Below are 230686 nucleotides of genomic sequence, written 5' to 3' on the forward strand. Positions count from 1 at the left end.
GCTTCGGCTTCGGCTTCGGCTTCGGCTTCGGCTTCGGCTTCGGCTTCGGCTTCGGCTTCGGCTTCGGCTTCGGCTTCGGCTTCGGCTTCGGCTTCGGCTTCGGCTTCGGCTTCGGCTTCGGCTTCGGCTTCGGAAGGCGAACCGCTGGCGGGAGCTGACGCAAGTTTTTTTTCACCATCGGCTGTTTTGGCATCGTCGCGTGATTGCTCTGTGCCCGACGGCGTGACGCCCGATTGCACGACGTTAGATTGCACAATGCTAGATTGCCCTGTGGCATTGTCTTCGGGCACGCGCCCTGCGCGCGGATCTGTAGCCGACGAACTGTCTTCGTCAGGCGCGGCCGATATGGCCTCCTCGTTGCTCTCGCTCTCGCCCGCTAACCCGCCGCGCATTTTTTGCATGGCGGCGGCCATGCCGGTACCACTTACCGGCAGCGCATCACCGGCATTCCGCTTTGGTCCGGCGGTGTCATCCTCCGGTTTTTTGGAGGGTATGTCGGGATCGTCTTGGCTCATCCGTTTTGATAGGTTACCCCGTAACCGCGCCATTTGGCGCGCTGCTCTGGCATTTTGCTCTGGCAGAGTGCGCGGGCGCTATGGCCCATTTATAGCCCATCATACGTCAGGGCGCGAGGAGACAACATGCTGAAAATTACCGATCCTGCTCCCGATTTCACATTGCCGCAAGATGGCGGCGCGCCGGTCACATTGTCGGCGCAGCGCCCTGCGCCTGTGGTTCTGTTTTTCTATCCGCGCGATGATACCAGTGGATGCACCAAGGAAGCGATCGGGTTTTCCGATCATGCGGCGGCCTTCGAGGCGCTTGGTGTCAAACTCTTTGGGATTTCGAAAGACACCGTTGAGAAACACGCGAAATTCCGCGCAAAGCACGGGCTGACCGTGCCGCTTTTATCGGACGCCGAGGGCACCACCTGCGAAGATTACGGAGTTTGGAAAGAAAAAAAGATGTATGGAAAAACCTTCATGGGGATCGAACGCACCACCGTGTTGATCGGCGCGGATGGAACCATCGCGGCGCATTGGCCCAAGGTCAAAGTCGCGGGCCATGTAGAGGCCGTTCTTGACGCCGCGAAGGCGCTTTAAATGACAGATACGGCGGTGAAATCCCTCGCGCAAATGGCCGAAGAGGTGCTCAATTGCGCCGACGGGCGGGCCAAAACGGCGCTGTCTCATAAACATGCAGCGACATGGTTTGCGGCCCGGCGCGACGGGCGCGAAATCCCGATCGGCACCGCAAATCCGCCGATGCATCCGGCACGGCCACAAACGCCGGAGTTGCTCGACCCGCGCCATGTGCCCAAACGCAAACCGGGCACGCCGCAGGGGCGGATCGCAATGATCCATGCGGTGGCGCATATCGAACTGAATGCAGTGGATTTGCATTGGGACATCATCGCGCGGTTTCCCGATGTGAAATTCCCGATCGGATATTATGATGACTGGGTCAAGGCCGCGAATGAAGAATCCAAACATTTCAACCTGTTGTGCGATTGCCTTGAAGCGCACGGCAGCCATTATGGCGCCATGCCGGCCCATGCGGGCATGTGGCGCGGAGCGCAGGACACGGCGACCGATCTGATGGGCCGCCTGGCGGTGGTGCCGATGGTTCTTGAGGCGCGCGGATTGGACGTCACCCCCAATATGATTGCCCTGTTTGACAAGGCCGGCGACACACAAACCGTCGAAGCGCTCAAGGTGATCTATGGCGAAGAGGTTGGCCATGTGGCCTATGGGTCCAAATGGTTTCATTTCCTGTGCGGGCGGCACGATCTTGACCCGAAAGACACCTTCCATGGCCTTGTCCGCAAGTATTTCCACAGCACGCTCAAGCCGCCATTTAATGAAGAGAAACGCGCCGAGGCGGGTTTGCCGCCTGATTTCTACTGGCCCCTGACCGAGTGAACAAAGGTGAACTTCCCATTGTAACCCCCTCGTGAATCGGCGGTTTTTCGCCAAGTCAGCCTATTTTAGCCGATCCGGCGATGCGCAGTGGCCAAAAACCTTGCCCTAATCCACCTGCGTGGGTAAGCAGTTTACCCAAGGCGCAGCAGAATAACTTCGCACAAGAATAAGCGCTCCTCTGGGACGGGTAACACAAGGGACTGAGCTTCGTGAAAACACGGATCGCAATGCGTATACACGCGCTGCTTGAGCGGCATTTTCCGGAACGTCGGGTTTTCCTGCGGTCGGACACAGACACCAGATTCATTCGCCTGCGCCCCGGCACACAGGTGATCGGTTTTATTGGCTCGGCCGCGATCGTGGCCTGGGCAATCATCGCCACCGCGATCTTGCTAATGGACAGCATCGGCGCCGGGAATTTCCGCGAGCAGGCCAAACGCGAGCAACGCGCCTATGAGGCGCGGCTCAATCTGCTGTCCTCTGAACGCGACCTGCGCTCCGAAGAAGCCTTGGCCGCCCAGGAACGGTTCAATTCGGCGCTGCGCCAGATTTCGGTGATGCAATCGGATCTCCTGGCATCGGAAACCCGCCGCCGTGAATTGGAAACCGGTATCGAGGTGATTCAATCCACCCTGCGCCGCACCATGGGCGAACGCGAACAGGCGCGGCGCGAGACGGCTGCGCTCAAGGCCGAGGGCGGCGATGCCGCGCAGGCTTTGGCCGCTGCCGGCGGCACCACTGATAGCGCCAGTGATTTTCTCGCCGCCGCTTTGGCCGAAACCGCCACCGAACGCGACAAGATCATCGCCGACGCACAGGGTGCCCTTCAACAAGCCGATGACATGGCGTTGGAAATCCAGACCCTGAAAGACCAGAACGACCAGATTTTCCGGCGCCTCGAAGAAGCCATGACCGTATCGGTCGAACCCTTGAACAAAATGTTCCGCAACGCCGGCATGAACCCCGACACATTGCTCAACCAGGTGCGCCGCGGATATTCCGGACAAGGTGGCCCGTTGACGCCGTTGGTGTTCTCGACCAAAGGCGCGTTGCCCTCGCCGGATGCCAGCCGCGCCAACCGCATTTTGAACCAGATGGACCAGCTGAACCTTTACCGTATTGCCGCCGAAAAAGCCCCCTTCGCGCTGCCGGTGAAAAGCGCCTATCGGTTCACCTCCAGCTTTGGCTACCGCCGCGATCCGAAAACCGGCGGACGACGCTTGCATAAGGGCGTTGATTTCGCCGGCCCCGTCGGCACCCCGCTTTATGCCACGGCCGATGGCCGGGTTGTGCATGCCGGTTGGTCGACGGGCTATGGCCGTTTGGTGAAAATCCAGCACGAGTTCGGCATCGAGACCCGTTATGCGCATATGTCGCGGCTTAATGTTAAAGTTGGACAAAGAGTCTCGCGCGGCGACCGGATTGGTGATATGGGAGCCTCCGGACGTGTGACCGGCCCCCACCTGCATTATGAAGTGCGCGTCGGCGGAAAGGCCGTAAACCCTATGATCTATATTAAGGCTGCTAACGATGTTTTCTAAAAGCAAAATCAACGAGCCCGGCCCGAAGGCCGCTGATGTAAACACTCCCGCAGTTCCGGAAAAAACCGGTGCCGTGCCCAAACCCGCATCGGGCGAATTCAAAGCCTCGGCCCCCAAGGCCAAGCCGCCCGCATCGGTATTGTCGGCGGATTTGACCGTCACCGGAAATCTCAAGACCACCGGCGACATCCAAATCGAAGGCACCATCGAAGGCGACATTCGCGCGCATCTTTTGACCGTGGGCGAAGGCGCGACCGTGCGCGGCGAAGTGGTTGCCGATGATGTGGTCGTCAATGGCCGTATCGTGGGCCGTGTGCGCGGCCTCAAGGTTCGGTTGACCTCGACCGCGCGCGTCGAAGGCGACATCATCCACAAAACCATCGCCATCGAAAGCGGTGCGCATTTCGAAGGCTCGGTGCAGCGTCAGGACGATCCATTGAACTCGGCGGCGAAAAATGCAGTGCCGAAACCGGCCGGTGCCCCCGAAGCCTAAGGCCTCCTGTGCCACAGCAATGTATAACGCCGGCCCCTTCCGAGGCCGGCGTTTTTATTTTCCCCCTGCAGTGCGCCTAAACCCCATCCTTTCGAAACCGGGTTTTGACATGACAACATCCTCCTTTGCGCCGCGCCGTTTGCGCCGAGTTTTTTCCGGTCTCACAACAGCGGCAGCGCTTCTATTGGCAGCCCCCCTCGGTGCGATCGAAACCTGTATCGGGCCTTTCGGGCTCGGCATGCCGCAGGGCGATGCGTGCCGCCCCTTTGAGGGCAATCGGGCCAAAATCCGCATTGACGCCTTGGCGCAGACCCTCACCGACACGACGGTGAGCCGATTGCGCATTGTGTCGGATGACGCGCCGGACAGCACATTCAATTTATCGGCTCTGGCCGGAAATGAAACCATCCGGCATCTGGATATTTTCCGCAAAGGTCCGGTGGATTTGACGCCCATCCTGGAGATGAAGGGGTTGAAATCCCTCTCCCTGTCCAGCGACGCGGCCTTGGCTTTGGCGCAACTGGCCCCCGCCCCCATAGGGATTGAGGCCCTGCGCATCTACATTCCGGGCGAACCGCTTGATGTATCCCCTTTGGCCGGTTGGCATGGTTTGCGGATTCTCGACACCTACACCGCAGGCCTGTCCGGCACGCAGGCCTTGTCCAATTTGACGGCACTGGAAAGGGTGCACATCAAGCAAGGGGCGCAAAGCGATTTCAGCGCTCTGGCCGGATTGACCGCCTTGCGCGACCTCTCGATCGAAGGTGTATTGGGGCGCGCCGCCCTCGATGACATCGGCTTTGCAACAGATTTGGTGCGGCTGGAAAAAGTCGATTTTTCCGGCAATCAAATCAGCGATATCACAGCATTGGCAGCCAAGCCGGTCCTGAGGATTGTGACGTTGAGCGAAAACCGCAGGCTGGCGGATATCTCGGCTCTGGCCAGTGCCAAGGCATTGTCGGTCCTGCAACTGCGCCGGACCGATGTATCAGACCTGTCACCGCTGGCCGGCCTGTCCGAGCTTCGAATTCTATGGCTAGGCCGCGCGCCGGTATCGGATATCGAACCACTGCGGGGGTTGCCGCATTTGGGCGGTGTGGAATTGAGCAATACCGGCGTCACGGATGTCTCCGCGCTTGGCGGCGCGCCGATCAAACACCTCGACCTGCGCGGAACGGCGGTGACAGACACCTCCATGATCGCCGCCGGTGCCAAAATCAAAAAATAACCTGTTCAGGCCTCAAGCTCCGCATCCCAATAGAGGAAATCCATCCATGAGGAATGCAGATGGTGCGGCGGAAACTTGCGGCCCATATTGCGCAATTCTTCTGCGGCGGGCAGGCGCGGCGGTTTGCGCAGGCTCATCTGTGCCTGACGCAGGCTTTTCGATCCTTTGCGCAGATTACAGGGCGAACAGGCCGCCACGACATTCTCCCAAGAAGTAATGCCGCCCGCCGCCCGCGGCACCACATGATCAAAGGTCAGATCACCGCGCGCGCCGCAATACTGGCAACAAAATTCATCCCTCAAAAACAAATTAAAGCGCGTGAAGGCCACGCGCTTTTGAGGTTTGACATAATCTTTGAGGACGACCACCGAGGGGATTTTGATCTCCATACTCGGGGAATGGACGGTTTGGTCATATTCCGACACGATATCGACCCGCTGCAAAAACGCCGCTTTGACCGCCTCCTGCCATGGCCAGAGCGACAGCGGATAATAGGACAATGGCCTATAGTCCGCATTAAGCACCAGCGCCGGATAGTGTTTGAGCGCGCCGGGCTCTCTGACAAATTCGGTTCTAAAATCTCCGTCCATCTGGCGAAAGGCCCCCTGCCCTGTCTGCCTGTTTTGGCACCAAGGCGGGACACCCCGCCCCAGCAATAATATGACTATATCTCGCGGATCGCGTCTGACAAGAGGCGAGATATGCCAATTCAACCAAGAGCTAGCGCGGGAGCGTAACACTGCCGTGACATTGAGCGGATTGGGGGATGAAAAGAGGCCCCGGCGGCATTGCCGCGCGGGTCCTAACGCGCCGCAACCGTCTTAAAAGCCGGCCTTGTCGCGCATAAAGGCCAAAGCGACCTGTAGCCCGTCGGGCGCGATGCCATGCCCGGTGCCCTTCATAATATGGGCAAACACCTCTTTGAAACCGGCCTCTTGCAAGGCTTCGGCGGCTTCGGGAAGGCTTTGCGGCGGCACCACGTCATCGGCGTCGCCATGCACCAACAAAATCGGTGGCTTGCTAACGGCGGCATCCTTGAGCGTTTCGGACTGCAAAAGCCGCCCCGAAAACGCGACGATCCCGGCGATCTCGTCCTCGCGGCGCGGCGCGACATAAAGCGACATCATCGTGCCTTGGGAAAATCCGAACAGAACCATTTGTTCGGGCAGTAGGTCTTCATCAATGAGAATCGCATCGAGAAAGGCGTTCAAATCTTCGGCGGCGGCGTTGAGCCCGCGCTCGGCCTCTTCCTCGCTTGATCCGTCCATCCACGGAATCGGGAACCATTGGTATCCGTTGGGCATCATCGGGATGTTTTCGGGGGCATCAGGCGCGATAAACAGCGTGTCGGGCAAATGTTCGGACAATGGATCCGCCAGCCCCAAAAGATCGGCGCCATTGGCCCCATAGCCGTGCAAGAACACAACGACAGAGCGCGTGGTGCCGGAGAGCGGTTCTTTACGTTCGGATTTCAACACACGGGTCATCGGATCCCTTCCCTTTGTTTTGCCACATGGTAGTAGGCAAAAAGCATCCGCGCAGCAACCGATCTCCACGGGCTCCATTTTTCCGCCATCTGGCGCAGGGCGCGGTCTTTGGGTCGCTCCGGCAGCCCGTATAAATGCTTTGCCGCCTCTTGCAGCGCCAAATCGCCCGAAGGGAAAACATCGGCGCGGCCCAAGGAAAACATTGCATAGATTTCCGCCGTCCACACGCCAATGCCGGACACGGCGGTCAGGGTTTTGATGATCTGCGCATCCGGCGCGTCGCGCAATGCGTCGAAATCAATCCCCGCCTGCGCCAATGCGCGGGCGTATTTGACCTTCTGCCGGCTCAGACCAATGGCGCGCAGATCCTCGTCGCTGGCGGTTTCGATATTGGCCGGTTCATCCAAGCCCGCCGCAACCATCCGCCCCCATATCGCCCGCGCCGACGCAACCGAGACCTGTTGGCTGACGATGGCGCTCAGCAATTCGGCAAATCCGTCGGGTTTAAGCCGCAACGGCAAGGGACCGGTCAACGCATAGGCCCGCGCCATAGCCTCGTCGGTGTCCGTCAACCACGCGGCCCCGCGCCGCACACAATCATCGGTTTTGATGATGTAACCCACGCCTGTCATTATATTTTTCCGCCTGCTTTGGCCCCTGTTTCGCCCCGCGTTTCGGCCCCCGTCCCGGCGCCCGCTACGGCCCATGCAATCGCGGGCGCGATGGTTTCAAATCGCAGCACATCGGGCTGCGCGGGGCGCGCAATCATCCCCACCGGAATCCCCAATCTGCGCGCCGCAATCAATTTGCTGCGCGGGGCTTCGCCGCCCGCGTTTTTCACGATCAACCACTCAATGCCAAGCAATTGAAACAGGGCGATTTCATCGTCGACTGAAAACGGTGGACGCCCGATCATGAACTCACCCTTTGGAAAGGGGAACGCGCCCGTGGGCGGATCGATCTGACGGCAAATCAGGGTGCAATCCTTGTCCGCCAGTGGCGCAAACGCCATCAATGTTTGCCGCCCCGTGGCCAAAAACACTCTGGCTCCGCGCGGCACGTGATCTGCGGCCTCGGATTCTTGCGCCAGTATGGTCCAATTGTCCCCCGCGCCCGCCTCCCAGGCGGGGCGCAACACCTGCGCATAGGGAATGCCCATGGCGGCGCAGACCTCGGCGCTGCGGCGGGTGATGCGCAGGGCAAAAGGGTGCGTGGCGTCCAAAACCGCCGTGATCCGCGCATCGCGCAGGTAGGCGGCAAACCCATCGGCCCCGCCGAACCCGCCCATGCGTGTCGGCAAGGGCATCGGTTTGGGCGCGCGGGTCGCCCCGGCCAATGACGCCACGGCGGGCGTGCCCCTTTCGGCCAAGGCTTTGGCAATTTGCGCCGCCTCGCGGGTGCCTGCCAAGACAAGAACCGTCATTGCGCCCGTGCCAATATGACGCCCGCGCGGTCAATCACGACCGTATCCACCGTGATCTCGTCCGGCAGCATGGCCCGCGCCGTGGCCAAGGCGCCCCGCGCCACCCAATCCGCCATCGGCGCGCCGTGCATGCGATAGGCCTCCAGCGCCGTGTTCGCCCCCGCCACCTCCGGCGCATCAAGCACCGCCGCAAGCCCCGCGAAATCCACTTGGCTGCGGCCCGAATGCAAATCGCGCGCGCCTTGGGCAAGTTTGGTCATCTTGCCGATACCGCCGCCAATGGTGATCCGCGCAACCGGGTGTTTGGCGAGATATTTGAGCATCCCGCCGGCAAAATCGCCCATATCCAACATCGCATGATCGGGCAGCTCATAAAGCCCCTGCACCACGCGTTCGGATGTCGCGCCGGTGCAGCCTGCCACATGGGTTTGCCCGCCCGCCCGCGCCACGTCGATGCCGCGATGGATCGAAGCGATCCATGCAGAGCAACTAAACGGGCGCACGATCCCGGTGGTGCCAAGGATCGACAGGCCGCCGATGATGCCAAGGCGCGGGTTCCATGTTTTCGCGGCCAAGTCTTCGCCACCTTCAACCGATATTGTGATTTTAATATCAGCGGCCTGCCCCAAACGCGCGGCCATTTCCTCCACGGTTTGCGTCATCATCTGGCGCGGCACGGGGTTGATCGCAGGTTCGCCCACGGCAATCGGCAATCCGGCTTTGGTGACCATACCGACGCCCTTGCCCGCTGCGAAAACCACGCCGCGGCCAGAGCGTTCCACCCGCGCCCAAATACGGGCGCAATGGGTCACATCGGGATCGTCGCCCGCGTCTTTTATGATGCAAGCCTCGGCCCATCCGTCGCCTTGTCGCATGTCTTCGATGGCAAACTCGGGCCGCTCACCGCGCGGCAAAGTGATCCGCACGCGGGTGGGCACACCCTCGCCCCAAAGCACCATCAACGCGGCGCGTGTCGCCGCCGTGGCACAGGCGCCCGTGGTCCATCCACGGCGCAATTCTGCGGCGGGTTTTCGGCCCATATCTGAAGCGGCGTCTTTGCTCATACCGCAGACTATATCGCCGCCCTGCGCCCGCGCCAATCCGAAGCCTGCGCATCGCGCATAAAATGCGGCGCTCCGGCATCTTTCGCTTGGGGTCTATTCGCGCCATAAGGCTGATATGACTGATTCAATCTCTCTTCCGACATATGACTGGCCAAAACTCGAGGCCGGATGGGTATGGCTTTGCGGCGCGGGTCCGGGCGATCCGGGGCTGCTGACGTTGCATGCGCTCAATGCCCTGCGCCAGGCCGATGTGGTGATTTATGACGCTTTGGTGCAAGAGGCGATTCTCGATTGGGCACCGCAGGCCGAACATATCTATGCCGGTAAGCGCGGCGGAAAACCTTCGGCGAAACAAAAGGATATATCCTTGCGTCTCGTTGATCTGGCGCGCGCGGGGAAACGGGTTTTGCGGCTGAAGGGCGGCGATCCTTTCGTTTTCGGGCGCGGCGGTGAAGAGGCGCAAACATTGGTTCAGCACGGCATTCCGGTGCGGATCATTCCGGGCATCTCGGCGGGCATTGGCGGATTGGCCTATGCCGGCATTCCGGTCACGCACCGCGACGTGAACCAATCGGTGACCTTCGTGACCGGCCATGACCAAACCGGCGAAGTGACATCTTCGCTGAATTGGGAGGCCATCTCGCGCGGCAGTCAGGTGTTGGTGATCTATATGGGCATGAAACACGCCGAACACATCGCCGGATCTCTTATGGCGGCGGGCCGCGCGGCGGATGAACCTGTGGCCGTGGTTTGCGAGGCAACCACCGCAAACCAAGCCGTTCTTGAAACCACATTGGGCAATCTGGTGGCCGATATTGCCGCCTCTGGCCTTGCGCCGCCGGCGATCATTTGCGTCGGACGGTCGGTGTTGATGCGGCAGGTTTTGGATTGGCAAGGCATGGCCGCAGGGGAGCCGCCGCGCGATCTCGACCCTTTGAAGCGCGGAAAGCCCGCCGAACGCGCATGACCGCGCCGCCCGCCAGCAGCACGGGGGTGATCCTCGCCGCGCCAGCCTCGGGCGCGGGGAAAACCACCGTGACTTTGGCGCTTTTGCGGCTGCTCTCCCGGCACGGCATCACCGTGCGCGGCGCAAAATCCGGCCCCGATTATATTGACCCGAAGTTTCACGAAGCCGCTTGCGGTGCGCCCTGCCCCAATCTGGATGCCTGGGCCATGTCACCGGCGCGGATCGCGGGGTTGGCTTCGGGCGACGGTATGTTGGTGGTTGAGGGGGCGATGGGCCTGTTTGACGGCGCGCCGCCCGACGGGCGCGGCGCGGTGGCGGATTTGGCGCGGATGCTCGACCTGCCGGTGATTTTGGTGGTGGATGCGGGGCGCATGGCCGGATCGATCGCCCCGTTGGTGGCAGGGTTCGCGGGATTTGACGAAAGCGTGCGCATCGGCGGCGTGATCCTCAACAATGTTGGCAGTGCGCGGCACGACGCCATGTTGCGCCGCGCATTGGCACCGTCAGGCCTTCCCGTCTTGGCCGCCCTGCCGCGCCGCGCCGATCTGGCGATGCCCTCGCGGCATTTGGGATTGGTGCAGGCCGGCGAGACAGCGGATTTAGACGCGTTCCTGGACCGCGCGGCGGATGCTTTGGCCGAAACCCTCGACCTTGAGGCTCTGTTGCGTCTTGCGGCGCCGGTTCCCCGCGCGCCGAAACCCGCCGGATTTGCCCCCCCCGCGCAGCGCATCGCAGTAGCCCGCGATGCCGCCTTTGCCTTCAGCTACCCGCATATGGTGGATGATTGGCGACATGCCGGAGCGCAGGTGACGTTTTTCTCTCCCTTGGCGGATGAGCCTGTGCCCGATTGCGAATTCCTCTACCTGCCGGGGGGATATCCGGAGCTACACGCCGGGCAGATCGCCGCCGCAGACCGCTTCATCAAGAGCGTGAGAAATGCAGCGGAGCACATTGATATTTATGGGGAATGCGGCGGATACATGGTTCTTGGCGCGGGCCTGGTTGATGCGCAGGGCGCGCGGCATCAAATGCTCGACCTGTTAAAGTTGGAGACCTCATTCGAGACGCGCAAACTGCATTTGGGGTATCGGCAGCTGAGCCCGCTGGGCGTTGCGACCGCCTTTGGCGGCGGCGCGCTTTTCGGGCATGAATTTCACTATGCCACGACGCAACGTGCGCAAGGCGATCCGCTGTTTGACGCGCGCGATGCCGAAGGCAATGATCTTGGCCCCACCGGTCTGCGCGCGGGGCGGGTTTCGGGGTCCTTTGCGCATGTGATTGACGCTGCGGATTGACGCCACGCCGGTATAAGCGCCGCATGCCAAACCCATCCACGCGCGCCCCGTAGTTTCCGCGCTAGACGCCACTACCGGAAGGCGATACGCATTTAGCATGACAGATACATCCGCCCAAACCGCCGGTGCCAGCGCCAAGCGCAATGTGACAATCCTTGTGATGGCGCAAGCGCTTCTGGGCGCGCAAATGCCGATGATTTTCATCATGGGCGGTCTGGCTGGACAGTCTTTGGCGAGCAACGCCTGTTTCGCCACATTGCCGATTTCTCTGATCGTCTTGGGCAGCATGCTCGCCGCCACGCCGGTGTCATGGATCATGCAAAAATACGGACGGCGTGCGGGGTTCATGTTGGGCACGGGCGCGGGCGCCATGGGCGGCGCGGTCTCGGCTTACGGGCTTTATTCCGGGTCTTTTACCATCTATCTGATCGGGAGTTTAATCACCGGCATCTATATGTCCGCGCAGGGATTTTACCGCTTTGCCGCCGCCGACACCGCCACAGCAGAATTCCGCCCCAAGGCGATTTCCTATGTCATGGCCGGCGGTTTGATCAGCGCCTTGATCGGTCCGCAATTGGTCAAAGTCACCGCCGAAGCCATGGTGATCCCCTTCCTTGGCACCTATCTTGCGATAATCGCGGTGAACGTGATCGGTTCAGGATTGTTCCTGTTTCTCGACATTCCGAAACCGCCCATGCCCGCGCAAGATGCCCCGAAGGGCCGCAGCCGGATGGAGTTGCTCAAAACCCCCCGTATTGCTGTCGCGGTGATCTGCGCAATGGTGTCCTATGCGTTGATGAATCTGGTGATGACCTCGACGCCGCTGGCCGTTGTGGGCTGCGGGTTTGACAAATCCAACGCCGCCGATGTGGTCTCGGCGCATGTCTTGGCGATGTATGTGCCGTCTTTTTTCACCGGCCATCTGATCGCGCGCTTTGGCGTCGAAAAGATCGTCGCAGCGGGTTTGGTGATCCTTGCCGGAGCCGGAGTTGTGGCGCTTGAGGGCGTGGATTTGAACAACTTCTTCCTGGCGTTGATCTTGCTGGGCGTAGGATGGAACTTCGGGTTTATCGGGGCAACGACCATGTTGGCCGGCGCGCATGAGCCGCATGAACGCGGCCGGATGCAGGGGTTGAACGATCTGTTGGTGTTCGGCGGCGTGACTTTTGCCTCGCTCGCGTCGGGCGGGTTGATGAATTGCTCTGGCGGTTCGGCGCAGGCCGGATGGTCAGCGGTCAACCTTGCCATGGCCCCCTTCTTGGTCTTGGCAGGCGGCGCGTTGATCTGGCTGGCGCTGCGGCCCAAAGACAGCTGATCCCACCCGCGCGTCTCATCTGTCATTCGGATGGGCGGTCAGCCTGCCGGTTCTACGCGCCGCAACCGGCGCGCGGCTACCACCACCGACCGGTCATAGCACAGCGCATCAACCGCGCCTTTTGCGCAAAATCTGACAGGCCAAGCGCGCCTTGCGCAACCCGCGCGGGTTCTTTGGCGGCCTGCTGCAGGACCGGCGCCGCCAACCATGCCGGCAACATCGCGGCGCGGGCGGGTTTGGACATATGCCGTCGCCCCAACCGCGAGGCGTTAAGCCGGTTCAATCCGTCGTTGGCCAAGCCGGCGATGGCTTCGGGACGCCCGTCCACCAAAGGCACCCGCCCGGCTTTCTCAAGCGCGGGAATCGCCCGCAGCCATGCGGCCAGACCGGCGGCATATCCGGCATCGGTTGCGGCCTGTGCCGCCTCGGGGGTAAGCGGCGCGCCATGGGCCATGGTCGCCGCCACCCGCATCAAAATGCCGCCTGTTTGCTCGATATGGGTGTGGAAAGCCGTTTCGTCCTCAAAAGGATCACGGTAAATATCCCAGCGGCGCGCCAGCACCAGATCATCGAGCAGTGCCGCCTCGGGCGAGGCCAGAACCTTGGCCAAGGGCGTCACCACCTCATGACGGCGCAGCGGGCCGCCTTGCCCCTGCGCACCAATTTCTTCAAGTGCATCGCGCCACCATTGCAGGCGCATTTCCGCGATCATACTTTCTTGGGTCACCCAAGGCGCACGGGCCACTTCGGTGTTGAACGCATAGAGCGCAAAAAGCGCCGGGCGCAGAGCCACAGGCGCAGCCATTGTGGCGGCAAAACGCTCCGGATCGGCGCGGGCCACCTGCGCGGCGCAGGCGGCAATGTCGTCATGCTCTGGCGTGTCAGTCACCGGTGAGAACTCCGCGAATGAGGGCTTAAGTTTGGGGGCATAAACCACATTCGAGTGGTTGATGCCATCCAACAAATGATATGGCCGCGCGGGCTCTGGGGGCCATGTAGATGCCATTCGGGCAGCATGGTCTTGGGCAGCGGCAACATGCCACCGCGCAAAACACCGGCCCGGTTACGCCCGCGCCACCGCCCCCTCGCGCAACAATTTCCAATTCACCGCATCCAACAGCGCATCGAAACTGGCATCGACAAGGTTCGCCGAAACGCCAACCGTCGACCAGCGCCGCCCTTGGGCATCTTCGCTGTCGATGATGACGCGGGTCACGGCTTCGGTGCCGCCTCCGGTGATGCGGACCTTGAAATCCACCAGACGCATATCCGCCACAGCATCGCCATAGCGGCCGAGATCTTTGGCCAAAGCGGTCCAAAGCGCATTCACAGGCCCCCGGTCACGGCCTTCGGCGTCGATGGATTCGGACACCGACAGTTTCTTTTCGCCGTCCACCTTCACCACCACGATGGCCTCAGACAGGGACACCATTTGATTGCGCTTGTTCTTGCGGCGCTCGACGGTAACTTTGTAGCGTTTGACTTCGAAAAACGCCGGCATCTGCCCCAATTCTTCGCGGGCCAGCAATTCGAACGAAGCCTGTGCGCTATCATAGGTATAGCCCTCGGCTTCGCGCTCCTTGATCCGGTCGAGAATGCGCACCAAGGCCAGATTGCCCGCCTCGACGCTCAGTCCGGCCTCGGACAGACGGCGGCGCAGATTGCTTTGCCCGGCTTGGTTGGACATGGGAATGACGCGGGCATTTCCGACCAAATCCGGATCGATATGTTCGTAGGTCGAGGGATCCTTGAGGATCGCGGAGGCGTGCAATCCGGCCTTATGCGCAAAGGCCGAAGCGCCGACAAAAGGCGCCTGTTTGGTCGGCACGCGGTTGAGGATATCGTCCAATTGGCGACTGGCTGCGGTCAACCCGCGCAGGGCATCCTTGCTCACACCGATTTCAAAGCGTTCGGCATAGGGCGATTTGAGCATCAGGATCGGGATCAGGGTGATCAGGTTGGCATTGCCGCAACGCTCCCCCAAACCGTTCAGCGTGCCCTGGATTTGCCGCGCACCGGCGTCCACGGCGGCAAGGCTACCGGCGACGGCATTGGCGGTGTCATTATGGGTGTGGATGCCAAGGCGGTCGCCCGGAATGCCCGCATCGATCACCGCGCGGGTGATGGCCCCGATTTCCTCGGGCAAGGTGCCGCCATTGGTATCGCACAGAACGACCCAGCGCGCGCCCGCGCTATAGGCGGCCAGAACCGCTTCGGTGGCATATTCGGGATTGGCCTTGTAACCGTCGAAAAAATGCTCGGCGTCGAACAGTGCCTCGCGCCCCTGCGCGGCGATATAGGCGATCGAGGCGCGGATGTTTTCGGTGTTCTCCGCCAAGGTAATGCCCAGCGCGGTGGTGACGTGAAAGTCATGAGTTTTGCCGACGAGGCACATGCTATCGGTGCCCGCGTTCATCACGGCGGCCAGCACATCGTCGTTTTCGGCAGAGCGCCCCGCGCGTTTGGTCATGCCAAAGGCGGTAAAGCGCGCGCGGGTTTTGGGCGCGGCGTCAAAAAACGCACTGTCGGTCGGGTTGGCCCCCGGCCAGCCACCCTCAATATAATCCACGCCCAGCGCATCGAGAGTTTGGGCGATCTGTTGCTTTTCCTCGGTCGAGAATTGCACGCCTTGGGTTTGTTGCCCGTCGCGCAGGGTGGTGTCGTAAAGGTAGAGTTTTTCGCGGGTCATGCGCGGCCCTCCGCAGAGAAACATGCCGCGAGAGACACGGCGAAGCATGCGGCGAAAGATGCGCGGCGCGCCGGACGGGTATGGGCCGCGCAGGGGCTATAAACGGTCATAGCAGGCCCGCCAGTTTGGAGGGATCGAAATCGGGGCCGGCGTCAATGTCGACCCCCGTCTTCGACATACGCACCTCTGCGCCCGCAGCAAGAAGCGCGGTTTTCATCTCATCCACCGCAGAGAAGTCTTTTGTCTCCATCGCCTTGGCCCGCAACGCGGAGAGTTTGCTTGCGAAAGCTTCAAGATCGACCGGATCACCAGCCTCTGAAACCAAAGACGCGCCGAAGGCATGGTTCCACGGTTGCTCCCAATCGAACCCGAGAAACTGCATCGACGCCGCCAGTTGGATGCGCGCGGCGATATCGTCCTTGGCCTCTTTGGCAAGCTTGTGCATATGCGCAATCGCCAAGGATGTATTGAGATCATCCGCAACCGCCGCCACGACCTCGTCCGCCACGGCCTTTGGCAGAACCTGCGCCGCATCGCCGCCGCGCAAGGAGGAGGTCAGCTCTTTCCATTTGGTAAGCGTCGTCTTTGCTTGCTCGGCCTTCTGCGCCGTCCAATCCATGGGTTTACGGTAATGCGTGGACAGGAATACGAAACGGATCACTTCGCCGGAGATACCCGCCATTCCATCATGACCGTCGAGCAAATCACGCACGGTGAAAAAGTTACCCAAGGATTTGGACATCTTCTTGCCCTCGACCTGTAGCATCTCATTGTGCATCCAGACATTTGCAAAACCGCCACCGTCTGCGGCATGGCCATTGGCACAGCAGCTTTGCGCGATCTCGTTTTCATGGTGCGGGAACATCAAATCATTGCCGCCGCCGTGAATATCAAACGACGCGCCCAGCAGGTCATCCGCCATGACCGAGCATTCGATATGCCATCCCGGACGGCCATAGCCCCACGGGCTTTCCCATCCCGGTTGCCCAGCGCCGGAAGGTTTCCACAATACGAAATCCATCGGATTGCGTTTATAGGGGGCGACCTCGACCCGTGCGCCGGCGATCATGTCGTCAATGCTGCGCCCCGACAGCGCGCCGTATTTCTCATAGCTTTCGACCGAGAACAGCACATGGCCTTCGGCGGCATAGGCATGGCCGTCCGCGACCAGCTTTGCGATCATCGCGATCATCTGCGGGATATAGGCCGTCGCGCGCGGCATGACGTTGGGATCCAATGCCCCGACGGCGCGCATGTCATCGAGATACCAGCCAATCGTCTCGTCGCAGATCTCGCCGATGTTGCGGCCGGTGTCGGCTGCCTTGGCATTGATCTTGTCATCCACATCCGTGAAGTTGCGCACGTAAGTGACGTGATCACCCCCATAGACATGGCGCAGCAGGCGGTAGAGCACATCAAACACGATCACGGGGCGCGCATTGCCGATATGGGCGCGGTCATAGACCGTCGGGCCACACACATACATCCGCACATTCTTGTCGTCGATTGGCGCAAAGACCTCTTTGCGGCGGGTCTTGGTGTTGTGCAGCTTGATCGATGTTTCGCTCGTCACGTCTGGCGTCCTTGTATCTGGCGCGCGCATGGCAAACATACGCAAAGGCTCGGCTCGCCCGCGGACTTAGCAACTTCATACGTTTAAGGAAACAGAAGAACAGCCCGCGAGAAATCTCAGCAGGAAATAATGCAGCAAATAATGATGCGGTGGCTCTTCATAAGTTTAGCCTAGCATCGGTACAGCCTTAGGCCAAGAGATTTCACACCCCGCGCGCTTTGTCCCAATCGGTTACAGATGGCACATGCCTAGGGACATGCGTCTCCCTGTCTCCCTGTCTCCCTGTCTCCCTGTCTCCCTGTCTCCCTGTCTCCCTGTCTCCCTGTCTCCCTGTCTCCCTGTCTCCCTGTCTCCCTGTCTCCCTGTCTCCCTGTCTCCCTGTCTCCCTGTGACGGAGCATCCTTGGCACTTGCCAGTTCACAAGCCCTATGCGGCGGTTTTTTTCCTTGCACGCGGACGGATTGCCTCACTGCTATCGGTCACATTCGGACAGCCAACAGTAGCCGCAACGGTGGGTTTGGTGGTGGCCGCGCGAGCGGCGGCGGGGTCGCAGGGCGATTTAGGCTCGGGCCGTTTCGACGGCCTCGCGCCTTTGTGCAACGCTCCAACTATGCAAACACGGGCAAAAGCCCCAAACAGCCACAATGATGACCGCCGCGCAAAGGTCGAAAAGGCAGGTTTTATCGCGAATGCATTACGGCCCGCAGATCTCTCTGCGGGCCGCTATGTTTGCCTTATACGCTCACTTGATAAGCACACTCCGGCCTATTCGGTGACTGTGACTTTGGTCATCACGTCCGGCGCGCCGATAACCGCGCCGTTCGCGCCTTTGCCCAATTTGATCTGGTCCACCACATCCATGCCATCGGTGACCTGTCCGACAACGGTGTATTGACCGTTGAGGAAGGGGCCGGGAGCGAACATGATGAAGAACTGCGAATTGGCCGAATTGGGATCGGACGAACGCGCCATGCCAACAACCCCGCGATCAAAATTCAGATCGGAGAACTCCGCCGGAATATTGCCGCGGTCCGATCCGCCCATGCCCGCGCGGCGCATATCGCCGCCCAGACGGCCGAATTCCACATCACCGGTTTGCGCCATAAACCCTTCGATCACGCGGTGGAAGACCACGCCATCATAAGCGCCCTCGGCGGCCAATGCGGTGATTTGTTCCACATGCTTGGGCGCGGTTTCTTCCAGAAGGTCGATGTTGACGGTGCCATTGGCCCCCTCGCCTTCGATCTGGATCTCCAACCCCGTGGCCAAAGCCGCCGATGCCGCAAACGTCAAAGCCGCAGCGCTTGCGAAAGCCTTACGCATCTGCGGCCACCTTCACCGAAATCATCCGGTCGGGCGCAGGCGCAGGTTCGCCGCGGGTGATCGCATCGACGTGTTCCATGCCGTCGGTGACGCGGCCATAAACGGTGTATTGACCGTTGAGGAAATGGTTGTCGCTGAAGTTGATGAAAAACTGCGAGTTGGCCGAATTCGGGTTGGCCGACCGCGCAGCGCCAAGCGTGCCACGATCATGGGGCAGTTTGGAAAACTCGGCCGGAACATCCGGCAAATCCGAACCGCCGGTGCCGGCGCGGCGGATGTCGAAATCCTTTTCCATGTTGCCATGTTCCACATCGCCGGTTTGCGCCATAAAACCGTCAATCACGCGGTGGAAAGCCACGTTGTCATAGGCGCCTGCGCGCGCCAATTCCTTGATCCGCGCGCAATGCTGCGGGGCCACGTCGGGCAGCAGTTCGAGGGTGACCGTGCCGCCCTTGAGTTCGATCAACAGGGTGTTTTCGGGGTCTTTGATATCCGCCATGTCCGGCTCCTTGCTTTGCGCGCACTGCGGCGCGCCGTTCATAATCCTGCGCGAATACCTAAGACCAAGCGCGCCGGATGCCAAGCGCGCTGTTGACGCCTTGCGCAAGACGGGCGAAGAGATGCGCAAGCGAATTATGAACAGCGGGCCCGCGAAGCGCCCGTTCGAGATTTCAGGCGCGCGGCGCCACAAGCATAGGAGATGGCCACGATGGGGTGGAACACGCTGGATGATATGGAGTTGAACGGGAAATCCGTTTTGGTGCGCGTCGACATCAACGTGCCGGTGAATGACGCCGGCGAAGTGACCGATGCCACGCGGATTGAACGCATTGTTCCGACGGTCAAAGACATCCTTGCGGGCGGCGGCACGCCGGTTCTGCTCGCGCATTTCGGCCGCCCCAAGGGCAAACATGTGCCGGAACTATCGTTGCGCATCACCGTGCCCGCGCTTGAAGCCGCATTGGAACAAGGCGTCGTGTTCATTGAGCGCCCCGATCGCGGCGCGATCGAAGCCGCCAAGGGCAAGGTCATCCTCGTTGAAAACACCCGCTTTGCCCCCGGCGAGACGAAAAACGATCCCGCCATGGCCAAATTCCTCGCCTCGCTTGGGGATATCTATTGCAATGATGCGTTTTCGGCCGCGCACCGCGCCCATGCCTCGACCGAAGGCGTGGCGCATTTGCTGCCCTCTTGCGCAGGGCGGTTGATGCAGGCGGAATTGGAAGCCTTGGAAAAGGCGCTCGGCACGCCGCAGAAACCCGTGGTCGCGGTGGTCGGCGGCGCGAAAGTGTCAACCAAATTGGAGCTTTTGGGCAATCTGGTCGAAAAAGTGCAATATCTGGTGATCGGCGGCGGCATGGCCAATACGTTTTTGGCAGCGCGCGGGATCGACGTGGGCAAATCGCTTTGCGAGCATGACCTGATCGACACCGCCGAGCAAATCCGCCTCAAGGCGCTTGATCTGGGATGCGAGATTGTTTTGCCCGTCGATGTGGTCGTGGCACGCGAATTCGCGGCCAATGCCGCAAACGAAGTGGTCACTGCGCAAAACTGCCCTGCCGATGCGATGATTTTGGACGCAGGCCCCAAATCGGTCACGCGGATCGAGGCATTGCTCGGCGAGGCAAAAACCCTGATCTGGAACGGGCCGTTGGGCGCGTTCGAGATCGAGCCCTTTGATGCCGCCACCAATGCGGCAGCAAAGGCTGCGGCGAAATATACCCGCGCCGGTAGCCTGATTTCGGTTGCAGGCGGCGGTGACACGGTTGCGGCGCTCAACAAAGCCGATGCCACTAAAGATTTCACCTATATCAGCACCGCTGGCGGCGCATTTCTGGAATGGATGGAGGGCAAAACCCTGCCCGGTGTTGCCGCGCTTGAGGCCGCAGGGCAGCAGTAAGCCCCGCTCTGCGGCCCGTGCTGCATGGCGCGGGTTGCCACACGCTGCGGGCGGCGGATTGCACTGCTGGCGCGATTGCCCGCCCGACATGCCTCCCGATGCGCCTTCCGCGCATGCCTATATGCACCGCATATCCTGTTTACCCCGCATCCCGCCGCGCCATAAGGGGGAGCCTGCGGGGCCGCAGCCGGGCGTTGCATATCGCGAAACCGTCTTGCCGGGACTGGCGTGCCAAAACGGCGGGGGCGCGGCTATCCTTGGGTGATCCGCGCGACAAGAGGCGCCGTATCGACGCCCTGCATGGTACCATAGGTGCGCCCGCGCGCGCCGGCCAGACGGCTGCTCACATAGGCCTCTGACACCGGCGCCGGGGCTTTACGGATCAGAACTGCCGCCGTCAGCAAGCTGGCAAGGCTTTCGGCATACCACCGTGCCTGCGCCTCATCGGGCAATCGCGGGAACCGCGCCATATGGGTTTTGATCGCCGCATCGAAATGTCGATTCACCCCCGCCGCCAGCGTCAGCTCGTTTGACAGGGCCTCGGCGGTGGCGGGCGCTTTGACCAGCGTGCGCAGGATGTCGAGACAGATGACATTGCCCGACCCTTCCCAAATCGAATTGAGCGGCGCTTCGCGGTAGAGCATCGGCATTGGCCCCTCTTCGACATATCCCGAACCGCCCATACATTCCATCGCCTCGAAGACCACCTGCGGGCACAGCCGATTGCCCAGATATTTCGCCAAAGCCACACCAATACGCGAAAACGCGCGGCCGGATTCGGTGCCGCTGTCGAAACTCTGTGCCACATGCAGCGAAAGCGCCAAAGTGCCCTCGGCCTCCAACGCCAGGTCGGCCAAAACCGATTGCATCATCGGTTGATCAATCAGGCGTTTTTGAAACGCAGTGCGATGCGTGGCCCAATGATGCGCCTGCACCAATGCCGCGCGCATCAATCCCGCCGGGGCGATGGCGGTATCAAGCCGGGTGTGATGGACCATCTCAATGATGGTTTTGACGCCTGCGCCCTCTGCCCCCAACCGATAGGCCAGCGCGCCGTCATATTCGATCTCAGAGGAGGCATTGGCCTGATTGCCGAGCTTGTCCTTCAACCGTTGGATGCGGATGCCGTTGCGCGTGCCCTCAAGCCAGCGCGGCACCAGAAAACAGGTCAAACCACCTTGGGCCTGTGCCAATGTCAGAAACCCGTCGGACATCGGCGCCGAGCAAAACCATTTATGTCCCGTCAACCGGTAATGCCCCTCGGCCGGCACCGCCGTGGTGGCCGTACGGCGCAGATCCGATCCGCCCTGTTTTTCGGTCATCGCCATGCCCAATGTGGCACCGGCTTTGCGGGTCAAGGCCCGCGCCGATCCGTCATAGCGGCGCGAGGTCAATTTCGGCACCCAGTCCTGCAACAGCTTTGGATTGGCCTTGAGCGCCGGCACGGCGGCATAGGTCATCGTCAGCGGACAACAGACGCCCGGTTCGATTTGCGTCATCTGGTATAGCATCGCCGCATGGGTGGCATGGCCGCCGCGCGCGCCCTCCCATGGCAAGGCCGCCATACCTCCGCCGATCCCCGCCTGCATCAAATCATGATACGCGGGGTGAAACGTCACTTCGTCGATGCGGCGCCCACCGGCATCATGGGTGATCAATTCGGGTTTATAACGCTGCGCGGCACGGGCTTTGGCGCGCATCTCCTCGGTGCCGATACGACCGCCGAAATGCGCCAAATGCTCCATATCGGCCCCGCTTGCCGCGGCATGGCACCGCAAGGCCGGATCGGCAGTGAACAAATCGCCATCGCCCATCGGTGCGGGTTGATTGGTGACCTCATGGGTGCCCAAATCAGCCTGCGGCGGGACAGAGCCAGGCGCGGAGGCACGCCCGGAGGCAACGGCAAAGGTGCCGCCAGAAGCAGCAGAATCCGAAGCGGAAATCGGGGGCGGAATGCGCGTCATGTCAAGCAAGGTTCCTCGTCTTGCACCCCAATCGTTGCGGTGCATCTCCACAGCCTCGCAACTGCGGCAGCTATTTGCAATAACCTGCTCATCACAGACATAAATTTAATAAAATGTGACGCGGGGGATTCACAAAACGAATCGCATGTGGCATGGTGTTTGAAGGGTCCGATAGAGGCCGGAATTCAAGCAGTGTTAGGCAGATTTCCATTATGACGTCGCGCAAAAAACCCGGTTTTGGTGTGCTGATCTATTTCGCCGCCGCCCTCAGCATCGGGCTTTATTTCGCCTTTGCCGCCGTGCAGGGCGATTACGGCCTGTTTCGCCGTGCCGAAATCAACGCCGAGCATGACCAATTGGCAGCGCAATTGACCAAACTGCGCGCCGATGTGGCGCGGATGGAAAACCTGACGCAGCGCCTCTCGGACAGCTACCTTGACCTAGACCTGCTCGACCAACAGGCCCGTGATGTGCTGGGCATGGTGCGCAGCGACGAGATCGTCATCCGTTAAATCACACCCTTCCTATCGAGTTTGTCACAACACCATCCGCCGCGCGGCGGGCCGAATTTTGCTGTCAAAACCCCCGTTGGAAATTCCTTCTCGCATCCCTGCGCAGGATGCTGTATAAATTAGTTTAACGCTAAACTAGTTTCATCCCGGAGGAGGAACCCGCCGATGGCCGTCAAGAAAAGCTCAAAGAAACCAAACGTTTCTGCGCAAGAGTTACAAGCCTATTACCATGATATGCTGTTGATACGGCGATTCGAGGAAAAGGCCGGACAGCTATACGGCATGGGGTTGATCGGCGGGTTCTGCCACCTCTACATCGGACAAGAAGCGGTTGTTGTCGGGCTTGAAGCGGCGGCCAAAGAGGGCGACAAACGCGTCACCTCCTATCGCGATCACGGGCATATGTTGGCCTGCGGCATGGACCCGAACGGCGTTATGGCGGAATTGACCGGACGCATCGGCGGCTATTCCAAAGGCAAAGGCGGCTCGATGCATATGTTCAGCAAAGAGAAGCATTTCTACGGCGGTCACGGCATCGTCGGCGCGCAGGTGCCGATCGGTGCGGGGCTGGCCTTTGCCGACAAATACAAAGGCAATGATAACGTCAGCTTCACCTATTTCGGCGATGGCGCCGCCAACCAAGGACAGGTTTACGAGACCTTCAACATGGCCGCCCTTTGGAAATTGCCGGTGATTTTTGTGATTGAAAACAACCAATATGCCATGGGAACCGCGCAAGCGCGGTCAACGTCGTCACCGGATATTTTCACACGCGGTGCCGCCTTTGGTATCCCGGGCGAAGCCGTCGATGGCATGGATGTTCTCGCCGTCAAAGCGGCCGGTGACACCGCCGTCGCGCATTGCCGCGCGGGCAAAGGCCCTTATATCCTCGAGGTCAAAACCTACCGCTATCGCGGCCATTCGATGTCCGATCCGGCCAAATACCGCACCCGTGAAGAAGTGCAGAAAATGCGCGAGGAAAAGGATGCCATCGAACATGTCCGTGATTTGCTTTTGACGGGCAAACACGCCACCGAAGACGACCTCAAAGCCATCGACAAGTCGATCAAGGAAATCGTCAACGCCAGCGCAGAGTTTGCCAAGGAAAGCCCCGAGCCGGCGCTCGAAGAGCTTTGGACCGATATTTACGCCGATGACGCGTCACAGACCGCGTAAGGGAGACAAAACATGCCAAGCGAAATCCTTATGCCCGCCCTCTCGCCCACGATGGAAGAAGGCACATTGGCCAAATGGCTCGTCAAAGAGGGCGACACGGTCGCCGCCGGCGATATCATGGCCGAGATTGAAACCGACAAGGCCACGATGGAATTCGAAGCCGTCGATGAGGGCGTGATTGGAAAAATCCTCATTGCCGAGGGCAGCGAGGGCGTGAAGGTCAACACGCCGATTGCGGTGCTGCTTGAGGATGGCGAAAGCGCCGATGACATCGCATCATCCCCTGCCGGTTCGACTGCGCCCGCTGACGCGTCTGAGGCTGCGCCAGACGAGGCGGCAACGGATGCCGAAGCCCCCGCACCGGCGCGCGCTAAACCCGCCGCCCCCGAAGCCGCCCCTGCCGAGCAAACCCCCGATTGGCCCGACGGCACGCCCATGAAAACCCAAACCGTGCGCGAGGCCTTGCGCGATGCGATGGCCGAAGAAATGCGCCGCGACGAAAACGTGTTCTTGATGGGAGAAGAGGTGGCCGAATACCAAGGTGCCTATAAAATTTCCCAAGGCCTTTTGGATGATTTCGGCTCCAAACGGGTGATCGACACACCGATCACAGAACACGGGTTTGCCGGTATCGGTGTCGGCGCGGCCTTTGGTGGATTGAAGCCGATTGTCGAATTCATGACGTTTAACTTCGCCATGCAAGCCATTGACCAGATTATTAACTCTGCGGCCAAGACGCTCTATATGTCGGGCGGACAGATGGGCGCGCCCATGGTGTTCCGTGGCCCCAATGGCGCCGCCGCCCGCGTCGGTGCCCAGCACAGCCATGATTACGCCGCATGGTATGCACAAGTGCCGGGGTTGAAAGTGGTGATGCCCTACTCCGCCGCCGATGCCAAAGGGTTGCTCAAAACCGCGATCCGCGACCCCAACCCGGTGATCTTCCTTGAAAACGAGATCCTATACGGCAAATCCTTTGAAGTCCCTGCGATGGAGGATTTCACCATCCCCTTCGGCAAGGCGAAAATCTGGCGCGAAGGCAGCGATGTCACCATCGTCAGCTTTGGCATTGGCATGACTTATGCGCTTGAGGCCGCAGATAAATTGGCCAAGGACGGGATTTCGGCAGAGGTCATTGACCTGCGCACCCTGCGCCCGATTGATTATGACACGGTGCTGACATCGGTGATGAAAACCAACCGCTGCATCACCGTCGAAGAAGGCTTCCCCGTCTGCTCCATCGGCAACCATATCAGCGCGACGATCATGACCCGCGCCTTTGATTACCTCGACGCGCCGGTGCTCAATTGCGCCGGTAAAGATGTGCCGATGCCCTATGCGGCCAACCTCGAAAAACACGCGCTTTTGACCACTGATGAGGTGATTGAAGCCGTGAAACAAGTCACTTACCGGTAAGGAGAGAGAGATGCCGACAGAAATCCTAATGCCCGCCCTCTCGCCGACGATGGAAGAAGGCACATTGGCCAAATGGTTGGTCAAGGAGGGCGACACCGTATCCTCCGGCGACCTATTGGCCGAGATTGAAACCGACAAGGCGACGATGGAATTCGAGGCCGTCGATGAGGGCGTCATCGGGAAGATCCTCGTCGCCGAAGGCAGCGAAGGCGTGAAAGTGAACACGGCGATTGCGGTGCTGCTTGAAGAGGGCGAAAGCGCCGATGATATTGGCGCAGAACCTGCAAAAGCCCCAGAGGAGACGCCCGCCGCGCCCTCGGAGCCTGCTGCGCCGGAACCCGCCGCCAAACCGTCCGCATCCGCTGCCCCCAGCGCACCGCAAGACGCGGATGGGAAACGCATTTTCGCCTCTCCCCTGGCGCGCCGTATCGCAGCGGACAAAGGCGTCGATCTATCCTCGATCAGCGGGTCCGGTCCCAAAGGCCGGATCGTCAAAGCCGATGTTGAAGCAGCCCAAGCCGAAGCCCCCGCCCCAGCGGAGAGCGCCGCCCCCGCAGCAGAGCCTGCTGCGGCATCCGCGCCCGCCGCCCTCGCATCCGGTCCCTCCGCCGATGCGGTCAAACGGATGTATGAAGGCCGCGCCTATGAGGAAATACCGCTCAACGGCATGCGCAAAACCATTGCCGCACGCCTTACCGAAGCCAAACAATCGATCCCGCATTTCTACCTGCGCCGCGATATCAAGCTCGACGCGCTGATGAAATTCCGCACGGAATTGAACGGCAAATTGGAAGCCCGCGGCGTCAAACTCTCGGTCAACGACTTCATCATCAAAGCCTGCGCCTTGGCGTTGCAAGCGGTGCCTGCGGCCAATGCGGTGTGGGCCGGGGACCGCGTGTTGCAATTGACGCCCTCCGATGTCGCCGTGGCGGTCGCGATTGAAGGCGGTTTGTTCACGCCGGTTCTCAAGGACGCCGAGATGAAATCGCTTTCGGCTCTCTCCGCCGAAATGAAAGACTTGGCCACCCGCGCCCGCGACCGCAAACTTGCGCCGCATGAATACCAAGGCGGCAGCTTTGCGATTTCCAACCTCGGAATGTTCGGAATTGATAATTTTGACGCCGTCATCAACCCGCCACACGCCGCAATTCTTGCAGTTGGTGCGGGTGTGAAAAAACCGGTGGTTGGCAAGGACGGCGCATTGGAAGTCGCCACGGTGATGTCCGTGACCCTTTCGGTCGATCACCGTGTTATCGACGGCGCGCTCGGCGCAGAGCTGCTCAACCAAATCGTCGACAATCTGGAAAACCCGATTGCCATGCTAGCCTGACCGGCGCGCCGGGTCACCGGCCGGCGCACCGTGAAACAACAAACGCCCGCAGGTTTCTGCGGGCGTTTTGGTTTGAATTCCGGCTGCGGCGTTTTTTACTCACGCGCGCCGATCAATTGATCCATCGACACCGAGGGTTGATCGCATCCTGCCTCACCGACGACCTTGGCCGGCACACCGGCCACCGTCTTGCAGGGGGGCACTTCGGTCAACACAACAGACCCTGCTGCGATGCGGCTGCAATGGCCGATCTTGATATTTCCCAAAACCTTGGCCCCTGCCCCGATCAACACGCCGTTGCCAATTTTGGGGTGGCGATCTTCGTCCTCTTTGCCGGTCCCGCCCAAAGTGACCGAATGCAGGATCGACACATTATCGCCAACCACGGCGGTTTCGCCGATCACGATGGCATGGGCATGGTCAAGGAACAGCCCCTTACCGATGCGGGACGCCGGATGGACATCAACTCCGAATTGCTCCGACACCCGCATCTGCACGAAATAGGCCAAATCACGCCGCCCCTGGCGCCACAGCCAATGCCCGATACGGTAGGCTTGAATCGCTTGGAACCCTTTGAAAAACATCAAGGGTTGGATATACCGGTGGCAGGCTGGGTCGCGTTCGAACACGGCGATGATATCGGCCCGCGCGGCGGCCCCCAATTCGGGATCATCGGCATAGGCGGAATCGGCGATCTCGCGCAGCAATTGCTCGGACATCTCGGCCGAGGCCAACTTTTGCGCCATACGGTAGGCCAAAGCATTTTCGAGCGTTTCATGGTGCAAAATGCATCCATGCACCAATCCACCAAGCAATGGCTCATCGGTCACAGCTTGCCGGGCTTCTTGGGTGATACGAGTCCAGACCGGATCGATCTGGGACAGTGTTGCGCGTTTCTCGGCCATTGTGCCTCGCCTGAACGGCCCCGGATAGGCGTCGCAGTGACGTCGATCAGAGGGATTGCTTTGGCTTTCTCTATAACAGAGCGCAGGCGATGCGGAAATGCAAAGCTGTGATTTTAGCCATTCCGATACGGAATATCCTCTGCCTTGGCGCCGAAACGCAAAAGGGCTGCGCGGAGCAGAACCCGGCGCAGCCCATTGATTTCAGATGACTTTCCGTCTTAGGCTACAACGAGGCTTCGTTTTGCACCAGCGCCATAGCTCGCGGAGATTTGAGCGACGCTCACCTCGAATGCGCCCGTTACCCCATCTGCCGCGCGCATTGCTGCGGTGTAGCTCCAAACCGGCGCGGCAAGGATTTCCTCGCGGATCAAACCGCCGCCTTGGCGGATTTGCAGCAGATAGCTTTCGCTTTCCTCGCCGAGCGGCACCTCGATGCCGTCCCATCCATCCCCGGAAATCCGCGTGCGGCGAATCCACGACAGATCTGCATCCGCGCCCTGCCATTGCGCCTTTAGATGCACCGGTGCAAAGGGGCGCAGGCCAACACCATCGAAGGCTTCGATGCGGTGCACATAGGACGGATCGTCATAGCTGCGCTGTGCAGGGCCAACACGGTAGTGCCGCGCGATATTGCGTTGGTTGGCCGCCAGCGTGATCTGCTGCGGTATGCCGTCAAGCAACACCACATAGGAACCCACCGGCCATTGAGAGGGCATCAATACATCCGATCCCAATTGCCCACGCAAACGGTGTTCGAGAAGATAGGTGTTCTCGCCTACCAGCTGCGCATCACGGAATTGGAAAATCTCCCAATTGCCTGCGCTGCCATCGCCGATCGCCATCAAATTTCCGCCATTAAGCAACCCGAGATCATCAATGCTGGCCAATGCGCCAGAGGTCAATTTCACCACCAAGCCGTCGCCGTGGTCGATGATTCCCATCGGCGCAGCAAACATCGGTGTTTCGGTCACACCGATGGTCGCGCGACTGGAGATCAATTGATCGAGGCTATAGCCGGTATCCGAGCCAGAGGCATAAAGCGCCGCAGTGCCGGGCCATGGTTCCGCCGTGACCGCAAGATGCGGTGCATGGGGCACCTCGTCGCCGGTCATCAACGGCAGATCGAGGAACAGCGGGAACACCGGAAGCGGCGGTGTAAAGGCCCGCACAGCCACCGCATCATCGGCCATATCAATCGGGCGATAGGTTTCCGGTTCGATCCGTACGGCCTCAATCAACTGCTTGTCGCCCTGTTCGACGCGATCAATACGATAGCGCGCCGGCACCCCGTCATTGTCAAGCCGCACGATATCGCCCGCCCCGAGCGGCAGCTTCGAGGGCGGCAAGGCAAAGCGCACCACATCACGGGCGATGCGTGCCTCGGACAGCCACCGTTCGACCACCTGCCGTCCTTCGGCGCGGGTCAAAGACAAAGGCACTTCGGTTGCACCCACCGCATGGGTCTGCTCATCGGGAAGGATCGCTTCTTCGGCAATCACATCGAAATCCCCCTCGGCCTGCACAAACCGCATCCGGACACGCCCGACAAGTTCTGCCTCGGCGGTGCGGGTTTCTTCGACAATACCGTCGAGTTCGCTGGCCACGGCCATCTCGTCACGCGCCACGGTGATGTCGTCAAGGCCATCGCGCATGACGAATTTGAGCGTCCCGCCCCGCTCCACCGCATCAAAGCCATAGCGCAGCATCAAGGGTTGCAATGCCGTCCGCGCGGGTGCGACTTCGGCACGCGTATAGCCGCGCAGATAGCCGTAGAGTTCCGAGACGTCATAACTCAAAATACCGGCCCGCTTGCAAATCTCGGCCACCACATCCGACAGAGGCCGCGAAGCGCTACGTCCTGTCAACCAATGACCGCGTGCATAGTTGTCGCCATCGCTCCACAGTCCGCGATTGTTGGGGAAGAATGGATAGGGGCGCGCATCCCAGGCCCAAACATGGGCACGGCTCATATCCAACATCGGCGCGGCATAAACCTCGCTGACCGGATTGTTGGCCGGATCATCCCAATAACTGAACATCGCGCGCAGGTATTGCATCTGCATCAACTCGTCCCGCCGCCCGTTGGAATAGCGCGGTAAGCTGGATTCAGAAGATTTCGGATCCAGAAACTTGTTCGGCTGGTTGGTGCCCTTATCTACGGCGGCACATCCCAATTCGGTAAACCAGACGGGTTTCGACATCGGCTCCCACTCTGTCGGGTCGGTTTGCCGGACACCATTGATGCGTTCGTGGTGCGCATTCAACCACCAGTTTTTTATATCCTTATACCGGTAGACCCATGGCTCGTTGTGCTCACCATCGGTGATCGGTGTGCGGATTTGCGCGGCGCGGGCATCGACCGAATGATAATACCAATCATAGCCTTCGCCGCCCTCAATGTTGTCTTGAAGGTAGTCGAGATTATAGATCGCGCCCCAATCGGCATCGGTGTGATCGGTGCCGTCGCGCCAATCGGACAACGGCATGTAATTGTCGATCCCGACGAAATCGATGTTGTCATCCGCCCAAAGCGGGTCAAGATGGAAATACCGGTCTCCTGTGCCGTCTTGAGGTTGATAGCCGAAATATTCGGTCCAATCTGCGGCATAACCGATCTTACAATCGGGCCCCAAAATCGCGCGGCACTCGGCCGCCAAAGCGATCAGGGCCTCCACCGCAGGAAAGCGACCATCCGCCCCGCGAATTTGCGTCAATCCGCGCATCTCGGAGCCGATGCAAAACGCCTCGACCCCGCCCGCCGCAGCGCAAAGCGCGGCTTGATGCAAGATAAAGCGGTTGTAGCGCCATTCGGCCGGACCGCTATAGATCACTGTCCCCTCCGACACCGCAAAATCCGCCGCCGTGGCCGTCCCCATAAAGGCCGCGACCTCTGCATCGGCGGCGGCTGTGCCATCCGCCGATGCCGGGCGACCCGGTGCATCATTCAGCGTGATCCGTCCACGCCATGGCAGTTTCGGTTGCGCCGTCGCATCCGAATAAGGATCGGGCAAGGTATTGCCGTCCACCTGATCCATCAAAATAAAGGGGTAGTACATCACCCCCTGCCCGTTGGCTTGCGTCGCCTGAATGGCTTCAATCACCGAGGCATCTGCCGGTGTGCCGCCATATATGGGGCGGTTTTCGGGATCAAACGGAACCAAATCGGCCGTGCTGCGCACCTCGCCTGCAACGGACCATGGCATTTCCTGACCATCGAACTGGGTCTGCTCGACCTTGGGTTTGATTTCGCAATTGGCGGCGCGGAGATCGTTGCCGAACCAAGAGACAATCATCGAAACCGAACCGCAGTTCGGCAATTCTTCACCCAAGGCTTCTAGAGAAGTGGCATAGTCCGATTTGCCCGAAGGCGAATTGACATTGGCCAGTGCCGATTGCCCGACCCCATAGGAGAAATGCACCGGCGTTGTGGCGAGCGCGTATTCGCCGCTGCCCGGCATCATGGCAACGCCTTGGATGCCAAAGGCCGGATCATATTTATGGCTCTCGGTATGGGGCTGCGCGGGACGCACCACCTCGAACGAGAACTGCGGCACGCGGTTGCCGAATTGCTCTAACGCCAGATCCTCGAAAACCACATAGGCGGTGCCGCGATAGGCAGGCACATTACCCGCCCCCTCGACGGCTTCCATTTTGGGATCCGGCAATTGATCCGCTGCACCGGTGTAAACACGCATATTCAAACCATCGCGCGATATTTCGCTGCCATCTGCCCAAATGCGGCCAATACTGGTGATCTCACCCTCGCAGACCGCAATCGCCAGACTGACAGTATAACTATAGGACCGCACCGTGGGTTTTGGCGCGCCCTTGCCGCCTCCAGAAACCGATACAGTTTCAGAGAAATTGGTCGCCCATATCACATGGCCCCCGACCCGCATTCGGCCATAGACCTGTGCAATTGGGTCGCCTTCGCCGGAGCTGGTCAAACGGAAGCGGTCGATTTGCCCATGCTCGACGGCTTCGGCGCCGTTCCCCATGATACGTTGATCGACGGCTTGGCCCAATGTGGCCCCTGCCAAACGGCCAACAGCCGCCGCTGAGACACCCATAAGCGTGCCCCCCACCGAGCCGCCGATCGCCGCACCCGCCGCAGATAAAAGGATCGTCGCCATCACACAGTCTCCTCAGGAAAAGCAAAACGCGCCACAATACGGCGCTGCCATGGCAGGCTCAGCGGGCTTTCAACCACCGCATGACCTGAATAGGCGTGAATAAATGTCGGCATGCCGCCGGTCAGCGGCACGTGGCCTTGAAGGCCCAAATGTTTGGCCACCGCACCCGCCCGCATCCGAAACAGCAAAACATCGCCGGGCGCCGGATCATCACGGCGCTTGAGAACAAGATGCGCAGTGGCCGCGCGCCACAGAACTTCGTCGCCCTGAGGCTCCGACCAGTCTTGCGTATAGGCCGGAACAGGTTCCGGCTCCGCGCCCAGCACCTCACGCCAGACGCCGCGCAAGAGGCCAAGGCAATCGGTGCCCGCACCTTTGACGCTGGCTTGATGTCGGTAGGGCGTGCCAATCCAGCCACGCGCCGCCGAAACGATATGATCCCCAACCTGCACCATATCAGCGACGGCTCCCGCCGACTGAAATGCCGCTCTGGCTGGGCGGAACAACCGTCCAATCATCACCAGGAAGGTCGGGAAACCCTTGGTAGTTCGCGATATTATTGAATTTCAAACGGCAGGTTTCCATGCGTTTGTCGCACCCCGCTTCAAGCCGGATCATATCGCCCGCAACAATCGGTGCCCGCATCGGAGCCCAGAGCTCGATCACCCGGGTTTGCTCATCGAAGTAATCGCGTTTCACCATGCCGCTTAGCCCGACACAGGCCCCGCTTTGGCCGATCAACCGCCCGCGCGCGAACCAGGCGTCATCGAAACCGGTTAAGGCATCAAAGCGAAACACCTGCCGTTCCTCGACTGCCTCGACAGCCAGTTCCGCAAAATACCCTGCGGCGGTGAGCTCAAATGCGCAGGCACGATCACCCAAAACTGCGCTACAGGGCTTTTGATAAACCCGCCCCAACGGACGGTTCAAGGCTTCGGTCAATCCGCGTAGTTCGGCCGTGAATGCTCCATTGGTGCGGCGCAATTCCCCGATGGAGCCGCGAAACTGCATCTCGCGTTGGCTCACATCGGCCCAATTGACGAGCCACGCACGCACCTCCGCCCCGTCGAACCGGCCCGCCTCGATATCGGCCTCTTTGATCGCGGCATCGCGCAACGCACCAATCGCTTCGGTGTTGTCCACCGCAAGGCCGGTGGACTGCGCCAATGCCATAGCAGTCAGGCCGCTATCCGCCTTGAAGGTGATCCCCTCGAAGGTCAGATTGACATCATGATCGGTAAAACCAAACACAGCGCCATCGCTGCGCATGATCGCCCATGTGCGGCATAGGGTGGTTGCACCGCTGGCCAAATGGGTTTTGAATTCATCGGAATAGCCCATCAGATGCGCACCTCGACCACCGGAACCGAGGGCACATTGCCCGCGCGAAAGGATGATACCGAAGTCTGAATGCGGTCGGTGTCAAACCGCACCGGCACATCAAATTCAAACCCGGCGGTGATCTCAAAGCCTTCGTTGGGTGGGTGAACAAAGGTAACAATGCCAGTGGCAGTGTCGACCGAATAATGTATGCCCTCTTGCAGCTCATCACCGGCCACCCCGACCCGCACCGTGCCGGCCACCGGTTTGGTGATCGGGCGGGTATAGCTTTCATCGCCTGACCGGTAGGTTTTGGTCAATTGGAAGCTGGCCTCGATCTCGTCGCCAATGGCAATCACCTGATCATCATAGGCAATGTCCCGTGATGCCAGGCATGATTTATAGTCGGCCCAATCCTTCCAACGAAAGCCATTCAGCTGCCCGTTGCGGGCCTCGAAAAACGAAATCAAGGTTTCAATATCGTCGAGGCTGCGCATCGAAACGCCCGCATCGTAGCGACGGCGCGAATGGGCCCATGGCGTGTTGCGCTCTTCGAACCCGTTGGCAAGGGTGACCACATCGGTGCGCCTCTCGGGCCCGCCGACCGATCCAAAACTGAGCGAGGCCGGAAACCGTGTTTCATGAAATCCCATTGTCGTGCTCCTCAAATATCCTGTTACGGGGCGCGTGCCCCTACCTGTCGTGATCCGCCGGGTCAGCGATTGCGTTGCCCGCGACTAAGCGCGCGGGACATCTCGGCGGCGACCTGTGCATTGCTGCGCTGAAAACTCGCTGCGTCGGGGGTCGAGATATTCATCACCACGCTGACCGGTCCAGCGGTTTGCACGCCATTGCCCAACCGTTCGGAGGCGCTCATCACCGCGCTCCTCGCGCTGTCATACCCCGCCACGCTCGCGGTTTTTGCACCGCCAAAAAGGCCGGTGTTGCCGAAGGGCAAAGCCGCCCCCACCAGCGATCCAATGCCTTGGGCAATGGTGCTACCGACCTGATCTGTCACCGGCTTAAGCGCTTGGGAATATGCGGTGTTCGCCATGGTTTGCGCCACGTCGCGCATCACTTCTGACAAACGTGCGCCGTCGAAAACCGCATTATCAAAGGCCTTGCGCAAACCGCGCGAGAGCCCTTTTTCAAGCGTCGCCACGTCAGTTTGCGTGCCGGATAATGTCGTGCGGATCGTGCTTAGTTCCTCATTGAAACTTGCCGCGACCACCGCCGCATCACCCAGCGTCGCCTCCAGCGCCGACACCTGAATGTCGAGATTGTCCAAACCGTTAAATTGACTCATCGTCTGTGCCTCCTTCGGCATCGGGATAGGCTTCGAGCAGCTCGTCGAGCCGCGACCGCGCCAGCGGGACACTCCCGCCGCTTTCCCCCAGCATCAGCCGAAGCTCTGCCGGGGTCAGGCGCCAAAACTCGGACGGGGACAGGCCAAGCCCGTGGATCCCCGCCCGCATCAACACGGGCCAATCAAGACCCGTCATCCGGCACGCTCCTCGGGCAACATGAAGGCCCGTGCGAGCAATTGCGCCGCCGCGCGCGCCGCACCCATCGGGCCGCCCGCAATTTCTGCCGACAGCAGATCACGGCTGCTGCCTTGCCAACCGCCGCCGCGCAAACCCGCCACGATGAGCGCAAGCACATCACGGCTGGAAAACGCACCGGCTTCGAAGCGCTCGACAAGGTCCACCAGGGTGCTCCCGTTGAGGCTCTCTTCAAGCTCCGCCAAAGCCCCCAAGGTCAGTTTCAGAACCCGCTGCTCTCCATCTATGGCAAGGGTGACCTCGCCCGTCCAAGGGTTCGCCATGGGGTTAGACCGCCGCTGTAAAGAGCAAGGCACCGGCAGAGGCCAATGACAGCTCATAGGTGGCCTCGCCATCGAAGGTGCCGGCATATTCAATCGAGGTAATTTGGAACGGACCTTCCACGTTGCCGAAATCAGGGATGATCACTTGAAAATCCGGTGTCTCGCCGTCAAAGAAAATCTGCCGGGCGCGTTCATCCGTTTGTTCGTCTTTGAAGACGCCCGAACCGGTGATCGTGGCCGAACGCACACCGGCGCCGCCCAACAGTTCGCGCCAGCCGCCTTGGCTTTCCAATGAGGTTACGTCGACGCTTTCGGCGTTGAAAGCGATCCTCGTGGCGCGCAAACCCGCCACGGTTTGGAACTGGCCATCGCCAGTCATGTCTACTTTGATCAAAAGATCTTTGCCGTTCTGGGCTGTCATGCTCGTCACTCCAAATGGTGGTGGATGGTGGTAAAAAATGCCCCGCGCAGGGATCTGGCCTAAGCCTCTACTCTTGCGCGAAACGTGAGGTTAATACGCCGTACGGTGCCGTTCTCTTCGCGCAGGGCCACGGCACGGTCGAAACCGATACCGATCAGCGTGCCACGCGAGAGGGTCAGGTCTGCGTCGATGAGCACGTCGCAGATTGCTGCGCCAACGTCTTTGGCGCTTTGAAAGCCCTGGTCGGTGGTGACGACGGAAACTTCGAATTTGTGCAATGCACCCTCCGAGGTCATATCCGACGCCCCGAACACCGTTTCCGGCCCAAGGCTGACATAGGTCGATGGCAAAGTGCCCGAAGGGAGCGCATCATAGATCGCCCCACTCACCAGGCCGGTCACCGTGGGATCGGCAGAAAGCGCGCTGAACACAGCCGCTTGTAGCGCCGGCGAAGTCACATAACTCATGGCACAAGCTCCTCATTGGCATAGCAGGTTAAATAGCGGCCGGTCGGATCGTCTTCGGCCACAGCAAGAATGTTGAACACGCGCGCACCTTCACGAAACCGTTGTTCGGGGCGCGGGCGGCGTTCGTCGCCTGGCGGGGCCGCGCGCACGATGACGCGGTAGCCAACATCCGAAACGGCCGTGGCCGCGCCCGTGCGTTGGCGGCCCCCGGCGGCAATGACCTCGGCCCACAGCGTGCCAAGCACCTGCCAGACCTCATCATACCCCCCCGCCCCATCGGGCGTGCGCAGCGGTGTTTCGAGAGCCAAGGCGCGGCTAAGGTTGGGAAGCTCTGCCATTACGCCGTGCCTCCCTTGCCGCCCAGAACACGCAGGGTCCGATAGCGCTCGATCAACGAGGTCACGCCAAAGGGCATGCAACCGCTGCCAAGCGCCGTCTCGGACCGATATTCATAATAATGCGCCGCCAAAAGCAGGACCGCCTGGCCCAGATCTGCGGGCAACTCACCCCATGTCGCGCCCATGCCGGCGGCAAACAGAATATCGACCGAGCCGCCCAAGGGGACCAATGGCAGAAGACCGGTTTTGGCGCGCAAACGCGGGCGTTGTTGATCCCGCTCCAGATAATAGCCCGCCGGATCCAGCACCGTTTGTGTCCCGCCGGCATCTGTCATCGCGACCGAGGTCAGGCTGACAACCGGCGCGGCCGGCAAGGCCTGTCCGGATTGATCGCGCCAACAGCTCAACGTCCAGGAAAAATCCCGTGTGATCAGAATCTTGCCAGTGCGCGCCTCGATTGCAGCAATGGCCGCACGCAGGAAGCTTTCAAGCACTGAATCTTGCAAACCAATGTTGGAAAACCCGGTACCAAGGCGCAGGTGGTCTTTAAATTCATCCAGCGGAAGGGCGCTTTGCGGCACCGCGCTTTCTTCGATTAACATCATGGGATCACTCCGCAAATTTTCCTCCCCCCGAAGGGAATATGCGCACGGCGCCTCCGCGTTGCTCGGACGGAGGGGAGCAGCTGGACAACGCTTTTTTGAAGACGCCGTGCGCGGGAGGGCGGACCATGCCCGCCTCCCCATCGGCTATGCCCGTTTAGGCGGTGCCGAATTTCAACAACTTGATCGCGGCAAAGTCGCTCACGTCGCCACCCACGCGCTTGGTCGCATAAAAGAGGACATGGGGTTTTGCGGAGAAAGGATCACGCATGACGCGCAGGTCGGGACGCTCTGCAATGGTGTAGCCGGCTTCGAAGTCGCCAAAGGCAATCGCAGCCGCGTCGGATGCCACATCCGGCATGTCCTCGGCAATCAGAACCGGATACCCCATCAGGCGTGCAGGTTCGCCCGCCGCCAGACCATCGGACCACAGGAAACGACCGTCCGCGTCTTTGAGCTTACGCACTTGGCCAGCGGTTTTCGAGTTCATCACAAAGGTGCCGTTGGCGCGGTATTGTGCGCCCAAAGCATAGACCAATTCGATGATCGCATCGGCCGGATTACTGGCGTCGAAACCGGCATCTGTGCCTGTTGCGATATAGCCCAAAGACCCCCAGGCCCAGCTGCCTTCAGCCACTTGGGTGTGGTTCAAAATACCGGTCGGTTTGTCGATGCCATCGCCATTGATAAAGGCGCCTGCTTCGGCGGCCGAGAATTTGTCGGCGATGCGCGCCGCCAGCCAACCTTCGATGTCAAATGCGGCATCATCCAAAAGACGCTGAGAGGCTTTCGGCAGGGCCGAGAGCTCATAGAGCGGGATGGAAATGCGGTCGATGGTGGGCGTCGCGGTTTCGGTCAGTGCCCCGGTCTCCGTCACCCAACCCGACCCGATGTCGGAGGTGTCAACGAGCACATCATAAGAGGTCGCCTCGACATTAACCACATTGGCCACGGCGCGGATCGACGCGGTTGATTTGAGCACCGATTTCACCGTCTCTGCGGTCTGCGGGTCGACGAGATAGCCACCATCGGAGTTCACTGCGGTGGACATGGATTTGCCCTCCATCATCAAACCGCGCAGCGCATCATCATCGCCGCCGCGCAGATAAGCGTTGAAGGCTTTCTGATGGGGGGCGTCAAAATCGCCCGAAGCGGCCAACGCCGGACGTGCGGCGGTCATTTGTTTACGGTCAAGCATGGTCAATCGCTCTTCTTGCTGTTGAATTCGGTTGTGAATATCGGCTCGGAAGCCTTTGAAGTCGCTAATGAAGCCTGTCATGGCGGTCTTCACCTCGGAGACCGGAGACATAGCTTCTCCGGTCCGAGACTTGCTCTCGGTCTGCGTCATAAAACGTCCCCTTGGTCGGTTGCGTTTGGTTGCGATAAGCGCGTCAGTCTTGCGCCATGGACTGGCGGGCGTCCTCAAAGGCCGCCGCCAGATCGCGCAGGGCATCGCGCTCAAGGCCATCGCCTTTCACTCCCACCCGCGCACTGGGAAGCATCGGGAAGGTCACAAGCGACACCTCCCAAAGTTCCAGTTCCGTCAAGAGCCGCTGGCCCTTGGTGTTCTTCGTCGCCTTGACGGTGCGATAGCCGATCGACAGGCCATCAATCGCGCCTGCCTCGATCAAGGCGGCGGCCTCGCGCCCTTTGGCGACGCTCTCCAACAAACGCCCTTTGACGTAGAGACCGCGCCCGTCCTCGCGCACCTCATCCCAAATGCCGATGGGTTGCGCCGGATCATGTTGCCACAACATTTTCACGGCTCGGGCCTCGGATGTAAGGCGTTTGAGGCTTTCGGCATAGGCGCCGTTCTGGACGATATCGCCGCCTTGATCGCAGGCCCCAAAGACCGAGGCATAGCCTTCGACCTTGGTGCCATCCAGAACGGTCAACTCGCTGTCAAAGCGGCAGAATTTCTGCTCAAGTCCTGTATCCATATCCATGTTCTGTCCTTTCATTGCCGAAGTCGGATGATGCGCCGCGCTCAATGTGCGCTCACCACAAAGGATTGGAGCGCCTGCGCCAGGATCGCGCCGACCACGCCGTAGACCGTCAGCCACAAACGGCGTTCAAGCCGTTCCATCATCTCGTCCAACTTATCGAGGCGTCGCGTAAGCCCCTGAATATGCAAATCACTTACGCGTTCGTGGGCCTGTAAGCGCAGACCGGGCGCGCAATCAAACTGCTCCATCCCGAAGCGGTGGCTTTCCTCACTCATCGCTGTGCTCCGCAGCCAATGGGTTTGCCATTGTCTCGTTATCGACCGGCGGCAGGCCCAAAATCGCACGTTTTTCTGCGTCGGTCAGAAAGCTGGCCTGCGAGACACGCGTCCATTGCGCGTCGCGTTCGGCGGCCAAGGCCGGCACCTGATCAAGATCGGGTTTGAGGTGCAATTCCTCACCGGTGAAGCCTGACAACCAATCGGCCACCGCCGCCGCCACGCGGGTCGCCAAAGGCAACACCGTCAAGCGGTAAAAGGCGCGATTGGCCTCTTGGTAATTGGCATAGGTCGCATCGCCCTGTATGCCCAAAAGCATCGGCGGCACGCCAAAGGCGATGGCAATCTCACGCGCGGCGCTTTCTTTGGTCTTTTGGAATTCCATATCCGAGGGCGAAAACCCCATCGGTTTCCAATCCAGCCCGCCTTCCAGCAACATCGGCCGCCCCGCATTGCGCGCGCCTTGGTGATGGCTTTCCATTTCATTCACCAACCGGTCATATTGATCGGCAGACAGGCTGCCCTGCCCGTCCGACCCTTTGTAGATGATCGCGCCAGAAGGCCGCGCCGCGTTGTCGAGCAAAGCCTTGGACCACCGGCTGGCACTGTTATGCACGTCAATCGCCATGGCGGCGGCTTGCATCGGGCTGAACCCGTAATGATCGTCCTGCGGGTGGAAGTTTTTTAAGTGGCAAATGCTGGGGTGCCCGCCCGCCACGTCAAAACGGTGCTTGCGCCCGCCAACGGTGTAATCATAGGCCACCGGCCATCCATCCGCACCGGGGACAAGGCTCATCCGGTCCGACCGCAGCACGTGCAACTCCACCGGTGTGCCGTCTTCGCCGCCGACAGCCTCAAGATAGGCATCGCCCGACAAGAGCAATTGCCCGTAAAGCGATTCAAACAATTCAGCGCGGCCCTGCGCCGGATTTGGGCTTTGGATCAGACGTAGCATCGGATGGCTGTCGTAACGGGTACGGTCGTCTTGAAGCACCAAAGGCAGCGCGGCAGCAGCTTCGGCGATCAGTTTAACGGTGCGAAACCCGACCGGATTTCCGGCAAACCCTGTACGGGTCAAGGAGACCGTATCGCGCGGGCTCCATGCCACACGGCCGGCGCTGTGATAGCTAACCACGGGGCCGGTGGCGCTGGCTTTTTGCTCGGGCACTTGGGTGGCTTCGCTGCGGCGAAAGAAATCAAAAACCGTCATTCGGTGCTCCTTTTGGATCTTGCGCGATGCGGCTTTTGAGGCCGCGCCTGACACCGCAGAGACGGGCAGGTTTCAAAGGGTCCGAGGGCAGCGTTGGAAGTGTTCTGGTGCTGCCCTCTGGCTTGGGGAGAAGATGCCTATCAAATGGTTAAGGAGCCTCAACTAGAGCGCACGCACCTGCGGGCGCCGCCATTTTGCCGCCGGAAGAATCATCAATTCCGTCAGCGCCCAGACCAATGCATCAACGCGATCAGGGCTATTTTTGCCCTCATAGCCCTGCGCAGTCATGCGGCACATTTGGTCCTCAAGCGCGCCAAGCCCGCGCAGGTGTTTGACCCGGCCCTGTTCATATAGCGCCGACACCGGCTCGGCGCGGGCGACCTTGCCGCGGCTGGCATGGACCTTTTTCAACGGCACCAATGGGTCGACCTGCCGAATAACAGATTCGACCAGATCGCCGCCTTGGTTCACTTCCGCGACCAATCGCTCTGCGCCCCATTTCTCCATCGCGGTGATGGCTGCGGTGGCCCAACGTGTCGGTGTGGCGGCCCCGATCGAGGCATCCTCAAGAACGTAAGCCTTCCATTCGTGTACAGGGCCGCTGGTGCAGGCCCCCACCACAACGATCCCGCATTCATCCGAGGTCTCCTTACCGCTAACCGGCGGATCGACGGCGACAACGATACGGTCAAACTCCGGCACCGCCTCGACCTGTAGCTCTTCGAGCAGGGCCGAGGTCCAAAGCGCACCCTCGGCATCCTCCAAAAGCACGCCATCCAATTCCTGCCGTCCCAGTCGCGTCCCCGCATAACGCGCGCGCACTTCTTCCAAGAAGCTGTCGGCCAGATAGGCGGCATTGGCCTCGGTCGGGGCCGAGGTGGTCACGGTCGAAGGCGAAGCAAGGATTTGTTTAAGCACACCGACATTGCGCGGCGTGGTGGTGATGCAAACCTGCGGCGTCTCGCCAAGGCGCAGGCCGAATTGCAGCATGTCCCATGTGTCTTGGGCACGCTTCCATTTCGCCAACTCATCCACCCATGCCCCGTCAAATTGCGGACCGCGCAGGCTTTCGGGATCATGGGCCGAGAACACCTGCGCCGTGGCGCCGTTGGGCCATAGCAACCTTTTGCGGCTGGCTTGCCACTCGGGGCGGCGATCGGGGGGCGAGCAGGCAAGAATGCCGCTTTCCCCGAACACCATCACTTCGCGGACCTGATCAATTGTCTCGCCAACCAAAGCCAGCCGCGAACAGCGCCCCTTGTCCATCGGGCGCGGCCCCTCCACAACAGAGCGGACCCATTCCGCCCCTGCGCGGGTTTTGCCCGCGCCGCGCCCGCCCATGATCACCCAGGACCGCCAATCACCTTCGGGCGGCAATTGGTGGTCCAACGCCCAGAACTCAAACAAATAAGGGAGAGCCAAAAGCTCTCCCTCGCTGAGTTCATTTAGGAAGGCGTCCTGCACCGCAGGTTCGGCGGAGGCGATCCAACCGGCACCCGATCTGATGTCGGGCCTCGTCGAAATCGAGGGCATAGTCCTTGACGATACCTTTTTCTTTTCTGCGGCGTTCTTCATGGAGGATCTCCGTTTCATGTGCGATTTTGAGCCATTGCCGGATATCAGAGATGGCTTTTGTGCTGTCTTTCAAACCCGCGACGTCACCGGCGCGGATACGTTTTTGCATCTCCAGAAGATCGGCCCGAAGGTCCATCAACTGCAGTTCGACACCGGTGATGCTCTCCACCAATGTCGAGGGTCCCTCTTGCGAGGTGGTCATGGTCATGGGTTTGCTCTGCCTCTTTGGGTGCGTTGCCCCCGCATGTGAGAAAACGAAAAAACGGCCCCTAGGATCGCCCCTATGGCCGTTTCGTCACTTCTTCCAGCATGTCACAACTTATAGGCGAGAGCGTTCGCAAAGTCAAGCGATTTCGCAACAGGTGAAACACGTAACCGCACGGTATGATTAGATTTTTTCGGATATTCGCACTAAAAACCGGCCCGTAAACAGAACTCAAAAAGCGGCGGGCCGCGATCTAACCCCTTCTACGATAACGGGTTTTGACAGCTGGCCCTAGTGGCATCACCCACCGCCTCTGCCGGTTTCAAATCCTTAACAAAAGACCCCGCCGAAGCGGGGCCTTTCAAATTCATTAACGCAGGAATGCCAGTCGGCCTAATCGGGTTGTTTTGCCCGTTCGGCCTCGATGGCGCGCCATTTGGCCACATTGGCGTTATGCTCGGCCAAGGTCACGGCAAACGCATGACCGCCCGTGCCGTCCGCAACAAAGAAAATGAATTCCGTCGTGTCCGGGTTTAGCGCGGCCTCAATGCTGGCGCGGCCCGGGTTGGCAATCGGGGTCGGCGGCAGCGCGGGGATCACATAGGTATTCCACGGTGTCTCACGGCGCAATTCGCTTTGACGCAGACCGCGCCCCAAAACGCCCTGACCTTTGGTGATGCCGTAAATCACGGTCGGATCGGTTTGCAATTTGATGCCCTGGCGCAGACGGTTGACGAAAACGCTGGCAACCTGACGGCGCTCCTCGGCAACGCCGGTTTCTTTTTCGATCAAGGAGGCAAGGATCAACGCCTCTTCGGGGGTTTTGACCGGCAGATCCTCGGCACGCTCGGCCCATGCGGCGGCCAAAATTACTTGCTGCGCTCGTTGCATTCTGGCGATCAACTCGGCGCGGTCAGCACCACGGCTGATCTCATAGCTGTCCGGCGCAAGGCTACCCTCGGCGGGGATTTCTGTAACCTCTCCGATCATGACCTCAATGGCGTTCAGGCTCTCCACCACTTGCCAGCTGGTCACCCCTTCGGCCAACGCCACACGGAACCGCACATCGCCGGAGTCCAAGGCCTCGGTCAATTCGGCGGGAACGGCGTCTTCGCCCGGAAGATAAGAGGCTTGTTCAACATAGCGGCTGGTGGCGGGATCCAGAGCGCGCAATTGCACGGTCGAACGGGTCACCCCGACACGATATACGATTTCGGTGCCGCAAGTGCTGGCGCCGCCGCGGGTAACGATATCGGTGATCTGCGCCATGCTTGCATGGGTGGGAATCAAATAGCTCCCCGCCTTAAGCTCTTGAGTTTTATCGGTGTAATCCGCGCCAACACGGAAAATCCGGCCATTGGAAACAGCGCCCTGCGCGACCAGATCTTTGCTGACACGGGACATGTTGCTACCCGATGGCACGCGCAGACATATCGGCTGATCCAATGGGCCAGCCGCATTATATTGCGATTGGCCCCACAAGATCAGTCCGCCCAAAAGGAACAGGATCACAATCAAAAAGGTGATCGCGTTCGAGGCAAGGGCTTTCCACATTTAGCGCAATTTCCCCATGCACAGGCTGGCATTGGTGCCGCCGAACCCGAAGCTGTTGGACAAAACCACGTCGATTTTGCGTTCGCGTTTGGCATTCGGGGCAAGGTCCAGTTGGCTTTCCACCGCCGGATCGTCGAGGTTGATCGTCGGCGGAGCAACCTGATCGCGGATCGCCAGGATCGAGAAGATCGCCTCGATCGCGCCCGCCGCGCCCAGCAAGTGGCCGGTGCAGGATTTGGTCGATGACATCGTCGCATTTGCCGCCGCATCCCCCAAAAGGCGTTCCACGGCCGCCAGTTCAATGGTGTCGGCCATGGTCGATGTACCGTGCGCGTTGATATAGTCCACCTCGGCGGGTTTGACGCCAGCGCGATTCAACGCCGCCTCCATGGCGCGATAGGCGCCATCGCCATCCTCGGCCGGTGCGGTGATGTGATAGGCATCGCCCGACAGGCCATAGCCCAGAACCTCGGCATAAATTTTCGCGCCGCGTGCCACGGCGTGTTCATATTCTTCAAGCACAACAACGCCCGCACCTTCGCCCATGACAAATCCGTCGCGGTTTGCGTCATAGGGCCGCGATGCATTTTTCGGGTCGTCTTTATGTTGCGTGCTCAGTGCCTTACAGGCGTTAAATCCGGCAATACCGATTTCGGAGATCGAGGATTCCGCCCCGCCCGCAATCATCACATCCGCATCGCCCCATTGGATCAACCGCGCCGCATCGCCAATGGCGTGGGCACCGGTCGAGCAGGCCGTGACAACCGCGTGGTTCGGACCTTTAAAGCCATACTTGATGCTAACCTGACCGGAGATCAGATTGATCAATGCGCCCGGAATAAAGAAGGGCGAGACGCGGCGCGGGCCGCGTTCTTTGATCAAAACTGCAGTTTCCGCGATGGAATTGAGCCCGCCAATGCCAGAGCCGATCATCACGCCGGTGCGGATTTGGCCTTCGCGGTCTTCGGGCTTCCATCCGGCGTCCTGCACGGCCTGTTCGGCGGCGGCGATGCCGTAGAGGATGAAATCATCGACCTTGCGACGCTCTTTCGGGAGCATCCAGTCATCGGCGTTAAATGTGCCGTCGGTGCCGTCGCCGTGTTTGACTTCGCATGCATAATCCGTGGCCAGATGGCTGGCGTCGAATTGCTTGATGGTATCGGCGCCCGATTGCCCCGCGAGCAGGCGCTTCCATGTTTCTTCGACTCCGCAAGCCAGCGGCGTGACCAAACCCAGACCTGTGACAACTACTCGGCGCATATGATGCCTCCCCGTTTCTTTGCGCATGTCCATACCGCGCCTTGGGGGCGAGGGGCAAGAGGCGCGCGCAATCTATCGGCAGGGTTTTACACCTCTCCCCCGCATCTGGCGGGGGTGCGGGGCCGACAAAAATGCAAAGACATCTGTTGGCCACCCGCAACATGCGCCCCGATGTCAGCCAAGATCGTGCGAGGACCGCGCGGGCGGGCTCCAAACGAAAACAGCCCCCGCCGAATATCGGCAGGGGCTGCTTTATCTCGTCGCACGCCCGGATCGGGCGGCGGCAAAGCCTTAGGAGGCTTCTTTGATGAACTTGACCGCGTCACCGAAGGTCTGGATGTTTTCGGCGGCGTCATCAGGGATTTCGATGCCGAATTCCTCTTCAAATGCCATAACCAGCTCGACAGTGTCGAGGCTGTCTGCACCCAGATCGTCGATGAACGACGCGTTCTCGGTGACTTTGTCTTCTTCCACACCCAGGTGCTCTACAACGATTTTCTTCACGCGGTCTGCGACGTCGCTCATGTCAAGTCCTCATAACTGGTCTGGGCGCTGCGGCCCGTTTTTTCTGCCTTGTTCCGACCTAAATCAGGAAGCTCGGCGTTTTAGTGCCCCGAAGGGCGGCTGGTCTAACTGTCCCGCAGCGCGGGGATGCGCAGGCACACAAGATATGGGTGCATGCACGGTTCTGTCGCCGCCTATAGCACATGGCGCGCAATTGGCAAACGCTTTGTCTTAAGTGGCGTCTGCTCTGCTGTCCTGCAAGCGGGCGTTGCAAATAATCTCGCACCCGTGGCGATGGCCACTGTGACCGCATAAGGACCAACGCCACGGGAACGGCGAGATAAGGCTTTGTAATCACATGGTAATAAACGGGAAACCCCATACGCCAAAGTTGACAGGCCGCCCCATATCGGGCGCGGCGGCGGCGTGCCCGGATCGGTTTAAAACGACCAAAACAGCCGGTCCCCCCATCATGCGAACCATTGCCGATTCCGGCGATCGGGTGACGCAAATTGCAAGGTGACGCCGGGTGCGTATCGTCTTTCTATGGGCGCGGGGCCACCTTGAACACCGCGCTCACGGGGACCTCATGCACCTCATGCAAAAAGAGCGCCGCCGAAGCCGCGCTCTGATCTAATCATGACGATCAAATAGGGATCACAGCATCGCCATGCCGCCATTGACGTGCAAGGTCGCGCCGGTGACATAACCGGCCTCGGGGCTGGCCAGATAAAGCACCGCAGCGGCGATCTCTTCAGGGGTGCCCATGCGCGCGGCAGGGATCTGTGTATTGATCTTGGCCTTTTGATCGTCGGTCAATTTATCCGTCATCGCGGTCGCAATGAATCCCGGCGCCACCGCATTGGCGGTGATCCCGCGACTGGCGACCTCATAGGCGATGGATTTGGTCATACCGATCATACCGGCCTTGGAGGCGGCGTAATTTGCCTGCCCCGGATTGCCGGTGGCGCCGACGATGGAGGAAATATTCACGATCCGCCCCCAACGCGCCTTCATCATCGGGCGCATCACACCGCGGCACAGGCGCATTGTCGCGGTCAGGTTCACATCCAGCACCGATTGCCATTCGTCATCCGACATGCGCATGAAAATCTGGTCGCGGGTGATACCGGCGTTGTTGACGAGAATATCTACCGACTCCATTGCCTCAATCGCTTGCTTCGGCAAGGCATCCACCGCATCGGCGTCCGACAGGTTACAAGGCAGAACATGCGCCCGCGCGCCCAATTCGGCGGCCAAAGCCTCCAAGGGTTCGACCCGCGTGCCCGACAGGCCCACGGTTGCGCCCGCGCCGTGCAGCGCCTTGGCAATCTGCCCGCCGATGCCGCCCGATGCGCCGGTAACCAACGCGTTTTTCCCAGTTAAATCAAACATTTTTACGTCTTTCTCTATCAATTCAAATCAGGCGAGTGCTGCGACGATGGCCTGCACATCTTCTGGTGTGCCGACGGTCATCGGCGCGATTGCGCGGTCAATACGTTTGACCATGCCGCTCAACGCTTTGCCCGCTCCGACTTCCCAAACTTCGGTGACGCCCTGCGCGCCCATCCACAAAACGCTTTCGCGCCAGCGCACCGAACCGGTGACCTGCTCGACGAGCAGCGCACGGATCATGCTGGGGTCGCGGACCGCATCGGCACGCACATTGGCCACCAGCGGCACTGCGGGGCGGTTGATATCAACCTGCCCCAAGGCCTCGGCCATGACCCGTGCGGCCGGCTCCATCAAAGCACAGTGAAACGGGGCGCTGACGGGCAACAAGAGCGCGCGTTTCGCGCCTTTGGCCTTGGCAATATCACAGGCACGCTCGACGGCGGCCTTGTGCCCTGACACGACAACTTGTGCCGGATCATTGTCATTGGCGGCTTGGCAAACCTCGCCTTGGGCGGCCTCTTTGGCCACGGCCTGCGCGGTATCGAAATCCAACCCGAGCAAAGCTGCCATTGCGCCGACGCCAACGGGCACGGCTTCTTGCATGGCTTTGCCGCGAATACGCAACAGCCGCGCGGCATCGGCCACGCTAAACGCGCCCGCCGCGGCCAAAGCCGAATATTCGCCCAAAGAGTGACCGGCCACATAGTCCGCCACATCGGCCAAAACCACGCCTTCGGCCTCCAGCGCGCGCATCGCCGCCAAAGATGTCGCCATCAAGGCCGGCTGTGCGTTTTGCGTCAGGGTCAGCGTGTCTTGCTCGCCTTCCCAGATCAACGCACTCAAGCTTTCGCCCAAAGCCTCGTCCACCTCGTCAAAGACGGCCTTTGCGGCGGGATAGGCCTCGGCCAGGGCTTTGCCCATGCCGATGGTTTGGGCACCCTGCCCGGGGAAAATCAATGCGCGGCTCATTTCATGGCCTCCGTTCTTGCTCGTTTTCTGGTTAAAACCGAGATAGCGCGGCGCGGCGCAGTTGGCAACGATAAGGCGCGCCGCGAGATCGCGCATCGCATCATCCTGTGCTGCCGCCTCCGCGATCCCCGCCTGCGGGCCCCATGACTGTGCATCCGTTCCATATGCCTGCCCTATGCGCGGGTGCCCTGCCATGCCCCTTCTCCGCTCGGCATGTCTTGCGGCCGCTGCCACCCTGACATCCGAACCTGTGCGCCAAACATGAGGACCTGTGCGGGAATGGCGATATATTTACATCCTAAATGCCGGTAAAACGCGGCAACTGCATTTCATCAATCGGATCTCACATGCCCCACGCCAACACCACCCAACGCTATGGCAGCGTCACCAAAACCTTTCACTGGCTCACCGCATTCGTGATCCTCGTCACAATCCCTGTCGGATGGCTGGCGCATGAACTCTCCGTCGATCTGCGCAGCGGCAGCGCGGATGCGACGTCCGTGGCCCGGGTGGCCTTCTTGTTTTCCTTGCATAAAACATTGGGCGTCGCGGCATTTTTCGTGGCGCTGGGGCGGATACTTTGGGCAACGGGACAAACCAAACCGGGGTTGATCAACGGCAATCACCGGATCGAAGCCCTGACCGCAGAAGTGGTGCATTGGACATTATACGGCACGATGCTGCTGGTGCCTTTGTCAGGATGGGTGCATCATGCCGCCACCTCCGGCTTTGCACCAATCTGGTGGCCCTTTGGTCAAACCCTACCGTTGGTGCCGCGCTCGACGTTTGTTGCCGAAGCCTCCGAAGTGGTGCATTTTTTATCAGGGCGCTTGATGATCGTATCGATTGTGATGCACGTCGCGGGGGCCGTCAAACACCACGTCATAGATAAGGATGCAACGTTGCGGCGGATGCTGCCGCGCGGCGGATCGGCGCACCCCTCGGCGCAGCAACCCTCACATATATTGCCCGCCAGTATGGCTGCACTATTGCTTGCGGCGACGCTGTTTGCTGGCTGGACTGCCGCAGGCGGATCCGAGGACCATAGCAAAGGCGCGATTGCGCAGGCCGAAGGCACGCCCCAATCCGCCTCTACGCAGGCTCAACCGCATGCGGCAGGAATCGATGCCACACAAAGCGCGGCGACGACCGATTTGCCTATTTGGGAGGTGCAAAACGGCGAGATCACCATCGCCGTGCAACAATTCGGGTCGCAGGTCACCGGCGGATTTGGCACATGGGACGCCGACATCATTTTCGCCCCCGAAGCCGACCGGAACAAAGGCACAGTCGACGTGCGCATCCAAATTGCTTCGCTGTCTCTTGGATCTGTCACCGAACAGGCGCTCGGCGCGGATTTCTTCGATGCCGCGACCCATCCCGAGGCCCTGTTCGAGGCTCAGATCATCGAAGAGGCCGGGGCACTCTTCGCGCGCGGCGCCTTGATCATCAAAGACAATGCCTTGCCGGTAACCTTGCCCTTCTCGCTCGACATTACAGAGACGCCCGAGGGCAAAGAGGCAAAGATGCGCGGCACCCTGCGCCTTGACCGGCGCGATTTCGGCATCGGCCTGTCGATGGACGACGAAGGCAGCCTTGGCTTTGCTGTCGATGTCACGGTGTCTTTGACCGCAACCCAAGCGCCATAGAACAGGGCATATTACGCGAACGACACGGGTGCGGACGAGCCGCCCGATCCGTGTCCCACCCGACAAACCACGCCTTGCAGACAAGAAAAAACGCCAGCGCATTCTCTGCGCTGGCGTTTGCATGTGACGTTTCAGATAACGAAAAGCTTATTCAGCTTTCATTGCCTCGATAGAAATGTCGATTTGCACGTCGTCGGACACATAGGGGGCGAATTGCCCAAGATCAAATTCGGTGCGCTTCACCGTCGTTGTGGCCGAAAAACCGGCCCATGTTTTTTTCGCCATCGGGTGCTCCCCTGCTTGGTTCAACACCGCATCCAGAACCACCGATTTCGTCACGCCGTTCAAGGTCAGGTCGCCCGTGATCAATGCGGTTTTCTCGCCGGTCACTTCAATGCCGGTCGAGGTAAAGGTCACCGTTTCATCGGCCCCGCCAAAAAAGTCGTCGCCCATGAAATGCGCAAAGCGCTCTTCCCATCCGGTCAGCATCGAGGTCACCGGAAATGAAACTGTCACCGAAGAGGCGGCCGGATCTTCAACGTCGAACATGATTTCGCCGTCAAAACCGGAGAACATGCCATAGCTGGTCGAGAACCCGAGGTGGTTATAATTAAACACGATCTGGCTGTGGCTGGGGTCGAGCACATATTTCTCGGCGGCAGCATGGGCCGCACCGGCGCCAAAGGCCATCGCGGCGGCAAGCGTGGCGCTCAGGGCGCCGGTCTTTAGGGTCGATGTCATAAAGGTCATTCGAAAAATCCTTCCCTGTGGGATTGGAGTGTCTGTTGCGAAATTATGTAACGATGGCCAAAGTTACACAACTGCACAGAACTCAACAGAAGCTGCGCAGCAGCGCGCATGTCGGTTTTTGCCGGTTCATCTCGGCTTGCCGGCATATTTTCGCCGACTGCTGCCCTGACAAACCATGCGTTGTTGCCTGTTTCATATCACATTTTCATGGCCGCATAGAACCCTCGGGCCATTTACGCCATCGCTCCGCCCCTAACGACACCCGACGGCCAGAGCGAGAGTGCCCGCTATGAGCGCCGCGACGGGCACACCAGATGGGCACACCAAAAAGCCCGCCGAAGCGGGCCGTAGAGAATTGGGAGGTTTGCACAACGCGATTGGCCACACGGAAAACCACATAGACACGCCCGCACGACCTTGAGCCGGCTTAACCGCCGCGCGTTGAATTACACCGCACGTGCGAATGCCGCGCCAAGCGCCATTTGAAGTTTATCCAGATCGCCCGGCTCGGCCATCGGCATTTCGATCAAGGTGTCGCCACGGGCATCTGTGGCCTTAAGCATGTCGTTGCGAAAATCCACCGACCCGAGATCGTCATAGCTGTAACGGGCAATCTCGTTACGCGCGCCCGTTGCGGACACTTGAAACAACACCATTTCGCCGCGCGCCGGATCAAGATGCACCTCGGGGATGCTGCCCTGACGGCCCGGCTGCATGACGGCAAGACCGGCACCCAAAAACAGCATGGAGATCACCAAGCGGATCAGCATTTGCTCGGCGTCCCAGCTTCCCGAACCAATCAACCAAAGGCCGCCCGCCGAGGTAATCAAAACCACGCCAAGAAAGATCGAAGCCGCGCGGATCATCGGGGCGCCCACCACCCGCACCACATTGCGACGCGATTGCTGTCGGGCTGCGGCATCCCTGCCGCGTGCCGCAGCTTGGATATGTGGCTCAAGCAGGATATCTGACATCGAGGACATGGCGGTCTCCTTCGGATTCATTCACTGTCACGCGCCCGTTTTGAATAAATTGGCTCTACGGCCGGGGCGCTCTGTTGTGGTTAACACTCGGGTAGGAATTGGACCGAAATGAGGCAACCGGCAGGTAAAAGCGCGGCTCGACGCACATCTGTGGCTTTCGATTGACGCTGCTGAACGCCGTGCGGGCACCGGCATACCCCGTGGGGCATCCGCCCCCCGACCGCATGCGTCACGGCGGGCCTTGCGCCACAAGGAAAAGCAAGCTAAGAGGCGCGCTTACCGTGCGCAAATCGATTGAACCGCGCAGTCTCTCGTGGATGGGCCGCGTCACGGTATTTTGCCCGTCCTATGAAATGCGCCTGAAAAATGAATGGAGAGCACATGCCGCTTTATGAGCATGTATTCATCTCGCGTCAGGATTTGTCCAACACGCAAGCTGAAAGCCTTATCGAACATTTTGGCACCGTCCTCGCCGACAACGGCGGCAAACTCGTGGACCACGAGTATTGGGGCGTCAAAACGATGGCTTACAAAATCAACAAGAACCGCAAAGGCCACTATGCCTTCTTGCGCGTGGATGCGCCCGCCGCAGCCGTGCAGGAAATGGAACGCCTGATGCGCTTGCATGACGATGTCATGCGCGTTCTGACCATCAAGGTTGACGAGCACGCCGAGGGCCCCTCGGTGCAAATGCAAAAACGTGACGAACGTGAGCGCGGCCCGCGCGGCGATCGTGGTGACCGCGGTGATCGCGGCGACCGTCGTTAATCAACGCTTGAGAAAAGGACGCTAAACAATGGCTACCAAACCGTTTTTCCGCCGTCGCAAAGTCTGCCCCTTCTCGGGCGACAATGCACCTGCGATCGACTACAAAGACACGAAACTTTTGCAACGCTACATTTCCGAGCGCGGCAAAATCGTTCCCTCGCGCATCACTGCCGTTTCGGCCAAGAAGCAACGTGAGCTGGCCCGCGCCATCAAACGCGCCCGCTTCCTCGCCCTGCTGCCCTATGCCGTGAAGTAAGGAGAAAGCACATGCAAGTTATCCTTCTCGAACGTGTTGCCAAGCTTGGCCAAATGGGTGACGTCGTTGACGTGAAATCCGGCTATGCGCGCAACTTCCTGCTCCCGCAGGGCAAGGCGCTGACCGCGTCTTCGGCCAATGTTGCAAACTTTGAAGCGCAAAAAGCGCAGCTCGAAGCACGCAACCTTGAAACCAAAAAAGAAGCGGAAGCATTGGGCGCAAAGCTCGATGGGCAACAGTTCATCGTGATTCGCTCCGCCTCCGATTCCGGCGCACTTTATGGCTCGGTCACCCCACGGGATGCCGCCGAAGTTGCAACGGAAGAGGGCTTCTCGGTGGACCGCAAGCAGGTTTCCTTGATCAACCCGATCAAAGACCTCGGCCTGCACGACCTGTCGGTCAAACTTCACCCCGAAGTCACCGTGACAATCGTCATGAACGTCGCGCGCTCGGTGGAAGAAGCCGAATTGCAAGCCTCGGGCAAGTCGATCCAGGAACTCGAAGCCGAGGCAGAAGCCGAAGCGGAATTCGAGATCTCTGAATTGTTCGAAGACATCGGCGCAGCCGCATCGGACGATGAAGATCTCGCCGAAGCTGTGTCCAGCGACGACGACGACACCTCGGATGACGAAGACGCGTAAGCCGCGCTTTCGACCCAAAATTGAAAGGCCGCGCAAAATTTGCGCGGCCTTTTTTTATGCTCACTGTGTCGCGCAGCCCATCGAACAAGGGAGCTTAAACGATGCACCGCTACCCTACGGCGGCGCGGTTCACGGTGCCTCACCGGCCCCGTTCTCACCGGCCCCGTTATTCCCCGAAATTCTCGCCGGCCTCTCTCGGGGCCATGCGCACCAAACGCGAGGTTTTCACCGCCGCTTGCCGATGGCGCATCGCCTTGCGATATTCGGGGTCGAAAATCATTTCAACAAAGGCAGACGGTTGCGGATATTGCGCGATAAAGCACAGATCCCAATCCTCGCTGCCGTCCTTTGGCCCGATCACCATCAATTCCATCGCGCCGCGCCAGACGACCTGCCCCCCGAGCCGTTCAAACACCGGCTGGCTCTCGCGTCCATATGCGGCGTAGGCCTCTGCCCCGGTGGTCGTTGTGCCGTCCTCATAGGTGGCCACTGCGTGCAGCTTTACCAGATTGAGCATATGGATCGGCCCTGACCGATCATCGGCGCGGAATGCGTCAAATGTTTCCTTATCAAACCCCAGATAATCCATTGGATCTCCTCCCCTATTTGCCATGGCAACGATGGCCTGTGGGGCGCGACATGGCAAGCCGCACAACGAAAAAGGGCCGCCAAAACGGCAGCCCCTTCCCGAAAATATGATGCGAGATCTTACTCGTCTTCGAGCGCTTCGACAGCTTTTTGCAGCTCGTCTTTGGTGATCTCTTTTTCGGTGACTGTCGCCAAGGAGAACACGTGATCGACAACTTTGTCTTCGAACAAAGGTGCGCGCATCTGCTGTTGCATTTGCTGGTTTTGCTGAATGAACTCAAAGAACTGACGTTCCTGACCCGGATACTGACGGGCTTGATTCATGATGGCTTGGGTCATTTCGGCGTCGGTCACTTCGACTTCGGCTTTCTGGCCCAGTTCGGCAAGCAAGAGGCCAAGGCGCACGCGGCGTTCGGCCAAAGTGTTGTGCTCGTCTGTTGGTGTGATCGGATCGTGGTTGTGATCCTGCACATCGGGGTTTTCTTCGTGCCACAGCTGATGCGCGATTTGGCCGGCTTCGGCTTCCACGAGCGACGGCGGCAAATCGAATGTAACCTCTTTGTCGAGGGCATCGAGCAGTTCGCGTTTCATCAACGCGCGCGCGGCATCGGCGTATTCGGCTTCGAGACGCTCGGCAATTTGCCCCTTCAATCCGGCGAGATCTTCGGCACCGAATTTCTTGGCCAGCTCGTCATTCACTTCGGCGGCTTTGGGTTCTTTGACGGCTTTGATCGTGCACTCAAAGATCGCTTCTTTACCGGCAAGGTTTTCCGCTTGGTAATCTTCGGGGAAGGTCACGGTGACGGCTTTTTCTTCGCCGGCTTTCACGCCCACGAGTTGCTCTTCGAAACCGGGGATGAAGCTGCCGGAGCCAAGCACCAACGGGTAATCTTCGGCGGCGCCGCCTTCAAAGGCCACATCGTCAACTTTGCCCAAGAAGTCGAAGACAACTTGGTCGCCGTCTTTGGCTTTGGAGCCCTTTTTGCGGTCTTCGAAATCCTGCGCGGTTTCCGCCAGATTGGCGAGCGCTTCTTCCACAGCCGCGTCATCGGCCTTGGCAACCAGCTTTTCGAGCTTCAGCTTGGCCAGATCGACTTCGGGGATCTCGGGCAGTTTTTCGTAGGACATATCGACCAGAACGTCGTCGCCCTCTTTCCAGTTTTCGCCGTCGGTCATTTTGACGTCGGGCTGCGTCGCCGGGCGGTCACCGGTTTTTTCGAAATGCTCGGACATGGCGCCATCGACGGCTTCTTGCATCGCTTCGCCAAGAACGCGGGGGCCAAATTGCTTTTTCAAAAGCGCCATCGGGACCTTGCCTTTGCGAAAGCCCTTCATTTCGACTTCGGGCTGCGCTTCGACCAGCTTTTCGTTGACTTTCGCATCGAGCTCCGCCGCAGTGACGGTGATCGAATAGGCGCGCTTGAGGCCTTCGTTGAGGGTCTCGGTGACCTGCATGTTCTCGTCCTTTACATCTTCATCCGGCGAGGCGCTCCGCGCCCCTATATAAATCAAGCGTCCTTCTAGGTGCGGCAGGCGGCGCATGCAAGCAGAGTCTTGTCTATATGGGGGTAGAGATAGAGAAAGCGGCGGTTCTATGCGCCGTTCCCCCCCCCAAATTGGTATCACGTTGGCGCAGCAGGCCGGCTGGCTTGCTCCACAGCACCGATTACATGCGGTCCTGAGCAAACTTTACAGCATCGAGCCCCTCGGGTTCGATCAGATGCGCCCATAGGCTGATACAGCGTTGCTCGATGGCTTCGATATCAGCCGGCAGGTTGCTATTGGGGTCTGCCAATGTGACTTTCAAGGCCCGGATATCACGCACGATGCGGGCGATCTGCGGTTGGAATGCAGTGCTGTATTTCGACATGACCTGTTTGGTCAATTCTTCGATCTGGTGAATACGGCGATGCCCGTCGATATGTTCCAACCGGGCTTCGTCGATGGCGGCAAAAATCGAGGATTTCAACCGCTCCGCAGACAGTTGGCGTTTGGAAATATAATCCTTGCAGCCGAATTTCATGGCCTGCACCGCGACCTCGGTTTGGTCATCTCCGGCAATCATGATCGTGGCGGCATTGGCGTTTTTGGGGTGCTCGCGCACCATTTTCAATGCCTCAAGCCCGTTGCTCACCGGCAGATTGTAATCCACCAAAATGACATCAAAGGTCTCTTGGTCCAGCACCTTCTTGAGCGAGTCCACGGTATCTGCTTCGTCCAAATTGAACGGCACCCCCACAGAGCGGAACAGACGGCGCACACGGGTGCGATCAAAGCGGCTGTCATCCAGAATGAGCGCCTTCACATCGCTTTGTAACGCAACGAGGGACGCGTCCCGATCTTTGTAGAGTTTGGTGGTGTTCATCAATGACCTCGGTTCGTTTCAGCCGCGCAACATGCCGACCCCGCACCAAACTGAAGGCACAAGCCTAACTGCGGCTTAAATTGTTTGGCGGGGGCCTCGAAATATGGATAAAATTACGACAAACCGACCCGGCGGCTCATCGGGCCGCCATACGGTCACGCTCGGCTCACGACCTGCACAGATCAACGCGGCAATTCGACGACTTTGGCATAGGAATCAATCATGTTGAGCGCCCGCATGAAACTCTCCCCGAGGTCGTCCTTGACGATATATCCGGCGATATTATTGCTATAGGCGGTTTCGACATCGCGCGGCGCATCCGAGGTCGAGAGCACAAAAATCACTGCACGGTGCAATGCCGGATCTTTTCGCACCTCTTCGAGAAACTCGAATCCGTCCATGCGCGGCATGTTCAAATCCAACGTGACCAGAAACGGTGGAAGCAGTTTTCCGTCGCCATAGGACCCGCGCAGGATGTCCAGGGCCTCCTGCCCGTCTTTCGCGACAACGATCGGATTGAGAATCTTGAGCTTTTTCAATGCCCGTTTGATCGCCATGACGCTCACCAAATCATCATCCACGATCAAGAATTTGACCGCTTCGGTTTGCGCGCCGAAATTTTGTTGGTACATGTCATTCATCTGCGTTCTCCCTAAGCCGCGAGGGCGGTGTCACTGTTGTCCATAGACATTTCAGGTAAATCAAAAATGAACCGCGTGCCGCGCCCGGCGCTCGGATCGGAACGCACCGAAATCGTGCCGCCATAGCGTTCGACAAGCTTCGACACGATGGCCAAGCCTAAGCCGCTGCCCTCGACCTCGTCACGCGAGCGCAGGGTTTGAAACAGGCCGAATATTTTGTCGTGATATTTCGGATCAATCCCCGGTCCGTCGTCTTGGACCTCGCAAAAAATGCGTCCGTCGCGCAGATGGGCCGCGACACTGATGGTGCCGTTGTCACGATCGTGATGCTTGATCGCGTTGTTGACCAGATTGAGCAGAATTTGCCGCATTGGCGTGGCGTAGGTCAGAACCGAGGTCTCCAAACCGGTAAAAGTGATGTTGAACCTGTCATGCGGATCAAGAAGCCCAGCCGTCTCGCAGATCACCTGCGCAAGCGACAGTTCGGCCAAATTGGTCTTGTCCTGTCCGGCGACGGAATATGTGAAGAGATCCGCCAGCAACGAGTTCAACCGCGCGACCCGTTGCTGCACAAGCGTGATGTTCTGCCTCCCCTCGGCAGAGAAGTGGTTTTCTTCGTCATCAATGGTCCATTCCAACAAATCCTGGATCGCGCGCAGCGGCGAGCGCAGATCATGCGACGCGGCATAGGCAAATTTCTCCAGTTCATAGTTCGACCGCAAAAGTTCCCGCGCATTGGATTTGAACACCTCAAGCGCCTGCGCGATTTTACCAAGCTCGTCAGAGCCGCAAACCGCCACCTCCTGATCAATTTCCCCCTCGGCGATGGTCAACACTGCCTGCGTCAACTGTTTCACACGTTGGTTGATCTGCCGTTCCACAATGAAATACACAGCGGCGCCAATGCTAAGCAACGTCAGAACCGCAGAGATGATCAACACCCATCCCAGTTTATCAGAGGTCTGCACCACATCCTGATTGGCGGCATCCACTTGCTTGCGCGCCGCGCGCCGGATGTTTTGGGAGACGGCGAAAAACTCTGTAACCGTTTGAAGTTGCTGATAGGTATTGCGGTCCAACTCGGCGCGCAATGCGATGGCTTCGCCGGCCTGATCAATGATCCCCTCTTCGCCGAAAATCAACGCCCGCAAGGCCATCACAGAAGCAGCCAGTTGCGCGCGTTCGTCGCTGGGTGGGAGGCTGGCCAATGCGTGCGCGATCCCCTGTTTCTTGAACAGCAGGACGCTTGTCGCCTGATCCAGTTCACCACGATTCGGCAGGTTGCGTAGCCCCTTTGCCAGATCAACACTCGCGTAGATTTCGGAGGACACGGCGGTGATCGCATTGGCCCAAAGCAATTCCTGCCGATAGCGTTCTTCAATCATCTGCGTCGAGGCAAATGCATCGGTGAGGGTTTCCTCATGCGTCGCACGTCTGGTGGATTCAGCTGTGAAGGCCAGAGTCTGGAGCAGTAGATTCACATCATCGAGCCACTGCCCCAATTGCATCGACAGCGCATCCAAGGCGCCGCTGTGATGCAAAAGCGCGGCTTTGGTGTCGAGCGTGTCGAACCCGCCGGCTTCAATTTTCGTGAGGCTCTGCGCCATATCTTCAGTCGGCAGGCCGATATCGGTAAAGGCCGCGACCGCAGCGTGCAAAACCAGCAATCTTTGGGATAGATCCTCACGCGTGGAATCCAGTCCCTGCAGGCTATCAAGATTGCCAAACTCTTGTAATTCCAACAACATATCGGTGAGGTTGCGTTCAAGATCCTCGGCTTGCTCCAACACTGGCACCGCAAAAAGTGTCAATCCGTCAACCGATTTATGCAGACCGCGCAATTGCACCAAACCGCTGCCCACCGCAGCAAGCAAAATCAATGCCATCGAGAGGAATACGATCCGCAACCGGCCGACGATCCCTCCCGTCGATGAATAGCCATAACAGTTTTGCATTTTGCTCCTGCGTCCGAATGATCCGACTGCACATCTCCTAAGGCGCAGCAATTAAGCGCCGGTTAATCCCAATCGGTCACATTCGGCCGTGAACGCGATGCTACAGGAGCGCACCAAGAATGACCCAACCTCCCGCCTTGCCGCGCGCGATGTCGCGGCGCACGGCTTTGACAACCCTGGCCGCTTCGGCGCTCGTTCCTGTGGCTTCGCGCCTCGCCGCTGCGGCCGGGGACGCATCGCTCCACCATGACATCGCGCGGCGCGCGCGCGCCTTGACCGCAGGACAAAAGATCAATCTGCAATTGCTGCTGCCAGAGGGGTCGAGCGCCAATGTCACACCGGTGATCGCACAGTTTCTTGCGATGACTGGCGTCCATGTGACATTCACGGAAAGCTCCTTAGAAGAGATCAACACCCAGTTGACCCTCGACGCGCTCAGCAACACGCATACCTATGATCTGGCCTTACCCGCGACCTTTGGGGTGCCTGATCTGGTCGCCTCCAAGGCCATTTTGCCGCTGAGCAAATTTGTCGCGAAGCATGAACCCGAGGGGTTTCGCGATGACATTCTTTATCAGGTCGGGGACAGTTTCGATGGTGAAACCTACGGGTTTCAAACCGATGGTGATGCCTATGTGATGTTCTACAACAAGGCGATGCTCAAAAACCCGACCGCGCGCGCGCGCTATGCGGATCAATACGGCATGGAACTTGAAACACCTCTCACATGGCAAGAGCTTGACCGGCAAATGGCCTTTTTCAATCGCCCCGAGCAAGGCCAATGGGGCGGACTTCTTTTCCGATCGCTCGGCCATGTGGCGTGGGAATGGTGGGTTCGGTTTCATGCCAAGGGCGTCTGGCCGTTTTCGCCCGATATGGAACCACAGATCACATCATCCGAAGGTATTAGCGCCCTCGAAGACATGATCCGGTCCAGCGAAAGCCTTTGCCCGGAGGCGGTGCATGTTGGAGTGTTCCAAAATTGGGAGCGCTACAGCCGCGGCGACGTTTATTGCAACATCGGTTGGGGCGGATCGCAGAAATACTTCAACAGCGCCGGATCCGGCATGCGCGGCAACATGGTCTATGGCCCCACCCCCGGCGGAATGTTGGAGGGGGAATTGCTGATCACGCCCTATTTCAATTGGGGATGGAACTATGTGGTCGCCAGCAATAGCGCATTCCCCGAACTGGCCTATCTTTTTGCGCTGTTTGCCTCGACACCGGAAATGTCCACGCGCGCAGTGCGTCAAAAAGACGGATTCTTCGATCCGTTTCGCCCAGAACACTACGACGACATGGGTATCAAAGCGGCCTATTCTGAGGAATTCCTCGCCGTTCACCGCGCCAGTCTGGAAGACTCGATCCCCGACCTCTACCTCAAAAATCAAGGCGCGTATTTCCGTATTCTCAGCGAATGGATCAGCCGCGCCCTCAGCGGGGAGGTCTCCCCTCAAGAGGCGATGGAACGCGTGGCGCAGACATGGCAAGTGATCACCAGCGGCGCCGGTCGTCCGCTTCAAATAAAACGATGGGAACAATTGCGCGCAAAATACCCCGCGCGCATTAGGCGTGTCTTAAGAGACCTTTCCTAGCCTGTGTTTCCGTGCCTAAAAAGCTGCGCGGGAGCCGATGCGGCGGGACGGAGCATACGCCCGCGCCTGAGTCGTGAAAATACATCCGGAGCGGGATCAAATCCGCCGTCCGGCTTTGAGGTGTTTGATGAACATTCAACATAATCGCGCCATAGATAAACCGGCACTGGGCAACCGCCCGGAGACAAGCGGGCCGGATGAACTGGAAAAATTCATCTATCTGCTCAGCCATGATGTGCGCAATTCCGCGCGGGCGCTTCTCGAAGTGCCGCAATGGATAGAAGAAGACCTTATCGACCTGGGCTATCCGGTCGAAGGCGCGCTGGCTGAGAACATCAAATTGATGAACACTCACACCCGACGTCTGGATCGGATGTTGGTCGATCTTTTGACCTTTTCGCGCGTCGGACGCAAACAAACCCAACACACTGTCGACCTGGAAGAGGCTGTGCAAATGGTGTTGGCGCAAATCTCCCTGCCCCACGGGTTCACGGTCAACACGGATCTGGCGCAGCTTTCGGTAGATATGGGGGAGCGAGACATTCTGACCTTGCTTGGTGAGTTGATCACCAACAGCGCCAAACACCATCACCGCGACCGTGGTTCCATCGCGCTCTCGGCGCGGCGCGACGGCGGTGATCTGGTGATCCGTGCGCGCGACGATGGGCCGGGCATCGCGGAGAAATACCGCGACCGGGTCTTCGAGGCGATGATCACACTCAAACCGCGCGACGAGGTCGAGGGCAGCGGAATGGGATTGGCCATCGTGCGCAAGATTGTCCTGCACTACGGCGGCACTCTGCGGTGGTGTATGGAGGCCGACGACGCCAGTGCCGACCTCGAAATACGCTTGCCGACATAGTGCCCCCAATATCGCCAAGCGGGCAAGGGTGACAGCTGCCGCATCTTGGGTGCCGCTTATGACGTCATGGGAACCAGCACGGCGAACAGAGGGCGCGCCCTTTTATACCCGCCGCATGTATACCCGCCGCATGGATGGATAATGTCATTTTTCTAATGGGTGTTTTGTCGGACGGGGATGATCGCGCCAATAACCGTCGCAATCGTGCGCTTGAACGATCGCGGCAAAGCAATCAAAGGGCAATCCGCCACCACCGGCAAGATCTGCGCCCGCCCACAGCCCTTGGAACGTGCCGCCGATCGCCATGTAAAATCCGTCTTCCATACAATTTTACACGCAATGTCTCTAAAATTCTTCTTCTGCGTTAGGAGCTTATGGGGCGGATATGTGCACATTGGGGCCAATAGCAAGAAAATGAGACAGCCCCGATGCCAATTCAAGATTCGAACGCCGGTGAGGTAATGCCCCCCATCAAGGCCCTGCTCCTCGACGACAGCGCCTTTGACCGCAACCGCATCCGCCGGATGACCGAAAAATCCGACATCCCCATGATGATCGAAGAGGTGCCGACCATCGCCGCACTGTCGCAGGTGATGGATCGTGACGTGTTTGATTTGATCATGATCGATTACCAACTGGCAGAGGGCGACGGATTGGAAGCGCTCGACCTGATCCAGAACCACGCCACCAACCGCGGCGCGGCCACGATCATGATTTCCGGCCAAGAACATATGGAGGTCGCGGTTTCTGCCTTTCGCAACGGATGCCATGATTTCATCACCAAAGACGAATTGACCCTGCCGATGCTGCGTGACGCAATGCAAAGCGCCTTGCAAAATGCCAGCATCGCGATGCTGCGCGGGCCACAGATCGCACAGGAAATCCAAAAACAGGTGCAGCAGGCAATGCGCAGCACCCTGGAAAGCGGTGTCATGCAATCCGCTCTGACCGAGGGGCTGCGTCAAGCCGCCGACCGGATCGGCCTAGAGGTGGCAGGCAAGGGAACCGAGGAAATGGATGCGTTTTTAACCGAGTTCGTGGCCGACGACCGGTTTTACTTTTAAGTGCGCCTCACCACAGAATCGCCCCTCGAAACATAATCAGCGCCGTCAGCGCCGCGTCACGACAATAAAGTTGCGCGGTGCCCACTTATGATGCGCGCTGCTGTTTGGTCGCATCGCGGCGTCTGTCCCGATCCGCCTGTATCTGTATGGTCTATCGCGATAGGCGCCACAGGGGAGAACCCGACCCGACATCCCCGTCACGACCGCCGTCGACGCCCCGCCGAAAATCGAAACTAATTGCCCCTGCTCGGGGTGGATGCCGGCGCGAATAATCAAGTTCGACAAAGGGCGGAAGGGGCGCCGCGCGTTCTCGCTCCTCCGGTGAGCGGAGGCACTGCCCGCTTGCGAGGGCGCAGGTCTGCCACGCAGAACGCAGCGTAACCTACATGCCGCAAAGAACCAAGTCAGACCGGAAACATACGCAGCCGCCGTGCGGGCAAACACGCACATGACCCCGATCAAAACACCGGCCTAGAATCGCCTTTTTCGGGGCGGCGGTGGAAACGGCCGAGTTCAATCCCTATGCCAGTCATCGGGCCACATCCGCAAAGACCATATCCCGACAGGCCTTGCAGCATCTTACATTAACACATGAAATCAAAGTGGTGCGGGTGAAGGGACTTGAACCCCCACGCCTCGCGGCGCCAGAACCTAAATCTGGTGCGTCTACCAATTCCGCCACACCCGCATCCATGGCCGTGATCCGCAGTGCGGGGGCCGAATGAGGCGTGCAATAGCAAATCCCGTGGCCGGTTGCGAGAGAAAAATCATCCAAATGCGCCGGCCCGCCGTTTGCTCAAAATGGCGACAAATGCCTGTGGCCGCAAAGCGGTAAGTAACGAATTCTTTTGCTTTGCATTGCTACACGAAACACACGCCGCCCCCTAACCCCCTCGAGGTCCCCATGTCCCGATTGATCACCAAACTCTCCATTGGACACATCATGTTCTTGTTCATCGCCATCGGATTCGCCGTGGCGTTGTTCTTCGCGCAAATGCAATTGCGCGACAAAATGGAAAAATCGCGCGAACTTGAATCGCTGCCGCATTTTGCCACCTTGAGCCGCGCACTCGGCATGATGGTACATGAGCTGCAATCGGAGCGTGGGATGACATTGGTTTATCTGACGTCAGGCGGCAGGATTCTTGGCCCGGAGTTGCAAGAGCAACGCGCCCGTGTCGACAAAATGCGCGACACGCTCGACGCACGTATCGCCGCCGACCGCCCCTTCCTTCCGGCGCCTGTCGCAGAACGGGTCACTGCGCTATCGCAACATCTCGAAACGCTTTTGGCCGGGCGTCAGGCCGTCGATGGGCGCGCGATTTCTCCCGGCGAAGCGGCCGGCGCCTATACCGAATTTCATCACGAGGCATTCGCGGAAATCGGAGATTTGGCGCAAACTGTGCCCTCGGGACGGTTGTCTTACTTGATGCAACGCCACTCCATCTTGCTATCCGCCAAAGATATGGCCGGCCTTGAGCGGGCCGTGGGCGCAAGCGGATTGAGTATGGCCGCAAGCGATACCGGGACCGGCGTATTCAAAATGGAGACACTGATCCGCTTCCGCGAACTGATCAACCAACAAAGCGCTTTGCATAACCACGTTTTGGCCACCTCTTCGGATGCGGTGGGCACGGCGTTACAAGAGGCCCTAATGAGCGATGTCGCCCAACAAATCAAAGAATGGCGCACCAGCATTCTCGATGATGATGCCGTGATGATGGGCGATATTTCCGTTACGAATTGGTTCGCTGCCCAAACAGCCAAACTGGACATGCTGCTCGCGGTGGAACGGCAAAGTGGTGATATTTTGCAAGCCGAGGCAGATGCCGCCGCCGGTCAGGCACAGGCCGCAATGATGCAAAACTTTATTCTTCTCGGTGTGGCCCTATTGGCATCAAGCGTATTGTGCTTTGTCATCTATCGTAGCTATCGCGCTGCCCTCGCCTGTATTTTTGCCCCGATGGACGCCTTGGCAAAGGGCGACACCGACGTGGATATCCCCAACATGACCCGTCATGAATTGGGCCAAGTCGCCAGCGGTTTGCGGGTGTTTCGCGACAATGCCGCCGCGCGCAAAGCTGCCGTTGCTGCCGAAGACAAGGCCCGCGACACCGCCGTTAAAGAGATTGCCGATGTAATCGAAAGTTGCAAAAATGGCCACTTTGACAAATTCATCGACCTCGACACCAAAACCGGCACGTTCCAAACCCTGAGCGCCGCGATCAATGACATCGTCAAACTTTCCGGTGAGGCCATCGATACCCAGCACCGTTATGAATCCGATAAACGCGCGAAACGCGAAGCCGCCGAAAAACGCGCCGCGAAAGCCTCGGCAGAACTGGCCACGGTTGTTGAGGCCTGCTCGAACGGCGACTTCTCCCAACGTGTGCCCGAAGACGACAAGACCGGCAGCTTCCTCGACCTGTCCAAAGGCGTGAACCGAATTTCCGAGGTGACGGAGCACGGGCTTGAAGATATCCGCATGGTTCTGGCCGGATTGGCCGAAGGCGATTTGACCCGCGAAATGCATCCGGACCACCACGGCTTATTCGGCGATATCCGCGATGCGGCCCAACGCACGACACAGGTTCTTGCAAGCATCGTCAATGATATCAACGGATCGGCGACGCTGGTCGGCGAGACTGCGGGTGGGTTGGGGCGCTCGGGCGTTGAATTGGCCGCCCGCACGGAAGAGCAAAATGCCGCCGTGCAGTCCTCCAGCGAGACCATCTCGGCCCTGGCCCGTGGGGCCACCGACAATGCCAAGGAAGCCGATGATGGCGCGAAAATGGCACTGACCCTACGCGATGTTGCGCAGGGCGGCGCGCGCACCGTCAGTGAAGCGGTCGAAGCCATAGGGCATGTAGAATCGGCCTCCAGCCGCATCGCAGACATCACCAGCACCATCGACGAGATCGCCTTCCAAACCAACCTTCTGGCGCTCAATGCTTCGGTCGAAGCCGCGCGCGCCGGATCGGCGGGCAAAGGCTTTGCGGTGGTGGCCACCGAAGTGCGCGGCCTCGCGGGGCGCTGCGCCGACGCGTCACAACAGATCGCTGCGCTGATCGCGGAGAATGTCCGCGAAGTCGAAGGCAGTGCGCGCCACGTCAAAAACAGCGGCGAGGTCTTCGAGCAAATCCGCGACGGGATCGAACCTTTGGTGACGATGATCTCTGCCATCGCCGAACGGTCGAGCGAACAAAGCGAACGGGCGCAAACCGCCCAAGGTGCCGTGGCCGAAATTGCCGTGGCCACCAATCAAAACGCCGAGTTGACCCAACAATATGCCTCCGTGACCGAAACCCTTGCCCATAACAGCGAGACACTGCGGGATCTGATCGGCTTCTTTAACGTCGATGGCATGGGCAAACGCTCCGACGGGGACGGCTTCGCCGGGGATGCGGGCGCCCAACACCGCCACACCTATGACGCGGCATGATCACGGCGGAGGGGCCCTTCCACCTTGGACAAAGTGGCCGGTCGGGAGGGGCGCCGGGGCCGTGCATTCGCGCCACATCCGCCGCGCGCAAGATCTCAAAGGTCAAATTCCTTAGCAATGTCCTTAATGCTGCCTTAATCTCATTTAATAAATTGAGGCAGACAAACAGCGAGAAACGCCATGAAACCGAATACGGTCGGGCGCTCGGAAGCAAAGCTTTCCACCAAGAGCGCACAGAGTGAAGAAATCCTACACGCCCAAGGCCTGATGGCCGGAAGCATTGTGTTGACCCTCGAAGGTGAGATGCCGGTGGAATTTCTCTCGCCCGGAGATCGCGTGATCACCCGTGACAGCGGCATGGCCGTGATCCGCCACGTGCATCGCCGGTTGGCCCATATCGAAACCGTTCAGATCAAAGCCGGATCTCTCGGCCATGCCCGCCCCGAAAGCGACGTGACATTGCCCGCGAGCCAAGAGATCCTGATCCGCGATTGGCGCGCAAAGGCGGTCTTCGGCAATAAACAAGCCTTGGTGCCTGCCCGCCGTTTGGCCGATGGTGAGTTTGTCACACTGCAGCACGCGCGCGACGTGACCCTGCACATGATCGAATTTGACCGTGAGCACGTGATTTATGCCGATGGGTTGGAATTGTCCTGCCCGCTTTTGCAACACGCTGTTCAACAGGCCGAAGCGGCCTAAGCGCCCTTTCACCTCCCGACATGTCCTGATTTCCCACAAGGCGCCCAATCTGTTGGGGGCCTTGTTTCGTTTCAGGCAACGCCAAGCGCGCGCATCACCTTTGGCAATTCCTCGGGCAGGTCTTCGGCAATCAACCCCGGCCCGAAGCTTCGCGCGCACTCTACATGCAGGTAAGCCCCCATTTCAGAAGCAACCAACACCGGCATACCCCGCGCCAACAGCCCCGTGATGAAACCCGCCAAAACATCGCCCGATCCGGCCGTGGCCAACCACGGCGCGGCGCGGCTGTAATATGCCGGCGACAGGATCGCGCGGCCGGTTTTGTCGGCAATCACCGTATCAAGGCCCTTGTAGAGCACCGAACAGCCTGCTGCGGCTGCGGCCTCGCGGGTTGCATCCACTTTGGAATAGGCCGGACCAGAAATCGCCAAGGCCTTCAGTCTGGCGGATATCTGCGGAAAGAGACGCGCAAATTCACCCGCATGAGGCGTCAAAATGCAATCATCGTGCAGCAATGCCATCAATGCGGGATCTTGCGAGAGCGCCGTCAGCGCATCCGCGTCGAGCACAGTTTTGCGTTTTGCACGCAAAGCAACCGGCAAAAGCGACGCCGCGCGCGCGATCCCCATCCCCGGCCCGAGGCAAAGCGTGGTGATGCGGCTGTCTTTGAGGGCTTCATGTAAATCCTCGGCACTGTCGATGCGAGCGGTCATGATCGATGTCACCTGCGCCGTCACCTCCGGCATCGCGGCGGCCGGCACGCCAAGGCTCACCACCCCCGCGCCGATCCGCAACGCCCCGCGCGCCGCCAATCGCGCCGCACCGGTTTTTCCCGCAGCGCCGCAAAGAACCAAAGCATGGCCGTAGGTGAATTTATGGCTGCCCGCGCCGCGATATTTTGAGAGCATCGCCATATCATACGTCAAATGCCGCAGCTGCGGATCAGCGTCGCCCTTTGGCCCGTCACGCATGAAAAGCTTGGGAATACGCAGCCCTTTCGCAGGATGTCGCGTTTCGCCTTTGGCCGCAAGATTGCGTTTTTGCCAATCCGAAAGGCCGATATCCTTGACCACCACCTTGCCGCAGACCGCCGGACCCTCCGCGAGAAAATGCCCCGCTTTGGCCGATTGGAACGTCACGGTGAGCGCGGCGAACCGGTCTGAATACACCGGCGCGCCGTGGGGCCTTGCGTCCAGCAGGTTTGCGATTGCCTCGGGGGGCGGCGGGACCAACACGCGGCCACTGTCGAGGCAAAGGCCCGAGGGCGCATCGACGGATACCATTCGCGCGGCATAATCATCCCCACCCGCGCCGCCAAGGTGGCGCAGAAATTGCGCCAATTCACCATCAGGCGCGCGCGACAGGCCCGTGCCGAAAATCGCGTCGATGTAGATGTCTGCGGTGTTGCGCCCGTCTTTGCGAAAGTCTTTCTCCGACAGCGGCAGCACATCACCCAGCCTGCACCATAGGTCATAATTCGTTTTTGCATCCGGCGGCAGGGTCTCAGGGGCGCCATAGAGAAAGACCTGCACCTCCCATTCACGCTCCATCAAAAGCCGCGCGATGACAAAGCCGTCGCCGCCGTTGTTGCCCGGCCCGCAAAGCACCACGGCACGGTAAGAGGATTTTGCGAGGGCTGGCCATTCCTCCATGATCGCCTCGACCACGCCCGCGCCCGCGCGTTCCATCAATTCGAGCCCCGTGACCCGACCGGATTCGATAGCAGCAGCTTCGATGGCCCGCATTTGGGCAGTGGTCAGCAATTCAGACATGGCATTTCCCACGGCATCCACGACAATCGTTTTCAAACTGCATAAATTTTACGCACATCGCGCAATATTCAGGCGCAGACTCTGGATTCCCCTTGGCTCCCAGCGTAGGAACAGCTTAGCCAATTGAGGCGGCTTTGGGAAAGTGTTCTCACCGCCATGACAGAAAACGAGGAGGCCGCCCGTATGAAAAAGATCGAAGCGATCATCAAGCCGTTCAAGCTGGACGAAGTCAAAGAAGCGTTGCAAGAGGTTGGTGTGCAGGGGCTTTCGGTGATCGAAGTCAAAGGGTTCGGGCGTCAAAAGGGCCATACCGAATTGTACCGGGGCGCAGAATATGTTGTCGACTTCCTTCCTAAAGTGAAAATCGAAGTCGTGCTCGAAGACGATCTGGTTGATGGAGCCATCGAGGCGATCATCGACGCGGCCAAAACCGACAAAATCGGTGACGGCAAAATTTTCGTCTCGCCCGTCGAACAAGCAATCCGCATCCGCACAGGCGAAAGCGGTTCTGACGCGATCTGATCGCGCCATAGAATTCCGCGGCACGTTCTAACCGGCGGGCCGCTGCGAAGATCAAAATTTCCAAACGAGAAGGGACAAGGGAATGAGCATTCAGGCAGTTCTCAAGCAGATGAAAGACGAAGAGATCGAATATCTCGACGTCCGTTTTACCGACCCGCGCGGCAAGTTGCAGCACGTCACAGTGATCTGCGATGAAGTCGACGAAGATTTCCTCGAAGGTGGCTTCATGTTCGATGGCTCCTCCATCGAAGGTTGGAAATCGATCGAAGCTTCGGACATGAAGCTGATGTTCGATACCGAAAGCACCTACATCGACCCCTTCTATGCCGAGAAAACCCTCTGCATCCATTGTTCGGTTGTTGAACCGGACACCGGCGAAGCCTATGCCCGCGACCCGCGCGGCACGGCGCAAAAAGCCGAAGCCTATTTGAAATCGTCGGGCATCGGCGATGCGGCCTATATGGGTCCAGAAGCGGAATTCTTCCTCTTTGACAACGTCAAATATGCCAACACCATGAACAAAGTGTCCTATGAAGTCGACGCGATTGACGGCGCATGGAACACCGACACCGATTACGAGATGGGCAACATGGGCCATCGTCCGGGCGTCAAAGGCGGCTACTTCCCCGTCAACCCGACCGACGAATCCCACGACATCCGTGCTGAAATGCTTTCGACGATGAAGCGTCTGGGCATGAAAGTGGACAAGCACCACCACGAGGTTGCGTCTTGCCAGCACGAGCTTGGCCTCGTCTTCGGCACATTGACCAAACAGGCCGATGAGCTGCAAAAATACAAATACGTTGTGCATAACGTCGCGCATGCCTACGGCAAAACGGCGACCTTCATGCCCAAGCCCATCGCAGGCGACAACGGCACCGGCATGCATGTGAACATGTCGATCTGGAAAGATGGCAAGCCATTGTTTGCAGGCGACAAATACGCTGACCTGTCGCAAGAAGCGCTGTACTACATCGGCGGTATTTTGAAGCACGCCAAAGCGTTGAACGCCTTCACCAACCCGTCGACCAACAGCTACAAACGCCTGATCCCGGGTTTTGAAGCGCCGGTTTTGCGCGCCTATTCGGCAAGCAACCGTTCGGGTTGTGTGCGTATCCCATTCGCGGAGAGCCCCAAGGCAAAACGCGTCGAAGCGCGCTTCCCCGATCCGGCTGCGAACCCCTACCTGTGCTTCGCGGCGCTCTTGATGGCCGGCCTCGACGGCATCAAGAACAAAATCAATCCGGGCGAAGCCATGGACAAAAACCTCTACGATCTGCCGCCTGAAGAGTTGGCCGATATTCCGACGGTTTGCGGCTCCTTGCGCGAAGCGATGGAAGAGCTGTCCAGTGACATGGACTTCCTTTTGGCCGGTGACGTGTTCACCAAAGACCAGATCGAAGGCTATATCGACCTCAAGATGGAAGAAATCGAACGGTATGAGCACACGCCTCACCCCGTCGAATTCCAAATGTACTACAGCTGCTAATCTCTTAGGGTTACAGCGAAAGGAAGGGGCGTCCGTTTCGGGCGCCCCTTTTGCCGTCCGGTGCGTTGATGCGGGCGCGATGGGGCCTTTGACCTGTGTTGGATCGAACCTGCGCGCCCCTGCCCCGCGACGTGCATTTGCATATCATCATTGATTGCGCGGGGTTCGAACTTGCCTCCTCTGCCCTGCCCGCTACAGTCGGGGCGCTTAACCACTTTGCCTTTGGGGGGCTGCATGTCGCGTCTGTTGAAAATCTCTACCCTTTTGCTGACGCTGGGTCTGGCTGCGCCAACCGCTGCCGCGCCATGCGGCAACACAGCCTCCGGCTTCGAGGCGTGGAAGGCCGATTTTGCCAAGGAAGCGAAGAAAGCAGGCGTGAAATCCAAAGGCATCGCGGCACTCAAAGGCACCCAATACGCCAAGCGCACCATCGCCGCCGACCGCAACCAAAAATCCTTCAAATACAGTCTCGACAAATTCATGCAGCTGCGCGGCGCCGATACGATCGTCGCGCAGGGGCGCAAACGCAAAGCCCGCGATGCGGCGTTTTATGCAGCACTTGAGCAACGATACGGCGTGCCGGCGGGGGTAATTTTGGCCATTCACGGCATGGAAACCGGATTTGGTCATTTCATGGGCGACAGCAATGTCGTCTCCTCGATCACGACGCTGGCCTATGATTGCCGCCGCTCGGAGTTTTTCACCGGACACACGCTGGCGGCCTTGCGGCTTGTGGATCGCGGCGTGGTATCACCCAAAAGTATCGGCGCGAAACATGGCGAATTGGGCCATACGCAATTCTTGCCCGGCAATGTCGAAAAATACGGCGTGGACGGCAATGGCGACGGGCGTTTGGATATGAACAACCTGTCCGATGCCATGGCCTCTACCGCGAATTTCCTGTCGAAAAAGGGATGGAAAACCGGCAAGGGTTATCAAGAGGGCGCGCCGAATTTTCGCGTGATCAAGCAATGGAATGCGGCTGGCGTCTACCAAAAAGCCATTTCCATCATGGGTGCGCGCATCGACGGATAGGCGCGCGGCGTCTTGACAGAGCCGCATAGGGCGGCGTAAAGCGCGCATATGGGGCGCAGGCCCCCGCCGCTCGCGCCCTTTGGGTTTGGTGAAGTCCTGTTCAACACGATCCGTTTTCATGACCCCCACTTTGGTCACGGATGGATGGCAATGCGAGCCCCGTCTGCCCCATGTGACCCATTAGGGACCTGAAAACATGGATATTTCTCTACCTTCCCGCGACGCCCTCAAAGCGCAAGCCAAACGGATGCGCGCCGCTTTAACCGATGCGGGCACCCCGATCACCCATGCCGCCGCGCTCGAAGCGGTGGCCGCTCAATGGGGGTTTCGGGATTGGAACACCGCACAGGCCGCCGCCGGTGATGCGCCGCGCCGCCGCTTCCAAATTGGTGAGGAGGTGCACGGGCGATACCTTGGCCAGAACTTCACAGGCCAAATCAAAGCCAGCGCCGAAATGGGCCATAACTGGCGGCTGACAATCGTTTTTGACGAGGCAGTCGATGTGGTAACCTCGGTGCATTTCTCCAATTTTCGCAAGCAGGTGAATTGCACGGTGAACAGCCAAGGTGTCAGCGCCGCCGCCACGTCGGATGGTGAACCACAGATGCGGATATTATCGAGATAAGCACGGCAGCGGGCCGTGCGCCCGCTGCGCGCGCCTACCCCATCACGAGGCAATAGCGCCGTTTATAGTCGAGCACATCCTCAACAAACTGTGCCGCTTTTTCGGGGCCCTCAACGCCCTCGTGCAAAATGAATCCGCTGTCCTTGTACTGGAACACATAGTGGTAAGGCGCCTCGCGCGGCGAAGGATCAAAGGGCGGTTTGGGATTGCGAAACATCGGCTTTTCATGCCGCGCCTGAAAGGGAGGCCTCATTTTAAAAAGGACCATCGTCGCGCTATGATCGCCGAATTTCTCTATATGTATGTAGCGCAGCCCATCCTTCTGCTTGGGAAAGTCGAGCCCCTGCATCTCCAAGCGGAACACCGTCCAAAGCGCTTCAGGATCTTCGCCTTCGGGTTTCCACACATAGGTCCATAGGACACATCCCTCGACCTCTGCCGCATGGCGCACGCCTTCAAATTCATGTGCCCCATTGGCCGCGATCCGCGCCGCAAGGGCGATCTGTTGGGCGTCTTGGGCGCCACCCGACGCCGCCGCACCAAATATCAAAGCAAGGGACAACAGGAAGGGTTTCATATCATGTCTTTCACAACATAGGTGTGGATACCGAACACCACTGCGCGGGTTTGCGGCAAGCGCAGAATGGTTTGCCTCTCCGAGCGCAAGTAAGGGCGCGGGTCGACGGTGGGTTTGCTATCGGGGTGAAACAGATCCGGATGCGCATAGCGTAGCGCGTTGAAACGCCAAAGCGGTTTTCCCACCTGCACTCCGTCAAACAATCGCTGCACGCGTTTGGCGATGCGCGTGTCATATTCGGGCACAGGATCATGGATGGCGCGCATGGGCCGCCCTGCTTTCTCGTCCAATCGCCAATTGGCCGGAAAGCACAAGACCGCAGCCGTCAGAATATGTTCGGCAGCCCCATCGGGCTTTTGCAGAATGCAAAAATCCTCCTGCACCAGATGCGCCAACGTGCCGAGCGGATCGGCGCGTTCGATCGCAACGGTGATGCCATCGGGGCGGCGCACCTGCGCCGCGCTGATTGTAAATCCATCGTGACTGTTCCGCAGATGCGCCAAAACCTGATCCAACAATTCCGCCACTGCCGCCTCGGCCTGCGGCTGCAAATAACGCACCGCATCGCGCGCCGTATGCCAAAGCCGTGCGCGCTCCGCCATCTGCGCGGCATAAGTTTCGTCCACCACCAACCAACGCGCCGGATCAAGCGGCGCGATCCCCGGCAAGGGGCGCGGTGTTGTCATATCATCGGGCAGGATGCGGTGTAATATCTCGGTCATACCAAGACAGTAGCGCCGCCGCGCTTCAACGTCACGCGCAAGCGTATCACGTCGGTTTGGCCAGCGCTGCGGCTCATATTCCTGTGAAGCAGGTGCCGCGCCGCTTGCAACCGGCCCTGCCCCGCGCCACCCTGACACCAGCTTGCCCAGTTGCGCCAAAAGGATGCCCCATGCCCGATACTTCCGTGACCTTTCAAAACCATCACGGTGACACGCTCGCCGCAACCTTGTCGCTGCCGCAGGGGCCGGTCTTGTCCACCGCCTTGATCGCCCACTGCTTTACCTGCTCGAAAGATCTGCGGGCGCTGCGGCGGATTTCGGCACGGCTCTCGGCGATGGGGTTCGCGGTTTTGAGGTTTGATTTCACAGGTTTGGGCCAATCCGGCGGGGCCTTCGGGGAGGCGGGTTTGGGCCGCGACGTCAAGGATATCGAGGCGGCAGCGGCCTATTTGGCAACGCAAGATTTACCGCCGGCACTGCTCATCGGTCATTCGCTTGGCGGGGCGGCCGCGTTGCGGGCGGCAGGACAGATCGACGGATTGCGGGCCGTGGCGACCATCGGCGCGCCCTTCGATCCTGCGCATGTTCTGGGCCATATCACAGGTGCCGACGAAATCGACGGTCAGGATGACAATTCCCCCCGCGCCCCAAGTGACGGGGCAGAGGTCGACATTGGTGGCCGGCCTTTTCACATTCGCCGCAGCTTTATTGACGAAATGCGTCAAGGCGATGATCCCGCCGCACCGATTGCCGACCTGCACCGCGCGCTTTTGGTCTTGCATGCCCCGCGCGATGCGACGGTTGGCATCGACAATGCGGCACAGATTTTCATGGCCGCCAAACACCCCAAAAGCTTTGTCACGCTGGACGGCGCCGATCATCTTTTGACCCGTCCCGAGGACGCCGAATATGCCGCAGAGGTCATTGCCACATGGGCCGGTAAATATATCGATCTTGCCCCGCCTGCCCCGCCGCGCGGCGCCCCCGAAGGGATCGTCCGCGTATCAGAGGCCGATCCCGACGGGTTCTTGCAGGATGTGCAAAACGGCCCACACCATCATTTCCTTGCGGATGAACCCGTGGCCTATGGCGGCACCAATCGCGGGCCGTCGCCCTATGGATTGCTGGGGGCGGGATTGGGGGCTTGCACGTCGATGACGATCCGTATGTATGCGCGGCGCAAGGGGTGGCCATTGACCCATGTCAGCGTCGATGTCAGCCACGACAAAGTGCATGGCCAAGACAGCGCATTGGGCCAGACCGGCAAAATCGACAGCTTCCGGCGGTTGATCCGTCTGGAGGGCGATTTGACCGCGAGCCAGCGGGCGAAGCTGTTGGAAATTGCGGATAAATGTCCGGTGCACAGGACATTGGAGCGCGCCTCACAGGTGGAAACAGAATTGGCCTGACCCTTCACGCGCGGATGTAAGTGCTTGTCATAACATAATCTTTTCGCGGCCCTGTGACGCGCCACTGGGCGGTCCATTGTGGGGCGATGCCTTGCAATGCGGTGAAATCATAGCGCACATCATAGATGTCGGGCGGGCAATCGTGATGGGCCTGCGGCGCGGCGCTGGCGGGATCGAAGCCATGGAAATAGCGGCCATCGTCAAAGAACACATCGATCCATCCTTTGGCCCCCGCCCGCCAGTCATAGCGCCGCGTGGCGGCAAAGCGGCCCTGCCCGTCAAGTTGCATTTCGCCGGTTTCAGTCAGGCGCAAACCACCGGCATGATCCGAAAACACCGCAAGACCGTCGAACCGCGCATCCGGCCCGGCGGCGGCCGCAATCCGGCGCGTGATTGTCCAAGCGCCGTGAAACGTCATCAATTCCGGTTTTGCCGTCATCCGACCTCTCCTGACTTGCTGTCCTAGCTGCTGCCCTGCCTGCGACCCTTGCCGTGCCGCGCCCTGCCGTTTAAAGACACGGGCGAGACGCTGCTCGCAACCAAAATGATAGGTTTTGCCCATGATTCCCCGCTATTCCCGCCCTGAAATGGTCGCCATCTGGTCGCCGGAAACAAAATTCCGCATTTGGTATGAAATCGAAGCCCATGCCTGCGACGCCATGGCCGATCTGGGCGTGATCCCGCGCGAGAATGCCGAGGCAGTGTGGAAAGCCAAGGACGTGGAATTCGATGTCGCGCGCATTGATGAAATCGAAGCCGTGACCAAACATGACGTCATCGCCTTCCTGACACATCTGGCCGAACATGTCGGCTCTGACGAAGCGCGTTTCGTGCATCAGGGCATGACCTCTTCGGATGTGCTCGACACCTGTTTGAATGTGCAACTGGTGCGGGCGTCGGATATTTTGATCAAAGATATGGAAGGCCTTTTGGCCGCGCTCAAACGCCGCGCGATGGAACACAAAGACACCGTGCGTGTTGGCCGCAGCCACGGCATCCACGCCGAACCGACGACGATGGGCCTGACCTTTGCGCGGTTCTATGCAGAAATGGACCGCAACCTTGCGCGGCTGAAACTGGCGCGGACCGAAATCGCCACCGGCGCGATTTCCGGCGCGGTTGGCACATTCGCCAATATCGACCCGCGGGTCGAAGAGCATGTCTGTGCGCAACTGGGTTTGAACCCCGAACCGATCAGCACACAGGTGATCCCGCGCGACCGCCATGCGATGTTCTTTGCGACGCTCGGGGTGATTGCCTCCTCGATCGAAAATGTCGCGATCGAGATCCGCCACATGCAGCGCACCGAGGTGTTGGAAGGGGCCGAGTTTTTCTCGATGGGTCAAAAAGGCTCGTCTGCGATGCCGCACAAAAAGAACCCTGTGCTGACCGAAAACCTCACCGGTTTGGCGCGTTTGGTGCGCATGGCGGTGGTGCCGGCGATGGAAAATGTGGCGCTTTGGCACGAACGCGACATCTCGCATTCCTCGGTCGAACGCGCGATTGGTCCCGATGCCTGTGTCACGCTTGATTTTGCCTTGGCGCGCCTCACCGGCGTGATCGACAAGATGCTGATTTTCCCGCAAAATATGCTGGATAACATGAACAAATTCCCCGGCCTTGTGATGAGTCAACGGGTTTTGTTGGCCCTGACCCAAGCCGGCGTTAGCCGCGAAGCCGCCTATGCGATGGTGCAGCGCAATGCGCTCAAAGTCTGGGAAGAGCGGACCGATTTTCGCGAAGAATTGCTGGCGGATAAGGACGTTGTGGCCGCTCTTGGCGTTGAGGCGATCAACGATAATTTCGACATGAATTATCACACCAAGAACGTCGATACGATCTTCAAGCGGGTGTTTGGCGAAAGCTAAACCGCCCAAGATTGACGCGGCCAAGCGGCAGCGATCCGGCCCCAAATGGCCCCCGCGCGATGTGATCTTCGCGCGGGGGCGTTTTTATGATAGGCTAAGGGCACAAACACGCGAAAGGAATCCCGAATGAAGATCCTGAAAGTCACGTTTTTCACTGCGATTTTGACCGCCCTACCGGTGATGTCCTCGGCTTGCGCCGCCTCGAAACAAGCAATGTCTTGCGCCGACGGCATGGTTTGGGACAACAGCGCGCATACCTGCGTCACTCAAACCAACACCTGACCGCGATTTGATAAAGAGCCGCAGAAAATCGCGGCTCTTTATTGCCGCGTGAAAGGAAAAATTCACCCTTCCCTGTTTATCTGGCGCAAACGTCTATGAGGGACAGGATGAATAACCTGACACCGTTGGCCCAACTGCCCAGCCCCGGAAAATCCGGCGGCAATGGTCGGCTGACCCGTAAGCAAAAAGCCGCAATCATCGTTCGACTGTTGTTGAACGAAGGGGCCGAATTGCGGCTCAAGGATCTGCCCGAAGATATGCAGATCGCCTTGACACAGCAGCTTGGTGACATGCGCCACATCACCCGCGATACACTCGCAGGGGTGATTTCGGAATTCGCTGATGAATTGGACAGTATGGGCCTGACCTTCCCACGCGATCTGGCCGGGGCCTTGGACCAATTGGATGGGAAAATTTCGCCCCATACCGCCGCGCGTTTGCGCAAAGAGGCCGGCGTGCGCCAATATGGCGACCCGTGGGAACGGATCAAAGGTCTTGGTGTCGACCAACTTTTGCCGATTGTCGAAAACGAAAGCACCGAAGTGGCAGCTGTGATGTTGGTCAAAATAGACGTGTCAAAAGCTGCCGAACTTTTGGGTCGTTTGCCCGGTGAAAAGGCGCGGCGGATCACTTATGCGGTATCGCTCACCGGGGCGGTGACGCCGAATGCCGTGGACCGGATCGGATTGTCCTTGGCGGCGCAACTGGACGCGCAACCCGAGCGCGCCTTTGCCGATGGTCCCGTCGAACGTGTCGGCGCGATTTTGAACTTCTCGCCCGCCGCCACCCGTGATGACGTGCTCACCGGTCTGGATGAAACAGATCAGGTTTTCGCAGATCAGGTGCGCAAAGCGATTTTCACATTCTCCAATATCTATCAACGTCTGGCGCCGCGCGACATTCCCAAGGTCACTCGCGAGATCGATCAAGCCGCTTTGATCACCGCCTTGGCAGCGGCATCGGCGCAGGGCGGCGACATGGCGAAATCGGCGGAATTTGTGCTCGAGAACATGTCCAAACGCATGGCCGAATCCTTGCGCGAGGAAATCGAAGCCGCAGGCAAAGTCAAAACCAAAGATGGCGAAGAGGCCATGACCGAGGTGATCAATGCAATCCGCGAGATGGAAGCCAATGGCGAAATCTTGTTGGTTGCGGATGACGACGAGGACGAAGGTTAATCGCCGCGCAGTTATTTCACCTCAACCGCCGCAAGGATCGCACCCGGGCCACGTTTGGCAATTTCTTGAATGATGACCACGGCGGGGGTCTGCGGATTGACGGTGAGATCAATGGCCAATGCGCCCTGCCCGTCCCATTCTGCGACCCGTTGCCATCCGGTGACGATATTGACGTATTCGACTGTTTTCCCCGCATTTTCACCATGCAAAATCTGCACCTCCGCGCGTGGTTTATAATGTACCACTTGCACCGCCATCATCGACCGGCTTTGCGGCAATGCCGCCGCAAGCAGGCTGATCTGGTTGCCATTGCGGGTCGCGGTCAAGGCCACCGGCGCAGGACGCGCGCCATGTTTGGAAATCAAGGTGGCGACATCTTTGGGATGCGCGCCCACCACATCATCGGTGCCGCCAACAATCATTTGCGGCGTATAAATCGACCGGCGTTTGCCTTGGCGGGCATAGGCTTTTTGCCGCGCGGTGAAGGCCGGATTTGCGAATTTATCTTTCCAACCAATATAATCCCAATAGTCCACATGCAGTGACAGAGCGATCACATCACCGCGTTTGGCAAGCTCGGCCATCAGCGCATCTGCGGGCGGACATGATGAGCAGCCCTGTGAGGTATAAAGTTCAACCACCACGGGGCTGCGATCCTGCGCGCGGGCGGCGTCTGGCGTCGCGAGCGCGCCAACCACAAAAGCCGCTGCCGCCATAACCATGGAGAAAACCGCGCGGCGCGGCCTACGGCGGAGGGATTGGTTGTTCTCATTGACGGCCCCGTTATTCAGACCTGCCGTATCGTGGATCGAACCCATGTGTCGCGCCTCTATTCCAAAACTCCTCCCCTATTTAGACAGCACAGATTGAAATAACCAATCAAGGTTTCGAGAGAGCCCGTGTGATGCGCCCAGTTGACCACAGGCAGACAATCGTTGCGAATATTTCTGTGGGCGAGATCGGAAACCCACAGGAGGCCGGTGGATCATCCGGCCGATCCGCGCACGGCCCATCAAACCCGCAAAGGGCCCGCACCCCGCCCAAACTGCGGGCCAAAGGCCAAAATTGTGTGCGATGGTATACAAAAGCGCATTTCCCCCCTTGATTGCACCGCCTCAATGCGGCAGAAGCGAGCCAGCACAACCCTGTTTCACACCGAAAGGGAGGCCAACCATGCCCATCACAGTCGGACAAGACACCGCCAAGACACGCAAAACGCTGAGTGTCGGCAGCAAATCCATTTCGTATTACTCGATCCCCGCCGCTCAAGAAGCCGGGCTTGGCGATTTTTCGCGCCTGCCTGCTGCTTTGAAAGTGGTGCTGGAAAACATGCTGCGCTTCGAAGACGGCGGCTTTTCGGTTTCGGTCGATGACATCAAAGCCTTCGCCGAATGGGGCGCCAAGGGCGGCAAAAACCCGCGCGAGATCGCCTATCGCCCTGCCCGCGTGTTGATGCAGGATTTCACCGGCGTTCCGGCGGTTGTCGACCTTGCCGCCATGCGCGACGGGATCAAGGCCCTTGGCGGTGATGCGCAAAAGATCAACCCGTTGAACCCTGTTGATCTCGTGATTGACCACTCGGTGATGATCGACGAATTCGGCAATCCCCGCGCGTTCCAAATGAACGTCGACCGCGAATATGAACGCAATATGGAGCGGTACCAGTTCCTCAAATGGGGTCAGGGCGCGTTTAACAACTTCCGCGTTGTGCCCCCCGGAACCGGCATTTGCCACCAAGTGAACCTTGAGTATCTGGCCCAAACCGTTTGGACCGACACCGACCAAAACGGCCAAGAGGTTGCCTATCCCGATACGCTCGTCGGCACCGACAGCCACACCACAATGGTCAACGGCTTGGCGGTTCTGGGTTGGGGCGTTGGCGGCATCGAGGCCGAAGCTGCGATGTTGGGCCAACCGATTTCGATGCTGATTCCCGAAGTGATCGGTTTTGAATTGACCGGCACAATGGTCGAAGGCACCACCGGCACCGATCTGGTTCTCAAGGTCGTCGAGATGCTGCGCGAAAAAGGCGTTGTCGGCAAATTTGTCGAATTCTACGGCGCCGGTCTTGACCGTCTGCCGCTCGCCGACCGGGCGACCATTGCCAACATGGCACCGGAATATGGCGCCACCTGTGGGTTCTTCCCGATTGACGGCGAGACCCTGCGTTACCTGCGCAACACCGGCCGCGACGAAGAGCGCGTTGCTCTGGTCGAAGCCTATGCCAAGGAAAACGGGTTCTGGCGCGATGCGGATTACAATCCGATCTACACCGACACCTTGACGCTCGACATGGGCACCATCGTTCCGGCGATCTCCGGCCCCAAGCGCCCGCAAGACTATGTCGCGCTGGATCAAGCTGCGCCGGCCTTTATGAATGTCGTTTCCGAATATCGCGGCACCGATGCCACTGCAGACGCGCAAGACATGGCCGCCGAGGGCCCAACGCCCACGGCCCCCGCCGACCCGCGCAAATCGCACCCGGTCAAGGGCGAGGATTATAGCCTCAACGATGGCTCGATCGTGATCGCCTCGATCACCTCGTGCACCAACACATCGAACCCTTATGTGATGATCGGTGCGGGTCTTGTCGCCCGCAAAGCGCGCGCATTGGGATTGAACCGCAAGCCTTGGGTGAAAACCTCGCTCGCTCCTGGATCGCAAGTCGTGTCGGAATATCTTGAGGCCGCAGGCCTGCAAGAAGACCTCGATGCGGTGGGCTTTAACCTTGTCGGTTACGGCTGCACCACCTGCATCGGCAACTCCGGCCCGATTCAACCGGAATTGTCCGAAGCCATTGCCGCCGGTGATTTGATTGCCACATCGGTTTTGTCGGGCAACCGCAACTTTGAAGGGCGCATCTCCCCTGACGTGCGGGCCAACTACCTCGCCTCGCCTCCCCTTGTGGTGGCCTATGCTTTGGCGGGCGATATGAACATCGACATCTCCAAAGACCCGATCGCGCAAAATGCCGAAGGCAAAGATATCTACCTCAAAGATATCTGGCCGACCAACAAAGAGATCGCCGATCTGGTCGAAAAAACCGTGACCCGCGAAGCCTTCGTGTCGAAATATGCCGATGTGTTCAAAGGCGACGAAAAATGGCAGGGCGTCGAAACCGTCGACAGCGAAACCTACAATTGGCCGCCCGAATCGACCTATGTGCAAAACCCGCCCTACTTCCAAGGCATGGGTGCAGAGGCCGGTGTGATTTCCGACATCGAAGGTGCCAAGGTTCTGGCGATCCTCGGCGATATGGTCACCACCGACCACATTTCGCCCGCAGGCTCGTTCAAGGACACGACCCCTGCCGGTCAATATCTGACCGAGCATGGAGTGCCTGTGCGCGAATTCAACTCCTACGGATCGCGCCGCGGCAACCACGAAGTGATGATGCGCGGCACCTTTGCCAACATCCGCATCAAGAACGAGATGCTCGACGGGGTTGAAGGCGGTTACACCAACGGACCGGACGGGGCACAAACCTCGATCTTCGATGCCTCGATGGCATACCAAGAAGCAGGAACACCTTTGGTGATCTTCGCTGGTGAGCAATATGGTGCCGGTTCGTCGCGTGACTGGGCCGCGAAAGGCACGGCGCTGCTCGGCGTGAAAGCCGTGATCGCCGAGAATTTCGAACGGATCCACCGCTCCAACCTTGTTGGTATGGGCGTGATCCCGTTTGAATTCACCGGTGGTGATACGCGCAAATCGCTCGGCCTGACCGGCAAAGAGACCGTTTCGATCTCTGGACTTGCGGGTGATTTGAAGCCGCTGTCGAATGTGCCCTGCGAGATCACATTTGCCGATGGCACCGTGAAAACCATCCAGATCAAGTGCCGCATCGATACGGCACCTGAAATCGAATACGTCGAAAACGGCGGCGTGCTGCACTACGTGCTGCGCAACCTTGCCAAGTCGTAAGACTTTTTAGAGACGGAAAAACAGTTAGGGCCGCGTCAGTGATGACGCGGCCCTTCTTGTATGTCGTGGTCCAAAGGGCGCCAGAACTCCGCAGCAGCCGTTTTCGCCCCCCCATCGCAGGCGGGTGCGAATGCGGCTACGTATGTTTGCGGCGGCGCAGAGCACCAAACAGCCCAAGCCCTGCCAACAACATCCCGCCTGCGGCGGGCAGTGGCACAGCGCTGACCATAATGTCGTCAATCCGCACGTTCCCACCACCGCCATGCGATAGGGACAATTGCGTCATCAAGACCGGTGCGATCGAAAGCGTCCCGGTCAAACCATCCGCAGCGTAGATTGTGATCAGCGGACCAACATCAGCAAAAACGGTAAAGGAGTTACCCCCACCCGCGCTGTTAAAGGCATAGGAGAGGCCGTGGAACAAAAAATCCCCGGCGTCCGAAACCATGGAGGCATCGCTATAAGCACCATTATTCAACAACAAACACGCGCCACCACCGGGGCAGTTGGTGCTTTGGTTCAAATTGGCGCTGGCAAAGCTGAACCCGTCTTCCGTATAACTTCCGGTGCCTGACGAGGTGCCAAAATCAATGCTGGCAGAGGGAACGGTTAGGGCAGAAGCGCCAGTGGCGGCCAAACAAAGCCCTGCCAACAGCACGGAAATCTGTGCGGTCTTTTTCATTATGAATATCCAAATTTGATTAATTTACGCCATAATAATAACACAATTTCAGCAACTTTGCAATTTTCACCATGTCCCCCTGGCAAATGCGGCGCAAAGGTTCGGGGGTCAAAAAATCACAGTTAACAAAATGTTAACGCCGCGAGTTTGCGGGGACACAGTTTTCCGAAATCGGGCAAGTCCCCCTCTTCGTCACAAAAACACATGAGGCAGGGCTGAAAACCCAAATGGACAAGACAAAAACCGAATCAGTTTAGGCGGTAATCAGTCTTGTAAATTGGCTTTGGCCTGCGCTATCGCAGGGCGGATTTGATCCGCAATCACGCGCGCGGTGATCGGTCCGGCAAAGCGCAGAACAATGCGCCCTTCGCCGTCGATCACGTAGGTTTCAGGCACGCCGTAAACGCCCCATTCCAACCCGACACGCCCCGAGGTATCGGCCCCAACGGCGGTATAAGGGTTGCCCAATTCCGCCAAGAAGCCGAGGGCGTTTTCGGGCTTATCCTTATAGTTCACGCCAAACACCCGCACCCCTTCGGCGGCCAGAGCCTCCAAATTAGGGTGTTCGACACGGCAGGGCGCGCACCAAGAGGCCCAGAAATTCAGCAAGTGCACCTCGCCATCGCGCAAATCCGCATCCGTGAACACCGGCAGATCGCCCAAGGGCGTCACCTCGACAGCGGGGGCCTCTTTGCCGATCAGCGCCGACGGCAATTCATCGGGGTTTTGCCGTTGCATCCCGATATAGAACATCGCCGCGAGGCCGGCAAAGATGACGGGCGGGGCAACCATCAGCAGCGAGATTTTAGCCATTGCGTTTCATCCGTTCTTCTACCTGTGCCAGATCGCGGCGCAGACGGCGCGCGCGCGCCACACTCACCGCGACCAACACCGCCAAAAGAGCGATAGAGACCGCATAGGAGGCCAACACTTCGCTGGCGTATTTTCCAAGTTCGGGCATCAGTCATTCAGCCTTTCACGCGCCAAGAGCGCCCGCATCCTGCGGGCACGAATTTCGGTTTGGGTGCGCAAAAACACCAGTGCAACAAAGAGCAACACGAACCCCGCGATGCACAAAAGCAGCGGGTAATAGAACACATCTGCGACGTTTTCTTCCTTATCAAGGCTGAGCGAGGCCCCTTGGTGCAAGCCTTGGTTCCAAAAATTCACCGCATAGCGCGACAGCAGCGCAAAGACCGATCCCACCAGACACAGAATGCCGGTCAAATCGGCGGCGGTGTCGTCGTCCTCGATCGCAGACCAAAGCGCCATATAGCCAAGATAAAACAGAAAAAGGATCAAAAACGAGGTTAACCGAGGATCCCACTCCCACCATGTGCCCCACATCGGTTGGCCCCATATGGCCCCCGTGGCCAAGGCAATCACCGTCATCATCGCGCCCACCGGTGCGGCGGCGCGGGCGGCCAAGGCGCTGACATGGTGGCGGCGGATGATCCACACCACGGACGCCACCAGCATCATCATCCATGCATTGATCGCCATTAGCGCGGCCGGCACATGCAGGTAGATGATTTTAACGGTCGATCCTTGTTTGTAGTCATCGGGCGTGAAGAAAAACCCCCACACCAACCCGCCCACCAGCGCGGCAAGCGCCAGCACGGATAGCACCGGCAAAACACGGTCTGTCGTGTCGATGAACTTCTTCGGGTTCGCGTAGGACCAAATCGATGCCATTGTGTCTCCTTGCCCACGCGATCAGCGCAGGTTCACCCTCAATACCGCAGCCGAGGCAAAAGGCAAAAGCGCAATTGTGCCGCAGGTAATGCCAGCCAAAAATATCAACGGCGTGCCATAGGCCATGCCCTCGGCGCCGCGCCGCGCCGCCTCTGCGCCGAAAATCAATGTCGGAACATAGAGCGGCAGAACGAGCAGACTCATGAGCAAGCCGCCGCGCTTCAATCCTACGGTCAGCGCCGCCCCGAATGTGCCGATCACACTCAACGCCGGGGTGCCCAGCAGAAGCGACAACACAAGCGGCCAATATCCCGCCGCAGGCAGGTTCAACAAAACAGCAAGCACAGGCGCGATCACCACCAGAGGCAGCGCCGTGGTCAGCCAATGCGCCAGCGCCTTGATCGAGACGATGGCCTCCATCGGCAGGGGCGCGGTGGCGAGCAGATCAAGCGAGCCGTCATCCCAATCCAAAGCAAACAGCCGGTCGAGCGACAAAAGACAGGCCAGCAACGCCCCGATCCACAACACACCGGCGGCAATCCTCGCCAAGAGCGCGCTTTGCGGGCCGACGGCAAAGGGGATCAGCACCACGACAATCAAGAAGAACGCCAGACCAAGGCCGAAGCCGCCCCCAGCCCGCACGGCGAGGCGCAGGTCGCGGATGAGCAGCGCCCTCATAAGAAGGCCTCGTCGAAATCATCCAGGGCGGGGGCTTTGGCGCGAAACGGCGTGAGGTCAAGCACCTGCGCCTCGGCCAGCCCAAGGTCGATATGGGTCGCCACAAGCGCCATGCCGCCGCCCTGCAGATGAGCGCGCACCGCCTCAGCGAACATCGCTGTCGATGCCGCATCCAAGGAAACGGTCGGTTCGTCCAATATCCACATCGGCCGCCCCGTTACCAGCAACCGGGCAAGGCCAAGACGGCGCTTTTGCCCTGCCGACAATGTGCCCGCCGGGCGGTCTTTTAACGCGACAAGGTTGAACTGTGTCAGTGCTGTCTCGATCGTCGATGTGCCGAAAATGTCCGCCCAAAATCGCAAATTCTCGGTGACGGTCAACGCCGGTTTCACCCCGTCGGAATGGCCCGCATAGGCCATTGCGTCCGGCTCCAACCCGATATGCCCCGACAGCGCGGGTTGCAATCCGGCGATGGTACGCAAAAGCGTGGTTTTGCCGCAACCATTCGGCCCGCGCAACACCAACGCCGCGCCGCGTGACAGCGAAAAGCTCACCCCTTCGAGCACCGCCAAACCGCCGCGCGCCACAGCAAGGTTTTCAACCTGCAAAGGAGTGGTATTCAACGTCATAGCAATTTCTTACCCTATCGCGGGCCGCTGCACACTGCGTCACACCGTCAACAAGGCGGCAGCAACCCGGCGGCCTTCGTTGACCAACACATTATAGGTGCGCGCCGCAGCGGGCGAATTCATCACCTCGGCGCCCAGCCCCGCCGCCTCTAATGTGGCGCGCAGCGGCGCAGGGATATGGGCAATCTCACCGCCGGTGCCAACGAACAAAACATCCACCTCACCGGCCAGAGCGAGCAAGGCTTCGGCATCCGCTAGCCCGCCCCAAAGCCGCGCACCGGTGGCCGTGACGATGACGTGACCGTGCAGAACCTCGTTCTTGATGCGGAAAAACCCCGGCCCGTACCCATCGATCGGCACAGCGTTTTGATATGTGATTTCGGTCAGCTGCATCTTCGCCCTCCTGCCGTTGCGCCTCAGGCGTCGATGTCACCAAATTGCGTGCCTGCGGCGCCACTGTCCGGTTTGGACCAATCGCGTTTCACACCCAATTTCGCCAATACCGTCGAGGCCACGAAAACCGAGCTATAGGTGCCGACAACGATCCCCCAGATCATCGCAAAGACAAACCCGCGGATCACATCGCCACCCAACACGAACAGCGCAATCAACGCCAACAATGTGGTGACCGATGTCATCACCGTCCGGCTGAGTGTCTCATTGATCGAGAGGTTGAGAACATCCTGCAATGGTTTGGTTTTGTATTTACGCAGGTTCTCCCGCACGCGGTCAAACACCACCACCGTATCGTTAAGTGAATACCCGACGATGGTCAGCAAAGCCGCGATGATCGTCAAATCAAACCGGATCTGCAGCACCGCGAAGACCCCGATGGTCAACAACACATCATGGACAAGCGCCACAACCGCACCGACGGCGAATTGCCATTCAAAGCGCAACCAAATGTAGAAGAGCACCGCCGCAATCGCCAGAACCACCGCCAGCAGCGCAGTTTGGATCAATTCGCCGGACACTTTTGGCCCCACGGATTCGACCGAGACGAACTGGATTTCCGGCGCCACATCTTGCAATGCGCTTTCGACCGCGACGATCATATCGTTGGACACGGCTTCCTCGCCGTCCTGGGCCTGGATCCGCACCATGGCGACGTTCTGATCCTCATCAAAGGTCGGGTCGAACACCTCGGTGATGGTCACATCCCCCAGATCAAGCGCGTCAATCGCCCCGCGATACGACGCTATATCAACCGGTGTGACGCTTTGGGTGCGGATCGTGGTGCCGCCCCGGAAATCAATCCCGAAATTCAATCCCTGGGTGGCAAAGCTGCCGGCTGCGACCAACAACAACAGGCAAGACGCGCCGATGGTAACACGCCAGCGGCGGAAAAAGTCCCAATTGGTGGTTTCGGGAACCATTTTGAGACCGCGTCCGGCGAGCACCTCTTTGGGGCGTTTGCGTTCGAACCACAGCACCACAAGCAGGCGGGTGACGAAAATTGCCGTGAACACCGAGGTGATAATGCCAAGACCGAGCGTAATGGCAAATCCGCGCACCGGGCCGGATCCGACCATATAGAGGATCACCGCCGTGATGAAGGTGGTGATATTGGCGTCCACAATGGCCGACAATGCCTTTTCATATCCCAATTCGATCGCGCGGGCGGCGCCTTTGGCGCTTTTCATTTCTTCGCGGATACGCTCAAAGACCAACACATTGGCATCCACCGCCATCCCGATGGTCAAAACGATCCCGGCAATCCCGGGCAAGGTCAATGTCGCACCGACCGTCGACAACAGGCCAAAAATCAAAACCACATTGGCAATCAATGCCAGATTGGCAAACACCCCGAAGGTGCCATAGCTGACCATCATCAAAAGCAACACACCGACAAAAGCGACGATACAGGCAATTTTTCCCGCCTCGATGCTATCTGCGCCGAGCTCTGGCCCGATGGTGCGCTGCTCCAGGAATTCCAATCCCGTAGGCAAGGCCCCGGCGCGCAACAACACCGCCAACTTGGTGCTTTCTTCGACAGAGAAATTGCCGGTGATGATCCCCGACCCACCGGGAATATGGCTTTGAATCACCGGAGCGGAAATCACCTCGTTGTCGAGAACGATGGCAAAGGGGCTGCCGATGTTATCGGCCGTGTAGTTGCCAAATTTGCGCGCACCTGTGGTGTCGAAACGGAAATTCACGGCAGGGCGGCCGTTTTGGTCGAAACTGGGCTGTGCATCAACCAGATCATCGCCGCTGACCACGGGAGATTTTTCAATGATGTAATAGCGGCCCGGCTCGTCCACCGAGGGCAATACCACATTGCCGACACCGGCGCGGGCATCGGGATCTGTGGTCGAGCCGACGACAGGGTTGAAGGTCAGCTGCGCGGTGACACCGATGATATCGATCAATTCTGCGGCGCTGCCGATGCCGGGCACCTGAATGAGGATACGGTCGCTGCCCTGACGTTGGATCGTCGGTTCGCGGGTGCCGACCTCGTCAATCCTGCGGCGGATGATCTCAAGGCTTTGCTGCATGGTGCGTTCGTCGGTGGCGATTTTTTCCGCGTCCGACAATGTGACGACAATATCGGTGCCTTGCACCGTCACGTCGATGTCCGAGGCGCCGGCGCCGGACAAGGAAACCACCGGGCGGGCCAATCCGCGCACCAATTCTGCGGCACGGGCGGCTTGATCGGCATTGCCGATCCGCACGCGCAATGTGTCATCCGACGCCGGCTGCAAGCGGATGGTGCCGACGGTGGCCCGCTCCTCCCGCAACAGATCGCGGATTTCCGGCCACATGGCTTGCACACGGGTGTTGTAGACCTCTGCGGTCTGCACTTCGGCGAGCAAATGCGCCCCACCGCGCAAATCAAGCCCCAGATTGACCAACCGCGACGGCAGGAACGACGGCCAGAGCCCCGCGTCGTCATCCAGTTCCGCAGCACTTAAGGCGTATTCAGACTGGCTTTTCTCGCCGGCCTCAATCGCAGTGATCGCGGCCACGGCATCATTGTGCCGCTCGACACGGGAATAAAACCCGTTCGGCAGGGCCAACAACAATCCGAGCGCAACCAGCCCCCAGATCGTGATACGTTTCCACAGATCGATTTGCAGCATGGCCCAAGCCTTCTCTCATGTCTTCATGTGTCTGATTGGAGCAGGCCCGGATCGCGTAGAATGACGCTTGGCCTTGCCCCTCTCCCCATCGCGGGAGCCTAAAAGGCGAAAAAGGGGCCGTGGCCCCTTTTTTATCTTATCGGCGCACGTCTTACGCGTTCGCCGCAGGTTCGGTTTTGGACAGGACCTGCGCGATGGTGCTTTGCACGGCGCGGACCTTGACCCCATCGGCGATTTCGACCTCGATCTCGTTCTCGTCTTTGACTTTGGTCACTTTGCCGATCAACCCGCCTTGGGTAACGACGGTATCGCCACGGCGCAGGGCCGCGACCATGCTCTGATGTTGCTTCAGCTTCTTTTGCTGCGGGCGGATCATCAGCAGATACATGATCGCAAAGATCAGAATCAGCGGTACAAATTGGGCCAGATTGCCACCTTCCATGGGGTCGTCCTCTTTTTATGTGTGGCGCGGACACCCCCGCGCGGATTGCTGGGGAACCTATGTCCGGTGCGGGGCATTTGCAAGGCGTCAGCGCGGGCAAAATCACGCTTTGAGGGGCAAATTCGCCCCCGCCTTCCTTTGGCGACCCGCGCAATGCCATCACAGCGCATACAATGGCGCCGCCGCCAGTTTCGCCGCCGCTGAAAATCGGTCATAAGACGGTCAGTGATTCACAGCCAAGCCCGATCTAAGGACGCCCCGACATGCATGATATCCGCGCCATTCGTGAAAACCCCGATGCCTTTGACGCCGGCCTTGCCCGCCGCGGCGATGCACCGATGGCGGCCTCGGTTCTGGCATTGGACGAAGCGCGGCGCGCCTTGATCCATGCCGCCGAGACCGCGCAGGCCGAGCAAAACAAAGCCTCCAAAGAGGTCGGCGCGGCCAAGGGCCGGGGCGATGACGCGGAATTTGACCGTTTGCGCGCCCTGGTCGGCGAGAAAAAGGCCGAAATCGCCCGCCTCAATGATGAAGCAAAGGCCAAGGATGCCGCCTTGACCGACATGCTGGCGCGCATCCCCAACCTGCCCGCCGCCGATGTGCCCGATGGCGCGGATGAGGATGAAAACGTCGAGGTGGCCAAATGGGGCACGCTGCCGGTATTTGATTTTGCCCCCAAAGAACATTTCGAATTGGCCTCGGTCGCGGCCTCGATGGATTTCGATATGGGCGCGAAACTCAGCGGCGCACGCTTTGTCATGCTGCGCGGCGCGGTCGCCCGTATCCACCGCGCCCTGTCGCAATTCATGCTCGACACCCATGTCGATAGGAATGGTCTGGTCGAACATAACCCGCCTGTTCTGGTCCGCGACGAGGCGATGTATGGCACGGATAAACTGCCCAAATTCGGCGAAGACAGCTATCAAACCACCAATGGATGGTGGATGATTCCGACCTCCGAAGTGCCTTTGACCTATTCGGTGGCGGGCGACATTTTGGACGAAGCCGCCCTGCCCCTGCGGATGACTGCGCATACGCTATGTTTCCGTTCCGAGGCCGGATCGGCAGGGCGCGACACCTCGGGGATGCTGCGCCAACACCAGTTCGAGAAGGTCGAAATGGTCTCAATCACCCATCCGGACGAGAGCGACGCCGAACAAAAGCGCATGTTGCGATGCGCCGAGCGCCTGCTCGAAGATCTCGGCGTGCCCTACCGCACCGTGCAACTCTGCACCGGCGACATGGGCTTTGGCGCCAAACGCACCTTTGACATCGAGGCTTGGCTTCCGGGGCAAAATACCTACCGGGAAATTTCTTCGGTATCGACCACCGGCGACTTCCAAGCCCGCCGGATGAACGCGCGGTTCAAACCCGCAAGCGGCGGCAAGCCGGAATTTGTCCATACGCTGAATGGCTCGGGCCTTGCCGTGGGGCGGTGTTTGATCGCCGTGCTGGAAAACGGTCAGCGTGCCGATGGATCCGTCACATTGCCCGACGTGCTTGCGCCCTATCTGCGCGGAGAAACCACTTTGACCGCAGACGGCACGTTGGTTTAGGCGCACCACATATGCCACCAGCCGCCTGAGATTCCCCGCGCGCTTTTCGCGCATGCGGGGTTTTCTTGCCATTAAATTGCCTTATTCTACTTCACAAATCACGGTCGAAGTTAAGGGCCGATTAACTATGCTGATCCAAATTCACGGTGCTGAGCGGGCGTGCGCGCCCATCGGCGCATAAGACAGACCTCGAGATCAATCGGCGAACACGTGCCAGAAAGTCCAAAAATGGCAAAGCGTTATTGGAAATCCGTACTGTTGCTTCTTGTCAGCATCAGTTTTGCCCTCTCGCCCCTGTTGAGTGGCGGGTTCAACGGGTTTGCGCCCGACCAGTTCCCTATCGCGCAAATCGATCCGCCCGCGCAGCCTGCTGGCTATGCTTTTGCAATCTGGGGGCTGATTTACCTTTGGTTGTTGGTCAGCGCCGGATACGGAGTGCTCCGCCGCGCCCCCGACCGGCATTGGAACCGGATGCGGGGCGGCTTGATCGTTTCGCTGGCCATCGGTGCCGCATGGATCCCCGTGGCGCAAATATCGCCTCTCGCCTCAACCGTGATGATTTGGCTGATGACCGGAGCGGCCATCCTCGCGCTGCTGCGCGCGCCTGCCGAGCTGCCATGGTTGGGATCTATTCCAGTGGGGCTTTACGCGGGATGGTTGACCGTTGCGGCGAATGTCGCTCTGGCTTTGGTGCTGGCCGGATATGGGGTGATTGATCCGCAAGTGGCGGCCCTGATCTGTTTGACGCTGGCGATGATCATCGCCTTGGCAGTTTTGACCCTCCGCCCGATCAGTCGCGGCTATGCCGCGGCGGTGATCTGGGCCTTGATCGGGGTCTGCGCCGCGAATATCGGCAATGGGGACGAAGACGGCAACATTGCCGTTCTTGCGCTTTGCGCTCTGGCGATCGGATTGATTTCGGCGCGATTGTCGATGGCTCCCAAACCGCCGTCTAACGGCGCGGCATGGGCGGCGCGGCGCGGTTGAACGGCGCCGCGAGACCTCCACATGAAACGCAGACTACGGCCTATCCCTAGTCTGCTCCCGTCATTTCTCCGAGCGGCGCGTATTGGTATGTTTACGCAACTTCGACGGGCCGGCTTTTTTGCGCCCCTTGAAGGGGTTAGAATCGTTTTGCGAGCGCATATAAAGCCGGATCGGCGTTCCGGGCATGTCGAAATCGGTGCGCAGCCCGTTTACCAGATAACGGGTATAACTGGCGGGCATTTTATCGGGGTGTGAACACATCACCACAAAGCCGGGCGGCCGGGTTTTGGCTTGGGTCATGTAGCGCAATTTGATGCGTTTGCCCTGTGGCGCGGGGGGCGGATGCGCCTCGACCATGCCGGACAGCCACCGGTTCAATTGCGCCGTGGTGATGCGGCGGTTCCACACCTCATAGGCGCGTTCAATTGCGGTGTGCAGCCGGTCAATGCCGCGGCCGGTTTTGGCCGATACGGTCACCAATGGCGCGCCGCGCAATTGCGGCAACAGGCGTTCAAAGCTCTCGCGCAGATCGCGCAGCTTGTTTTGTTTGTCGCCTTCCAAATCCCATTTGTTCACCGCCACGATCACCGCACGGCCCTCGCGTTCAGCCAGATCGGCAATGCGCAGATCTTGTTGTTCAAACGGGATGGCGGCGTCGAGCAGGACGATCACGATTTCCGCGAATTTCACTGCGCGCAACCCGTCAGAGACCGAAAGTTTTTCCAGCTTGTCCTGCACCTTAGCGCGTTTGCGCATGCCAGCGGTGTCAAAGAGTTTGCACGGGATACCATCCCAATCAAAGCGCAAGGATATCGCATCGCGGGTGATGCCCGCCTCTGGCCCGGTGAGCAGGCGATCCTCGCCAATGATGTGGTTGATCAGCGTCGATTTACCCGCGTTCGGACGGCCAACCACGGCGATTTGCAACGGCTTTTTATCGGTGGGCATCGGATAGGGCGGCGGGTTTTCCTCGTCCCAGTCCTCATCGTCGAAATCCTCGGGCAGGTCGACGTCGACCTCGGGCTCTTGCTGTTCGGCCCGCTCGGTGAACCCGTCATGAATGGGCATCAGCTCAACATAAAGGTCGTGCAAGCCTTCGCCATGCTCGGCCGACAACCGAATAGGTTCGCCAAGGCCAAGACTATAGGCCTCGATCACGCCGGCATCGGCGGCGGCCCCTTCGGCCTTATTTGCGGCCAAAATCACATGCGCCGAGCGTTTGCGCAGGATGTCGGCGAACACCAGATCCGAGGGCGTGATGCCGGTGCGCGCATCAATCATGAACAGGCACACATCGGCCATATCCACGGCACGTTCGGTCAGGCGACGCATGCGCCCCTGAAGGCTGTCGTCGGTCACCTCTTCAAGGCCCGCCGTGTCAATCACGGTAAAGCGCAGATCGGCCAGTTTGGCCGCACCTTCGCGCAAATCGCGCGTCACGCCAGGTTGGTCATCGACCAATGCAAGGCGTTTCCCGACGAGGCGGTTGAACAGTGTGGATTTGCCCACATTGGGGCGGCCCACGATGGCGAGAGTGAAACTCATGACTTGGCTCCGAAGTCGGTCAAGCGGGTGTCTTACATCTAATGGCGCGCGGCGCAAACCCCAAATAGCGATACGGCGGCGGGTGTCCGAGCCGATACGCGATCACGCGGGGCAAATGTCGGTGCCTCCGGCGGGGATATTTGAGGAAAGTAGAAAGGAGGCGCGGCGGCGGCCTCCTATCCCCCAAGGTGAGGCAATCCGCTGGCGCGGGGACCGCATGAGAAGACCGCCCCGCGATCAATCTTGGTCCCTCTGCACCCAGAAAAGGCAGTTTTAGCGCAGAGCGAGCAACTGGCCTTTGGTGCTGACGACATAGACGGTATTGCCGGCGACGACCGGTGCGGTGGTGGCCCCGGCGGGAAGGTTGGTTTCGGCCAGAAGCGCGCCGGAGACGGGATCATAGCTGCGCAAGGCACCATCAGAGGAGGCGACCAGCAGACGACCACCCGCAAGAACCGGACCATAGTGGCCAAAAATCTCGCGTTGTTTGCTCGGGCGTGTCTTGGTGAAGAACGGCAGTTTTATGTTCCAGATCCGATCGCCGGTAGTGGCATTCAACCGGACCAGTTCATTGCTGTCATTGATGGAAAACACATCGTTGCCCGCGACCCAAGGCGCGCTTTGGGCGCTTTGCTCGGCGGTCCAGATCCGTGCGCCGCTCTCCAGATCGAGCGCGATCAGGCGGCCCGAATTTGTGCCCACATAAACGGCATCGCCGGCAATCACCGGATCGCCGGTGATATCGGAAATTTCTGCGCGGGCAAATCCGGCGCGTTTACCGGTCAGCAGCGCATCCCAACGGCGCAGCCCGCCTTCGCGGAAGCTGGCCTGAACTTCGCCAGAGCCAAAGGCAAAAAGAGCGAACTGCTCGGTCACCGCAGGTGCGGGCGCGCCCATGACGTTGTTGATATCGGGGGTGGCGTCGATTTGCCACCGCACACGGCCGGTGCTGCGTTCAATCGCCCAACCGGTCGAATCGCCCGCCACGAGATAGACCAGATCACCGAAAACCGTTGGCGTACCGCTGCCAGTGGCGTTGAGCTTTTGTTGCCACTTCTGCGCGCCGGTTGCGGCATCCAGAGCAGTCAGAAGGCCGAAGCCGGAGGAGACATAGAGCGTTCCCTCCGCATAGGCGAGACCGCCGCCAGAGGCGTCTTTACCGCTGTCATATGCGGGAACGAGGTCGGTCGACCAAAGCGGCGCGCCGGCGGTAGAGGTGGCAGCCACCAAAGCTTGAGAATCCAACGTAAACACCCGCCCGTCCGCGACCACCGGATTGGCCGTGATCCGGCCCCGGCGGCTGTCGCCTTGGCCGATGTTGACCGCCCATGCCAATGTGGGTGTGGGTGACAAGGCTGCGTGGTTGATTCGGGTGGCAGGTGTGCCTGGACCTTGGGTCCAATCGGCGTTTTGCCGGATCGCGGGCAAGGATACCGGCAATGCGGCATTTTCCGGCAGCACAACCTCGGTGCTTTCGGTGCTATCGAGGATCGCGCGCGGATTTTCACGCTTGCCTTGCAAGATGATCTCGCCCTCGTCGCAACCGCTCAGAACGGTTGCAGCCAAAAGCCCGCCCATCAGCCCTGTGATCCACTTCTTTTGCATTGCTGCTCCTGACATCTATCGGGTCTGCCTGCCCGGTTGTGCGGCGACCTTACCGCGATGCGTCCGGCACGCCAAGTCCTCTCGCGGCGGCGGCCTGCGCAGGGCGGCGTTTCGGGTTATTGACCGGTCAACCGGGTGTCGTCTGCGGTGCTGGCGCCGAGGCTGACCGGGGCGGCGGGCATATCCCCGCCCAAAGCGATCAACAAACCGGTGGCGCGGCGGCGTAGCCCGTTGCCGGTTTCCGCATCTAACAAAATTGCTTCGAGCCGTTCCAAGGCCGCTTCGGTATCACCGGCTTCGACGTCCAAAAGCGCAAGGCGCTCTTCGGCCAGAAGGCGCAGCGGCCCGCCCGGGATCGCCAAGGCGGCATAGCCGTCGCGCCGCGCCGCGATATCAAGCGTCGTATCCTGCGCCGAAAGCGCTTTGAAACGTGCGATCTGGCGGTAGATTTGCGGCACATCGGATTGGGCGGTTAGGGCATTCAGCGCCTCGGCGGCTTGCTCTGCATCGCCCGATGCGACCAATTCATTGGCGCGCAACAGGGTCACGATCGCGGCGCTTTCGGGATTGGGCGCGCTGATGGCACCAAAGTTTTCGGCACGAAGGGCGCTGTCGTTGTTTTGCAAGGCGGCTAAAATATCGTCTCCCAACGCTTCGGCATTGCTGCGCGCGCGGGCTTTGCTAACTTCGTTATAGGCCGCGCCGCCGACGATCAGCAGCACGATCACAACCGCGATCCAGCCATAGCGTTTCATCATGGCAAAAAGCCGGTCGCGCCGGACCTCTTCGGTCACTTCGTCGATGAAGGAATCGGTGTCGCTCACTGTGCTCGCCCTCTCTTGGTTTTGCCTCTCATACCTCAGCCCCCCGCCCCTGCCAAGGCCAAGGCGTTTTTGGCTTGAGGCCGATAACATCACCGCCGCCGCAGTTGATCAATGTGGTGCGAAACAACATCAATTAATTGCCCCCGGCGAAGTCCGAATGGCGCAAGGCACATTCGCGGTTGGAATCCTCGCATCATATGATGGACCGCGCGACATCTGTGCGCTGCTGGTGAACACCAATGGCGACCGCGTGGTGACTTTGGGCGATCTGGCGCAAATCCGGGTGGCGTTTGATGACCGGCTGGGCACGACAGGTTTCAACGGCGCGACCACCGTGGCGCGTCAGGTCATGACACGCAAAGGCGTCCACCTGTTGGACATCACCACCTTGGAGCGCACCACACATGAAAAAAGCCCGCGCCCCGTGGTGGAAACAGCAGGCCACGGCGGTGGTTTTCGGGCGTGAAATTGCACAAGCGCGCAAGGCGCTGTCCTAGAGGCGCGGCAGACGCCCCGGACGAGAGGCCTTGCCTAGGCACGCGCCGCACGCGTGCATGGCTGGGTCAAAAGGCGGCGTGTGATTACTTACTTACCCACGCAGCCCGTCATCACGCCGCTTCTTCACTGGCTTGGCGTTGCCAGAGCTGCCAATAACGGCCCTGTTTGGCCAGCAATTGCGCATGGGTGCCCTGTTCGGCCACCTCGCCCGCATCCAGAACCACAATCCGGTCCGCATCGGCAATCGTCGACAGACGGTGCGCGATGGTGATGACCGTGCGCCCCTGCCCGGCGCGGGCCAATGCGGTTTGGATCTCGGTTTCGGTCTGCGTGTCCAGCGCCGAAGTCGCCTCGTCCAACAATAGGATCGGCGGGTCTTTCAACAAGGTGCGCGCAATGCCGACCCGTTGTTTCTCTCCACCGGACAGTTTAAGCCCGCGCTCCCCGACCTGCGTGTCATATCCCTCCGGCAGGGACATCACGAATTCGTGGATTTGCGCGGCGCGGGCGGCCTCTTCGACCTCGGCTTGCGTTGCACCGTCGCGGCCATACGCAATATTGTAGCGTATGGAATCATTGAACAAAACGGTATCTTGCGGCACCACACCAATCGCGTCATGCAGGCTTGATTGCGTCACATCACGGACATCCTGCCCGTCGATCCGGATGGCGCCGCCGGTGACATCGTAGAACCGGAACAGCAACCGCCCGATGGTGGATTTTCCGCCGCCGGACGGGCCAACCAAGGCCAAGGTTCGCCCCGCAGGCACCGACAAAGACACGCCTTTCAAAATCGGGCGTTCGGCATCATAGGCAAAACGAACATCCTCCAATGTGATCGATGCGCCCTCCACCTTGAGCGGTGCCGCGCCGGCGCGGTCAACCACCTCGGCGGGTTGATCAAGCAGGTGGAACATATCCCCCATATCCACCAAAGCCTGCCGGATTTCGCGGTAAACCGTGCCAAGGAAATTCAACGGCATGGTGATCTGGATCATATAGGCGTTGACCATGACGAAATCGCCCACAGTCAATGTGCCCGCTTGCACCCCCAGCGCCGCCATGACCATCACCACCACAAGGCCGGTGGTGATCAAAAACGCTTGGCCAAAGTTTAAAAACGCCAAAGAGACAGAGGTGCGCACCGCCGCCGAGGCATAGCGCTCCATCGCAACATCATAGCGCGCCGCCTCGCGGGTTTCGGCCCCGAAATATTTCACCGTTTCGAAATTCAGCAAACTGTCGATCGCCTTTTGATTGGCGTCGGTGTCCTGATCGTTCATCTCTTTGCGCAGCTTCACGCGCCATTCGGTGACCTTGAATGTGAACCCGACATAGGCGGCGATCACCGCGACGACCACCGCAAGATACCAAATATCGAACACCACGGCGAGCACCGCCCCCACCATCATCAATTCCAAGATCAATGGCCCGATAGAGAACAGCAAGAAGCGCAGCAGGAATTCGACGCCTTTGACGCCGCGCTCCATGATCCGGCTGAGCCCGCCGGTTTTGCGGCTGATGTGATAACGCATCGACAGGCGGTGAATATGGGTGAAGGTTTCCAGCGCCAGCATCCGCAACGCCCGTTGCCCGACCCGCGCGAAAATCGCGTCGCGCAATTGTTGGAACCCGTTGCCCATAAGGCGGGCCATGCCATAGGCCACGGTCAATCCCACCGCACCAAGTCCCAAAAGCATTGCGCCCTCGGGGGTTTCGCCGCTCAACCGGTCAACCGCAGCTTTGTAGAAAAACGGCGTGGCGACGATGATCATTTTAGCAAAAATCAACATCGCCATGGCCAACACCACCCGCTGTTTGACCCACGGGGCCTCGGCGGGCCAAAGATAGGGGATCACCCGCCGCACGGTGCGCATCGCATCTTTGGGGGCTTCGGTGGTGGTCAAAGTGGCATGGCGTCTGCGCATCGGGAGCCTTTCGCATCTGTCGGCTGGCCCCTGCGCACCACGTTCACGGCGCGGTGCAGGGCCTCGCCCACAGATAAGCCCGCAAACCGACAATGACCAGAGGCGCCGCAGCCGCCACCGCGCGACCGGTGATCCCGCCCACCGTGCGCAGGATCACGTTTCAATCGCGCGGAATGTCAAACACCTGCCCGGGATAAATCAAATCAGGATCACGGATCTGGCTGCGGTTGGCATTGAAAATACGCATGTATTCGATGCCGTCTCCATAATTGGTCGATGAAATTTTCCACAGGGTCGACCCCGGCTGCACGGTCACCACCTGCAATTGCGGCGCAGATGCGCCCGAGGCGGACTTCGCGGCATCTGGAGCCTTGGCCGGGGCGTTTGCCGATAATTGAGGCTGTGTTTGAAGCGCGCTGCCGGCTTCCGTCATCGCCGCCCCGTCAGCGCCCACCTCAGCCATATCGGGATTTTCTGCGGGTTCGGCGGAGAGATCGTCGGCCTGTCCTGCCGTGTCCGAGCCGCCCGCATCGGGTGTCGCAGAGGCCGCTGATGCGGCGTTTTGCGCGGCGTCGATTTGTGCGATCCGCGCGAGGCTCTCGCGTTTAAACGGGGTTTCAATGCGGTTGATCACGCTGCCATCGGCAGCAATCCGGTCGATGCGCAGGGTGTAAACACCGCTGTCGATGCCATCAATATCCAACTGCCATGCGCCATTTTGCCCTGCCTGCGCCTCGCCAACAACGACGTTGTCAAGATAGATGCGAAGCCCCGCGCCCACTGCGCTTTGCCCCGCCAAACGCACAGCCCCATCGGCGCGATAGCTGATCATGTCCAAGGTGACGTCTGTTTCCGGTGCCGCAGATTGCAACACCCGCACCCCCGCCGCATCCGAGATGACGACCGATGGCGCCGTATCGGCGGCCCTGTCACCGGATGTATTTTCAATGGTTTGTGTTGCATTTTCGAGGCCGGTGGCCTGCGGATTTGGTGAAGACACATCGGCCATATGCGGGGCAACGATCACTTGCCCTGCGGACCGTAAAACCGACCCGTCGCGTGTGACTTCAAGCGACAGAACCTGCCCTGCTGTCATGTCTTTGATTTCGGCAAAGACGACAAAACGCCCGCTCCCGTCGGCGACCGCTTCGGCCAGAACCTGCGCTCCGGCCACAAGGCGAACAACCTCACCTGCTGCGGCTTTGCCCGCCACAAGCGCCGCGCCATTCGGCTCAACCCGCACCACATCAAAAACAAGCGTATCCTTGGCATCGACGGCCCCGGCGTCCTGCACTGAGTCGCCGCGCACCGCACCATCGTTTGCCCCAACATCCGGCGCGGTGCCTGACGCCACAACAGACGGATCCGGCGCCGCATCAGAGGTAATTTCGGACGCCTGCCCCGATGAGGGGGGGAGAGCGGTTGCGTCTCCACGCTGCGGTGGCTGTGCTGGGTTGCTCGGGTCTTGCGCGCTGCGCAGCGCTGAGGTCTCTGTCGCAGGTTCCGGCGGCGCCTGTTCGCTTGACGCTTGCGGCTCTTGTGAGATCACGGCGGTTTCGTCCCCGGTATCGCGCGCATCTTTGCCAAACAGCCAAAGCATCACCGCCCCCGCCGCGAGCACCGCAACAACCGCGATTTTCGTGCCGCGTGACGGTGTTTTTTCCGCCGCTGGCCCGCTGTTGGATGTCCCTGTCATTCGACCTGTCTCCCCCAAGATGTTGCGTGGCACCTATTCACCGACACTTTACTTGCGCCTTGCGCAGTTGAGCCAGCATAGCAACAAGGCTATGACCGGTCAAAAGCCATTTCTGTTTTCACCTCGCCGGCGCCACCGTCAATGTCGCGCGCGCCACCCAACGCACAGGACCATATCATGCCCCTCCCCTCCGGTGTCTCTGCCCGCTTTTCTGTCTGTGTCTACTGCGGATCCCGCAGTGGCACCCGCCCCGCCTATGAGGCCGCCGCCACACAGGTCGGCACCCTACTCGCAGAACACGGCTGGCGGTTGGTCTATGGCGCAGGCGACGTCGGATTGATGGGCGCCGTTGCGCGCGCGGCGCAATCGGGCGGCGCCGAAACCTTTGGCGTCATCCCGCAACATTTGGTGGATCGCGAGGTGGGCAAAACCGATCTGACCCAATACATCGTCACGGAAAACATGCATGAACGCAAAAAGGTCATGTATATGAATTCCGATGCGATCGTGGTGCTGCCGGGCGGTGCCGGATCGTTGGACGAGTTTTTCGAAGTGCTGACCTGGCGGCAGCTCGGCCTACATCAAAAGCCGATCTTTCTTTTGAATACAGAAGGATATTGGGATCCCCTCATGCAAATGATACGCCATGTGATCACCGAAGGCTTTGCCGAGGAAACGCTTTTGTCCTATGTCGATGTCGTCGACGATGCGCCGGCTTTAAGCGCGGCTTTGGCGGCACGGTCGCGGACAACATTGGCATAAGAATAAAGCGCCAGCGCCGCCCAGATCAACGGGAAGGCTATGGCGTGCCATTCGGTGAAGGGTTCAGCAAACAGCAGCGTCGCCACCAGAAATTGCAGCGTTGGATTGATGTATTGCACCACGCCGACAGTCGACATTCGCACCCGCTGCGCCGCATAGGAAAACAACATCAGCGGCGCGCCGGTCAACGGACCGGAGAGCATCAACATCACCGTGTCATGCAGATTGCGACCAAAGGCACCGCCGCCGGATATCCGCCCCGAATGCGCCATCCACAGCACCGCCAGCGCCACCGGCATCAAAAGCAAAACCTCGGCCGCGACCGAAACCACAGAACCAACATTTAAGCTTTTCTTAACAAGGCCGTAGAGCCCAAAGGTCATGGAAAGGAAGAAGGAGATCCAAGGCGCAACGCCCAACCCCCAGGTCAGTATCCCGACCGCCCCCGCGGCCAATGCAATCGCCCCCCATTGCAATCGCGCGAGGCTTTCACCAAACACCATCCGCCCCATCAGAACCGCAACCAAGGGGAAGATATAGTAGCCCAATGAGGCTTCGGTGGCATGGCCCGCTCCGACGGCCCAGATGAATCCGAACCAATTTCCCGATATCATGATGGCCGCAAAACCGATCACCATGACCTGCCGTCTTCGGGATAGGGCAGCGCGCAGAGTGGCCAATCGCCCCTGCAGCGCAAGGATGATCAGGAAAAACACCAAAGACCATAGTGTGCGGTGGGCGAGCACCTCAATCGGCGGGACATGGGCCAATTGTTTGTAATAGATCGACGACAGCCCCCAGATGACACAACTGCCCACAAGCGCCAGAACGCCGATTTTTCCGGCGCGTTCTGCGGTTTGTGTCGGGGTCATGGGCGCGCTCCTTTGTCGCCCATTCTCTACCGTCCCTGAAGGCGGCACCCAAGAAAAATCACGATGGGATGACTACGGTATGGCCATAAAAAATCCCGCCGAAGCCATGCCTCGGCGGGATCAAATATAATGTTATCGAGGGGTCACAGACGCGATGCGACGTTGTCCCAATTCACCAGCTTGTCCAAGAAATTCGACAGGTAAGCCGGACGTTTGTTCCGGAAATCAATGTAGTAGCTATGCTCCCACACATCGCAGCCCAAAAGCGCGGTTTGACCAAAGCACAAAGGATTGACGCCGTTTTCGGTTTTGGTGACTTTGAGACCGCCATCGGTATCTTTGACCAACCATGCCCAGCCGGAGCCGAACTGACCCGCGCCCGCAGCGGCGAACTCGTCTTTGAATTTGTCGACCGAGCCAAAGCTTTCGGTGATAGCTTTTTCAAGCTCGGTTGGCATTTCATTTCCGCCCGGGCCCATCATCTCCCAAAACTGGCTGTGGTTCCAATGCTGCGAGGCATTGTTGAAGATGCCGTTTTGCGCCACGGCACCGGATTGATAGGTGCCTTTGACAATCTCTTCGACGGATTTGCCCGCCCATTCGGTGCCTTCGATCAACTTGTTGCCGTTGTCCACATAGGCTTTGTGGTGAATATCGTGGTGATATTCGAAGGTTTCGGCAGACATGCCAAGATCGGCAAGCGCATCATGTGCATAGGGAAGATCAGGAAGTTCAAAAGCCATGTCGGGGCCCCCTTTGATTTTGTGAATTCGATATGCGTTAGATGGTAGCGCAGCAGCCGTAAGGTCAAGCCCCAATCGGGCACAGAGCGGAACTGCGCCGCTGCGTGGGCGCCTCCCCTGACCCGCACGCATATACAAATAAATCAAATTTGGGCCGCATTTTGGTGGGTAATTCAAAGCTTACGCACAGAATATAACAATTTCAATTTAGTCCGGGATTGAAAAATACCCAACCTCACTGCCCGCTTTCGCCGCATTGGCCAAGAGATCAAACACATATTGCGCCACCGAGCGAAAGCAAATCACCTCGATGTCACCTTCGTCATTGAGCCAGAACGCGGCGGGCACCTGTCCCAATTTGCTGCGCCGCACCACGCCTTTGGGGAAGGCATCGGGGCTGACATCGGCGGGGGTCAATTTTGCCAGAACCTCGCGGGCTCTGGCACCGCTGACAAGAAACCCCGCACGTGTGTCCGACACGTTCTGCGCAAGATAGTGCTGCCCCTCCAGGGTCTTGTGAATTTGTCCAAGCGCCACATCCACCTCGGCATAGGGCATCATCAAAAGCAACTCATCGGGAGACATCCATGCAACCGCACGTTCTTCGACAAGGTTGATCCCCAAGGTGCCCGGCATATCGACGCCGCCGATCCCCGTGGCCACATTTTTCACCGCAGAGGACGACAGATCCCCGCGTAGCACGATCGCGCCGCGCAGGCCAATTTCGTCCACACGGGCGAACCCCGTCGCCGAGGCACCGGGAAGCGCGCTCTGATTCTGCCAGACTTCAGACATTTTGCTTCTCCCCTGCCTTGTCATATTGCACCGGATCAACGATGCGCACCTGCTGCACCGTGCCGTCCAACATTGGGAAATCAATCACCTCGCCCATGCGCTGCGGCCCGTTTTCCACCAACCCCATGGCAATGCCACGTTTCAACGTTGGCGAATAATAGGTCGAGGTCACCCGCCCGATGGTCTTGCGTTGCCCATTGGCATTCCGTGCCTGCGTCGCGGCATAGGCGCCATCCGGCAAAACCGATCCATCCAGCGTTTGCAATCCAACAAGACGCCAACGTTTGGGATCGCACAGATGGCTGCGTTGTTGCCCGCGCTTGCCGATAAAATCGTGCTTCTTTTTGGAAACCGCCCAATTCAGGCACAAATCTTGCGGGGTTACGGTGCCGTCGGTTTCATCGCCAATCATGATGAAACCCTTTTCGGCCCGAAGCACATGCAGTGCTTCGGTGCCGTAGGTGGTCGCGCCAAACTCTTCCGCACCCGCCAGCAACTCATTCCACACGGCGCGGCCCATTCCAGCGGGTGTGGCCACTTCATAGCTCAACTCACCAGAGAAAGAAATTCTAAACACTCTCGCCCTGACACTATTTAGCGTCACATCCTTCCATGTCATGAACGGGAATGCTTCAGCGCTCAGATCATCATCCGTGAACTTCTCCAACAGATTACGGGCATTGGGGCCGACAACGGCGATTTGCGCCCATTGTTCGGTCACATTGGCGGTGTAGACCTGCCAATCCCACCATTCTGTTTGAAGCCACTCCTCCATATGGGCGTGAATATGATCAGCCCCGCCTGTGGTGGTATGGCACAGCCATGTATCGGCGTCGATTCGCGCCACCACCCCATCGTCGATCAAGAACCCGTTCTCGTTGCACATAAGGCCATAGCGGCATTTTCCGATGCCGAGATTGCTCATCATATTGGTGTACATCATGTCGAGAAACTGCCCTGCATCGGGACCTTTGACGATGATCTTGCCAAGCGTCGAGGCATCGAGAAGGCCAAGGCTCTGGCGCACGGCAGTGACCTCGCGCGTGACGGCATCGGCAGGGGTTTCATCCCCTTGGATGTAGCAATACGGGCGGCGCCATTGGCCGACCGGTTCCCACTCCGCGCCATTGGCTTCGTGCCACTCATGCATCGGCGTGCGGCGCAGCGGTTGGAACAGATCGCCGCGGGCCTCGCCGGCAATCGCGCCCATGGAAATCGGCGTATAGGGCGGGCGGAATGTCGTGGTCCCCGTGGCCGGAATGGCCTGTCCTAATGCCTCCGACAAAACCGCCAAGCCGTTTATATTGCTCAACTTACCTTGATCTGTTGCCATGCCGAGCGTGGTGTATCGTTTGGTATGTTCGACGCTTTCAAATCCCTCGCGCGCGGCCAATTGCACGTCGGTGACCTTCACATCGTTTTGGAAATCCAACCATGTTTTCGCGCGCAACGTCTGATCCGCGCCCTCCGGCATCTGCCAAACCGGCAGGATCGGCGCTTCGCCGGCCTGCTCGGCCTCCGGCGGGCGGCCGCGTTTTGGCCTATATCCGGTGGCCTCTGCGGCCTTGCGACCGGCGTAATCGGCATCGGCCAAAGCAATCGCAAGATCGAGCGCGCCGTTGGCGCTGCCGGCGGCCATGACGACCCCTTGGCCCTCAGCGCCAAGCGGCGGGCGCGCCGGATCGGGACGGAAAAAGGCGTGATCGGCGTCCCAGATCAGTTTGCCGCCGCAATGCGACCACAGATGCACCACCGGCGACCACCCCCCGGACATGGCGATGCAATCACATTCGATCTCCTCATCAACGCTCCCGGTGCCCGCCTGTGCACATACAGCAGCGCCGGTGATCCGCTTACCGCCCAGCGCCTTGGCCACGGCTTTTCCGGTCTCAATCCGAATGCCAAGACTGGCCGCCTCCTGCGCCAATGCGCCGCCACCCGCAGGGCGCGCGTCGATCACTGCGGGCACATCAAGGCCAAGGTTTTTGAGCGCAATCGCGGTGCGATACCCGTCGTCATTGTTGGTCACAACCAGCGTCCGGTCGCCCACAGCCACGCCAAAATTCACCGCATAATCGCGCACGGCAGAAGCCAGCATCACACCCGGTATGTCATTGCCGGAAAAGGACAAAGGTCGCTCGATCGCGCCCGTGGCGGTGATCGTGCGCGCGGCCCGTATCCGCCAAAGCCGGTGGCGCGGACCGCCCATATCCGGCGCATGATCGGTCCGCCGCTCATAGCCCAAAACATAGCCGTGATCGTAAACCCCCGCGCCCATGGTGCGCAGGCGCATCGTGACGTTCTCCATCGCGTCCAGTTCGGCAATGAGGTTTTGCGTAAATGCGTCGACGGATATGCCATCCACAACGCCGCCATCGACGGGCGCGCGTCCGCCCCAATGGGCGGTTTGCTCAATGAGCAGAACCTTGGCGCCCGTACGTCCTGCCGCACAGGCCGCTTGCAGCCCCGCGATACCGCCGCCGATGACCAGAACATCCACATGGACGTGAAAATGTTCATAGCTGTCGGCATCGCGGTCTTGCGGCGCTTTGCCAAGGCCCGCCGAGTGGCGGATGAACGGCTCATACACATGCTTCCAAAAGGCACGCGGATAGAGGAACATTTTGTAATAAAATCCGGCGGGCAACACCCGTCCGAGGTATTGGTTCACGGCGCCGATATCATGGTCAAGGCTGGGCCAATGGTTTTGGCTGGTGCTTTCCAGACCGTCGAACAATTCGGTGGTGGTGGCGCGTTGGTTCGGCTCGAACTGCCCGTCACGACCAAGCCCGACCAAGGCGTTCGGCTCTTCTGCGCCGCTGGCCATGATGCCGCGCGGACGGTGGTATTTAAACGAGCGTCCGACCAACATTCGATCATTGGCCAAAAGCGCAGAGGCCAAAGTATCGCCCGCGTATCCCTGCATCTCTTTGCCGTTAAAGGTAAATGTCATCGGCGCGGCATGATCAATCAAACGGCCGCCAGTGGCCAAACGGGTGCTCATAACGTGGATGCCTTTGTTGGGTCTGTCGGGCGTCGGTGAGCCGCGCGCCGGTCTATCGGGCGTCGGTCTATCGGGCGTCGGTGGATCGGGGTGTAGGACAAGGTCATGCCATATCCCTCCACCGCCAATCAGGATGCTTTGCGCGGATCGCGTCGCGGATATCTTGCGGCGGCGCGGTCACCTGCGCGCTATAAGTCCCGAACACCTCGAGCGTCAGGGTGCAGCGCGCCGCATGAAACCACTTGCCGCAGCCATTAACATGGCGCCAACGTTCGACATGCACGCCTTTGGGATTTTCCCGCGCAAAGAGATAGCCTTCGAAGTCCTCGGCAGAGCTCTGCGGCCCAAAGCGTTTCAGATGCGCCTCACCGCCTGCCGAAAGCTCGGTCTCATCGGCCATGACGCCGCAATACGGGCATTTGAGCATCAGCATGGCGCGGCCTCCACCGGCAATTTTTCACCCGCGCCCGCTGCAAAAATCCGGCGAGAGAGCCTCCGCCCCACAGGGGCGGTTCGAACGCGGCCTAAATCACAGGTTTGAGCAAAAGCGCCGCCATCGTTTGATCCGGTGAAAGTCATAAACATCAATGCGCCACCCCTGCTGCGACGCTCTCGTCAATGAATTTGCCTTCGCGGAAACGATACATGGAAAACTCTTCGGTCAATGGCGAATGCCCCTTGGCCATGAGTTCCGCCATCCCCCAACCGGAGCCGGGAATGGATTTGAACCCGCCGGTGCCCCACCCGCAATTCACGAACACCCCCTCGACCGGAGTTTTCGACAAGATCGGCGAGCGGTCGCCGGTCATATCGACGATCCCGCCCCATTGGCGCAGCATTTTGAGCCGCGAAATCATCGGGAAGGTTTCGATCAAGGCCCGCACGGTTTCCTCGATATGATGGAAGCTGCCGCGTTGGGTGTAGTTGTTGAACCCGTCCGTGCCGCCGCCGATGACCATTTCGCCCTTGTCCGATTGGCTCATGTAGCCGTGGACTGTATTGGCCATGACCACCACATCCATACAGGGTTTGACCGGCTCGGAGACCAAAGCCTGAAGCGCCAGCGATTCCACCGGAAGCCGAAAGCCCGCCATTTCGGCCAAAACGCCGGAATGCCCCGCCACCACCAATCCAAGCTGCCCGCAATCCATTGCGCCTTTGGTGGTGTCGACGCCCGTGACCTTACCGCCGTCCTTGCGAATGCCGGTGACCTCGCATTGCTGGATGATGTCCATCCCCATATCCGAGCAGGCCCGCGCATAGCCCCACGCCACCGCATCATGGCGCGCGGTGCCGCCACGCGGTTGCCATAATCCGCCAAGCACCGGATATCGCGGCCCCTCAAGCGAGATGATCGGGCACAGCTCTTTGACCTTATCGGGGCCGATGAATTGCGTCTCGACGCCTTGCAGGGCGTTGGCATAGGCCGTGCGCTGATAGCCGCGCACCTCGTGGTGGGTCTGTGCCAACATGATCACCCCGCGCGGCGAGAACATCACGTTATAATTAAGGTCCTGGCTCATGGTCTCGTACAGCGACCGCGCCTTTTCATAGATCGCCGCCGACGGGTCCTGTAGGTAGTTCGAGCGGATGATCGTGGTGTTACGCCCGGTATTGCCGCCGCCAAGCCAGCCTTTTTCAAGCACCGCAACATTGGTGATGCCGAAGTTTTTACCAAGGTAATAGGCACTCGCCAAACCATGCCCGCCCGCGCCGACAATGATCACATCATAGCGTTTCTTGGGCGCGGGGGACCGCCATGCGCGCTCCCATCCGCTGTGGAAGCGCAGCGCCTCGCGGGCGATGGCAAAGGCAGAATATCGTTTCATCGGCTCGCTTTCCGAAGCTATGACCACGCCTTAACTTAGCGCTTTTGCTGTCCGCCGCCATAGGGGGTCTGTGGCGCGGGCATGTTTCTTCCTATGTGCCTCTGTGCGCCGGCGCGCCCGCGTTTAACAGCGCCCTTTTCGGGTCCAGTTGCGACATGGCGCAGCGCTGCGATGATTTGGCCTTTTGTGCATGCCCGTGGCACATTACATGGAAGCAACGGAAACGGAGGCACTATGACATTCTGGGTTACCACGGCACTTATCGCCCTCGCGGTCACCGCATCGCTCGTCGCGGCCATGCTGCGCGGACGCATGCGCCCCGCCGCACAGTCACGCCGCACCGCGCCCCAAAGCCCAGAGGCCGAGGTCAGCGCCGCAGCCGGTCGCGGTTCGGCCTTTGATATCAAAGTCTACCGTGACCAATTGGCCGAAGTGGACCGTGATTTGGAACGCGGCGTGATCAGCAAAGACGACGCCGAGCGCACCCGCACCGAGGTCAAACGCCGTATTCTTGCCGCCGATGCGGCGCACCGCTCTGCCGATGGCACGCCCGCCCCGCAGGCGCCCAAAACCGTCAATGTGCTTGCGGCGGGGCTGGTGGCCGTGGGTTTGATCGGTGGATCGCTTTGGATTTATCGCGCAATGGGGGCCCCCGGGGTTGAGGATCTGCCGCGTCAGGCGCGGATCGCCGCCGCCCAGACCATGCGCGAAACCCGCGACACCCAAGCCGCGTTGGAAGCCGCCTTGCCGCCCGTGCCGCCGATGCCCCTGCCCGAGAGGGATGCGGAACTGATGGAGGCGCTGCGCGACGCCGTGGCCGACCGCCCCGATGATTTGAAAGGGGCACAGATGCTTGCCGGATATGAGGCCGCCGTGGGCAATTTCCGCGCCGCTTATGCCGCGCAGCAGCGGGTTTTGTCGATCAAGGGCGATGCGGCAAACGCCGAGGATTACACGACCTATGGCGAATTGCTGTTCATTGCGGCGGGCAATCGCGTCTCGCCCGAGGCCGAAGCCGCCTTTGGCGCGGCGCTGGCCCGCGACCGCACCAATGGCGGAGCGCGGTTTTATATGGGTGTCTTGATGTTGCAAACCGGACGGCCCGACGTCGCCTTTCGCACATGGCGCAACCTGCTCAGCGAAGGCCCCGTGGATGCGCCTTGGATCGCGCCCATTGTGTCGCGCATCGAAGAGGTCGCGTTTTTGGCTGGCGAAGACTATAGCGTCCCGACCATCTATACGGCCGCTGCCGCCGGCGGCGCGCCCGCCGACCTCAAAGGTCCAAGCGCCGAGGATATGGAGGCCGCAAGCGAATTGGACGCCGAGGACCGCAATGCAATGGTGCGCGGCATGGTCGCGCAACTGTCCGAACGGCTCGCCACATCCGGCGGCAGCCCCGCAGAATGGGCACAGTTGATCAGCGCCTATGGCGTGCTGGGCGAGGTTGATCACGCCCGCGCGATATGGACCGAAGCCCAAAGCATTTTCGCCGCCCATCCCGAGGCGCTCGAAGAGGTGCGTCAAGGCGCGGCGCGCGCCGGAGTGGCACAATGATTTTTGATGATATTCAAGAGTTTGTCGAACACGCTGAGGCGATGGGGCCGCTGATGGGGCTCGATTTTGGCGATAAAACCATCGGCGTCGCGGTATCGGACGGAATGCGCTCCGTGGCCTCGCCGTTGGAAACCGTGCGGCGCAAGAAATTCACCTTGGATGCCGCGCGGCTACAAGAGATCATCGCCCACCGCAACATCGTCGGTATTGTGCTGGGATTGCCGCGCAATATGGATGGATCCGAAGGGCCGCGGTGCCAGAAAACCCGCGCCTTTGCCCGCAACCTTGACCGGCTTGCCCCCATGCCGATCACCTATTGGGACGAGCGTCTGTCGACCGTTGCCGCCGAACGTGCGCTGCTCGAAGCGGATGCCTCGCGCGCCCGCCGCGCCGAGGTCATCGACAACATCGCGGCCAGCTATATTTTGCAAGGCGCGCTTGACCGGTTGGCGCATCTGAGAACAGGCGGATGAGTGGTCCCATGAATGACACCAATGAAAGCAAGAAAATCTGGCGGCGAGAGACGGTGGAATCGCCCTGTATCAATATCTGTGTGATCCATCCGGCCGAACGGATTTGCACCGGATGCCTGCGCTCGATCGACGAGATTTCCGCTTGGTCGAAGATGAGCAATGACGAACGGGCCGAGGTTCTGGCCGCCCTGCCCGCCCGCGCACCGCGATTACAAAAGCGTCGCGGCGGCCGCGCCGCGCGGTTGAAGAAACAAAAATAAGCACCGCCGCCTCGGCACTTAGTTGGGGGCACCGGCGCAGTGCCCCCACCCCAACCACAAGTATGCGCCTTGTGCTTACTGCCCCAACTACTGCCCCAGCGCTTTGCGCAGCATGTTTAAGGCCACCAGAATCAAAAACACCGCAAAAATCCGTTTCAACGGTTTCGGGTCCATCGCATGGGCGATCTTGACCCCGAGCGGTGCGGTCAGCAGCGTCATCGCGATCACCACCCCAAAGGCCGGCAAGTTCACCGCGCCGATGGTGAAAGGTGGCCGTGCCGATGGCTCCAGCGAGACGGTCAGAAATGCAATCACCGCAGGCACCGCGATGGTGACCCCAAAACCCGCCGCCGTGGCCACCGCCCGGTGGATGGCCACGCCGTGCAGGCTCATCAACGGCACGCCGAAACTACCGCCGCCGATGCCCATCAGCACCGACAAAAACCCCACGGCCGGCGACATCACGGCACGGCGAAACCCCTTTGGCATTGCCTCGGCAATCCGCCATTCGGCACGGCCAAATCCGAGGTAAAGCCCGATCACAATCCCGAGGCAGCCGAACAGCATTTGCAAGGTTGTCGAGCGCAAGGACGAGGCCACCATCACGCCCAGCACCGCGCCGGCCATGATCCCCGGTGCCCATGTGCGCAATATCTGCCAATCGACCGCGCCCTTTTTATTATGGCTCAGAACCGAGCGCACCGATGTGACGATAATTGTCGATAGGGATGTCGCCAAACAAATTTGCATCATCTGTGGACTGTCATAGCCAAGCGTTTGAAACGCATAGAAAAATGCAGGGACAAGAACGATGCCGCCACCCAGTCCCAAAAGCCCCGCCAAAACCCCTGCCAAGGCACCGATCACGATCAAAAGCGCCAGCATCATCAGCAACAAGGTGGGATCAGGCATGGCGCGGCTCCGGGCTATTTGGGCAAGACATATCGATGACGCGCAGCCTTACACGGCCTGCGTCTCAGCCTCCAGAGAACAAATGCGCGCCAAGGCCTCTTCGACCAATTCTGGCCCCGCGCCTTTGTGCGCCGCGCCCTCTGACAGACTGCGCCGCCATCCACGCGCGCCGGGGCGCCCCGCAAAAAGGCCAAGCATATGGCGGGTGATCTGGTTCAATTTGCCACCTGCGGCAAGATGCGCCTCGATATAGGGCAACATCGCGCGCACGGCGTCGGGGGCGCTCAGGCCGGTATCGCGCCCGAAAATCCGCGCATCCGCCCCGCAAAGCACATCACCGGGTTGGTGATAGGCAGCGCGCCCGATCATCACCCCATCCAAACCACGATCCAGCAGAGCCTCGGCCGCGTCCAGCGTCGCAATGCCGCCATTGATCGACAGGTGCAGATGCGGAAAAAGCGCCTTCATCCGCACCACCAGCTCATAATCCAGTGGCGGAATATCGCGGTTTTCCTTGGGGGAAAGCCCTTGCAACCACGCCTTGCGCGCATGGATGGTAAACCGCCCTACCCCGGCCGCCGAGACCCGCGCGATAAAGTCCGGCAAGACCTCTTCTGCATTTTGGTCATCGACGCCGATGCGGCATTTCACCGTAACCTCGCGGGGCTGCGCGGCGATCATCGCGGCGCAGCATTCCGCCACCAATGCCGCATCCTTCATCAACACCGCGCCAAAGGTGCCCGATTGCACCCGATCCGACGGACAGCCGACGTTGAGGTTAATCTCGTCATAGCCCGCCTGCGCGCCCAGCTTCGCCGCCGCCGCCAATTCCACCGGATCAGAGCCACCCAATTGTAAGGCCACGGGATGCTCTTCGACGTTATAGTCAAGCAAATGCAGCGCCCCACCGCGCACCAAAGCCGGCGCCGTCACCATTTCAGTATAAAGCAGCGCCTCGCGGGTCAGCAGCCGGTGCAAATAACGGCAATGCCGGTCCGTCCAATCCATCATGGGGGCGACGGAGAGACGAGCCGCCCTTGAGGGCATTGATTTAGTTACATTTTCCGCCATAGCAGTGTCATACCATTTTTGCCAATTTCGGCCGAGTTACGCCCATCTTCACATCCAGCATACCTCGGCGTCATATGAAACAATCCAGTTTCACGCCCAAAATAGGCCTATCGAAGAACGAACACTTAAACACGGCAGCGCGCGCGATCTAGCCCAAATCACAGGCAAAGGCTATATGCGGCCTGAAAGCAAAAGCTTGGCAAAAATGATACCACTACGCGACGCAACCGGCGCGACCATGCCAGTCCAACCCTCTTAACCGGCTATCCGTTACGGCCCGTCAAAGATATTCCCGCCACCCTCGGTTTCGGCCTTGGCTGCGGCCACGCGCTCGTTCGAATTTTCGAACTCTTTGCGCTCGGCCCGGGCGATCACGTGATGGTGGACCTCATCGGGGCCATCGGCAAACCGCAAGGTGCGCTGCTTCATATACATGGACGACAAAGGCGACCATTGGCTGATGCCTGTCGCGCCATGCACTTGCATCGCGTCGTCGATGATTTTGCAGCATTTTTCCGGAACCATGGCTTTGATCTTCGACACCCAGATGCGCGCCTCTTTGTTGCCAAGGACATCCATCGCTTTGGCCGCTTTGAGAACCATGAGGCGCATGGCGTCGATCTCGATACGCGAACGGGAAATTGTCTCCATGTTCTTGCCCAGATCGATGATCTTCTTGCCAAACGCCTCGCGGGTCAGACCCCGGTAGATCATCAGATCAAGCGCTTTTTCCGCAGCGCCGATCGAACGCATGCAGTGATGAATCCGGCCGGGGCCAAGACGCACCTGGCTAATCTCGAAACCGCGCCCTTCCCCCCACAGGATCGCGCTTTCGGGCACGCGCACATCGGTGAATCTGATTTGCATATGGCCGTGCGGCGCATCGTCATGGCCAAAGACCGTCATCGGGCCAACGATTTCAACACCGGGGGTGTCAATCGGTACGAGAATCTGGCTCTGCTGGCGGAACGTTTCGGCCTCCGGCGACGTTTTCACCATGACAATCATAATCTTACACCGGGGGTCCCCAGCGCCGGAGATATAATATTTCTCGCCGTTGATGACCCATTCACCGTTTTCCAAAACCGCGCGGGTGCCGATATTTTTCGCATCCGACGAGGCCACATCCGGTTCGGTCATCGCAAAGGCCGAGCGAATTTCACCGGCGAGGAGAGGCTTGAGCCATTTATCTTTTTGCTCCTGGGTGCCGACCCGTTCGAGCACTTCCATATTGCCGGTGTCCGGCGCGGCACAGTTCATAGATTCAGCCGCCAGAGGGTTTTTCCCCAATTCAAACGCGATATAGGCGTAATCAAGGTTCGACAGACCTTCGCCGGTTTCGGCATTGGGCAGGAAGAAGTTCCAAAGACCGGCCTCCTTGGCCTTGGCCTTCAACCCATCGATGATCTCCAATTGGCCCGGCGCATATTCGAACCGCGAGGTTTTCTTGGCCTCCAACGCCTCATATGCGGCATAGGCCGGATCGCAATGCTCGGTGATATGTTTGACAACGCGGTCGAGCAGCGGGCGCGCGCCCTCCGACATCGCCAGATTGTGCAGTTCGTCGTTTGGATATGCCATTCTTCTCTTCTCTCCTTGATACTCAGGGATGCAGGCGGCGAAATTCATCGCGATACTGCCGATCATGGTGCTGGCGGCGATGTTGCCGGATTTCAGGATCGGGCACAGGCGGCGGGCGCGGTATCTCCCTGCCCCCTTTGCCAAAGGCAACAAGATCGGCAGCGGCGTCATCTGTGGCGTTGCGCATGTCTCCTCCCCTTCTCCCTCTCGATGCGCGAAAGGGCCGTAGAGCCCCACACACGCGCAGTGTTATCGCGCCGAAGGCAGCCCCGGACGGCCAACACCCACATCGGACGCGCGTACCAAGATAACGAGGCAAGCCGGAGATCGTGCCAGACTGCGCCAGACTTCATACGGATTTCCGTTCGTTTCCGGCCTCCCCACCGGCTGCCTGCGACACGCTCAACCCAGCCGCGCAAGCTTCCCTGACAGTTGTCAGACATAGGTAGAACTTAATTCCGTAAAACGTCAAGGTTGTTCACCAAGCCCGGCTTTTGGACCTCACGTCACAAAGGCGCGTTCCATCCCGACCAGGTATGACGCCCCACATAGCGACCGTTGTGCGCGGTTCTATTTTGGCGTTTCGGCGCCAATCAATTCGCGGATCATCGCCGCCGCCCCGGCCGCAACGGTGCGCACGACGGTCTCTTCGGGCACCTCCTTGATCAACCAATCACGCATCGGCCCGAAGGCGGCGAGAAAAACCAGAACATTGGCGAGAACGTCCATTTGCATGTCATCTACCGGACGCCCGGATCGTTTGCGCAGTTGCTCGGACAGGTCATGGATCAAGGCCATATCCCGCGCGCGCATCGCCTTGCGATCTTCCTCCAGCAAATGGGGCACCGAACGGTAGACAAGCAACGTCCCCTTGCGTTTTTTGCTCCAGACCTCACGGAAATAATGCGCACAGGCCTGTTCCAGCGATGTGCTTTCATCAGCCAGAATCTGCGGCAGGGGTTGCACATCCTGACCGAACCAAAGCTGGTTCAACAACCGCCGCAGGATATCGTTCTTGTTGGCGATATAATCGTAGATGCTGGCTTGATTGACACCGGAGCGCGCGCAGATATCGCGAATGGTGGTCGATGCAAATCCCTTTTCCAAGAACAGTTCCAACGCCGCGTCGCAAATCTGTTCGCGCCGCGTCGACACCAGATCTTCGTTTTGCACGCTGGTGATCTGCGCCTCTTGCAAATAGACTTTTTGCACCGCGCCAAGACCCGTGTTGCGATCATCCGATGACATGCGCATTCCCTTTTTTAGGCGCGCCGGCCGGATTTGCGCGCGTTTTTTTGGCGCCGGCGCCAAGGCCGCACAACCGCATCAAAATTACGGCCCGTAAAAGCCGCGACGCTCCACTTGACCCACGGGCGCGCCCTCCATACCCTGACATATGTCAGTGTGGCATCCAACTGCCAATACCGCCAGTGTCATCTATCGGGAGGGGATGCCATGGCAGATCATCGCCGTGCCCCGGCGCCCGGCTCGGCGCAGGGGGGCTATGCCTGCTGCGTCCTTATCCCCATCGAACAAAGGAAAACGCATGTCCGATGTGCTCCACAAAGATCTTCAAGACGGTTTGTTGGTTTTAACCCTCAACCGGCCCGAAACGCGTAATGCGCTCGATCTCGACATGACCGAGGCGCTGCGCGATGCCACCGCAGAAGCCGCAGATGCTCCGGCCGTGCGCGCCATTGTGATATCCGGCGCGGGCGGGCATTTTTGCGTCGGCGGCGATGTCAAAGCCATGAATGCCGGCAGCACCCGCAGCGCGCCGTTTGGGTTGCGCCGGCACAGGTTGCGCGACCGGATGGATACCTCCCGAAATCTGCATGACATGCCCAAACCCACCATTGCGGCGGTCGAAGGATCCTGCGCCGGGGCGGGATTGGCGATCGCAATGGCCTGCGATGTGCGCATCTGCGCCAGTGACGCCAAAATCACAACTGCCTTTGCCAAGGTGGGATTGTCGGGTGATTACGGCGGCACCTATTTGATGACGCATATTTTGGGCGCTGCAAAAACCCGTGAATTATACCTGACCTCGCCGGTGCTATCGGGCGATGAGGCGGTGGGCATCGGGTTGTTCTCGCGGGCCGTCGCGGCGGGTGATGCCCTCGACACGGCATTAGAAATCGGCCGTGCGTTGGCGGCGGGGCCCACCTTGGCCTATGGCCGGATCAAACAGAACATCGCTCTGGCCGAAGGCGGCGGCAGCATGGGTGAATGTATGGACCTTGAGGCGCGCAATTTCATGCGCTGTGCCGATACTGCCGATCACGCAGAGGCCTCCGCCGCCTTTGTCGAGAAACGCGCACCGAATTTCACAGGCACATGACCGCCCACGCGCGCGGGGATCTGGCCCGCATATGCGCCGCCGAAGGGCGATATCACCGGCGCGGTCAGGGAAGCCGCATCAAAAGCCCGATAAAATCGCCGGCGCGATCCGCAATGGCCCAGGTGGTCCGCTAAAAACCGCAGATATGCGCAATCATATCGCCCACCTCCCCCGCCTCCGGGCACGGGAGGTGGGTGATGATGCGGGTCTTAGGCACAGGTTTCGACCCGCCGCATCTAGGGCCCAAGATCAACAGATTGGGCCATGCCTCCGATGGGTGACCTCATCCGGGCAAAATCCCCCGACAGAGCTGCAAAATGCGCTGCTTGCTTTGAACGTCGGATTTTGAAGTGCGGCATCTAAGCCAGCGACGGCAGATAAAGCACGATTTGCGGGAAGGCGATGAGCAGACCAATGGTGGCCGCATCGGCAAAGAAAAATGGCATCACGCCGCGAAACACGTCCTGGACGGTGAGATCATCGCGCACGCCTGCGACCACGAAGCAATTGAGCCCGATGGGCGGGGTGATCAAACAGAACTCGGCCATTTTCACCACCAATATCCCGAACCAGATCGCGCACATCGGGCCGGACATGCCAAAGGCACTGTCGGCAGCCAACACACCTTCGCCGCCGTTCAGCGCCATCACCGCCGGATACACCACCGGCAAGGTCAACAGCAGCATCCCGATGGCATCCATGAACATCCCAAGCACCGCATAAGCCAGAAGGATGAAAATCAGCGTCAGCATCGGCGATTGCTCCAGCCCCGAAATCCAGTCCGCAAAGGCCGAGGGAAGCTGTGCAAAGCCCAAGAAACGAACATAGATCAACACGCCCCAGACGATCGTGAAAATCATTGCCGAAAGCTTGGCCGTTTCGAGCAGCGCGTCTTTGAGTTGGCCCCAACGCATGCCTTGAATAACCGCCATGAGAAAGACGACAAAAGCCCCAAGCGCACCGCCTTCGGTGGGCGTGCCCCAAGGATCGCCAAACGGGTTGTAGATAAAGAAGATAATAATGCCGACCACAAAGAAAATCGGGAATGCCGGCGGCAGAGAGGCGAATTTTTCACGCCATGTATACCCGGTGATTTTCGGGCCGTAAGAGGGCCAAATCATCGCCATACCAACGATCAGGCTTACATAGACAATGGCGGAAAACGCGCCGGGAATGAACCCTGCGAGCAACAGCTTGCCAACGTCTTGTTCCACGATGATCGCATAGATCACGAGGATCGCAGAGGGCGGAATGAGCGAGGCCAAAGTGCCCGCCGCCGCGACAACACCCGCCGCGAAACGCTTGTTGTATCCCATGGCTTGCATTTCGGGGATCGCAATGCGCGCGAACACCGCCGAGGTGGCGACCGAGGCGCCCGAAACCGCCGAGAACCCCGCCGTGGCAAAGACCGTGGCCACCGCCATGCCGCCCGGCATCCAACCGGCCCAGCGTTTTGCGGCCTCGAACAACGCCTTGGTCAGCCCCGCATAATAGGCCAAATAGCCGATCAAGATGAACGTCGGGATCAGGCTGAGCGCTTGCGAGGACACTTTGGCATGAGGCACCTGCCCCGCTGTCTTCACCGAAATGGTGAGGGCTTTCATAAACTTATCGGGGTTATAGCCAAATTTCGCCCAGAAAATCCACGTCAACCCAACAAAGCCCGCGAGCGCCGCAGCAAAAGCAACGCGCATCCCGAGCACAACAAACAAGAGCATGACACCCGAAACAATAATGCCAATATCAATCGGTTCCATCATGCGGCTCCTTTGGTGTCGAGCGCACTGACGTGGCTGGCTTCTTCGGCAGCTTGTTCAGCGGCGGACAGGGGCAAAGGCACGGCAATCGGATTTTCCGCGCCGGTCACGACCGCACGCCCATAGGCCCAGACTTGCAAAACCAACCGCAGGGCCAGAACCGAAAAGGCGAAGGGCACCAGCAACTTAGCCGGCCAAATCGGCAGGCGAATGTCGATGGTGCTGTCGCGGCTCCAAAGCGGCGCGGCGAAATCAAAGCTGCGGGCGAAATGCGCCCATGATCCCCAAATCAGGAAAAGCACCAAAACCAGCATGATCAGAACCGAGAACAATTCAGCGGCCCACATCATGCGCCCTTTGAGTTTGCCGATCAGGATATCCATGCGAATATGGCTGCCGCTGCGTTGCGTGTAGCTGATGCCCATGAAGGCAATGAGCGGCATGGTGACCTCGATCCAATCCACATACCCGGGCACCGGCACATTGAGAATATTACGCCCCGTGACCGACACCACCGCCAAAAGCATCAACCCAAAGACCGCGAGGCCACTGACCAAAGCGAGTTTGGTTTCAATCCCCGCCAAGGCGCGATCAATCCGGCTGAGCCGTGATCCGTCTTCAAGCACCGCAGCATTTCCCGCCATCGGCCTGTCCCCCTATTGATTGTCTATGCTCCTGCGGCGGCGGCACCGCGCCCGCGTCCTACGCGTGCATCGCAGCCATCGCCAAAAAGACGCCCCATGGCCGCATCTGTCGTGCGGATTGAACGGGCAAACTCAAGCAGCGCCCGCCTCGTGATCGAGACGCGGGCGCTGCCATAAAGCGTCAGCGCACCCTAACGGTTATCCGCCAATGTGCTGTCGACCAGATCGACCAATTCCTGCGCGGGAATGCCCTGCGCACTCATCTTTTCGATCCATGCGGCGCGGGCGGGACCGGCAGCCACGGCGCGGAATTTATCCAACTCTTCCTCGGTGAACATCACCTTGGTGACCTCACGTTCGGCCAAAACCGCATCCCATTTTTTCAGCACTTCGCCATAAACCTCAAGATAATGCGCCAATGCCGGCTCGATCGAGCTGTCCAAAGCGGCACGCTCCTCGTCCGATAGGGCATCATAGGCATCGGTATTGACCACGATGGGGCAATTTACCGTGCCCGGGTTGAGGTTGGCGGTCCACCAATCGGCTTGGTCAATGGTGCGAAAGGCCAAATGCGCGTGCTGCGCAAAGGAGACGGTATCGACAACACCGGATTCCATCGCATTATAGGTTTCCGTCGCGGTCACCGATGTCGGCACCGCCCCTACGGCTTTGAATGCCTCGCCCAAACCACCCGTGGCCCGCACCCGCATGCCATCCATTTTGGCAACGGTATCACGCACCTCGCCGGTGCCAACGATGTTATATTGCGGCATCGGAGACGGCATCAACAGACGCGCATTCCAGCGGCCCAAATCCTTGGCAACCGCAGGGTGGGCATAAAGCGCCTGAGACACGGCGACTTCTTCCTCCAGAGTATTCACGCCGATGAAGGGCAATTCCAGAACCGTCAACGTCGGGTTTTTATCCTCGTGATATCCGGCACAGAATTGGGCCATCTCAAAGGCACCGATCGAGATACCGTCAAGATTTTCCTTGTTCGAGGACAGGCCGCCATAGCTGATGTTCAATTTAAATGCGCCGCCGGTTTTTTCCTGCAGCATCTCGTTCAACACCTCGACGTGCGAGGTAAAAGCCCGTGGCTTGCCCCAGACTGAAACATTCCACTCGGTCGCCATAGCGCCCGTTGTAATGCCGGTGGCCAAAGCCGCCAACGCGACCGTGTTTGCTAATTTTCTCATGTTCACCTCCCTGTTGGCCGCCTTGTTTTCAAAAGGCAGCATCTGAAAAAAGGCTACTCTGCAGCCAATCACATGCCAAGGTTGAAAACCCGTCCGGCCGGGGGTTTTTTTCCTACGCGCACCCCATGAGGTTACGGCGCAGTCACACCGGCCCGAGGTTACGGGGCGCCCTCGCCGCAAATCTCGACCGCAGTGCCCCAATCTGCGCAGCGCTGCGATAGATCACCGGGCAAGGGACGATCCGTGAAAAAGCTGTCCACTTCGGACAGCGAGGCAATTCGCGCCGGGGCGCTGCGTTGAAACTTCGACGCGTCCGAGACGAGAAAGGTTTTGCGCGCTTGGCGAATGATCGTTTGGCTAACGCCGACCTCTTGAATATCGAAATCCAAAAGATCCCCGTCGACATCCAGAGCCGAACACCCGATGACCGCAAAATCGAATTTAAACTGCTCAATCGCGCGGATGGTCAAGGCCCCGACCAATCCACCATCCGAGCGCCGCAAGGCCCCGCCCGCGACGATGATTTCACAATCACGATTGGCGACCAAAATATTGGCAACATTCATATTATTGGTAATCACCAAAAGATTGCGATGATGCAGCAAAGCCCGCGCCACCGCCTCGGTCGACGTGCCTATATTGAGAAAGACAGAGGCGCTTTCGGGGATTTGTCGCGCGCAGGCCCGTGCCATCGCGGCTTTAGCCGCCTCATTCAAACCGCGCCGGTCCTCATACCCGATGTTGGAAACACCCGATGGCAGGACCGCGCCGCCATGCACCCGTTCGAGCCGCCCTGCCTCGGCCAATTCGGTCAAATCACGGCGGATGGTTTGCACGGTCACGCCGAAGCGTTCGGCCAACCCGTCGACCGTCACCTTGCCTTCGCTGCGCGCGATTTCAAGGATCTCCGGCAAGCGGAAATTTTGCGACATGCCGTCTCCTTCTGACGTGATCTGCACGGTCGGCTTCGACCCATGTTCCTTTTTGTTCGAAACACTTTGCTGTGGTTTCCCATCCAAATCAAGTCAGAGCACATTCCGCGCCGGATTTTCGTGTTTTTTATGGCCTTATAGTGACAGCGGCCAAACAACAGGCAACGAGCGTGCGACTCGAATCACCCAAATCCGAAAGAGATTCGGCGGAAAATCCGCACAAGGCAGCGCATCTCTCCACGACGACCGCGATATTTGCCGCTCCAATCGCCTGAATCCGCAGGTAATTTCGAAAAAAGAACAGAAACGAAAGCATCCACATTGACGCATCGCCGCAAATCGTGTGTGTTTGCGCAATCAGTTACGCTTTGGGAGGGGCGCGTGACCAACTCCGCACCACAAAAGCAAATCTACGACCTGCTCGTCATCGGCGGCGGCATCAATGGATGCGGCATCGCCAGAGATGCGGCCGGACGCGGGCTCACTGTCGCCTTGGCCGAGATGAATGATCTGGCCTCTGCGACGTCCTCTGCTTCGACCAAACTGTTCCATGGCGGGCTGCGGTATCTTGAATATTTCGAAGTGCGGCTGGTGCGTGAGGCGTTGATCGAGCGCGAAATCTTGCTGCGCGCGATGCCGCATATCTCTTGGCCGATGCGCTTCGTTCTGCCCTACCACACCGACATGCGGTTCGAAGGCGGCACCCCAACGTCGACACTGATGTCGGCGGTAATGCCGTGGATGAAGGGCCGCCGCCCGGCGTGGCTCATCCGGCTTGGCCTGTTTTTATACGACCATCTTGGCGGACGCAAAATCCTGCCTGCGACCAAGACAATCGACCTGAAGACCGCCCCCGAAGGCACGCCACTCAAAGAAAAATTTCTCACGGCCTATGAATACTCCGATTGCTGGATCGAGGATTCGCGTCTTGTGGTCCTCAACGCCCGCGATGCACAGGCGCGCGGCGCCCAGATCTGGACCGGACAAAAGGTCCTCTCGGCGAGCCGCGCCGGCGATATCTGGGAGGTGCAGGTCGAAACCCGCGAAACCGGCGCGACCCGCACCGTGCAAGCCCGCATGTTGATCAACGCGGCGGGGCCATGGGTCGGCGATGTGATCCAAAATAAAGTGCGCATAGATACCACCGAAGGCGTGCGACTTGTGCGCGGCAGCCATATCGTCACCCGCAAGCTCTACGACCATGACAAATGCTATTTTTTCCAAGGCACCGACGGGCGGATCATTTTTGCCATTCCCTATGAGCAGGATTTCACCTTGATCGGCACGACCGATGCCGAACATTCTGATCCCGACACGCGCCCCGTCTGCACCGATGCCGAGCGCGACTACCTTTGCGCCTTTGCCAGCGATTATTTCAAAATCCCTGTGACCCCAGACGATATCGTCTGGACCTATTCCGGAGTCCGGCCGCTTTATGATGATGGTGCCAGCTCTGCCACCGCCGCAACGCGCGACTATACGCTCAAGGTGGACGACAACGGCGGTGCGCCGGTCCTGAATGTGTTTGGCGGAAAAATCACCACTTACCGCCGCCTCGCCGAAAGCGCCATGGAGTTGATTGCGCCCTATTTTGAGAAGGCTGGCCCCAAATGGACCGCCGGTGTCGCCCTGCCCGGGGGGGATTTCGACGTGGATGGGTTTGAAAGGCTTTTGGCGGATTTACAGCGTGATTTCGCCTTCCTTCCGGCCAAACTTGCCCGCCGGTTGTGCCGCGCCTATGGCACCGAAGCGGGCGATCTTCTGGCCGACGCCACCTCGCTCGCGGATCTCGGCGACGACTTTGGCGCGGGATTATATGCCGCCGAAGTGCGCTGGTTGATGGACCGCGAATATGCCCGCCATGCCGACGACGTGGTGTGGCGGCGCTCTAAATTGGGCCTGCGGATGGATACGGACCAGATTTCAACGCTTGAAACATGGATGAGCGCCCATCGCGCCGAAGGAAGCCGCAGAATGGAACGGAATATGACCTCCGAGGCAAAGACAGGAGGTGCGTCATGACATTGAAACTCGAAGGCGTCTCAAAGATTGTTCAGGGGCAGGTACATATCCACCCCACCGATCTGACGCTGGAAAATGGCACGATGAATGTGCTTTTGGGTCCGACCTCGGCGGGCAAAACCTCGCTCATGCGTTTAATGGCCGGATTGGATGCGCCAACCCGTGGCCGCATCTATTGGAACGGCACGGATGTCACCGGAATACGGGTGCAGGATCGCGGCGTGGCAATGGTTTACCAGCAATTCATCAACTACCCCTCCATGTCGGTTTATGACAATATTGCCTCGCCTTTGAAGCTATTAGGCAAATCCAAGGTTGAGATTGATCAATCCGTGCAAAAGGCTGCAGCCTTGATGAAGCTCGACGGCATGTTGGATCGCAAGCCCTTGGAGCTATCGGGCGGGCAACAACAACGTTGCGCCCTTGCGCGCGCCCTGGTCAAGGATGCGGGGCTTGTTCTTCTCGACGAACCTCTTGCCAATCTGGACTATAAGCTGCGTGAAGAATTGCGGATCGAGATCCCAAAAATCTTTGAAGAGGCCGGCAGCATTTTCGTCTATGCCACCACGGAGCCGGAAGAGGCGCTTTTGCTGGGGGGCAACACGGCAACGCTTTGGCAGGGCCGCGTCACGCAATTTGGCCCAACACCAGAGGTCTACCGCCGCCCGACCGATGCGACTACGGCGCGGGTATTTTCCGACCCGCCGATGAATTTCCTCGACGTGACCAAAACCGGCGCAAAATTGATATTTGGCACGGGGCAATCGGCCCCTGCGACCGGCCTCTTGGCGGGACTTCCCGATGGGCGATACACCGCAGGGTTCCGGCCCAATCATCTGGAAATAAACAAGCATGTTGAAAGCGCAATGCGGTTCGACACCCTGCTTCGCGTCACCGAGCTGACCGGCTCGGAAACCTTTGTGCATCTTGACCACGACGGCGCACGCTGGGTCGGATTGATCCATGGGGTTCACAAATTGGCCATTGGCGCGCCGCTCCCAGTCTATCTGGATCCGGCGCATGTTTACATCTTTGACCCTGACGGTGCGCTGGTCGCGCCGGCGGGCTATGCGGCAGCGGCCTGAGGAGCGGATATGGCGAAAATCACTCTGGACAATCTGGCGCACAGTTATCTTCCCAACCCGCAAAGCGAGGAAGATTTCGCGCTTAAAGAACTCAACCACGATTGGGTGGATGGCGAAGCCTATGCCCTGCTTGGGGCGTCAGGCTGCGGAAAATCCACCCTGTTGAACATCATTTCCGGCCTGTTGCAGCCCAGCCAAGGGCGGATTTTATTCAATGATGTCGACGTGACCCACGCCCCCACCGCCGAGCGCAACATCGCGCAGGTGTTCCAGTTTCCTGTGGTCTATGACACGATGACGGTGCGCGACAATCTCGCTTTTCCGTTGAAAAACCGTGGCGAAGATCCCGCCTATATCGCCAGCCGTGTGCAGCAAATTGCGCAGATGATCGGCATGGAAGATGTGCTCGGTCGCAAGGCGCGCGGCCTGACAGCAGATGCGAAGCAGAAAATCTCTCTCGGGCGCGGCATGGTGCGCGAGGACGTGAATGCGCTTTTGTTTGACGAACCGCTGACCGTGATTGACCCACATATGAAATGGGAATTGCGCACACAGCTCAAGAGTCTGCACCATGAATTCGGGCACACGATGATTTATGTCACCCATGACCAGACCGAAGCGTTGACCTTCGCGGATAAAGTCGTGGTGATGTATGACGGGCGCGTGGTGCAAATCGGCACGCCGGAGGAATTGTTCGCACGCCCCGAACATACATTCGTCGGATATTTCATCGGCTCGCCGGGGATGAACGTTTTGCCCGCGCAGGTCAGCGGCGCCATGGCCCATGTCGGCGGCGCGGAGATTGCATTGGGCGCCTTCTACGGCGCCACCGAGGGTAAGATCGAAATCGGTGTCCGCCCCGAATTCACCCGACTTTCGGCGCGCGAGGGTCTGCCGGTCAACATCCGCCGGGTTGAGGATGTTGGCCGCCACAAGATCGTGCGCGCCGAAGTTTTCGGGAATGAAATCAATATTATATCTGGCGAAGATGAAGAGATTTCTGCGGATATGACCCGCGTCACATTCGATGCCGCCGCGATCAACGTCTATCGCAACGATTGGCGCGTCGCGCCGCTAGGAGTGGCCGCCTGATGGAAAAGACAGTCAATCAAAAGGCATGGTTTCTGGTACTGCCGGTGTTGATCCTTGTGGCATTTTCGGCGGTGATCCCGTTGATGACCGTGGTGAATTACGCCTTTCAAGACACGTTCGGGAACAACAAATTCTTCTGGGCGGGTCTGGAATGGTTCGAAGAATTGCTCGACAGCGAACGGATGTGGGGCGCATTGGGGCGGCAATTGGCATTTTCGGGCATCATCCTCGCCATCGAGGTGCCCTTGGGAATTTTTGTGGCGTTGCATATGCCGAAAAAGGGATTTTGGGCGAGCTTTTGCCTCGTGTTGATGTCCCTGCCTTTGTTGATCCCGTGGAATGTCGTCGGGACGATTTGGCAGGTTTTTGGCCGTGTCGACATTGGCCTTTTGGGTTATACCCTTGATAAATTGGGGATTTCCTACAACTACACGCAAGATTTCTTTGCCGCTTGGGCGACCGTGATCGTCATGGATGTTTGGCATTGGACCTCTTTGGTGGCGCTTTTGGCCTATGCCGGTTTGCAATCCATTCCCGACGCCTATTACCAAGCCGCAAAAATCGATCAGGCCAGTCGTTGGAAGGTGTTCCGCTACATCGAGTTACCCAAGATGCAGGGCGTGTTGATGATCGCCATTCTGCTGCGGTTTATGGACAGTTTCATGATCTATACCGAACCCTTTGTGGTGACCGGTGGCGGTCCGGGCAATTCGACGACCTTCTTGTCAATCGACCTCGTGAAGATGGCATTGGGGCAGTTTGACCTTGGTCCTGCGGCGGCCTTCTCATTGATGTATTTCCTCGTGATCCTGTTGATTTCATGGGTGTTCTACACCGTGATGACGAACCTCGACAAAAGGGATGGAGTGTAATGGCTGATCGTTCTGCACAGCGGCGCAAACCCACCCTGCGGTTCAATAGTTCCGTGGTAGTGATGGGGCTTTATCTGCTGTTCCTGCTCTTGCCGATCTACTGGCTGTTCAACATGAGCCTAAAGAGCAATTCGGAAATTCTGGGACAATTCTCGCTTTGGCCGCGCGATCTCACCTTGCGCAATTATGTGGTGATCCTAACCGATGCGAGCTGGTATATGGGCTACGTGAACTCCTTGATCTATGTGGTTATAAACACGGTGATTTCCATCGCGGTTGCCCTGCCCGCCGCCTATGCGTTTTCGCGCTACAGCTTCTTGGGCGACAAACATCTGTTTTTCTGGCTGCTGACCAACCGGATGGCCCCGCCTGCGGTCTTCGCATTGCCGTTTTTCCAACTCTATTCCTCAGTCGGATTGTTCGACACGCATATCGCCGTGGCCCTCGCGCATTGCCTGTTCAACGTGCCTTTGGCGGTGTGGATTTTGGAAGGATTCATGCGCGGCGTGCCCAAAGAGATCGACGAGACTGCCTATATCGACGGCTACGGGTTCGGGCGGTTTTTTACGAGAATTTTCATGCCCTTGATCGCCAGCGGTATCGGCGTCGCCGCCTTCTTTTGCTTTATGTTCTCATGGGTTGAATTGCTGTTGTCGCGCACATTGACATCGGTCGAGGCCAAACCCATCGCCGCCACGATGACCCGCACAGCAGGCGCGTCAGGCATGGATTGGGGCGTCTTGGCCGCAGCCGGGATTTTAACAATCGTTCCGGGGGCTTTGGTGATCTATTTCGTACGCAATTACATTGCAAAGGGCTTTGCCCTTGGGCGGGTGTGATCATGGGCTTTGTGATATTTAGCCACAACCAAGGAGCGGCATGATGGCCTGGATGGCATGGACATGGCCGACGGCGATTTTCTTTTGCGTGATCGCTGCGCTTTTGATCGTTTTTACTGTTTTGGCGATCAAATTCCCCGAGACCCCGCGCAAAGGCATTTTGCAAATTGAAACCACGCGCGGCGACCGGTTGTTCATCACACTGCTCGGCTCGGCTTTTATCAATCTCGCATGGCTTGCTATGGGGTTTGGCCCCCAACCCTATGCAATGATTGTCTGCTTTATCTACGCCCTCGCGGTTTTCCGCTGGGTCTAGATGAGACCACCGCAACCAACGGGTCGGGAGGGCTCGGGTTGCACGTATGTTAACGGTTCGAAAGGGAGGAAAACCAATGAACCTGAAGTATAAATCCTCAACAGCGCTCGGCATGGCGTTGGCCCTCATGGCCAATCCCGCGTTTGCCGACATGGAGGCCGCAAAAAGCTTCCTCGATGCCGAGATTGGCGATCTTTCGGCGCTGACCCGCGCCGATCAAGAAGCAGAAATGCAATGGTTCATCGATGCCGCCAAACCGATGGCCGGCATGGAAATCAAAGTTGTTTCCGAAACCATCACCACCCATGAATACGAGAGCAAAGTATTGGCTCCGGCCTTCTCCGCAATCACCGGGATCAAGGTGTCCCATGATCTGATCGGCGAAGGCGATGTTGTCGAAAAGCTGCAAACTCAGATGCAATCGGGCGAAAACATCTATGATGCGTATATCAACGACAGCGATTTGATCGGCACCCATTGGCGGTATCAACAGGCGCGCAATCTGACCGACTGGATGGAAAATGAAGCCGCAGATGTCACCAACCCCGGCCTTGATCTGGCCGATTACATCGGCACCTCCTTTACCACGGCGCCCGATGGCAACCTTTATCAATTACCCGACCAGCAATTCGCGAACCTCTATTGGTTCCGCTATGATTGGTTCAACGACGACAAGAACAAAACCGACTTCAAAGAAAAATACGGCTATGACCTTGGCGTTCCGGTGAATTGGTCTGCCTATGAAGACATCGCGGAATTCTTCACCGGCCGCGATTTGTCGCATATGGGCGTTGATGGCGATGTCTTTGGCAACATGGATTACGGCAAGAAGGATCCCTCGCTTGGCTGGCGGTACACCGATGCGTGGTTGTCGATGGCCGGGGCCGGATCCAAGGGCGAGCCAAACGGTGTGCCCGTCGATGAATGGGGCATTCGCGTCAATGAAAAATCGCAACCGGTCGGGTCCTGCGTCACCCGCGGCGGCGCCACCAACGGCCCCGCAGCGGTCTATGCGGTGACCAAGGCGATTGAATGGTTGGAAAAATACACGCCCCCGGCGGCGGCTGGCATGACCTTCTCCGAAGCCGGCCCGATCCCCGCGCAAGGCAACGTGGCCCAGCAAATGTTCTGGTACACAGCGTTCACGGCCGACACGGTCAAACCCGACCTGCCGGTGATGAACGAGGATGGCTCGCCGAAATGGCGCATGGCCCCCTCGCCCCACGGCGCATATTGGGAAGAAGGCACCAAGATTGGATATCAGGACGTGGGCTCTTGGACATTGATGAAATCCACGCCCGTGGACCGTGCCAAAGCGGCATGGCTCTATGCGCAATTCGTCACCTCCAAAACCGTGGACGTGAAGAAAGCCCATGTCGGTCTGACCTTCATTCGCCAATCGACCATCGAGCATGAAAGCTTCACCGAGCGCGCGGATAAACTTGGCGGTTTGGTCGAATTCTACCGCTCGCCGGCCCGCGTGGCATGGTCGCCCACCGGCACCAATGTCCCCGATTATCCGAAGTTGGCGCAGCTGTGGTGGCAGAACATCGGCGACGCCATGTCTGGCGCCAAAACCCCGCAAGAGGCATTGGATAGCCTCTGCGCTGATCAGGAAAAGGTCATGGCCCGTTTGGAACGTGCAGGCGTTCAAGGCGAAATCGGCCCCAAGCTGAACGAGGAGAAAGACGCCGAATATTGGTTGTCGCAGCCCGGTTCGCCCAAAGCGAAATTGGCCAATGAGGACGAAGAACCCAAGACCGTCGCTTATGACGAGCTGATCAAGTCCTGGCAGTAACCACATGGTGGGGGCCGCGCGGCGCGACCTGCGCGGCCTCGATCCGTTTATACCTGATGGTTCGGCCCCGCTTGTCCCATCTTGTACCCGCGCTTGCGGGTCGCCGTAGTCCACATGAATTCACGACCGGAGCGCCCATTCCATGAGCCATATCCTCGCCATCGACCAAGGCACCACCTCCAGCCGCGCCATTCTTTTTGACGCGCAGATGAAGATCGTCGCCACGGCACAAGAGGAATTCGAACAACATTATCCGGCCTCGGGTTGGGTCGAACATGATCCGTCCGATTTATGGTCAACGACGGCGGGCACCTGCCGCGCGGTGATCGAGCGCGCAGGCCTGACCGCCGCAGACATCACCGCCATCGGCATCACCAACCAACGCGAGACCACCGTGGTATGGGACAAATCCACCGGCCAGCCCATTCACAACGCCATCGTGTGGCAAGACCGGCGCACCTCGGACACCTGCGCCGCGCTGCGCGAAGCCGGTCACGAACCGATGGTCACCGACCGCACCGGGCTTTTGCTCGATCCGTATTTTTCCGGCACCAAATTGAAATGGATATTGGATCATGTCGAAGGGGCGCGGGCGCGGGCAGAAGCGGGCGAATTGCTATTTGGGACGGTCGATAGTTTTCTGATCTGGAAACTCACCGGCGGCGCCGTCCATGCCACAGATGCCACAAATGCCGCGCGCACGCTTCTCTATGACATCCGCAAGGGCCGCTGGAGCCGGACGATGTGCGATCTTTTGGAGATCCCCATACAGATGCTGCCCGAGGTGCGCGATTGCGCCGCCGATTATGGCGTCACCCGCGCCGACCTCTTTGGGCGCGAAATCCCGATTTCGGGCGTTGCGGGCGATCAACAGGCCGCCACCGTTGGGCAGGCCTGTTTCGCGCCGGGGATGATGAAATCCACCTATGGCACCGGGTGTTTTGCTTTGCTCAACACGGGCGATGCGCCTGTGGTGTCGCATAATCGCCTGCTGACCACGATTGCCTATCAACTCGACGGCAAACCGACCTATGCGCTTGAAGGATCGATCTTTATCGCGGGGGCGGTGGTGCAATGGCTGCGCGATGGTTTGAAAATCATCCGCGACGCCAAGGAAACACAGCCCCTCGCCGAAGCCGCCGATCCACAGCAGGATGTCATTCTTGTGCCCGCCTTCACGGGGCTTGGCGCACCGTATTGGAACGCCGATTGCCGCGGCGCGATCTATGGATTGTCGCGCAATTCCGGCCCCGCCGAATTTGCCCGCGCAGCATTGGAAAGTGTCGGCTTTCAAACGCTTGACCTTTTGGAAGCGATGCGTGCCGATTGGGCCGATGCCACATCCGGACAGACCGCAGAAGGCGTTTTGCGGGTCGACGGAGGTATGAGCGCATCAGATTGGGCGATGCAGTTTTTGTCCGATATCATCGGCGCGCCAGTGGACCGGCCAGAGGTTCTGGAGACGACGGCGCTTGGTGCGGCATGGCTGGCCGGGATGCAGGCGGGGCTTTATCCGGACATGGACGGATTTGCCAAAGAATGGGCGCTTGAACGGCGGTTCGCCCCCGCGATGGACGACACCACCCGCAACGCCAAAACCGCGCGGTGGAAATCCGCCGTTCAGGCGACGATGTCGGTATGATCGCGCCCTTCGGATTTTCCGCGCCCGTGATCCGGTTTGGCCGCGGCGTTGCGCATGAAGCCGTGCCTGCGGCAATTGCCTATAACGGGCCGGTGATCGTCGTGCATGGCAAACGCCCCGGCCCTGCGGCATGGTTGGTGGAGGCCCTGACCACGGCGGGGCGCGCACCGATCTGCCTTCCCTGCCCGCGCGAGCCGGACCTGCCGATGGTTGAATCGGCCCGACGCGAATTAAGCGGCGCAAACGCGGCAGTGATCATTGGCTTGGGAGGCGGCGCAGTGATCGATTTTGGCAAGGCTTTGGCGGCTCTGATCCCTGCTTCGCGCCCCGCAATCGATCACCTCGAAATCGTCGGCAAGGGCCTGCCGCTTTATGCCGCGCCGCTGCCGTTCATCGCGATTCCGACCACGGCGGGCACCGGCGCAGAGGTCACCAAAAATGCAGTGATTGGCGTGCCGGATCATGGCCGCAAAGTGTCGTTGCGCGATGCGCGGACGCTGGCCGATCTGGCTTTGGTCGATCCGGCCTTGACCGATGGATGCCCCAATTCGGTGACGCTGGCCTCGGGGCTTGATGCGATCACGCAGGTGATCGAGCCTTATTTGTGCACCCGCGCCACTCCGATGACCGATGCGCTGTGTCGGGCGGCTCTGCCGCGCGGGCTGTCCGGATTGGCACGGCTAATGGAGGGGGAAGATCCCGCAGCCCGCGACGATCTGGCCTTCTGCGCTCTGTCGGGCGGATTGGCCTTGGCCAATTCCGGCCTTGGCGCAGTGCATGGATTGGCCGGACCGATTGGCGGCATGGCCCCCGCCGCCGCCCATGGCGCGGTTTGCGGCGCGCTTTTACCGCATGTCTTCATAGCCAACACATCCGCCCTCCCCGCGCGGCGCCGTTTCCGCGAGGTCGAAGCGATGATCTGCTCCGCGCTCGAGCTGCCTGACATCAAAGCCCTTGCCACATGGACCCATGCCCGCGGGTTGCCCACCCTATCGGACATGGGGCTGACCCGCAGGGATCATCGCGCCGTGGCCGAAGCGGCGCTTGAATCCTCATCTATGAAAGCCAATCCCGCACCATTGGATCATGAGAGGCTTTGCGCGATCCTAGCAGCCGCCAGCGCCGCCCCTTAAGTTAAGTCGCCGCCGCAGGGCCGCACGTCGTATATTGGCTTCGGATACTGCCCGAGACAGGGTAAAATAGGACCACTGCCACAATATTGAGGCCCGCCATGTTCCTAAGTCTATTTGACATTTTCAAGGTTGGAATCGGCCCGTCGTCTTCGCATACGATGGGCCCGATGAGCGCCGCCGCACGGTTCCTCGATGCACTGCGCGGCGGGGCCGAACGCATCCCCGGCGCAGGGGATCTGACATCGATCAAGGCCTCGCTGCACGGCTCTTTGGCGTTCACCGGCAAAGGCCATGCCACCGACCGCGCGGTGATCTTGGGCCTGTGCGGCTTCGATCCGGCCACTTTGGATCCGGATATGGCAGAATCGGCGTTGGCGCGGGTCTACGCCGAAAAGACCCTTACACCAAAAGGATTGCCGGCTCTGGCGTTTGATCCGGACTCTGATGTGATCTTTGACTACGGCCCGCCCCTGCCCGGTCATGCCAACGGGATGATCCTGCGCGCCTTTGATCCGCGCGGCGCGCCCTATTTGACGCAGACCTATTATTCCGTCGGTGGAGGGTTTGTCGTGACCGAGGCCGAACTCTCCGCCACCGCCAAAGGCCAAGACGCGCTGCGCGCCGAAAAAGCCGCGCTCGGATATCCCTACCCCTTTGGATCGGCGGCGGAAATGCTCGATATGGCGCGCGCAGCGGGGATCAGCATCGCCCAGATGAAGCGCGCCAATGAGTTGGCCCATATGCACCACCCCGGCGGCGCAGACGGAGATCTCAACGCGCGAATTGATGCAATTTTGGGGATTATGGATGCGGTGATCACACGCGGTTTGGCGCAAGACGGCATTTTGCCGGGTGGGCTGAATGTGCGGCGGCGGGCTGGCGCGATCTACGCACAACTTATGGCCGAAGCCGGTCTCAACCGCGCGCACCCTCATACCGTCAACGATTACCTGTCCGTCTATGCAATGGCCGTGAACGAGGAAAACGCCGCAGGCGCGCGGGTGGTGACCGCGCCGACCAATGGCGCGGCGGGGGTGATCCCCTCGGTGCTGCGCTACTACCGCACGCAATGTATCGGTGCGACCGCCACGGGGGCGCGGGATTTCCTGCTGACGGCGGCGGCCCTTGGTGGGGTGATCAAGCACAACGCGTCGATCTCCGGCGCCGAAGTCGGGTGTCAGGGCGAAGTCGGTTCCGCCGCCGCCATGGCTGCCGGGGGGCTTTGTGCGGCGCTTGGCGGCAGCAATGAACAAATTGAAAATGCAGCAGAAATCGCATTGGAACATCATCTTGGCATGACCTGCGATCCGGCAGCGGGATTGGTGCAGGTGCCCTGTATCGAGCGCAACGGGTTGGGCGCGATCAAAGCCGTCTCGGCGGCGTCTCTGGCGCTGCGCGGCGACGGGCAACATTTCATGCCGCTGGACAATTGCATCGAGGCGATGCGTCAGACCGGGCATGATATGAGTGCCAAATATAAAGAAACCTCGCAAGGAGGCTTGGCCGTAAATCTGCCGGAATGTTGATCCGACGGGTGGGGCCCTGCGGCTCTAAAGGGGGCAGATTCGCAATTTCCCCAAAAATCGCCTATACTTCGCATGGTATGTTTTGAGCGTCGCACAAGCTGCGGTCCCGAACGTATGACCTGCAGTTTGTGGCGCCTGGCCTGCCTGTTCACCTCGCGGCCGGATGTTTGATCCGTGGTCTGCGCGTTCAACGCAACTGCATCGGTGGTGCTATGACCCTGTTTTCTTTTATAATTATTCTGGGGGCCGCGTCTATCGCGGCGATTTCCCTGTTGCTTGGCGTTTAAGCCGACACTGTGCCTGTCAGATTTCCCCGCATCACGGCGCTGGTGAACCGGCGGCCGGTCTCGCGGATGCCGGAAGACGTGGCCCTGTTTTTGGGAACAGGTTTACGGCTTGGCTAAGATACATCGGGGTGGGGTCATGCAGCCTTTTGCCGGCGCTCTACCTCCGCGCGGTCATCGGACTTGAAAAACGGAGTCGCCCAGCACCTGAGCAACAGCTTCCGGAGACCTGCGGCGGAACCGTTTGCGGCCCCCGCCAAGTTCATCAACGTATTTGGGCTTCATCACAGCACACATGCGAAGTGACCTAAACCGTCCTGTTTTGTGTCTCAGGAGGGGTGCTAACGTCATGATGTGCTTGAAAAACAATGCCCTCAAGGGGATGTTTTGGTGCGGTCGAGAAGACTCGAACTTCCACGGGTGTTACCCCACAGCGACCTCAACGCTGCGCGTCTACCAATTCCGCCACGACCGCACAGTCTGACTTGGTGAGGCGCTATCTAACGAAGGCGGCGCACGATGCCAAGAGGCAAAAGCCGCGCGGCGCAAATTATTTTGGCCTGCGGCGCGCGCAGGCCATGGGGGTGCAGATCATAAGGTCTATGGTGGCGCCCAAAGCAAAAACGCCGCCTTGAAAAATCAGGGCGGCGTTTCTGTCTGATATATCGCCGGTGTGGAGCGAGACACGTGGTGTCCCTCTTCTCCCCCCTCCCCCCGGCTCTTTAGCTCAGTCTGCGACGGTAAAGCTCGGCAGGCTGGCTGCGGTGGGTGTGGGCAAGGACGCATCTGCACCGCCACCAAAAACCGCCGCGCGAATCAATTGGGAGCGCTCAGGCTGCCCGGGCGCGAAGACGGCGGGCGATCCGGCGTCCAACGCATCAAGCGCCGAAGCATACCATGTTTCGGCCAGATCACTGCGGGTGCTGGCGCCGAATCCTTGCGAGAGGTGATGGCCCATCAATTCGCCATAGACCGTTTCGCCCAAAGCGTAGAGCAACAACGCCGACCCGACGGCCACATCCATATCATCGGTGCGGTATCCCGACGACAGGCAGATCGTCGCCGTCCCTGCCAAATGTTCCGGGGCCATGCCGGTGGTCAAAATATATCCCGAAACCCCCTGCACCACCTCGTCCAGAGGCTTCAAAGAAAGCGACGCAACATGCGGTTTCATCACCGGACCGAAGCTTTTGCACTGTGCTTCGATTTGCGCAGGCGTGGCGCCCTGAACTTTGGCGACCATCTCTTCGCCGCGCGAAATCGCATAGGTCCGCGCCAGACAGAATTGCTCACTTAGAGCCACATTCGGATCAGTGATCGCGCCGACTTTGACAAATCCGCCGTTAGAGTTGGTCAAAAGCGACACCTTGTTGCAATGCGAGGCCAAGGAGCGGCCGTTCGTCTCCCCCATAAAATTGGGCAAGGCGGGTGCAGAGGTGGCAGCAGCCATTTGCGGTTCCGGAGCGGCGACAGGCGCCGGTGCAGGCGCGGCGGCGGCGGGCGGTTGTTGGTTGACGACGACCGTGGTCATCCCCGGCGTTGTGGCAACCATCGGCACGGCGGCCATTGTGCCACCCGAGATGGCCCCACCGGCCATTTCGCTGCGCCACGTTTTGAGAAGCCCGCGGGTGCCGTCAGGATTGGAGGCAACAGTTTGCATCACCGCCGGCCCTCCCGCCATGGCCCGATTGTAGGAATTGGTCAGCAATTGTTGCTCGAACGGGCTGAGATGTCCCGTGACCGGATAACCAAGATAAGCCTGATACTGCGAAACGGCGCTGCGGGTTTTGCTGCCCAATTGACCGTCGACGCTGCCGGCATTGAAGCCGAAGTAATTCAGCGAGGCTTGAATCTCGCGTCCCTCTTGGGTCGAGGGCAAACGCGGCGCGGCCTTGCGATAGGTTTTTGTTGTGGTGCGTTTTTGTTTGACCTGACTGTTGGCCGCCGCGCCGACAATCCCGCCGATGATGGCACCCGCGATAAAATCACCATTGCCCGCCGTGGCCCGCGACACCGGGGCGGTGACCATGGCGGCCGTGACAGCGACTGTAAGAAATTTGCGTGAAATCATAGGACATTCTCCAAAAATACTAATCTTCTGGGGAGGCACTCTAACACGATTCCCCGTCCTCAGGTCACGCAAATTGGTGGAATTCGCTTCATTTTGCGCGTTCACGGCGCTAAACCGCAGTCAAAGACGGCAGGAGCGGCACATATGGTCGAATGGATCACAACCACGGGATTGACCGACTATCCGCAGGCTCTGAGCCTCATGGAGGCGCGGGCCGACGCGATTGCGGCGGGAACCGCCGAAGAGGCGATCTGGCTGGTCGAACACCCGCCGCTCTATACTTCTGGCACCTCTGCCAAGCCAGAAGACCTCACCGATCCGGACCGGTTTCCCGTCTATGAGGCGCGGCGCGGCGGGCAATATACCTATCATGGCCCGGGGCAACGGGTGGCCTATGTGATGCTCGATCTGGGGCAACGGGGCCGCGATGTGCGGGTGTTTGTGCAGCAATTGGAACAATGGGTGATCGCGGCATTGGCCGAATTCAATGTGGTCGGCCATATCCGCGAGGGGCGCGTCGGGGTCTGGGTGGAGCGGCCCGAAAAACCACGCGGCGCCGATGGACGCCTGTGCGAGGAGAAAGTCGCCGCCATTGGCATCCGCCTGCGCAAATGGGTGTCCTTCCACGGGATTTCGATAAATGTGGAACCCGATCTTGAGCATTTCTCCGGCATCGTCCCCTGCGGAATTTCCGAACACGGGGTGACCTCCTTGGTGGACTTGGGATTGCCGGTGGAAATGGCCGATCTGGACATGGCGCTTCGGCGCAGTTTTGATCAGGTATTCGGCACATCTACATAGAGACACCCCCGCCGAACAGATGCGCCCGCCAGAATGCGCGCGGCCCGCGCGAGAACACTATGAAGGATCGAATAGGCGCGACTGCGGGGCATTGTCACAGGCGGGCCTGCGACAATTGTCTCACGTTGCTTTCTCGCATGGCCGTGCTAGGTATCGAGGCATATCGAGGGCATTGATCATGCCGAACGAAAAACCACGAGGATACACTATGAAAACCCTTTTGACTGCTGCGGCCGCGATGCTGGCCTTGAGCGCCCCCGTTTTTGCAGACAGCCACAGCGCCGCAGGCGATGCCGAAGCCGGTGAAAAAGCCATGAAGAAATGCAAGGCATGCCATATGGTGTCCAGCGAAGATGAAGTGTTCCTGAAAGGCGGTAAAACCGGACCGAACCTTTATGGTGTGGTCGGTCGTGTCGCCGGATCGGTTGAAGATTTCAAATACGGCCCATCCCTGAAGGAGGCCGGTGAAAAAGGCTTGGTGTGGGACACTGCCAACCTTGCGGAGTATGTCGCAGACCCCAAAGGTTTCCTCGCCGACTATCTTGACGATGGCGCGGCCAAATCGAAGATGACGTTCAAGCTGAGAAAAGGTGGCGAGGATGTAGCGGCCTATTTGGCCAGCGTGTCACCGGCCGCCGAATCTGATATGGACGCCGATGGCGAAGAGACCAAAAGCGAATAAGCCTAACCCGCCCTTTGGGCGATAGAAGAACCGGCAAACGCCGCGCAGCCCCACCGGCCGCGCGGCGTTTTGCGTTTCTCCCTCATAGCCCCCTCATGCCAAAGCACCCTCTTGCCAGAGCCACCCGAGATACCGGGGGCCGGACGCCCCGGGCCGGCACTCGCACCGGCTCCGCCCGATGCCGACCGGATCGTCCCATGCCATCGCCATCTCTCAACGCATGGAATCGCCCGCCTGCACGACGCAAATGGGTATGCTATGCGAATAAGACCCTAAATTTCGCGGCAAACAGGTGGGGTGCGACAAAATTCTTTGATCTGCGTCAAAGTCGACATTGCCGCGCGCGGCGTTGCACACTAAAACGTCACCCAGAGACATCGGGCGGGCGACATGTGTTTGCGCGCCTATCACCATACCAGCAGGAGGCACCCAATGGCAGACGCAGCCATTCACGGCCACGATCATGAAGACAATCGGGGATTCTTTACCCGGTGGTTCATGTCGACCAACCACAAAGACATCGGCCTACTTTACCTGATCGTATCGGCATTCGTCGGTCTGATTTCGGTGACGTTCACGGTCTATATGCGCTTGGAGCTCATGGAGCCCGGCGTGCAATACATGTGCCTTGAAGGCGCGCGTTTCATCGCGACAGCGGCGGAATGTACCCCCAACGGACACCTGTGGAACGTGATGATCACCTATCATGGTGTTTTGATGATGTTCTTCGTTGTGATTCCGGCGCTTTTCGGCGGTTTCGGCAACTATTTCATGCCGCTGCAAATCGGCGCGCCGGACATGGCCTTCCCGCGGATGAACAACCTGTCATTCTGGATGTATGTGGCCGGCACAGCCTTGGGTGTTGCCTCCTTGCTTAGCCCAGGCGGCAACGGACAGCTTGGATCAGGCGTGGGTTGGGTTCTATATCCGCCTTTGTCGACCTCTGAGGGCGGCTATTCAATGGATTTGGCGATCTTCGCGGTTCACGTTTCGGGCGCCAGCTCGATCCTTGGCGCGATCAACATGATCACCACATTCCTCAACATGCGCGCACCGGGCATGACCCTGTTCAAGGTTCCGCTGTTCTCTTGGTCGATTTTTGTGACCTCGTGGCTGATCCTCTTGTCCTTGCCGGTTCTGGCAGGCGCGATCACCATGCTTCTCACCGACCGTAACTTTGGCACGACCTTCTTCCAACCGGGTGGCGGCGGGGATCCAGTCCTCTACCAACACATCCTGTGGTTCTTTGGTCACCCTGAAGTTTACATCATCATCCTGCCGGGCTTTGGCATCATTTCCCACGTCATCGCGACCTTCTCGCGCAAACCGGTCTTTGGCTATCTGCCAATGGTTTGGGCGATCATCGCGATTGGTGTTCTGGGCTTTGTTGTCTGGGCGCACCACATGTATACCGTGGGTCTGTCGTTAACGCAGCAGAGCTATTTCATGGTCGCGACGATGGTGATTGCGGTGCCAACGGGTGTGAAGGTCTTCTCCTGGATTGCCACAATGTGGGGCGGTTCGATTGAATTCAAAGCGCCGATGGTCTGGGCCTTTGGGTTCCTCTTCCTCTTCACCGTGGGCGGCGTGACGGGCATCGTGCTCAGCCAGCCGGGCGTGGACCGTGCCTATCACGACACCTATTATGTTGTGGCACACTTTCACTATGTGATGAGCCTCGGGGCGGTCTTTGCGATCTTTGCCGGTATCTACTTCTACTTCGGCAAAATGACCGGTCGTCATTATCCCGAAGCGGCGGCGAAGCTGCACTTCTGGATGATGTTCATCGGTGCGAACCTGACCTTCTTCCCGCAACACTTCTTGGGCCGTCAGGGCATGCCGCGCCGCTATATCGACTATCCCGAGCAGTTCGCTGTTTGGAACTACTGGTCGTCAATCGGCGCCTTCATCTCCTTCGCCTCGTTCATCTTGTTCTTTGGCATCGTGATTTATTCGCTGCTCAAAGGCAAACGCGTGACCGAGAACAACTATTGGAACGAATATGCCGATACGTTGGAATGGACCCTGCCCTGCCCGCCGCCCGAACACACGTTCGAGCAGCTTCCAAAACAGGAAGACTGGGACAAAAGCCCCGCCCACTAAGGCGTAGCTTTTAAAGATCAAAGCGGGGCCGCAGACATTCCATCTGCGGCCCCGTTTCTATTTGCGACAACCACCGAGCCGCCCTCTTATGCCCTATGAATGGACCATCGCCCCTTCTGGCCCTGATCGCCTCCCCCGTCGGGTGCTCTCGGCTTGGCCGCATCGCTCTTTGCCCAAGGCCGGATTTGCAGCCGTGATTTTGGGCGCGTTTTTGTTCATCACCATTCCTTTGCTCGGGGTTTTGGGCACCAAAGTGCTTTGGGGTTTGTTGCCCTTTGCCCTGCTCACCATCGGCGCACTGTGGTGGGGGATTGCCCGGTCCTATAAGGACGGCGAGGTGTTGGAGGAGCTGGAGATTGATGCGGACACGGCCCGCCTCAGCCGCCGCTCGGCCCGCAGCACACCGCAGGTATGGGACTGCAACACCTATTGGCTGCGGCCCGAAATCCATCCCTCGGGCGGACCGGTGCCCAGCTATATCACCCTCGCAGGTGGCTCACGTGTGGTGGAATTGGGTGCGTTCCTGACCGAAGACGAGCGCAAGAGGCTTTACTCCGAGTTGATCGCGGTGCTCAAGGACATCAAATCCACCGCGCCTTCGCCTTGAACAGGCGCGAAATGCAAAAGGCGCGCCCCCGAGGGAACGCGCCTTTGTGTCTTCCGCTTGCATGCGCTCAGCCTTGCTTGGCGAGCCGCTCCTTGATCATCGCACCGGCGGCGCCGAAATCCATCTGTCCGGTATAATCCGCCTTTAGCGCGCCCATGACTTTGCCCATATCGCGGATCGACGTCGCACCGGTTTTTTCAACCGCCGCCGCGATCGCCGCCTGCACCTCGTCATCGCTCAACTGTTTGGGCAGGAATTCGATGATCACCTCGGTTTCGGCAATCTCGCGCTCAGCCAGATCAAGCCGCCCGCCTTCTTCATACACGCGGGCGCTTTCTTGTCGTTGCTTAACCATTTTTCCAAGGATGCCGAGCACTTCATCGTCGCCGATGCCTTGCTCTCCACCTTGACCGCGCAAGGCGATGTCGCGATCTTTGATCGCGGCATTGATCAGCCGCAATGTCGACAACCGCGCCGCGTCCTTGTCTTTCATCGCCCGTTTCAGGGCGGTATTAACTCGATCTCTAAGTTCCATATTGGTCCCATCCCCATGGTGCCGAAGAAGCCCTGACCTCTACCCAATCGCGCAGGTGTTGGCAAGCCTTCAGCTTGTAGGGAAATGCCCCTTGTTTTCATGGCTCCCGCCGCGCGATATCGCGCGTTCAAGGGGTTGACCCCTGCCGATCTCCCCCTTACCTATGCGCAAATTCACCGCATCCGGAGACTGATCATGGCCCAACAGCCTAGCCCCCGCCCGACCGCCTGTTTAGCACTTGCGGACGGAACGCTTTTCTTTGGCCATGGCTTTGGCGCGACGGGCGAAACCACCGCCGAATTGTGCTTCAATACAGCGATGACCGGCTATCAGGAAATCATGACCGATCCGTCCTATGCGGGGCAAATCGTAACCTTCACCTTCCCGCATATCGGCAACACCGGCGTGACCCCCGAAGACGACGAAACCGCCGATCCGGTGGCCGCGGGCATGGTGGTGAAATGGGATCCCACGGTGGCGTCCAGCTGGCGCGCGACGCAAGAATTGGGCGATTGGCTCGCCGCGCGCGGGCGGATCGCCATTGGCGGCGTTGATACCCGCCGGTTGACCCGTGCGATCCGCCAATCGGGCGCACCGCATGTGGCGCTGTCCCATGACCCCGAAGGTAATTTCGACGTCGAATCCCTGGTTGCAGCCGCGCGCGGATTTGCTGGCCTCGAAGGGGTCGATCTGGCTAAAGATGTGACCTGCGCTCAAAGCTACCATTGGAATGAAATGCGGTGGGCATGGCCCGATGGATATCTGCCGCAGACCGCACCGAAACATAAAGTCGTTGCGATCGACTATGGTGCCAAACGCAACATCCTGCGTTGCCTTGCCTCGGCGGGCTGCGATGTCACGGTCCTGCCCGCGACCGCCACCGCCGAAGAGGTTTTGGCGCATGATCCGGACGGCGTATTTTTGTCCAACGGTCCCGGCGACCCGGCGGCCACGGGCAAATATGCGGTGCCGATGATCCAAAAGATCTTGAACACGACCGATCTGCCGATGTTCGGAATTTGCCTCGGGCATCAGATGCTTGCCCTCGCGTTGGGCGCCCAGACCATCAAGATGAACCACGGGCATCACGGGGCAAATCATCCGGTGCAAGACAAAGACACCGGAAAAGTCGAAATCACCTCGATGAACCACGGATTCGCAGTAGACAGTCAAAGTTTGCCAGAAGGCATCTTGGAAACCCATGTGTCGCTGTTTGACGGCTCCAATTGCGGCATCCGCATGAAAGACCGGCCGGTCTATTCGGTGCAACACCACCCCGAAGCCAGCCCCGGCCCGCAGGACAGTTTTTACCTGTTCGAGCGATTCGCAGCCCATATGGCCGCCCGCAGCTAACCGAACCGGCGCATATGTTCGGCGCGAAGCCACGCTTAAGATTCGGTTAATAGACCTCGTTTTCGACGGCGATATCGGCCCTTTCTGGCAATAAAATCTCTGCGCCTCGCTATTTATGGCGAGTTGCCATCGGCGGACATCCGCCATAGCCTTAAAAAGCGTATTCCATGCGTCGCGTTAAGCGCATGTTAATACGGTGTTAACTCTCTATGTAGAAACTCCTTGCTGACCATAAGTGAGGCGTTTCGAATGTATTTCCCAGACCTGCGAGAGTTTGACGGCACATCAAACGCCGACCTCAAACCCGCATCTCTTGGCTCGGAGTTGGTGCGCACCGGTGCCATCACTTCCGAACAATTGATGGCAGCGCTTTCGGTGCAGGCACAATGCGACGCAACACTTGACAAAATCCTTACGACCGAGGGCATCATGCGCCCCGCCGACATGCGGTCGGCATTGGCGCGGTACCACGATACCTTTGTTGTCGATCTCGAAGAGACGCCGCCGGCGGGCACGCTGATCCATATGCTTGATCCTCAATTTTGCATCAAACATTGTATCGTTGCATGGCAGAAGGTGGATGATGTGACGCATATCGCCACCTCCCGCCCGCATCTGTTCGAGCAAATCGTCGCCGCCCTGCCCGACGAATTGCTACCGGCGCGGATGGTGATTGCCAGCCAAGAGCAAATTCAAAACACCGTGGCGCGGTTGAACCGGCCTGCGCTGGTTCTGGCGGCGCAAACCCGTGTCCCCGAGGCCGAAAGCTGCCGCACATGGGGCAAGAACCGCCGCCTGCGCATTGTGCTTTGCCTCGCGGCTCTGACCGCAGTGGCAGTCCTGACCTTTCGCTATCCTACCATTGTTTTCATGGCATTGGTCGGTTGGGCAATCTTTACCTTAATGGTGTCCTCGGTGATGAAAACCGCCGCCTTTGTCGCGCGGGTCTCGAAGCCGCCAGAGGATTTCCTGACACCCGATCTGCCATCGGGAGCACGGCTGCCAAAAGTCTCGGTGTTGGTGCCGCTCTTTAAAGAAAAAGAAATCGCCTCCCATCTCGTTCAACGACTTAAAAAACTGAATTATCCCAAATCGTTGCTTGATGTTGTGTTGGTTCTCGAAGAGGTCGACACGCTCACTCAGGACACGGTCGCCCGGACATCTTTGCCGCCTTGGCTTCGGGTGGTGGTCGTGCCCAAAGGAGAGCCGCAAACCAAGCCGCGGGCAATGAACTACGCGTTGGATTTCTGCGATGGGGAAATCATCGGTATCTTTGATGCCGAAGATGCGCCCGATGCCGATCAAATCACGCGCGTTGCACATCATTTCCTCAACGCGCCACCTGACTTGGTCTGTTTGCAGGGGATCCTCGACTATTACAATCCGCGTCAAAACTGGATCGCGCGCTGCTTTACCATCGAATATGCGGCATGGTTCCGGCTGATCCTGCCCGGCATGGCACAGCTTGGCTTTGGCATTCCGTTGGGGGGCACAACGCTCTATTTTCGCCGCGATGCTTTGGAAGAACTGGGCGGGTGGGATGCGCATAATGTCACCGAAGACGCCGACCTCGGCTTCCGGTTGGCGCGTCATGGCTACCGCACCGATGTGATCCAAACCGTCACCGGCGAAGAGGCGAACTGCCGGGCGCTGCCGTGGGTGCGCCAACGTTCGAGATGGCTGAAAGGTTATATGACCACTTACCTGGTCCATATGCGTAAGCCATTGAAATTGTTTAATCAACTTGGCGCATGGCGGTTCATCGGCTTTCAGGCTCATTTCGTAACGGCGATGTCGCAATTCTTCCTCGCGCCGCTTCTCTGGTCCTTCTGGCTGGTAATTCTGGGGCTACCGCACCCTCTGGACGGGATTGTGCCGCATGAGATGCTTTTGACGATGGGATCGCTGTTTTTGACCGTCGAGATGATCAATGTGGTCGCCAATCTCACCGCCATTGCCAATCCCGGGCACCGACATCTGCTTCCTTGGGTTGCGACCATGCATGTCTATTATCCGCTGGGGGTTTTCGCGGCGTACAAGGCGCTTTACGAATTGATCGTCATCCCATTTTATTGGGACAAAACCCCACACGGGTTGTCGATTGACCACCCCAAGGGCACCGATCAAACCCCCAAGGCACGGCCGCGCGTATAACGCAAAACGGCGCCACGCTGGCGCCGTTTGTCGTTGCGATATGCGGGGGCGCTTTGACGATACCGCTCAATGCAACGCATCGTGATTGCGCGCGTCCGATTTTAGCCGCGTCATGAATGCCTTGGAAATATGGTCTTTCAGGGCTTTCTCGGCCTTTGCCTCGTCGCGGGATTCGATCGCGGCGACAATCACATCATGTTCGGCCAAGGCGTTTTTGTCTCGCCCCTCGGCCGCCAAAGTCGTGGTCGCCATCAACGCCATCGTGCGGTGGACAAGGTCCAATTGTTGCACCAAATACCGGTTGTGCGACGCCAGATGGATCATCTTGTGAAAACGCCGGTTCGCTCGCGCCATCGCGGCGGGTTGGCCAAGCAACGCGCGATCCTCTTCCACCATATCCCGCAGCACCCGCACCTCTTCGCTCGTGGCATGACGGGCGGCCAAACGCGCCGCCAGACCTTCAAGATCGGCCCGCACGACATAGAGTTCGGACAATTGGTTGTGATCCAAAGATGCCACGATCAAACTGCGCCCGTCGCGGGCCAAAAGCGATTGCGTCTCAAGCCGCTGCAAAGCTTCGCGGATCGGCGTGCGCGACACGCCAAATCGTTCGGCCAAATCGCTTTCGACCAACCGGTCACCGGGTTTATACAACCCTGTGTCGATCGCTTCGAGGATCAACATATAGGCATCTTTTTGGGCCGGTTTCATAGGCAATATCCAAATCTGGTGTCAGCTGCGCAAACCTTATCCGCCTGCGCCCCCTGCGATCAACCAAAGAGATTGCGCAGGCGCGCCGCGCGCCCTACCCTCATCCCATGCCAAAATCCGATTTCTCTCATGTCACCACCTGGATCTTTGATCTCGACAATACGTTGTATCCGCCTGCGATGCGCCTGTTTGACCAGATCGAGATCCGCATGACCGCTTATGTGATGCAGGCGCTCGGCGTGGACCGCGCCCGCGCCGATTACTTGCGCCGCCATTATTGGCACAGATACGGCACGACTTTGGCCGGATTGATACGTGAGCATGATGTTGACCCTGCTCCCTATCTGGAAGAGGTGCACGAAATCGATTTCACACCTCTGACGCCTGATCCCGTGCTTGCGGAGCGCATTCGTGCCCTCCCCGGGCGCAAAATCATCTACACCAACGGCACCGCGCCATATGCCGAGAAAGTCAGCGCAGCACGCGGGCTTGGCGGGCTGTTCGATGCGATTTATGGCGTTGAACATGCTGGTTTTGCCTCAAAACCCGAACGCGCGGCTTTTGAAACCGTCTTCGCCGCCGATGGGCTCTCCCCCACCGCGAGCGCCATGTTCGAGGATGATTTACGCAACCTGCAAGTCCCGCATGACATGGGGCTGCGCACGGTGCATGTGGCGCAAACCGCCGACCCACACCCGCATGTGCAGCACCATACGGACGATCTGGCGGAATTTCTGGGCACAGTCCTCTAAAGCGCGGCGGGATCACGCATGGAACCCCGTAGGAAACTGCGCTACTTCATAGGCGACACTATCTGGCAGGAGGCCATGCCATGCAGACCGATCTTGATATCGTGATTTCCGGCGGCGGTATTGCCGGTCTGGCGGCGGCTTGCGTGTTCGGGCAGGCAGGGTTTTCCGTGCTTTGCGTTGATCCGGCACCGCCGGTGACAACACGCGACGGGGCCGGATCGGATTTGCGCACCACCGCTTTTTTGCAGCCCGCACAGGCGCTTTTGGATCGGGCCGGCGTATGGGATCGCCTCGCCCCGCATGCCGCCGCTTTGCAAATCATGCGCATTGTCGATGCCGGCGGCGTGGACCCACGCCCGCGATTGACCCGCGAGTTTAACGCCGCCGATCTGTCCGACCTGCCCTTTGGGTGGAACTTGCCGAACTGGCTGCTGCGGCGCGAATTTTTGGCGCGGATTGACGAATTGCCGAATGTGGAGTTCCGCGCCGGCACCGCAGCCAAGGGCCTGTTCACCCGCACCGATGAGGCCCGCGTATCGCTTAGCGACGGAGAAACCGCGCGCGCGCGCTTGGTGATCGCGGCGGACGGACGCAATTCACGCCTGCGCGAGGCGGCCGGGATTCCGGTCAAAACAACGCGTTACGGGCAAAAGGCATTGGCCTTTGCGGTCACCCATCCGATCCCCCATAACAATGTCTCCACGGAAATTCATCGTTCGGGTGGGCCGTTCACATTGGTGCCATTGCCGGACCATGACGGGCACCCCTCCTCTGCGGTGGTCTGGATGGAGGACGGGCCCGAGGTGATGCGCCTTGCCGCCCTATCGGAACCGGAGTTCCAAGAGGAAATGAATCGCCGGTCCTGCGAATTGTTCGGCCCACTGACGCTTGCCTCGCGCCGCACCACTTGGCCGATTATTTCCCAAGTGGCCGAAAGGATGAGCGGCGAGCGGTTGGCCTTGATCGCCGAGGCCGCCCATGTGGTGCCGCCCATCGGCGCGCAAGGATTGAACATGAGCCTTGGTGATCTGCGGGTGCTGCACGATCTTGCCGTTTCCGCGCCCGATACGCTTGGGTCACGGATGATGCTCGATCAATTCCATGCGGCGCGACACAAGGAAGTCCGCGCGCGGGTGGCAGGAATTGATATGCTCAACCGCGCGTCACAAATGCATAGCCAGCCTTTGCGCGATTTGCGCGCGGCGGGGCTGTCGGCGATCTACGGCATGGCGCCGGTGCGTAAGATGATGATGCAAATGGGATTGGGCACACGCGGATAACCACGCGTGCCCAATGTCTTAACCGTCGAGAACCGTATCCAAAGCGGCCTCGAAACGGCCAAGCGCGCTTGGCACATCATAGAGTTTATCGAGACCGAACAGGCCGATGCGGAAGGTCATAAACCCCTCTGGCTCATCACAGGCCAATGGCACGCCCGCCGCAATCTGCAATCCCTGCGCGGCGAATTTGCTGCCGTTCTGGATCATTGGGTCGTCGGTATAGCTGACCACCACGCCGGGCGCGCCAAATCCGTCGGCAGCGACCGAAGAAAACCCGCGCGCCGCCAACATCGCACGCACCCCGTCGCCCAAGGCCCATTGCGATTCGCGCAGGCGCTCGAAGCCATATTCTTTCGTCTCCTGCATCGTGTCGCGAAAGGCGCGCAGGGCATCGGTCGGCAGGGTCGCATGATAAGCATGGCCGCCGTTTTCATAGGCCACCATGATCGCGCGCCATTTTTTGAGGTCCAACGCAAAGCTGTCCGAGGTTGTCTCTTCCAATCGCGCGGCGGCGCGCGCGGACATCATCACCAAACCCGCCGAAGGCGAAGCCGACCACCCTTTTTGCGGCGCGGAAATCAACACATCGACGCCGCATTTTTCCATATCCACCCATGCGCAACCGGAGGCAATGCAATCCAGCACAAAAAGCGCCCCCACATCATGGGCGGCCACGGCCAGCGCCTTGATATAGTCATCGGGCAGGATCAAACCCGCCGATGTTTCCACATGAGGCGCAAAAACCACCTCCGGCTTGGCCGCGCGGATGGCGGCGGTGACCTCGTCAATCGGCGCGGGCGCAAAGGGCGATTGCGCACCATTGCCGGTTTGGCGGGCCTTGAACACCGTGGTTTCGGCGGCAAAATTACCCGCCTCGAAAATCTGGCTCCAGCGATAGGAAAACCATCCGTTGCGGACGATCATCGCATGTTTTCCAGCCGCAAACTGGCGCGCCACGGCCTCCATCCCATAGGTGCCGCCACCGGGGATGAGGGCGACGGAATGGGCGTTATACACCTCTTTGAGCATCGATGAGATATCGCGCATAACCTGTTGGAATATTTGCGACATATGGTTGAGCGAACGGTCAGTGAAGACCACTGAATATTCGAGCAACCCATCGGGATCGACAGTATCAAGCAGGGCGGTCATGGACAGTCTCCTTAGGCAACGGGGCGTTGGCCCGAAGGCTACTCCGGCGGCGCGCCTAGCAAAAGCCGAAAATCGCGCCCGCTACCCCAAAGGCCCCGCAACGCGTTCTTCGGACAAGAGCACATTGGCCTCGACATCGCCCACGCCGGGTAATGTCATGATCCGGCGCCGCAGAACCCGTTCAAAATCCGCGATGTCGCGGGCCACAACCCGCAGGCGATAGTCATACATGCCGAGCACATGCTCGACGGTTTGCACCTCGGGGATCGCGCAAACGGCGCGTTCGAAATCATCAAGACTGACGCGACCCTTGGTGGCCAATTTGATTCCCAAAAAAACCGCTACGCCAAACCCGAGCTTTTCACGATCAAGTTCCAAGCGCCGCCCGGCAATAACGCCAAGGCCTTTGAGCCGTTCAATCCGTCGCCAGGTCGCAGGCTGTGACAGATCAACCTTGCGCCCTAAGGCCCCCGCAGTTTGCCCGGCATCGCACGCCAATTCGCGCAACAGCATCCGGTCGACATCATCCAGCTCAATCATAGCGGCAGCGTCTCATCGCTCTTGATCCGCGCCACATGCATCAAGGCTTCGATATCGCTGATATGCGGCAGGGATAGAATTCTCTTACGATAGATGTCTTGGTAATGCGCCATGTCGCGGGCAATGACCGAAAGGCGGACATCGACGCGCCCCAAAAAGGTTTGAATTTCAATGACATCGGGAACACTTCGGGCCTCGGCAATGAATTCGTCGAAGGCACGCGAATTGGTTTTATCGAGGCTGATGCGCAGGCTGACTTCGACCTCATATCCAAGCGCACGCCAATCTATCACCGCGCGGTTCCCCCGGATCACGCCATTTTCGATCATCCGCTCCACCCGGCGCCAACAGGTCGCCGTGGCCAAGCCCGCCTGCGCTGCTAATTGTGCCGCCGTCAGGCCGGGATCCGCTTGATAGAACCTCAGAATGCGGCGATCAGTGTCATCAAGCATGAAATGGCAATCTTTTCATAATCAAGAGAATAGATATTTCAAATATACACAAAATATCATGCGATTGCCAAATCATATCGCGAAAAATGCGCCTATGGTGCGCACAGACGACGACTCGGAAGCGATAGGCTTCCGCCACCAACCCGAAAGGACATATCATGCGCGTATATTATGACCGCGATTGCGACATTAACCTGATCAAAGACAAAAAAGTGGCCATCCTTGGTTACGGCTCGCAAGGCCATGCGCATGCGCTGAACCTGCGCGACTCTGGCGCGAAAAACCTTGTTGTTGCTCTGCGCGAAGGCTCGGCATCGGCCAAAAAAGCCGAAGGTGAAGGCCTCGAGGTCATGGGCATCGCCGAAGCCGCCGCATGGTGCGACGTGATCATGTTCACCATGCCCGACGAATTGCAGGCCGAAACCTACAAAAAATATGTGCATGACAACATCAAACCCGGCGCCGCAATCGCATTTGCGCACGGTTTGAACGTGCACTTCGGCCTGATCGAGCCCAAAGAAGGCGTCGACGTGATCATGATGGCCCCCAAAGGCCCCGGTCACACCGTGCGCGGCGAATACACCAAAGGCGGCGGCGTGCCTTGCCTTGTTGCCGTTGACAAAGACGCATCCGGCAAAGCGCTGGAAATCGGCCTGTCCTATTGCTCGGCCATCGGTGGCGGTCGCTCCGGCATCATCGAAACGGATTTCCGCGAAGAATGTGAAACCGACCTCTTTGGCGAACAGGCCGTTTTGTGCGGCGGTATCGTCGAATTGATCCGCATGGGCTTTGAAACACTGGTCGAAGCCGGTTACGAGCCGGAAATGGCCTATTTCGAGTGCCTGCACGAAACCAAGCTCATCGTTGATCTGATCTATGAAGGCGGCATCGCCAACATGGATTACTCGATCTCCAACACTGCCGAATACGGTCAATACGTGTCCGGCCCGCGCATCCTGCCTTACGAAGAAACAAAGGCAAACATGAAAGCGGTTCTGAGCGACATCCAGTCCGGCAAATTCGTGCGTGATTTCATGCTGGAAAATGCGGTTGGCCAACCCACGATCAAAGCCTCGCGCCGGTCCAATGACGAGCACCAGATCGAAGTTGTCGGCGGCAAGCTGCGCGACATGATGCCTTGGATCTCTGCGGGTAAAATGGTCGATAAAGCAAAAAATTAATTTTGCACCAGACCTTAAAAAGGGCGCCTCTTGGGGCGCCCTTTTTTCGTTTCAGTATTTGCCGATGGTGATGGTCTTTTCCTCGATCACCTTACCGTCGCTGCTCACCGCTTTCAGCGTGGCGGTATATTGGTTGCCCTTGCCGCCGGAACAGGGTGGCATATACCCTTTGGAGGCGTATTTGCCCGTGCCGCGCGCCGCGTGTACGACCTTGACACCGCCCGGCAATTCATCCGTCAGCCCCGGAACGGCAGGCAATTTGGCCGCCGCCCCGTTGACCGGATACATCAGCGTGCCATGACCGCCATCCGTCGCCATCGGCGGATAGGATTTGTCGTCATATTCAACAATCAGTGACGCAGTACCCTCGGGCAGGTTCGAAACCTGCATCGGCGGGGTCGATCCATTGCCCCCAAACAACGTGCATTGCTGCCCGTTCGGCACGGTTTTTCCTGTCCATGGCGCGTCCAATGCCACGGACATCTCCGCATGGGCTGCCCCCGCAACACAGACCAGTGCGATGACTGCGGGCAACCGCCCAATTCGATATAACATATGCATTCTCCTATAAGTTACGGGTGACCCTATGCCCTTGCAGGAGCATAGGTCAAGGACGCGCATAGGTTGATTATAAAGCTTTTTGCACCGCCTCGACCACTTGCGCCACTGCGGCGTTGAGACGGTCCTCATCCTCGCATTCGGCCATCACGCGGATCAAAGGCTCGGTGCCGGATTTACGAATCAAAAGCCGGCCAGAGCCAGAGAGATCCGCCTCGGCCTGTTGGATCGCGGCCTGAACTTTGACCTCGTCCAACGGCGCCTGACCGGCCGAAAATCGCACGTTTTTAAGAAGTTGCGGCACGGTCTCGAACTGTTTGGCAAGCGTCGAGGCACGGTGCCCGGAGCGGACCATTTCGGCCAAAAATTGCAAACCCGCCATCAACCCGTCGCCCGTGGTGGCGTAATCCGTCATCACGATATGGCCCGATTGTTCGCCGCCCAAATTAAAACCGCCCGCGCGCATCCGCTCAACCACATAGCGATCACCCACGCCGGTGCGCTCCAACCCGATGTTCTTGCCGGCCAGGAACCGTTCAAGTCCGAGGTTCGACATCACGGTGGCCACCAAGGCATTGCCTTTAAGGCGGCCCTCTTCCGCCCAACGGCTGGCCAAAAGCGCCATCAACTGATCGCCATCGGCGATTTTTCCTGTCTCATCAATCAAGATGATCCGATCCGCGTCCCCATCCAGACAGATCCCGAGATCCGCCCCATGGGCAACCACCGCTTCGGCGGCGGTTTGGGGGGACGTAGACCCGCAGTTTTCATTGATATTCAAACCATTCGGCGACACCCCGATTTTAACCACCTCGGCGCCCAACTCCCAAAGCACCTCCGGCGCGGCGCGGTAGGCAGCGCCATTGGCGCAATCGACCACCACCTTGATCCCGTCCAAACGGCGGCCTTCCGGAAAGGTCGATTTCACCCGTTCTACATAGCGGAACAGACCATCATCGATCCGCTGCGCGCGGCCAATATTGCGCGCTTGCGCCGGTTCGACACCGGCCTCGACCAAGGCCTCAATCTCCATCTCGGCCTCGTCGGATAATTTGAACCCGTCGGGCCCGAAAAACTTGATGCCGTTGTCATGGGCGGGATTATGGCTCGCCGAGATCATCACACCAAGATCGGCGCGCATCGATGGCGTCAACAGCCCCACCGCAGGGGTCGGCACCGGCCCGAGCAAGAGCACATTCATCCCCGTCGAAGTCAGCCCCGCCGTCAGTGCATTCTCGAACATATAGCCCGACAATCGCGTGTCTTTGCCGATGACAACACGGTGCACGTTTGATCCGTCGCGGCGAAAATACCGTCCCACCGCCGCACCAAGCCGCAGCGCCATTTCGGCCGTCATCGGATAGGTATTGGCGGTGCCGCGCACCCCGTCGGTGCCGAAAAATTTGCGGGTCATTGGGGTGTCCTTGACTGTTTCTATGCGACTTCTATGCGACGCGCCGCGTCATTGAACACAGGTTTATGCAAGAATGGCACAGGCGTCAAAGCCCGCCATCACAGGTCGGCGCCAAACCCGTGACAGGCGCGCCAAAGCGCAATGGCCGAAGCGGTCTCGCGCACATCATGCACCCGCAACATCTGCACCCCCTGCGCCAATCCGGCCAATCCCGCTGCGATTGAGCCCGGGGCGCGATCTTTGGGAGCGGGCGCAGCGCCGAGATGGCCAATAAACCCTTTGCGCGACACCCCCAAAAGCAAGGCACAGCCAATGCCATGAAACAGGGAAACATGCTCTATCAGCCGAAGGTTATGTGGTACTGACTTGCCAAATCCGATGCCCGGATCAATGAGAATGCGCGCCCGTGCAATGCCGGCCGCCTCGGCCTGCTCAACCGCCTTTTCCAGCGCATCATAAACATCGAGCAACACATCATCATAGTGCGGATCCTCTTGCATGGTCTCCGGCGTTCCCTGCGCATGCATCAAGCAAACCGGCGCACCAAGCGCTGCGCAAGTGGACTGCATGTCCGCGTCGAAGGCAAAGGCAGACACATCGTTGATCAAACCCGCGCCCGCCGCATGTGCGGCGCGGGCCACGGCGGATTTGCGCGTGTCGATAGAGATTGCGACATTGCTCTGCTCCCGCAGCGCCGCGATCACAGGCACGGTGCGGCTAATTTCCTCGGTTTCCGGCACCAGAACCGCGCCGGGCCGCGTGGATTCGCCCCCCACGTCGATGATATCCGCGCCGGCGTCGATCATCGCGCGGGCCGCCGCCACCGCAGCGCCGGGATCGCAATGGTCGCCGCCGTCGGAAAAGCTGTCCGGAGTGGTGTTTAAAATGCCCATGATCGCGGGCCGGTCCATCGCCACCCCCGCAAGCGGTGTGCGCGGCGCCGTCAGGCGGGTGCATAAATCCGCAGGAATGGCGGCGGCAGGGACCACTTTGGCGGGGCCGCCGCGCATGAAACGGATCGCATGGGTGAACCAAAGCGGCCCCCCCGCCAGCGGCAAGGCATCATCAGGGCGCGGCGTCGCGCTTTGCACAAGGGGACGGAAATACGCGCGCATCGGATCAAATATCCGCGTGATCGGCAGGCATATGGCGCAGCGGCAAAAGCCCATCGCCAAAGGCGCTGCCGGTTGATCCGGCGATATCGCCTCTTTGCGCACCGATGACCAAAATATCGGTCGCGGTCATCTGCATTCCGAGCCAGAGGACAAGCCGTAAAGGATCACCGGTGCCCAAATCGTTCAACGGGTTCTGCGGCGCGTCCAACAACATTTTTGACGGGGCCCAAACACAAATCTGTTCATGTTTCATCGCCCAATCAAGCTCGGTCCGGGTCGCAGTGACCACACAGCGCCGATCCCGCGCGGCCAGGGTCCACGCATTCTGTTCCATCGCCAGCAGGTCAATCCGGCGCTGTGCCAGCGGGTTTGTGGCCCTCGGCACGGCGGCATCATGCGGCCCCACGCAAAGGATCACCGGCTCGGCGCGGGCCTCCAATTGATCAAGCCAGTGGATAAGATGCGGGCTGCCAATCGCTTCATTGCTCAAAAACACCAGATGCGGGCGTGGTTGCGGGCTGAGTGCGACCGCGTCCGAACGTTCATCCGCCGAGCGCACGATCTCGACACCCAACGCACCAGGACCACGATCAAGTTTCTCGATCCGCACGAAGACCCGCTCGGCCTGCGGTTCGGACAAAATGCGATCCGCAATACGTTCAGCCAGCGTTTCCAACAGGTTGACCCGTTCGGCCGCCAATTCGAAGGCAATCGCCTCGGTGACCTTGTCATACGACAGAATGCGATCCACGTCATCTTCGACCGGCGCCGCAAGAGCGCGCACTTCGACCACCACGTTAAAACAAATCCTCTGCGTGGTGCCACGTTCAGCTTGAAAGGCGCCTATTTCGACCTCAACCACATGGTCGCGCAAGGAAATACGATCCAAGGGGGCAGTCCGGGTGGCATGTTCGGTGGCGCGGGCACGGGCCGAAGGGTGCTCAAAAGCGAGGTGAATATCGTGGCTCATCAGGTGGTTTCTCGCGCATCAGAAGCGATCAGACCGCACCCCATGAGAGGCGCACCGGATCCAAGGAGGTTTATAGCAGGCGCACCAACGCTCTACCAGAAGCGGGCGACATTCGAAGACCCGCAAGCGACCCATCGCTCGGACGCAAATTGCACAGGGGTTCAGCCGAAACAACATAGAGCATAAGCCGCCTGCCCTGTATCGCGGCGACACAGGTCATCACTCAAAAGGCCTCAGCGCCTCCGCGATCAGTTCTGCGACAACCGCGTCGGTTGACGGTAGAAATGATGCACGCCAATTGTAGCGGTGCGCGGGAACGTGCGGGCCCATTTCGGGCGCACGGCTTTGGTGTGATAATGGGTTGCACCATCGGTCAATTCGCGCGGCGCGCCCTCGACCATGAATTTGGCAATCTTACCGACCCGCTCAAAGGCGCGCGGCTCCGCGATCACCTCTTTTTTGCCATCGCAAGTATAGGTGAATTGGCAGGCATATTTGCGCCCTGTCCCTTGGTTGATCACGGCGCACACCGTGTCGGGGTAGCGGCTGTTCTCCACGCGATTAAGGATCACCTCGGCCACCGCGAATTGCCCCTTTACGCTTTCGCCGCGCGCCTCAAAATAGAGTGCCTCGGCCAAGCAACGCCATTGCGCCCCGCCCTGCACACGCGGTTGACGGGCCAACCATTCGCGCGAATATTTGATCTGCGTGCCCGGACGTTCAAGAAGCCCCTGAATCGCGCCATCACTCAGCGCCCCGAGGCCGCGACGTTCTTGCGTCAGGAACTTATCCACCGGAGTATCGGCCCGCACAGGGGCCGGATCGATCCCCAGCGCGAAAATTGCCGCGAGGGTCGATATAAAGCATGCGTTCAGCAAAATGGAGCGGGCGGCCGAAACGGCCGGGGCAAATACGATCATAGATCAAAGACTTTCTTTTCGTTGGCTCGACCTCGGATCGTCACCCTGTCTCTTTTGCCACCCAATCTTCAAGATTGATTAACCTTCGGACAGTTGCGCTCCTCCTACAGAAAACGGCACAAAAGGTCCAGACGTTCGGATATTGCCCTCACGCCGCGCATAATTTTGCCGATTGCCTAGGAGTAATATTGCGCCGGAACCGCAGCATATGGACGGTTAGACCCGGCAATCCACCCGATTTTGTCGGCCACCGCAAGCTGTGCCGCAGCAAGCCGCGCGACCGGCACACGGAAGGGTGAGCAGGAAACATAATCAAATCCGGCCGCACGGCAAAAGGCGATTGATTCGGGGCTGCCGCCATGTTCGCCGCAAATCGACACGGTCAAATCCGGGCGCGCCGCACGGCCGCGCTCCGCCCCGATGGTAAGCAATTCACCCACTCCGTCAGTGTCGAGCGTATGAAAGGGATCTTCGGGGTAAACGCCCAAATTTACATATTTCGACATGAAGCGCCCCGCATCATCGCGGCTCAACCCATAGGTCATTTGCGTCAGATCATTGGTGCCAAAGCTCAGGAAGGCCGAATGTTGCGCAATCTCGCCGGCGCGCAATGCAGCCCGCGGCGTTTCAACCATGACGCCAAGGCGATAGGTGAAATTGCGACCGGTTTCGACGCGCACGGCGGCGGCCACCGCATCGATACGGGTTTTCACAAGCTCGACCTCGCGTTTCGCCGACACCAACGGGATCATGATTTCCGGCACCACGGCGGCCCCGTCGCGGCTGGCTTCGACGGTGGCTTCGAATATCGCGCGGGCCTGCATGTCATAGATTTCGGGCACGGTGATCCCCAAACGCACGCCGCGCATCCCCAGCATCGGATTATACTCTGACAGAGCCTCGACACGGCGGGTCACATCCGACAACGGCAGATCCAGCGCCTCGGCCAATTCGCGGTGCCCTGCACGGTCATGGGGAAGAAATTCATGCAGCGGCGGATCAAAAAGCCGGATACAGACCGGCTGCCCCTGCATGATACGGAACAATTCCGCGAAATCGGCGCGTTGCATCGGCAACAACCGGTCGATCGCGGCGCGGCGGTCCTGTGGTTCATCGGCAAAAATCATTTCGCGCATCACGGTCAGGCGATCCGCCTCGAAAAACATATGCTCGGTGCGGCACAACCCGATGCCTTGGGCGGCAAAATTGCGGGCGGTTTGCGCATCGGCAGGCGTGTCGGCATTGGCGCGAATGCCGATATCGCACATGTCATCCGCCCAGCTCATCAAGGTTTGGAACGCCTCATCCAACGAGGCCTCCATCAAATCGGGAGCACCGGCGAGCACCTCGCCATTGGTGCCATCGATGGTCAAAACATCGCCCTCACGGAACACCCGCCCGTCGGCGGCAGTGAGGGTGTTTTGCCGTGTTTGAAACCGCAGGTCCGACACACCAACCACACAAGGCAACCCCATACCGCGCCCGATCACCGCCGCATGCGAGGTCATCCCGCCACGTTCGGTCAGCACACCGACAGCAGCATGCATCCCGCGAATATCCTCGGGAGAGGTCTCACGGCGCACGAGGATACAAGGCTCGTTGCGGGCGGCGGCGGCTTGGGCTTCGGCGGCGGAAAACACCAAAATACCCGTGGCGGCGCCGGGGCTGGCGGCGATGCCTTTGGCAATACAATCGCGCGGCGCGTCGGGGTCGACCTGCCGGTGCAAAAGTTCATTCAACGCCCGGGGTTCGATCCTGAGCAACGCCTCTTCATGCGGGATGATCCCATCTTCGGCAAGGCTCACAGCAATGCGCACGGCCGCCCGCCCCGACCGCGCAACCCGCACCCCGTCAAGGATATGCACGCGCCCGTTCACCAATGTAAATTCCGCCTGCATTTCGGCGCGCAGCCGTTTGCGCATCAATTGCGTATGGGCGATCAATTCATCAAAGGCTTCGGGCGCAAGTTCCTGCAACGACGGGCCACGCGGATCGTCTTCGAGAAAAATCGCCTCTGCACCTTGCTGCAAGGCATCGCGCCCCTGACTTTGACGCAAATACCGGCCGGTGATTTGCGGATGGCCGCTATGTGAATTGACCAATTGGATCACGCCCGATCCGCATTCCCCCTGCCCTAGACCGAGCGCCAGCTCCTGCACCACAAGGCCCAACCCGGCATCAACCGGCGCGCCTTTGGCCTCGCGCAAAATCCGCGCCGTGGTGCCCTCCCACGCCCGCGCCATGGACCGGAGCACACCGGCCAATTGCACGGCAGGATCTTGTGGAAAGGGCTCTTCCATCTCGTCCTCAAAGGCGCGCAGCATCGCCTGCAATCCGGCTTCTCCGGTCTCTTCGATTTCCTCGAATTCATCGGGGTCAAGCCGCGCCACATCGACCGCATAGGATTGAATAAACCGGCGATAGAGCCCGCAAGCCGCCTCTGTGCCGATCCGCGCGCTCAGCTCTGCATAACGCGCATCATTCAGGCCAATATTCAAAATCGCCCCCGGACCGCCCCAATCGGCCCCCTCGGACGAGGGCCGCACGCACAAAAGCGGCGCCTCACCAAAGGGTTCAAGCAACCTCTTCATATCGGGCATCTTGCCGGCGGCAATCCGGTGGACCTCGGCGAAGGACAAGGCCACGGTGCGCGGCACCGGCATATCGAGCCGCACCAGACGTTGCAGGCATTTGGCCCGCCCGCCATGGGTCATCGGCGACATCGGCGCCCTCGGTGTGATCAAGGTCACATCCGGATCTCGCGCCAAGGGATGCGTATCGAGTGCAGCAAAACGCTCCGCACGATCCTGCGGTGTTTCAACGGCCTTATCGGCGGGGGCGATCTTTGGGTCTTGCTGCACTGCGGCACCTTTCATCTTGCCGTCACACTACGCCCCTCGGGGCGCAGCACGCAAGCGGCAACAGGCACCACATCACCCTTCGATACGTGTGAGATCCGCCACCGACAGGCAGATGGTGCGAATGCGGCTCAACAGGTTCAGCCGGTTGCGCCGTATCACCTCGTTGTCGGTATTGACCTGCACCGCCTCGAAAAATCCATCGATCGGACCACGCAGCGCCGCCATGCCTTGCATCGCGGATGCAAAATCTTCGGCCTCGATGGCAGCAGAAATCGACGCCCCCGCCGTGTCGAGCGCTGCAAAGAGATCGCGCTCGGCCTCGGTTTCGGCAAATTTCACATCCGCCCCGTATTCATAGCTGACGCCGTCTTTGTCTTCGGCTTGGGTGAGAATGTTGTTGGCGCGCTTGAAGCCCTGCAACAGGTTCGCCCCATCATCGGTGGCCAAAACGTCGGACAAGGCACCGGCGCGTTTGACCAAAAGCGTCAAATCGTCGTTGCCGGGCATGGCAATGCAAGCGTCAATCACATCATGGCGCAGGCCCTGATCGCGCAAATAGACCTTCAGCCGGTCGTGGAAAAACGCCAAAAGATCCGCCGACAGATCCGGCATCCGGTTGCCAAGATCCCCCAAGAGCGATCCTTTGCCAGTGTCCGGCGCATCGTTCTTGCCATCGAGTTTTGCGATCACCGTGCGGAAGGCCGCACCAAAAACGCCGTGATCGGCAATCGCCTCGAGAACATCCTCAAGCGCCGCCATCTCGGCGCCATCGGCGCCGTCACGGCTAAGGTTGATCTTGTGCTTCATCAACTGGCTGTCGATGAAGTGATCCAGGTTCAGGCGCAAATCGCCGGTCAGAATGATGCGAATGACGCCAAGCGCGGCGCGGCGCAACGCATAGGGGTCTTTTGATCCGGTGGGTTTCTCGTCGATCGCCCAAAAGCCGGTCAATGTGTCCAGTTTATCGGCCAAAGCTACGGTGCGCGCGACCGCGCCCTCCGGCACATCGTCCGAAGGACCAAGGGGCGAATAATGCTGTTCGCAGGCCTGCGCAACCTCATCGGGCAATCCGGCGGCGGCGGCATAATACCGCCCCATAAGCCCTTGAAGTTCTGGAAATTCATAAACCATTTCCGAGCTGAGGTCGGCCTTGGCAACCTCGGCGGCTTGCATCGCCAGATCCGTGTCGGCGCCAACAGAAGGTGCCAATTCGCCGGACAGGGATTTGATCCGTGCGATACGGTCCGCTTGGCTGCCCAATTGGTTTTGGAAGGTCACATTGGACAATTGTTCGGTCCATGTCTGCATACCCGTCCGCGCCACGCGCAGATCATTTTCCCAAAAGAATTTCGCATCCGACAGGCGCGCGAACAAAACCTTCTGGTTGCCCGCCAGAACCGTCGCACCATTGTCCGCCGTTTCGCGGTTGGCGACGGTGATAAACCGCTCGATCCGGCCGGTCTTGGGGTTTTTCACCGAGAAGAATTTTTGGTGCTCTTTCATCGAGGTGCGCAACACCTCAGGCGGCAGATCCAGAAAATCCTCGGCGATCTCGCCCATCAAGACCACCGGCCATTCGACCAATCCGGCAACCTCGGCCAAAAGCCCTTTATCTTCCACCACTTCAAGACCATTGGCAAAGGCTTGATTGGTCGCATCATGCCAAATATGTTCGGCACGCTCTTTGGCGTCCAACATCACATAGGCGCGTTTGAGCCGCGCGGCATAATCCTCAAAGGACGTGACGGTAAAGCGGCCCCTGGACATGAAACGATGCCCTTCGGTGGTGTTGCCAGCTTTGATCCCGTCGATCTCCATCGGCACCACTTCGCTGCCTGCCTCATCCGTTAAAATACATAGGATCGAATGCAAGGGACGCACCCATTTCAGGCTACCGGCCCCCCAACGCATGGATTTCGGCCAAGGAAAATTGCGGATCGTGTCTTCAAGAACCCCGGCGATGATCTCTGCGGCAGGGCGGCCCTTTTTGGCGATCACGGCATAGAAGACCTTGCCTTTTTTCTCGTCGCGTTCTTCCAGATCCTCACGTGAGACACCTGCACCGCGCAAGAACCCTTCGATGGCTTTTTGTGGCGCATCAATGCGCGGGCCTTTGCGTTCTTCGCGGGTGTCGGGGCTTTGTGCAAGCAGGCCCTCGATCGCCAATGTCAAACGGCGCGGCGTCGAAAATGCCGCCGCATGCGCATAGGTCAATCCGGCCTCGACCAAACCGTCGGTGACCTTTTTGCGCAGATCCTCGGCGGCACGGGCTTGCATACGTGCGGGGATTTCTTCGGAGAAAAGTTCAATCAGAAGATCAGGCATTATTTATAGCTTTCCGGAACAGGAGGGCAATCGTCGGGTGCGGCTTTGCCGTTGAACACCGCTTCGCCGCAATGGTTGATCTGTTGCCAGACATAGCCGCGGCCATCGGGCAGCACGGCAACCACGCGGTCGATGCCATAGTGGATATTTTCGGTGCCAAGAAAAGCGACCGCGTCGCCGTCCTCGATGGATTTTCCGATCTCGTCGGCATCAAAGCAATCGAACCACGGCGGCGCGATGTTCGGCTCGGCGCTCTCGTAAATCTCGTAGGTTTCGGTGAGCATGGCCTGGCTTAACCCGGTGGTGAAGCAGGCGCGATACCGGATCGGCGAGCTGTCACTATCGATGGCTTGGAACCCCTCGTAGAGGATCGGTTCGGCCACGCCGGTCGCAACAGAGGTCATCACCACGTCTTCGCTGCCATTGGCGGCGACCTCGTCGTAGTAATGATAGACCTGAAGATAATAAACGGCGGCGCCGGCGGCGAGTGCTGAAATCACGATAAGACCTGCGAGAAATTTTCCCATGTTATGCGCCCTGCTTTGCGGTGAAGCCGCCCGCGTCGGTTTGCACGAAGGCATCGGCGCAGGCTTTGGCCAATGTGCGCACGCGGCCGATGTAACCTTGGCGTTCAGTGACGGAAATCACGCCGCGCGCATCCAGAAGGTTAAAAATGTGGCTGGCTTTGATACATTGATCATAGGCCGGATGCGCCATGATGATGCGTTTACCGGTCTTGGGATCCTCGGCGGGCTGCTCCAGAATGGATTGGCACTCGGCTTCGGCCTCTTCGAAGTGGCGCAACAAAACATCGGTATTGGCCACGTCGAAATTCCAACGGCTGTATTCGCCTTCGGTTTGGCGGAACACATCCCCGTATGTCAAAGGCGTGGGCGATTGCGGATCGTTGTAGGGCATGTCCATCACATGATCGACGCCCAAAACATACATCGCAAGGCGCTCTAACCCATAGGTCAATTCGCCCGACACCGGATGGCAATCATGGCCGCCGACCTGTTGGAAATAGGTGAATTGCGACACTTCCATCCCGTCGCACCAGACCTCCCATCCAAGGCCCCAAGCGCCCAAAGTCGGGCTTTCCCAATCGTCCTCGACAAAGCGGATGTCGTGCAGATCCATGTCGATGCCGATGGCTTCAAGGCTGCCCAAGTAGAGGGCTTGCAAATCCGGCGGGCTTGGTTTGATGACGACTTGATATTGATAGTAATGCTGCATCCGGTTGGGATTTTCGCCGTAACGCCCATCGGTCGGGCGGCGCGAAGGTTGCACATAGGCGGCGGCCCAAGGACGCGAGCCAAGGCTGCGCAATGTGGTGGCCGGGTGGAAGGTGCCCGCCCCCACTTCCATGTCATAAGGTTGCATCACCGCACATCCGCGCGCCGCCCAATAGGATTGCAAACGCAGGATAATCTCTTGAAAACTGCGGGGTTTATCGGTGCTGGTTGCCATAGGTATCGGTCCCTGCTTCTCATGATCCACGGCCCGATCGCGGCGCGGAGGGGCATCTTGCGGGGGCAGGCACGCGCCGGTCATGGCATGCGGTCCTGCCGGTTATAACGGCGCTGGTTGGGGCACGAACCGCAGGTCCGGTGCCCTTAAATCGCGCGCCATTCCTACGGCTCCCTCGCGGCGGGGTCAATTGCACGCTCACGCATTATTTGGATGCGCTTGGCGTCAAATTTGGTATGACACCCGCAGCGAGACCAAAAACACGATTGATAAGGGCGACAGGGCAAGATGATCCGGCAATTTTTGAATACCTCTTTCAAACCTGCAGCAGTGGTTCTCACGCTGCTGATGACGGGCCCATTTGCGCCCCTGAGCGCCACAGCGCAAAGCAGCCAAAGCCAAAGCGCCAATGTCGCGTGGGTGCAAATCGAGGCACAACCGAACCTCAACAGCGCGCAAGAAGCAATCCGCGGCTACGCTGGGCGGCTGCCCGATGTGAACGGGTTCTCCTTGGGACAGGGATGGTACGCCATTGTTCTGGGCCCCTACAGCCGCGAGGATGCGGCGCAAGTCTTGCGCGTATACCGCCGCGAAGCGCAAATCCCCCGCGACAGTTTCATCACCTTCACCAATCAATTCCGTCAACAATTTTGGCCGGTGGGCACGGATTTCCTGACCAACCCGCCCCGCAGCACTCTCACGGATCAAACCGCCGAGACGCAAGAAAGTGCGCCCCAGACAGAGATCACAAGCCAAGCGGCCCCCGCGCCGAAACCGCCGGCCCCGGACGAAACCAAAAACGAGGCGCTGCGCAATGAACGTGCGCTCGACCGCACGGCCCGGATGCAATTGCAATCCATGTTGAAATGGGCCGGTTTCTACGACAGCGGCATCGACGGTGCCTTTGGTCGCGGCACCCGCGCCTCGATGGCGGCATGGCAAGAGGTCAACGGTTTCGAGGTCACCGGCGTGATGACGACATTGCAACGCGCCGCCCTTCTCAAACAATATAACGCCATCCTCGACGGTATGGATTTGCGCATGGTGCGCGACGAAGGCGCGGGCGTGGAAATGATGATACCGCTCGGCGTGGTCAACTTTGATCGCTATGAACCACCCTTTGGCCATTACACCGCCAAAGGCGACCTCGATGCGCAGGTTCTGACCATCTCGCAGCGCGGCGATCAAGCCACGCTTTGGGGCTTGTATGATATCATGCAGACGCTTGAAATCGTGCCGACGTCCGGCCCGCGCGAGCGCAAGAAAGACAGCTTTGTCCTGATCGGCGAGGATGGGCATATGGTGTCCCATACCGAAGCCTACCTGCGCGACGGAATGGTCAAAGGCTTTACCCTGATCTGGCCGGCCGGCGATGAGGAACGCCGTCGCCGCGTGCTCGGCGAGATGAAGGCGAGTTTCACCACCTTCGGCGCGGCGCTTGATCCGGCGGCGGGCGACAATGGCACACAGAGCATTGATCTGTTGTCAGGTCTGGAAATCCGTAAACCCAAGCTGGCGCGCTCGGGGTTCTATATCGACACCAGCGGCACCGTCGTGACAACGGCCGAGGCTGTCGCCGGTTGCGCGCGGATCACGCTTGAAGATGACATCGATGCCAGCGTGGTCGCCACCGACAGCGAAAACGGTATTGCCATCCTGCGTCCGCACGAACCGCTTGCGCCGATCTCCACCGCCCGCTTTCAACGCGCTGTGCCGCGGTTGCAATCGGATGTGGCAGTTTCAGGATACAGCTTTGAAGGCGTATTGAACGGCCCCACCCTGACCTATGGCACATTGGCCGACATTCGCGGTCTGCGCGGCGAAACCAGCCTCAAGCGCCTCGCGCTCAACGCCCTGCCCGGCGATGCCGGCGGTCCGGTTTTTGATGCAGGCGGCGCGGTGCTTGGCATGCTGTTGCCGGCGACCAACGGCACGCAAAAACTGCCCGAAGGGGTCAGCTTTGTCGCCGATGGCAGCGCGGTTCTGGCGTTGCTTCAACGCGAAGGGATCAATGCACAGACAACCGATGCTTTGGGGACGGTCGATCCTGTGGACCTCAGCACCAGCGCCAGCGGCATGACCGTTTTGGTGAGCTGCTGGGAGTAAGTGTGCCCCCCTCACAGGGGAAATAAGACACGCACGGGAGCCACGCATCAGCCGCGTCCGTGCCGTCTAAAACCCATTATGGGATGGCTTCAAAACAGATTTTGCAGCCCCATGGCGGCACCGATAGAATACAGCAAAGGCCCCTTTCGAGGGGTCTTTTCCGTTTGAGAGATCCAATGGGTCAAAAGGCACCTGGGCGCGTTGAGCGATCCCGCCCCGGCCAGCCCGCCCTCAGGCGCGCCAGAAATTCACAGTCAGGATCGCATAGACCGCCATCAATTCGAGCCGACCGATCAACATGCCCGCCGCCAAAAGCCATTTCGCCGTATCATTCAATCCGCCGAAATTCCCCGCAGGCCCGATTTTATCGCCCAGCCCCGGCCCGATATTGGCAAGAGCCGTCGCCGCGCCGGAGACCGAGGTGGTGAAATCCAACCCCGTCAATCCCAAGGCCACGGCCAGAACCCCGAGCGTCACCACGAAAAATACGAAAAACGACATCACCGAATTGAGCACGTCCTCGTCGATCACCCGCCCATCATAGCGCGGTGTGAACACCCCGTGGGGCGAATGGATGCGGCGAATTTGCGACCGCACCGAAGCAACCAAAATTTGGTAGCGGAAGATTTTCACCGAACAGGCCGTCGAGCCCGCACAGCCGCCGATGAGGCCGATGAAGAAAAAGATCGCGATCAAGAAACCGCCCCAGGTCATGTAATCGACACTGGCGTATCCGGTGCCGGAAATGATCGATGTGATGTTGAACAAAGCTTCGCGAAAACTTTGCTCCCAATGATGTGGGAAAATGGTCGTCAATACGGAGGTGGTGACCACAACCAGCACGCCGATCACCAACAAGAAGCCGCGCACCTGAACATCGCCGAACAACGCCGTGGTGTGGCCGTTCACCATCTGCACGTAGCGTACGAACGGCAATGCCGCCAGCACCATAAAAAGCGACGCAACATATTCGGTAGGACCGGAAAACGTGGCAAAGGAGGTGTCATAATTAGAAAACCCGCCGGTCGACACCGTGGTCAGCGCATGCACCGTCGCGTCAAAGGCCGTCATCCCGAGGAGGATATATGAGGCCGCGCAGGCCACCGTCAGCCCGACATAGATCACCGAAATCTGTGAGGCGATGGCCGAGGCGCGAGGCAGGATTTTACCCATCGTCTCAAAGGCTTCAGAGCGAAAAATCTGCATACCGCCGACGCGCAATTCCGGTAAGAACACCATGGCGACAACGATGATCCCGACCCCGCCCAGCCATTGCAATATCGCCCGCCACAGTAAAATTCCCTTAGGCATCTCGTCGAGGCCAGAGAAAACCGTAGATCCTGTGGTGGTCACGCCCGACATGGCCTCAAAAAACGCATCCACCCAACGCGCATCGGTCTCGCCCAAGACAAAGGGCAAGGCGCCAAAAATCGGCAACATCAACCAAACGCCCGTGGTCAGCAAAAACGTCTGCTGGATCGACAGGCCTTCGCGCAGGCCGTTTCGACATGACAAGGCGACCAGGCTGCCGATGGTCACGCTGAGCAAGGCAGAGGTTGCGAAGGCGGGCCAATGACCGCGCCCTTCGGCGATATCCACCAGCATCGGCAGGAACATGGTAAGCCCAAGGGCTGTCACCAAAAGGCCGATCACATATCCAACGGGGCGCAGATCAAACATAAGGGCGAGGGTTGGCGCGGCGCGCGCGCGGTGTCAAGCGCTCACGCATTCAGATCCGCTCGGACGCGGGGTCCGCCGGAGGCACCGGCGCAAGCTCAAGCCCGCCGATCTGCGCGATCAAGGCAATGATCTGCGCCACTCCTGTTCCGGTTTTCAGGTTGCTGAAGACGAAAGGCCGCGCCGCGCGCTGTGCCTTCGCATCGCGCTCCATCACCTCAAGCGATGCACCGACATAGGGCGCGAGATCGGTCTTATTGATCACCAGAATATCGGATTTGGTGATCGCCGGGCCGCCTTTGCGCGGGATTTCCTCGCCTGCGGCCACGTCGATCACATAGACCGTTAGATCGACCAATTCGGGCGAGAATGTTGCCGACAGGTTATCACCGCCCGACTCGACCAGCACCACATCCAGATCGGGAAACCGGTCGGTCAGCCGCGCAATCGCCGCCAGATTGATCGAGGCATCTTCGCGGATCGCCGTATGCGGACAGCCGCCGGTTTCGACGCCCATGATGCGATCCGAGGGTAGAACCTGCATCCGCACCAAGGCATCGGCATCTTCGCGGGTATAGATATCATTGGTCACAACGGCCATCGACAGGCGCTCGGCCATGGCGCGGCAAAGTGCGGCGGTCAGCGTGGTTTTTCCCGCGCCGACCGGGCCGCCGAGGCCGATGCGCAAAGGTCCGTTGGGCGACTGGGTCATGGTTTATCCTCAGATCAGATGGGTCAAAAGAACAAGCCCGACACTGCCGCCAAGCACAAGGCACAGCGGCGCATAATAGCGCCGGTCAAAGGTGGCAAAGGGCTCTTCGGAACGAGAGCGACGCAAAGCGGGAACATAAGCGCCCAGACCGCGGGCAAAACATAGGGCGGACATGACGGCCAATCCCAGCGCCACCAATGCCCCGCGCAGGCCGCCGCTGTCCAATGGAAATTGCAGCCATAGCGCCGCCGCCAAAAGCACCATCACCATGGCCCAACAGGCGGCGGGTGTGGGCATTTTGATGATGCCCGCGCGGCCCACCACGGCCCGAGCCAGAGCGGTTTCATCCCGCAGCGGCCACCATATGCGCAGCGCCCAAAGCCCATGCAAGGCGGCAATCCCCACCAAAGCCACACTGATCCCGTCCGCCAGCAACCTCATGAGCGAAACAGCCTTACGTCTTGAACCTCGTGGCGCATCGAGGCGACATCCGCCGCCAAAGCGGTGCTGCCGATGCTGTCCAATTCTGCCGTCTCTGCCGTCTTTGCAATCGCGGCGCAAAGCGGCAAAAGTGCCATGGTCACCCCCTGCCCTTCCGTCTGTCCCAGCGGCACAAGCCTTACCGCAGCCGACACCAGATTGGCGGCGAACGCCTGCACCGCCATGCGCAGCAATGCTGCCAAAGGCAGTCCGGCCAGGCGCGCGGCGCGGCCCAGGGCGACCGGATAGGGCATTGGCCCGATATCGAACCCGTAGAGCGCCGAAACCGTGCGCGCAAAGGCTTCGCCCTGCGCCTCGGTTTCCAATCGCCGCTCGGCAGAAGGCGCGAGCGCCGCCGCCAGATCGGACAGCTCTGTCAAACCCATCGCATCGCTGCGCCATGCATGTGCCATCAATACCGCATCCAAGCGGCCAGTGCCCTGTGCCAACACCCCCGAAAGCCAAAGCTGCAATTCTGCGGCAGAGGTGATCTGCCCGTCGGCAATCACCCGCTCCAACCCGTGCGAATAGGCAAATCCCCCCACCGGAAACGCCGGCGAGAACCATTGGTGCAAAATCTGCGTCGCTTCAGCTTCGGACGTTTGGGAAATCGGCGGTATCATCGGGTCCGGCAGAGGATCTGTCATGAGATGGGATCAGTCATGATGAGAGCGCGGGGCATGCCCACCATGATGTCGGGCCGGATGATCATGGCTGTGGTCTTCCGCGCTGTGGCTATGCGCATGACTGTGGGCCTGAGTGTGGGCATGACCGTGGGCGTGTTGAGGGGCATCTCCGTTGGGGTCGCGCGAGGCATGAGAAGGGCCAGCGGAGTGATCCTCTGCTGCGAGATCCTTATGCGCGGTGCCGCCCTGCGGAGTGCCATCGATGCCGAAATGCGTATGCCCGTGGGCATGGGCATGGGTGCGGCCCATCCCATAAGCGCCGCCTTCGGGAGTAAACGGCGCAGTGATCGACTCCATCGCGGCCCCAAGGCCCCGCAGCATATCGGCCAAAACCTTATCATCCTGAATGAGCAGCCGGTCTTCTTCGATCTGACAAGGGGTATGCCGGTTGCCGATATGCCAAGCCAGTCGCGGCAAGTCGCCGCGCACCGCAAGCAAAGCTTCGGCTTCGGCCAGCACCGTGATCACCCGCCCATCCTCAAGCCCAAATCCATCGCCCGCCTCAAGGCTTTCGGCTTTCGGCAAATCCACCAAGAACACCGCGCCGCCCGCAGAGCGAAGCCGTTTGCGCCGCAAAAACCGTGCCTCGTAGCTGAGCGCGATATGATCTGCGCCCGCATGGGCAACCGGCGGCGCATCCGGCGCGGCGCGATGGATATATGTGGCGCGAAGTATGGTCATATGAGTGCCCTCAAGCCGCAGTCACGCGGCACGCGGGCCGCATTGATGTCACGCGGCCCTATCGCCGCCTTTGGCACATAGTGGCCGCCGCCGCGATTGGACGCCAGAGCAGAGATACAAAAAGTGGCACATTTTCAACTAGGTGCTGAAAAATGTGGCAAAATAAAAGGGCGCACCCGATGGGCCGCCCTTCGTGAATTGTCTGGCTGCACTCACCCGGAAATCACACGGGCAATCGACACCCCCGCAGCGATGCGCAAATCTGTTGCGCACCGCCAGAGTGCCAACCGAGGGGCCGGTTAGATGTAGTAGATATCGCGGAAGACGTGCAGCGCGATGCCGTCGCGCGTCAAACCCATGGCGGAGAGTTCCGCATCGGATTTCGCTTCCAGAGCGGCAATTTCACCAGCGCGTGATTTACGCTCGACATACCGTTCAATGCCCCGCCCGATCGCGGCGAAAAAGGCGCGCAGCCCAAGGCTGCTGTCGGAGATATTTGTGCTGTGAGTGGCCATTTGGAAAACCTCTTGGGTTGGGGGTCAGTTTGCTCCCATGCCTTTTAATTTAGGTCAACAATTGCGCCCTTACCAGTGCCGGTTTGGTATTGCTGCCATGCGATTTCTGCAATGCAGCAAATTAGTCATAATTACTGTCCCTCATATGAATGATCGGTCACGCTTCTGGCTGCGGGCGGCAAGGATCGCTTGGAGATATCAGCACAGCGATGCAGTGCCCCCGCACGCGACCTAGACCGCGCGGGATTGGATTTCTCTTGCCCGAACGATCAAAGCACGCCTCAGAACATGAAATACCGCTGCGCCATTGGCAGCGTTTGCGCAGGCTCACAGGTCAGCAAAACGCCATCCGCCCGGACCTCGTAGGTTTCTGGGTCCACCTCGATTTTCGGCAAGGCATCGTTGAGCTTGAGATCGGCCTTGCCGATGTTCCGCGTGCCTTTGACCGCCACCACGTCTTTGGACAGGCCATATTTGCCGCGGATCCCGTCGGCCTCTGCTGCCGCCGATACAAACAAGGCCGCTGAACGTTCTACCGCCCGCCCCATGGTGCCGAACATCGGCCGCGAATACACCGGTTGCGGCGTCGGGATCGAGGCATTGGGATCGCCCATTTGCGCGCAGGCAATCATGCCGCCCACCATAACCATATCCGGTTTCACCCCGAAAAATGCCGGGGACCAAAGCACCAGATCGGCACGCTTGCCCAGATCAATCGAACCTATTTCGTGGCTGATCCCATGGGCGATGGCCGGATTTATGGTGTATTTGGCGATATAGCGGCGCACACGCAGATTGTCGTTCTCGCCAGTTTCCTCGGGCAGGCGCCCGCGCTGTTTGCGCATCTTGTCAGCGGTCTGCCATGTGCGGATCAAAACCTCGCCCACGCGGCCCATGGCTTGGCTATCCGAGGCGATGATCGAAAAGGCCCCCATATCGTGCAAGATATCCTCGGCGGCGATGGTTTCGCGCCGGATGCGGCTTTCGGCGAAGGCGACGTCTTCGGGGATGGATTTGTCGAGGTGATGGCACACCATCAACATGTCGAGATGTTCATCCACCGTATTGACCGTAAAGGGCCGCGTCGGGTTGGTCGAGGACGGGATCACATTGGCATCGCCGCATATTTTAATAATGTCCGGCGCATGGCCGCCCCCCGCACCTTCGGTATGAAAGGCATGGATTGTGCGGCCTTTGATGGCCGCGACGGTGTTTTCGACAAAGCCGCTTTCGTTGAGCGTATCGGTGTGGATCATCACCTGCACATCCATGTCATCGGCCACCGAGAGGCAGCAATCAATCGCCGCAGGGGTGGTGCCCCAATCCTCATGCAGCTTGAGCGACGAGGCTCCCGCCTTGACCATTTCCACAAGGGCGGCGGGCTGGCTGGCGTTGCCTTTGCCCGCGAGGCCGATATTGACCGGAACGGCATCCATCGCTTGGAGCATCCGCTCAATATGCCACGGGCCGGGGGTGCAGGTCGTGGCCAATGTGCCATGCGCGGGGCCGGTGCCGCCGCCCAGCATCGTGGTCACACCCGAATGCAGCGCATCGTCGATTTGCTGCGGGCAGATAAAATGGATGTGGCTGTCAAAGCCGCCCGCAGTCAGGATCTTGCCTTCGCCCGCGATCGCTTCGGTGCCGGGACCGACGATAATATCAACGCCGTCTTGCGTATCGGGATTGCCCGCCTTGCCAATGGCGCAAATCCGGCCATCCCGCAATCCGATGTCGGCCTTATAGATACCGTTGTAATCCACCACCAAAGCATTGGTAATAACGGTGTCCACCGCCCCCTCGGCGCGGGTCGCTTGGGATTGGCCCATGCCATCGCGGATCACCTTACCGCCGCCGAATTTCACTTCTTCGCCGTAGGTCGTCAGATCCGCCTCGACTTCGATGATGAGATCCGTGTCAGCAAGCCGCAGGCGGTCGCCCACGGTGGGGCCATACATAGCGGCATAATCAGGGCGAGAGATTTTAACGGGCATCGGGTCGGTCCTTAAGGCAATTGGTGCACATCCCGGCAGAAGACGGGCGGCACAGTATCGAGCAAAGAGTCAGGGCAATTTTGGGCCGCGTTTGGCAAGACGTTTGGCATTGGATTTCGTCCGTTGCCGCAGGGGTTTCATCCCCGCGCCGGCAATCTGATCGGGACGGGCACCCGACAAGGCCGCACGGGTTACCGCCACGCCTGCTTCGGTAAACGCATTGGTTTTCTCTTTCACCATGCGGGTGTTCTCATGCGGGGTGACGGCCCAAAACCCCGCCATGCCCATGATCCGATACCCGACAACGGCCTGCGCCTCAAAGGCAAGCATCGTCGCCTCGCTGGCCACCCGCCAAATATCCATGGCAGATGCGGGAGAGAAGGCAATGAAGGGCTTCATCACAGCGCCCCCATCACGGCTTGGTTGAAACCGAAGATCCGGCGCGTGCCGCCAACGGGGATCAATTGCACCTCGCGGCGCTGCCCCGGTTCAAACCGCACGGCGGTGCCGGCTGCGATATCGAGCCGCAAACCACGGGCCGCATCGCGGTCAAAATCAAGCGCGCCATTGGCCTCGGCAAAATGGTAATGGCTTCCGATTTGCACGGGGCGGTCCCCGGTATTGGCGACCATCAATGTGATGGCCTTTGCGCCGTCATTCAACATGATATCGCCAGAGGCGGGCAACAGTTCACCGGGTATCATTTGGCGTCTTTCTGCGCGCGTGGCGCTGTTTGTCACAACAGGTCTCCAAATAGATCGAAGACTTTGTACGCGGGGCTGCAAGATGCAGAACATCGCGGATAACATTTCGGAATTTCGTCATGATTTCAGCCACTTCAAACCTCCATTCGATATGTTCTTCACCTGATCGGATTGTGCACAGTCACCAGCTTTGTTCCGTCGGGGAAGGTTGCTTCGACCTGCACTTCATGGATCATTTCGGGGATGCCCTCCATGCAATCAGCCGCGCCGATGACCTGCGCCCCTGCCTGCATCAAATCGCCGACCGACCGGCCATCGCGCGCGCCCTCGACAACGAAATCGGTGATGATCGCAATGGCTTCGGGATGGTTCAATTTCACTCCGCGCGCGTGGCGGTTTCGTGCCACAATCGCGGCCATCGAGATCAGCAGTTTGTCTTTTTCACGGGGGGTCAATTGCATCGGGCTACAGCATCCATGTCTTGGGCAAATCAGTCCCGCTGAGCTGCCGGATAGCAGGCAACAGCGGACGGCGAAGGTCAAAAGCGTCGGGGGCGAGCAACCGTGCAAACAGCAGGTTCTCGCGCAACATAGATGCGCCGCCGAACGGGCCAAGCGCCGCACGCAAAGGCGCAAGCTGCGCTTCGGCATCCGGGCCAACATAGAGCAAACTCGCAGTGGCCAGATGCCCCGCCAAAAGCGCCGGATGAGCACAGGTTCCAGCAAGATCCCCCTCCAGAAACAGGTTGTCCGCGAAGATCAATCGCCCGTTCTGACGCACGCGCCAGATGTCATGCAAGAGACCGGATCCGACCCGTTCGCCCATCGCCAAACGGCCAAGCGCCAGAGGCTCGACCGCCAAGAACCGTGCATCAGAGGCCAAATCGACGGTGAACTGGCGGCGGGTGCGGGCCCCATCAAACATGATGGTTTCTTGCGGCACCCAATCAAGACGGGCGCCGCTTTCGACGGTCAAAGTCACGTCGAGACATCCGGTTTCTTCGGCCTTGGCGCGGTAAAGCCGTTCGGCGGCCTGCGAGGTCAATTGCAAATGGCTGTCTTGTCCCGCTGTTGCAGCGATCGACAACCGGTCGCCCCCGGTCACCCCGCCGGCCGTGTTCAAAAACACCGCTTGCAACATATGGGCGGCGCGCGATTGCGGGAACAAAAGTTTAAGCGCACCAGACGTGCGCAGATCGTCGATCCGTGCGGCCCCGCGCGCGCGTTTGCTACGCAAAACCGCCTGCCCTACGGCGCGCGGTTGTCGCGCCGCCATGTCCGGTTCAACCCGACGCGCGGGCAAAATATGCGATTGAGCCGTGATGAGCCGATCCCCCGCGTGGCATCCCGTTTGCGACAACTGTGCGGCGAGAGCGTCGAGGATAAAAGAGCGGGCGGGCGCGCCGTTGACATTCCGGCGCGCAATCTTTTTCAAATGCCTAAAAAAGCATCAATACGCCATTTTTTGCGCCTCAACCGGTATGGTAAAGGCTGGCAAAAAGACGCGGATCATGGCTTTGGGCGGTAAATGTCGGCCCGCTGCACAGGATCGACACCGCATCATGGGAATGCAGCGATTCTTGGTGGCTGGCCACGACGCGGAAATCCCCGACGCGCGCATCGGATTGTAGCTGCTCGCAAAACAACCGCACCGCATCTTCGACAAAGATCGGATTGGCCGCATTCAACTCGGCAAAAGCCTGTTCATCCTCGCGCTTCACCATAACCTGCGTTTCGGTCGGCACGGCGGTGCGGGCCCGATCAATCAGGTCCTCGAACCAAAGATATTCGCCCTCTTTAATCTCCACGGAAATCCGCGCCACAGAGCGCTGCGAATGTGGCGTCGCCAATTGTCCGCGGGTGGCACGGGCGTGTTCGGACAACTCCAAAGAGCAGGGGCAGGTCGAACTATAGACATAGTCGAGATGCAGGTATTTGCAGCGAACGCCGCCGGTTTCGACCAGCTCGAGCGCAAGGTCGTAATATTGATACCCCTCGAGCCCGGAGCGCAAAGACGGGCGTTTCACCGGATAGGAGAGCCGCATCAGAATCCGCGCATCGAAACTGTCGAGATCGGACTTATAGTCGTCCAAAGCGGCCTCTATCACTTCGAAACTAAAGGTTTTTTCGGCATGCTTGTAAAACGACCGCATGATCCGGGACATATTGATGCCCTTCTTTTCGGCCTCAAGGCTGACCGTGCCAGTCACGGAAGTTTCGAGCCGCTGTTCGCCACCATCACGGGAGTGAAAAGCGACCGGCAGGCGAAAATTGGAAATGCCGACATGTTGGATCTGTGCGGCGGCGCCGCGAATCAAACTGGAGGGACCGTTTTGCAAATCAGGCAACGTGGCACGATAGGCATCATCGACCGCAAAATCTTGTGGATACTCGCGCGAGAATTCTGGATAGGTCGCCGGGGCGATGACATCGGCGATCTGCTCCGAAAGCGCGGCGCGCTCTGCGTCCGAGGCCGTGTCTGCAAAGGCACGCAGTGTATCAAGTGCGCGCGCAGCAGCGTTGCTATCCTGCCCGTCTGCGGGTGGAGTCGTGACATATATATTCATTCGTATTGGCCCCTTCGGTCCCATGGCACAGCCTATATGTAAGGCTTTACGCGGTTCTTTTCCAACCACTTGCATAAAATACGAACGAAAATTGATATCGGATCACTCTGTCGCGCCGCGCGGTGCGAGGCGCGATAAGAGCAAAACAAAGAGGCCCACCGCAAATTCTGTGCGGCGGACCCTTTGGCCGCGCGACAACACCGTGACCCGTTGTGCCCCCTCAGACCTGCGCCAGCGCCTGCATTAGATCGGCAATCAAATCGTCAACATCCTCAAGCCCGACAGACAGACGCACAAGACCATCGGTGATGCCAAGCATATCCTTTTGCGTTTGCGGAAGGCGTTGATGCGTGGTGGTCGCCGGATGGGTAGCGATGGATTTTGCATCTGCGAAGTTGTTGGAAATAATGATGATTTCCAAGGCATCCAGAAAACGGAAGCAGGCGTCTTTGCCGCCTTTCACCTCGATGGTCAGCACGGTGCCGGCAGCCTCGGCCTGCGCCCGTGCCAGCGCGTGCTGCGGATGGTCCTCATGCGTGGGGTAACGCACCGCAGACAATTTAGGGTGGCCAGACAGAGCCTTGGCAACGCTCAACGTCGCAGCCGCCTGTGCGCGCACACGCAACTCCAAGGTTTCAAGCGCCTTAAGGTGCGTCCATGCGGTGAAGGGATTCATCGCGCCACCGGTGTGCTTCATATAGGCTTCGACAGGGCCGCGAATGATGTCGCGCGGCCCGCAGATCACCCCGCCAAGCATCCGCCCCTGCCCGTCCACATGTTTGGTGGTCGAGACAATCGACAGGTCCGCACCGCAGGCCTGCGCATAAGAAAACACCGGCGTTGCCATCGCATCATCCACAAGAACCAGCGCATCATGCGCATGGGCAACATCGCAAACATGTTTCAAATCAATAACTTCAAGCGTCGGGTTGGAAATCGCCTCCAAGAAGACCAAGGTGGTATCGTCCGTGATCGCCGCATCCCATGCGGCATTGTCCGTGCCATCCACAAGGACAATATTGACGCCGAAACGGCCGAGGATATCTTCAAGCACATAGAGGCAGGAGCCAAACAAAGCCCGCGATGCGACAACCGTATCGCCGGATTTAAGCAATGCCATCAACGCGCCATTGACCGCCGCCATGCCCGATGCACAGGCGAAGCCGTCTTCATATCCAAGATAGCCGGAGATCCGGTCTTCGAACATGCGCATGGTCGGATTACCATATCGGGCATAGATGAATTCGTCTTCGCCCGCCGCCACGAACCGCGCCTCCGCCGCAGCGGCGGTGTCATAAACAAACCCCTGGGTCAAAAAGACGCTTTCGCTAACCTCGTTATACTGCGACCGGCGGGTGCCGCCATGCACCAATTTGGTGCGATTTTTCCAGCTGCTTTGCTCTGCCTTATCGGCCATGACGCTCTCCATTCGCGGCGGGCCTGTCGAGGGGCGGCCCACAAAAACCCCAAACGCGGGTCAGGAGAAAGGAAAGTCCTCTGGCTGACCTCTTTAGCGGTGTTTCAAAGGGTCCCTGCCCTCCTGCGGCCCGCAATCCGGTAACAAATCGCCGCGATACGGGTGTCATAAAAGGCTTTGGCCCCTGCGTCAATTGGCCAAACCGCTGCCGGAAACCCCTGCCCAGCGGGCGATCAATGGCGCGGGTTTTGCCTATTTCCGCACCCGCATCGAAAGAGGATAGGGAGGATCCCTAACGACCTATGCCATGGTCCGTCACGGTTCTTTAACTGCCGTTTCATGGCGGCGTCATATGTCTATGGGAAATAAGCGCCACAAGATATAGTGGGGGCATGGCATGAGCCTATTGCGCATCAACAGCAGCGATCACGGGCTGGAGCTCCATCGCAGCGCCCAGCAGGCAGGCGCCGCTCTTGGCTTTGCGGCGCGGCAGATGCGCGGCACTGCACCCGTGGTCTTCATGGTCCACGGCTACAAATTCGCCCCTGCCGATCCGCGCCATTGCCCGCATGATCATATCTTCAGCACCCGGCAGGACCATCCCTGTTGGAAGGCTATGAGTTGGCCGCGCGGATTGGGTGCAACAGCGCCCGAGGCGCAGATGCTTGGCATTGCCTTTGGTTGGCCGGCGCGCGGCAGCTTGCGCCGTGCCTATGCCCGCGCGCAGGTCGCCGGACAGGATTTGGCCGAAGCGGTGCGGATTGTGCGCCGCGCCGCACCCGAGCGGCCGGTTCATATCCTGACCCATTCGTTGGGCGCCCGTGTCGCCTTTTCGGCGCTGTCCGCATTGGAGGCGGGCGATATTTGCAGGGTGGTGATGCTCACGGCGGCGGAATTCACCGGCGCGGCCCGCACTGCGGCGACCACGCCCTGCGGGCGGGCCACCGAAATGTTGCATATCACCAGCCGCGAAAATGCGCTGTTTGATCACCTGCTGCGCTGGGGCATGAAGCCGCCTGCACCACGGGATTTGCCGATGGGCTTGGGCGGTAGTGTCGCCCAAAATGTGGCGCAGATCCATTTGCATCATGGCGCTGTTTTGCACCGGCTGGCCACGATGGGTTATCCGATCGCGGATCCCGCACGGCGGGTGTGTCATTGGTCGGTCTATCTTCGTGAGGGGGTTTGGCCGTTTTATCGCGCTCTGGTCGAAACACCGGATCAACTGCCGTTCGGGGTTTTGCGCGGGCTTGAGCATCTTGGCGCTGCCCCTGCGGCCCCGGTGCCCGGCATCACTGGGCCACATCACCTCCCCGTGTAATGTGGAAGCTTCGCATTGAAATCCCCTGAAGATCAGCCATGTTACCCGAGCAGTAGGGAGACATAGCATGACCATCGAACTTTATTATTGGCCGACGCCGAACGGTTGGAAAATCGCAATCGCTTTGGAGGAAATGGGCCTACCTTATAACGTCAATCTGGTGAACATCGGTGCGGGCGAGCAATTCGAGCCAGAGTTTTTGAAGATCTCGCCCAACAACCGGATGCCGGCGCTTGTCGATCCGGACGGGCCAGACGGGGCGCCGATCTCGGTGTTTGAAAGCGGCGCGATCTTGCAATATCTGGCCCGCAAAACCGGTCAATTCGGCGGCAGCAACGAACGCGAGCGCGTCGCCGTCGAAGAATGGCTCATGTGGCAGATGGGCGGGCTTGGCCCGATGGCCGGACAGGCGCATCACTTCCTCAAATATGCCCCCGCGATGGAACCGCCGAACGATTTGCCCTATGCCAAAGACCGCTATCGCAACGAGGTTGGCCGTTTGCACAGTGTCTTGGACAAGAGGTTGGCGGAGAACGAATATGTCGCCGGTGATTTCTACTCTATCGCGGATATGGCGATCTGGCCCTGGGCGATTTTGTGGGAAGGGCAGCAACAAGATATCACGGACAAACCGCATATGAAACGCTGGCTCGATCAGGTCGGCGCGCGCAAGGCGGTGCAAACCGGCAAAGAATTGGCAGCAGAGCGGCGCGCCAATATCGAAGACAGCAAGAACGCGCAAAAGGTTCTATTCGGTCAAAAAGGCTGACACCGCCGCGCCGCTCCCAATCGCAGATAACACCAAAGGCCGCCCTCTTATCGGGTGGCCTTTGGTCTGTCTACTCGCCGGGGCTGTGCTGCGGGCCATACCTGCTTAGGCGCCGTCGTCTTCCTCGATACCATGGCGGCGCATCACCCCGCCTTGGGTGATGAAGAATATAAACACCGCAGCCGTCAGACCAAATGTTTTGAAATAAACCCAGTGCTCGGTCGAAAAATTCCGCCAGATCACCTCGTTGAGCAGCGCAAGGCCAAAGAAGAACCCCGTTAAACGCCGCGTCAGGATCATCCAGCCCTCATATTCGAGCGGCATCATCTCTTCCATCACCAGTTTCAGGTAACTTTGTCCGCGCAGCAGGCCAAATCCCAAAACCGCCGCGAACAGCAAATAGATCATCGTCGGTTTCATTTTGAAGAACCGTTCGTCGTTAAACCACACGGACAGACCGCCCATCACGGTGATCAAGATCGCGGTGATCACCTGCATTTGCGACAGTTTTCCGGTCAACTTCCACAAGATCGCGGTCGAGGCGAGGATCAGCGGGATGAAGCATGCGGTGACGACGATAAAGCCTTCATACTCGGTGCCGCCGATGGTGAACATGCGGTCCTTGAGCTTGATATAGGCGGCGAAAAACAACACGATCGGGCCGATGTCGAGGCTCAGTTTGAGAAAAGGGTTGATCTCGCGGGGGTCTGCCATGTCGGGTCTCCTGCCTATGCGCCCATCTCAACTATCACAGCGCCCACCGCAATCAATGCCATAAGGGCAATGCGGCGGGGGCCAACCGTCTCTTTGAGCACAAGCCAGCCGATCAGCGCCGCAAACACCGCCGATGTTTCGCGTAAAACGGCGGCCTCGCCAACCTTATCCAAGCGGGTCGCCAACATGATCGAGCCGAAAGAGAAAAACGCCACGATGGCACCGGCAAAGCCCCGCACAAACAACGGGCCAAGTGTCGGGCGCAGGGCCGGCGTCATCGCCCGGTAGCGCAGCAAAGCCACCGGCGGCATTGCGACGGAATCAACCACAAAATACCACGCAAGGAAGGTGAAAGGATCGGGAGAAAGGCGAATGCCATACGCGTCATAAGTGGTGTAGAGCGCGACGAAAAATCCGGTTGCCACGGCCAATATAAGCGCCGCGCCGAGCGTGTCGCGCGCCACTTCGAGGTGGCGTAAATTATAAACCGCAAGGCCGAAGATCGCCGAAACCAGAACCCCGACCCCGAGCCACTGCACCGCTGTGAAAACTTCGCCAAACAAAAAGCCCGCGCCGATCACCGTGAACAGAGGCCCGGTGCCACGCACCACCGGATAGACCACCGTATAAGCGCCCTTGGTATAGGCCAGCGCCTGCAAAACCTTATAGCCAAGATGTATCAAAAAGGCGCCTGCCAGAACCGGCCAGAGGTTGGCCTCGGGCCAAGGCACCACAAACAAGGCAAAGGGCAGCGCCATCATCCCGTAGCAAAAATCAATCACCCCACGGCTGAGCCACGGATCGTGCCGCCCCTTTTGCAAGGCTCCGAACACGGCATGCAAGAATGCGGCTGACAACGCGAGGACCAATGCAAGGTCATGCCCCGCCTCAGTCCCTTCCAGCGAAATCAGCCAGTCACTCATGCCCGCGCCTGCTCACATCGCGCCGCGCGCATTTTGGCGAGGCTCACGCACACAGCCGCAGCGCCGAAGGATCGCGCAACCGCGCCGCCACGGGCGATATATCCACCCGCCGCCCGTCATGGGTCAGGATTTCTTCGCCTGCTTCGGCCAGATAAGCATATTGCTCGATCAACTCGGCCTGGATCGCATCAATAAGAAACGCGCTCCGATAAGCACGGCGCAGCGCCAGATCATAGATTTTCGGCAAGGCACCCGCGACGTCCTGATCCCACACAAGGCGACCAAAACCGACCAATTCCTCGCCGTCCATCAAAGCGCATTCCGAGAACAGGCACCGCTCTTCGGTCCATGTTTCATCGGCCTCCGACGGCACAAGCCGCGCCTCGTCGATGAGGTCTTGCACCGCATCATACATCGTCAAAGCATCAAGCCCCGCAGGCGTTGTCGCGTGCAGGTTCAAAGTATCACAGAGTTCAAGCATCAAGACCAGTCAGCGCCTTTGCAAATTCTTCAGGGTCAAATGGCGCCAGATCATCGATCTGTTCGCCGACGCCGATCGCATGGATCGGCAGGCCGAATTTATCGGCCAAAGCCACCAACACGCCGCCTTTGGCCGTGCCGTCAAGTTTCGTCATCACAAGGCCGGTGACATCGGCCAGTTTTTGGAAGGTTTCCACCTGCCGCAAGGCGTTTTGCCCCGTGGTCGCATCCAGCACCAGCAAGGTGTTATGCGGCGCGGAGGGATCTTTTTTGCGGATCACACGAACGATTTTGGCCAATTCTTCCATCAAATCGGCGCGATTTTGCAATCGCCCAGCGGTGTCGATCATCAGCAAATCCGCGCCGTCCGCTTCGGCTTTTGTCATCGCGTCGAACGCAAGGCTCGCGGGATCCGACCCTTCGGGCGCCGTCAACACCGGCACACCGGCACGCTCGCCCCAGACCTGCAATTGCCCGACGGCTGCGGCACGGAATGTATCGCCTGCCGCGATCACTACGGATTTTCCGGCAGCTTTAAATTGGCTGGCCAATTTACCAATGGTCGTGGTTTTGCCCGATCCGTTGACGCCAACCACCAACACAACCTGCGGGCGCTTGGGATAAAGCGGCATCGGCCGGGCCACGGGATCCATGATCCGCGCCACTTCGGCGGCCAAAATCCGTTTAATTTCATCGGCAGAGAGCTTTTTGCCAAAACGGCCCTCGGCCATATTGGCGGTGACGCGCAGGGCCGTATCGACGCCCATATCGGCGGAGATCAGCAACTCTTCGAGCTGCTCAAGCATATCATCATCAAGCACGCGGCGTTTGGTCGGACGCAGCGCGGCAGGCACAATTTGCGCGCGCGCAGTGGTCGCGGGAGCCATTGTCGTGGCTGTCGCGGCGGGTTCCTCTTCGCGGCCACGGCCCAACATCCGGCCCAAAATCCCGGTACGCGGCGGCACCGAGGCATCAGCGGGCGGCGCGTTCGGCACCGGGGACTGCGGGATCTCTTCGGGCGTCTCGGCGGGGGGCGTTACCGGCAATTCGGGCGTTTCTGCGGGCGGGCGCATCGGCCCCTCATCAGGTGCCGGTGCCGGCGTTTCTATCGGGTCCGGCTGCGCCGGCGTCTCGTCGGGCAATTCATCGGGGGTGTCCACAGGCACCTCGACCGGCGGTGTTGGCGCCGCCACATCAGGCGCCCCCGCCGGGATTTCAACCGGCGCAGGATCGGGAAGGATCTCTGGCTCTGGCGTGAATTCAGGTTCGGGTTCTGGTACAGTGTCCGGAGCAGGATCCGGCGCGGTTCGCGGGTCCGGTTCGGGCTGTGCAACCGGCTCTGGAACCACGTCCCGCGCCGGCATCTGGTCGCTGGCGCTCTGGGCTGCTGCATCGCTGCGCATCACGTCGTCTTCGCCGCCCTCCTCCACGATCGCATCCAACCCCTGCTCCAACTTGGATGAGGACTTGAACAACCGATCTTTGAGTTTCGAGAAAAAGGCCATGTGCCGCTCCGCTTTTGTCGCCCCCTCACCTAATGTGATGCGCACCAAGATGGAAGAGCCTGCGTGCAACAGATCGGCGGCGCAGGCCGCAAATCCCCGCCACAGCACCGCCCGTCGCCCCGCAGTCCGGCGCGGCATTGCTTTGTGCTGACGCATCCCATGGCCGGTGCCATATCTTCCCTGCGCCCGGCGCAAAGACCAAAGCGATTCGCCCCAAGGGCGCTGCGTAGCAAGCTCCGCCTTGCCGCATCACCCGCCAAACAATCCACCGTTCTCGCCACCCGCGATGCAAAACAGCAATGCCGCTCCCTATATCTGGCGGTGGGGAAACTGCGGGCTACAATGCCTTGAAAACTCCACGCTTGGGTCCAAAAGGTTAAGTTTTCCGAAGCTATAATGACCGGGATCGGCTTTAATGACCGCAACCCAACGGAGCCCCGATGTTTATCTTCACGCTGGTTACCCTCACGCCCGTGCTGCTGTTGGCCACCGCCGTCCTTTTTGGCGCGCCGGTGATTTGGGCAGCGCTGCTCTATATGACGGTATTTTCGTTTTTCTGTGACCGGCTCAGCATCGGCGCAGCGCAAAAGGCCGATCCCGGTGCCGAATTTCCGGCTGGCAAAGGCTTATCGGCGGTGTTGGGTCTGGTGCATCTGCCGTTGCTTGGCCTCGCGGTTTGGGCGGTTGCCGGCCCATCCGGGTTTGACACCCTGGGCCGGATCGGCGCTTTCGCGGCCTTTGGTCTGTTTTTCGGGCAGGTTTCACACCCCAATGCGCATGAGTTGATCCACCGCGCAGGACGGTGGCCGCGCCTGCTTGGAAAACTGGTCTATTGCTCGCTGATGATCGGGCATCACAGCTCGGCACACTCCAAGGTCCATCACATTTGGGCCGCAACCGACCGCGACCCGTCCTCTGCGCCACTTGGATTGGGGTTTTACCGATATTTCCCAAAGGCTTGCATCGGGTCCTTCACCGCAGGGCTGCGGGCGGAAAACCGGATGCGCGCCCGCAAAAACACACCGCCACACCGTTTGAGCCACCCTTATCTATTTTATATGCTGGCCTCTGTACTTTGCTTGATGGCGGCAGCGATTGCCTTGGGCCCAGCGGGGGTATTGGCCCTGATCGGGCTGGGCGGCTATGCGCAGATGCAATTGTTCTTGAGCGATTATGTACAACATTACGGCCTACGCCGGGGACGATTGGCAGATGGAAAGTTGGAACCCGTCGGCCCGCAACATTCGTGGAATGCGCCGCAATGGTTCAGCTCTTCCTTGATGCTCAACGCCCCACGGCATTCCGATCACCACCTCAACCCGCAACGCCCCTACCCCGGGCTGCGGCTTGATCCCGACACCATGCCGATCCTGCCCTATTCCTTGCCGGTGATGGTGTTGATGGCGCTGCTGCCGTTTCGGTTTCAGGCACTGATGGACCCGTTGGCAGCCCCATGGCAACCCCATTGGGAAACCCGTCTTCCCGCTGACGAGGCGGCGGCAAGCAATATTCCGCAAGCCAATTTGCGAGAGACGAAATCCGGTGGCAATGGCAGGCAGGATACGGCTAAACTGCGCCATGACGTTCCCGTTCTCGACCCCCGCGACATCCCGCCAACCAGCCGCTAATCTGACTGCGGGTCTGGCGCTTTGCTTTTATCTTGTTGGCGCTGCCGCCTCGGCGCAGCAGGCAATGACAGGGGCGGAATTCGATGCCTACTCGCGCGGCAAAACCTTCTATTTTGCGGAAGGCGGCACGCCCTACGGCGCCGAGGAGTATCTCGACAATCGCCGTGTGCGGTGGTCGTTTCTGGATGGTGAGTGCAAGGAGGGCGAGTGGTATGAAGACGGTAAGATGATTTGCTTTGTCTATGAGGACCGCCCCGACCCGCAATGTTGGACTTTTGTGCAAAGCGCGGCAGGATTGATCGCCACGTTCCAAAACGATCCCACGCTGACCGAATTATACGAAGTGCAAAAAAGCCCCGAGCCGCTCCTTTGCCTCGGACCAAAGGTCGGAGTGTAAAAGCGCCAAAGGTCGGGGTTTAAAACCCGGCCCAATGGCGAATACGCCGGCAAACGCCCATTCCTAAAATCCTGATGCCATGACCGGGCCAGAGACGCGTGACGCTGCTCCTAGAGCTCGAACGCAAAAAACCGATCCGGCGCGCCGCCCGGTATTAAAATAGGCTGCCCTGTTCGGGCGAGGACTTTTTCGGCGCAGGTTTCGGCACGGTTTTGGATTTTTTCGGTTTGACCGCTTTGGCGGGAGCGGCAGAGGCCGCCGCTTTATCCGCGTCGCCCTGCCCGGCAATCATGCGGCCATCAGCAAATTCAATTTCCAAAATGCCCGCAGCGCGGGCGGCACCGACACCGGTGACCACACCATCCTTCCCGCGCACCACCGCATAACCGCGCGCGAGCGTCGCCTTATAGCTCAGCGTTTCGCGCATCCGATCCGTGGTCTCGACTTGCCCCCGCCAGCCATCAATCTGTCGTTGGGCCGCCCCCGCCATGCGCGTTTGCAGGGCTGTAAAGTCGGCACGTTTACGGGAAATGTCACGGGTCAGCGCAGTGATGTTCAACTTATCGCTGCGGCGGCCCAAGGCTTCGCGTTTGCGCGCGACTGCGCTGTGCAACACCGATGGGCGCAGGCTCGCGCCCGCATCGGCGAGTGTGACGCGCCGCCCTTGCACCACGCGCAGCAGCGCAGCAGGCAGGCGTTCACCCCATGTATCAAGGCGCTGGCGCGGGCCATCCATAAGCGTATCGGCGCGTGGCATGGCGCGGCTCAGATCGCGCAGACGTTGACCGCGTTGCGCCAACCGGTCGGACAAGGCACGGCCCATACGGGCCTCTTGGTCGCCAAGCCATGCCAGCAATTCATGCCGCACCGGCACCGCCATCTCGGCAGCGGCGGTCGGCGTAGGCGCGCGCCTGTCGGAGGTGAAATCAATCAAGGTGGTGTCGGTTTCATGCCCCACCGCCGAGATCAACGGGATATCTGACGCCGCTGCGGCCCGCGCCACACCCTCGTCGTTAAAGCCCCACAGATCTTCGAGCGAGCCACCGCCGCGCGCCACGATGATGAGATCGGGCCGCGGCAAAGCCCCGCCGGCGCTCATCGCATTAAACCCTTCGATGGCGCGCACCACATCGGCGGGGCATTTCTCGCCCTGCACCGCAACGGGCCAGATCAGCACCTTGCGCGGGAACCGGTCGCGCAAACGGTGCAAAATATCGCGGATCACCGCGCCCGAAGGCGATGTCACAACCCCGATCACTTCGGGCAGATAGGGCAAAGGTTTCTTGCAGCTTTGATCGAACAATCCTTCGCCTGCCAATTTTTCCTTGCGCTTCTCCAACATCGCCATGAGCGCGCCAACACCCGCCGGCTTGATATCCTCGATCACCAATTGGTATTTCGATTGCCCGCCGAAGGTGGTGATGCGGCCCGTGGCGACGACCTCCATCCCCTCTTCGGGACGGGTGGCGATGCGGGCGGCCACGCCTTTCCACATCACCGCCGAGATCACCGACTTGTCGTCCTTGAGATCCAAATAGACATGACCCGAGCGCGGAAAACTACAGCGCCCGATTTCGGCGCGGATGCGCACATGGGCAAACTCGCCCTCAATCACCCGTTTGATCGCGCCGGAAATTTCCGTAACGCTGAATTCGGGGGCGTTTTGCCCCGGAGTGGGATCGTCGAGCAGATCGGACATAAGCGGGCCTTCGGTCTTGAGCGGTCATATGGGCGCATAACGGCGGCGCGGCTTGCGGGTCGCGCGCGTGCAGTCTAGAACGCCGCCAAGCAAAGGCCAAGCAGGAGTGCGCCCGATGAACATCCTTATCCTTGGCGGCGGTGGCCGCGAACATGCTCTGGCTTGGGCCGTGATGCAAAACCCCAAATGCGATAAATTGATTGTTGCACCGGGCAATGCCGGGATCGCCGCAATTGCCGATTGCGCCTCGATCGACATCGAAAACGGCGCAGCCGTGGTCGGGTTTGCCGAAGAAAATGCGATTGATTTTGTTATTATCGGACCAGAGGCCCCTTTGGCCGCCGGGGTTGCTGACCGCTTGCGCGATGCGGGGGTTTTGGTCTTTGGCCCGTCCGAAGCGGCCTCGCGGCTTGAAAGCTCGAAAAGCTTCACCAAAGAGATTTGCGATGCGGCGAACGCGCCCACGGCAGGCTATGGCCATTTCAAAGATGCCGCCGCCGCCAAGGCCCACATCCGCGCCAATGGCGCCCCCATCGTGGTCAAGGCCGACGGTCTCGCCGCCGGCAAGGGCGTGATCGTGGCAATGGACGAGCAAACCGCATTGGACGCCATCGACGATATGTTCGGCGGTGCCTTTGGCGGCGCGGGCGCAGAGGTGGTGATTGAGGAATTTATGGAAGGCGAAGAGGCCTCCTATTTCATCCTGTGTGACGGCGAGGACGCGCTGCCCATCGGCACGGCCCAAGACCACAAACGCGCCTATGACGGCGACGAAGGCCCCAATACCGGCGGCATGGGGGCCTATAGCCCGGCGCCGGTTCTAACCGATGCGATTGCCGAAAAAGCGATGGAAGAGATCGTGCGCCCGACCTTGCGCGAAATGGCCGCGCGCGGCACCCCCTATCAAGGCGTGCTTTATGTGGGGTTGATGATCAAAGACGGGCAACCACGGCTTGTCGAATATAACGTGCGTTTTGGCGATCCCGAATGTCAGGTTTTGATGATGCGCCTTGGCGCGCAGGTGTTGGATCTGTTGCAAGCCGCCGCCGAGAGCCGTTTGAAGGAAGCGCAGGTCAATTGGGCCGACGACCATGCTTTGACCGTTGTCATGGCCGCAAAGGGTTATCCGGGAGCCTATGAAAAAGGCACCGAAATTCGCGGATTGTCTGCTCTGCCCGAAAGCGGTGACCAGATGTGTTTCCACGCCGGCACCGCCAAGAAAGACGGCAAGATCGTCAGCGCCGGCGGACGGGTGTTGAACATCACAGCGCGCGGCGCGAGCCTCAAGGAAGCACAAAAGGCAGCCTATGACATGATTGACGCGATTGATTGGCCCGAGGGCTTCTGTCGCCGCGACATTGGATGGCGCGCGCTTTAACGGTGGCCGAGGCGAAAGCCGCCGGATACTACAACCCGAATTGAACGCTGACGACTGCGCCCCCTCCCCATGCGGCGGGCCGCCCGGGCAATGCCCATGCAGAACACGGCATGAGAAGCGCTCACTTCCGTTAAAAAAGCAAAAGGGGCCGGTCATCTCTGACCAGCCCCTTTATTTTATTGTTACTGCGCGGCGGCTCAGTCGCCGACGTTCGTCGTCTTCAGGTAGTTGAAGAACTCGCTATCAGGGCTCATCACCATCGAGGAGTTTTGACCCTGCAGCGCACCGCGGTAGGCTTGCAGCGAGCGGTAGAAGTTGAAGAACTCCGGATCGGCACCATAGGCAGCAGCGAAAATCGCCGAGCGTTTGGCATCCGCCTCACCGCGAATGATCTCCGACTGGCGCTTCGCGTCCGAAACAATTTCCACCTGCGTCCGGTCCGCTTGGGCCCGGATCCGTTGTGCGGCTTCGTTACCGCGCGCGATCTCGTCGGCGGCTTCGCGTTCACGCTCGGCCTCCATCCGCGCGAAGGTGGCATCGAGGTTGGCAGAGGGAAGATCGGTGCGTTTGAGACGCACATCGATGATCTCGAGCCCCAGATTGCGCGCCTCTGCAATCGCTGCATTGCGAATGCGCAACATCAAAGTCGCCCGATCCGAAGACAGGATTTCATTCGAGGAGACCGAACCGAGCACTTCGCGTGTTTCGGCACGCAGGATCGAATCGAGGCGGCTCTCGGCAGAGCGGATCCCGCCAGCGCCGACCGCTTGGCGGAACTGTTCGACATCGGCGATGCGGTAGCGCGCAAAGGCGTCTACTTCGAGGCGGCGGTCATCAGATGGCGTGATTTGCAAGGTCTCGACATCACGGCTGAGGATCCGGTCATCATAGCGCACGATCGTCTGCACAAGCGGCAGCTTGAACGCCAAACCGGGGTCTTCCTTAACCGCGACCACGCGCCCGAATTGCAAAACCAGGGCTTTTTCGCGTTCATCAACGATGAACAGCGACGACAATGCGCCCGCGATCACAAGCACCAGAACAGGTATGAGTAATGTGGTTTTACGCATCTTAATTGCCTCCGCCGGTGTTGGATTTACGCAGCTCGCCAAGCGGCAGATAAGGCACAACGCCCTGACCGCTATCGCTGTCCATGATCACCTTATCAACGTTGCCAAGCACCTCTTCCATGGTCTCCAAATAAAGCCGTTTACGGGTCACTTCGGGGGCTTTTTGATATTCGGTGAGAACGGCAGTAAAGCGGCTGGCTTCACCTTCGGCCTCGTTGACCACACGGGCGCGATAACCTTCGGCTTCTTCGAGCACCTGCGCGGCTTCACCGCGGGCGCTGGCAAGAACCTTGTTGGAGTAGGCATCGGCTTCTTTTTCCAAACGGTCCCGGTCTTGCTCGGCCGATTGCACCGCGAAGAAGGCTTGCTTCACCTTCTCGGGCGGATCGGCTTTGTCAAAGTTCACACGCACCACGTTGACGCCGCTATCATAGCTGTCGAGGGTGTTCTGGATCAGCTCTTTGAGGCGGTCGGCAATGATGCCGCGATCACGGTTGAGGATCGGCGCGAGTTCCGATTGCGCGATGATCTCGCGCATTGCCGATTCCGACACCGCGCGAATGGTCATCTGCGGATCCCGCAGGTTAAACAACAGTTTCTCGGCGTTGTTGATATTCCACACGACCTGGAAGTCGATATCGACAATGTTCTCGTCGCCGGTCAACATCAGCCCCGCCTCGGAGCCGCGCGCGCCCACACCGATGTCTTCGGTGCGTTCGCTGGTGACCGAGATCACTTCGGCGGTGACAACAGGCCACGGCGCAAAGTTCAAACCGGAGTAACCAATGCAGGGCGAATTACATTTACCAAGGAACAATTCAACCGACTGCTCTTCGGGCTTTACGGTGTAAAAGCTGGCAAAGGCCCAAAGGCCAACAGCTGCCAGCACGCCAAGCCCAATTGTGCCACGGGTGATGCCGGGGCCTTGCGGGGATTGCCCGCCGCCGCCGGTGCCACGCCCGCCACCATTGCCGCCGCGTCCGCCCATCAGGACACGCAGCTGCTCTTGGCCTTTTTTCATCAGCTCTTCGATCTCGGGAATCTGTGGACCCTCCTCAGGGGGGCGTTTGGGGCCGCGATTGTCATTGTCGCCGCCTCCATTACCACCCGAATTGCCACTGCCGCCCCAAGGGCCGCCTGAATTTCCAGCCATATACCTCTTCCCTTCTAAAACCTGTCTCGCCCGCGCGTCGCGGATTGCTGTCAACATGTGCGTGCGAGCGCTAATATTCAACCGTTTACCGGTCTTTGCCGCGCCGCTTTGGCGCCGCTGCTTGGATTATTTATGTGTGCGCGTCGGATTGCGCATGGTGACCATCTCTTCGGCCATGGTCGGATGCACGGCGCAGGTGCGATCAAAGTCTTCCTTGGTCGCTCCCATTTTTACGGCGATGCCTGCCAATTGGATCATTTCGCCCGCAGCGGGCGCGACGATATGGCACCCCAAAACGCGGCGCGTATCGGCGCAAACCACCAATTTCATCAACACGCGATCGGCGCGCCCGGCGAAACTTTGCTGCATCGGCTTGAAGGAGGAGCAATAGACTTCGACCGGCCCCGCATCGCGTGCCTCTTCCTCGCTCAAACCCACGGTGCCCATTTCGGGTTGGGTAAAGATCGCGGTAGGGATCAAATCGTGGTCCGGCTTGGTCGGATTGCCTTTGAACACGGTTTCGACAAAGGCCATGCCTTCGCGGATCGCCAGGGGGGTCAAATTGGCGCGGTCGGTGATATCTCCCACGGCATAGATCGACGGCACGGAGGTTTGGCTATAGCCATCGACATCGACCTCGCCTTTGCGCCCCAATTTCACACCCGCCGCTTCAAGGCCCATATCATCGGTGTTGGGCACGCGGCCGGTGGCAAAGAACACCTGATCAAAGCTGTGCTCGGTGCCGTTGGTCGCCTTGACGGTGATTTTCTCGCCGTTTTTAGAGAGGCTCAAGATATCGGTGCCAAGGTGCAAATCGATGCCGTTTTGGATCATCTCTTCGCTGACCAATCCGCGCGCCTCGTCGTCAAAACCGCGCAAAACCTGCGCGCCACGATAGAATTGCGTCACCTTGCTGCCCAGCCCGTTGAGGATACCGGCGAATTCACAGGCGATATAGCCGCCGCCGATGATCAAGATGGTTTCGGGCAGTTTGTCCAAATGGAAAATGTCGTTCGAGGTGAGGCCCAATTCCGCTCCCTCGATGTCGGGTTTCACGGGGCGGCCACCCATGGCCAACAAAATATGTTTGGCGGTCTTTTGCGTGCCATCGGCCAAACGCACCGTATGGGCATCCACCACCGAGGCCCGTTGATCAAAGGTTTCGACACCCGATCCGGCCAAAAGGTTGCGGTAGACCCCTTCGAGACGGTCCAATTCGCCCTCGAGCTTGCCGCGAAAGGCGGTCCAATCGAACCCCTCATTGGTCATTTTCCAACCATAGGCCGCCGCGTCATCGCATACGCCCGCATATTCAGAGGCAAAGACCATCAGTTTTTTCGGCACACAGCCCCGGATCACGCAGGTGCCGCCATACCGGTCCTCTTCGGCCAAAGCGACCTTTGCGCCCGCCTCGCCTGCGGCCACTCGCGCGGCCCGCACACCGCCGGAGCCGCCGCCAATTACAAACAGATCATAGTCAAAAGTCATGGGAGGTCCCTTTTCGATGGACAAAGTGGTCTCGCTCAGAGCGCGTTATCAATACTGTATCGCGACGGGCTGTCCACCCCGAAGCGTCCAGCACACCTGGCCTGATCATGCAAAATGCCGGCCCCGGCGATCACAGTTTCGTGCCCATGAGGCACCCCGACAGCCGCCGTAAAGCCCGGCCAATGCAACCCGGCGCATCCGCCCTTGGCGCGCCGCCTAGTCCAGCAAATCGCTAAACAGGTTGTCGCTCTCTAGAAAATCCAGTTTGTCGGTTTCGACCGTGCCCGCATTGATATCGCGGACTTCGACGCGGCCATCGCCATACCCGATGATCACCGCATCACAGATGTCGATAAACAACCCGTTTTCCACCACGCCCGGCATTTGATTGAGCACCATCGCCAATTGCCGCGCATTGCCGATACGGTTCAAATGCAGATCAAGGATGTGGTTGCCTTCGTCGGTGACAAACGGCACTTCGCCATTCATCCGCAAGCTCACATCGCGGCCCAGAACATCCATCGAGATCAAGGTTTCCTCGACCAAAGCCCGTGTGGTTTGCCACCCGAAGGGGATCACCTCGACCGGCAAGGGAAATGCACCCAATTGCCCCACTTCTTTGCCGACATCCGCGATGACCACCATTTGATCCGAAGCCGTCGCCACGATCTTTTCTTGCAGCAAAGCGCCGCCGCCCCCTTTGATCAGGTTCAGATCGGCATCGAATTCATCCGCGCCGTCGATCGTCACATCAAGCCACTTGGCCTCATCGAGAGAGATCACCTCGATCCCGACCTCGCGGGCCAATTCGGCGGTGCGGGTCGATGTGGGCACGCCGCGGATCTTCAAACCTTCCTCGCGCACCATTTCGCCAAGGCAGCGCACCAACCACGCCGCCGTCGATCCGGTGCCAAGCCCGACACGCATGCCGTCCTCGACATAATCACAGGCCCGTTTCGCCGCGACGAATTTAGCTTTATCAATGGGGGACAGTTCTCCGGGCATTGGCGCATCTCCTTATTGCCCGCATCTTATAGGCAATTGCCGCGCAAGGCGCGAGAGGGATCGCGCCGGAAAATGCATGCCTTTGTCAATTAATCGCGCAAGCGTGCCGGAGCCGAAATGCCCGCGTGTGATTCCCTCACCCGGCGCAATCACCTCGCATCTGCGCGCCGCCGCCTTCAGCCATCGCCGTGCCAGCCGCAACAATTGCACAGAATTCCGCCATAACACTCCGTGTTGCGGTACCGCCGGAAACCGGCCCGCAGCCACATCCCAACCTACCGGCATTGGCAAAAGTTAGGCCAGACAAACGCCCGCACGGCCCCCTGCCAGCCCCTGACCTGCGCGCCCCGATAACGCGCGCCAAGTTGCCGAAAAATCGGAAAAATTCCTATTCACCGACGTCATACAGGGCCATCCACCGCGATGCGCGTCGCCCGCATGCGCGCCGCAGCACAGCGCCGCATGTCAGCAAAGGATCGGCCACATGGCGCACCACACAACCAAAGCGCGCACCCAAAAAGCAGACCACACGCCCGAATAAAGTGTTGATCCACGCTAGTTACACGCATAGGGTGAGCAACATGACACAGGATAAACCTCTTCTCGGCATCGGCTTGATGCTCATTTTTTGCCTGATGGCGCCTTTCGGGGATGCCGTTGCGAAGATGATCGGTGAGCGCGTCGCGCTCGGTGAAATGCTCTTGGTCCGCTTCGCGGTGCAGGCGCTGGCGCTTGTTCCCATCATAGCGGTGACCGGACGGGCATGGCGGATGAGTGGCCGCGTTTTGGCATTGACCTTTGTGCGCACGCTTTTGCACGTTGCGGCGATCGGGTTCATGTTCACGGCTCTCCAATACCTGCCACTGGCCGATGCGGTGGCGATCACCTTTGTCATGCCCTTCATTATGCTGGTTCTCGGACACCGTTTCTTGGGCGAAGAGGTCGGGCATCGCCGCCTGATCGCCTGTATTTTCGGATTTCTGGGCACGCTCTTGGTGGTTCAACCCAGCTTTGTCGAATTTGGCTGGCCGGCATTGTTGCCGCTGGGCGTGGCAGTGACCTTCTCGGCCTTTGTTCTGATCACACGGCAGATTGCCAAGGACACCGACCCCATGGGTTTGCAAGCCGTCTCTGGCGTCATGGCGACGGTCATGATCATTCCGGTGTTGCTGATCGGTGCCTCGCAAGAGATCCCGGTGTTTGAATTGGTGCAACCGGATACCCTGACCTGGGCGCTGTTGATTGGAGCGGGTCTTTTGGGATCCTTCGCACATCTTATGATGACCTGGGCCCTGCGCTATGCCCCGGCGGCGACATTGGCCCCGATGCAATATCTGGAAATTCCCTTTGCAACCTTCTTCGGCTTTATCTTCTTTGGCGATTGGCCGAACCAAATGGCCACGATTGGCATTGCCATGACGATGACTGCCGGGCTGTTCATTGTTATGCGCGAGCGCTCCACTGCCCAACATCAGGAGCCCGAGCAGAGCCAAGAAGCGCTGATGGAAGCAGAGGCAGCGCAGCACGCGGCAGAATAAGCAGCATGCGGGGCGCGTCGACTTCGACCGTGACCTGAACCTCCTGCCCGTCCTGCGCCGCCGCCTTCGCATCTCCGACCTGATTTGACGTGCCGATCCGACCCATAGGGTCAAATTCGATACCCTCAATCGGCCATCTCAATCCATCGGACCGCCCACGCACCCGGCCCATGGGGTAAAGAGAGAACCGCATGCCGTGCGGCAAGGCGGCAGTGAATCTCGGCGGCGCCAGCAGCACCAGATCACTTTCTCCGACCACGACACAGGGCCGCTCAGGGCGTTGCATCAGGCTGGAATAAACCGCCAGTTGGTGATCCACCTGTGGCCCTGAAAATCCCACAGCAATCATCAAAGGCGCGGCGACATTGCGCAGCGCCTTATCGAAATCGGTGCTGTCCTGCTCTGCTATCCGGTGCAAGCGGTCAGGCGGCACCTGCTGGGCATATGCGCCGATGCTGTCCAGATCGCCGATTACCGCGTCGGCTTCGCCAGCGTGATTCAGCACATGCCGCAGCCCGCCATCGACCGCTACAATATGCGGCGCCAGTGCTGTTGCTTCATGCCACAGCCCGTCAGGCAACGATCCGGCCCCAACCAGCAAGATTGGTTCTGTTTTGTGGACAATCACGTCAAACTTCCGTTTCTAATGGACCTATCAAGCATAACGCCACATTCCTGCCATGAAATGATACGGTAAATATCGCATCTTCGATCAGAAATCGACTTGGCCTTCATGGTAAACCAAACCCTAGCAGGCAACCGCAAAAGCGAGCTAGACAATGATAAATACGAGCAAAATTCTTACAGTTTCCTACGGCACCTTTTCGTGCACGTTGGAAGGATTTGACGATTCTTTTGATACCATGAAGGCGATTGCCGAGTATTTCCGGGATTTGGCCGCCGACGACCGCTATTTTGGCGCAGAGCCGCCCACACCGGATGCCGAAATGTTGGCCCGCATCGCCGAACGCGAGGTTGAACGCCGCGTCGAAGCCTATATGGATAAGGGTAATATCGTGTTGCGCACCAGCGAGGCGGCCTCTACGCCCGCCCCTCTTGCGGCCCCCGCAACCGCCCCGTTTTCCGCCCCCGCGTCCCCGGCCACGCCTGCGCCTGCGGCCGATCAAGCGGTTGATGCCTCGCAAACGCCTGCCCCGAAAAGCGACGCAAAAACGGCTTCCGAACCCGCGCCGCATGCTGATGCCCCGACCGCCGCTGAAACGCCCCATGTCAGCCCGCTTGCCACGCCCGCGGCGCCGGAGAATGCCACGGAAACCGATTCGTCCGATGTTGCTGAAGATCGCGCCGAATTTGAAACCGCCGCAGTTTCGCCCACCCCGCTCCCGGTTCAGGACACGCCGCAAGACAACATCGCTGCCACAGCTCTCAACGAGACGACCGAATCGGCTGCCGCGCCCGAAGCCGATCTGGAGGATGCGGATCTGACCAAAGCCGAGGTGGCCGAGGCTGCGGACACATCCACCGTCGAGACCGCACAGGTGGAGGAAAACACCGAGATCCATGAAGAGGTTGCATCGCAACACACCGCCGATGTTGAGGGCGAGAACAGTGCGCTTGAGGAAGCCGATGCGGCCAACAGCACCGAAACGGTCGAAACACCCGATACCGCCGCAGCAGAGGTCGCCCAGACCGAAGCCATGACCCTCGCCGCCATCGCCGCCCGTGTCGCCAATCCCGCGCCGTCCGCAGACGCCGCCACCACGGTAGACAGCACCGAAGCGCCCCACACGCCCGTGACCCATCCGGATCAAAACAGCGTGGCAGCCAAACTGCAGCGCATTCGCGCCGTGGTATCCAAAACCGAGAGCGAGAGCGCCGACACCAGCTACACCGAGGACCAGCACGCCGACGCTGCCATAGACACGCCCGCCGAAGAGCACGCCGGAAGCGCCTCTGCGGCAGAAGCCACGGCGGAAACCCCCAGTGAAGTTTCGTCGATCCTCGCACGTCTGAGCCGCGAGCATCACGCCGAAACCGCGATGTCGCCGATCACAGAAGATCCCGCGACGGATCACGCGGCCGACGACGTCGATGCGCAGGATGCCGCCGCCTCTGTCGATGCACAGCCTCGCCCCGAGGCAGAGATTGAAACGCAAGTGGAGGAGATTCTCAATGACGAGATCACCGATGCCATCGTGCCAGACGATGCAGCCGATGCAACATCCGCTGCGGATCCGGAGACACACCGCGATGAGGACAGCGAAGACGCCTATATAGAAGTCGAGGAAATCGTCGATCCCGCAGCGACGGCCGCCCCCACCGACCAAACGGTTCACCCGCTCCGCGCCCGCGTGATTCGCATGAAGCGCAGCGAATTTGATGCGGCGCTTGCCGCCGGTCAGATCGAAGAAGCCTATGACGACGAAGGCGACGTGGATCTGGATGGCGATCTGGATGACGACCTCGATGGCATCACCGATGGCGATCCTACCGAGACCGCAACCGCGCCAGACAATTCAACGCTGAGCCAAGCGGAAGAAGCCGAATTGCAACGTGAGTTGGCCGCAGTCGAGGCGGAGCTTGCTGAAGACACAGCCGCCGCAGAACAATCGCCGCCCCCCGCTGCCGAACCCGAAGCCCCCCGCGAAACCGAGACCGAGGAGCCCGCCGCGCGCGGCGCATCGCGTTTGCGGGACAGCCAACCGGATTTGAACCGGATGCTGGAGAAAACCGAAAGCCAGATGGACGAACCTGACGGCTCCCGCCGCCGCAACGCCATCGCACATCTGCGCGCGGCGGTTGCCGCAACCAAAGCCGAGCAACGCGCCGGAACCTCGCTCAAAGAAGAGCGCAAGGACGATGCCTATCGCGGTGATTTGGCCGACGTGGTCCGCCCGCGCCGACCACACACCGGCCCCGCCGCCCGTTCTGCACGCCCCAGTGATGCCCGCCCCGCGCCGTTGAAATTGGTGGCCGAGCAACGCGTCGATGTCTCCGCCGAACCGGTGCGCCCGCGGCGGATTTCAGTGACCGAATTGGCCGCCACGCAACCGCCCGCCTCTGCCGAAGTTGCCGAAGCGCTTGAAAAAGCAGGCAGCTTTGCGGATTACGCCGAAAATGTCGGCGCCAGCAAACTGCCCGATCTTCTCGAAGCGGCGGCGGCCTATTTGTCGTTTGTGGAGGGGATGGAGCAATTCTCGCGTCCGCAATTGATGACCAAGGTGCGTCAGGTCGAAGCCGAGGATTTCAGCCGCGAGGATGGGCTACGCTCTTTCGGGCAATTGCTGCGCGCGGGCAAGATCCGCAAAATCAAAGGCGGACGTTTTCAGGTGTCCGACGAGATCGGCTATCGTCCAAGCGAGCGCGAAGCCGGTTAACACCGGCGCGCAAGCGCCCACAGATACAGCAAAAGGCCGGTCCCATAGGGGCCGGCCTTTTTCATTAGACTTCTTTCATTAGGCTTGAAAAATCTACACTATTCGTCCGGATCCGCGTCCGGATCCGCTTGCCCGACGCCCTTGAAGATGAACTTGAACGGCAACGCCCAAAGGAGCCCGAGCACGACATAGACCAGCAGTTCGACCAAGATGCCCGGCCGATCCAGAAAGCTCACCAAGCTGACCGCCGCCACCACGTAAAGTGGCAGACCGATCAGCAAGATCACCAAGGACCAACGACGGCGGGCTTTGTAACTGAGCGACATCGGCTCAATCCGCGAAAGGGTCGGTGACGAGAATGGTATCGTCGCGCTCTGGCGATGTCGAAAGCAAAGCCACCGGACAATCAATCAATTCCTCGATATGACGCACATATTTGACCGCATTGGCGGGCAATTCATTCCAGGTGCGCGCGCCTTCGGTGCTTTCGGACCAGCCATCCACTTCCTCATAAATCGGGGTGCAGCGCGCCTGCGCATCTGCCGCCGTGGGCAGATAATCAAGTCGTTCCCCATCCAGCTCATAGCCGACACAGATTTTCAGCGTATCGAACCCGTCGAGCACATCGAGCTTGGTCAGGCAGATGCCTTTCACGCCCGATGTGGCGCAGGTCTGGCGCACCAAAGCCGCGTCGAACCAACCGCAACGGCGTTTACGCCCGGTGGTGGTGCCGAATTCATGACCCCGTTCACCAAGACGTTGACCATCCGCATCGTCCAATTCGGTCGGGAACGGGCCTTCGCCGACGCGGGTGGTATAGGCTTTGACGATACCGAGGACGTAATCAATCGACCCCGGACCGATGCCCACACCGGTGGCCGCTTGGCCCGCGATCACATTCGAGGAGGTCACAAACGGATAGGTGCCAAAATCAATATCGAGCAACGCGCCCTGCGCACCTTCAAACAAGATGCGTTTGCCCTCTTTGCGCTTCTCGTTCATCACCTTCCAAACCGGAGCGGCATAGGCCAGAATTTGCGGCGCGATCTCGTTGATACTATTCAACAAAGCGGCGCGATCGATCGGGTCGACCCCCATGCCTTTGCGCAGCGCATTATGGTGTTCCAAGGCGCGATCAACGCGGGCCTCAAGCGTGGCCGGATCGGCCAGATCCGCCACACGGATGGCGCGGCGGCCGACTTTGTCCTCGTAGCACGGGCCAATGCCGCGGCCGGTGGTTCCGATCTTGGTGCCCTTGGACGCGGCCTCTTCGCGGGCACGGTCCAATTCGCCATGATAGGGCAAAATCAACGGCGCGTTTTCCGCGATCATCAATGTTTCAGGCGTGATTTCCACGCCTTGCTTGCGGATCGTCTCGATCTCGCCAAGCAAATGCCACGGGTCCAGCACCACGCCATTGCCGATCACCGACAATTTCCCGCCGCGCACCACGCCGGATGGCAAGGCGTGCAATTTGAACACCTCGCCTTCAATGACCAGCGTGTGACCGGCATTGTGCCCACCTTGAAAACGCGCGATCACATCTGCACGCTCGGAGAGCCAATCTACGATCTTGCCTTTTCCCTCATCGCCCCATTGGGCGCCGACGACGACGACGTTTGCCATGGTGATCCTTCATGTGTGGAATCTGTTTCAAACCCGCGCCGGTATAACCATAGGTCCGGCGTGATGAAACCTCTATTTGCGGATTTCTTCCGGCGTGGCGCGCGCAGGTCGGGCGGCGGTGGCGGTTTGGGGATTTCTTGCTGCCGTCCGGCCGCCTCCAACATTTCTTTTCCTCGGGCGCAGTCTTTGCAAAACCAGAAGGGTTAAGAGACAGGCCCGATCAATGCGGATAAATCGCGCCAGCCATAGGCGGTTTCGGATATATCCCCCATTTCGCTGGTGCGGGTCGCACAGGGCACCGCGCCGCTTTGGGCAAAAAAGGCTTCGGCGCTGGCATTGCCATCCAGCATCCAAAAGGCCGCCGCAGGTGCCTGCGCGTTCATATCAGCCGCAATGAACCGCAAGAGCGCCGCCCCAAGGCCGCAGCGTTGGTGGTCCTGAGCAACATAAAGCGAAGTGATCTCCCCCTCATAGCCTTCGTCGCGCAGCGCCTCATCGCGTTGCGGGCCGCAGGTGCCAAACCCCACCACATCGCCGCCTTCGATTTCCGCAACATATCCCCCGCCAAGCCCGCTCTCTTCGAAATGTTGAAAAATGGTCGTCCACGCCTGCTTGCGCGGGCCAACATTTTCCATCCGCTCGATCAATGCATCCGGCAAGACACCTTGATAGCTTGGCCGCCACAGGCCCGCCTGGATGGTTGCAATGGCAAAAGTATCGGGCGCAGAGGCCGGACGTATAGAATAGATGTGTTTCATATGCGTCTTATTGCATGCACGGCCAAGCCCGCGCAATAGGAACCAAATGCACCGGCGCGGGTTTCAGCAAGGCTTGCCGGCGGCCCCGGCGCGGATCTGCGGCGCTGGGAACATTGCCACCAGCCGGAGCCGCGTCACTCTGGACATGGTTGCAGATGGCGGTCACATTATTGTTCGACCTGCGCCAAGGCCGCACAACGTTGGCACGCAGAGCCGCGCGGTGCTTACCCGGGGTGATCTGATTGGATTGTTCTCGGCGTCTGGCTTCGGCAGCGATGCCGCGCGGTGCGGCTTCTTGTGGTGCAGGCTCCACACTGACTGCGAAGGGCACGAAGAGAGATGGGATTTTTACTGCGCTGGGTCGCAGCCTTTGGATTGCTCAGCGCAACCTACAACCCGACCCGTTGGAATTACACCCGCTGGGCACAAACCCAATGGGGCGATGCGATGCCCGTGATCGTATTGACGGGCCTCTTGTTGGGGGTCGGCTATATCATCTATTTGCGCGCAACGCTGCGTTCGATCGGCGTGTTTGGCATGGCGCTGGTTCTGGCCATTGTCGCAGCTGCGCTTTGGGTGCTCTACGATTACGGGGTGATCCGGCTTGATAATTCGGGGACGAATACCTGGATCGTGCTGGCTGCACTGGCCACAGTTTTAGGCACGGGCCTCAATTGGAGCCATCTGCGCCGCCGTCTCAGCGGACAGGCCGACATGGATGATCTTGACGATTAACCCCGAAACCCCACAACGGCGCGCATGACGGGTTGCGGCGCGGGCATTCTTTGCCTACATAGCCCCCTGTTATCTCATTCAGGCAGGCTCTCATGGAAAACGTCGTCCTTACCATCCATCTCCTTCTGGCTCTTGCGCTGATCGGCGTGGTGCTTTTGCAGCGTTCCGAAGGTGGCGGGCTTGGCATGGGCGGCGGCGGCGGTGGCGGCGGTGCCGTTTCGGGGCGCGCGGCAGCCACGGCGCTTGGCAAGGTCACATGGATCCTTGCCATCGGCTTTATCTGCACCTCGATTGGCCTGACAGTGATCGCGGCACAAAAATCGGCCGGATCTTCGGTTTTGGACCGTATGGGCGATGCGCCCGCTTCGGCCCCCGAAAACTCCGTAGATGCCCCGTCGGGCGCCGATCTCTTGCCGCCCTCGGCCGCAGAGAACGCGCCTTTGGTGCCGCTCGCCGACTAAGCCTTTCGGCAAACCACTATCGGTTGTTAATCTTTTCGTTGCTGCAACAGCATCTTGCGGTCTGCTTGCGCTTGGCCTGCGAATCCTTTATGTCTTGAGTCCCGTGGTGCTGTGGCTTTTTGGGCGACGCAGGGCTCACTTATTGCTCACTTTTCCGGCGTCTCCGGCCATGACCTAATATCAGGTTTTGTGTTTGGAACGTGCGACTTACACGGGGGAATGCCAACCTATGGCAAGGTTCATCTTTATCACCGGCGGCGTTGTCTCCTCTTTGGGCAAAGGTCTTGCCTCGGCCGCGCTTGGCTCGCTTTTGCAAGCGCGCGGGTTTTCGGTGCGGCTCCGGAAGCTTGATCCCTACCTCAACGTTGATCCCGGCACGATGAGCCCGTTTGAACACGGCGAGGTGTTCGTCACCGATGATGGCGCCGAAACCGACCTTGATCTTGGCCACTACGAGCGGTTCACCGGCGTTGCCGCGCGGATGACAGATTCGGTCTCTTCGGGGCGGATCTATTCCAATGTTCTGGAAAAAGAGCGGCGCGGTGATTACCTTGGCAAAACCATCCAAGTCATCCCGCATGTCACCAATGAAATCAAAGACTTCATTTCCGTGGGCGAGGATGAGGTGGATTTCATGCTCTGCGAGATTGGCGGCACCGTCGGCGATATCGAAGGGTTGCCGTTTTTCGAAGCGATCCGCCAATTCGCCCATGACAAACCGCGCGGGCAGTGCATTTTCATGCACCTGACCCTGCTGCCCTATCTGGCAGCTTCGGGGGAATTGAAAACCAAACCAACGCAGCACTCGGTCAAGGAATTGCGCTCCATAGGCATTCAACCGGACGTGCTGGTCTGTCGCTCCGAACACCCGATTCCCGAGAAAGAGCGCGAGAAAATCGGCCTGTTTTGCAATGTGCGCAAAGAGAATGTCATTGCGGCCTATGATCTCAAATCGATCTACGAGGCACCTTTGGCCTATCATCACGAGGGGCTTGATCAAGCCGTACTCGACGCCTTTGGCATCTCTCCGGCGCCCAAACCCGACCTGACCGTATGGCAGGACGTGGCGGACCGCATCCACAACACCGACGGCGAAGTGAATGTCGCCATCGTCGGCAAATATGTGCAACTCGAAGACGCCTATAAGTCGATCAAAGAGGCATTGACCCATGGCGGCATGGCCAACCGTGTGAAGGTCAATGTGGATTGGGTCGATGCCGAAGTGTTTGACCACGAAGACGCCGCGCCGCATCTCGAAGGCTATCACGCGATCCTTGTGCCCGGCGGCTTTGGCGAACGCGGAACCGAAGGCAAAATTCGCGCCGCGCAATTCGCGCGCGAACGCAAGGTGCCCTATCTTGGCATCTGTCTTGGCATGCAAATGGCGGTGATCGAAGCGGCACGCAATGTTGCAAAAATGGGCGATGCCGGATCCGAAGAATTCAACCATGAGGCCGGTGAAAATCGTTTTATCCCCGTGGTTTATCACCTCAAAGAATGGGTGCAGGGCAGCCATACCGTCAAACGCAAAGTCGGCGATGACAAAGGCGGCACCATGCGCCTTGGCGCTTATGACGCCACCCTCTCCGAAGGATCGAATGTCGCGCGGATCTATGGCAATACCGCCATCGAAGAGCGCCATCGTCACCGGTATGAGGTCGACACCGAATACAAAGACACGCTCGAGGCCAGCGGGCTACAGTTCTCGGGCATGTCCCCCGATGGCCGCCTGCCCGAGATCGTCGAATGGAAAGATCATCCGTGGTTTATCGGCGTGCAGTTCCACCCCGAATTGAAATCCAAACCCTTCGCACCGCATCCGTTGTTCAAAGATTTCGTGCGCGCGGCGGTGGAAAACTCGCGTTTGGTCTGACCGCGCGGCGCGGCGTTGGGGCATGATCTCGCCCCGCGCCCACGGCGCAGATGTATCACCATAGGCGCGGCCCTTCGTTGCTGCCAGCAAGAGCGCGAAGCGGCGGGCCGCCGCCTTGCAAAGCGGGCGCACAGATCCGGCGCACATATTGGGCATGAAGATCGAAGGATCGGTGCGGTTCGGAACAGGGTTTTGAGCAGAGACGCCGCACGGCTTCGGGATCTGTGGCGCGGCAGGCACCTTGGGTTTGAAAGCATCGGCATAACGCATCGGATCGCGCTCCCAAAAGCACCGGCACTGTCCTGCCCCAATCACCGCCCTATTTGCGCCACGCACCCGCCAGAACCGTTTGCGGATAATTGCCCCTTCACCGCGCGCCGCACCCGCGCGCACCCTTGCGGGCGCGCCTCCGACCCTCATTTACATTTGCGCCCTTTCGCTGGCCCCTGCCCATCAAATACGCCTATACCCCTCTCATGCAATCCCTTTGTGCCCCTGTTTTGATCTCTTGGGGCCGGAGATGGTGGCGCACCCTCGAAGGTCCAGAGACGCCTTGCGGCTCCAAAACCTTTGGCCGCCAAAGGGCATGGACAAACCCGAATAATCACGCGAGTTTGTGGCAGTTTTCAGGAGGAAGCCCCATGACCAAAAAAGCCTATTGGGTGGCCCATATGGATGTCAGCGATCCGCAGGCCTATGATAAATATCGCGCCGCCAATGCCGCCCCTTTCGCCGAATATGGCGCGCGCTTTGTTGTGCGCGGCGGGGCGCAAGAGGTCCGGGAAGGGGCCTGCAAATCGCGTACGGTTGTGATTGAGTTTCCCTCAATGGAGGCTGCGGTGGCCTGCTATGAAAGCGCCGGGTATCAAGCCGCCAAGGCCCTGCGCGCAGAGCCGGTCTCCATCGGAGATTTGGTGATTGTCGAAGGTTACGAGGGCTGACCCCTCTGGTCCTTGCGCCGCTGCCGCCCTATATCAACCTTATGTTTGCTGATTTTCTCAAACGGCTGATTCAGCCGGAGCCCGCCCAATTGCCCGATACCGATGCCCGCCTTGCGCTTTGTGCGCTTTTGGTGCGGCTGGCACGGACGGATGGGCATTATGCCGCTTCGGAAATTGAATGGATCGATGCGATCATCGAGGCGCGCTATGGATTGTCGGTCGAGCAGGCGCATGAACTGCGCCGCCATGCGGAAGTGTTGGAAAACGAGGCGCCCGATACCGTGCGCTTCACCCGTGCGATCAAAGATGCCGTGCCCTATGAGGACCGGCTGTCGGTGATCGAGGCGCTTTGGCAGATTGCCTTGGCCGATGGTGCCCGTGACGCCGAAGAAGACGCCATGCTGCGTATGGTCAGCAATCTATTGGGCGTCAGCGACACCGACAGTGCCCGCGCCCGGCAAAGAGTCAGCCCCCGCCCCTAACACGGCCGGCCCCTTTCAATATTGCGGTTTTGCGTCCGGGTCTCGCCTGCGGCTTTTGCTTGCGTGCGCAGGGGTTTGGGATAGAGTGCTGGAATATGATCAAATTCTGATCCAGCCGAAAACCGCGTGCGTCCCTGCCTGACGGCCCCGGCGGCACCCCGTCAGAATGTCGAAGAACAGGTGGTCCGATGCAGGACGCAAACATGAAAAATTGGCTTAGGAAACATCCGCTTGTGCGCACAATCCGCGTCGCGGCGGCAGACTTGAATGGACAGGCGCGCGGCAAACGCGTGCCAACCCGTTTCGCCGACAAGGTGGTTGAGGACGGCACGCGCTTCCCGCTTTCGGTGCTCAATCTCGACATTTGGGGCGAAGACATCGATGACAGCCCCTTGGTGTTTGACAGCGGCGATGCCGACGGAGTTTTAAAACCGACCGAGCGCGGCTTCATGCCGATGCCTTGGCTCAAAGCGCCCACCGCCCTCTTGCCGATCTGGATGTTTCGCGAAAACGGACAGCCCTATGAGGGAGATCCGCGCCATGCGCTCCGCGCCGTTGTGGACCGCTATACCGCGCGCGGGCTCACCCCAGTTTGCGCGATGGAGTTGGAGTTTTTCCTCATCGACGATTCGGGTAAAAACCCGCAAATACCGATCTCGCCACGGTCAGGCATCCGCCGCAAAGGCGCGGAAACCCTATCGATCCGGGCGCTGGATGCTTTCGATGATTTTTTCACCGATCTTTATGATGCCTGCGAGGAAATGGACATTCCCGCCGACACCGCAATTTCCGAAGCAGGTTTGGGCCAGTTCGAGGTCAATTTGATGCATTGCGACGATGCGCTGCGCGCCGCCGATGATGCGTGGCTGTTTAAAATGCTGGTCAAAGGATTGGCACGCAGCCACGGGTTTGCCGCCTCTTTCATGGCCAAACCCTATGCCGATTACGCCGGATCCGGGCTGCATACGCATTTCTCGGTACTGAATAAAAACGGTGACAATATTTTCGACGACGGCGGCGCAAAGGGCACGCCGGCACTGCGCCATGCGGTCACCGGATGCCTCAACGCGATGTCGGGCAGCACGCTTTTGTTTGCCCCCCATGCCAATAGTTACGACCGCATGGTGCCCGGTGCCCATGCGCCCACGGGGATTTGTTGGGCTTATGAAAACCGCACTTCGGCGATCCGCATCCCCTCCGGCGCCCCCGCCGCGCGGCGGATCGAACACCGCGTTGCGGGCGGTGATGTGAACCCTTACCTGTTGCTCGCTTCGATTTTGGGCGCCGCGCTCAACGGGATCGAGGATGGCATTGAGCCGCCCGAACCGATCACCGGCAATGCCTATGCCGCCGATCTGCCGCAGATGCCAACGCAATGGGGTGCGGCGATTGATGCCTTTGAGGCCAGCCCCGAAATCGCCCGTATCTTTGCCCCTGAACTCATCCGCAATCTGGTTCTGACCAAACGACAGGAATTGCATTTCATGAGCGAACTGGACGCCACGGAGCAGGTGGAAATTTACCTCGACACCGTATGATTACCCGCCCGCGCGCCGCCTCTTGCCGCCCCGCACGGCGCGGCGTATTTTTTAATGCAACCTCTATCGATGGTGCCCCATGAAAATCGGCATTTTGCAAACCGGCCATGCTCCTGACGCGCTGATTGGCGCATCGGGGGATTACCCGCAGATGTTTGAAACCTTGCTTGCAGGGCACGGTTTCACCTTTACCACCTATGATATAGAGGCCGGTGAAATGCCCGGCGACATCCACGACTGCGATGGTTGGTTGATCACCGGATCGCGGCATGGCGTCTATGAAGCACACCCGTGGATTGCGCCGCTCGAAGAATTGATCCGGGCCATTTGGGCCGCCAAAATCCCATTGGTAGGGATATGTTTCGGCCATCAGATCATTGCGCAGGCGCTTGGCGGGCGGGTCGAGAAATTCGCCGGAGGTTGGGCCGTCGGGCCGACCGAATATCTGATCGAGGGCGAGGCTTTGACGCTCAATGCGTGGCATCAGGATCAAGTCGTCGCCCTGCCCCGCGACGCACGCGCAGTGGGGGCTTGCACCTCGGGCCATTGCAGCACGGCGGCGCTGATCTATGGTGACACGATCTATACCGTGCAACCCCACCCCGAATTCGCCAACGATTTTGTCGGTGGCCTGATCGAGACCCGCGCCAAAGGTGTCGTGCCCGCGCCGCTGCTTGAGGCTGCGACCGACAAACTGCAAGCCCCGACAGATGGCGTGCGCCTTGCCGCGCATATCGCAGAGTTTTTCCTAAAAGGAGGCCAAAATGGCTGACTGGCTGAGCACAATCCCCGAAGCCGCGCAGGACTATCTCGCTGGCAAACGATTGGACGAGGTGGAGTGTATCATTTCCGACTTGCCCGGCATTGCGCGCGGCAAGGCCGTTCCGGCGAGCAAATTCGCCCGCCAAGACTATTTTCACCTGCCCGACAGTATCTTTTACCAAACCATCACCGGTGATTGGGGCGAGGCGGCAGGCGCCGAAGGGTTTATCGAGCGCGACATGATCCTGCGCCCTGATATGGACACCTGCACCGCTGCACCCTGGACCGGCGATTACACCTTGCAGGTCATTCACGACGCCTATGATCGCAAGGGCAAACCGATCCCCTATGCGCCGCGCAATGTCCTCAAACGCGTGGTTGAACTCTATCGCGCCAAAGGCTGGGAGCCGGTGGTCGCGCCGGAGATGGAGTTTTTCCTCGTGGCGCGCAACATTGATCCGGCCAAATCGATCGAACCGATGATGGGCCGTTCAGGCCGCCCCGCCGCCGCGCGCCAAGCCTATTCGATGACGGCGGTGGATGAATTCGGCCCGGTGATCGACGACATCTATGATTTTGCAGAAGCGCAGGGGTTCGAGATCGACGGCATCACCCAAGAGGGCGGCGCGGGACAATTGGAAATCAATCTGCGCCACGGTGATCCGGTGAAATTGGCCGATGAGGTGTTCTACTTCAAGCGGTTGATCCGCGAGGCCGCGTTGCGCCACGATTGTTTTGCCACCTTCATGGCCAAACCCATCGCAGACGAACCCGGCAGCGCCATGCACATCCACCATTCGGTGATTGATATCGCAACGGGGCAGAACCTGTTTTCCGGCCCGCAGGGCGGTGAGACGGATGCGTTTTTCCACTTTATCGCAGGGCTGCAAAATCACCTACCCTCAGCCATTGCGGTGCAGGCGCCTTATGTGAACAGCTACCGGCGCTACGTCAAAGACCACGCCGCGCCAATCAACCTTGAATGGGGCCGTGACAACCGCACGACCGGCATTCGCGTGCCGCTCTCCGACCCCGCCTCGCGGCGGGTCGAAAACCGCATCGCAGGGATGGATTGCAACCCCTATCTCGGCATCGCGGCCTCCTTGGCCTGCGGATATCTGGGATTGATCGAAGAAAAGCGTCCCGACCGGCAATTCAAAGGCGATGCCTATGAGGGCGAGGGCGATATTCCCTCTGTGATGGGCGATGCTCTGGATCTGTTTGAGGATGCGCCAAAGCTGCATGAGGTTTTGGGAGCGGATTTTGCCCGCGTCTATTCCATCGTTAAACGCGCCGAATATACCGAATTTTTGCAAGTGATCTCGCCGTGGGAGCGCGAGCACCTTCTGTTGAACGTATGAACCTGCTTTATGCCAATGACCGTCGCGGGACATATCCCGCCAGCTGGTATGCCGCCACGGTCGATACGCTTGCCCCCTGCCCGCCGCTCAAAGGCGAAGCGCGCGCAGACGTCTGCGTGGTTGGCGGCGGATATACCGGGCTGTCGGCGGCGCTGCATCTGGCCGAGGCGGGATATTCCGTGCGGGTGCTGGAAGCCCAACGCATCGGATTTGGCGCCTCCGGGCGCAACGGCGGGCAGCTTGGTTCCGGGCAGCGTATGTATCAAGACGATCTGGAAAAGCTCATAGGCACGGATGCCGCAAGCACGCTTTGGCAGATGGGCGAAGAGGCCAAGGATCTCGTTAAAGGTCTGATATCAAAACATGATATTGAATGCCACTATAAGCCCGGCGTGGCGTGGACTGCCATGAACGCCCGCGACATGGCCCATATGCATGACTATGCGGCGCTGCTGGCCGAGCGCTATGGGTATGATCACATCACCACAATGGACGCCGACGCCATGCGCGGTCTGTGCCCCTCCCCCGCCTATCACGGCGGGATGCTTGATATGGGCGCGGGGCATTTGCATCCGCTGGCATATGCCCTTGGATTAGGCCGTGCGGCGATGACGGCGGGGGCGGTGATCCATGAGGGCACCGAGGTGCATGGATGGGAGCGCGGGTCCGGCTCCAACGCGCACCCCATCACCGTCAAAACCGGCCATGGCCGCGTGGTCGCGGATCATCTGATCCTTGCTTGCAACGGCTACCTCGGCACGCTGGATCAAAAAACCGCCGCCCGCGTCATGCCGATCAACAACTTCATCGCCGCGACCGAACCATTGGGGGATCAGGCGGTCCGGGTTCTGACCAAAGATATCGCCGTGGCTGACAGTAAATTCGTGGTCAATTACTTTCGGCTCAGCCACGACAAACGTCTGTTGTTCGGCGGCGGCGAAAGCTATGGCTACCGGTTTCCGCGCGATATCGCCGCCGTGGTGCGCAAGCCGATGACACAGATTTTCCCACATCTGCGCGATGTGAAGATCGACTATGCGTGGGGCGGCACATTGGCGATCACGCGCAAGCGCATGCCCTACCTGGCGCGGCTCGCGCCGGGTGTCTTAACCGCATCGGGATATTCCGGCCATGGGGTCGGCACCGCGACCCATGCAGGCAAATTGATGGCCGATGTCATCACCGGGCACTCTGCGGGCTTCGATGCCATGGCTGCCGTCCCAGCCCCGGTGTTCCCCGGCGCCGGAGGAATGCGCGCGCCACTTCTGGCCTTGGCGATGAGTTGGTTTGCCTTGCGCGACCGGATCGGGATGTAGGCGGAGACGACAATATGCTGCGGGCCACGATCGGTTGTCCCGCTTGGCAGCACACCCATGGCGGAATCCCCTGCGAAGACATGCGAAATTGCTTGGGAAATGGCGGCCTGTCGTTTAGAAAAGGCGAAACAGCACTTCAGGAAAGCCGAAAGTCGCCATGACCCTACCGCCAAATGTCTACGACGCCGAACCAATCCCCGAAGCAGCCCGCGCCGAGATCGAGCGCCTTTTGCAATCAGGGGATCTGTTTCGCTATACTGCGCCTGAAGATGCCCCTGTCGCCCTTTTGGAGCGCGAGTTTGCCGGCATGCTGGGTGCCAAATATGCGCTTGCAGTCTCGTCCTGCTCGGCGGCCTTGTTCTTGTCGCTCAAGGCGCTCGACCTGCCGCGCGGCGCGCGGGTCCTGATCCCTGCCTTCACCTTTGCCGCCGTGCCTTCGGCGGTGGTCCATGCCGATTGCCATCCGGTTCTTTGCGAAGTGGGCGACAATTACCGCATTGATATCAAGACCTTTGAGGCGCTTCTCGATGACCCGACACATGGCGGCATCCAAGCCGTGATCATCAGCCACATGCGCGGGCACACCTCGGATATGGATGCCATAATGGCTCTGTGCAACACACGCGGCATTCCGGTTGTTGAGGATGCGGCACATTCTTTGGGCACCACATGGCACGGTAAAAACATCGGCACGATTGGTAAAATCGGCTGCTTCTCGTTTCAATCCTACAAATTGCTGAACGCTGGCGAGGGCGGCATCATGATCACTGATGACCCTGACATCCTGGCCCGCGCGGTCATCATGTCCGGCGCCTATGAGCATAACTGGCGCAAGCACAAAGCTCCGCACGGCGAGAACACCGCCGATCTTGAAACCGCATTCGCCCGCCACCAAAACCAATTGCCGCTTTATAACCTGCGGCTTGGCAATATGTCGGCGGCAATGGTGCGCCCGCAACTCAATGAGGTGCCCCGCCGTGTCCGCGACGGGCGGCGCAACCATGATTATGTCGCCGCATTGCTGAACGCCTCGCCTTGGCTTGAGGTGCCCGAAAAGCTTGACCCGGAAGAGCGGGCACCGGACAGCATCCAGTTTAACCTTGTGGGCCTCAACGCCGATGAAACCCGCGCCTATGCCGATGCTGCCGCAGCGCGCGGGGTCAAGGTTCAGGTGTTTGGATTGAGCACCGACAACGCCCGCGCCTTTTGGAACTGGCAATTCATCACCGGCGAGCTGCCCGCGTTGCCACAAACCCGCGCGATGTTGATGAAGGCCTGCGACACCCGCCTGCCGGCGCGATTGACACGTGCCGATTTGGATCTGATTGCCGGAACTTTGGTCGCGGCCGCCGCAGATGTCATGGGCGACACCCGCGCTTACGGCACCTGAAACCGCCGGTCGGCGAGGATAGAAAGCCCCGCACCGGCGGCTTTTCATCTGGGTTAGGCTTCTAGAACCTCAAGAGCGCCAGCCATGAACGGGAAGAGCTCAAGCGCCGGATCAACCACCGCCCCTTGCAACAGCGGCCGCAGGGTCGAGGCGATCTCGCGGGGCATTTCCCCCAAAACCCCGCGACGCGCCGTCAGGGAGATCGTCCGCGACAGCGGTGCGAAAGGCAATTCGAGCACATCCAGCAATGGCGCAAACCGCTGTGCCCGCATCAAGGCCATCGGCGTCAAGATCGTCCATCCGGCCCCCTGCCCGACCAATGCAAGAATAGCGTGATAGCTGTCCAATTCGAACCGATGCGCCAGCGTCAGGTTTTGCCGCGACAGGTGGCTTTGGATCAATCGCCCCATGTGATGCCGGGTGGTGTAATGCACCAGAGGCAAAGCTTGGAGCTGCTTCAAAATATGGCCTGCGGGATCAATGGCCCCTTTGGGTGCGGCAACGACAAAGCCCTCGCGCAACAACGGGTGAACTTCGGTCCATTCGGCGCTCGCGCCCATTTCGGCGGTGACAATCACATCAAGAGCCCGCGCATCCAATTGACCATACAATGCGTGGCTGGCACCGGTTTCGAGCAAAAACTGACATCCGGTCATGGTGTCGGCCATGGCCGTCAACAATCGCGGCGTGACATCCACTTCGAGATCTTCGACCACGCCGAGGCGCAAACGCGTCACCGGACCAAGATCCACACCGGCCAGTTCGGCGCGTGCTTGTTCGGCTTCATTGAGGATAAGATGAGCGCGGCGCAAAAACTTTTCCCCCGCCGGCGTCAAAGTGGCGGGGCGCGCGGTGCGATTCATCAGGCTAGACCCGATCGCGCCTTCGAGGTTGGTCAATTGTTGCGAGACCGCAGAGGCGCTCGCCCCCAACCGCCGCGCGGCGGCTGAAATTGAGCGTTCCTCTGCGGCAGCGACAAAAACCTCGATACCCCAAAGCGTGATCCGGCCCGCAGACGTGACCATCGGGCGTTACTTGCCCATTTTCGACAGCTGCTCTTGAAGCGCGGCCAACTGTTGTTTGATCTGGTCCAGATCCTCATCGCCCTTCGCTGGCGCGGCTGTTTGTGGCGCGTCGGTTGGTCCGTCCTCCGCCGGTCCCGAGGGCCATTGCACCCCGCCGCCGGTCATCGCCTTCAAAAAGGCAGCCTGTTGGGCTTGCAATGCTTCGAAACCCGGCAGTTTTGCCATCGGGTTCATCGACGACATATTCTCCATCAATTTGGATTGCCCGCCATTGAGCATTTCGAAGGAAGCTTGCAGAAAATCGGGCACGATGGAGCCGGCTTGCGAGGTATAGCTGCGCACCAGATCATTGAGCACGCCAAGCGGCAAAACGCTTTCGCCGCGGCTTTCGTGTTCGGCGATGATTTGCAACAGATATTGCCGCGTCAGATCATCACCCGATTTCAGATCAACAATCTGCACATCCCGCCCCGCACGGATAAACCCCGCGATATCTTCAAGCGTGACGTAATCGCTGGTCTCGGTGTTATACAAACGGCGGCTTGCGTAGCGTTTGATAAGCAGGTGTTTTGTATTGTCGGTCATGGGCATCCCTCCCCCATTGAGCATTGCTGCACCGCAGCTTAGGCCACAGTTTTACAAAAAGAAAGAGCGAGCCGTGCGGGGCTCGCTCTTAGGGATATACGTCGGTTAGGGAGGAGGAGAAAACCGGCGCAGATCGCATGCCGTGAATGGTTTATTTCGCGGTCGCTTTTTTGGCAGCAGCAGTCGCGTCTTTGGTCGCCTTTTGAACAACAGCCGATGCTTCGTCGGTCATGTCTTTTCCAGCAGCCATCATCAATTCCATTGTGTCCACTTGGACTTTCTTGGCGATCTCGGCGAAAGCAGCCATGTTTTCAGCAGCTGTTTCGGCAGTGGCCGACGCAAAATCGGTCATCGATTTGGCGTAATCGGCAGGGTCTGCCTTGGCTTTGGTCATGGTTTGCAATTTCGCCAGATAATCCTGGGTCCATTTGGTCGACAAAGCTGTGGATTTATCCGCCGCTTCGAGTGCAACAGCCGAGAGCTTCTCGCTCAGACCGGCTTGGGTTTTGAACGCATCATCCATGGAAGACATATCAACCGGGAACGCGCCCATCATGTCTTTGAACATCGTTGTGAAATCTTGTGTCTTAGCCATTGTGCAAATCCTTTGCTTCGCTTGGTGCATCCGTTGGGAGAACCCCAATTTCTGCGCTTGCATAGAATATACATGCCGCAGCGCAGCAAATCAAGTGATTTCGCTGCGCTGCGGCGAACAATTCGGAAAGGTATGGAAAATCAGACCTTTGGCACGGCGCTCACATACTCCCCAGGGGCATCGCAAAGCACCGGATGGGTCGAATCACCCGGCGTGCGGGCCGGAACCATCTTACCCGAACGCTTCTTGAGCCAGCGTTCCCACCGTGGCCACCACGATCCCGTGTTGAGCCGCGCGGCGGCTTGCCATTCCTGCGCGGTGCCGCTCAAATCGTCGTTTGTATAGTGGCCATATTTGTCTTTGGTCGGAGGATTGATGATGCCGGCGACATGGCCCGCTTCCGAAACCACAAAGGTCTTATTCTTTGAGCCCATTTGCTGCACACCGCGATAGCAATCTTTCCACGCGGCGATATGGTCGTTCTCGCAGGTGACGGCAAAAAGCGGCACATCAACATCGCTCAGGTGCAATCGCTCGCCAAGCAGGTCGAACCCGCCGTCGGCAAATTCGTTGCGTTGGCACAGGCCGCGCAGATATTGCTTGGCCATTTTCGCCGGAAGGTTGGCACCATCCCCGTTCCAATAAAGCAAATCGAACGCCGGCGGAGTTTCGCCCAACATGTAGCTTCGGATCGCGGGGGTGTAGATCAAATCATTGGAGCGCAGGAAGCTAAAGGTGCGCGCCATGATAAAGCTGCGCAACACGCCGATTCGATCAACCTCCACCTCGATCCCGTCAATGAAATCGTTTTGCAAGAAAGGCGTGAATTCGCCCTGCTCCGAGAAATCGGTCAGCGCGGTAAAGAAGGTCGCGGATTTGATCGAGGTGTCGCCGCGCGCCTTCAGCAGCGCTAGCGTCAAGCTGAGCGTCGTGCCGGCGATGCAATAGCCGACCACATTGACCTGCTTCTGGCCGGTGATCTGTTTCACCTCGCGCAGCGCCGCCAGATAGCCATCCTCGACATAGTCTTCCATACCGACATCGCGGTAGGCGGCGTCGGGGTTCACCCATGAGACCACAAACAGCGTGTAGCCTTGATCGACGATCCATTTGATCAGGCTGTTTTGTGCCTTAAGGTCCATGATATAAAATTTGTTGATCCAGGGCGGAAAAATGATCAACGGCGTGGCATGCACCTCGTCTGTGGTCGGCGTATATTGGATCAACTCCATCATCCGGTTGCGAAACACGACCTTGCCCGGCGTCGCACCGATGTTGCGGCCCAATTCAAACGCCTTGTTGTCGGACAATCTGACCAGAAATTCGCCGCCGTTGGCCTCAAGATCTGCCACGAGGTTTTCAAGACCGTCGATCAAAGATTGCCCTTCGGTCTCCACCGCCTTTTGCAACGCATCGGGATTGGTGCCCAGGAAATTGGTTGGCGCCATCATGTCGCTGATCTGGCGGGCGAAGTAGCGCAATTTGCGGCGCTCTGTCTCATCCAGCCCCTCGGTATCCTCAACCGCTTGCTCGATTGCTGCTTTGTTCAGCATGAATTGCTGTTTAACGTAATTGAAATAGGGATGCGTATCCCAAAGCGGGTTGGAAAACCGTTTGTCTGACGGGCCACGATCCTTGGGGGGTTCGAGTTTTCCCCGCGCCAGCGCCTGTTGCGCATCAAGGTAATGTTTGACCGATTTGCCCCAATATTCGAGTTGATGCTCGAATATTTTCGCCGGATCCTGGGCCATTTGGTGCCAATACGCCCCAATCGCCGAGGTGAAAATTTCCGGATCCGGGGCATTCAACGCCTCATTTGCCGGTTTTCGTTGGGAAAATACACTTACAAGGCGCTGCGAAAGCTCCTCGATTCGTGCCAGATTCGCCTCCATCGCTGCGGAAACGCCCTCTTCAACCGTCTCTGTAGTTGTCATCTTAACGAATCCCCCCTAAATTGCTGCTATGCAGCATTGCGTATGTACGCACTCCCCGTGCGCGCGCCGCCTTTGCTGTAAGGGGCTGACCCCCTGTACAGGAGAAACAACATGCGCTTTATGGCATCATACGACTTGATGGAGACAGTTCGCAACACTCAGCAATGGCTCGGCGCCTCAGCAAAGGCAATGGCGTCTTACCCGGCACTGTCTGTGGTTCCAAATCCGGCGATGGAATGGATGGCCGCTTGGGGCGAAGTCACCGAGCGCAGTTTTGAACGTATGATCGTCAAACCCGATTGGGGCATCCCGCATTTCACCGGCGAAGATGGCAGGGACCATCTGGTGTCGGTCGAAACCGTGGTCGAGCGCCCCTTTGGCGATTTGATCCATTTCAACATCCAAGGACGCAAACCCCAGTCGCGCAAAATTTTGCTGGTCGCGCCAATGTCTGGCCATTATGCGACGCTGCTGCGCTCGACGGTGCAATCCTTGCTTCCCGATTGCGAACTCTACGTGACGGATTGGCACAACGCCCGTGACATCCCCGTTTCCGAAGGCAAATTCGACGTCGAGGATTATACGCTGTATCTGGTGGATTTCATGCGCCATCTCGGCCCCGACATCCATGTGATCGCCGTATGCCAACCCGTGCCCTTGGCCTTGGCTGCGACCGCCTATCTGGCGGATGAAGATCCCGATGCACAACCGCGCTCGTTGACCTTGATCGGCGGACCGGTTGATCCCGATGCCAATGCCACCGAGGTTACCGATTTCGGCAATCGCGTCACCATGGGCCAGCTCGAAGAACTCATGATCCAGCGCGTCGGCTTTAAATACAAAGGCGTCGGCCGTCAGGTCTACCCCGGTCTTTTGCAGCTCAACTCCTTCATCTCGATGAATATGGAAAACCACGCAAAAGCCTTCAAAAAACAGATTTCCCGCGTCATGCGCGCCGAGGCATCGGATCATGATTCCCACAATAAGTTTTACGACGAATATCTCGCCGTGATGGATATGACCGCCGAGTTTTACCTTTCGACCGTCGAGCGGATTTTCAAAAATGGCGACATCGCCAAAAACCGATTTGTCGTCGATGGCAAGTTGGTCGATATGGGAGCAATCACCCAAGTGGCGGTCAAAACCGTGGAGGGCGCGAATGATGACATCTCTGCGCCGGGGCAATGTATCGCGGCGCTCGACCTGTGCTCTGGCCTACCGGACGATATGAAGGCCAGCCACGTCGAACCGGGCGCGGGCCATTACGGTATTTTTGCCGGGTCGAGCTGGCGCAACAACATCCGTCCTCTGGTGCTTGATTTCATCGACGCCAATAGCAAACCGCGCAAGGCCAAAGCCGCCCCCGCCAAGACAGAACTTAAAGCCGTCTAAGCCCCCTGTCAGACAGCCCGCAGGTGCAGGCGTAGGCAGGATCAGACAGCACACGCAAAAGATGCCACATGAAAATAAAGCCGCAGCCTCACCGCTGCGGCTTTGTCATGCCGAGGGTCTATCGGGCCAGAGTTTCGACGGTTTGGGCCGCACTGCGCACCGACCGACGGTCAGTGAGCGCGCCGCTCATTGGGGCGCAGATCACTGCAAGACAAAGGGCTGCTTCATCCATGTGCGCAGGGCGTCCGTGGTCTCGTCGGGGCGTTCCAACGTGGGCAAATGTCCGGCCCGATCCACCACATGCAATTTGGCATAGGGGATCAATTCCGCCATGAAACTGTGCCGTTTCACCGGCGTCAGCGTGTCATATTCTCCGCACAAAACCAGCGCCGGCACCTTACAGCGGCGCAGCACCGGTTGTTGGTCGCGGCGCCGTTGCAAGGCACGGACCTGGCGCACGAAAACCTCCGGCCCCAGATCCCGCGCCATTTGATAGGCCAGCTCCAGCACTTCCTCGCGGTGCTGCCCGTCCGCCAGATATTCAGGACGCATGACTTGGGTCATAACGTCTTCGAAACGCCCAGCGCGGGCCGAGATGATCATCGGTTCATATAATGTGGCCGATTGCGGGGTTTCGGCCAGAGGGTTGGTATCCATCAAGGCGATCCGCGTGATCCGGTCCGGTGCGCGGCGCAGCAATTCCATCGCCACGATCCCGCCCATCGACAGGCCCGCCAACGCGAATTTAAGCGGCAGTTGATCCAAAAGCCCCGACGCGATCTCTTCGATCCGTTCGCCGCGGGTAATCGGCGCAACCATGACGGCAAATTCAGAACTCAATTCGGCGATCTGTGGCCCGAACAGCCGCGCATCGCAGAGCATTCCCGGAATAAAAACAAGAGGTTCGTTCATATCGCCCCAACACCTTCCCTGTCAGCGCTGTCCCGCGCCTGTTTGCGATGATCGGCGCAAAAGACGCGTCCGGTACTAAAATTTCGCGGCGCCAATCGCATCGCGCCACGGCGCAGATTGACACAGACGCCGCCAACGTCAACCGCGATATTGCCGCAGGCCCCGCCCTAGGGAAAGGCGATGCCGCGCAATGGCGGAAAATCGCTATAGCGCGCGGCGCGTGTTGCGGCCTCTTCCTGCGGTGACTGCCCGCTTCGCAGCAAGGCCCCCTTGGGCGCGATATAGGAGTGGATCGCGCGGCGCGGCGTGGGGCGCCAAATCAAATTAAACGCCGCCAGTTTGGGGAAAAACTGCATTTCGGAATAGGGCAGATGATCATGCACCCACCACGCCAGATCGCGCCAATCGCGGCCTTGATCATATTGATCCGCAAACCACGGAATCACGATGGAAGCCCCTGCGATGCGGTCCTCCCCGCGCCCCCGATCCCAGATATGGCATTCCATCGGGTGATCATTGCGCGCACAAGACAGGCCATTCTCATTGCCAAAGGCATTCAGCGCAGGCGCGCGATAACCTGACCGGATCGCGATACGTCCAAAGGTGTCCTCCAATGGATCAAGCAGGGTTTGGCAAAACTGTTCCCCCACCTCGATCACCAAATCGGGGGTCTCGGGTATATTGGGAATGCCGTAATAGCTGCCGATCTCTGAGTGCAAAAAATCGCGCAGGTAAAAATGTTTCGACAAGCGCACGCGGCCGAGAGTTTCAAGGCCGCGCATGCTGGCCGGTTTGCGTCTCATCCAGCCGGCGCTTCGGCGTCGCCGTATCCGTTCCACCGGAACGCGCCCTCCGCCGACAAGGGCGAGAACGGGTTATGCGCCACCTCCCAAATATGGCCTTCGGGATCGGCGAAATACCCGACATGGCCGCCCCAGAAAACATCATGCGCGGGTTTGAGCACCTTGCCCCCTGCAGCTTCGGCCGCAGCCAGAACCGGAGCGACATCGTCGCGGCCGCGCACGTTATAGCCATAAGTCGCGGCGCCGTGGCCAAGCATATCCACCGGCACACCGATATCTTTGGCCAGCATCTCCAACGGATAAAGCCCCAAGGTCGCGCCGATCAGGTCATAGGCCACGACCCCGTCGGGGATTTCGGCACGTTGCCATCCCATCGCGTCATAAAAAGCCGCAGCAGCAGCGGGATCACGCACCCCGAGGGTGATCAATGATATGCGTTGTTCCATGGCGGCTTTGCTCATTTCCGTCTCCTGTCTGGCGTTACGGGTCCTTCAACCGGCGGCGCGCGTCACCCGCGCCGTCACCTTGTTCACCGAGGCTTCGATCAAAGCCAGACACTCCGGATCCGAGAACCGGTGATCCGCGCCTTTGACAAGGGTCAAGCGAATGTCTGTCCCCTCCACATGCTCCAAAAGACGCAAGGCAACGGATTGGTCCACGTCCTCGTCCGCCGTACCTTGCAACATCCGCACCGGAAACGGCAAGACAAGGGGATCGCGCAACACCAAATGGTTGCGCCCGTCTTCGATCAACCGCTTGGTGATAACATAGGGGTCGCCATATTCCGACGGCAGCGCCACGCGCCCGTCGCGCTGCAACGCCGCACGCTGCGCCGAGTCAAATCCGGCCCACATACTGTCTTCGGTAAAATCCGGCGCGGCGGCCACGGTGACAAGACCCGCAATGCGCGGCGCGATGCGTTTGCACATGAGCAAAGACATCCATCCGCCCATCGACGATCCGACAAGAATTTGCCGGCCGGTTGTGACGCCCTCGATAATGGCCTGCGCATCCTCGGCCCAATCCCCGATTGCACCGTCCTCAAAGGCCTCGCCGCTTTCGCCGTGACCGGAATAATCAAAGCGCAGAAAATCACGCCCAGTGCGTTCGGCCCATTCCTGTAAATGCACGGCCTTGGTGCCGCCCATATCGGATTTGAACCCGCCGAGAAAAACCACGCCGGGCGCCGCCGATGTGCCTTTGGTCTGGTGATAGGCAAGCCGGCGGCCTTTGGGACCATCGAAGAATTGCGGGGCGGGATGGGTCATCGGCTCTCTCCTGCGGGGAATTTATCGCGGTGTATTGGCGTGCAAACTGCCGCAAAGCACCGCATGAGGAAAGACCCTTTTGTCCTATTCGGCGCGGCCCACCTCGTCGAGTGTCAAGGCAAGCGCCCCACCGGCAAAAGCCATCACCGCGAAAACCGCGACCACGGCTTGCGTCCCGATCAAGGACACACCGCCACCGATCGCGCCGGCGCCCAGAAGAATTGTGCCAATGGCGGTATTGGCCACCGCGCCATAGCGCCCGCGTTTGCCTTCGGGTGCCATATCCACAAGATAAACCGACCGCCCCTGCCGCACACCGTGATAGGCGATCATCAGCGCAAACAGCGCCAGAGGCATCAACAAGGCTTCCCCCGCCAGCCCCACAAGATCAAGACCAAGCGCAGCAACAAGCGCCGCGCCCCCCGCCACACCGGACAGCATCAAGACCCAGCGCGCCGAACGGTCGGCCAAGCGCCCCCAGACATAGGAAGATAAGAATGCCGCAGCCGCAGAGGCGAGAACCATAACGCCGAGCCGCGACAAGCCTGCGGCGCCGGCCTGTTGCGCCAGAACCACCAAATAGGGCGGCGCAAGCGCCGTCGACACCAGCAACCCGCGCACCATGATGTAACGGCGCAACGGGGCACTTTCCCCCAACACCGACCAAAAGCGCAGCCCCTGAGGCGCGGATGATTGGCTTGGTGCTTCCTCAATCCGCCAAAACGTCAACGCCGCAGAAAGCCAAAGCCCCCCCGCCAAAGCGACGGCCGCAATGATCGCTGCCCGCCCTTGCAGTGCGCCAAGGATCATCAACACCGCGAACACAAAGATCAGCGCCGATGCCAACGATCCGGCCATGCCGGTCACCGCGCCGCGCCGCGATTGCGCGACCGTTTTGCCCAGCACCTCCTTATAGGCAACCGAGCTGGCGGCGCGCGCCAAGGCCAAGACCGCCAAGGCCGCGCAGATCGCAAGCCCCGCTGCCGCGCCGGTCAAAGTCATCCCCGCCAGTGCGATCATCAACGCCGCAAGCCCCTGGATCACCGATCCGGCGACCCACATTCGTTTGCGCAGCGCCATGCGCTCCAACCGGTCGGCAAGAAACAATTGCGGCAACAGCGCCCCGGCCTCGCGAATGGGCACCAAGGCGCCGGCATAGAGCGCGGGGGCCCCGAGCGTCGTCAAAAGCCAGCTGAGCACCAATTTGGGATCAATAAGCCCATCCGAAAGTTTGGTCATCGCCAAAGCCGCAACATGGCGCAACCCATTGCGCGCCTCGCCCGCATCCGGGGTCTTTTGCGGCTTGCCGGTGATGCGCTCGAAGGTGGCGATCTGAAGGGTGTCAGGCATGACGGCAGGCTCCGAATGGCGCAGCAGATCGCGCGGGCTGCGGCAATACTTATGGCATTCCCCTGACAAAGCGAGAAAGAAATGCGTCACGCGAATGCGTCATTCTGTGGCACGGCGGCGCAATGCGCCGTGCCGGTGCTTGACTTGGGTCGCGCGCGCCGCCAAATAGAGCGGACATATTACCCGCAACCGGGCGTTCAGTGGGCGCCAAACCGACGAGGAGTGCCGAAAATGGCCCAAGTCTCCCTTACCTTTCCCGATGGCAATGCACGCGAATTCCCGGCCGGCGTAACCGCCGCCGAAGTCGCCGCAAGCATTTCAAAAAGCCTGTCGAAAAAGGCAATTTCCGCGACCGTGAACGGCGCGCATTATGATCTGCAATGGCCGATTGATGCCGATGCCAGCGTCGCCATCAACACCATGGCCGACGAAGCGCCTGCGCTTGAATTGATCCGCCACGATTTGGCCCACGTCATGGCCCGCGCGGTGCAATCGCTTTGGCCCGATGTCAAAGTCACCATCGGCCCCGTCATCGAAAACGGCTGGTATTACGATTTTGACCGCGAAGAGCCATTCACCCCCGAAGACCTTGGCGCGATTGAGGCCAAGATGCGCGAGATCATCAATGCCCGCGATCCGGTCCGCACCGAGGTCTGGAGCCGCAGCGACGCCATCGCCCATTACGAAAAAACCGGCGAGCCGTATAAGGTCGAATTGGTCGGAATGATCCCCGACGACGGCCAACCGATCCGGATGTATTGGCATGGCGACTGGCAGGACCTTTGCCGCGGGCCGCATTTGCAACACACCGGCCAATTGCCCGCCGACGGGTTCAAATTGATGTCGGTGGCCGGTGCCTATTGGCGCGGCGACAGCGACCGCGCAATGCTGCAACGGATCTATGGCGTGGGGTTCAAGGATCGCAAAGACCTCAAGGCGCATTTGACCATGCTCGAAGAGGCCGCCAAACGCGACCACCGCAAGTTGGGCCGCGAGATGGATCTTTTCCACATGCAAGAAGAAGCCCCGGGGCAGATTTTCTGGCATCCGAACGGGTGGCGCATCTACACATTGCTGCAAGATTACATGCGCCGCAAACAAGACGCCGACGGCTATGTCGAGGTGAACACGCCGCAGGTGGTGAACCGCAAGTTGTGGGAAGCCTCGGGCCATTGGGACAACTACCAAGAGAACATGTTCATCGTCGAAGTGGATGAGGAACACGCCCGCGAAAAAACCATCAATGCGCTGAAGCCAATGAACTGCCCCTGCCATGTGCAAGTGTTCAATCAAGGTTTGAAATCCTACCGCGATCTGCCTTTGCGCATGGCCGAATTTGGTTCGTGCAACCGCTATGAGCCGTCGGGCGCCTTGCACGGGATCATGCGGGTGCGCGGATTTACCCAAGATGACGCGCATATTTTCTGCACCGATGCGCAGATCGAATATGAAACCAAGAAATTCATCGAATTTCTGGCCGGCATCTATGCCGATCTGGGCTTTGAGGATTGGACAATCAAACTGTCGACCCGCCCCGAAAAACGCATCGGTTCCGAAGAAAGCTGGGACCGTGTCGAGGCGGCGCTCGGCGATGCCTGTAAAGCGGCGGGTTATGATTTCGAGCTTCAAGAAGGCGAAGGCGCATTTTACGGGCCAAAGCTGGAGTTCACCCTCACCGATGCGATTGGCCGCGACTGGCAATGTGGCACGCTACAGGTTGACCCCAACCTGCCCGAACGGCTGGATGCGACCTATATCGGGCAAGACGGCGCAAAACACCGCCCCGTCATGTTGCACCGCGCGGTGCTTGGCTCGTTTGAGCGGTTCATCGGAATTTTGATCGAAAGCCATGCCGGCCGCCTGCCCTTCTGGCTCGCGCCGCGTCAGGTCGTCGTCGCGTCGATCATTTCCGAGGCTGATGAGTATGTGCAAGAGGTCGTCGCGGCATTGCGCGCCAAAGGTTTGCGGGTCGAGGCCGATATCCGCAACGAGAAGATCAACTATAAGGTCCGCGAACACAGCCTTGCCAAAGTGCCGGTGATTTTGGCCGTCGGCGCGCGCGAGGTCGAGGAACGCACCGTGACCGTCCGGCGGTTGGGCGAAAAGCAAACCTCGGTGGCACCGCTCGACGCCACGGTCGATGCACTGAGCCTTGAGGCCATTGCTCCCGATCAGGCGACGCAATAACCCGTGAGGCAGGGCGCGTTTGGCGCTCTGCCTTGTGACCACGCTCAATACGAAAAATCTTGGCGCCACGGCGAACCTGACGCCAACAAGCGTCACATTGTTGGGTATTGCCAATATATCGGATGCGCCGAAATATATTGCCGCAAAGGCCGGTGCCCGATTTTCGGGGGGAACGACGACTGCGGATCGCCCCCTGCTGGCCGCTCTGTTGCATGTGGGGTCAGCGGCCTAGTGGTACCCCGCCCGCCGCAGTACCGTGCCCCACTCACCCCGCCTATGACCCTCAATTAGAAGCCGTCAGCACGCGCGCGGCGCGTTTCATCGCGCACCTCAAATCAAGCAGCACAATCAAAGAGGCTTAAACAGACGAATTTTCTCAAAATCGCGATTTTCACTCGTCACATCTGCTTTCCATTTTCAACCAAAAACATACGAGTTATGCACCGAAAGTGGCGGTGAGATATTCCATTCCATACATATCAACAGCATGCAACTTGGCGCTACCCTGATCTTTACGACACCTGTTTTGACGTCTTACCAATGCTGCCACGGGCCGGTTTCGCGGTGATGTTGCTGCTCTCATTCCGGTCCTCGGCCACAGCACACTCGGTGATGGCCATCGCCCTGTTTGAAATCCTTTGCACATGGTGTGATGCCGCGCCCGCTGCGGTAAATTTGGACCGGTGCGCGCCTTGGTTGGTGCCGCGCGGCGGCGGGCGGTTGCCTTGGATCAGTTGATGTCAAAGCACGATCCCGCCTTTAACATCAGCAAGTTAAACCAGATCTGCCTGAACCTCGGCCCCCCATCCAAGGTAGAGCCTGCCCTTCGTTTCAATCAATGGCCGTTTCATCAAGGTCGGATGATCGGCCAGCAAGTCCAACGGCGCGCGCGCGCGTTCTGCCTCGCTCAGCCCGCGCCATGTGGTTGAGCGGGTATTGAGCAGTTTTTCGCCGAACTGCGCCAAGGCCCGCGCCATAACTTCGGGCGGCACCCCTTGGGTGCGCACATCAACCAATTCGGCATCTGGAAGTGATTTCAACGCCTTACGGCAGGTATCACAGGTCTTTAATCCATAGATTCTCATCTTCGCCCTCTCACCAATCACGCCTATTTACTAGGCGGCGGGCTGCACTGCACCCCAGTTTTTCTTGCTTTTTGCGGGGAAGATGCAAACATCAAAGCTGCCGATACGTCAACTTTGGCAGCAAAGAGGCGGTTCGGCGGTGATCGGGCCCGTTTGGCCCAAAGGACTTAAGGTAAAAGGAGACACGGACATGCCCAGTGGCACCGTGAAATGGTTTAATACAACAAAGGGTTACGGGTTCATCGAACCCGAAAGCGGCGGAAAGGACGTGTTCGTGCATATCTCTGCCGTGGAACGATCGGGGCTCACCGGATTGAGCGATAATCAAAAGGTCGAGTTCGAATTGACCGAGGGCCGCGACGGTCGGCAGATGGCGGGCGAGTTGAAACTGGTCTAAGCGCCGCAGTGCAAGCCTCCCATCAGCGCGCAAAAAAGGGCGCAGTTACTTCGGCGCCCTTTCTGAATACGTCAATCGGCATCAACACGTTATTGCGTGCGGCAGCCTTTTTCGCCCACGGGACATAGGGCGCGTTTGGCTGATTTGGCCCGGTGCACTTTGCCTGCAGGTAGGCGCATCATGGATTGGTAACTGACACTTTGGTTGGGCTGACCGCAGCAGATCACGCCATCAATACGCACGGGCTGATGACCGGCAGGGCAAAAATTGCCAAAGCGCGTTTCAGGATAGATTTTCGCATCGGCAAGCGCCGCGCCGGCCCCCAGAACAGTCAAAGCAAATGCCCCGCAGATTGCTGTTTTCAGTTTCATAATTTCAGTCCCCGACATTACATCACCGTTTTTATGGCCCAAGTAGACAGCGATTGCGCCGGCGGGTCCAGCATTTTCGCCCGCGCGGCGCGGCTTCCCCCGATAGGCATCAAAGGTCATGTCACAGCGCGGGTGATCCATAGGCCAAGCGCCGCAGAGGTGCCGGTCAGCGCCGCGCCCCACGTCAGATCCACCGCCACCATCCGCCAATCCCAGGCTTTGAGCGTGGCGAAATTGGTGAATTCATAGGTGCCATAGGCCATGGCGCCGAGGATCGCAGCGGACAGGAACACCGCGCCCAATGCGCCGCCATCGCGCAATGCGGGGGCCGAAACGAAATAGAGAACGCCGCCCACATAGGCGAGGTAGAACAGCGCCGCCGCGCCAAGGCGCAGGTCATCAAGCAGTTGATCGCCAAGGCGGGTTTCGAACAGCGGGCGCATGACGTTTTTGAGCATCACGGCATCGAGCCCGAGGAAAATAATCGCGGTGGAGATGTAGAGTATAATGAGCGGCATGTGTCTGTCCTTTTGCAAAGGATACGCGGCGCGGCGGGGTTTGGATCACATAAAACGCGCCGCCCGACCGAAGCGCCACATCATTAGGGCCGCCCCCACGGGGTGGGCGTAGAGCGCCCGCCCCGTGGGGGCGGTTCGGGCGCGGCCCGTGCGGGGCACGGGGCAGACAAGCTTGACTACTTTTTTGTCCCGCTAGGCGGTTTACCAGACGCTGCGGGTTTGTCAGCAGAACGACCGCCTTTCGAAGGACCGGACCCCGGCTTGTTCTCACCATTGTTAACGCGGAGCCTTCGTGTCGTGGTTCCTGTTTTTGGCACTCCGTTCGATGTTTTCTTATCGTCAGACAAAAAGCATACTCCTAATTATAGTAGACCAAGGGATTATCTGGCCCCAACCAAGTACCATCGCCATCCATAGGCGATGTTGGGCCTTACTAATTTTAACTTCATTCTCTCCGAAATAGGATTCCCCGTCCTCCGCATACTTCCGATAGAAAGCATCTGTGTCATTCAATTCATCATAGATCTCAAACATCGTTGGGCCATCAAAAGAAAACGTCACATCTTCGAGCCAAACAACAACCGACATGGCGTATCCGAGAGAGAGCGCAAACAGGATGACCACTAACAGCAATGGAATTGCCAACCGTGACGTGAAATCGGCGACACCACCGCTTGCCCCGCCTATGCCCACAAAAATGGTTGCGAAGAATGTACCCACAAGGCCTGTCATCGCCAACGACATTGCTGCCTGATTTCGAAGATTGGACAAATCCCCCCGTTGGGCTTCAAGCTTTGCAACCGTATGGTCAAACACCAGCTTACCGATTTCACTCATAACATCACCTATCTGTATCCCGAGCCGCAGGTCCCCCTACCCCTCAATCACCCCCATAAACTCGCGCCATTCGCGCGCGCTCATGCCGGAATTTTCCTGTGTGACCTCTTCGCCTTTGAGCATCCGGCGCAGGCTGTCCATCATTTGCACGGACATCGACACGGCGCCCATGCGGTAATCCTCGAAGGCTTTGAACGCGAAGGGCACCCAATCGGCGACCACGTTACAAATTGCATCGGCATAGACACGGATTTCGTATTGGGCGTGGGCATCGGCGCGCAGGCGCAAGAAATGCAGCAGGTTGTGCAGGTCCACCTTCCAATACCATTGGGTATAGATATTCGCCGGCAGGTTCATCCGCGCCAATTCGCGGGCCAAACCGACGCTGCCCTCTTCTTCGGAAATCAATTCGGCGTAGTGATCATAGGCGCGCGAGCTGTCCGCCTTGAGAATTTCCAAAACCTTGGCGGCATCTTCGCCCGACAATGTGTCGCCGCGGCCTTGGTTGTTGACCACCGATTGCGCCGCAAGGTGTTCGGGCGCGGGGATGTAAAATTCGCGGTCGAGGATCGAATAGCGGGCCGAGTATTCATTGACGTTGGCGGTCCGGTGGCGAATCCACTGGCGCGCGACGAAAACCGGCAATTTGACGTGCAGCTTGATTTCGCACATCTCGAAGGGCGTCGAATGCCAATGGCGCATAAGATAGCGGATCAGCCCTTCGTCGTTTTGCACCGATTTGGTGCCCTTGCCATAGCTGACGCGGGCGGCCTGACAGATCGCGGCATCGTCGCCCATGTAATCCACAACGCGCACAAACCCATGATCCAGAACCGGAATTGCGGTGTAGAGGTGCTGCTCCATCCCGGGGGATGTGGCACGTAACGTTTGGCGCGGGTTGGCGCGTTCGGCGTCGATTTCGGCTTGTTGGTCGGGCGTGACGGGCATGGGGTTGATCCTCTGTCAGTATGGCGAGTCGGAGACCACACTATATTGATTGAGAAGCGTTTGGCACCACAATATGGCGCAATGAGACGTAGAAAACGCCACAGCAACACATGTGAAAAAACCCGTCACCGCCAACATAGTGCCGTTGACTTTTTACAGCAGCGCGGGGAATTTGGGCCGAGCAGCGTGTAAAGGGCAAGTATCATGATAAAATTCGCAGGATCGCTATTGGCGGTATTGGCTGTGGCCGGTTGCGCGGCAGGCAGCGGCACCAACCCGTTTTCAACCGAATCCGAAGCAGAGATCATTGATAAAGCCGAAGAAAGCACGATCCCCGAGGAATTGGCAAATAACCTCGAGGCGGCCTCCTATTCCGAAGCAGGCGGCACGCCAACATTGCAAGTCTATACCACGCTCGATGGTGCGGCCCTGATCGACACCTATACCCGCACGCCCAGCCTTGATGTCGGCCCCTATATCGCCTTCACCAAACAGCAAACCAACCTGCAACGCCATTTCACCGGCTTTGCCAAGATCAGCGATGATCCGGACGGCACCGTGCGTGCGATGGTCGCGGGCGACGGCGGGCAATTCGGAACCTTCTATGCCGGCGGTGCCTATGAGCGCACGGGCGATTACGTCAGACCCGACAGCGGCCTCGTGTCCTACACGGGGCGCTACGTCGCGGTGACCAATTTGAGCGGCAACAGCGTCGTCTTTGGCGGTGCGGTGCCCGACGATTTGCGCGCCGATCAATCCGCCCGGCTTGAAGGCACGATCTTGATCAATGCCGATTTTAACCAGGGCATCGTCAATGGCGGCATCACTGATCGGATCTTCACTGATTACCCAACCTACGTTGGCATTCCCCGGCTGGATCTAGATGCTGCGCCGATTGATGAAAACGGCGAATTTTTCGGCACAACTTCGGTGGATCAACAAGAAAAAGGCAATTGGGGCGGTATATTTGGCGGCGATGGCGCGACGGCGGTTGCGGGCGTCGTGCAGGCCTCGAACTGGGGCGGGGATACCACGCTCGAAAACGAAGAAGAACACGGCATCTTTGTTCTCTCACGTTGCGGCGTCACCGGCGAAGGCGCGCTTTGCGCCGAAGAATAATGGCGCGCAGTCCCGCCCTCGGGCGCGCCGCAGTATTTGCGGTGGCTTTTCTATGCTTTGATATGACAGCGGCGGCGCAGGATGTCGTCAAAGCGCCGCCCGCTGCGCAACCTGTCACCGTTGACCTTGCACAGGCCCGGATGATCGGGATTGCGGCGCTGAAAGACAACCGCCCCGAGGTCGCCCGCGATATTGCCCGCGCCTTGATCGCGCGTGACACAAAGGACGGATTTGGCCATTACCTCTTGGCGGAATCTCTTGCGCGTTTGGGACAGATCACCGCAGCGCGCAGCGCGGCAGCACAGGCGTTTCGCCTTGCACCGCAAAAGGCCGACAAATTCCGCGCGGCGCAATTGGCCGCCAAACTATCGTTTGACGCAAAGCAACCGACGCGGGCGCAAATGTGGTTGCGCCGGTCCCTGCCCTATGCCCCGCATGCACAGGCGCGCGAGCAGGTGGTGCAAGATTACCGTGTGGTGCGCGCCCGCAACCCGCTGAGCTTTAACTTGCAGTTTAATGTCTCGCCCTCGTCCAACGTCAATGGCGGATCGGACGGTGAGTATTTCCTGATCGACGGCTATTATTTCGCCATCCCGTTTGCGATCAGCGCCTATGATCAGGCGCTCAAGGGGCTGACCATCAGCGCCGATCTGCAGACCTCTTACAAGTTGCGTGAGAGCGACGTCAGCGAAACACGGCTGTTTGGGGCGCTCGGCGTGACCCGCGTGGTGCTTTCGCAAGAGGCTTATGATCTGGCCGCTGCGACAGCGACACTGCTTGACGACGACATTGAGAACGCCGATTTCGGATCGACCGTGGCGCGGGCCGGGTTGCGCCACGCCTTTGCCCTGCCGGTCGGCAGCGGCCACCACAGCGCGGTGTCGTTTTCGGTCGGGCAAACATGGTATGGTGGCGCGGTCTATCAACAACTTTTGCAGGCCGGTGTCGAAACCAACTGGCGGCTTGCGCCGCGCACGCGGCTACATCTGGATTTCGCTATCGAGGAACGCCGGTTCGAAGATCGCGCCTATGGAACCACAACCAGCCGCTCCGCTTCGGCGCAAATCGAACACCGTTTAAACAGCGGCGATTTGGCCGCATTGTCCCTTAGCTACACCGCCAATGACGGCAGCAGCCGCAACGCCACCTATGACCGCGTGACCCTCTATGCCAAATACAGTTTCGACCAAGCGATCGGGCCGGCCAAGATCAGCCTCGGGCTTGGCATGGGCACCCATGACGGGCTTTACCGCAGCTTTGGCACGGTGGACCGGTCGGACCGGTCAACATTCGGCACAGTGAATTTTCTCTTTCACGACCTTGACTATGCCGGATTTGCCCCAAGTGTTAGTTTGAAGGCGCGTAAGAACCGGTCCAATGTTTCGCGCTTTGACACCACCGAAATGTCGGTGGGTTTCGGGATTGAATCCAGCTTTTGACCCACACCGGCAGGGCAAAAGCGACACCAAGAGGACGGCTATGAAAATCAAATACCTGCACACGATGGTTCGGGTGAAAGACCTTGAAAAATCCATGGCTTTTTTTGCCCTATTGGGGCTGAGGGAAACCCGCCGGATCGACAATGAAGACGGGCGGTTTTCGTTGGTGTTCATGGCACCAGACGGGCAAGAGGAATGCCCGGTCGAATTGACTTATAATTGGGATGGCGACGATGCGCTGCCCTCTGACAGCCGCCATTTCGGCCATCTGGCCTATAGCGTCGAAAACATCTACGAGATGTGCCAAAAATTGATGGATGCGGGCGTAACGATCAACCGGCCGCCGCGCGACGGGCACATGGCGTTTGTGCGCTCCCCTGACAATGTGTCGATTGAACTGCTGCAAGACGGCGAACACCTCCCGCCGCAAGAGCCATGGGCCAGTATGGAAAACACCGGTCACTGGTAAGCCACGGGGGCATAATCGCCGCGCGCGCCGGACCGCGCCACCGCCACCCTTTGGGCGGTGCACCTGCGATGGCGCATAAATCCGCCAAAAAAGAGACGGGGCGCTCCCGAATGGGGCGCCCCGAACCTGTTGCCGCCTGCAAGGCGGTCTGCTCGACATACACGGAGGATAGCCTTCGCCGCAACCAGCCCGGCAGGCCGGTCACACCGTCTATCGTCGCTTAGTAGATATAGCGGATTTGATCGCTCCAATAGCGTTCAACACGGCGCAGCGACGCGGTGATCTCGTCCAGCCCCATCGGGCCCAGAACACCATCGGCCTCCAGACCTTCGGCATGGCGCGCGAACAATTCGGACACCACCGAACGAATATAACGGCCCTTTTCCGTCAGGCGCACGCGCACCGACCGACGGTCGATTTCGCAACGTTGGTGGTGCATAAAGCCCATTTCCACCAGTTTCTTCAGGTTATAGCTGACATTCGACCCTTGGTAGTATCCGCGGCTTTTCAATTCGCCGGCGGTGACCTCATTGTCACCGATGTTGAACAGGAGCAGAGCCTGAACCGCATTGATCTCCAGAACGCCCACCCGTTCGAATTCATCCTTGATCACGTCAAGCAGCAACCGGTGAAGTCGTTCCACCAATGCAAGTGCGTCAAGATAGGCGTTCATAAAGCCTTGTTCCTCGGCCAGCCCGAGAGGTTTATTCATACTCATTTTTGTCTCCGTGCGTTGACTAGCGCCGGCGAGCGTTTGTTGGCCCATCCGTCCGTTGAACATCGACCCTGAGGCAAAACCGCCAACATTCCGTTAAACGGAGGCAAAGACGTCTAAAATACGACACACTCTTCGCAGTTTTTCAGAGATTTTGGTGAAATTAAGCTGCAAAACAGGACACCGCGCCTCATGAGACGCGGCAAAACGGGGGGAAAGAGAGGATTCGGTTGCGGGCAAACGCGGGATTCAGGCGCCGCTGGCCCCTGCGTGGGCGGCAACACGGCGCACCATCGCCTCATGCGCCTCGGGCGGGGAGACCTGCCCCGTGACCCATTGATAAAGATCCTGGTCGTTCTCGCTCAGCATAGCGTCATAAGCCGCAAGATCGTCCTCGGTCATCTTATCCAGATGCGCTTTGGCAAAGGCATCAAGGATGATGTCCATTTCTTTGATTCCCCGCCGCATCGAGCGCAGCTTCAACCGGCGCACCCGCGTGTCGCGGCTCTCATTCTCGGCGCGATACGAACCCTCGTGCAAAGCACGGGCGTGGGCGGCATCTTGCACCGCATTGGTGGCGGCTTTGCTTGCGGCAGAGGTTGCGGGGGTGGGTTTCACCTGATCACTCATCGCGCTTCATCCTTCAACGTGGCCCGCAGGGTTTTCTCCAACCGTCCCAGACGGTCGGCAGCCTGCGACAACTGTCCCTTCAAATCGCGGATCTCGGTCAGAATGGCAAGCACATCCCGGCTCAGCGCCGGATCGGTGTCCTCGGGGCCGCCCGCGCCTTCGCCGGTGATAAGCCAGACCAACGGCACATTGAGCAAACCGGCGATCATCGACAACCGGTTGGCGCGCGGCTCGGACAGGTCATTTTCCCATCCGCGCAGGGTTTTGAGCTTCACCCCGAGGCGCTTTGCCATCTCCGCCTGCGTCAACTGCGCCACCTCACGGGCACCGGCAAGCCGGTCGCCAAATGTTGTGACATCGGGGTCGAACCATGCGGAACTCACGTCTGCCGGATTATCATCGCCTGTCGATTGCGTTGGTGCGTGGCTCATATTTTCCCCGGAATTGATGGCCATAGAAGCTTTTGGCGGGATTTGCGACATGGTGCGGGCCTTCGCGCTTGATCGCCTTTGCGCCCGAGCCTAAGACATGGTCGACCGGAACACAAACCAAGGCCGCAGTAAATGAGCTTTCTTTCCAAAACCCTTGCCCGCGTGAAACCTTCGCCGACCATCGCCGTGACGACCATGGCGGGCGAACTAAAGGCCGCAGGGCGTGATGTGATCGGATTGGGCGCGGGCGAGCCGGATTTCGACACGCCGCAGAACATCAAAGACGCCGGTATTGCCGCGATCAACGCCGGTAAAACCAAATATACCGCGCCGGATGGCATCCCCGAATTGAAGCAGGCGATTTGCGCCAAGCTCAAACGCGACAACGGACTGGATTACGTGCCTGCACAGGTCTCGGTCGGCACCGGCGGCAAACAGATTCTCTATAATGCGCTGATGGCCACATTGAACCCCGGCGACGAGGTGGTGATCCCCGCCCCCTATTGGGTGTCCTATCCCGATATGGTGCTTTTGGCCGGCGGTGAACCCGTTGCCGTCGAGGCCAGCCTCGAAACCAACTTCAAGATCACTCCGGCGCAGCTTGAGGCGGCGATCACGCCCAAAACCAAATGGTTCATCTTCAATTCGCCCTCCAACCCGACAGGCGCAGGCTATACCCGCGATGAATTGAAGGCCTTGACCGATGTGTTGTTGCGCCATCCGCATGTGTGGGTGATGACCGATGATATGTATGAGCATCTGGTCTATGATGATTACGTCTTTTGCACCCCGGCCGAAGTCGAACCCAAGTTGTATGAGCGCACGCTCACCTGCAATGGCGTGTCGAAAGCCTATGCGATGACCGGTTGGCGGATCGGCTATGCGGCGGGGCCGAAGGAATTGATCGGCGCGATGCGGATGATCCAATCGCAATCCACATCCAACCCCTGCTCGATCAGCCAATATGCGGCGCTTGAGGCCTTGAACGGCCCGCAGGATTTCATCGCCAGCAACAACGAGATGTTCAAGCGTCGCCGTGATCTGGTGGTGTCGATGCTCTCCGAGATCGACGGCCTCACCTGCCCGGTGCCCGAGGGGGCGTTTTACGTCTATCCGTCGATTGCGGGACTGATTGGCAAAACCTCGAAGGGCGGCACCTTGATCGACACCGACGAGGCCTTTGCCAAAGCGCTTTTGGAGGAAACCGGCGTGGCGGTGGTGTTTGGCGCGGCCTTCGGCCTCTCGCCCTGCTTCCGCGTCAGCTATGCCACCTCGGACGCCTCCCTGACCGAAGCGTGCAGCCGTATCCAAGATTTCTGCGCGGCGCTGAATTAAGCCCGCCGTGGCGGCAATGGCGGGTCCATTTCGAACCACCTGCCATGCTGCGCGGCGGTTTTCATCTGCCACGGGGCATCCGCACCCGCTGCGCGTGGTTGAAAAACCCCGCGCGGCGCGGCACAGTCGACCTCATAGACAATAACGACAGGCGAACGCCCCATGTCCGATCTTCCCGACTATTATTTTCGCGTCCGTGACAACGGGGCTTTTGTGTTTCGCGTCGATACCGAAAACCGTCAACGACGGATTGATATGGACCAGATCGCGGTGGTGAATATCCGCAATGGTGAGATCAAACCGCATGGCGACCGCACTCTGTCAGAAGCGGACCTCGCAGCGATCAAAGCCTGGATGCAAGACCGGATGGCGGTTCTGGCGGCGCGCGATATTGATGATATCTATCGCGCGGTGGATTATCTCAACCAGACGACCCATTGGGCACAAAGCAAAGCCACAGGCGCGCAATTGGAAGCGGTGACCGATGCGCTTTTGCTGGCAATGCATGACCTGCGCACGGTTCTGGTGCGTAAGAAAGCCGACAGGATGTTGTAGCCCTAGCGCCGCCTCTCGCTCCCTGAGTCTTCTCTGTCTGTCGCTCATCCGCAGCGCAGATCGCGCGCAACCTGCGCCCCGACGATCGACAGCAAAAACCCGTGGCCGTCCGATCGGGCCATACTGCCATGCGACACCGGCATGCGCCTGAGCTAGAATTGAATTGCCCGCCCGCATAAACTTCGGGCCCGCATCCCCCCGGGATTGTCACAGCGCGGTGTCAAAT

220 protein-coding genes and 2 tRNA genes (1 of these 222 cut by a window edge) are annotated in these 230686 nt (G+C 59.3%); 84 read left to right on the plus strand and 138 right to left on the minus strand.

The genetic code is table 11. The features are described from left to right. Positions 1–548, minus strand: a 548-nt coding sequence (locus DI396_RS16535) for a hypothetical protein (protein WP_204362767.1), incomplete at its 3' end; no start/stop codon positions are given. 93 nt (positions 549–641) lie between these two features. Here DI396_RS16535 and DI396_RS00755 point away from each other — a divergent pair. The 5 genes from DI396_RS00755 to DI396_RS00775 all read left to right on the plus strand — a co-directional run bounded on the left by DI396_RS00755 (position 642) and on the right by DI396_RS00775 (position 5184). Beyond that, complete coding sequence (locus DI396_RS00755; protein ID WP_110794267.1) at positions 642–1103, plus strand: peroxiredoxin; 462 nt, start codon at positions 642–644, stop codon at positions 1101–1103. Then, a complete protein-coding gene (locus DI396_RS00760) occupies positions 1104–1922 on the plus strand; it encodes a ferritin-like domain-containing protein (protein ID WP_110794268.1) in 819 nt (272 codons plus the stop codon). 209 nt (positions 1923–2131) lie between these two features. Next, positions 2132–3463, plus strand: coding sequence for a M23 family metallopeptidase (locus DI396_RS00765; protein WP_110794269.1), 1332 nt, complete (start codon positions 2132–2134; stop codon positions 3461–3463). Then, positions 3453–3956, plus strand: a complete 504-nt coding sequence (locus tag DI396_RS00770; protein ID WP_110794270.1) for a bactofilin family protein — start codon at positions 3453–3455, stop codon at positions 3954–3956. The genes DI396_RS00765 and DI396_RS00770 overlap by 11 nt, the downstream gene beginning before the upstream one ends. A gap of 109 nt (positions 3957–4065) precedes the next feature. Beyond that, positions 4066–5184, plus strand: coding sequence for a leucine-rich repeat domain-containing protein (locus DI396_RS00775; protein ID WP_110794271.1), 1119 nt, complete (start codon positions 4066–4068; stop codon positions 5182–5184). A gap of 5 nt (positions 5185–5189) precedes the next feature. Here the strand turns inward: DI396_RS00775 and DI396_RS00780 are convergent, their stop codons facing one another. The 5 genes from DI396_RS00780 to DI396_RS00800 form a co-directional block, all read right to left on the minus strand. Beyond that, positions 5190–5774: an HNH endonuclease gene (locus tag DI396_RS00780; protein WP_110794272.1), complete on the minus strand. Its 585-nt coding sequence runs from the start codon at positions 5772–5774 to the stop codon at positions 5190–5192. A gap of 231 nt (positions 5775–6005) precedes the next feature. Then, on the minus strand, positions 6006–6671 hold the full coding sequence (locus DI396_RS00785; RefSeq protein ID WP_110794273.1) for an alpha/beta hydrolase: 666 nt from the start codon (positions 6669–6671) through the stop codon (positions 6006–6008). Then, positions 6668–7303 carry a DNA-3-methyladenine glycosylase family protein gene (locus tag DI396_RS00790; RefSeq protein WP_110794274.1) on the minus strand — a complete coding sequence of 212 codons (636 nt, stop codon included), beginning with the start codon at positions 7301–7303 and terminating at the stop codon, positions 6668–6670. Before DI396_RS00790 ends, DI396_RS00785 begins: the two co-directional genes overlap by 4 nt. After that, the gene (locus DI396_RS00795) at positions 7303–8094 is read right to left on the minus strand and encodes a cobalt-precorrin-6A reductase (protein ID WP_110794275.1); all 792 of its coding nucleotides are present in this window, start codon (positions 8092–8094) and stop codon (positions 7303–7305) included. Before DI396_RS00795 ends, DI396_RS00790 begins: the two co-directional genes overlap by 1 nt. After that, positions 8091–9134 (minus strand): cobalt-precorrin-5B (C(1))-methyltransferase, encoded by a 1044-nt coding sequence (locus DI396_RS00800; RefSeq protein ID WP_110794788.1) that lies wholly within the window; start codon positions 9132–9134, stop codon positions 8091–8093. Before DI396_RS00800 ends, DI396_RS00795 begins: the two co-directional genes overlap by 4 nt. Positions 9135–9273: 139 nt before the next feature. Between DI396_RS00800 and cobA the strand changes: the two genes are divergently transcribed. The 3 genes from cobA (at position 9274) to DI396_RS00815 (ending at position 12735) form a co-directional block, all read left to right on the plus strand. Beyond that, positions 9274–10125 (plus strand): uroporphyrinogen-III C-methyltransferase, encoded by an 852-nt coding sequence (gene cobA, locus DI396_RS00805; protein WP_110794276.1) that lies wholly within the window; start codon positions 9274–9276, stop codon positions 10123–10125. Next, complete coding sequence (locus DI396_RS00810; RefSeq protein WP_110794277.1) at positions 10122–11420, plus strand: cobyrinic acid a,c-diamide synthase CobB; 1299 nt, start codon at positions 10122–10124, stop codon at positions 11418–11420. The genes cobA and DI396_RS00810 overlap by 4 nt, the downstream gene beginning before the upstream one ends. 97 nt (positions 11421–11517) lie before the next feature. Then, entirely contained in the window at positions 11518–12735 is a 1218-nt protein-coding gene (locus DI396_RS00815) for an MFS transporter (RefSeq protein ID WP_110794278.1), read from the plus strand. A gap of 76 nt (positions 12736–12811) precedes the next feature. Here the strand turns inward: DI396_RS00815 and DI396_RS00820 are convergent, their stop codons facing one another. The 5 genes from DI396_RS00820 to DI396_RS00845 form a co-directional block, all read right to left on the minus strand. Then, complete coding sequence (locus DI396_RS00820; protein ID WP_110794279.1) at positions 12812–13741, minus strand: squalene/phytoene synthase family protein; 930 nt, start codon at positions 13739–13741, stop codon at positions 12812–12814. Between the two features lie 57 nt (positions 13742–13798). After that, complete coding sequence (gene cimA / locus DI396_RS00825) at positions 13799–15424, minus strand: citramalate synthase (RefSeq protein WP_110794789.1); 1626 nt, start codon at positions 15422–15424, stop codon at positions 13799–13801. Between the two features lie 106 nt (positions 15425–15530). Beyond that, positions 15531–16997: a cysteine--tRNA ligase gene (gene cysS / locus DI396_RS00830; protein ID WP_235851691.1), complete on the minus strand. Its 1467-nt coding sequence runs from the start codon at positions 16995–16997 to the stop codon at positions 15531–15533. Between the two features lie 765 nt (positions 16998–17762). Beyond that, positions 17763–18320, minus strand: a complete 558-nt coding sequence (locus DI396_RS00840; RefSeq protein WP_110794280.1) for a peptidylprolyl isomerase — start codon at positions 18318–18320, stop codon at positions 17763–17765. Next, positions 18313–18819 (minus strand): peptidylprolyl isomerase, encoded by a 507-nt coding sequence (locus DI396_RS00845; protein WP_110794791.1) that lies wholly within the window; start codon positions 18817–18819, stop codon positions 18313–18315. Before DI396_RS00845 ends, DI396_RS00840 begins: the two co-directional genes overlap by 8 nt. Before the next feature lie 210 nt (positions 18820–19029). Here DI396_RS00845 and DI396_RS00850 point away from each other — a divergent pair, with 210 nt between their 5' ends. Further along, positions 19030–20220, plus strand: a complete 1191-nt coding sequence (locus tag DI396_RS00850; RefSeq protein WP_110794792.1) for a phosphoglycerate kinase — start codon at positions 19030–19032, stop codon at positions 20218–20220. A gap of 251 nt (positions 20221–20471) precedes the next feature. Here the strand turns inward: DI396_RS00850 and DI396_RS00855 are convergent, their stop codons facing one another. After that, positions 20472–22184, minus strand: coding sequence for an acyl-CoA dehydrogenase family protein (locus DI396_RS00855; RefSeq protein WP_110794281.1), 1713 nt, complete (start codon positions 22182–22184; stop codon positions 20472–20474). Between the two features lie 212 nt (positions 22185–22396). Here DI396_RS00855 and DI396_RS00860 point away from each other — a divergent pair, with 212 nt between their 5' ends. From DI396_RS00860 to DI396_RS00875, 4 genes are all read left to right on the plus strand, one after another. Further along, positions 22397–22696: an FtsB family cell division protein gene (locus DI396_RS00860; protein WP_110794282.1), complete on the plus strand. Its 300-nt coding sequence runs from the start codon at positions 22397–22399 to the stop codon at positions 22694–22696. Between the two features lie 165 nt (positions 22697–22861). Then, positions 22862–23872, plus strand: coding sequence for a pyruvate dehydrogenase (acetyl-transferring) E1 component subunit alpha (gene pdhA / locus DI396_RS00865; RefSeq protein WP_110794283.1), 1011 nt, complete (start codon positions 22862–22864; stop codon positions 23870–23872). A 12-nt stretch (positions 23873–23884) separates the two neighbouring features. Beyond that, the gene (locus DI396_RS00870; protein WP_110794284.1) at positions 23885–25288 is read left to right on the plus strand and encodes a pyruvate dehydrogenase complex E1 component subunit beta; all 1404 of its coding nucleotides are present in this window, start codon (positions 23885–23887) and stop codon (positions 25286–25288) included. A 10-nt stretch (positions 25289–25298) separates the two neighbouring features. Then, on the plus strand, positions 25299–26618 hold the full coding sequence (locus DI396_RS00875; protein WP_110794285.1) for a pyruvate dehydrogenase complex dihydrolipoamide acetyltransferase: 1320 nt from the start codon (positions 25299–25301) through the stop codon (positions 26616–26618). Positions 26619–26713: 95 nt separating this feature from the next. Here DI396_RS00875 and cysE read toward each other — a convergent pair whose 3' ends face one another. From cysE to fabD, 23 genes are all read right to left on the minus strand, one after another. Then, positions 26714–27523, minus strand: coding sequence for a serine O-acetyltransferase (gene cysE, locus DI396_RS00880; RefSeq protein ID WP_110794286.1), 810 nt, complete (start codon positions 27521–27523; stop codon positions 26714–26716). 218 nt (positions 27524–27741) lie between these two features. After that, complete coding sequence (locus DI396_RS00885; RefSeq protein WP_110794287.1) at positions 27742–31656, minus strand: baseplate multidomain protein megatron; 3915 nt, start codon at positions 31654–31656, stop codon at positions 27742–27744. Further along, a complete protein-coding gene (locus tag DI396_RS00890) occupies positions 31656–32111 on the minus strand; it encodes an NlpC/P60 family protein (protein WP_110794288.1) in 456 nt (151 codons plus the stop codon). Before DI396_RS00890 ends, DI396_RS00885 begins: the two co-directional genes overlap by 1 nt. A gap of 1 nt (position 32112) precedes the next feature. Next, entirely contained in the window at positions 32113–32997 is an 885-nt protein-coding gene (locus DI396_RS00895) for a DUF2163 domain-containing protein (RefSeq protein ID WP_204362768.1), read from the minus strand. Next, positions 32997–33629, minus strand: a complete 633-nt coding sequence (locus DI396_RS00900) for a DUF2460 domain-containing protein (RefSeq protein ID WP_110794290.1) — start codon at positions 33627–33629, stop codon at positions 32997–32999. The genes DI396_RS00895 and DI396_RS00900 overlap by 1 nt, the downstream gene beginning before the upstream one ends. 62 nt (positions 33630–33691) lie before the next feature. Next, positions 33692–34282: a phage tail tape measure protein gene (locus tag DI396_RS00905; RefSeq protein ID WP_110794291.1), complete on the minus strand. Its 591-nt coding sequence runs from the start codon at positions 34280–34282 to the stop codon at positions 33692–33694. Next, entirely contained in the window at positions 34269–34478 is a 210-nt protein-coding gene (locus DI396_RS00910) for a rcc01693 family protein (protein ID WP_110794292.1), read from the minus strand. Before DI396_RS00910 ends, DI396_RS00905 begins: the two co-directional genes overlap by 14 nt. Then, positions 34475–34801, minus strand: a complete 327-nt coding sequence (locus DI396_RS00915) for a gene transfer agent family protein (RefSeq protein WP_110794293.1) — start codon at positions 34799–34801, stop codon at positions 34475–34477. The genes DI396_RS00910 and DI396_RS00915 overlap by 4 nt, the downstream gene beginning before the upstream one ends. A 4-nt stretch (positions 34802–34805) precedes the next feature. After that, the gene (locus DI396_RS00920; protein ID WP_110794294.1) at positions 34806–35222 is read right to left on the minus strand and encodes a phage major tail protein, TP901-1 family; all 417 of its coding nucleotides are present in this window, start codon (positions 35220–35222) and stop codon (positions 34806–34808) included. 59 nt (positions 35223–35281) lie between these two features. Then, positions 35282–35689 carry a DUF3168 domain-containing protein gene (locus DI396_RS00925; RefSeq protein WP_110794295.1) on the minus strand — a complete coding sequence of 136 codons (408 nt, stop codon included), beginning with the start codon at positions 35687–35689 and terminating at the stop codon, positions 35282–35284. Further along, on the minus strand, positions 35686–36027 hold the full coding sequence (locus tag DI396_RS00930; protein ID WP_110794296.1) for a head-tail adaptor protein: 342 nt from the start codon (positions 36025–36027) through the stop codon (positions 35686–35688). Before DI396_RS00930 ends, DI396_RS00925 begins: the two co-directional genes overlap by 4 nt. Next, positions 36027–36632, minus strand: coding sequence for a head-tail connector protein (locus tag DI396_RS00935; RefSeq protein WP_110794297.1), 606 nt, complete (start codon positions 36630–36632; stop codon positions 36027–36029). The genes DI396_RS00930 and DI396_RS00935 overlap by 1 nt, the downstream gene beginning before the upstream one ends. A gap of 154 nt (positions 36633–36786) precedes the next feature. Continuing rightward, entirely contained in the window at positions 36787–37977 is a 1191-nt protein-coding gene (locus DI396_RS00940) for a phage major capsid protein (RefSeq protein ID WP_110794298.1), read from the minus strand. Between the two features lie 43 nt (positions 37978–38020). Then, a complete protein-coding gene (locus tag DI396_RS00945; protein ID WP_110794793.1) occupies positions 38021–38575 on the minus strand; it encodes an HK97 family phage prohead protease in 555 nt (184 codons plus the stop codon). Positions 38576–38616: 41 nt separating this feature from the next. Next, positions 38617–38850, minus strand: a complete 234-nt coding sequence (locus tag DI396_RS00950; RefSeq protein ID WP_204362769.1) for a GTA head formation protein, RCAP_rcc01685 family — start codon at positions 38848–38850, stop codon at positions 38617–38619. Continuing rightward, positions 38843–40060: a phage portal protein gene (locus tag DI396_RS00955; RefSeq protein ID WP_110794794.1), complete on the minus strand. Its 1218-nt coding sequence runs from the start codon at positions 40058–40060 to the stop codon at positions 38843–38845. Before DI396_RS00955 ends, DI396_RS00950 begins: the two co-directional genes overlap by 8 nt. Positions 40061–40222: 162 nt before the next feature. Continuing rightward, on the minus strand, positions 40223–41593 hold the full coding sequence (locus tag DI396_RS00960; RefSeq protein ID WP_204362770.1) for a DNA-packaging protein: 1371 nt from the start codon (positions 41591–41593) through the stop codon (positions 40223–40225). After that, positions 41502–41843: a hypothetical protein gene (locus DI396_RS00965; protein ID WP_110794299.1), complete on the minus strand. Its 342-nt coding sequence runs from the start codon at positions 41841–41843 to the stop codon at positions 41502–41504. The genes DI396_RS00960 and DI396_RS00965 overlap by 92 nt, the downstream gene beginning before the upstream one ends. A gap of 390 nt (positions 41844–42233) precedes the next feature. After that, positions 42234–43394: an endolytic transglycosylase MltG gene (gene mltG / locus DI396_RS00970; RefSeq protein WP_110794300.1), complete on the minus strand. Its 1161-nt coding sequence runs from the start codon at positions 43392–43394 to the stop codon at positions 42234–42236. After that, positions 43395–44654 carry a beta-ketoacyl-ACP synthase II gene (fabF, locus tag DI396_RS00975; RefSeq protein ID WP_110794797.1) on the minus strand — a complete coding sequence of 420 codons (1260 nt, stop codon included), beginning with the start codon at positions 44652–44654 and terminating at the stop codon, positions 43395–43397. 291 nt (positions 44655–44945) lie between these two features. Beyond that, positions 44946–45179: an acyl carrier protein gene (locus DI396_RS00980; protein WP_025048350.1), complete on the minus strand. Its 234-nt coding sequence runs from the start codon at positions 45177–45179 to the stop codon at positions 44946–44948. A gap of 636 nt (positions 45180–45815) precedes the next feature. Further along, positions 45816–46553: a 3-oxoacyl-[acyl-carrier-protein] reductase gene (gene fabG, locus DI396_RS00985; protein WP_110794301.1), complete on the minus strand. Its 738-nt coding sequence runs from the start codon at positions 46551–46553 to the stop codon at positions 45816–45818. A 27-nt stretch (positions 46554–46580) separates the two neighbouring features. Beyond that, on the minus strand, positions 46581–47522 hold the full coding sequence (gene fabD, locus DI396_RS00990) for an ACP S-malonyltransferase (RefSeq protein ID WP_110794798.1): 942 nt from the start codon (positions 47520–47522) through the stop codon (positions 46581–46583). A 347-nt stretch (positions 47523–47869) separates the two neighbouring features. Between fabD and DI396_RS00995 the strand changes: the two genes are divergently transcribed. Continuing rightward, on the plus strand, positions 47870–49171 hold the full coding sequence (locus DI396_RS00995) for a cytochrome b/b6 domain-containing protein (protein WP_110794302.1): 1302 nt from the start codon (positions 47870–47872) through the stop codon (positions 49169–49171). A 147-nt stretch (positions 49172–49318) separates the two neighbouring features. On the opposite strand, the gene DI396_RS01000 is transcribed toward DI396_RS00995, so the two are convergent. Then, entirely contained in the window at positions 49319–49912 is a 594-nt protein-coding gene (locus DI396_RS01000; protein ID WP_110794799.1) for a YceI family protein, read from the minus strand. A 455-nt stretch (positions 49913–50367) separates the two neighbouring features. Continuing rightward, positions 50368–50904 (minus strand): hypothetical protein, encoded by a 537-nt coding sequence (locus DI396_RS01005; protein ID WP_162617118.1) that lies wholly within the window; start codon positions 50902–50904, stop codon positions 50368–50370. A gap of 381 nt (positions 50905–51285) precedes the next feature. Between DI396_RS01005 and rpsF the strand changes: the two genes are divergently transcribed. The 3 genes from rpsF to rplI are packed head-to-tail and all read left to right on the plus strand — an operon-like array spanning position 51286 to position 52569. Continuing rightward, positions 51286–51672, plus strand: coding sequence for a 30S ribosomal protein S6 (gene rpsF / locus DI396_RS01010; RefSeq protein ID WP_110794304.1), 387 nt, complete (start codon positions 51286–51288; stop codon positions 51670–51672). Between the two features lie 28 nt (positions 51673–51700). Then, positions 51701–51928, plus strand: a complete 228-nt coding sequence (gene rpsR, locus DI396_RS01015; RefSeq protein WP_090270362.1) for a 30S ribosomal protein S18 — start codon at positions 51701–51703, stop codon at positions 51926–51928. Between the two features lie 11 nt (positions 51929–51939). Continuing rightward, positions 51940–52569, plus strand: a complete 630-nt coding sequence (rplI, locus tag DI396_RS01020) for a 50S ribosomal protein L9 (RefSeq protein ID WP_110794305.1) — start codon at positions 51940–51942, stop codon at positions 52567–52569. Between the two features lie 166 nt (positions 52570–52735). On the opposite strand, the gene DI396_RS01025 is transcribed toward rplI, so the two are convergent. The 5 genes from DI396_RS01025 to DI396_RS01045 all read right to left on the minus strand — a co-directional run bounded on the left by DI396_RS01025 (position 52736) and on the right by DI396_RS01045 (position 58118). Next, positions 52736–53158, minus strand: a complete 423-nt coding sequence (locus tag DI396_RS01025) for a DUF1330 domain-containing protein (protein WP_110794306.1) — start codon at positions 53156–53158, stop codon at positions 52736–52738. A gap of 119 nt (positions 53159–53277) precedes the next feature. Further along, complete coding sequence (gene tig, locus DI396_RS01030; RefSeq protein ID WP_110794800.1) at positions 53278–54612, minus strand: trigger factor; 1335 nt, start codon at positions 54610–54612, stop codon at positions 53278–53280. A 211-nt stretch (positions 54613–54823) separates the two neighbouring features. Further along, the gene (locus DI396_RS01035) at positions 54824–55522 is read right to left on the minus strand and encodes a response regulator (RefSeq protein WP_110794307.1); all 699 of its coding nucleotides are present in this window, start codon (positions 55520–55522) and stop codon (positions 54824–54826) included. 182 nt (positions 55523–55704) lie between these two features. Continuing rightward, positions 55705–56163, minus strand: coding sequence for a response regulator (locus tag DI396_RS01040; protein ID WP_235851692.1), 459 nt, complete (start codon positions 56161–56163; stop codon positions 55705–55707). A gap of 11 nt (positions 56164–56174) precedes the next feature. Next, positions 56175–58118 (minus strand): sensor histidine kinase, encoded by a 1944-nt coding sequence (locus DI396_RS01045; RefSeq protein ID WP_110794309.1) that lies wholly within the window; start codon positions 58116–58118, stop codon positions 56175–56177. 119 nt (positions 58119–58237) lie between these two features. Between DI396_RS01045 and DI396_RS01050 the strand changes: the two genes are divergently transcribed. Both DI396_RS01050 and DI396_RS01055 read left to right on the plus strand, forming a co-directional pair. Then, entirely contained in the window at positions 58238–59713 is a 1476-nt protein-coding gene (locus DI396_RS01050) for an extracellular solute-binding protein (protein ID WP_110794310.1), read from the plus strand. Between the two features lie 127 nt (positions 59714–59840). Next, a complete protein-coding gene (locus DI396_RS01055; protein ID WP_110794311.1) occupies positions 59841–60575 on the plus strand; it encodes a sensor histidine kinase in 735 nt (244 codons plus the stop codon). A gap of 144 nt (positions 60576–60719) precedes the next feature. On the opposite strand, the gene DI396_RS01060 is transcribed toward DI396_RS01055, so the two are convergent. Continuing rightward, on the minus strand, positions 60720–60881 hold the full coding sequence (locus DI396_RS01060; RefSeq protein WP_162617119.1) for a hypothetical protein: 162 nt from the start codon (positions 60879–60881) through the stop codon (positions 60720–60722). Positions 60882–61003: 122 nt separating this feature from the next. Between DI396_RS01060 and DI396_RS01065 the strand changes: the two genes are divergently transcribed. Beyond that, a complete protein-coding gene (locus DI396_RS01065; RefSeq protein ID WP_110794313.1) occupies positions 61004–61639 on the plus strand; it encodes a response regulator in 636 nt (211 codons plus the stop codon). Positions 61640–62242: 603 nt separating this feature from the next. Here DI396_RS01065 and DI396_RS01070 read toward each other — a convergent pair. Next, a tRNA-Leu gene (locus DI396_RS01070) sits at positions 62243–62327 on the minus strand. 216 nt (positions 62328–62543) lie between these two features. Between DI396_RS01070 and DI396_RS01075 the strand changes: the two genes are divergently transcribed. Both DI396_RS01075 and DI396_RS01080 read left to right on the plus strand, forming a co-directional pair. After that, entirely contained in the window at positions 62544–65081 is a 2538-nt protein-coding gene (locus DI396_RS01075) for a methyl-accepting chemotaxis protein (RefSeq protein ID WP_110794314.1), read from the plus strand. Positions 65082–65261: 180 nt separating this feature from the next. Next, positions 65262–65780, plus strand: coding sequence for a Hint domain-containing protein (locus DI396_RS01080; protein WP_110794315.1), 519 nt, complete (start codon positions 65262–65264; stop codon positions 65778–65780). A gap of 71 nt (positions 65781–65851) precedes the next feature. Here the strand turns inward: DI396_RS01080 and DI396_RS01085 are convergent, their stop codons facing one another. Beyond that, a complete protein-coding gene (locus tag DI396_RS01085; protein ID WP_110794801.1) occupies positions 65852–67552 on the minus strand; it encodes an NAD(P)H-hydrate dehydratase in 1701 nt (566 codons plus the stop codon). 183 nt (positions 67553–67735) lie between these two features. Between DI396_RS01085 and DI396_RS01090 the strand changes: the two genes are divergently transcribed. The 4 genes from DI396_RS01090 to DI396_RS01105 all read left to right on the plus strand — a co-directional run bounded on the left by DI396_RS01090 (position 67736) and on the right by DI396_RS01105 (position 71223). Beyond that, positions 67736–68074, plus strand: coding sequence for a P-II family nitrogen regulator (locus tag DI396_RS01090; RefSeq protein ID WP_110794802.1), 339 nt, complete (start codon positions 67736–67738; stop codon positions 68072–68074). An 82-nt stretch (positions 68075–68156) separates the two neighbouring features. Continuing rightward, positions 68157–69563 (plus strand): type I glutamate--ammonia ligase, encoded by a 1407-nt coding sequence (gene glnA / locus DI396_RS01095; protein ID WP_110794316.1) that lies wholly within the window; start codon positions 68157–68159, stop codon positions 69561–69563. Positions 69564–69797: 234 nt separating this feature from the next. Next, positions 69798–70598: a lytic murein transglycosylase gene (locus DI396_RS01100; RefSeq protein ID WP_110794317.1), complete on the plus strand. Its 801-nt coding sequence runs from the start codon at positions 69798–69800 to the stop codon at positions 70596–70598. Between the two features lie 196 nt (positions 70599–70794). Continuing rightward, on the plus strand, positions 70795–71223 hold the full coding sequence (locus DI396_RS01105; protein WP_110794318.1) for a glyoxalase superfamily protein: 429 nt from the start codon (positions 70795–70797) through the stop codon (positions 71221–71223). Between the two features lie 34 nt (positions 71224–71257). On the opposite strand, the gene DI396_RS01110 is transcribed toward DI396_RS01105, so the two are convergent. Both DI396_RS01110 and DI396_RS01115 read right to left on the minus strand, forming a co-directional pair. Next, complete coding sequence (locus tag DI396_RS01110; protein WP_110794319.1) at positions 71258–71800, minus strand: hypothetical protein; 543 nt, start codon at positions 71798–71800, stop codon at positions 71258–71260. Beyond that, a complete protein-coding gene (locus DI396_RS01115; protein WP_110794803.1) occupies positions 71797–72522 on the minus strand; it encodes a heme-dependent oxidative N-demethylase family protein in 726 nt (241 codons plus the stop codon). The genes DI396_RS01110 and DI396_RS01115 overlap by 4 nt, the downstream gene beginning before the upstream one ends. Before the next feature lie 170 nt (positions 72523–72692). Here DI396_RS01115 and DI396_RS01120 point away from each other — a divergent pair, with 170 nt between their 5' ends. Further along, positions 72693–73931, plus strand: coding sequence for a bifunctional alpha/beta hydrolase/OsmC family protein (locus DI396_RS01120; protein WP_110794320.1), 1239 nt, complete (start codon positions 72693–72695; stop codon positions 73929–73931). A gap of 4 nt (positions 73932–73935) precedes the next feature. Here the strand turns inward: DI396_RS01120 and DI396_RS01125 are convergent, their stop codons facing one another. Beyond that, a complete protein-coding gene (locus tag DI396_RS01125; protein WP_110794321.1) occupies positions 73936–74370 on the minus strand; it encodes a DUF6314 family protein in 435 nt (144 codons plus the stop codon). Positions 74371–74491: 121 nt separating this feature from the next. On the opposite strand from DI396_RS01125, the gene purB reads away from it, so the two are divergent. The 3 genes from purB (at position 74492) to DI396_RS01135 (ending at position 77259) form a co-directional block, all read left to right on the plus strand. Continuing rightward, positions 74492–75799, plus strand: a complete 1308-nt coding sequence (purB, locus tag DI396_RS01130) for an adenylosuccinate lyase (RefSeq protein WP_110794322.1) — start codon at positions 74492–74494, stop codon at positions 75797–75799. Positions 75800–75925: 126 nt separating this feature from the next. Continuing rightward, positions 75926–76081 carry a hypothetical protein gene (locus DI396_RS16540; RefSeq protein ID WP_204362771.1) on the plus strand — a complete coding sequence of 52 codons (156 nt, stop codon included), beginning with the start codon at positions 75926–75928 and terminating at the stop codon, positions 76079–76081. A gap of 107 nt (positions 76082–76188) precedes the next feature. Beyond that, on the plus strand, positions 76189–77259 hold the full coding sequence (locus DI396_RS01135) for a flagellar motor switch protein FliG (protein WP_110794323.1): 1071 nt from the start codon (positions 76189–76191) through the stop codon (positions 77257–77259). An 11-nt stretch (positions 77260–77270) separates the two neighbouring features. Here the strand turns inward: DI396_RS01135 and DI396_RS01140 are convergent, their stop codons facing one another. Further along, on the minus strand, positions 77271–78077 hold the full coding sequence (locus DI396_RS01140) for a DUF1223 domain-containing protein (protein ID WP_235851693.1): 807 nt from the start codon (positions 78075–78077) through the stop codon (positions 77271–77273). A 355-nt stretch (positions 78078–78432) separates the two neighbouring features. On the opposite strand from DI396_RS01140, the gene acnA reads away from it, so the two are divergent. Continuing rightward, positions 78433–81183 (plus strand): aconitate hydratase AcnA, encoded by a 2751-nt coding sequence (gene acnA, locus DI396_RS01145; protein WP_110794324.1) that lies wholly within the window; start codon positions 78433–78435, stop codon positions 81181–81183. A gap of 136 nt (positions 81184–81319) precedes the next feature. Here the strand turns inward: acnA and DI396_RS01150 are convergent, their stop codons facing one another. The 9 genes from DI396_RS01150 to yajC all read right to left on the minus strand — a co-directional run bounded on the left by DI396_RS01150 (position 81320) and on the right by yajC (position 88392). Beyond that, positions 81320–81865, minus strand: coding sequence for a VPLPA-CTERM sorting domain-containing protein (locus DI396_RS01150; protein ID WP_110794325.1), 546 nt, complete (start codon positions 81863–81865; stop codon positions 81320–81322). A gap of 264 nt (positions 81866–82129) precedes the next feature. After that, positions 82130–82678 (minus strand): DsbE family thiol:disulfide interchange protein, encoded by a 549-nt coding sequence (locus DI396_RS01155; RefSeq protein ID WP_110794326.1) that lies wholly within the window; start codon positions 82676–82678, stop codon positions 82130–82132. Continuing rightward, positions 82671–82826, minus strand: coding sequence for a heme exporter protein CcmD (ccmD, locus tag DI396_RS01160; RefSeq protein WP_407936287.1), 156 nt, complete (start codon positions 82824–82826; stop codon positions 82671–82673). Before ccmD ends, DI396_RS01155 begins: the two co-directional genes overlap by 8 nt. Then, entirely contained in the window at positions 82826–83560 is a 735-nt protein-coding gene (locus DI396_RS01165) for a heme ABC transporter permease (protein WP_110794328.1), read from the minus strand. Before DI396_RS01165 ends, ccmD begins: the two co-directional genes overlap by 1 nt. Before the next feature lie 21 nt (positions 83561–83581). Beyond that, positions 83582–84238: a heme exporter protein CcmB gene (ccmB, locus tag DI396_RS01170; protein WP_110794329.1), complete on the minus strand. Its 657-nt coding sequence runs from the start codon at positions 84236–84238 to the stop codon at positions 83582–83584. After that, a complete protein-coding gene (gene ccmA, locus DI396_RS01175; RefSeq protein ID WP_110794330.1) occupies positions 84235–84867 on the minus strand; it encodes a heme ABC exporter ATP-binding protein CcmA in 633 nt (210 codons plus the stop codon). The genes ccmB and ccmA overlap by 4 nt, the downstream gene beginning before the upstream one ends. Positions 84868–84906: 39 nt before the next feature. Next, positions 84907–85260 carry an Mth938-like domain-containing protein gene (locus tag DI396_RS01180; RefSeq protein WP_110794331.1) on the minus strand — a complete coding sequence of 118 codons (354 nt, stop codon included), beginning with the start codon at positions 85258–85260 and terminating at the stop codon, positions 84907–84909. 23 nt (positions 85261–85283) lie between these two features. Beyond that, a complete protein-coding gene (gene secD / locus DI396_RS01185) occupies positions 85284–87950 on the minus strand; it encodes a protein translocase subunit SecD (RefSeq protein WP_110794332.1) in 2667 nt (888 codons plus the stop codon). 151 nt (positions 87951–88101) lie between these two features. After that, complete coding sequence (gene yajC / locus DI396_RS01190; protein ID WP_110794333.1) at positions 88102–88392, minus strand: preprotein translocase subunit YajC; 291 nt, start codon at positions 88390–88392, stop codon at positions 88102–88104. Positions 88393–88655: 263 nt separating this feature from the next. Here yajC and serS point away from each other — a divergent pair, with 263 nt between their 5' ends. Together serS and DI396_RS01200 are read left to right on the plus strand one after the other, a co-directional pair. Further along, positions 88656–89948: a serine--tRNA ligase gene (gene serS / locus DI396_RS01195; RefSeq protein WP_110794334.1), complete on the plus strand. Its 1293-nt coding sequence runs from the start codon at positions 88656–88658 to the stop codon at positions 89946–89948. Positions 89949–90176: 228 nt separating this feature from the next. Then, the gene (locus tag DI396_RS01200; RefSeq protein WP_110794335.1) at positions 90177–90935 is read left to right on the plus strand and encodes a hypothetical protein; all 759 of its coding nucleotides are present in this window, start codon (positions 90177–90179) and stop codon (positions 90933–90935) included. 60 nt (positions 90936–90995) lie between these two features. Here DI396_RS01200 and der read toward each other — a convergent pair whose 3' ends face one another. The 3 genes from der to DI396_RS01215 all read right to left on the minus strand — a co-directional run bounded on the left by der (position 90996) and on the right by DI396_RS01215 (position 94909). Continuing rightward, the gene (gene der / locus DI396_RS01205) at positions 90996–92480 is read right to left on the minus strand and encodes a ribosome biogenesis GTPase Der (RefSeq protein ID WP_110794336.1); all 1485 of its coding nucleotides are present in this window, start codon (positions 92478–92480) and stop codon (positions 90996–90998) included. Positions 92481–92753: 273 nt separating this feature from the next. Continuing rightward, complete coding sequence (locus DI396_RS01210; RefSeq protein WP_110794337.1) at positions 92754–94085, minus strand: PQQ-binding-like beta-propeller repeat protein; 1332 nt, start codon at positions 94083–94085, stop codon at positions 92754–92756. A 116-nt stretch (positions 94086–94201) separates the two neighbouring features. Continuing rightward, positions 94202–94909: a tetratricopeptide repeat protein gene (locus DI396_RS01215; RefSeq protein WP_110794338.1), complete on the minus strand. Its 708-nt coding sequence runs from the start codon at positions 94907–94909 to the stop codon at positions 94202–94204. Between the two features lie 157 nt (positions 94910–95066). Between DI396_RS01215 and DI396_RS01220 the strand changes: the two genes are divergently transcribed. Continuing rightward, on the plus strand, positions 95067–95375 hold the full coding sequence (locus DI396_RS01220) for a hypothetical protein (RefSeq protein WP_110794339.1): 309 nt from the start codon (positions 95067–95069) through the stop codon (positions 95373–95375). Between the two features lie 142 nt (positions 95376–95517). On the opposite strand, the gene DI396_RS01225 is transcribed toward DI396_RS01220, so the two are convergent. Continuing rightward, positions 95518–97335 carry an ABCB family ABC transporter ATP-binding protein/permease gene (locus DI396_RS01225; protein WP_110794340.1) on the minus strand — a complete coding sequence of 606 codons (1818 nt, stop codon included), beginning with the start codon at positions 97333–97335 and terminating at the stop codon, positions 95518–95520. Positions 97336–97495: 160 nt separating this feature from the next. Next, positions 97496–99031 (minus strand): LysM peptidoglycan-binding domain-containing protein, encoded by a 1536-nt coding sequence (locus DI396_RS16665; protein WP_235851694.1) that lies wholly within the window; start codon positions 99029–99031, stop codon positions 97496–97498. A 177-nt stretch (positions 99032–99208) separates the two neighbouring features. On the opposite strand from DI396_RS16665, the gene DI396_RS01235 reads away from it, so the two are divergent. Further along, positions 99209–99793, plus strand: a complete 585-nt coding sequence (locus tag DI396_RS01235; RefSeq protein ID WP_110794806.1) for an LOG family protein — start codon at positions 99209–99211, stop codon at positions 99791–99793. On the opposite strand, the gene rarD is transcribed toward DI396_RS01235, so the two are convergent. The 6 genes from rarD to DI396_RS01265 form a co-directional block, all read right to left on the minus strand. Next, complete coding sequence (gene rarD / locus DI396_RS01240) at positions 99718–100665, minus strand: EamA family transporter RarD (protein WP_110794341.1); 948 nt, start codon at positions 100663–100665, stop codon at positions 99718–99720. The genes DI396_RS01235 and rarD overlap by 76 nt on opposite strands. 143 nt (positions 100666–100808) lie before the next feature. Then, positions 100809–101408, minus strand: a complete 600-nt coding sequence (locus DI396_RS01245) for a superoxide dismutase (RefSeq protein ID WP_110794342.1) — start codon at positions 101406–101408, stop codon at positions 100809–100811. A 207-nt stretch (positions 101409–101615) separates the two neighbouring features. Then, positions 101616–102203, minus strand: a complete 588-nt coding sequence (locus DI396_RS01250) for a sarcosine oxidase subunit gamma (protein ID WP_110794343.1) — start codon at positions 102201–102203, stop codon at positions 101616–101618. Then, positions 102196–105207 (minus strand): sarcosine oxidase subunit alpha family protein, encoded by a 3012-nt coding sequence (locus tag DI396_RS01255; RefSeq protein ID WP_110794344.1) that lies wholly within the window; start codon positions 105205–105207, stop codon positions 102196–102198. Before DI396_RS01255 ends, DI396_RS01250 begins: the two co-directional genes overlap by 8 nt. 103 nt (positions 105208–105310) lie before the next feature. After that, positions 105311–105640, minus strand: a complete 330-nt coding sequence (locus DI396_RS01260) for a sarcosine oxidase subunit delta (RefSeq protein ID WP_110794345.1) — start codon at positions 105638–105640, stop codon at positions 105311–105313. Between the two features lie 151 nt (positions 105641–105791). Beyond that, entirely contained in the window at positions 105792–107036 is a 1245-nt protein-coding gene (locus DI396_RS01265; protein WP_110794346.1) for a sarcosine oxidase subunit beta family protein, read from the minus strand. Positions 107037–107270: 234 nt separating this feature from the next. Between DI396_RS01265 and ccmI the strand changes: the two genes are divergently transcribed. The 3 genes from ccmI to DI396_RS01280 are packed head-to-tail and all read left to right on the plus strand — an operon-like array spanning position 107271 to position 109323. Beyond that, on the plus strand, positions 107271–108590 hold the full coding sequence (gene ccmI, locus DI396_RS01270; protein WP_110794807.1) for a c-type cytochrome biogenesis protein CcmI: 1320 nt from the start codon (positions 107271–107273) through the stop codon (positions 108588–108590). Beyond that, complete coding sequence (gene ruvX / locus DI396_RS01275) at positions 108587–109063, plus strand: Holliday junction resolvase RuvX (protein WP_110794347.1); 477 nt, start codon at positions 108587–108589, stop codon at positions 109061–109063. Before ccmI ends, ruvX begins: the two co-directional genes overlap by 4 nt. A gap of 8 nt (positions 109064–109071) precedes the next feature. Beyond that, on the plus strand, positions 109072–109323 hold the full coding sequence (locus DI396_RS01280) for a DUF1289 domain-containing protein (protein ID WP_110794808.1): 252 nt from the start codon (positions 109072–109074) through the stop codon (positions 109321–109323). An 87-nt stretch (positions 109324–109410) separates the two neighbouring features. Here DI396_RS01280 and DI396_RS01285 read toward each other — a convergent pair whose 3' ends face one another. From DI396_RS01285 to DI396_RS01305, 5 genes are all read right to left on the minus strand, one after another. Further along, on the minus strand, positions 109411–110235 hold the full coding sequence (locus tag DI396_RS01285; RefSeq protein ID WP_110794348.1) for a sulfite exporter TauE/SafE family protein: 825 nt from the start codon (positions 110233–110235) through the stop codon (positions 109411–109413). Positions 110236–110283: 48 nt separating this feature from the next. Then, positions 110284–111306, minus strand: coding sequence for a tRNA dihydrouridine(20/20a) synthase DusA (gene dusA / locus DI396_RS01290; protein WP_110794349.1), 1023 nt, complete (start codon positions 111304–111306; stop codon positions 110284–110286). 270 nt (positions 111307–111576) lie between these two features. Beyond that, positions 111577–112887, minus strand: coding sequence for an acyl-CoA dehydrogenase family protein (locus tag DI396_RS01295; protein ID WP_235851696.1), 1311 nt, complete (start codon positions 112885–112887; stop codon positions 111577–111579). Between the two features lie 22 nt (positions 112888–112909). Further along, positions 112910–113074, minus strand: a complete 165-nt coding sequence (locus tag DI396_RS16375; protein WP_162617120.1) for a hypothetical protein — start codon at positions 113072–113074, stop codon at positions 112910–112912. A gap of 383 nt (positions 113075–113457) precedes the next feature. Further along, on the minus strand, positions 113458–114135 hold the full coding sequence (locus DI396_RS01305; protein WP_204362772.1) for a TetR/AcrR family transcriptional regulator: 678 nt from the start codon (positions 114133–114135) through the stop codon (positions 113458–113460). 298 nt (positions 114136–114433) lie between these two features. Here DI396_RS01305 and DI396_RS01310 point away from each other — a divergent pair, with 298 nt between their 5' ends. Continuing rightward, a complete protein-coding gene (locus tag DI396_RS01310) occupies positions 114434–115228 on the plus strand; it encodes an enoyl-CoA hydratase-related protein (protein ID WP_110794351.1) in 795 nt (264 codons plus the stop codon). 359 nt (positions 115229–115587) lie between these two features. On the opposite strand, the gene DI396_RS01315 is transcribed toward DI396_RS01310, so the two are convergent. The 4 genes from DI396_RS01315 to DI396_RS01330 all read right to left on the minus strand — a co-directional run bounded on the left by DI396_RS01315 (position 115588) and on the right by DI396_RS01330 (position 119760). Then, positions 115588–116985 carry a TRAP transporter large permease gene (locus DI396_RS01315; protein WP_110794352.1) on the minus strand — a complete coding sequence of 466 codons (1398 nt, stop codon included), beginning with the start codon at positions 116983–116985 and terminating at the stop codon, positions 115588–115590. Beyond that, on the minus strand, positions 116985–117629 hold the full coding sequence (locus DI396_RS01320) for a TRAP transporter small permease subunit (protein WP_110794353.1): 645 nt from the start codon (positions 117627–117629) through the stop codon (positions 116985–116987). The genes DI396_RS01315 and DI396_RS01320 overlap by 1 nt, the downstream gene beginning before the upstream one ends. A 191-nt stretch (positions 117630–117820) precedes the next feature. Beyond that, positions 117821–118828, minus strand: a complete 1008-nt coding sequence (dctP, locus tag DI396_RS01325; protein WP_110794811.1) for a TRAP transporter substrate-binding protein DctP — start codon at positions 118826–118828, stop codon at positions 117821–117823. 158 nt (positions 118829–118986) lie between these two features. After that, positions 118987–119760, minus strand: a complete 774-nt coding sequence (locus DI396_RS01330; protein ID WP_110794812.1) for a DeoR/GlpR family DNA-binding transcription regulator — start codon at positions 119758–119760, stop codon at positions 118987–118989. Between the two features lie 381 nt (positions 119761–120141). Here DI396_RS01330 and glpD point away from each other — a divergent pair, with 381 nt between their 5' ends. The 10 genes from glpD to DI396_RS01380 all read left to right on the plus strand — a co-directional run bounded on the left by glpD (position 120142) and on the right by DI396_RS01380 (position 132085). After that, entirely contained in the window at positions 120142–121782 is a 1641-nt protein-coding gene (gene glpD / locus DI396_RS01335; RefSeq protein ID WP_110794813.1) for a glycerol-3-phosphate dehydrogenase, read from the plus strand. Beyond that, entirely contained in the window at positions 121779–122867 is a 1089-nt protein-coding gene (locus DI396_RS01340; RefSeq protein WP_110794354.1) for an ABC transporter ATP-binding protein, read from the plus strand. The genes glpD and DI396_RS01340 overlap by 4 nt, the downstream gene beginning before the upstream one ends. A 9-nt stretch (positions 122868–122876) precedes the next feature. Beyond that, positions 122877–123959, plus strand: coding sequence for an ABC transporter ATP-binding protein (locus DI396_RS01345; protein ID WP_110794355.1), 1083 nt, complete (start codon positions 122877–122879; stop codon positions 123957–123959). Next, positions 123959–124831, plus strand: coding sequence for a carbohydrate ABC transporter permease (locus tag DI396_RS01350; RefSeq protein WP_110794356.1), 873 nt, complete (start codon positions 123959–123961; stop codon positions 124829–124831). The genes DI396_RS01345 and DI396_RS01350 overlap by 1 nt, the downstream gene beginning before the upstream one ends. Continuing rightward, positions 124831–125670, plus strand: a complete 840-nt coding sequence (locus DI396_RS01355) for a carbohydrate ABC transporter permease (RefSeq protein WP_110794357.1) — start codon at positions 124831–124833, stop codon at positions 125668–125670. Before DI396_RS01350 ends, DI396_RS01355 begins: the two co-directional genes overlap by 1 nt. Before the next feature lie 43 nt (positions 125671–125713). Continuing rightward, a complete protein-coding gene (locus tag DI396_RS01360; protein ID WP_110794814.1) occupies positions 125714–125986 on the plus strand; it encodes a DUF2160 domain-containing protein in 273 nt (90 codons plus the stop codon). Positions 125987–126062: 76 nt separating this feature from the next. Beyond that, positions 126063–127784 (plus strand): ABC transporter substrate-binding protein, encoded by a 1722-nt coding sequence (locus DI396_RS01365; protein ID WP_110794358.1) that lies wholly within the window; start codon positions 126063–126065, stop codon positions 127782–127784. Between the two features lie 142 nt (positions 127785–127926). Further along, complete coding sequence (gene glpK / locus DI396_RS01370; RefSeq protein ID WP_110794359.1) at positions 127927–129426, plus strand: glycerol kinase GlpK; 1500 nt, start codon at positions 127927–127929, stop codon at positions 129424–129426. Continuing rightward, the gene (locus tag DI396_RS01375; RefSeq protein WP_110794815.1) at positions 129426–130559 is read left to right on the plus strand and encodes an iron-containing alcohol dehydrogenase; all 1134 of its coding nucleotides are present in this window, start codon (positions 129426–129428) and stop codon (positions 130557–130559) included. The genes glpK and DI396_RS01375 overlap by 1 nt, the downstream gene beginning before the upstream one ends. A 98-nt stretch (positions 130560–130657) precedes the next feature. Further along, a complete protein-coding gene (locus DI396_RS01380; protein WP_110794360.1) occupies positions 130658–132085 on the plus strand; it encodes an L-serine ammonia-lyase in 1428 nt (475 codons plus the stop codon). A 672-nt stretch (positions 132086–132757) separates the two neighbouring features. Here the strand turns inward: DI396_RS01380 and DI396_RS01385 are convergent. After that, positions 132758–132844 (minus strand) — tRNA-Leu (locus DI396_RS01385). 252 nt (positions 132845–133096) lie between these two features. Next, positions 133097–134440 carry a peptidoglycan-binding domain-containing protein gene (locus DI396_RS01390; protein WP_110794361.1) on the minus strand — a complete coding sequence of 448 codons (1344 nt, stop codon included), beginning with the start codon at positions 134438–134440 and terminating at the stop codon, positions 133097–133099. 93 nt (positions 134441–134533) lie between these two features. Here DI396_RS01390 and lipB point away from each other — a divergent pair, with 93 nt between their 5' ends. From lipB to DI396_RS01410, 4 genes are all read left to right on the plus strand, one after another. Continuing rightward, a complete protein-coding gene (gene lipB / locus DI396_RS01395; RefSeq protein ID WP_268876821.1) occupies positions 134534–135241 on the plus strand; it encodes a lipoyl(octanoyl) transferase LipB in 708 nt (235 codons plus the stop codon). Between the two features lie 208 nt (positions 135242–135449). Beyond that, positions 135450–135923, plus strand: a complete 474-nt coding sequence (locus DI396_RS01400) for a c-type cytochrome (protein ID WP_110794363.1) — start codon at positions 135450–135452, stop codon at positions 135921–135923. 432 nt (positions 135924–136355) lie between these two features. Continuing rightward, entirely contained in the window at positions 136356–138026 is a 1671-nt protein-coding gene (gene ctaD, locus DI396_RS01405) for a cytochrome c oxidase subunit I (protein ID WP_110794364.1), read from the plus strand. An 88-nt stretch (positions 138027–138114) separates the two neighbouring features. After that, entirely contained in the window at positions 138115–138633 is a 519-nt protein-coding gene (locus DI396_RS01410; RefSeq protein ID WP_110794365.1) for a DUF2244 domain-containing protein, read from the plus strand. Between the two features lie 67 nt (positions 138634–138700). On the opposite strand, the gene DI396_RS01415 is transcribed toward DI396_RS01410, so the two are convergent. Next, complete coding sequence (locus DI396_RS01415; protein ID WP_110794366.1) at positions 138701–139168, minus strand: GatB/YqeY domain-containing protein; 468 nt, start codon at positions 139166–139168, stop codon at positions 138701–138703. Between the two features lie 195 nt (positions 139169–139363). Between DI396_RS01415 and carA the strand changes: the two genes are divergently transcribed. Continuing rightward, a complete protein-coding gene (gene carA / locus DI396_RS01420) occupies positions 139364–140521 on the plus strand; it encodes a glutamine-hydrolyzing carbamoyl-phosphate synthase small subunit (protein WP_110794816.1) in 1158 nt (385 codons plus the stop codon). A 249-nt stretch (positions 140522–140770) separates the two neighbouring features. Next, positions 140771–142675, plus strand: coding sequence for a glycosyltransferase family 2 protein (locus tag DI396_RS01425; RefSeq protein ID WP_110794367.1), 1905 nt, complete (start codon positions 140771–140773; stop codon positions 142673–142675). A gap of 66 nt (positions 142676–142741) precedes the next feature. On the opposite strand, the gene DI396_RS01430 is transcribed toward DI396_RS01425, so the two are convergent. Continuing rightward, on the minus strand, positions 142742–143386 hold the full coding sequence (locus DI396_RS01430; RefSeq protein WP_110794368.1) for a GntR family transcriptional regulator: 645 nt from the start codon (positions 143384–143386) through the stop codon (positions 142742–142744). A gap of 107 nt (positions 143387–143493) precedes the next feature. Between DI396_RS01430 and DI396_RS01435 the strand changes: the two genes are divergently transcribed. Continuing rightward, entirely contained in the window at positions 143494–144138 is a 645-nt protein-coding gene (locus tag DI396_RS01435; protein ID WP_110794369.1) for a pyrimidine 5'-nucleotidase, read from the plus strand. 80 nt (positions 144139–144218) lie between these two features. After that, positions 144219–145418: a UbiH/UbiF family hydroxylase gene (locus DI396_RS01440; protein ID WP_110794370.1), complete on the plus strand. Its 1200-nt coding sequence runs from the start codon at positions 144219–144221 to the stop codon at positions 145416–145418. 18 nt (positions 145419–145436) lie between these two features. Here DI396_RS01440 and DI396_RS01445 read toward each other — a convergent pair whose 3' ends face one another. The 3 genes from DI396_RS01445 to DI396_RS01455 form a co-directional block, all read right to left on the minus strand. Continuing rightward, positions 145437–146570 (minus strand): aminotransferase class V-fold PLP-dependent enzyme, encoded by a 1134-nt coding sequence (locus DI396_RS01445; protein ID WP_110794371.1) that lies wholly within the window; start codon positions 146568–146570, stop codon positions 145437–145439. A gap of 81 nt (positions 146571–146651) precedes the next feature. Beyond that, a complete protein-coding gene (locus DI396_RS01450; protein ID WP_110794372.1) occupies positions 146652–147110 on the minus strand; it encodes an Lrp/AsnC family transcriptional regulator in 459 nt (152 codons plus the stop codon). Then, a complete protein-coding gene (locus DI396_RS01455; protein ID WP_110794373.1) occupies positions 147107–147562 on the minus strand; it encodes an Lrp/AsnC family transcriptional regulator in 456 nt (151 codons plus the stop codon). The genes DI396_RS01450 and DI396_RS01455 overlap by 4 nt, the downstream gene beginning before the upstream one ends. 158 nt (positions 147563–147720) lie before the next feature. Here DI396_RS01455 and ilvC point away from each other — a divergent pair, with 158 nt between their 5' ends. Beyond that, positions 147721–148743 carry a ketol-acid reductoisomerase gene (gene ilvC / locus DI396_RS01460; RefSeq protein WP_110794374.1) on the plus strand — a complete coding sequence of 341 codons (1023 nt, stop codon included), beginning with the start codon at positions 147721–147723 and terminating at the stop codon, positions 148741–148743. Between the two features lie 51 nt (positions 148744–148794). Here ilvC and DI396_RS01465 read toward each other — a convergent pair whose 3' ends face one another. From DI396_RS01465 to DI396_RS01505, 9 genes are all read right to left on the minus strand, one after another. Further along, positions 148795–149298 carry a hypothetical protein gene (locus DI396_RS01465; protein ID WP_235851697.1) on the minus strand — a complete coding sequence of 168 codons (504 nt, stop codon included), beginning with the start codon at positions 149296–149298 and terminating at the stop codon, positions 148795–148797. 73 nt (positions 149299–149371) lie between these two features. Beyond that, positions 149372–150715 carry a phosphoglucosamine mutase gene (gene glmM, locus DI396_RS01470; protein WP_110794375.1) on the minus strand — a complete coding sequence of 448 codons (1344 nt, stop codon included), beginning with the start codon at positions 150713–150715 and terminating at the stop codon, positions 149372–149374. Positions 150716–150813: 98 nt separating this feature from the next. Next, positions 150814–151830 (minus strand): dihydropteroate synthase, encoded by a 1017-nt coding sequence (gene folP, locus DI396_RS01475; protein ID WP_110794376.1) that lies wholly within the window; start codon positions 151828–151830, stop codon positions 150814–150816. A gap of 4 nt (positions 151831–151834) precedes the next feature. Next, complete coding sequence (locus tag DI396_RS01480) at positions 151835–152800, minus strand: dihydroneopterin aldolase (protein WP_110794377.1); 966 nt, start codon at positions 152798–152800, stop codon at positions 151835–151837. A 248-nt stretch (positions 152801–153048) separates the two neighbouring features. Next, positions 153049–153720: a cell wall hydrolase gene (locus DI396_RS01485; protein ID WP_110794378.1), complete on the minus strand. Its 672-nt coding sequence runs from the start codon at positions 153718–153720 to the stop codon at positions 153049–153051. Between the two features lie 176 nt (positions 153721–153896). After that, the gene (locus DI396_RS01490) at positions 153897–156443 is read right to left on the minus strand and encodes a putative PEP-binding protein (RefSeq protein WP_235851731.1); all 2547 of its coding nucleotides are present in this window, start codon (positions 156441–156443) and stop codon (positions 153897–153899) included. Between the two features lie 210 nt (positions 156444–156653). Next, a complete protein-coding gene (gene glyS, locus DI396_RS01495; protein ID WP_110794380.1) occupies positions 156654–158906 on the minus strand; it encodes a glycine--tRNA ligase subunit beta in 2253 nt (750 codons plus the stop codon). Beyond that, positions 158906–159433: a DUF6446 family protein gene (locus DI396_RS01500; protein WP_110794381.1), complete on the minus strand. Its 528-nt coding sequence runs from the start codon at positions 159431–159433 to the stop codon at positions 158906–158908. Before DI396_RS01500 ends, glyS begins: the two co-directional genes overlap by 1 nt. Position 159434: 1 nt before the next feature. Further along, entirely contained in the window at positions 159435–160376 is a 942-nt protein-coding gene (locus DI396_RS01505; RefSeq protein ID WP_110794382.1) for a glycine--tRNA ligase subunit alpha, read from the minus strand. Between the two features lie 288 nt (positions 160377–160664). On the opposite strand from DI396_RS01505, the gene DI396_RS01510 reads away from it, so the two are divergent. Beyond that, positions 160665–162482, plus strand: a complete 1818-nt coding sequence (locus DI396_RS01510) for a trypsin-like peptidase domain-containing protein (protein WP_235851698.1) — start codon at positions 160665–160667, stop codon at positions 162480–162482. A 231-nt stretch (positions 162483–162713) separates the two neighbouring features. Here the strand turns inward: DI396_RS01510 and DI396_RS01515 are convergent, their stop codons facing one another. The 13 genes from DI396_RS01515 to DI396_RS01575 all read right to left on the minus strand — a co-directional run bounded on the left by DI396_RS01515 (position 162714) and on the right by DI396_RS01575 (position 173911). After that, on the minus strand, positions 162714–164162 hold the full coding sequence (locus DI396_RS01515; RefSeq protein WP_110794383.1) for a TrkH family potassium uptake protein: 1449 nt from the start codon (positions 164160–164162) through the stop codon (positions 162714–162716). A gap of 49 nt (positions 164163–164211) precedes the next feature. Further along, positions 164212–164871 carry an urease accessory protein UreG gene (gene ureG / locus DI396_RS01520; protein WP_110794384.1) on the minus strand — a complete coding sequence of 220 codons (660 nt, stop codon included), beginning with the start codon at positions 164869–164871 and terminating at the stop codon, positions 164212–164214. A 9-nt stretch (positions 164872–164880) separates the two neighbouring features. Beyond that, complete coding sequence (locus tag DI396_RS01525) at positions 164881–165312, minus strand: DUF3995 domain-containing protein (RefSeq protein ID WP_110794385.1); 432 nt, start codon at positions 165310–165312, stop codon at positions 164881–164883. Then, positions 165309–165974, minus strand: coding sequence for an urease accessory protein UreF (locus DI396_RS01530; protein ID WP_110794819.1), 666 nt, complete (start codon positions 165972–165974; stop codon positions 165309–165311). The genes DI396_RS01525 and DI396_RS01530 overlap by 4 nt, the downstream gene beginning before the upstream one ends. Positions 165975–166007: 33 nt before the next feature. Further along, the gene (locus DI396_RS01535) at positions 166008–166718 is read right to left on the minus strand and encodes an urease accessory protein UreE (protein WP_110794386.1); all 711 of its coding nucleotides are present in this window, start codon (positions 166716–166718) and stop codon (positions 166008–166010) included. A 299-nt stretch (positions 166719–167017) separates the two neighbouring features. Beyond that, a complete protein-coding gene (locus DI396_RS01540; RefSeq protein WP_110794387.1) occupies positions 167018–167233 on the minus strand; it encodes a hypothetical protein in 216 nt (71 codons plus the stop codon). 281 nt (positions 167234–167514) lie between these two features. Next, complete coding sequence (gene ureC / locus DI396_RS01545) at positions 167515–169224, minus strand: urease subunit alpha (RefSeq protein WP_110794388.1); 1710 nt, start codon at positions 169222–169224, stop codon at positions 167515–167517. Positions 169225–169293: 69 nt separating this feature from the next. Then, positions 169294–169623, minus strand: coding sequence for an antifreeze protein (locus DI396_RS01550; protein WP_235851699.1), 330 nt, complete (start codon positions 169621–169623; stop codon positions 169294–169296). Continuing rightward, positions 169623–169928, minus strand: coding sequence for an urease subunit beta (locus DI396_RS01555; protein WP_110794821.1), 306 nt, complete (start codon positions 169926–169928; stop codon positions 169623–169625). The genes DI396_RS01550 and DI396_RS01555 overlap by 1 nt, the downstream gene beginning before the upstream one ends. 158 nt (positions 169929–170086) lie before the next feature. Beyond that, entirely contained in the window at positions 170087–170389 is a 303-nt protein-coding gene (locus tag DI396_RS01560; RefSeq protein ID WP_110794389.1) for an urease subunit gamma, read from the minus strand. A gap of 4 nt (positions 170390–170393) precedes the next feature. Beyond that, entirely contained in the window at positions 170394–171203 is an 810-nt protein-coding gene (locus DI396_RS01565) for an urease accessory protein UreD (RefSeq protein WP_204362773.1), read from the minus strand. 196 nt (positions 171204–171399) lie between these two features. Then, a complete protein-coding gene (gene folE2, locus DI396_RS01570; protein ID WP_110794390.1) occupies positions 171400–172494 on the minus strand; it encodes a GTP cyclohydrolase FolE2 in 1095 nt (364 codons plus the stop codon). A 220-nt stretch (positions 172495–172714) separates the two neighbouring features. Continuing rightward, complete coding sequence (locus DI396_RS01575) at positions 172715–173911, minus strand: trans-sulfuration enzyme family protein (RefSeq protein ID WP_110794823.1); 1197 nt, start codon at positions 173909–173911, stop codon at positions 172715–172717. 397 nt (positions 173912–174308) lie between these two features. Between DI396_RS01575 and DI396_RS01580 the strand changes: the two genes are divergently transcribed. Then, a complete protein-coding gene (locus DI396_RS01580; RefSeq protein ID WP_110794391.1) occupies positions 174309–175232 on the plus strand; it encodes a DUF726 domain-containing protein in 924 nt (307 codons plus the stop codon). 67 nt (positions 175233–175299) lie between these two features. After that, complete coding sequence (locus DI396_RS01585; protein WP_110794392.1) at positions 175300–176001, plus strand: glutathione S-transferase N-terminal domain-containing protein; 702 nt, start codon at positions 175300–175302, stop codon at positions 175999–176001. Positions 176002–176106: 105 nt separating this feature from the next. On the opposite strand, the gene DI396_RS01590 is transcribed toward DI396_RS01585, so the two are convergent. The 4 genes from DI396_RS01590 to ftsY are packed head-to-tail and all read right to left on the minus strand — an operon-like array spanning position 176107 to position 179623. Further along, a complete protein-coding gene (locus tag DI396_RS01590; protein WP_110794393.1) occupies positions 176107–176715 on the minus strand; it encodes an inner membrane-spanning protein YciB in 609 nt (202 codons plus the stop codon). A 14-nt stretch (positions 176716–176729) separates the two neighbouring features. Beyond that, positions 176730–177638 (minus strand): DMT family transporter, encoded by a 909-nt coding sequence (locus DI396_RS01595; protein WP_110794394.1) that lies wholly within the window; start codon positions 177636–177638, stop codon positions 176730–176732. A gap of 43 nt (positions 177639–177681) precedes the next feature. Beyond that, complete coding sequence (locus DI396_RS01600) at positions 177682–178119, minus strand: hypothetical protein (protein WP_110794395.1); 438 nt, start codon at positions 178117–178119, stop codon at positions 177682–177684. Continuing rightward, positions 178112–179623, minus strand: a complete 1512-nt coding sequence (gene ftsY / locus DI396_RS01605) for a signal recognition particle-docking protein FtsY (RefSeq protein WP_110794824.1) — start codon at positions 179621–179623, stop codon at positions 178112–178114. Before ftsY ends, DI396_RS01600 begins: the two co-directional genes overlap by 8 nt. 440 nt (positions 179624–180063) lie before the next feature. Between ftsY and DI396_RS01610 the strand changes: the two genes are divergently transcribed. Both DI396_RS01610 and DI396_RS01615 read left to right on the plus strand, forming a co-directional pair. After that, positions 180064–181251, plus strand: a complete 1188-nt coding sequence (locus DI396_RS01610; protein ID WP_110794396.1) for an alkane 1-monooxygenase — start codon at positions 180064–180066, stop codon at positions 181249–181251. Between the two features lie 64 nt (positions 181252–181315). Further along, the gene (locus DI396_RS01615) at positions 181316–181648 is read left to right on the plus strand and encodes a hypothetical protein (RefSeq protein ID WP_110794397.1); all 333 of its coding nucleotides are present in this window, start codon (positions 181316–181318) and stop codon (positions 181646–181648) included. Between the two features lie 154 nt (positions 181649–181802). On the opposite strand, the gene xseA is transcribed toward DI396_RS01615, so the two are convergent. Then, positions 181803–183347: an exodeoxyribonuclease VII large subunit gene (gene xseA / locus DI396_RS01620; protein WP_110794398.1), complete on the minus strand. Its 1545-nt coding sequence runs from the start codon at positions 183345–183347 to the stop codon at positions 181803–181805. A gap of 115 nt (positions 183348–183462) precedes the next feature. On the opposite strand from xseA, the gene purD reads away from it, so the two are divergent. Continuing rightward, entirely contained in the window at positions 183463–184725 is a 1263-nt protein-coding gene (gene purD / locus DI396_RS01625) for a phosphoribosylamine--glycine ligase (protein WP_110794399.1), read from the plus strand. Between the two features lie 197 nt (positions 184726–184922). Here purD and hflC read toward each other — a convergent pair whose 3' ends face one another. The 4 genes from hflC to rpiA all read right to left on the minus strand — a co-directional run bounded on the left by hflC (position 184923) and on the right by rpiA (position 189441). Next, positions 184923–185795, minus strand: a complete 873-nt coding sequence (hflC, locus tag DI396_RS01630) for a protease modulator HflC (protein ID WP_110794400.1) — start codon at positions 185793–185795, stop codon at positions 184923–184925. A 1-nt stretch (position 185796) separates the two neighbouring features. After that, positions 185797–186948: an FtsH protease activity modulator HflK gene (gene hflK / locus DI396_RS01635; protein WP_110794401.1), complete on the minus strand. Its 1152-nt coding sequence runs from the start codon at positions 186946–186948 to the stop codon at positions 185797–185799. 126 nt (positions 186949–187074) lie between these two features. Next, positions 187075–188436: a glutathione-disulfide reductase gene (gene gor / locus DI396_RS01640; RefSeq protein WP_110794402.1), complete on the minus strand. Its 1362-nt coding sequence runs from the start codon at positions 188434–188436 to the stop codon at positions 187075–187077. A gap of 216 nt (positions 188437–188652) precedes the next feature. After that, positions 188653–189441: a ribose-5-phosphate isomerase RpiA gene (gene rpiA / locus DI396_RS01645; protein WP_110794403.1), complete on the minus strand. Its 789-nt coding sequence runs from the start codon at positions 189439–189441 to the stop codon at positions 188653–188655. A gap of 581 nt (positions 189442–190022) precedes the next feature. Here rpiA and DI396_RS01655 point away from each other — a divergent pair. Next, entirely contained in the window at positions 190023–190979 is a 957-nt protein-coding gene (locus DI396_RS01655; protein ID WP_110794405.1) for a DMT family transporter, read from the plus strand. Here the strand turns inward: DI396_RS01655 and DI396_RS01660 are convergent. Further along, positions 190885–191607: a thiamine pyrophosphokinase gene (locus DI396_RS01660; RefSeq protein WP_110794406.1), complete on the minus strand. Its 723-nt coding sequence runs from the start codon at positions 191605–191607 to the stop codon at positions 190885–190887. The two genes, DI396_RS01655 and DI396_RS01660, sit on opposite strands and share 95 nt — an antisense overlap. A 151-nt stretch (positions 191608–191758) precedes the next feature. Here DI396_RS01660 and DI396_RS01665 point away from each other — a divergent pair, with 151 nt between their 5' ends. Next, positions 191759–194317: a ribonuclease E domain-containing protein gene (locus DI396_RS01665; protein WP_162617122.1), complete on the plus strand. Its 2559-nt coding sequence runs from the start codon at positions 191759–191761 to the stop codon at positions 194315–194317. 98 nt (positions 194318–194415) lie between these two features. Here DI396_RS01665 and DI396_RS01670 read toward each other — a convergent pair whose 3' ends face one another. The 3 genes from DI396_RS01670 to DI396_RS01680 form a co-directional block, all read right to left on the minus strand. Next, positions 194416–194643 carry a DUF2842 domain-containing protein gene (locus DI396_RS01670; protein ID WP_110794408.1) on the minus strand — a complete coding sequence of 76 codons (228 nt, stop codon included), beginning with the start codon at positions 194641–194643 and terminating at the stop codon, positions 194416–194418. A gap of 4 nt (positions 194644–194647) precedes the next feature. Next, on the minus strand, positions 194648–195943 hold the full coding sequence (locus DI396_RS01675; RefSeq protein ID WP_110794409.1) for an adenylosuccinate synthase: 1296 nt from the start codon (positions 195941–195943) through the stop codon (positions 194648–194650). 203 nt (positions 195944–196146) lie between these two features. Next, entirely contained in the window at positions 196147–196701 is a 555-nt protein-coding gene (locus DI396_RS01680) for a GNAT family N-acetyltransferase (RefSeq protein WP_110794410.1), read from the minus strand. Positions 196702–197040: 339 nt separating this feature from the next. Between DI396_RS01680 and DI396_RS01690 the strand changes: the two genes are divergently transcribed. From DI396_RS01690 to DI396_RS01735, 10 genes are all read left to right on the plus strand, one after another. Next, positions 197041–197436 (plus strand): DUF6524 family protein, encoded by a 396-nt coding sequence (locus tag DI396_RS01690; RefSeq protein WP_110794412.1) that lies wholly within the window; start codon positions 197041–197043, stop codon positions 197434–197436. Positions 197437–197528: 92 nt separating this feature from the next. Beyond that, positions 197529–197897, plus strand: coding sequence for a preprotein translocase subunit SecG (gene secG / locus DI396_RS01695; protein WP_110794413.1), 369 nt, complete (start codon positions 197529–197531; stop codon positions 197895–197897). A 229-nt stretch (positions 197898–198126) separates the two neighbouring features. Next, complete coding sequence (locus tag DI396_RS01700) at positions 198127–199770, plus strand: CTP synthase (RefSeq protein ID WP_110794414.1); 1644 nt, start codon at positions 198127–198129, stop codon at positions 199768–199770. Positions 199771–200411: 641 nt separating this feature from the next. Then, the gene (locus DI396_RS01705; protein ID WP_110794415.1) at positions 200412–200711 is read left to right on the plus strand and encodes a DUF1330 domain-containing protein; all 300 of its coding nucleotides are present in this window, start codon (positions 200412–200414) and stop codon (positions 200709–200711) included. A gap of 41 nt (positions 200712–200752) precedes the next feature. Beyond that, on the plus strand, positions 200753–201193 hold the full coding sequence (locus DI396_RS01710; RefSeq protein WP_110794416.1) for a tellurite resistance TerB family protein: 441 nt from the start codon (positions 200753–200755) through the stop codon (positions 201191–201193). A 203-nt stretch (positions 201194–201396) separates the two neighbouring features. Then, complete coding sequence (locus tag DI396_RS01715; protein ID WP_110794825.1) at positions 201397–202731, plus strand: glutamine synthetase family protein; 1335 nt, start codon at positions 201397–201399, stop codon at positions 202729–202731. Between the two features lie 79 nt (positions 202732–202810). Next, complete coding sequence (locus DI396_RS01720) at positions 202811–203503, plus strand: type 1 glutamine amidotransferase (RefSeq protein ID WP_110794417.1); 693 nt, start codon at positions 202811–202813, stop codon at positions 203501–203503. After that, positions 203496–204854 (plus strand): glutamine synthetase family protein, encoded by a 1359-nt coding sequence (locus tag DI396_RS01725; protein WP_110794418.1) that lies wholly within the window; start codon positions 203496–203498, stop codon positions 204852–204854. The genes DI396_RS01720 and DI396_RS01725 overlap by 8 nt, the downstream gene beginning before the upstream one ends. After that, positions 204851–206170, plus strand: coding sequence for an NAD(P)/FAD-dependent oxidoreductase (locus DI396_RS01730; protein WP_110794419.1), 1320 nt, complete (start codon positions 204851–204853; stop codon positions 206168–206170). The genes DI396_RS01725 and DI396_RS01730 overlap by 4 nt, the downstream gene beginning before the upstream one ends. A 157-nt stretch (positions 206171–206327) precedes the next feature. Then, positions 206328–207560: a DegT/DnrJ/EryC1/StrS family aminotransferase gene (locus DI396_RS01735; RefSeq protein ID WP_110794420.1), complete on the plus strand. Its 1233-nt coding sequence runs from the start codon at positions 206328–206330 to the stop codon at positions 207558–207560. Between the two features lie 53 nt (positions 207561–207613). Here the strand turns inward: DI396_RS01735 and DI396_RS01740 are convergent, their stop codons facing one another. From DI396_RS01740 to DI396_RS01755, 4 genes are all read right to left on the minus strand, one after another. Beyond that, the gene (locus tag DI396_RS01740; RefSeq protein ID WP_110794421.1) at positions 207614–208585 is read right to left on the minus strand and encodes a LysR family transcriptional regulator; all 972 of its coding nucleotides are present in this window, start codon (positions 208583–208585) and stop codon (positions 207614–207616) included. Between the two features lie 6 nt (positions 208586–208591). Beyond that, entirely contained in the window at positions 208592–209170 is a 579-nt protein-coding gene (gene phaR, locus DI396_RS01745) for a polyhydroxyalkanoate synthesis repressor PhaR (protein ID WP_110794826.1), read from the minus strand. Between the two features lie 151 nt (positions 209171–209321). Then, positions 209322–209765, minus strand: a complete 444-nt coding sequence (locus tag DI396_RS01750; protein WP_110794827.1) for a phasin family protein — start codon at positions 209763–209765, stop codon at positions 209322–209324. Positions 209766–209905: 140 nt separating this feature from the next. Then, the gene (locus DI396_RS01755) at positions 209906–211699 is read right to left on the minus strand and encodes a PHA/PHB synthase family protein (protein ID WP_110794422.1); all 1794 of its coding nucleotides are present in this window, start codon (positions 211697–211699) and stop codon (positions 209906–209908) included. Positions 211700–211810: 111 nt separating this feature from the next. Between DI396_RS01755 and phaZ the strand changes: the two genes are divergently transcribed. Further along, the gene (gene phaZ, locus DI396_RS01760; RefSeq protein WP_110794423.1) at positions 211811–213091 is read left to right on the plus strand and encodes a polyhydroxyalkanoate depolymerase; all 1281 of its coding nucleotides are present in this window, start codon (positions 211811–211813) and stop codon (positions 213089–213091) included. 201 nt (positions 213092–213292) lie between these two features. Here the strand turns inward: phaZ and DI396_RS01765 are convergent, their stop codons facing one another. From DI396_RS01765 to DI396_RS01785, 5 genes are all read right to left on the minus strand, one after another. After that, a complete protein-coding gene (locus DI396_RS01765; protein ID WP_110794424.1) occupies positions 213293–214003 on the minus strand; it encodes an alpha/beta fold hydrolase in 711 nt (236 codons plus the stop codon). A gap of 167 nt (positions 214004–214170) precedes the next feature. Beyond that, the gene (locus DI396_RS01770) at positions 214171–214785 is read right to left on the minus strand and encodes a hypothetical protein (protein WP_110794425.1); all 615 of its coding nucleotides are present in this window, start codon (positions 214783–214785) and stop codon (positions 214171–214173) included. A gap of 17 nt (positions 214786–214802) precedes the next feature. Further along, positions 214803–215252, minus strand: coding sequence for a VOC family protein (locus tag DI396_RS01775; protein WP_110794426.1), 450 nt, complete (start codon positions 215250–215252; stop codon positions 214803–214805). Positions 215253–215297: 45 nt separating this feature from the next. After that, the gene (locus DI396_RS01780; RefSeq protein ID WP_110794427.1) at positions 215298–216074 is read right to left on the minus strand and encodes an alpha/beta hydrolase; all 777 of its coding nucleotides are present in this window, start codon (positions 216072–216074) and stop codon (positions 215298–215300) included. An 84-nt stretch (positions 216075–216158) separates the two neighbouring features. Continuing rightward, positions 216159–217424, minus strand: a complete 1266-nt coding sequence (locus tag DI396_RS01785) for an MFS transporter (RefSeq protein ID WP_110794828.1) — start codon at positions 217422–217424, stop codon at positions 216159–216161. A gap of 231 nt (positions 217425–217655) precedes the next feature. Here DI396_RS01785 and thrS point away from each other — a divergent pair, with 231 nt between their 5' ends. Next, a complete protein-coding gene (gene thrS, locus DI396_RS01790; protein WP_110794428.1) occupies positions 217656–219611 on the plus strand; it encodes a threonine--tRNA ligase in 1956 nt (651 codons plus the stop codon). Positions 219612–220384: 773 nt separating this feature from the next. On the opposite strand, the gene DI396_RS01805 is transcribed toward thrS, so the two are convergent. Next, the gene (locus DI396_RS01805; protein ID WP_110794431.1) at positions 220385–220696 is read right to left on the minus strand and encodes an ArsC/Spx/MgsR family protein; all 312 of its coding nucleotides are present in this window, start codon (positions 220694–220696) and stop codon (positions 220385–220387) included. A 190-nt stretch (positions 220697–220886) separates the two neighbouring features. On the opposite strand from DI396_RS01805, the gene DI396_RS01810 reads away from it, so the two are divergent. Next, on the plus strand, positions 220887–221093 hold the full coding sequence (locus DI396_RS01810) for a cold-shock protein (protein WP_110794829.1): 207 nt from the start codon (positions 220887–220889) through the stop codon (positions 221091–221093). 89 nt (positions 221094–221182) lie between these two features. Here the strand turns inward: DI396_RS01810 and DI396_RS01815 are convergent, their stop codons facing one another. The 4 genes from DI396_RS01815 to thyX form a co-directional block, all read right to left on the minus strand. Next, positions 221183–221464 (minus strand): hypothetical protein, encoded by a 282-nt coding sequence (locus tag DI396_RS01815; RefSeq protein ID WP_235851700.1) that lies wholly within the window; start codon positions 221462–221464, stop codon positions 221183–221185. Between the two features lie 116 nt (positions 221465–221580). Beyond that, positions 221581–221982: a DUF2177 family protein gene (locus DI396_RS01820; protein WP_110794432.1), complete on the minus strand. Its 402-nt coding sequence runs from the start codon at positions 221980–221982 to the stop codon at positions 221581–221583. A gap of 339 nt (positions 221983–222321) precedes the next feature. Continuing rightward, complete coding sequence (locus tag DI396_RS01825) at positions 222322–222819, minus strand: hypothetical protein (protein ID WP_110794433.1); 498 nt, start codon at positions 222817–222819, stop codon at positions 222322–222324. Positions 222820–222855: 36 nt separating this feature from the next. Beyond that, entirely contained in the window at positions 222856–223767 is a 912-nt protein-coding gene (gene thyX, locus DI396_RS01830; protein ID WP_110794434.1) for an FAD-dependent thymidylate synthase, read from the minus strand. 204 nt (positions 223768–223971) lie between these two features. Here thyX and DI396_RS01835 point away from each other — a divergent pair, with 204 nt between their 5' ends. The 3 genes from DI396_RS01835 to DI396_RS01845 are packed head-to-tail and all read left to right on the plus strand — an operon-like array spanning position 223972 to position 226794. After that, a complete protein-coding gene (locus DI396_RS01835; RefSeq protein ID WP_110794435.1) occupies positions 223972–224886 on the plus strand; it encodes a hypothetical protein in 915 nt (304 codons plus the stop codon). Beyond that, positions 224886–226325: a surface lipoprotein assembly modifier gene (locus DI396_RS01840; protein ID WP_110794436.1), complete on the plus strand. Its 1440-nt coding sequence runs from the start codon at positions 224886–224888 to the stop codon at positions 226323–226325. Before DI396_RS01835 ends, DI396_RS01840 begins: the two co-directional genes overlap by 1 nt. Positions 226326–226365: 40 nt before the next feature. Next, positions 226366–226794, plus strand: coding sequence for a VOC family protein (locus DI396_RS01845; RefSeq protein WP_110794437.1), 429 nt, complete (start codon positions 226366–226368; stop codon positions 226792–226794). Between the two features lie 220 nt (positions 226795–227014). Here the strand turns inward: DI396_RS01845 and DI396_RS01850 are convergent, their stop codons facing one another. The 3 genes from DI396_RS01850 to DI396_RS01860 form a co-directional block, all read right to left on the minus strand. After that, positions 227015–227512 (minus strand): MarR family winged helix-turn-helix transcriptional regulator, encoded by a 498-nt coding sequence (locus DI396_RS01850; protein ID WP_204362774.1) that lies wholly within the window; start codon positions 227510–227512, stop codon positions 227015–227017. Between the two features lie 246 nt (positions 227513–227758). Continuing rightward, on the minus strand, positions 227759–228139 hold the full coding sequence (locus DI396_RS16670) for a succinate dehydrogenase assembly factor 2 (RefSeq protein WP_110794439.1): 381 nt from the start codon (positions 228137–228139) through the stop codon (positions 227759–227761). After that, positions 228136–228570, minus strand: a complete 435-nt coding sequence (locus DI396_RS01860) for a helix-turn-helix domain-containing protein (RefSeq protein WP_110794831.1) — start codon at positions 228568–228570, stop codon at positions 228136–228138. The genes DI396_RS16670 and DI396_RS01860 overlap by 4 nt, the downstream gene beginning before the upstream one ends. A gap of 132 nt (positions 228571–228702) precedes the next feature. Here DI396_RS01860 and DI396_RS01865 point away from each other — a divergent pair, with 132 nt between their 5' ends. Both DI396_RS01865 and DI396_RS01870 read left to right on the plus strand, forming a co-directional pair. Then, positions 228703–229905, plus strand: a complete 1203-nt coding sequence (locus DI396_RS01865) for a pyridoxal phosphate-dependent aminotransferase (RefSeq protein WP_110794440.1) — start codon at positions 228703–228705, stop codon at positions 229903–229905. A 162-nt stretch (positions 229906–230067) separates the two neighbouring features. Continuing rightward, positions 230068–230460, plus strand: a complete 393-nt coding sequence (locus tag DI396_RS01870) for a hypothetical protein (protein WP_110794441.1) — start codon at positions 230068–230070, stop codon at positions 230458–230460. A 220-nt stretch (positions 230461–230680) separates the two neighbouring features. Here DI396_RS01870 and DI396_RS01875 read toward each other — a convergent pair whose 3' ends face one another. After that, positions 230681–230686, minus strand: the 3' portion of a protein-coding gene (locus DI396_RS01875) for an MATE family efflux transporter (protein WP_235851701.1). The gene runs 1398 nt beyond the window's last position; only the last 6 of its 1404 coding nucleotides appear in the window; its start codon lies off the right edge, out of view; its stop codon occupies positions 230681–230683.

The organism is Litorivita pollutaquae, assembly GCF_003205515.1.
GTDB lineage: Bacteria > Pseudomonadota > Alphaproteobacteria > Rhodobacterales > Rhodobacteraceae > Litorivita > Litorivita pollutaquae.

Coding starts and splice junctions, on each gene's coding strand:
- hflC (WP_110794400.1), bottom strand. CDS start 185,795: ATGCGTAAAACCACATTACTCATACCTGTTCTGGTGCTTGTGATCGCG.
- thrS (WP_110794428.1), top strand. CDS start 217,656: ATGGCCCAAGTCTCCCTTACCTTTCCCGATGGCAATGCACGCGAATTC.
- DI396_RS01530 (WP_110794819.1), bottom strand. CDS start 165,974: ATGATACCGCCGATTTCCCAAACGTCCGAAGCTGAAGCGACGCAGATT.
- DI396_RS01140 (WP_235851693.1), bottom strand. CDS start 78,077: ATGGGTTCGATCCACGATACGGCAGGTCTGAATAACGGGGCCGTCAAT.
- DI396_RS00895 (WP_204362768.1), bottom strand. CDS start 32,997: ATGGGCTATTCCGATGAATTCAAAACCCATTTGGCCAGCGGTGCAACC.
- DI396_RS01700 (WP_110794414.1), top strand. CDS start 198,127: ATGGCAAGGTTCATCTTTATCACCGGCGGCGTTGTCTCCTCTTTGGGC.
- DI396_RS01360 (WP_110794814.1), top strand. CDS start 125,714: ATGGCCTGGATGGCATGGACATGGCCGACGGCGATTTTCTTTTGCGTG.
- rplI (WP_110794305.1), top strand. CDS start 51,940: ATGCAAGTTATCCTTCTCGAACGTGTTGCCAAGCTTGGCCAAATGGGT.
- DI396_RS00885 (WP_110794287.1), bottom strand. CDS start 31,656: ATGGCGACGATCCTTTTATCTGCGGCGGGTGCGGCGATCGGCGGCTCG.
- DI396_RS01350 (WP_110794356.1), top strand. CDS start 123,959: ATGGAAAAGACAGTCAATCAAAAGGCATGGTTTCTGGTACTGCCGGTG.
- DI396_RS01500 (WP_110794381.1), bottom strand. CDS start 159,433: ATGGGAAAATTTCTCGCAGGTCTTATCGTGATTTCAGCACTCGCCGCC.
- DI396_RS01740 (WP_110794421.1), bottom strand. CDS start 208,585: ATGGTCACGTCTGCGGGCCGGATCACGCTTTGGGGTATCGAGGTTTTT.
- DI396_RS01320 (WP_110794353.1), bottom strand. CDS start 117,629: ATGGCGGGAAATGCTGCGGTGCTTGAAGACGGATCACGGCTCAGCCGG.
- DI396_RS01535 (WP_110794386.1), bottom strand. CDS start 166,718: ATGACCATACTTCGCGCCACATATATCCATCGCGCCGCGCCGGATGCG.
- fabF (WP_110794797.1), bottom strand. CDS start 44,654: ATGCGCCGAGTAGTTGTCACAGGTCTGGGTTTGGTCACGCCGCTGGCT.
- DI396_RS01415 (WP_110794366.1), bottom strand. CDS start 139,168: ATGGAACTTAGAGATCGAGTTAATACCGCCCTGAAACGGGCGATGAAA.
- DI396_RS00855 (WP_110794281.1), bottom strand. CDS start 22,184: ATGACGCGCATTCCGCCCCCGATTTCCGCTTCGGATTCTGCTGCTTCT.
- DI396_RS01610 (WP_110794396.1), top strand. CDS start 180,064: ATGTTTATCTTCACGCTGGTTACCCTCACGCCCGTGCTGCTGTTGGCC.
- DI396_RS00755 (WP_110794267.1), top strand. CDS start 642: ATGCTGAAAATTACCGATCCTGCTCCCGATTTCACATTGCCGCAAGAT.
- hflK (WP_110794401.1), bottom strand. CDS start 186,948: ATGGCTGGAAATTCAGGCGGCCCTTGGGGCGGCAGTGGCAATTCGGGT.
- DI396_RS00800 (WP_110794788.1), bottom strand. CDS start 9,134: ATGGGCCGAAAACCCGCCGCAGAATTGCGCCGTGGATGGACCACGGGC.
- DI396_RS00945 (WP_110794793.1), bottom strand. CDS start 38,575: ATGGATATGGATACAGGACTTGAGCAGAAATTCTGCCGCTTTGACAGC.
- DI396_RS00940 (WP_110794298.1), bottom strand. CDS start 37,977: ATGACGCAGACCGAGAGCAAGTCTCGGACCGGAGAAGCTATGTCTCCG.
- DI396_RS01595 (WP_110794394.1), bottom strand. CDS start 177,638: ATGAGTGACTGGCTGATTTCGCTGGAAGGGACTGAGGCGGGGCATGAC.
- DI396_RS01505 (WP_110794382.1), bottom strand. CDS start 160,376: ATGGCAACCAGCACCGATAAACCCCGCAGTTTTCAAGAGATTATCCTG.
- glmM (WP_110794375.1), bottom strand. CDS start 150,715: ATGACCCGCAAATTTTTCGGCACCGACGGGGTGCGCGGCACCGCCAAT.
- ureG (WP_110794384.1), bottom strand. CDS start 164,871: ATGACCCAGTCGCCCAACGGACCTTTGCGCATCGGCCTCGGCGGCCCG.
- cimA (WP_110794789.1), bottom strand. CDS start 15,424: ATGACCCGCGAAAAACTCTACCTTTACGACACCACCCTGCGCGACGGG.
- DI396_RS01550 (WP_235851699.1), bottom strand. CDS start 169,623: ATGAAGCCCTTCATTGCCTTCTCTCCCGCATCTGCCATGGATATTTGG.
- DI396_RS00770 (WP_110794270.1), top strand. CDS start 3,453: ATGTTTTCTAAAAGCAAAATCAACGAGCCCGGCCCGAAGGCCGCTGAT.
- ilvC (WP_110794374.1), top strand. CDS start 147,721: ATGCGCGTATATTATGACCGCGATTGCGACATTAACCTGATCAAAGAC.
- DI396_RS01770 (WP_110794425.1), bottom strand. CDS start 214,785: ATGCGCGGCCTTGAAACTCTCGGCCGCGTGCGCTTGTCGAAACATTTT.
- DI396_RS01315 (WP_110794352.1), bottom strand. CDS start 116,985: ATGGAACCGATTGATATTGGCATTATTGTTTCGGGTGTCATGCTCTTG.
- DI396_RS01060 (WP_162617119.1), bottom strand. CDS start 60,881: ATGGCGATCGGCGGCACGTTCCAAGGGCTGTGGGCGGGCGCAGATCTT.
- DI396_RS01260 (WP_110794345.1), bottom strand. CDS start 105,640: ATGCTGATGCTCAAATGCCCGTATTGCGGCGTCATGGCCGATGAGACC.
- DI396_RS01575 (WP_110794823.1), bottom strand. CDS start 173,911: ATGGCCGATAAGGCAGAGCAAAGCAGCTGGAAAAATCGCACCAAATTG.
- pdhA (WP_110794283.1), top strand. CDS start 22,862: ATGGCCGTCAAGAAAAGCTCAAAGAAACCAAACGTTTCTGCGCAAGAG.
- folE2 (WP_110794390.1), bottom strand. CDS start 172,494: ATGAATATATATGTCACGACTCCACCCGCAGACGGGCAGGATAGCAAC.
- DI396_RS16670 (WP_110794439.1), bottom strand. CDS start 228,139: ATGAGTGATCAGGTGAAACCCACCCCCGCAACCTCTGCCGCAAGCAAA.
- DI396_RS01345 (WP_110794355.1), top strand. CDS start 122,877: ATGGCGAAAATCACTCTGGACAATCTGGCGCACAGTTATCTTCCCAAC.
- ureC (WP_110794388.1), bottom strand. CDS start 169,224: ATGCCCGTTAAAATCTCTCGCCCTGATTATGCCGCTATGTATGGCCCC.
- DI396_RS01355 (WP_110794357.1), top strand. CDS start 124,831: ATGGCTGATCGTTCTGCACAGCGGCGCAAACCCACCCTGCGGTTCAAT.
- DI396_RS01580 (WP_110794391.1), top strand. CDS start 174,309: ATGAGCCTATTGCGCATCAACAGCAGCGATCACGGGCTGGAGCTCCAT.
- DI396_RS01450 (WP_110794372.1), bottom strand. CDS start 147,110: ATGATTGAGCTGGATGATGTCGACCGGATGCTGTTGCGCGAATTGGCG.
- DI396_RS01750 (WP_110794827.1), bottom strand. CDS start 209,765: ATGGCTAAGACACAAGATTTCACAACGATGTTCAAAGACATGATGGGC.
- DI396_RS00965 (WP_110794299.1), bottom strand. CDS start 41,843: ATGACCATGACCACCTCGCAAGAGGGACCCTCGACATTGGTGGAGAGC.
- DI396_RS01365 (WP_110794358.1), top strand. CDS start 126,063: ATGAACCTGAAGTATAAATCCTCAACAGCGCTCGGCATGGCGTTGGCC.
- DI396_RS00980 (WP_025048350.1), bottom strand. CDS start 45,179: ATGAGCGACGTCGCAGACCGCGTGAAGAAAATCGTTGTAGAGCACCTG.
- DI396_RS01035 (WP_110794307.1), bottom strand. CDS start 55,522: ATGAACACCACCAAACTCTACAAAGATCGGGACGCGTCCCTCGTTGCG.
- DI396_RS00850 (WP_110794792.1), top strand. CDS start 19,030: ATGGGGTGGAACACGCTGGATGATATGGAGTTGAACGGGAAATCCGTT.
- DI396_RS16375 (WP_162617120.1), bottom strand. CDS start 113,074: ATGCGCAACGCCACAGATGACGCCGCTGCCGATCTTGTTGCCTTTGGC.
- DI396_RS01540 (WP_110794387.1), bottom strand. CDS start 167,233: ATGGCCACTCACAGCACAAATATCTCCGACAGCAGCCTTGGGCTGCGC.
- DI396_RS01515 (WP_110794383.1), bottom strand. CDS start 164,162: ATGTTTGATCTGCGCCCCGTTGGATATGTGATCGGCCTTTTGGTGACA.
- DI396_RS01820 (WP_110794432.1), bottom strand. CDS start 221,982: ATGCCGCTCATTATACTCTACATCTCCACCGCGATTATTTTCCTCGGG.
- DI396_RS01490 (WP_235851731.1), bottom strand. CDS start 156,443: ATGTCGCCGATGACCCATGGCGGGCGGGCCAAATGCCTGCAACGTCTG.
- DI396_RS01100 (WP_110794317.1), top strand. CDS start 69,798: ATGTCGCGTCTGTTGAAAATCTCTACCCTTTTGCTGACGCTGGGTCTG.
- DI396_RS00785 (WP_110794273.1), bottom strand. CDS start 6,671: ATGACCCGTGTGTTGAAATCCGAACGTAAAGAACCGCTCTCCGGCACC.
- DI396_RS01665 (WP_162617122.1), top strand. CDS start 191,759: ATGATAAATACGAGCAAAATTCTTACAGTTTCCTACGGCACCTTTTCG.
- DI396_RS01310 (WP_110794351.1), top strand. CDS start 114,434: ATGTCCGATGTGCTCCACAAAGATCTTCAAGACGGTTTGTTGGTTTTA.
- DI396_RS00930 (WP_110794296.1), bottom strand. CDS start 36,027: ATGGCAGAGCTTCCCAACCTTAGCCGCGCCTTGGCTCTCGAAACACCG.
- DI396_RS01210 (WP_110794337.1), bottom strand. CDS start 94,085: ATGCAAAAGAAGTGGATCACAGGGCTGATGGGCGGGCTTTTGGCTGCA.
- DI396_RS01045 (WP_110794309.1), bottom strand. CDS start 58,118: ATGCAAAACTGTTATGGCTATTCATCGACGGGAGGGATCGTCGGCCGG.
- DI396_RS01105 (WP_110794318.1), top strand. CDS start 70,795: ATGGATATTTCTCTACCTTCCCGCGACGCCCTCAAAGCGCAAGCCAAA.
- DI396_RS01560 (WP_110794389.1), bottom strand. CDS start 170,389: ATGCAATTGACCCCCCGTGAAAAAGACAAACTGCTGATCTCGATGGCC.
- DI396_RS01055 (WP_110794311.1), top strand. CDS start 59,841: ATGAACATTCAACATAATCGCGCCATAGATAAACCGGCACTGGGCAAC.
- DI396_RS00960 (WP_204362770.1), bottom strand. CDS start 41,593: ATGCCCTCGATTTCGACGAGGCCCGACATCAGATCGGGTGCCGGTTGG.
- DI396_RS01655 (WP_110794405.1), top strand. CDS start 190,023: ATGACACAGGATAAACCTCTTCTCGGCATCGGCTTGATGCTCATTTTT.
- ccmI (WP_110794807.1), top strand. CDS start 107,271: ATGACATTCTGGGTTACCACGGCACTTATCGCCCTCGCGGTCACCGCA.
- DI396_RS01615 (WP_110794397.1), top strand. CDS start 181,316: ATGACAGGGGCGGAATTCGATGCCTACTCGCGCGGCAAAACCTTCTAT.
- fabG (WP_110794301.1), bottom strand. CDS start 46,553: ATGTTTGATTTAACTGGGAAAAACGCGTTGGTTACCGGCGCATCGGGC.
- DI396_RS01115 (WP_110794803.1), bottom strand. CDS start 72,522: ATGACCGAGATATTACACCGCATCCTGCCCGATGATATGACAACACCG.
- DI396_RS01710 (WP_110794416.1), top strand. CDS start 200,753: ATGTTTGCTGATTTTCTCAAACGGCTGATTCAGCCGGAGCCCGCCCAA.
- rpsF (WP_110794304.1), top strand. CDS start 51,286: ATGCCGCTTTATGAGCATGTATTCATCTCGCGTCAGGATTTGTCCAAC.
- glyS (WP_110794380.1), bottom strand. CDS start 158,906: ATGCCTGATCTTCTGATTGAACTTTTCTCCGAAGAAATCCCCGCACGT.
- DI396_RS01730 (WP_110794419.1), top strand. CDS start 204,851: ATGAACCTGCTTTATGCCAATGACCGTCGCGGGACATATCCCGCCAGC.
- DI396_RS01445 (WP_110794371.1), bottom strand. CDS start 146,570: ATGACCGCCCTGCTTGATACTGTCGATCCCGATGGGTTGCTCGAATAT.
- yajC (WP_110794333.1), bottom strand. CDS start 88,392: ATGGAAGGTGGCAATCTGGCCCAATTTGTACCGCTGATTCTGATCTTT.
- DI396_RS01390 (WP_110794361.1), bottom strand. CDS start 134,440: ATGATTTCACGCAAATTTCTTACAGTCGCTGTCACGGCCGCCATGGTC.
- DI396_RS01555 (WP_110794821.1), bottom strand. CDS start 169,928: ATGATACCCGGTGAACTGTTGCCCGCCTCTGGCGATATCATGTTGAAT.
- DI396_RS00775 (WP_110794271.1), top strand. CDS start 4,066: ATGACAACATCCTCCTTTGCGCCGCGCCGTTTGCGCCGAGTTTTTTCC.
- folP (WP_110794376.1), bottom strand. CDS start 151,830: ATGCGCGCGTATTTCCGTCCCCTTGTGCAAAGCGCGACGCCGCGCCCT.
- DI396_RS01225 (WP_110794340.1), bottom strand. CDS start 97,335: ATGCGCAGACGCCATGCCACTTTGACCACCACCGAAGCCCCCAAAGAT.
- DI396_RS01200 (WP_110794335.1), top strand. CDS start 90,177: ATGGCAAAGCGTTATTGGAAATCCGTACTGTTGCTTCTTGTCAGCATC.
- DI396_RS01435 (WP_110794369.1), top strand. CDS start 143,494: ATGCCAAAATCCGATTTCTCTCATGTCACCACCTGGATCTTTGATCTC.
- DI396_RS01075 (WP_110794314.1), top strand. CDS start 62,544: ATGTCCCGATTGATCACCAAACTCTCCATTGGACACATCATGTTCTTG.
- DI396_RS01480 (WP_110794377.1), bottom strand. CDS start 152,800: ATGAGCCACGATATTCACCTCGCTTTTGAGCACCCTTCGGCCCGTGCC.
- DI396_RS01780 (WP_110794427.1), bottom strand. CDS start 216,074: ATGACCCATCCCGCCCCGCAATTCTTCGATGGTCCCAAAGGCCGCCGG.
- DI396_RS01525 (WP_110794385.1), bottom strand. CDS start 165,312: ATGAGGTTGCTGGCGGACGGGATCAGTGTGGCTTTGGTGGGGATTGCC.
- DI396_RS01720 (WP_110794417.1), top strand. CDS start 202,811: ATGAAAATCGGCATTTTGCAAACCGGCCATGCTCCTGACGCGCTGATT.
- DI396_RS00920 (WP_110794294.1), bottom strand. CDS start 35,222: ATGACAGCCCAGAACGGCAAAGATCTTTTGATCAAAGTAGACATGACT.
- DI396_RS01090 (WP_110794802.1), top strand. CDS start 67,736: ATGAAAAAGATCGAAGCGATCATCAAGCCGTTCAAGCTGGACGAAGTC.
- cobA (WP_110794276.1), top strand. CDS start 9,274: ATGACTGATTCAATCTCTCTTCCGACATATGACTGGCCAAAACTCGAG.
- DI396_RS01305 (WP_204362772.1), bottom strand. CDS start 114,135: ATGTCATCGGATGATCGCAACACGGGTCTTGGCGCGGTGCAAAAAGTC.
- DI396_RS16540 (WP_204362771.1), top strand. CDS start 75,926: ATGAAGATCCTGAAAGTCACGTTTTTCACTGCGATTTTGACCGCCCTA.
- DI396_RS00935 (WP_110794297.1), bottom strand. CDS start 36,632: ATGATGTTAATCGAAGAAAGCGCGGTGCCGCAAAGCGCCCTTCCGCTG.
- DI396_RS00915 (WP_110794293.1), bottom strand. CDS start 34,801: ATGGCGAACCCTTGGACGGGCGAGGTCACCCTTGCCATAGATGGAGAG.
- DI396_RS01400 (WP_110794363.1), top strand. CDS start 135,450: ATGAAAACCCTTTTGACTGCTGCGGCCGCGATGCTGGCCTTGAGCGCC.
- DI396_RS00795 (WP_110794275.1), bottom strand. CDS start 8,094: ATGACGGTTCTTGTCTTGGCAGGCACCCGCGAGGCGGCGCAAATTGCC.
- secG (WP_110794413.1), top strand. CDS start 197,529: ATGGAAAACGTCGTCCTTACCATCCATCTCCTTCTGGCTCTTGCGCTG.
- DI396_RS01040 (WP_235851692.1), bottom strand. CDS start 56,163: ATGAATGACATGTACCAACAAAATTTCGGCGCGCAAACCGAAGCGGTC.
- ruvX (WP_110794347.1), top strand. CDS start 108,587: ATGATTTTTGATGATATTCAAGAGTTTGTCGAACACGCTGAGGCGATG.
- DI396_RS00810 (WP_110794277.1), top strand. CDS start 10,122: ATGACCGCGCCGCCCGCCAGCAGCACGGGGGTGATCCTCGCCGCGCCA.
- DI396_RS01865 (WP_110794440.1), top strand. CDS start 228,703: ATGAGCTTTCTTTCCAAAACCCTTGCCCGCGTGAAACCTTCGCCGACC.
- dctP (WP_110794811.1), bottom strand. CDS start 118,828: ATGAGAAAATTAGCAAACACGGTCGCGTTGGCGGCTTTGGCCACCGGC.
- DI396_RS00780 (WP_110794272.1), bottom strand. CDS start 5,774: ATGGACGGAGATTTTAGAACCGAATTTGTCAGAGAGCCCGGCGCGCTC.
- gor (WP_110794402.1), bottom strand. CDS start 188,436: ATGACTTTTGACTATGATCTGTTTGTAATTGGCGGCGGCTCCGGCGGT.
- ccmA (WP_110794330.1), bottom strand. CDS start 84,867: ATGACGTTGAATACCACTCCTTTGCAGGTTGAAAACCTTGCTGTGGCG.
- DI396_RS00950 (WP_204362769.1), bottom strand. CDS start 38,850: ATGAGTGAGGAAAGCCACCGCTTCGGGATGGAGCAGTTTGATTGCGCG.
- DI396_RS01285 (WP_110794348.1), bottom strand. CDS start 110,235: ATGCCTGATCCCACCTTGTTGCTGATGATGCTGGCGCTTTTGATCGTG.
- DI396_RS01000 (WP_110794799.1), bottom strand. CDS start 49,912: ATGACATCGACCCTAAAGACCGGCGCCCTGAGCGCCACGCTTGCCGCC.
- DI396_RS01585 (WP_110794392.1), top strand. CDS start 175,300: ATGACCATCGAACTTTATTATTGGCCGACGCCGAACGGTTGGAAAATC.
- purB (WP_110794322.1), top strand. CDS start 74,492: ATGATTCCCCGCTATTCCCGCCCTGAAATGGTCGCCATCTGGTCGCCG.
- carA (WP_110794816.1), top strand. CDS start 139,364: ATGGCCCAACAGCCTAGCCCCCGCCCGACCGCCTGTTTAGCACTTGCG.
- ccmD (WP_407936287.1), bottom strand. CDS start 82,826: ATGCCCGAACTTGGAAAATACGCCAGCGAAGTGTTGGCCTCCTATGCG.
- acnA (WP_110794324.1), top strand. CDS start 78,433: ATGCCCATCACAGTCGGACAAGACACCGCCAAGACACGCAAAACGCTG.
- DI396_RS00925 (WP_110794295.1), bottom strand. CDS start 35,689: ATGAGTTATGTGACTTCGCCGGCGCTACAAGCGGCTGTGTTCAGCGCG.
- DI396_RS01265 (WP_110794346.1), bottom strand. CDS start 107,036: ATGAAACGATATTCTGCCTTTGCCATCGCCCGCGAGGCGCTGCGCTTC.
- DI396_RS01485 (WP_110794378.1), bottom strand. CDS start 153,720: ATGATCGTATTTGCCCCGGCCGTTTCGGCCGCCCGCTCCATTTTGCTG.
- purD (WP_110794399.1), top strand. CDS start 183,463: ATGAACATCCTTATCCTTGGCGGCGGTGGCCGCGAACATGCTCTGGCT.
- secD (WP_110794332.1), bottom strand. CDS start 87,950: ATGCTGCAAATCGATCTGTGGAAACGTATCACGATCTGGGGGCTGGTT.
- ctaD (WP_110794364.1), top strand. CDS start 136,356: ATGGCAGACGCAGCCATTCACGGCCACGATCATGAAGACAATCGGGGA.
- DI396_RS01330 (WP_110794812.1), bottom strand. CDS start 119,760: ATGTCGCAAAATTTCCGCTTGCCGGAGATCCTTGAAATCGCGCGCAGC.
- phaZ (WP_110794423.1), top strand. CDS start 211,811: ATGCGCTTTATGGCATCATACGACTTGATGGAGACAGTTCGCAACACT.
- DI396_RS01165 (WP_110794328.1), bottom strand. CDS start 83,560: ATGGCATCGATTTGGTCCTACGCGAACCCGAAGAAGTTCATCGACACG.
- DI396_RS01510 (WP_235851698.1), top strand. CDS start 160,665: ATGATCCGGCAATTTTTGAATACCTCTTTCAAACCTGCAGCAGTGGTT.
- DI396_RS00845 (WP_110794791.1), bottom strand. CDS start 18,819: ATGGCGGATATCAAAGACCCCGAAAACACCCTGTTGATCGAACTCAAG.
- DI396_RS00905 (WP_110794291.1), bottom strand. CDS start 34,282: ATGAGTCAATTTAACGGTTTGGACAATCTCGACATTCAGGTGTCGGCG.
- DI396_RS01690 (WP_110794412.1), top strand. CDS start 197,041: ATGGGATTTTTACTGCGCTGGGTCGCAGCCTTTGGATTGCTCAGCGCA.
- DI396_RS00955 (WP_110794794.1), bottom strand. CDS start 40,060: ATGACGGTTTTTGATTTCTTTCGCCGCAGCGAAGCCACCCAAGTGCCC.
- DI396_RS01600 (WP_110794395.1), bottom strand. CDS start 178,119: ATGCTTGAACTCTGTGATACTTTGAACCTGCACGCGACAACGCCTGCG.
- DI396_RS01670 (WP_110794408.1), bottom strand. CDS start 194,643: ATGTCGCTCAGTTACAAAGCCCGCCGTCGTTGGTCCTTGGTGATCTTG.
- DI396_RS01380 (WP_110794360.1), top strand. CDS start 130,658: ATGTTCCTAAGTCTATTTGACATTTTCAAGGTTGGAATCGGCCCGTCG.
- DI396_RS00995 (WP_110794302.1), top strand. CDS start 47,870: ATGCCCCACGCCAACACCACCCAACGCTATGGCAGCGTCACCAAAACC.
- DI396_RS00790 (WP_110794274.1), bottom strand. CDS start 7,303: ATGACAGGCGTGGGTTACATCATCAAAACCGATGATTGTGTGCGGCGC.
- DI396_RS01825 (WP_110794433.1), bottom strand. CDS start 222,819: ATGAGTGAAATCGGTAAGCTGGTGTTTGACCATACGGTTGCAAAGCTT.
- DI396_RS00820 (WP_110794279.1), bottom strand. CDS start 13,741: ATGGCATCTACATGGCCCCCAGAGCCCGCGCGGCCATATCATTTGTTG.
- DI396_RS00760 (WP_110794268.1), top strand. CDS start 1,104: ATGACAGATACGGCGGTGAAATCCCTCGCGCAAATGGCCGAAGAGGTG.
- DI396_RS01870 (WP_110794441.1), top strand. CDS start 230,068: ATGTCCGATCTTCCCGACTATTATTTTCGCGTCCGTGACAACGGGGCT.
- DI396_RS00910 (WP_110794292.1), bottom strand. CDS start 34,478: ATGACGGGTCTTGATTGGCCCGTGTTGATGCGGGCGGGGATCCACGGG.
- DI396_RS01295 (WP_235851696.1), bottom strand. CDS start 112,887: ATGGCATATCCAAACGACGAACTGCACAATCTGGCGATGTCGGAGGGC.
- DI396_RS01735 (WP_110794420.1), top strand. CDS start 206,328: ATGACCCTACCGCCAAATGTCTACGACGCCGAACCAATCCCCGAAGCA.
- DI396_RS01235 (WP_110794806.1), top strand. CDS start 99,209: ATGCCCCTCCCCTCCGGTGTCTCTGCCCGCTTTTCTGTCTGTGTCTAC.
- DI396_RS01680 (WP_110794410.1), bottom strand. CDS start 196,701: ATGAAACACATCTATTCTATACGTCCGGCCTCTGCGCCCGATACTTTT.
- DI396_RS01255 (WP_110794344.1), bottom strand. CDS start 105,207: ATGAGCACCCGTTTGGCCACTGGCGGCCGTTTGATTGATCATGCCGCG.
- DI396_RS01565 (WP_204362773.1), bottom strand. CDS start 171,203: ATGGCGGCGCGACAACCGCGCGCCGTAGGGCAGGCGGTTTTGCGTAGC.
- DI396_RS16665 (WP_235851694.1), bottom strand. CDS start 99,031: ATGACAGGGACATCCAACAGCGGGCCAGCGGCGGAAAAAACACCGTCA.
- DI396_RS01180 (WP_110794331.1), bottom strand. CDS start 85,260: ATGCAGCTGACCGAAATCACATATCAAAACGCTGTGCCGATCGATGGG.
- DI396_RS01440 (WP_110794370.1), top strand. CDS start 144,219: ATGCAGACCGATCTTGATATCGTGATTTCCGGCGGCGGTATTGCCGGT.
- dusA (WP_110794349.1), bottom strand. CDS start 111,306: ATGGCGGAAAATGTAACTAAATCAATGCCCTCAAGGGCGGCTCGTCTC.
- DI396_RS01835 (WP_110794435.1), top strand. CDS start 223,972: ATGATAAAATTCGCAGGATCGCTATTGGCGGTATTGGCTGTGGCCGGT.
- DI396_RS01280 (WP_110794808.1), top strand. CDS start 109,072: ATGAATGACACCAATGAAAGCAAGAAAATCTGGCGGCGAGAGACGGTG.
- rpsR (WP_090270362.1), top strand. CDS start 51,701: ATGGCTACCAAACCGTTTTTCCGCCGTCGCAAAGTCTGCCCCTTCTCG.
- DI396_RS01785 (WP_110794828.1), bottom strand. CDS start 217,424: ATGCCTGACACCCTTCAGATCGCCACCTTCGAGCGCATCACCGGCAAG.
- ccmB (WP_110794329.1), bottom strand. CDS start 84,238: ATGAGGGCGCTGCTCATCCGCGACCTGCGCCTCGCCGTGCGGGCTGGG.
- cysE (WP_110794286.1), bottom strand. CDS start 27,523: ATGGCCGAGAAACGCGCAACACTGTCCCAGATCGATCCGGTCTGGACT.
- DI396_RS01840 (WP_110794436.1), top strand. CDS start 224,886: ATGGCGCGCAGTCCCGCCCTCGGGCGCGCCGCAGTATTTGCGGTGGCT.
- der (WP_110794336.1), bottom strand. CDS start 92,480: ATGAGTTTCACTCTCGCCATCGTGGGCCGCCCCAATGTGGGCAAATCC.
- DI396_RS01245 (WP_110794342.1), bottom strand. CDS start 101,408: ATGGCTTTTGAACTTCCTGATCTTCCCTATGCACATGATGCGCTTGCC.
- DI396_RS01465 (WP_235851697.1), bottom strand. CDS start 149,298: ATGTTATATCGAATTGGGCGGTTGCCCGCAGTCATCGCACTGGTCTGT.
- fabD (WP_110794798.1), bottom strand. CDS start 47,522: ATGAGCCGCGCATTGATTTTCCCCGGGCAGGGTGCCCAAACCATCGGC.
- ftsY (WP_110794824.1), bottom strand. CDS start 179,623: ATGGCCTTTTTCTCGAAACTCAAAGATCGGTTGTTCAAGTCCTCATCC.
- DI396_RS00890 (WP_110794288.1), bottom strand. CDS start 32,111: ATGGTGCAGGTTGGGGATCATATCGTTTCGGCGGCGCGTGGCTGGATT.
- DI396_RS01455 (WP_110794373.1), bottom strand. CDS start 147,562: ATGCTTGATGACACTGATCGCCGCATTCTGAGGTTCTATCAAGCGGAT.
- DI396_RS01025 (WP_110794306.1), bottom strand. CDS start 53,158: ATGGATTATCTGGGGTTTGATAAGGAAACATTTGACGCATTCCGCGCC.
- DI396_RS01850 (WP_204362774.1), bottom strand. CDS start 227,512: ATGAGTATGAATAAACCTCTCGGGCTGGCCGAGGAACAAGGCTTTATG.
- DI396_RS01155 (WP_110794326.1), bottom strand. CDS start 82,678: ATGGCTAAAATCTCGCTGCTGATGGTTGCCCCGCCCGTCATCTTTGCC.
- DI396_RS01715 (WP_110794825.1), top strand. CDS start 201,397: ATGAAAAATTGGCTTAGGAAACATCCGCTTGTGCGCACAATCCGCGTC.
- DI396_RS01410 (WP_110794365.1), top strand. CDS start 138,115: ATGCCCTATGAATGGACCATCGCCCCTTCTGGCCCTGATCGCCTCCCC.
- mltG (WP_110794300.1), bottom strand. CDS start 43,394: ATGTGGAAAGCCCTTGCCTCGAACGCGATCACCTTTTTGATTGTGATC.
- DI396_RS01430 (WP_110794368.1), bottom strand. CDS start 143,386: ATGAAACCGGCCCAAAAAGATGCCTATATGTTGATCCTCGAAGCGATC.
- DI396_RS01755 (WP_110794422.1), bottom strand. CDS start 211,699: ATGACAACTACAGAGACGGTTGAAGAGGGCGTTTCCGCAGCGATGGAG.
- DI396_RS01340 (WP_110794354.1), top strand. CDS start 121,779: ATGACATTGAAACTCGAAGGCGTCTCAAAGATTGTTCAGGGGCAGGTA.
- thyX (WP_110794434.1), bottom strand. CDS start 223,767: ATGCCCGTCACGCCCGACCAACAAGCCGAAATCGACGCCGAACGCGCC.
- DI396_RS01250 (WP_110794343.1), bottom strand. CDS start 102,203: ATGTCTGAAGTCTGGCAGAATCAGAGCGCGCTTCCCGGTGCCTCGGCG.
- DI396_RS01065 (WP_110794313.1), top strand. CDS start 61,004: ATGCCAATTCAAGATTCGAACGCCGGTGAGGTAATGCCCCCCATCAAG.
- phaR (WP_110794826.1), bottom strand. CDS start 209,170: ATGACCGACAATACAAAACACCTGCTTATCAAACGCTACGCAAGCCGC.
- DI396_RS01425 (WP_110794367.1), top strand. CDS start 140,771: ATGTATTTCCCAGACCTGCGAGAGTTTGACGGCACATCAAACGCCGAC.
- DI396_RS01150 (WP_110794325.1), bottom strand. CDS start 81,865: ATGAAAAAGACCGCACAGATTTCCGTGCTGTTGGCAGGGCTTTGTTTG.
- DI396_RS01080 (WP_110794315.1), top strand. CDS start 65,262: ATGAAACCGAATACGGTCGGGCGCTCGGAAGCAAAGCTTTCCACCAAG.
- rpiA (WP_110794403.1), bottom strand. CDS start 189,441: ATGCCCGGAGAACTGTCCCCCATTGATAAAGCTAAATTCGTCGCGGCG.
- DI396_RS00870 (WP_110794284.1), top strand. CDS start 23,885: ATGCCAAGCGAAATCCTTATGCCCGCCCTCTCGCCCACGATGGAAGAA.
- DI396_RS00900 (WP_110794290.1), bottom strand. CDS start 33,629: ATGGGATTTCATGAAACACGGTTTCCGGCCTCGCTCAGTTTTGGATCG.
- DI396_RS01845 (WP_110794437.1), top strand. CDS start 226,366: ATGAAAATCAAATACCTGCACACGATGGTTCGGGTGAAAGACCTTGAA.
- glnA (WP_110794316.1), top strand. CDS start 68,157: ATGAGCATTCAGGCAGTTCTCAAGCAGATGAAAGACGAAGAGATCGAA.
- tig (WP_110794800.1), bottom strand. CDS start 54,612: ATGCAGGTCACCGAGACCCTCAACGAAGGCCTCAAGCGCGCCTATTCG.
- DI396_RS01120 (WP_110794320.1), top strand. CDS start 72,693: ATGCCCGATACTTCCGTGACCTTTCAAAACCATCACGGTGACACGCTC.
- serS (WP_110794334.1), top strand. CDS start 88,656: ATGCATGATATCCGCGCCATTCGTGAAAACCCCGATGCCTTTGACGCC.
- DI396_RS00860 (WP_110794282.1), top strand. CDS start 22,397: ATGACGTCGCGCAAAAAACCCGGTTTTGGTGTGCTGATCTATTTCGCC.
- DI396_RS01765 (WP_110794424.1), bottom strand. CDS start 214,003: ATGAACGAACCTCTTGTTTTTATTCCGGGAATGCTCTGCGATGCGCGG.
- xseA (WP_110794398.1), bottom strand. CDS start 183,347: ATGTCCGATCTGCTCGACGATCCCACTCCGGGGCAAAACGCCCCCGAA.
- DI396_RS01860 (WP_110794831.1), bottom strand. CDS start 228,570: ATGAGCCACGCACCAACGCAATCGACAGGCGATGATAATCCGGCAGAC.
- DI396_RS01220 (WP_110794339.1), top strand. CDS start 95,067: ATGGCGCAAGGCACATTCGCGGTTGGAATCCTCGCATCATATGATGGA.
- DI396_RS01675 (WP_110794409.1), bottom strand. CDS start 195,943: ATGGCAAACGTCGTCGTCGTCGGCGCCCAATGGGGCGATGAGGGAAAA.
- DI396_RS00840 (WP_110794280.1), bottom strand. CDS start 18,320: ATGCGTAAGGCTTTCGCAAGCGCTGCGGCTTTGACGTTTGCGGCATCG.
- DI396_RS01050 (WP_110794310.1), top strand. CDS start 58,238: ATGACCCAACCTCCCGCCTTGCCGCGCGCGATGTCGCGGCGCACGGCT.
- rarD (WP_110794341.1), bottom strand. CDS start 100,665: ATGACCCCGACACAAACCGCAGAACGCGCCGGAAAAATCGGCGTTCTG.
- DI396_RS01815 (WP_235851700.1), bottom strand. CDS start 221,464: ATGAAACTGAAAACAGCAATCTGCGGGGCATTTGCTTTGACTGTTCTG.
- DI396_RS01810 (WP_110794829.1), top strand. CDS start 220,887: ATGCCCAGTGGCACCGTGAAATGGTTTAATACAACAAAGGGTTACGGG.
- DI396_RS01125 (WP_110794321.1), bottom strand. CDS start 74,370: ATGACGGCAAAACCGGAATTGATGACGTTTCACGGCGCTTGGACAATC.
- DI396_RS00815 (WP_110794278.1), top strand. CDS start 11,518: ATGACAGATACATCCGCCCAAACCGCCGGTGCCAGCGCCAAGCGCAAT.
- glpK (WP_110794359.1), top strand. CDS start 127,927: ATGAGCCATATCCTCGCCATCGACCAAGGCACCACCTCCAGCCGCGCC.
- DI396_RS01775 (WP_110794426.1), bottom strand. CDS start 215,252: ATGGAACAACGCATATCATTGATCACCCTCGGGGTGCGTGATCCCGCT.
- DI396_RS01135 (WP_110794323.1), top strand. CDS start 76,189: ATGAATAACCTGACACCGTTGGCCCAACTGCCCAGCCCCGGAAAATCC.
- DI396_RS01590 (WP_110794393.1), bottom strand. CDS start 176,715: ATGGCAGACCCCCGCGAGATCAACCCTTTTCTCAAACTGAGCCTCGAC.
- DI396_RS01705 (WP_110794415.1), top strand. CDS start 200,412: ATGACCAAAAAAGCCTATTGGGTGGCCCATATGGATGTCAGCGATCCG.
- DI396_RS00875 (WP_110794285.1), top strand. CDS start 25,299: ATGCCGACAGAAATCCTAATGCCCGCCCTCTCGCCGACGATGGAAGAA.
- DI396_RS01005 (WP_162617118.1), bottom strand. CDS start 50,904: ATGTCCTCGATGTCAGATATCCTGCTTGAGCCACATATCCAAGCTGCG.
- DI396_RS01110 (WP_110794319.1), bottom strand. CDS start 71,800: ATGAAACCCTTCCTGTTGTCCCTTGCTTTGATATTTGGTGCGGCGGCG.
- DI396_RS01725 (WP_110794418.1), top strand. CDS start 203,496: ATGGCTGACTGGCTGAGCACAATCCCCGAAGCCGCGCAGGACTATCTC.
- DI396_RS01085 (WP_110794801.1), bottom strand. CDS start 67,552: ATGTCTGAATTGCTGACCACTGCCCAAATGCGGGCCATCGAAGCTGCT.
- DI396_RS01805 (WP_110794431.1), bottom strand. CDS start 220,696: ATGAGAATCTATGGATTAAAGACCTGTGATACCTGCCGTAAGGCGTTG.